At 70.9% G+C, this 166,159-nt stretch carries 129 protein-coding genes, 3 tRNA genes and 6 pseudogenes (1 of these 138 only partly in view); 63 read left to right on the forward strand and 75 right to left on the reverse strand.

Annotated features, from left to right (window positions below):
• Nucleotides 1-274, forward strand: partial view of an NAD-dependent epimerase/dehydratase family protein gene (locus ACIRU3_RS23990; RefSeq protein WP_404059616.1) — the final stretch only. 620 nt of this gene lie to the left of the window's left edge; 274 of the gene's 894 nt are visible here — the last part of the coding sequence; its start codon lies beyond the left edge, outside the window; the stop codon is at nt 272-274.
• A gap of 13 nt (nt 275-287) precedes the next feature.
• On the opposite strand, the gene ACIRU3_RS23995 is transcribed toward ACIRU3_RS23990, so the two are convergent.
• From ACIRU3_RS23995 to ACIRU3_RS24010, 4 genes are all read right to left on the reverse strand, one after another.
• On the reverse strand, nt 288-1,541 hold the full coding sequence (locus ACIRU3_RS23995; protein WP_404059619.1) for an MFS transporter: 1,254 nt from the start codon (nt 1,539-1,541) through the stop codon (nt 288-290).
• Nucleotides 1,538-2,851, reverse strand: coding sequence for a GH1 family beta-glucosidase (locus ACIRU3_RS24000; protein ID WP_404059622.1), 1,314 nt, complete (start codon nt 2,849-2,851; stop codon nt 1,538-1,540). Before ACIRU3_RS24000 ends, ACIRU3_RS23995 begins: the two co-directional genes overlap by 4 nt.
• A gap of 127 nt (nt 2,852-2,978) precedes the next feature.
• Entirely contained in the window at nt 2,979-3,245 is a 267-nt protein-coding gene (locus ACIRU3_RS24005; RefSeq protein WP_404059624.1) for a protealysin inhibitor emfourin, read from the reverse strand.
• Nucleotides 3,246-3,266: 21 nt separating this feature from the next.
• Nucleotides 3,267-4,337 (reverse strand): M4 family metallopeptidase, encoded by a 1,071-nt coding sequence (locus ACIRU3_RS24010; protein ID WP_404059626.1) that lies wholly within the window; start codon nt 4,335-4,337, stop codon nt 3,267-3,269.
• 332 nt (nt 4,338-4,669) lie between these two features.
• Here ACIRU3_RS24010 and leuA point away from each other — a divergent pair, with 332 nt between their 5' ends.
• The 16 genes and pseudogenes from leuA (at nt 4,670) to ACIRU3_RS24090 (ending at nt 24,259) form a co-directional block, all read left to right on the forward strand.
• Nucleotides 4,670-6,391, forward strand: coding sequence for a 2-isopropylmalate synthase (leuA, locus tag ACIRU3_RS24015; RefSeq protein ID WP_404059629.1), 1,722 nt, complete (start codon nt 4,670-4,672; stop codon nt 6,389-6,391).
• A 185-nt stretch (nt 6,392-6,576) separates the two neighbouring features.
• Nucleotides 6,577-7,272 (forward strand): TerB family tellurite resistance protein, encoded by a 696-nt coding sequence (locus ACIRU3_RS24020; RefSeq protein WP_404059632.1) that lies wholly within the window; start codon nt 6,577-6,579, stop codon nt 7,270-7,272.
• Between the two features lie 142 nt (nt 7,273-7,414).
• Nucleotides 7,415-9,490 (forward strand): MMPL family transporter, encoded by a 2,076-nt coding sequence (locus ACIRU3_RS24025; RefSeq protein ID WP_404059634.1) that lies wholly within the window; start codon nt 7,415-7,417, stop codon nt 9,488-9,490.
• Nucleotides 9,491-9,505: 15 nt separating this feature from the next.
• Nucleotides 9,506-10,705 carry a sensor histidine kinase gene (locus tag ACIRU3_RS24030; RefSeq protein WP_404059637.1) on the forward strand — a complete coding sequence of 400 codons (1,200 nt, stop codon included), beginning with the start codon at nt 9,506-9,508 and terminating at the stop codon, nt 10,703-10,705.
• Nucleotides 10,702-11,373: a response regulator gene (locus ACIRU3_RS24035; protein ID WP_404059640.1), complete on the forward strand. Its 672-nt coding sequence runs from the start codon at nt 10,702-10,704 to the stop codon at nt 11,371-11,373. Before ACIRU3_RS24030 ends, ACIRU3_RS24035 begins: the two co-directional genes overlap by 4 nt.
• On the forward strand, nt 11,370-12,575 hold the full coding sequence (locus tag ACIRU3_RS24040; RefSeq protein ID WP_404059643.1) for an exo-alpha-sialidase: 1,206 nt from the start codon (nt 11,370-11,372) through the stop codon (nt 12,573-12,575). The genes ACIRU3_RS24035 and ACIRU3_RS24040 overlap by 4 nt, the downstream gene beginning before the upstream one ends.
• A 360-nt stretch (nt 12,576-12,935) precedes the next feature.
• Entirely contained in the window at nt 12,936-13,454 is a 519-nt protein-coding gene (locus tag ACIRU3_RS24045) for a hypothetical protein (RefSeq protein WP_404059645.1), read from the forward strand.
• Between the two features lie 61 nt (nt 13,455-13,515).
• Nucleotides 13,516-14,103 (forward strand): hypothetical protein, encoded by a 588-nt coding sequence (locus tag ACIRU3_RS24050; RefSeq protein WP_404059647.1) that lies wholly within the window; start codon nt 13,516-13,518, stop codon nt 14,101-14,103.
• Nucleotides 14,103-18,761, forward strand: coding sequence for a putative T7SS-secreted protein (locus ACIRU3_RS24055; protein ID WP_404059649.1), 4,659 nt, complete (start codon nt 14,103-14,105; stop codon nt 18,759-18,761). The genes ACIRU3_RS24050 and ACIRU3_RS24055 overlap by 1 nt, the downstream gene beginning before the upstream one ends.
• 2 nt (nt 18,762-18,763) lie before the next feature.
• Nucleotides 18,764-19,411: a hypothetical protein gene (locus ACIRU3_RS24060; RefSeq protein WP_404059652.1), complete on the forward strand. Its 648-nt coding sequence runs from the start codon at nt 18,764-18,766 to the stop codon at nt 19,409-19,411.
• 217 nt (nt 19,412-19,628) lie between these two features.
• A pseudogene (locus ACIRU3_RS24065) lies at nt 19,629-20,471 on the forward strand (RHS repeat-associated core domain-containing protein); the annotation flags it as partial.
• A gap of 135 nt (nt 20,472-20,606) precedes the next feature.
• On the forward strand, nt 20,607-20,813 hold the full coding sequence (locus tag ACIRU3_RS24070) for an HNH/endonuclease VII fold putative polymorphic toxin (RefSeq protein ID WP_404059655.1): 207 nt from the start codon (nt 20,607-20,609) through the stop codon (nt 20,811-20,813).
• 28 nt (nt 20,814-20,841) lie between these two features.
• The gene (locus tag ACIRU3_RS24075; protein ID WP_404059658.1) at nt 20,842-21,231 is read left to right on the forward strand and encodes an Imm50 family immunity protein; all 390 of its coding nucleotides are present in this window, start codon (nt 20,842-20,844) and stop codon (nt 21,229-21,231) included.
• Between the two features lie 836 nt (nt 21,232-22,067).
• Nucleotides 22,068-22,652 carry a hypothetical protein gene (locus ACIRU3_RS24080; RefSeq protein WP_404059661.1) on the forward strand — a complete coding sequence of 195 codons (585 nt, stop codon included), beginning with the start codon at nt 22,068-22,070 and terminating at the stop codon, nt 22,650-22,652.
• A 40-nt stretch (nt 22,653-22,692) separates the two neighbouring features.
• A complete protein-coding gene (locus ACIRU3_RS24085) occupies nt 22,693-22,956 on the forward strand; it encodes an HNH/endonuclease VII fold putative polymorphic toxin (protein WP_404059664.1) in 264 nt (87 codons plus the stop codon).
• Between the two features lie 637 nt (nt 22,957-23,593).
• Nucleotides 23,594-24,259: an Imm50 family immunity protein gene (locus ACIRU3_RS24090; protein ID WP_404059667.1), complete on the forward strand. Its 666-nt coding sequence runs from the start codon at nt 23,594-23,596 to the stop codon at nt 24,257-24,259.
• Nucleotides 24,260-24,431: 172 nt separating this feature from the next.
• Here the strand turns inward: ACIRU3_RS24090 and ACIRU3_RS24095 are convergent, their stop codons facing one another.
• Both ACIRU3_RS24095 and ACIRU3_RS24100 read right to left on the reverse strand, forming a co-directional pair.
• Nucleotides 24,432-25,373, reverse strand: coding sequence for a hypothetical protein (locus ACIRU3_RS24095; protein WP_404059670.1), 942 nt, complete (start codon nt 25,371-25,373; stop codon nt 24,432-24,434).
• Between the two features lie 33 nt (nt 25,374-25,406).
• Nucleotides 25,407-25,817, reverse strand: a complete 411-nt coding sequence (locus tag ACIRU3_RS24100; RefSeq protein ID WP_404059673.1) for an ATP-binding protein — start codon at nt 25,815-25,817, stop codon at nt 25,407-25,409.
• A 200-nt stretch (nt 25,818-26,017) separates the two neighbouring features.
• On the opposite strand from ACIRU3_RS24100, the gene ACIRU3_RS24105 reads away from it, so the two are divergent.
• From ACIRU3_RS24105 to ACIRU3_RS24130, 6 genes are all read left to right on the forward strand, one after another.
• Nucleotides 26,018-26,860, forward strand: a complete 843-nt coding sequence (locus ACIRU3_RS24105) for a helix-turn-helix domain-containing protein (RefSeq protein ID WP_404059676.1) — start codon at nt 26,018-26,020, stop codon at nt 26,858-26,860.
• 8 nt (nt 26,861-26,868) lie between these two features.
• Complete coding sequence (locus ACIRU3_RS24110; protein ID WP_404059678.1) at nt 26,869-27,069, forward strand: DUF397 domain-containing protein; 201 nt, start codon at nt 26,869-26,871, stop codon at nt 27,067-27,069.
• Nucleotides 27,070-27,344: 275 nt separating this feature from the next.
• Entirely contained in the window at nt 27,345-27,893 is a 549-nt protein-coding gene (locus tag ACIRU3_RS24115; protein ID WP_404059962.1) for a hypothetical protein, read from the forward strand.
• On the forward strand, nt 27,890-28,552 hold the full coding sequence (locus ACIRU3_RS24120) for a hypothetical protein (protein WP_404059681.1): 663 nt from the start codon (nt 27,890-27,892) through the stop codon (nt 28,550-28,552). The genes ACIRU3_RS24115 and ACIRU3_RS24120 overlap by 4 nt, the downstream gene beginning before the upstream one ends.
• Entirely contained in the window at nt 28,552-33,276 is a 4,725-nt protein-coding gene (locus tag ACIRU3_RS24125) for a putative T7SS-secreted protein (RefSeq protein ID WP_404059684.1), read from the forward strand. The genes ACIRU3_RS24120 and ACIRU3_RS24125 overlap by 1 nt, the downstream gene beginning before the upstream one ends.
• Nucleotides 33,277-33,278: 2 nt before the next feature.
• Complete coding sequence (locus tag ACIRU3_RS24130) at nt 33,279-33,809, forward strand: hypothetical protein (RefSeq protein ID WP_404059686.1); 531 nt, start codon at nt 33,279-33,281, stop codon at nt 33,807-33,809.
• A 537-nt stretch (nt 33,810-34,346) separates the two neighbouring features.
• Here ACIRU3_RS24130 and ACIRU3_RS24135 read toward each other — a convergent pair.
• From ACIRU3_RS24135 to ACIRU3_RS24160, 6 genes are all read right to left on the reverse strand, one after another.
• A complete protein-coding gene (locus ACIRU3_RS24135) occupies nt 34,347-35,468 on the reverse strand; it encodes a PP2C family protein-serine/threonine phosphatase (RefSeq protein ID WP_404059688.1) in 1,122 nt (373 codons plus the stop codon).
• 178 nt (nt 35,469-35,646) lie between these two features.
• Nucleotides 35,647-36,573: a dihydrodipicolinate synthase family protein gene (locus ACIRU3_RS24140; RefSeq protein WP_404059691.1), complete on the reverse strand. Its 927-nt coding sequence runs from the start codon at nt 36,571-36,573 to the stop codon at nt 35,647-35,649.
• Nucleotides 36,570-37,589: an oligopeptide/dipeptide ABC transporter ATP-binding protein gene (locus ACIRU3_RS24145; RefSeq protein ID WP_404059694.1), complete on the reverse strand. Its 1,020-nt coding sequence runs from the start codon at nt 37,587-37,589 to the stop codon at nt 36,570-36,572. The genes ACIRU3_RS24140 and ACIRU3_RS24145 overlap by 4 nt, the downstream gene beginning before the upstream one ends.
• Nucleotides 37,590-37,612: 23 nt before the next feature.
• The gene (locus ACIRU3_RS24150; RefSeq protein ID WP_404059696.1) at nt 37,613-39,586 is read right to left on the reverse strand and encodes a dipeptide/oligopeptide/nickel ABC transporter permease/ATP-binding protein; all 1,974 of its coding nucleotides are present in this window, start codon (nt 39,584-39,586) and stop codon (nt 37,613-37,615) included.
• Nucleotides 39,586-40,542, reverse strand: coding sequence for an ABC transporter permease (locus ACIRU3_RS24155; protein ID WP_404059698.1), 957 nt, complete (start codon nt 40,540-40,542; stop codon nt 39,586-39,588). The genes ACIRU3_RS24150 and ACIRU3_RS24155 overlap by 1 nt, the downstream gene beginning before the upstream one ends.
• Nucleotides 40,543-40,546: 4 nt before the next feature.
• Nucleotides 40,547-42,181: an ABC transporter substrate-binding protein gene (locus ACIRU3_RS24160; RefSeq protein ID WP_404059701.1), complete on the reverse strand. Its 1,635-nt coding sequence runs from the start codon at nt 42,179-42,181 to the stop codon at nt 40,547-40,549.
• A 342-nt stretch (nt 42,182-42,523) separates the two neighbouring features.
• Between ACIRU3_RS24160 and ACIRU3_RS24165 the strand changes: the two genes are divergently transcribed.
• The 4 genes from ACIRU3_RS24165 to ACIRU3_RS24180 are packed head-to-tail and all read left to right on the forward strand — an operon-like array spanning nt 42,524 to nt 45,784.
• The gene (locus ACIRU3_RS24165; protein WP_404059703.1) at nt 42,524-42,739 is read left to right on the forward strand and encodes a hypothetical protein; all 216 of its coding nucleotides are present in this window, start codon (nt 42,524-42,526) and stop codon (nt 42,737-42,739) included.
• Between the two features lie 49 nt (nt 42,740-42,788).
• Nucleotides 42,789-43,535 carry a DNA repair protein RecO gene (recO, locus tag ACIRU3_RS24170; RefSeq protein ID WP_404059705.1) on the forward strand — a complete coding sequence of 249 codons (747 nt, stop codon included), beginning with the start codon at nt 42,789-42,791 and terminating at the stop codon, nt 43,533-43,535.
• A gap of 34 nt (nt 43,536-43,569) precedes the next feature.
• Entirely contained in the window at nt 43,570-44,418 is an 849-nt protein-coding gene (locus tag ACIRU3_RS24175; protein WP_404059708.1) for an isoprenyl transferase, read from the forward strand.
• Nucleotides 44,419-44,458: 40 nt separating this feature from the next.
• On the forward strand, nt 44,459-45,784 hold the full coding sequence (locus ACIRU3_RS24180) for a histidine-type phosphatase (protein ID WP_404059711.1): 1,326 nt from the start codon (nt 44,459-44,461) through the stop codon (nt 45,782-45,784).
• A 30-nt stretch (nt 45,785-45,814) separates the two neighbouring features.
• Here ACIRU3_RS24180 and ACIRU3_RS24185 read toward each other — a convergent pair whose 3' ends face one another.
• The 4 genes from ACIRU3_RS24185 to ACIRU3_RS24200 all read right to left on the reverse strand — a co-directional run bounded on the left by ACIRU3_RS24185 (nt 45,815) and on the right by ACIRU3_RS24200 (nt 48,980).
• Complete coding sequence (locus ACIRU3_RS24185) at nt 45,815-46,231, reverse strand: Fur family transcriptional regulator (RefSeq protein WP_404059714.1); 417 nt, start codon at nt 46,229-46,231, stop codon at nt 45,815-45,817.
• Nucleotides 46,232-46,330: 99 nt separating this feature from the next.
• Complete coding sequence (locus ACIRU3_RS24190; protein ID WP_404059717.1) at nt 46,331-47,233, reverse strand: metal ABC transporter permease; 903 nt, start codon at nt 47,231-47,233, stop codon at nt 46,331-46,333.
• Nucleotides 47,233-48,000: a metal ABC transporter ATP-binding protein gene (locus tag ACIRU3_RS24195; protein WP_404059965.1), complete on the reverse strand. Its 768-nt coding sequence runs from the start codon at nt 47,998-48,000 to the stop codon at nt 47,233-47,235. The genes ACIRU3_RS24190 and ACIRU3_RS24195 overlap by 1 nt, the downstream gene beginning before the upstream one ends.
• 20 nt (nt 48,001-48,020) lie before the next feature.
• Entirely contained in the window at nt 48,021-48,980 is a 960-nt protein-coding gene (locus ACIRU3_RS24200) for a metal ABC transporter substrate-binding protein (protein WP_404059720.1), read from the reverse strand.
• 163 nt (nt 48,981-49,143) lie between these two features.
• On the opposite strand from ACIRU3_RS24200, the gene ACIRU3_RS24205 reads away from it, so the two are divergent.
• The gene (locus tag ACIRU3_RS24205) at nt 49,144-50,526 is read left to right on the forward strand and encodes a glycine--tRNA ligase (protein WP_404059723.1); all 1,383 of its coding nucleotides are present in this window, start codon (nt 49,144-49,146) and stop codon (nt 50,524-50,526) included.
• Between the two features lie 188 nt (nt 50,527-50,714).
• Nucleotides 50,715-51,326: a LysE family translocator gene (locus ACIRU3_RS24210; RefSeq protein ID WP_404059726.1), complete on the forward strand. Its 612-nt coding sequence runs from the start codon at nt 50,715-50,717 to the stop codon at nt 51,324-51,326.
• Between the two features lie 16 nt (nt 51,327-51,342).
• On the opposite strand, the gene ACIRU3_RS24215 is transcribed toward ACIRU3_RS24210, so the two are convergent.
• Nucleotides 51,343-52,395 carry a chitinase gene (locus ACIRU3_RS24215; protein ID WP_404059729.1) on the reverse strand — a complete coding sequence of 351 codons (1,053 nt, stop codon included), beginning with the start codon at nt 52,393-52,395 and terminating at the stop codon, nt 51,343-51,345.
• Nucleotides 52,396-52,542: 147 nt separating this feature from the next.
• On the opposite strand from ACIRU3_RS24215, the gene ACIRU3_RS24220 reads away from it, so the two are divergent.
• Both ACIRU3_RS24220 and ACIRU3_RS24225 read left to right on the forward strand, forming a co-directional pair.
• Nucleotides 52,543-53,553, forward strand: coding sequence for an aldo/keto reductase (locus tag ACIRU3_RS24220; protein WP_404059731.1), 1,011 nt, complete (start codon nt 52,543-52,545; stop codon nt 53,551-53,553).
• 26 nt (nt 53,554-53,579) lie between these two features.
• Nucleotides 53,580-54,164 carry a TetR family transcriptional regulator gene (locus ACIRU3_RS24225; RefSeq protein ID WP_404059734.1) on the forward strand — a complete coding sequence of 195 codons (585 nt, stop codon included), beginning with the start codon at nt 53,580-53,582 and terminating at the stop codon, nt 54,162-54,164.
• A gap of 9 nt (nt 54,165-54,173) precedes the next feature.
• Here ACIRU3_RS24225 and ACIRU3_RS24230 read toward each other — a convergent pair whose 3' ends face one another.
• From ACIRU3_RS24230 to ACIRU3_RS24245, 4 genes are all read right to left on the reverse strand, one after another.
• The gene (locus ACIRU3_RS24230; protein ID WP_404059737.1) at nt 54,174-55,313 is read right to left on the reverse strand and encodes a serine hydrolase domain-containing protein; all 1,140 of its coding nucleotides are present in this window, start codon (nt 55,311-55,313) and stop codon (nt 54,174-54,176) included.
• 78 nt (nt 55,314-55,391) lie between these two features.
• Nucleotides 55,392-55,616, reverse strand: coding sequence for a hypothetical protein (locus tag ACIRU3_RS24235; RefSeq protein ID WP_404059740.1), 225 nt, complete (start codon nt 55,614-55,616; stop codon nt 55,392-55,394).
• 103 nt (nt 55,617-55,719) lie between these two features.
• Complete coding sequence (locus ACIRU3_RS24240; RefSeq protein WP_404059743.1) at nt 55,720-57,147, reverse strand: MFS transporter; 1,428 nt, start codon at nt 57,145-57,147, stop codon at nt 55,720-55,722.
• Between the two features lie 91 nt (nt 57,148-57,238).
• The gene (locus tag ACIRU3_RS24245; RefSeq protein WP_404059746.1) at nt 57,239-57,694 is read right to left on the reverse strand and encodes a hypothetical protein; all 456 of its coding nucleotides are present in this window, start codon (nt 57,692-57,694) and stop codon (nt 57,239-57,241) included.
• Between the two features lie 185 nt (nt 57,695-57,879).
• On the opposite strand from ACIRU3_RS24245, the gene ACIRU3_RS24250 reads away from it, so the two are divergent.
• Nucleotides 57,880-58,755: a helix-turn-helix transcriptional regulator gene (locus ACIRU3_RS24250; RefSeq protein ID WP_404059749.1), complete on the forward strand. Its 876-nt coding sequence runs from the start codon at nt 57,880-57,882 to the stop codon at nt 58,753-58,755.
• An 8-nt stretch (nt 58,756-58,763) separates the two neighbouring features.
• On the opposite strand, the gene ACIRU3_RS24255 is transcribed toward ACIRU3_RS24250, so the two are convergent.
• The gene (locus ACIRU3_RS24255) at nt 58,764-60,128 is read right to left on the reverse strand and encodes an alpha/beta hydrolase family protein (RefSeq protein WP_404059752.1); all 1,365 of its coding nucleotides are present in this window, start codon (nt 60,126-60,128) and stop codon (nt 58,764-58,766) included.
• 103 nt (nt 60,129-60,231) lie between these two features.
• On the reverse strand, nt 60,232-61,674 hold the full coding sequence (locus ACIRU3_RS24260; RefSeq protein ID WP_404059754.1) for an MFS transporter: 1,443 nt from the start codon (nt 61,672-61,674) through the stop codon (nt 60,232-60,234).
• Nucleotides 61,675-61,841: 167 nt separating this feature from the next.
• On the opposite strand from ACIRU3_RS24260, the gene dusB reads away from it, so the two are divergent.
• A complete protein-coding gene (gene dusB, locus ACIRU3_RS24265; protein ID WP_404059757.1) occupies nt 61,842-62,999 on the forward strand; it encodes a tRNA dihydrouridine synthase DusB in 1,158 nt (385 codons plus the stop codon).
• A gap of 158 nt (nt 63,000-63,157) precedes the next feature.
• Here the strand turns inward: dusB and ACIRU3_RS24270 are convergent, their stop codons facing one another.
• The 3 genes from ACIRU3_RS24270 to ACIRU3_RS24280 form a co-directional block, all read right to left on the reverse strand.
• Nucleotides 63,158-64,756 carry a sulfatase-like hydrolase/transferase gene (locus tag ACIRU3_RS24270; RefSeq protein ID WP_404059968.1) on the reverse strand — a complete coding sequence of 533 codons (1,599 nt, stop codon included), beginning with the start codon at nt 64,754-64,756 and terminating at the stop codon, nt 63,158-63,160.
• Between the two features lie 929 nt (nt 64,757-65,685).
• Nucleotides 65,686-67,623 carry a glycogen debranching N-terminal domain-containing protein gene (locus ACIRU3_RS24275; RefSeq protein ID WP_404059760.1) on the reverse strand — a complete coding sequence of 646 codons (1,938 nt, stop codon included), beginning with the start codon at nt 67,621-67,623 and terminating at the stop codon, nt 65,686-65,688.
• The gene (locus ACIRU3_RS24280) at nt 67,620-69,143 is read right to left on the reverse strand and encodes an MGH1-like glycoside hydrolase domain-containing protein (protein ID WP_404059763.1); all 1,524 of its coding nucleotides are present in this window, start codon (nt 69,141-69,143) and stop codon (nt 67,620-67,622) included. The genes ACIRU3_RS24275 and ACIRU3_RS24280 overlap by 4 nt, the downstream gene beginning before the upstream one ends.
• Before the next feature lie 121 nt (nt 69,144-69,264).
• On the opposite strand from ACIRU3_RS24280, the gene ACIRU3_RS24285 reads away from it, so the two are divergent.
• From ACIRU3_RS24285 to ACIRU3_RS24295, 3 genes and pseudogenes are all read left to right on the forward strand, one after another.
• Nucleotides 69,265-70,494, forward strand: coding sequence for an ROK family protein (locus tag ACIRU3_RS24285; protein WP_404059766.1), 1,230 nt, complete (start codon nt 69,265-69,267; stop codon nt 70,492-70,494).
• Between the two features lie 407 nt (nt 70,495-70,901).
• Nucleotides 70,902-73,622, forward strand: a complete 2,721-nt coding sequence (ppdK, locus tag ACIRU3_RS24290) for a pyruvate, phosphate dikinase (RefSeq protein WP_404059769.1) — start codon at nt 70,902-70,904, stop codon at nt 73,620-73,622.
• Nucleotides 73,623-74,134: 512 nt separating this feature from the next.
• A pseudogene (locus tag ACIRU3_RS24295) lies at nt 74,135-74,398 on the forward strand (cupin); the annotation flags it as partial.
• A 336-nt stretch (nt 74,399-74,734) separates the two neighbouring features.
• Here the strand turns inward: ACIRU3_RS24295 and ACIRU3_RS24300 are convergent.
• A complete protein-coding gene (locus ACIRU3_RS24300; RefSeq protein ID WP_404059772.1) occupies nt 74,735-75,289 on the reverse strand; it encodes a DUF4232 domain-containing protein in 555 nt (184 codons plus the stop codon).
• Nucleotides 75,290-75,417: 128 nt separating this feature from the next.
• Nucleotides 75,418-75,885 carry a hypothetical protein gene (locus tag ACIRU3_RS24305; protein ID WP_404059775.1) on the reverse strand — a complete coding sequence of 156 codons (468 nt, stop codon included), beginning with the start codon at nt 75,883-75,885 and terminating at the stop codon, nt 75,418-75,420.
• Between the two features lie 202 nt (nt 75,886-76,087).
• Between ACIRU3_RS24305 and ACIRU3_RS24310 the strand changes: the two genes are divergently transcribed.
• The gene (locus ACIRU3_RS24310) at nt 76,088-77,011 is read left to right on the forward strand and encodes an oxidoreductase (protein ID WP_404059778.1); all 924 of its coding nucleotides are present in this window, start codon (nt 76,088-76,090) and stop codon (nt 77,009-77,011) included.
• Between the two features lie 45 nt (nt 77,012-77,056).
• Here the strand turns inward: ACIRU3_RS24310 and ACIRU3_RS24315 are convergent, their stop codons facing one another.
• The 8 genes from ACIRU3_RS24315 to ACIRU3_RS24350 all read right to left on the reverse strand — a co-directional run bounded on the left by ACIRU3_RS24315 (nt 77,057) and on the right by ACIRU3_RS24350 (nt 85,734).
• Nucleotides 77,057-77,845 (reverse strand): SDR family NAD(P)-dependent oxidoreductase, encoded by a 789-nt coding sequence (locus ACIRU3_RS24315; RefSeq protein WP_404059781.1) that lies wholly within the window; start codon nt 77,843-77,845, stop codon nt 77,057-77,059.
• A gap of 71 nt (nt 77,846-77,916) precedes the next feature.
• The gene (locus tag ACIRU3_RS24320; RefSeq protein ID WP_404059783.1) at nt 77,917-78,501 is read right to left on the reverse strand and encodes a TetR/AcrR family transcriptional regulator; all 585 of its coding nucleotides are present in this window, start codon (nt 78,499-78,501) and stop codon (nt 77,917-77,919) included.
• Between the two features lie 45 nt (nt 78,502-78,546).
• Nucleotides 78,547-78,897, reverse strand: coding sequence for a nitrite reductase small subunit NirD (nirD, locus tag ACIRU3_RS24325; protein WP_404059786.1), 351 nt, complete (start codon nt 78,895-78,897; stop codon nt 78,547-78,549).
• A complete protein-coding gene (nirB, locus tag ACIRU3_RS24330; protein WP_404059788.1) occupies nt 78,894-81,515 on the reverse strand; it encodes a nitrite reductase large subunit NirB in 2,622 nt (873 codons plus the stop codon). Before nirB ends, nirD begins: the two co-directional genes overlap by 4 nt.
• A complete protein-coding gene (locus ACIRU3_RS24335) occupies nt 81,515-82,738 on the reverse strand; it encodes an NAD(P)/FAD-dependent oxidoreductase (RefSeq protein ID WP_404059791.1) in 1,224 nt (407 codons plus the stop codon). Before ACIRU3_RS24335 ends, nirB begins: the two co-directional genes overlap by 1 nt.
• Before the next feature lie 145 nt (nt 82,739-82,883).
• The gene (locus ACIRU3_RS24340; RefSeq protein ID WP_404059793.1) at nt 82,884-83,504 is read right to left on the reverse strand and encodes a class F sortase; all 621 of its coding nucleotides are present in this window, start codon (nt 83,502-83,504) and stop codon (nt 82,884-82,886) included.
• A gap of 207 nt (nt 83,505-83,711) precedes the next feature.
• Nucleotides 83,712-84,233 carry a hypothetical protein gene (locus tag ACIRU3_RS24345; protein ID WP_404059796.1) on the reverse strand — a complete coding sequence of 174 codons (522 nt, stop codon included), beginning with the start codon at nt 84,231-84,233 and terminating at the stop codon, nt 83,712-83,714.
• A gap of 763 nt (nt 84,234-84,996) precedes the next feature.
• Nucleotides 84,997-85,734 (reverse strand): TetR/AcrR family transcriptional regulator, encoded by a 738-nt coding sequence (locus ACIRU3_RS24350; RefSeq protein ID WP_404059799.1) that lies wholly within the window; start codon nt 85,732-85,734, stop codon nt 84,997-84,999.
• Between the two features lie 174 nt (nt 85,735-85,908).
• On the opposite strand from ACIRU3_RS24350, the gene ACIRU3_RS24355 reads away from it, so the two are divergent.
• Nucleotides 85,909-87,405 (forward strand): MFS transporter, encoded by a 1,497-nt coding sequence (locus ACIRU3_RS24355; RefSeq protein WP_404059801.1) that lies wholly within the window; start codon nt 85,909-85,911, stop codon nt 87,403-87,405.
• 64 nt (nt 87,406-87,469) lie between these two features.
• On the opposite strand, the gene ACIRU3_RS24360 is transcribed toward ACIRU3_RS24355, so the two are convergent.
• The gene (locus tag ACIRU3_RS24360) at nt 87,470-89,119 is read right to left on the reverse strand and encodes a M4 family metallopeptidase (RefSeq protein ID WP_404059804.1); all 1,650 of its coding nucleotides are present in this window, start codon (nt 89,117-89,119) and stop codon (nt 87,470-87,472) included.
• Nucleotides 89,120-89,258: 139 nt separating this feature from the next.
• Between ACIRU3_RS24360 and ACIRU3_RS24365 the strand changes: the two genes are divergently transcribed.
• Nucleotides 89,259-89,690 carry a gamma-glutamylcyclotransferase family protein gene (locus ACIRU3_RS24365; RefSeq protein WP_404059807.1) on the forward strand — a complete coding sequence of 144 codons (432 nt, stop codon included), beginning with the start codon at nt 89,259-89,261 and terminating at the stop codon, nt 89,688-89,690.
• Here ACIRU3_RS24365 and ACIRU3_RS24370 read toward each other — a convergent pair whose 3' ends face one another.
• The 3 genes from ACIRU3_RS24370 to ACIRU3_RS24380 all read right to left on the reverse strand — a co-directional run bounded on the left by ACIRU3_RS24370 (nt 89,691) and on the right by ACIRU3_RS24380 (nt 93,785).
• A complete protein-coding gene (locus tag ACIRU3_RS24370; protein WP_404059809.1) occupies nt 89,691-90,521 on the reverse strand; it encodes an arylamine N-acetyltransferase in 831 nt (276 codons plus the stop codon).
• 197 nt (nt 90,522-90,718) lie between these two features.
• Entirely contained in the window at nt 90,719-93,004 is a 2,286-nt protein-coding gene (locus tag ACIRU3_RS24375; RefSeq protein ID WP_404059812.1) for a molybdopterin oxidoreductase family protein, read from the reverse strand.
• 103 nt (nt 93,005-93,107) lie between these two features.
• Entirely contained in the window at nt 93,108-93,785 is a 678-nt protein-coding gene (locus ACIRU3_RS24380) for a vancomycin high temperature exclusion protein (protein WP_404059815.1), read from the reverse strand.
• A gap of 153 nt (nt 93,786-93,938) precedes the next feature.
• Between ACIRU3_RS24380 and ACIRU3_RS24385 the strand changes: the two genes are divergently transcribed.
• The 4 genes from ACIRU3_RS24385 (at nt 93,939) to dnaG (ending at nt 99,480) form a co-directional block, all read left to right on the forward strand.
• Nucleotides 93,939-94,808, forward strand: a complete 870-nt coding sequence (locus ACIRU3_RS24385; protein WP_404059818.1) for a sirohydrochlorin chelatase — start codon at nt 93,939-93,941, stop codon at nt 94,806-94,808.
• Nucleotides 94,809-94,892: 84 nt separating this feature from the next.
• Nucleotides 94,893-96,167: a deoxyguanosinetriphosphate triphosphohydrolase gene (locus tag ACIRU3_RS24390; RefSeq protein ID WP_404059820.1), complete on the forward strand. Its 1,275-nt coding sequence runs from the start codon at nt 94,893-94,895 to the stop codon at nt 96,165-96,167.
• A gap of 104 nt (nt 96,168-96,271) precedes the next feature.
• Nucleotides 96,272-97,537: an NAD(P)/FAD-dependent oxidoreductase gene (locus tag ACIRU3_RS24395; RefSeq protein ID WP_404059823.1), complete on the forward strand. Its 1,266-nt coding sequence runs from the start codon at nt 96,272-96,274 to the stop codon at nt 97,535-97,537.
• A gap of 38 nt (nt 97,538-97,575) precedes the next feature.
• The gene (gene dnaG / locus ACIRU3_RS24400) at nt 97,576-99,480 is read left to right on the forward strand and encodes a DNA primase (protein WP_404059826.1); all 1,905 of its coding nucleotides are present in this window, start codon (nt 97,576-97,578) and stop codon (nt 99,478-99,480) included.
• A gap of 10 nt (nt 99,481-99,490) precedes the next feature.
• Here dnaG and ACIRU3_RS24405 read toward each other — a convergent pair whose 3' ends face one another.
• Together ACIRU3_RS24405 and ACIRU3_RS24410 are read right to left on the reverse strand one after the other, a co-directional pair.
• Nucleotides 99,491-100,507 carry a nucleotidyl transferase AbiEii/AbiGii toxin family protein gene (locus ACIRU3_RS24405; protein WP_404059828.1) on the reverse strand — a complete coding sequence of 339 codons (1,017 nt, stop codon included), beginning with the start codon at nt 100,505-100,507 and terminating at the stop codon, nt 99,491-99,493.
• On the reverse strand, nt 100,504-101,130 hold the full coding sequence (locus tag ACIRU3_RS24410) for a hypothetical protein (RefSeq protein WP_404059831.1): 627 nt from the start codon (nt 101,128-101,130) through the stop codon (nt 100,504-100,506). The genes ACIRU3_RS24405 and ACIRU3_RS24410 overlap by 4 nt, the downstream gene beginning before the upstream one ends.
• 110 nt (nt 101,131-101,240) lie before the next feature.
• Between ACIRU3_RS24410 and ACIRU3_RS24415 the strand changes: the two are divergent.
• Nucleotides 101,241-102,543 (forward strand): annotated as a pseudogene (locus tag ACIRU3_RS24415) (sigma-70 family RNA polymerase sigma factor).
• 52 nt (nt 102,544-102,595) lie between these two features.
• On the opposite strand, the gene ACIRU3_RS24420 reads toward ACIRU3_RS24415, so the two are convergent.
• From ACIRU3_RS24420 to ACIRU3_RS24435, 4 genes are all read right to left on the reverse strand, one after another.
• On the reverse strand, nt 102,596-104,578 hold the full coding sequence (locus ACIRU3_RS24420) for an ABC transporter ATP-binding protein (protein ID WP_404059834.1): 1,983 nt from the start codon (nt 104,576-104,578) through the stop codon (nt 102,596-102,598).
• A complete protein-coding gene (locus tag ACIRU3_RS24425; RefSeq protein WP_404059836.1) occupies nt 104,578-106,311 on the reverse strand; it encodes an ABC transporter ATP-binding protein in 1,734 nt (577 codons plus the stop codon). The genes ACIRU3_RS24420 and ACIRU3_RS24425 overlap by 1 nt, the downstream gene beginning before the upstream one ends.
• A gap of 152 nt (nt 106,312-106,463) precedes the next feature.
• A complete protein-coding gene (locus tag ACIRU3_RS24430; RefSeq protein WP_404059838.1) occupies nt 106,464-107,918 on the reverse strand; it encodes an FGGY family carbohydrate kinase in 1,455 nt (484 codons plus the stop codon).
• Between the two features lie 246 nt (nt 107,919-108,164).
• Entirely contained in the window at nt 108,165-108,470 is a 306-nt protein-coding gene (locus ACIRU3_RS24435; RefSeq protein WP_404059841.1) for a YtxH domain-containing protein, read from the reverse strand.
• Between the two features lie 159 nt (nt 108,471-108,629).
• Between ACIRU3_RS24435 and ACIRU3_RS24440 the strand changes: the two genes are divergently transcribed.
• From ACIRU3_RS24440 to ACIRU3_RS24455, 4 genes are all read left to right on the forward strand, one after another.
• Nucleotides 108,630-108,702 (forward strand) — tRNA-Asn (locus tag ACIRU3_RS24440).
• Nucleotides 108,703-108,708: 6 nt separating this feature from the next.
• Nucleotides 108,709-108,781, forward strand: a tRNA-Asn gene (locus ACIRU3_RS24445).
• Between the two features lie 176 nt (nt 108,782-108,957).
• Nucleotides 108,958-109,031, forward strand: a tRNA-Ile gene (locus ACIRU3_RS24450).
• A gap of 361 nt (nt 109,032-109,392) precedes the next feature.
• Nucleotides 109,393-110,427 carry a protein kinase gene (locus tag ACIRU3_RS24455; RefSeq protein ID WP_404059844.1) on the forward strand — a complete coding sequence of 345 codons (1,035 nt, stop codon included), beginning with the start codon at nt 109,393-109,395 and terminating at the stop codon, nt 110,425-110,427.
• A 1,253-nt stretch (nt 110,428-111,680) separates the two neighbouring features.
• Here the strand turns inward: ACIRU3_RS24455 and ACIRU3_RS24460 are convergent.
• The 5 genes from ACIRU3_RS24460 to ACIRU3_RS24480 all read right to left on the reverse strand — a co-directional run bounded on the left by ACIRU3_RS24460 (nt 111,681) and on the right by ACIRU3_RS24480 (nt 119,827).
• Nucleotides 111,681-112,718 carry a rod shape-determining protein gene (locus tag ACIRU3_RS24460; RefSeq protein ID WP_404059847.1) on the reverse strand — a complete coding sequence of 346 codons (1,038 nt, stop codon included), beginning with the start codon at nt 112,716-112,718 and terminating at the stop codon, nt 111,681-111,683.
• 122 nt (nt 112,719-112,840) lie between these two features.
• Complete coding sequence (locus tag ACIRU3_RS24465; RefSeq protein WP_404059850.1) at nt 112,841-116,740, reverse strand: SAV_2336 N-terminal domain-related protein; 3,900 nt, start codon at nt 116,738-116,740, stop codon at nt 112,841-112,843.
• Nucleotides 116,730-117,767, reverse strand: a complete 1,038-nt coding sequence (locus ACIRU3_RS24470) for an AAA family ATPase (RefSeq protein ID WP_404059852.1) — start codon at nt 117,765-117,767, stop codon at nt 116,730-116,732. The genes ACIRU3_RS24465 and ACIRU3_RS24470 overlap by 11 nt, the downstream gene beginning before the upstream one ends.
• 24 nt (nt 117,768-117,791) lie before the next feature.
• Complete coding sequence (locus ACIRU3_RS24475) at nt 117,792-119,456, reverse strand: trypsin-like peptidase domain-containing protein (protein WP_404059855.1); 1,665 nt, start codon at nt 119,454-119,456, stop codon at nt 117,792-117,794.
• Nucleotides 119,453-119,827, reverse strand: coding sequence for a CU044_2847 family protein (locus ACIRU3_RS24480; protein ID WP_404059858.1), 375 nt, complete (start codon nt 119,825-119,827; stop codon nt 119,453-119,455). The genes ACIRU3_RS24475 and ACIRU3_RS24480 overlap by 4 nt, the downstream gene beginning before the upstream one ends.
• A 226-nt stretch (nt 119,828-120,053) precedes the next feature.
• On the opposite strand from ACIRU3_RS24480, the gene ACIRU3_RS24485 reads away from it, so the two are divergent.
• Complete coding sequence (locus ACIRU3_RS24485) at nt 120,054-123,671, forward strand: S8 family serine peptidase (RefSeq protein WP_404059860.1); 3,618 nt, start codon at nt 120,054-120,056, stop codon at nt 123,669-123,671.
• 1 nt (nt 123,672) lies between these two features.
• Here the strand turns inward: ACIRU3_RS24485 and ACIRU3_RS24490 are convergent, their stop codons facing one another.
• Genes ACIRU3_RS24490 through ACIRU3_RS24505 form a run of 4 tightly spaced genes read right to left on the reverse strand, consistent with a single transcriptional unit; the run spans nt 123,673 to nt 128,259 of the window.
• Nucleotides 123,673-125,025 (reverse strand): carboxyl transferase domain-containing protein, encoded by a 1,353-nt coding sequence (locus ACIRU3_RS24490; RefSeq protein ID WP_404059862.1) that lies wholly within the window; start codon nt 125,023-125,025, stop codon nt 123,673-123,675.
• A complete protein-coding gene (locus ACIRU3_RS24495) occupies nt 125,018-126,505 on the reverse strand; it encodes an acyl-CoA synthetase (RefSeq protein ID WP_404059865.1) in 1,488 nt (495 codons plus the stop codon). The genes ACIRU3_RS24490 and ACIRU3_RS24495 overlap by 8 nt, the downstream gene beginning before the upstream one ends.
• Before the next feature lie 53 nt (nt 126,506-126,558).
• Entirely contained in the window at nt 126,559-127,164 is a 606-nt protein-coding gene (locus ACIRU3_RS24500) for an O-methyltransferase (protein WP_404059868.1), read from the reverse strand.
• 9 nt (nt 127,165-127,173) lie between these two features.
• Nucleotides 127,174-128,259 carry a MerR family transcriptional regulator gene (locus tag ACIRU3_RS24505; protein WP_404059871.1) on the reverse strand — a complete coding sequence of 362 codons (1,086 nt, stop codon included), beginning with the start codon at nt 128,257-128,259 and terminating at the stop codon, nt 127,174-127,176.
• Nucleotides 128,260-128,412: 153 nt separating this feature from the next.
• Here ACIRU3_RS24505 and ACIRU3_RS24510 point away from each other — a divergent pair, with 153 nt between their 5' ends.
• Both ACIRU3_RS24510 and ACIRU3_RS24515 read left to right on the forward strand, forming a co-directional pair.
• Complete coding sequence (locus ACIRU3_RS24510; protein ID WP_404059874.1) at nt 128,413-129,288, forward strand: RimK family alpha-L-glutamate ligase; 876 nt, start codon at nt 128,413-128,415, stop codon at nt 129,286-129,288.
• 70 nt (nt 129,289-129,358) lie between these two features.
• Nucleotides 129,359-129,796, forward strand: a pseudogene (locus tag ACIRU3_RS24515) (SDR family NAD(P)-dependent oxidoreductase); the annotation flags it as partial.
• A gap of 6 nt (nt 129,797-129,802) precedes the next feature.
• Here the strand turns inward: ACIRU3_RS24515 and ACIRU3_RS24520 are convergent.
• Nucleotides 129,803-130,393 carry a hypothetical protein gene (locus ACIRU3_RS24520; protein WP_404059876.1) on the reverse strand — a complete coding sequence of 197 codons (591 nt, stop codon included), beginning with the start codon at nt 130,391-130,393 and terminating at the stop codon, nt 129,803-129,805.
• 98 nt (nt 130,394-130,491) lie between these two features.
• Here ACIRU3_RS24520 and ACIRU3_RS24525 point away from each other — a divergent pair, with 98 nt between their 5' ends.
• Both ACIRU3_RS24525 and ACIRU3_RS24530 read left to right on the forward strand, forming a co-directional pair.
• On the forward strand, nt 130,492-131,265 hold the full coding sequence (locus tag ACIRU3_RS24525) for an IclR family transcriptional regulator (RefSeq protein WP_404059879.1): 774 nt from the start codon (nt 130,492-130,494) through the stop codon (nt 131,263-131,265).
• The gene (locus ACIRU3_RS24530) at nt 131,262-132,107 is read left to right on the forward strand and encodes an SMP-30/gluconolactonase/LRE family protein (RefSeq protein ID WP_404059882.1); all 846 of its coding nucleotides are present in this window, start codon (nt 131,262-131,264) and stop codon (nt 132,105-132,107) included. The genes ACIRU3_RS24525 and ACIRU3_RS24530 overlap by 4 nt, the downstream gene beginning before the upstream one ends.
• A 363-nt stretch (nt 132,108-132,470) precedes the next feature.
• Here ACIRU3_RS24530 and ACIRU3_RS24535 read toward each other — a convergent pair whose 3' ends face one another.
• The gene (locus tag ACIRU3_RS24535) at nt 132,471-133,718 is read right to left on the reverse strand and encodes an MAB_1171c family putative transporter (protein WP_404059885.1); all 1,248 of its coding nucleotides are present in this window, start codon (nt 133,716-133,718) and stop codon (nt 132,471-132,473) included.
• On the reverse strand, nt 133,715-134,320 hold the full coding sequence (locus ACIRU3_RS24540) for a toxin-antitoxin system, toxin component family protein (RefSeq protein WP_404059887.1): 606 nt from the start codon (nt 134,318-134,320) through the stop codon (nt 133,715-133,717). Before ACIRU3_RS24540 ends, ACIRU3_RS24535 begins: the two co-directional genes overlap by 4 nt.
• 438 nt (nt 134,321-134,758) lie before the next feature.
• Between ACIRU3_RS24540 and ACIRU3_RS24545 the strand changes: the two are divergent.
• Nucleotides 134,759-135,070: pseudogene (locus ACIRU3_RS24545) on the forward strand (alpha-N-arabinofuranosidase); the annotation flags it as partial.
• A gap of 3 nt (nt 135,071-135,073) precedes the next feature.
• Here the strand turns inward: ACIRU3_RS24545 and ACIRU3_RS24550 are convergent.
• Nucleotides 135,074-138,043: a beta-galactosidase gene (locus tag ACIRU3_RS24550; protein WP_404059889.1), complete on the reverse strand. Its 2,970-nt coding sequence runs from the start codon at nt 138,041-138,043 to the stop codon at nt 135,074-135,076.
• 73 nt (nt 138,044-138,116) lie between these two features.
• Between ACIRU3_RS24550 and ACIRU3_RS24555 the strand changes: the two genes are divergently transcribed.
• Nucleotides 138,117-138,575 (forward strand): RrF2 family transcriptional regulator, encoded by a 459-nt coding sequence (locus ACIRU3_RS24555; protein WP_404059893.1) that lies wholly within the window; start codon nt 138,117-138,119, stop codon nt 138,573-138,575.
• A gap of 41 nt (nt 138,576-138,616) precedes the next feature.
• On the opposite strand, the gene ACIRU3_RS24560 is transcribed toward ACIRU3_RS24555, so the two are convergent.
• Nucleotides 138,617-139,951 carry an endonuclease/exonuclease/phosphatase family protein gene (locus tag ACIRU3_RS24560; RefSeq protein ID WP_404059896.1) on the reverse strand — a complete coding sequence of 445 codons (1,335 nt, stop codon included), beginning with the start codon at nt 139,949-139,951 and terminating at the stop codon, nt 138,617-138,619.
• A gap of 476 nt (nt 139,952-140,427) precedes the next feature.
• On the opposite strand from ACIRU3_RS24560, the gene ACIRU3_RS24565 reads away from it, so the two are divergent.
• Complete coding sequence (locus ACIRU3_RS24565; protein ID WP_404059899.1) at nt 140,428-141,078, forward strand: DUF4360 domain-containing protein; 651 nt, start codon at nt 140,428-140,430, stop codon at nt 141,076-141,078.
• Nucleotides 141,079-141,452: 374 nt separating this feature from the next.
• Here ACIRU3_RS24565 and ACIRU3_RS24570 read toward each other — a convergent pair whose 3' ends face one another.
• The 8 genes and pseudogenes from ACIRU3_RS24570 to ACIRU3_RS24605 form a co-directional block, all read right to left on the reverse strand.
• Complete coding sequence (locus ACIRU3_RS24570; protein ID WP_404059901.1) at nt 141,453-143,207, reverse strand: pyridoxal phosphate-dependent aminotransferase; 1,755 nt, start codon at nt 143,205-143,207, stop codon at nt 141,453-141,455.
• A gap of 129 nt (nt 143,208-143,336) precedes the next feature.
• A pseudogene (locus tag ACIRU3_RS24575) lies at nt 143,337-144,499 on the reverse strand (aldose epimerase family protein).
• A 58-nt stretch (nt 144,500-144,557) separates the two neighbouring features.
• Nucleotides 144,558-145,802 carry a multiple monosaccharide ABC transporter permease gene (gene mmsB, locus ACIRU3_RS24580; protein WP_404059904.1) on the reverse strand — a complete coding sequence of 415 codons (1,245 nt, stop codon included), beginning with the start codon at nt 145,800-145,802 and terminating at the stop codon, nt 144,558-144,560.
• On the reverse strand, nt 145,799-147,349 hold the full coding sequence (mmsA, locus tag ACIRU3_RS24585; RefSeq protein WP_404059907.1) for a multiple monosaccharide ABC transporter ATP-binding protein: 1,551 nt from the start codon (nt 147,347-147,349) through the stop codon (nt 145,799-145,801). The genes mmsB and mmsA overlap by 4 nt, the downstream gene beginning before the upstream one ends.
• A 35-nt stretch (nt 147,350-147,384) precedes the next feature.
• On the reverse strand, nt 147,385-148,494 hold the full coding sequence (gene chvE / locus ACIRU3_RS24590; RefSeq protein WP_404059909.1) for a multiple monosaccharide ABC transporter substrate-binding protein: 1,110 nt from the start codon (nt 148,492-148,494) through the stop codon (nt 147,385-147,387).
• 36 nt (nt 148,495-148,530) lie between these two features.
• Nucleotides 148,531-149,499 (reverse strand): hypothetical protein, encoded by a 969-nt coding sequence (locus ACIRU3_RS24595; RefSeq protein ID WP_404059911.1) that lies wholly within the window; start codon nt 149,497-149,499, stop codon nt 148,531-148,533.
• Nucleotides 149,500-149,613: 114 nt separating this feature from the next.
• A complete protein-coding gene (locus ACIRU3_RS24600) occupies nt 149,614-150,627 on the reverse strand; it encodes a zinc-binding dehydrogenase (protein ID WP_404059913.1) in 1,014 nt (337 codons plus the stop codon).
• On the reverse strand, nt 150,624-151,781 hold the full coding sequence (locus ACIRU3_RS24605) for a mandelate racemase/muconate lactonizing enzyme family protein (protein ID WP_404059915.1): 1,158 nt from the start codon (nt 151,779-151,781) through the stop codon (nt 150,624-150,626). Before ACIRU3_RS24605 ends, ACIRU3_RS24600 begins: the two co-directional genes overlap by 4 nt.
• Before the next feature lie 201 nt (nt 151,782-151,982).
• Between ACIRU3_RS24605 and ACIRU3_RS24610 the strand changes: the two genes are divergently transcribed.
• Nucleotides 151,983-152,951: a hypothetical protein gene (locus ACIRU3_RS24610; RefSeq protein WP_404059917.1), complete on the forward strand. Its 969-nt coding sequence runs from the start codon at nt 151,983-151,985 to the stop codon at nt 152,949-152,951.
• 229 nt (nt 152,952-153,180) lie between these two features.
• Nucleotides 153,181-154,338 carry a serine hydrolase domain-containing protein gene (locus tag ACIRU3_RS24615; protein WP_404059919.1) on the forward strand — a complete coding sequence of 386 codons (1,158 nt, stop codon included), beginning with the start codon at nt 153,181-153,183 and terminating at the stop codon, nt 154,336-154,338.
• 134 nt (nt 154,339-154,472) lie between these two features.
• On the opposite strand, the gene ACIRU3_RS24620 is transcribed toward ACIRU3_RS24615, so the two are convergent.
• A complete protein-coding gene (locus tag ACIRU3_RS24620; RefSeq protein WP_404059922.1) occupies nt 154,473-154,892 on the reverse strand; it encodes an organic hydroperoxide resistance protein in 420 nt (139 codons plus the stop codon).
• A gap of 98 nt (nt 154,893-154,990) precedes the next feature.
• The gene (locus ACIRU3_RS24625; protein ID WP_404059925.1) at nt 154,991-155,992 is read right to left on the reverse strand and encodes an NADP-dependent oxidoreductase; all 1,002 of its coding nucleotides are present in this window, start codon (nt 155,990-155,992) and stop codon (nt 154,991-154,993) included.
• A gap of 88 nt (nt 155,993-156,080) precedes the next feature.
• Here ACIRU3_RS24625 and ACIRU3_RS24630 point away from each other — a divergent pair, with 88 nt between their 5' ends.
• Entirely contained in the window at nt 156,081-156,515 is a 435-nt protein-coding gene (locus ACIRU3_RS24630) for a MarR family winged helix-turn-helix transcriptional regulator (RefSeq protein WP_404059928.1), read from the forward strand.
• A 20-nt stretch (nt 156,516-156,535) separates the two neighbouring features.
• Complete coding sequence (locus ACIRU3_RS24635) at nt 156,536-157,330, forward strand: EI24 domain-containing protein (RefSeq protein ID WP_404059931.1); 795 nt, start codon at nt 156,536-156,538, stop codon at nt 157,328-157,330.
• Here the strand turns inward: ACIRU3_RS24635 and ACIRU3_RS24640 are convergent.
• Nucleotides 157,320-158,624, reverse strand: coding sequence for a pyroglutamyl peptidase (locus ACIRU3_RS24640; protein ID WP_404059934.1), 1,305 nt, complete (start codon nt 158,622-158,624; stop codon nt 157,320-157,322). The two genes, ACIRU3_RS24635 and ACIRU3_RS24640, sit on opposite strands and share 11 nt — an antisense overlap.
• 75 nt (nt 158,625-158,699) lie before the next feature.
• Nucleotides 158,700-159,638 carry a LysR family transcriptional regulator gene (locus tag ACIRU3_RS24645; protein ID WP_404059936.1) on the reverse strand — a complete coding sequence of 313 codons (939 nt, stop codon included), beginning with the start codon at nt 159,636-159,638 and terminating at the stop codon, nt 158,700-158,702.
• A gap of 58 nt (nt 159,639-159,696) precedes the next feature.
• Here ACIRU3_RS24645 and ACIRU3_RS24650 point away from each other — a divergent pair, with 58 nt between their 5' ends.
• Nucleotides 159,697-160,083, forward strand: a complete 387-nt coding sequence (locus ACIRU3_RS24650; protein ID WP_404059938.1) for a RidA family protein — start codon at nt 159,697-159,699, stop codon at nt 160,081-160,083.
• 15 nt (nt 160,084-160,098) lie between these two features.
• On the opposite strand, the gene ACIRU3_RS24655 is transcribed toward ACIRU3_RS24650, so the two are convergent.
• Complete coding sequence (locus tag ACIRU3_RS24655) at nt 160,099-160,680, reverse strand: TetR/AcrR family transcriptional regulator (protein WP_404059941.1); 582 nt, start codon at nt 160,678-160,680, stop codon at nt 160,099-160,101.
• A 104-nt stretch (nt 160,681-160,784) separates the two neighbouring features.
• On the opposite strand from ACIRU3_RS24655, the gene ACIRU3_RS24660 reads away from it, so the two are divergent.
• Nucleotides 160,785-163,232, forward strand: coding sequence for a beta-glucosidase H (locus ACIRU3_RS24660; protein WP_404059944.1), 2,448 nt, complete (start codon nt 160,785-160,787; stop codon nt 163,230-163,232).
• Nucleotides 163,233-163,293: 61 nt separating this feature from the next.
• Here ACIRU3_RS24660 and ACIRU3_RS24665 read toward each other — a convergent pair whose 3' ends face one another.
• Together ACIRU3_RS24665 and ACIRU3_RS24670 are read right to left on the reverse strand one after the other, a co-directional pair.
• The gene (locus ACIRU3_RS24665; RefSeq protein WP_404059947.1) at nt 163,294-164,364 is read right to left on the reverse strand and encodes an aldose epimerase family protein; all 1,071 of its coding nucleotides are present in this window, start codon (nt 164,362-164,364) and stop codon (nt 163,294-163,296) included.
• A 15-nt stretch (nt 164,365-164,379) separates the two neighbouring features.
• Complete coding sequence (locus ACIRU3_RS24670) at nt 164,380-165,282, reverse strand: SGNH/GDSL hydrolase family protein (RefSeq protein WP_404059950.1); 903 nt, start codon at nt 165,280-165,282, stop codon at nt 164,380-164,382.
• Nucleotides 165,283-165,538: 256 nt separating this feature from the next.
• Here ACIRU3_RS24670 and ACIRU3_RS24675 point away from each other — a divergent pair, with 256 nt between their 5' ends.
• Complete coding sequence (locus tag ACIRU3_RS24675; protein WP_404059952.1) at nt 165,539-166,033, forward strand: DUF3145 domain-containing protein; 495 nt, start codon at nt 165,539-165,541, stop codon at nt 166,031-166,033.
• The last annotated feature ends 126 nt before the right edge of the window (nt 166,034-166,159 follow it).

A 166,159-nucleotide genomic window follows, 5' to 3' on the forward strand; every position in this document is an offset into this window, starting at 1 on the left:
GATGGTCCACCACGCGGACGTCGCCCAGGGCCTGCTGCGCCTTCTGCACGCGCCGGGGACCGGCAGCCGGATCTACAACATCAACGACGACGCCCCCGTCACAGCGGTCGAGCTGCACCAGCTCAACGGCGTCGAGGTCCCCGCCGGCCTGTACACCCGCACGGACCCCGACCCGTGGTTCGGGATCATGTCCGCCGAGCGGATCCGCCGGGAGCTCGGCTTCCGGCCGCACTTCCCGACCGTCTGGTCCGCCCGCGACGCCGGAGCCCTGTGACCGGCAGAACCGCTCAGTCCACCCCGCGGATCCGGCCCACCAGCACCGCCCCCGCCAGCCCGACCGCCGCCGCCACCAGGTACAGCACCCGGTAGCCGCCGAGGTAGGTCACGATGGGCGCGGCGAGCGCGGGGGCCGCCACCTGCGGCAGGGCGTTGGCGACGTTGATCACGCCCAGGTCCTTGCCCCGGTCCAGCGCCTTCGGCAGGACGTCCGTCATCAGGGCGAAGTCGACCGAGGTGAACACGCCGAAGCCGATCCCGAGAACCGCCGACGCGACGATCGCGCCCGGCCAGGTCTGCCAGCCGGACAGGACCGCCGTCGCCACCGCCATCAGTACGCCCGACCACACCACGAACGGCTTGCGCCGGCCCACCCGGTCCGACCACGCCCCGCCCGCCACGACGGTCGCCATCAGGGTCAGACCGTTGACCGCGGTCAGGATCAGGACACCCTGGTCGGGGTCGGAGTGGTGCAGGCGGTCCCGCAGGTAGTAGAGGAGGTACAGCAGGACCAGCGAGTTGCTGAGGTTGATCAGAAAGCGGGTCAGCCACGCCCAGCCCAGGTCCGGATGGCGGCGCGGGCTCAGCCAGAAGCCCGCGAGGAAGGTCCGCCAGGACCGGGTCGGCCGGTCGCCCGCGGTCAGGCGCAGGTCCTCGTAGCGCCACACGTACGGGACCACGCCCACCACGGTGAACACGGCGCAGGCCGCATAGCCCGCCCCGGTGCCTCCGGCCGCCGTCGCGAGGCCGGTCCCGCCGACCACCCCGAGGATCTGCGCCGCCCCCAACCAGCCGCCCACCCGGCCCCGTTGCAGTCTCGGCACCCGGTCCGGCACCGCCGCCGTGACCGCCGCGAAGGCCGCGTTCAGGGTCAGCTGGACCAGGCACCATCCCAGCGCCATCGTCCACAGGCCGTCCGCTCCCGCGAGCAGCAGCAGGGAAAGGGCGCCGCCCGTCGCACCCGCCACGATCCAGGGGGTGCGACGGCCCCATCGCGACGTCGTACGGTCCGACAGCGCGCCGAAGAACGGGTTCGCCAGCAGGGAGACCGCGGCACCGGCGCCCGTCACCCACGCCAGCATCGTCTCCTTCGACATCCCGGAGCCCGGCGCGAAGTCCCCCGCCTGGGAGGCGAGCAGGATCTGCAGCGGGCCGAACCAGCCCACCCAGATCGCCCCGTTGGCCAGCGACAGGGCCGCCGTCCAGCCCCGGCCGACCCGTTCGACGGGCTCGGCGAGGGCGGCCGAGGCGCGGGCGGTGGTCATCTCTGCGCCCGCAGCACGTCCTGGAACCAGTGGTAGGAGGCCTTCGGGGTGCGTTTCCGGGTCGCGTAGTCGACGTGGACGAGGCCGAAGCGGCGCGCATAGCCCTCCGCCCACTCGAAGTTGTCCATCAGGGACCACACGAAGTAGCCGCGCACGTCCACTCCGGACTCCGACGCCTTGTGCAGGGCCCGGACATGGCCGTCCAGGTAGGCGATCCGGTCCTGGTCGTCGACGCCCTCGTACGAGCATCCGTTCTCGGTGATGACGATCGGCGGCAGCCGGTCGCCGTACCGGTCGCGGAAACCCGTGAGCAGCTCTGTCAGCCCCTCCGGGACGACCGGCCAGCCGAAGTCCGTCACCGGGCGGCCCTCGATCTCCCGGACCGAGAAGGGAAGGTCGGCCGGCATGGTCAGGCCGCCGAACTCGATCTCCGTGCCCTGCGGTGCGCCCACCTTCGTCGGCGCGTAGTAGTTGATGCCGTACCAGTCGACCGGTTCGGAGATGATCTTCAGGTCCGCCTCGACGTCCCCGGGCATCAGGTCGCCCATGCCCGCGGGGTATTCGCCCAGGATGACCGGCTCGGCGAACAGCCGGTTCAGGAGGATGTCGTAGAAGCCCGCCGCATCCAGGTCCGCCTGCTCCTCGGAGGCCGGCCAGGTCGGGCCGTGGGAGTTGGCGATGCCGATGTCCCTCGCACCGGCCGCGCGCAGGGCCCGTACCGCGAGGCCGTGGGCGAGGAGCTGGTGGTGGGCGACCGGGAGGGCGTCGAAGAGCAACTGCTTGCCGGGGGCGTGGGCGCCCAGGGCGTGGCCCAGCAGGGTGTGTTCGGCGGGTTCGTTGAGGGTGATCCACTTGGTGACGCGGTCGCCGAGGCGTTCGGCCACCACGGACACGTACTCGGCGAACCGGGCCGCCGTGTCCCGTTCCAGCCAGTCCAGGGAGGCGGGCAGGTCCCAGTGGAAGAGGGTGGGCACGGGCCGTACGCCCGCCGCGCACAGCTCGTCCACCAGACGGTCGTAGAAGTCCAGGCCGCCGGGGGAGTTCACCCGGGGCCAGGAGACGGAGAAGCGGTACGCGTCCACGCCGAGGCCGGCGAGGAGTGCCACGTCCTCCCGGTAGCGGTGGTAGTGGTCGCAGGCCAGTGCCGCCGTCGAGCCGTCCTTCACCCGCCCCGGCTCGGCCGTGAACACGTCCCACACGGACGGCTCGCGCTCGTCGGCCGCACCCTCGATCTGGTGGGCCGAGGTCGAGACACCCCACAGGAAGCCGGCCGGGAAGCGGGGTATCGGATCGCCTGCATCAGTCGCCATGGCCGGGATCATCCTTACCCCCGGTAACGTAAGTCAACGCCCCGGCGTGAAGTGAGGCTCCCGGCTCTGCTCCGGGCCCGGTCGCCGGACTCGCGCCCGGGAGCCCGACGACCGGGCCAGGCGTGGCCTAGGCGCCTTCCTTCAAGACCCGTGAGATCAACTCCCGCTGCTCCGCGGTCAGTCGGGGATCGGCCGCGTACACCGTCCGGCCGTCCACCGTGATCTCGTAGCTGAAGCCGTCCGGGACTCCGGCCGGACGGGTGCCCCGGCCGGACGCGAGGGCGCGTTCGGCCAGGGTGTGCCACTCGTGGGCGTCGGGCCGGCCCGAGGTGTCCACCTCGGCCCGGCGCTCGATGCCCGCGAAACCGCCCGTGCGCCGCACTTGGATACGCATGGGTCCGTGTTTAGTACGGAACTACAGCGTCCGCACCCCTACCTGCTCCCAGGCCTTCTGCACGGTCTGGAGTTCGTCGCCGGCGCCGTACCGCTCGCGGGCCGCCTTGACGGTGAGCGTGGCGAAGTCCGTGAACTGGGCGTCCTCCTTCAGCTCGCCGCCGGTCAGCGTGTCGTACCAGATCTGCCCGGCCTTCTCCCAGGCCGGGCCGCCGATGGTCGTGGCCGTCAGGTAGAAGGCGTGGTTCGGGATGCCCGAGTTGATGTGCACGCCGCCGTTGTCGCGGCTGGTGTGGACGTAGTCCTCCATGGTCGCCGGCTGCGGGTCCTTGCCGAGGACGTCGTCGTCGTACGCCGTGCCCGGCGCCTTCATCGAGCGCAGGGCGGTGCCGGTGACGCGCGGCGCGAGCAGGCCCGCGCCGATCAGCCAGTCGGCCTCGGCGGCGGTCTGGCCGAGCGCGTACTGCTTGATCAGCGAGCCGAAGACGTCGGAGAGCGACTCGTTGAGCGCGCCGGACTGGCCGAAGTAGGCCAGGTTGGCGGTGTGCTGTGTGACGCCGTGGGTCAGCTCGTGGCCGATGACGTCCACCGGGATGGTGAAGTCCAGGAAGATCTCGTTGTCGCCGTCGCCGAACACCATCTGCTCGCCGTTCCAGAAGGCGTTGTCGTAGTCCCTCCCGAAGTGCACGCTCGCGTCCAGCGGCAGGCCCTCGCCGTCGATGGAGTTGCGTCCGTACGCCTTCAGATACAGCTCGAAGGTGGCGCCGAGGCCCGCGTAGGCGCGGTTGACCGTGGCGTCCGAACCGGGTTCGGAGCCCTCCTCGCGGACCTTCGTGCCGGGCAGGTCCTGCTGATGGCGGGCGTCGTAGATGGTGCGGTGCGGCTGGTCGGCCGCGGCTGTGGCGGGCGGGGCGACGGTGGGCGCGCCGATCACCGTGGTCAGACGGCGGTGGGTGCGCTGGTAGGCGTCGTGCGCCAGGGACCGGCGGGCAGGGCCGGAGAGCGCCGGGTCCTCGTTCCGGGCGAGCTTGTCGAGGACGTGCGGCGGCACGATCGTGCAGAAGACGGGCTGGAAGCCCCCGTTGGTGGTCATGCCCGGCACCCTTGCACTGAGTCATGCCGCTGTCACTACGCGCAACCATGATTGGTGAAATACGGTGACAATACGGTGACGCCGGACTCGCCCTGTGTAGTCGACGTGGTATAGCGCACTTTTTGTCCATTTTGTTCCTGCGGTCCCGCATACTGATACATGCCCTCGCGGCCGGAGCGGCTCGGCTAGCATGCGGAGCATCATGCGTTTCGGGCTGCTCCTTCTTAGCTGCCGCGGCGAGGGCCTGTAGTCGAGGCCGACTCCCTCCCCGCGGAGCTTGGCGTTGCGTCGTCGGCCGTCCTTCCGGACACCTCCCAAGGAGCCCCCGCATCATGGCCAACCGCCAGCAGCCCAGTTCCCTGCCGATCCACAAGTACGGCCGCTACGAGCAGGTCGACATCCCGGACCGCACCTGGCCTCAGCAGCGCATCACCGTCGCCCCCCGCTGGCTCTCCACCGACCTGCGCGACGGCAACCAGGCCCTGATCGACCCGATGTCGCCCGAGCGCAAGCGCCGGATGTTCGACCAGCTGGTCAAGATGGGCTACAAGGAGATCGAGGTCGGCTTCCCGGCCTCCGGCCAGACCGACTTCGACTTCGTGCGCTCGATCATCGAGGAAGAGGGCGCGATCCCCGAGGACGTCACGATCTCCGTACTGACCCAGGCCCGCGAGGACCTGATCGAACGGACCGTGGAGTCCCTGAAGGGCGCCCGCCGGGCCACCGTCCACCTGTACAACGCCACCGCCCCGGTCTTCCGCCGGGTCGTCTTCCGCGGCTCCAAGGACGACATCAAGCAGATCGCCGTGGACGGCACCCGCCTGGTGATGGAGTACGCCGAGAAGCTGCTGGGCCCGGAGACCGAGTTCGGCTACCAGTACTCGCCGGAGATCTTCACCGACACCGAGCTGGACTTCGCCCTGGAGGTCTGCGAGGCGGTCATGGACGTCTACCAGCCGGGTCCGGGCCGCGAGATCATCCTCAACCTGCCCGCCACGGTGGAGCGTTCGACCCCCTCCACGCACGCGGACCGCTTCGAGTGGATGGGCCGCAACCTGACCCGCCGCGAGCACGTCGTCCTGTCGATCCACCCGCACAACGACCGCGGCACCGCCGTCGCCGCCGCCGAGCTGGCCCTGATGGCCGGCGCCGACCGCGTCGAGGGCTGTCTGTTCGGGCAGGGCGAGCGCACCGGCAACGTCGACCTGGTCACCCTGGGCATGAACCTGTTCTCCCAGGGCGTCGACCCGCAGATCGACTTCTCCGACATCGACGAGATCCGTCGTACGTGGGAGTACTGCAACCAGATGGAGGTCCACCCGCGCCACCCGTACGTGGGCGACCTGGTCTACACGTCCTTCTCCGGCTCCCACCAGGACGCCATCAAGAAGGGCTTCGACGCGATGGAGGCCGACGCGGCCGCCAGGGGCGTCACCGTCGACGACATCGAGTGGGCGGTCCCGTACCTGCCGATCGACCCGAAGGACGTCGGCCGCTCCTACGAGGCCGTCATCCGCGTCAATTCGCAGTCCGGCAAGGGCGGTATCGCCTACGTCCTGAAGAACGACCACAAGCTGGACCTGCCGCGCCGGATGCAGATCGAGTTCTCCAAGCTCATCCAGGCCAAGACGGACGCCGAGGGCGGCGAGGTCACCGGCGGCGCCATCTGGTCGGTCTTCCAGGACGAGTACCTGCCGAACCCGGACAACCCGTGGGGCCGTATCCAGGTCAGGACGGGCCAGTCCACGACGGACACCGACGGCGTGGACACGCTGACCGTCGAGGCCACCGTCGACGGCGAGGACACGGTGCTGACCGGCTCCGGCAACGGTCCGATCTCGGCCTTCTTCGACGCCCTGCAGTCCATCGGCATCGACGTACGCCTGCTGGACTACCAGGAGCACACGATGAGCGAGGGCGCCTCCGCGCAGGCCGCTTCCTACATCGAATGCGCGATCGACGACAAGGTTCTGTGGGGTATCGGCATCGACGCGAACACGACGCGTGCATCGCTGAAGGCCGTCGTCTCCGCGGTGAACCGCGCGACCCGCTGACCCTCGCTGACCGGCACTTTCGGGGCCCTGACCGCTGTATACGGCGGCCGGGGCCCCGTCACTTATCGGCCATCGGACCCCTCAGGTCACGGAAAGGTCTCGTACGAGGTACTGACTCAGCCTCCGTGATGTGGCTAACATCACGCCAGCGCGGCGATGTTGCCGCGTCATTACGGAGGTGCGACGTGCTGCCAGTACGGGGACGAGACGACCGTGCCACCAGGGCTGTGCGCATCCTGGGCACCCGCACCGCATGGACGCCCGTGGGAGACGGCGAGTTCTTCTGCCCCGGCTGCGGAGGCGACCGCAACTACCAGCGGCTGACCGGCCGCCGGCGCTTCACACTCCTCGGGGTGCCGGTGCTGCCGCGCGGGGCGACCGGGCCGGTCGTGGAGTGCGCGTCCTGCCGCCACCACTTCGGCACCGACGTCCTCGACCATCCCACCACCCGCCGCTTCTCGGCGATGCTCCGCGACGCCGTGCACACCGTCGCCCTCGCCGTCCTCGCCGCGGGCGGCACCTGCTCCCGCACGGCCCTGGAGGCGGCCGCCGGCGCGGTCCGCGCCGCCGGCTTCGAGGACTGCACCGAGGACCAGCTGGCCGCCCTGGTCGAGGCCCTCGCCGCCGACACCGGACGGGTCCTCGGCGGGCCGTGCGGCACGAGCCTCGCCATAGAACTCCACGAGGCGCTCGACCCGCTCGCCCCGCACCTCGCCCCGGGCGGCCGCGAGTCCCTGCTCCTGCAGGCCGCGCGCATCGCCCTGGCCGACGGCCCCTACACACCCGCGGAACGCGAGGTCCTCGCCACGATCGGCGCGGCCCTCACCATCTGCGCCACCGACGTGACCAGGCTGCTGGCCGCCGCGCGCACTCCGTCCTGATACTCCCCGGGGAGTAAGGGCGCCCCCCGGACACCCGTGGCAGTACCGCCCAACTCGCCCCCACGCCCGACGAACGCGACCCGTTCCGGCGGAAGTCTGGAAGCCGTATCCAGACATCCGCTCCGGAGGGAGGCCCGTTTCCATGGGGGCCGCGACAACACGTGGGACAGACGGGCGGCGAGGACTGCCCTGGCTGGTGCTGGGGCTGTGGGTGGCCCTGCTGGCCGTGGCGGGACCGTTCGCCGCGAGGCTCGCCGACGTCCAGCACGACCGGGCGACCGACTACCTGCCCGCATCCGCCGACTCCACCCAGGTGGCCAGACTCCAGGACCGGCTGCCGGGCGGCGAGACCACCGAGCTGGTCCTCGTCTACCACCGCACGGGAGGCCTCACCGCCGCCGACCGGGCCACGGCCGGCCGGCAGACGGCGACCGTCGCCGGGCGCCACACCCTGACCACCGCACCCAAGGGCATCCCGTCCGCCGACGGCACCACCCTGATGTACCCGGTCACCAGCAACGAGCCCGGCACCGACGAGAAGAAGCGCGACACCCTCGTCGACGACATCCGCCAAATCGCCCACAGCCAGGGCGGGTTGACCGTCCAGGTGGGCGGCCCGGCGGCCCTCGCCACCGACGCCTCCGCCGTGTACGGCTCCCTCGGCGGACCCCTGCTCTACACCACGGTCGCCGTCGTAGCGGTCCTGTTGATCCTCATCTACCGCAGCCCGCTGCTGTGGCTGGTCCCGCTCGCCGTCGCCGGCATCGGCGACTTCCTGGCCCGGGCCGCTGCCTACGGCCTCAACCAGACCTTCGGCACCACCGTCTCCGGCCAGAGCGCGGGCATCATGACGATCCTCGTCTTCGGCGCCGGCACCGACTACGCCCTGCTCCTGGTCTCCCGCTACCGCGAGGAGCTACGGCGCCACGAGCGGCCGTACGACGCCATGCGGGCCGCCCTGCGCGGCTGCGGGCCCGCCGTGCTCGCCTCCTCCGGCACCGTCGCCGCCGGACTGCTCTGTCTGCTCGCCGCCGACCTCAACTCCAGCCGGGGCATGGGCCCGCTCGGCACCGTCGGCGTCCTGTGCGCGCTGGCCGCGATGCTGACGCTGCTCCCCGCCGTCCTGGTCCTGCTGGGCCGCCGCGTCTTCTGGCCGCTCGTGCCCGCTCACGGCAGCACCCCCACGGAGCGCCGGTCGCTGTTCGCCGTGATGGGCTCCTCCGCCGGGCGCCGCCCGCTGACCGTCCTCGCCTCCGGCACCGCCCTGCTCGGCGCGCTCGCGCTGGGCACGCTGAACCTGCCCGGCGCGGTGAAGCAACTCGACACCTTCGTCGACCGGCCCGACTCCGTCACGGCCATGCGGACCCTGGCCGAGGCCTACCCCGAGCGGTCCGCGCAGCCCATCGAGATCCTCACCCCGGCGGACCGCGCCGACGCCACCCTGGCGGCGGCCAGGGCCACCCGCGGAGTGGCAGGCGCCGAAAAGGGCCGTACCGGCGGAGGCTGGACCGAGATCACGGTGACCGCGTCCGCCCCGCCCCAGTCCGCCGCCGAGACCGCCATCATCAAGGCACTGCGGCACCGGGTCGACGGCTCCTACGTGGGCGGGCCCAGCGCCCAGCAGCTGGACCTGGCGGACACCGACGCCCGTGACCGGCTGGTCGTCGTACCGATCGTCCTGCTCTCCGTGCTGCTGATCCTGATGGTCCTGCTGCGCTCCCTGGTCGCGCCGCTGATCCTGATGGCCGCCGTGGTCGCCGTGTGGGGCGCGGCGCTCGGCCTCGGCGGACTGGTGTTCGAGCCACTGTTCGGCTTCCACGGCACCGATCCCGGCCTCGGCCTGCTGTCCTTCGTGTTCCTCGTCGCCCTCGGCGTCGACTACGGCATCTTCCTGATGCACCGCATGCGGGAGGAGTCGCTGAAGGGCGCGGAACCGGCCGAGGCCGCGCTGATCGCGCTGCGCACCACCGGCGGGGTCATCGCCTCCGCCGGCCTCGTCCTCGCCGCCACCTTCGCCGTGCTCACGAACATGGGCCTGGTTCCGCTGGTGGAGCTGGGCTTCGTCATCGCGGTCGGCGTCCTGTTGGACACCTTCCTCGTCCGCACCTACCTGGTGACCAGCGCGAGCGTGGCGCTGGGGCGGCGGGTGTGGTGGCCGGGACCGCTGTCCAGGACACCCGAGACGCCGAGGAAGCGCACACCGGAGCCCGTGGGCTGAGCCCCGTACCGGAAGATGAACCCCGTGCAGGCAACCAGCAACGCTTCCCGGCTCCGGCCGGCCGCGGTCCTCCGGTACGCGTCCCTCGATCCGCTGCGGCAGGACGCGTACCTCGCCGTCGGTCTCGCCGCGCCGGCCTCCGCGATCGCGGTGACCGTCGGCAGCGGCCGGCACCCGGACGCGCTCGGCTGGGCCCTGCTGCTCGGCCTGCACGTCCCGCTCGCCTGGCGTCGGCGGGCACCGCTGCCGACGCTGGCGATCATGATCCCGCTGATCGCGGTGTACCACCAGCAGGACTACAACCACTCCGCGCCGACCGCCGCCTCCATGGTCGTCCTGTACACGGTGGCGGTCCGCAACGGGCCCCTGCGGACGGCGGCCGTCGGCTGCGCCGTCATCGCGCTGATGATGGTCCTCAAGATCGACCATGGCATGGCCGGGCTCGCGGTGTCCTTCCAGATCACCGGCTGGATCGTCTCCATGCTCGTCCTCGGCGGCTACATCCGCGTCCACCGGGAGAACGCGGCCGCGGCCGTCGGGCGCGCCGAACGGGCCGAGCGCACCCGCGAGGAGGAGGCCCGCCGCAGGGTCGCCGAGGAACGCCTGCGCATCGCCCGCGACCTGCACGACCTGCTCGCCCACAGCATCACCCTGATCGGCGTGCAGACCTCGGTGGCCGCCCATGTCCTGGCCGCCGACCCCGGCCGCCTGGACCGGGCCGCCGTCGCCGGCGCCCTCGACGACATCGCCGAGACCTGCCGCACGGCCCGCGGTGAACTCCGTACGACGCTGGAGGTCCTGCGCGATCCCGGTACCCCGGACGCCCGCGGGCCGCTGCCCGGCCTGCACGGCCTGGCCGACCTCGCCCGGACGGCCGTGGGCGCCCAGGTGAGGCTCACGGTCACCGCGGACGAGGCGCCGCCCGCCGTCGGCGCCGCCGCCTACCGGATCGTGCAGGAGGCGCTCACGAACGCGGTACGGCACGGCGGCCGGGACGACCTGACCGTGCGGGTGCGGGTGTCCGAGGACGACGGTGCCCTCCACGTCCACGTCACCGACGACGGCGCGGGCGCCGGCACCGCCACACCCGGCTACGGCCTGGTCGGCATGCGGGAGCGGGCACGCAGCGTCGGCGGCACGGTGACCGCCGGGCCCCGCGAGGAAGGACAGGGTTTCGAGGTGACGGCCGTACTGCCACTGGGAGGAACGAGATGACCCCCGTCCGCGTGCTGCTCGCCGACGACCAGACCCTCGTACGGGCCGCATTCGCGATGCTCGTGGAGTCCGCGCCGGACATGGTGGTCGTCGGACAGGCCGCCACCGGCCGAGAAGCCGTCGACCTCGCCCGCGCCGAACGCGCCGACCTGGTGCTGATGGACATCCGCATGCCCGACCTCGACGGCATCGAGGCCACCCGGCTGATCGCCGCCGACGAGGACCTGGCCGGGGTGAAGGTCCTGGTGCTCACCACCTACGACACCGACGAGCACATCGTGGACGCGCTGCGCGCCGGCGCCTCCGGATTCCTGGTGAAGGACACCCGTCCGGCCGATCTGCTCGACGCGATCCGGACGGTCGCCGCGGGCGAGTCGCTGCTCTCACCGGGGCCGACGGCACGCCTGATCGAGCGGTTCTTGCGCAGCCCCTCCGCGCCGGTGACGGGCGGTCCCGAGCGCCTTTCGGACCGGGAGCGGGAGGTCCTGACACTGGTCAGCCGGGGCCTCAACAACACAGAGGTGGCCGAGGTGTTGGGGCTGAGCCCGCTCACCGCGAAGACCCACGTGAGCCGGATCATGGGCAAGCTCGGGGCGCGCGACCGGGCTCAGCTGGTCATCGTGGGCTACGAGTCGGGGCTGGTGATTCCGGGGAGCATGGGGGCGTGATCCCGCTGCACCGCGCGCTTCTCGTCGCCTCCGCGTTCCTCACCCCGCTCACCGCCGTCCAGCCCGCCCACTCCGCCCACTCCGCGCACGGCTGCGTCTCCTCCGTGCCGTACACGGCAGGGACGGGCGGCTACGACACCTACCGCATCCCCGCGCTCGTCATCACCGGCCAGGGCACGGTCCTGGCCTTCGCCGAGGGCCGGCACGACGGCGCCGGCGACACCGGCGACATCGATGTCGTCCTGCGCCGCTCCGCCGACGGCGGCTGCACCTGGGGCCCGCTGACGGTGGTGGCCGCGGGGGAGGGGAACACCCGGGGCAACCCGGCACCCGTGGTCGACCCGCGCTCCGGCGCGGTCGTGCTCGTGACGTCGTACAACGGCGGGTCCGTGACGGAGCAGCAGATCATGCGTGGCGAGGTCACGCCCGAGCAGGGCCGCCGGGTGTTCGTGCAGCGCAGCGGGGACGACGGCCGCCGCTTCACCCGTCCGCGGGACATCACGGCCGAGGTGAAGCGGCCGGGCTGGCGCTGGTACGCGACCGGCCCCGGGCACGCGGTCGCCCTGACCCGGGGCCGGCACTCCCCCGGAGGCGGGGCCCCCGGCCGACTGCTGGTCCCGGCCAACCACTCCGCCGCCCCGCCCGCCGGCTCCAGCGACACCGGCGTGGAGCCCAAGTACTACGGCGGCCACGCCCTCTACAGCGACGACGGCGGCCGCACCTGGCAGCTGGGCTTCGTCGACGGCACCTACGACGGCGCGACCAACACCAATGAGACAAGCGCCACCCAACTCCCGGACGGCCGCCTGTACTTCACCGCCCGCGACCAGAACGGCAAGGCCCCCGGCAACCGCCTCGACACCTACTCCACCGACGGCGGCGCCACCCTCGACCGCCCCTACGTCGTCCAGCCCACCCTGAACGACGTACCGGTGGTCCAGGGCAGCGTGCTCCAACTGCAGGGCCCCAAGGCCCCGCTACTGCTCACGGCCCCCTCCGTGCCCACGGCCCGCCGTGCCATGGCCCTGTGGTCCAGCAAGGACGCGGGCCGCACCTTCACGAAGCTGCTCACCCTGTCCGACCTGCGGGCCGCCTACTCGGACCTGGTCCAGCTCGGCGAGGACACGGTCGGGGTCCTGTACGAGACGGGGGCGAAGGGGACGTACGAGACGATCGAGTTCCGGCGGGTGGGGGTGTCTTAGCCCAGGAATCGTCCCCGGTTGAGGAATCAATGGACCGACTTTTGCCCATTGTTGATCCGATGGGCGTTGCTCGCACCACCCGCGCATGTGAGTGTTGAAGGTCGTTCACTGAATGAAATCAGTCGAACGGAACAAGACATTACCGGTGAGGGGGAAGGCGCTGTGGACAGCGCTGAGCCGACGGGATCGACGGGGGCGGCGGACGAGACCGAGGTGCATCCGCCCAGGTCGGTGCTTTCGGACATCGCGGAGCAGACGGTTCTGCGCGCGGGCCGTGCACCCTTGCCTCCTGCTGATGTCTCCTCTGTAGCCCCATCGCGTCCGAAATCCAGCACATTCGCCATCGCGAGGCAGGCCGCAGTGGCGACCGAAACGGCGGCCGAACCCGCACCAGCGGATGCACCGCAATCCGCAGCCGCACAGTCGGCCGACCGGCAAGACGCGCCGCTCTCTGCGGAACAGGTCATTCGTCTCAGGGTTCACCGGCGCCGGTTCCGCGCGCGCCTCGGCGACTTCCGGCGTCGCCGCGTCCTCGTCCCCTACGGGGAGGACGGCGCGGCCCTGACGGTGGAGACGCACGGGGCGCGCTGGCTGCTCGCGTTCACCGACGAGGCCGCGCTCGCGCTGTATGCGAGGGCACGCGGGGAGGGCGACCGGGCCTGGCGGTACCGGGCGGTGTGGGGCGCGGCGGTGCTGGACGCCGGCGTACCGGCGGTGACGGCCGAGGCCGGGCTGCCGTGCGGAGTGCTGGTGGACGCAGGCGACGGCGAGCGGGGGCTGGTGCTGCCGCCGGTCGTCGGGATCGTGCCGGAGGCGGTCGCCGTGGACGGGCCGGAGATCGACGGCAGCGACACGAGTGCGGAACCGGAGCACGTATGAGTGGCGGCCGGGACATGGGCCCGGCCATCGAGACCGGATGACCGACGGGGGAGAGACAGCAATGACGTCACCGAGCGGGGGCGGCCGGCCGGATCTGCAGGTGCAGGGGCTGAAGTTGATGGCCGAGGGCATCAACAAGGCGCTGAGCGAGATGGATTCGCTGGGTGGGATGAAGGGCTGGGCCGGCGCGGGCCGTGGTTTCACCGGCCTGGAGATGGACGGCATGGACGTCGGCGACGACCATCTGGGCGCGATGCTGCACACCTTCTGCGAGCGCTGGCAGTGGGGAGTGCGCGATCTGATGCAGGAGGGCAACGCGCTGGCCGAGGGGATGGGGCTCGCGGCAGGAACCTTCCACCAGACGGACGAGTACGTGAAGGGTTCGCTGAAGGTCGCCTACAACTCCGTGGTCGGGGATCCCTTCGCCTCGAACGAGCAGGTGGAGAAGGAGAGTCTGGACCAGATCAACCACGCCGCGGCGACGACGGGGTACGGCGCAAAGGACCGCGACAACCTGGTGAACTCCGTGAAGCAGACGGGGAAGGGCGCGCTCAAGGACCTGGAGACGAGCGAGGGCGTGCCGGGCAGCCCGGTCCCGGTCTCACCGTCCGTCGTGCGGGACGTGACCGGGACGGGTGACGGTAACTGATGTCGTTCACCAGCAAGTTCAACGGCGCCGTCGGGTCGCTGAAGTCCGGCTACGACCATGTCAAGCGGACGACGGGCCATGTCATCGACGAGGGCGCCCATGGCGTGGGCGATGCGCTCGACTGGGCGGGTGCGCATGGTGCGGCCGACAAGGTCGACGACTGGGGCGACTCGACCGCGTCCAAGCTCGGCGCGCACGTGGACGAGCAGCAGCTGGACGAGACCGAGGACCCGAAGGAACTCATCCACGGCGACCCGGCGAAGCTCCGCGCGACGGCGGGGCATCTGCAGAACTTCGCGAAGTCCTTCGGCGCGGTCGCGTCAGGCATGCAGAAGCTGGACTCGTCGGAATTCAAGGGCGAGGCGGCCGACACCTTCCGCAAGAAGTTCGCCACGCACCAGGTCAAGTGGCGTCAGGCCGGTGAGGCGTGCGGGGACGCGGCCTCGGCGTTGGAGAACTTCGCGCACACGGTGGAGTGGGCACAGGCTCAGGCGCGGGAGGCGGTGGCGAAGTACCGTGAGGGCAAGTCCGCCTCCAAGGCCCACCAGCAGAAGGTGGAGACGTACAACCACGCCGTCGATGCGGGCTCGAAGGACCCCGGGCCGAGGCCCTCGGAGCAGGACCCGGGCGATGAGGCCAAGCACGCGGCCGAGCAGATCCTGGCCGCCGCCCGACGCCAGCGCGCTCACCTCGCCGCAGAGGCCGCCGACCGCGTCGAACTCGCCTTCCAGCACGCACCTCATGAGCCGTCGGCCCTGAACCAGCTGAAACTCGACGGTGCCGACGCCTGGGATGCCGCCAAGACGGAGGACATGCGGTTCTTCGGCGGTTTCATGCGCGGGCTCGGTGACCTGAACAACCTGGCCCGCAACGCGAACCCGCTCGACCCGTACGCGATCACGCACCCCTACGAAGCGGCCCAGGCCAAGGTCGAACTGCTGGGCGGCGCCGTCCACATGGTCACCCACCCCACCCAAACGGCCGACGGTCTGTGGAACTCCTTCCTGGAGGACCCCGGCGGGGTCGGCGGTGAACTCCTGCCCCAGTTCCTGATCCCGGAGGCGGGGGCCGAGGGGGCCGCTGTGGACGGTGTCCGGGTCGCGGAGGACGGGGTGAAGGGGGCGGAGGAGGCGGCGGCCGGGGAACGCGGGGCGGAGGCCGGAGCCGAAGGCGCGGGCGGGAAAACCGCTCGCGACGAGGTGGACGAGAACCCGCAGAATCACTCCCGCGAAGAGGACGCCGTGGAGGACTGCGGCGACCCTGTTGACGTCGCCACCGGCAAGATGTTCCTTCCGCAGACGGACGCGACCTTCCCCGGCGTGCTGCCATTGGTCCTCAAGCGGCGGGTCGAGTCCGGCTACCACCTGGGCCGCTGGTTCGGCCCCTCTTGGTCCTCCACCCTGGACCAGCGTCTGGAGATAGATGCGCAGGGAGTCGTCTTCGTCGCGGAGGACGGACTGCTCCTGTCCTACCCCCACCCGGCGCCCGGCCTGCCCACCCTCCCCAGCCACGGGCCTCGCTGGCCCCTGGACCGCGTGGACGACGGCTACACGGTCACGGACCCGCACACGCTCCGCACCTGGCACTTCGGCGACCGGGGCGAGGGCCTCGCCGTCCTGGAGCAGATCGACGACCGCAACGGCAACTGGATCACGTTCGAGTACGACGAGGAGGGCACGCCGCTGGCCGTCGTCACGAGCGCCGGCCAGGGCGTCCGCGTCACGACGAACTCGGGCCGCGTCACGGCCTACCACCTGGCGGCAACCGGCCAGGAGCTGAAACGCTTCGGCTACACGGACGGCAACCTCACCGAGGTCGTCAACTCCTCGGGACTGCCGCTCCGTTTCACCTACGACGGCCCAGGCCGGGTCACGTCCTGGACGGATACGAACGACCGCAGCTACACCTACGAGTACGACGGCCAGGACCGCTGCGTAGCCCAGACCGGCTCCGCGGGGCACATGGCGACGCGCTTTGCCTACGGGGAGCCGGACCCGGAGACGGACCTGCGGGTGACCACGGCGACCAACGGCGAAGGCCACAGCACACGCTACTTGGTCAACGAAGCCCGGCAGGTGGTGACCGTGACCGACCCGCTGGGTGCCGAAACCCGATACCACCGCGACCGTTACAACCGCCTGCTGTCCCGGACGAACCCGCTGGGCCACACGACGACTTTCGAGTACGACGAGGCGGGTAACGCCACGCGGGTGGTCCGCCCGGACGGCCGTGAGGCGAGGACGGAGTACAACGAACTCGGCCTGCCGGTGAAGCTGGTGGATCCGGACGGCACGGTGATCCGGCAGGACTTCGACGAACGGGGCAACCGCACGTCGGTGACGGACCCGGCGGGCGGGACGACCCACTTCACGTACACAGAGGCCGGCCACCTGACGTCCGTGACGGATCCGCTGGGCAACACCACGAGGGTCGTGTGCGATCGCGGGGGGCTCCCGGTGGAGGTGACAGACCCGCTGGGCGCGGCGACGCGCTACAACCGGGACGCCCTCGGACGGGCCATCACGACAACGGACCCGACAGGTGCGGTGACCCGGCTGGAGTGGACCGTGGAGGGACATCTGTCGGCCCGTACGGCCCCGGACGGCACGACCGAGTCCTGGACGTACGACGGCGAGGGCAACTGCACCAGCCACACCGACCCGATCGGCGGCGTCTCCCGCTTCGAGTACACCCACTTCGACCTGCTGACGGCCCGTACGGGCCCGGACGGGGTCCGCTACGAGTTCGCCCACGACAGCGAACTGCGCCTGACGAAGGTCACCAACCCGCAGGGCCTGACGTGGACGTACGAGTACGACGCGGCGGGTCGCCTGGCGGCGGAGACGGACTTCGACGACCGCGTTCAGCTCTACACCCACGACGCCGCCGGACGTCTGGCCCACCGCACCAACCCCCTCGGCCAGGTCATCGCCTTCGAACGCAACGAGCTGGGCCAGGTTGTTCGCAAGGTTGCCGACGGCAAGGTGACGACGTATGCGTACGACTTCACCGACCAACTGGCCCAGGCCACCAATGGCGACGCGACCTTGACGTTGCTGCGCGACCGGCACGGCCGCCTCGTGTCGGAGACCGTCAACGGCCGGACGCTCAGGCATGGGTACGACGAGCTTGGGCGCCGCACGAACCGGACGACACCCGCTGGTACGGAGAGCGCGTGGACGTACGACATGATCGGCAATCCAACGGCCCTCACCACCCACGGTCACACGCTCACGTTCACCCACGACGCGCTCGGCCGTGAAACCTCACGCCACCTGGGCGAGGTGACCTTCACCAACGCCTACGACACCGTCGGCCGCCTCACCGCCCAGACCGTCAACGGCCCGGCCGACCAGCTCGTGCAGCATCGCGCCTACGCATACCGCCCGGACGGCTACGTCACTCGCATCGACGACCACCTTGGCGGCACCCGCCACTACGACCTCGACCCCATCGGCCGCGTCACCACCGTCCGAGCCGCCAACTGGTCGGAGTCCTACGCCTACGACGTCGCCGGCAACCAGGCCAACGCCGACTGGCCCGACGCCCACCCGGGAGCCGAAGCCCGAGGATTGCGCACGTACGAGGGCACCCGTATCACTCGCGCCGGCACCATGCGCTACGAACACGACGCCGCCGGGCGCATCACCCTCCGCCAGAAGACCCGCCTCTCCCGTAAACCCGACACCTGGCGCTACGCCTGGGACGCGGAGGATCGCCTCACCTCAGTAGTCACCCCCGACGGTACTCGCTGGCGCTACCACTACGACCCGATGGCCCGCCGCATCGACAAGCAGCGCCTTGCCGCCGACGGCGAAACCGTCGTCGAACAAGTCGACTTCACCTGGGACGGCACCACCCTCTGTGAACAGACCACCCGCAGCGCGCACACCCCCAACGTGGTCACCCTCACCTGGGGCCACGACGGCCTACACCCGCTTTCCCAGACCGAACGCATAACGGCTGCAGACGCTCCCCAACACGTAATCGATGCCCGCTTCTTCGCCATCATCACCGACTTGGTAGGCACCCCCACCCAACTCGTTGACGAAAACGGCACCCTCACTTGGCACACCCGCACCACTCTCTGGGGCACCACCACCTGGACCGCCAACAGCACCGCCTACACACCCCTCCGGTTCCCCGGTCAATACCACGACCGCGAAACCGGCCTCCACTACAATCACTTCCGACACTACGACCCGAATACAGCACTGTATGCCAGCCCTGATCCACTTGGGCTTGAGCCTGCATTCAATCCCAACGCATATGTTCAGAATCCCCATGTATGGACAGATCCACTCGGCTTGGCGCCGAGGTGTGGTGTCGGCGACGCACTGAAGGGGTGGAAAACACGATATTTCGAAGTGGGAAGCGAGAAGCTTCGACTCACCAAAGAGCGCATGCAACACATTCTGGAACGCCATCATCCATCGTATCGACGCGGTCCGGACAAGGCGATGCAGACGAATTTTCCGAAGAATATGTCCATACAGGATGTCGAGGATGCGATAGCGAGCGTAGTTCAGCAGAATCGGGGCTACATTGCAAGTCGAGGAGTTCAAGACAGCTATCAGGTGCACGGCGCCTATGACGGTAGGAGTTACACTATGGGAATAAGTCAGGGGCGTATCGGACAGTTCTTTCCGGTGGAGTAATAATGATCATTATAGAAACGTGCAAACGGCTTGAAGGTGGCCAATTTATCCCGTTCGGGGATGTTGCTGAAGTTCAGGAGGATATCGATCTGGTCGAGGGTGTGCTGGAAGTGGAGATCGATGGGATCTCGCTGATCAAAAAGAGTGAGTGGGACTACGTTTTCCCGTTGTGGTGCTATCTGTCGGACGCAGTGAAGGGGCTGCGTGGTACTGGCTTCGCCGCCTTTCAGTTTCCCGACCAACCCATCGAAGTGAGCCTGCGGAGAATTGGGCAAGATGTGGAGCTTTGCGTCCAAGTTGGTAAATCCGAATCGAAAGCGATTGTGGCTGAGTTGGAATTTCTCGCGGCTGTAAGGGCTCGCGGGGACGAATTCTTTCGGCAATCCCTTCGGTTGTCTCCAGGTAGTCGCAGTGTGATTGATGTTAGCCGACGTCACTTGCTCCAAGATCCCCCTGGATCCCCTCCGGAATGGAAGAACTGGAGAGAGCAGCTGGATCCTCGGCAGGTGAATGCGTTCTCCATGGCAGAAAGATCTATCGGTCGCAAGCTGACGCCCCCGGAAATCCAAGGCCTGATCTATAAGATTGCCGGACGGCGCATGGCATTCCATGACATTGTCGGCCTAATCCTACAATCTATTTCCGGATAGCCGCCAAGAGCCTTTTTGTGGCGAGGGAGTCGTACACCTCAGCGCCGACCAGCACAGCCAAGTCTCATCGTCGTAGCTTCCGTACCCTCATGCTCGAAATCAAGGGCAATAGGGCGGATCGCTCACCAACCCCGGACAAGTCATGGCAGGACTTCTCCGTCGGCTACATCCTTGGGCGCAGCCTTCATTTCGATGAGGAGGAGATCGGGGACCGGTAACGGAACGGTACGCATACGACGAGGCAGGCAACCAGACACAGGCATCGTGGCCGACGGATCACCCGGGCCAGGAGGCGGTGGGCGTCCGCGAGTACACCGGTACACGCATCACGCGTGCCGGAAACGTCCGCTACGAACACGACGCCCTCGGCCGTATCACCCTCCGCCAGAAGACCCGCCTGTCCCGCAAGCCCGACACCTGGCGCTACGAATGGAACGCCGAGGACCGCCTCTCCTCGGTGACGACCCCGGACGGCACCCGCTGGCGCTATACCTACGACCCGCTGGGCCGCCGCACCGCCAAACTCCGCCTCGGAGCCAACAGTGAGACAGTCGTGGAGCGGGTCGATTTCACCTGGGACGGTCCCACGCTTTGCGAACAGACGACGACGTCTGCGGACCTCCCGAACCCGGTCACCCTCACCTGGGACCACCAGGGCCTGCACCCCCTGACGCAAACGGAACGCATCACCGCGGCCGGCGCCCCCCAGAACGAGATCGACTCTCGCTTCTTCGCGATCGTCACCGACTTGGTCGGAAAACCCAGCGAACTCATTGATGAGCGAGGCGACATCGCCTGCCTCTCCAGAAGCACGCTGTGGGGGACAACGGTGTGGGCAGCGAACAGCAGCGCCTACACACCCCTGCGCTTTCCCGGCCAGTACTACGACCCGGAAACCGGACTCCATTACAACTACTTCCGCCACTACGACCCCGAGAACGCCCGGTACCTCAGTCCCGACCCCCTCGGCCTCACGCCCGCACCCAACCCGACCACCTATGTCCACAATCCGCATACGTGGAGCGATCCCCTCGGACTTTCGCCGGAAGGGTGCCCAGAGAACCCCTCGCACGAGTACTCAAGTAGTCGAAGTGAAGCCTTCTGAAAGGCGAAGCGGGACTTGGATATTCCGATGTCTCAGCAGCCAGACGAAATCCGTAGGATTCCCATGACAGATCGAACAGGGCAATAGGTCATGGACGCTTCACACAATCCGGTAATGACCCGAGAGTACGTGTATACACGAAATGACGGCAGCAGGGTCATTATCGAAGATCACGGCTATGGGCACTATTACGGTGAAGGTGGGGTGGGCGACCAATGTTCGCATTTCAACGTTCGCCCATGGGGCAACCCGCGAACTGGTAAGGTCCCGGGAACCGCACAACACTATGAGTACTAGTCCCGCCGGGGTGGAAGGTCGAGTCTTTATGTCATGGACGTCCTATCTGCATAACCCAGAGGGGGTTTCCGCCGTTTATGGGGGAGTCCCGCCGGAGCTCTGTGGGGTTCGTGTGCACGAGGTGATCCTGCACGAGGATGGGCCGACTCTGAAATTGCGGCTAGATCTCCCCCGCTACCCGGAACGGCCTCCGCGCAAATGGGCGGCACAAGGTTTCAATACTGTGCAAGTCGAGGTTGCACTGAGTGGCCTTCGTGTGATTGCGCTGGAAGGCTTCGGAACCGAAATCGAGGCCGACATTTCTCTTTCCGGAGAGAATGGCGTCACGCTCAATTTGACGTCGCCCGAGACTCGCGTCCATGCAGTCGCCGACACGGCCTACATCTCAAAGCTGACGGCATACATCAACGAGGCCTGAATTGGACAAGGAGACCACTCTGGTCAGGGATGGCTCCTACGTGAGTACAGCGACCACGGCCAGCCCACCGGGAGGATGATTCGATGGCATCCGGGCGGGGGGCATCACGGCCCGTATCCTTTTTGAAATTCTAAGATCGGTTCGACATGAGTTTCACCTTCAAATACCGCTTCCGCAGTCCGCTTGGAGGCCTCGCCGCTGACCTGCGAGCTGATTGGGGAGTCCCGGATTCCGGCGGGGAGTTCTGTCTGCAGATCGACCGGAAAACCTACCTGGCGCCGCCCGGAGGTATGCAAATTGGCGGGATGCGTCCTGGCTTTCCTTCGGGTTGGCAGTGCACGCACCGGATCTGCTTACCCGGCACTCCAAAGGTGTCATCGTTCGCGTCACTTCATTCACCTTCCCGCTGGCTCATTTCCGATCAGAAGTGGCCGCACTGGCCATGGATGGATGGGTCAGTGAAGTATTTTCCCTTCCCGATCGCGGACTACGCGTTGACTTCGACGAAAAGGCGGGCGATTACCAGTTTCGATGGGGTAGCTACGGTGACCCATTCGAGGATGACCTGTTGCGGTAGAGAGACTGTGCACGCTCGACAGCCGCGCTGCCTCACGGGCTCAACTTGCTCGTGTCCTGGAATTTTCCGAAGCAGACCACGTCGCTGTGCGTGTCGTGATCGCGAGTTCACCCGCGAATGTGGGGACTATTGGTTCGAGGAGTTCTCTTCGCTCGAACAGTTCTTCGAGAAGGGGTGATGGACCGTGGAATGGGTGACGCCATAAATATGCAGTATCGTGTGGCTGCATACTGGCTTAACCGTTGAATGAACGAGGCTCATGTCTGAACTGACTCGGTTGACTCGGGATTTGATCAAATCGACCTACGAGGAAGATGCGCCGAGGATCCCGGATCCGGTGCGAGACTTCGTCGAGAAAATCACATTCGCCAAACCTGAGGACATTCTTTCGGCTTTGCGTGATGTGTTGGCGGAGGACTGGATGGCGATGCCGGTCTGGGCTCGCAATCTGGCGTATCGGCTTGCCTGCTTGCAACGTCCGGACGACCCCGAGCTGCTACGTGAAGCGGCAGCCGATCTCCTCTCTTTTGGTCCTGATTGGGATGACTTCGCGGAAGAGCTGAAAGCGCGAGCGGCACAATTGGAAATGTGGAAAATAGCAGTAGACGCTGATGCGGAGGATCATAAAGCCACGCCTCAGAAGTCACGCGAGGAACTTATTCGGATTGTTCAGGCACTCATCGACGCGAGACTTCCAGAAGAAGAGGAGGATCGCCTTCTGGATGAACTGAGGGCAAGTGTACTGCACCCTCGGGTGTCAAATCTGATCTATTACTCTAACCCTCCACTGACAGCAGAAGAAGTAGTAGACCAGGCTCTCGCCTATCGCCCAATCGAGCTCTAGACCGCACCACCATTCAGGGAAGACTCCAGATCCAGGGCTTGTGTACTCGCCTGAGCGGACGCATTGGGGTCATTTTCGGCAGTTCGAAACAGATAATGGCTCTATGGTAATCGTCGAACATGCGCATGACCCTAAGGGGCTGCTTTTCCATGCAGGCGCCCCGAAGGGATTCACTACAGAAGAGCGAACTAGGAATGGGGTCAATTTTGGATGGGGTAATAGCAAGAAAGGATGCGGAACAATGACTCGCTACCGAGCCTTGGATAAACCCGGCGGAGATCACCACTTATTCTATAAAAGCTAGACGAATGGATTCGCCGTGAACGATGAAATCAAACTCCGTTTGGAAGCTATCGGCCTGGAGGTGATCGGCTCATTTTTTAGGATCAGGGCCGAGTGTCACCGACGCATTTCACCGAGTGGTTAACGTTGAGACGAGACCTGTCGAGGTGATCCCGCGAAACTCACCTGACAGCGACAGGCGGGTGAACGATGCTTGGAAGGCGCGCGCGGGACTATTTGGAGTGCTGGCCGCCGACGGTTCATTCCTCGCAGCCGGCAGTCTCGAGCACGGGTGGGTTTGCGTGAGGATGACCGGTGGGACCAATGTCTCCGCCATGCAGGATTCCGACGGTGACCTCCTCTTCGTCGCCCGAAACCTGAACGGGCAGCGCGTTTGCGCCACGAGTCGAGAAGGAGCCGAGTACTGGATCATTGAGGAGGACTTCTCTTAAGGGGATGCGCGAACCCAGGGGGAACAACCAGTCATGGTGTCGCAATTAAGGATCTGTGGTCGGCTTCATTGGCTCAGCAATCCAGAAGATGGTGATGTTGCAGGCTGACGGTATGTTCTGGTCAGTTTGGAAAATTGGAAGCCTGGAGAAAGGCGGTTTCAGGGGTTGTCGAAAATGGTTCGACAGCGTTTTTGAATAAGGGGAGAGATGACCGGCATCGCACTGAGGTCTGATGAATTCATGGCCATCTTTCAGATTACCCACCAGGGGTTGGAGCTTTCTAATGCTCAGCTATTGAGTATTGGCGCATCGTCGACCGAGGTAGCATTGCTGGCCGGGTCGGCAGGGGACGTGAGAAAGCTGATGTCGGACGTCTCCCGTATTCGTATCGAGGTCGCTGCAGATCTAGAATCGGCTAACGCACCCACCGTCGGCAGGGAAGACGCCACCGGAACTCCCACCATTTGGGTATCTGAAGCCACGGCAAACCTGTGGGGACGCTTGGCGGAATATGTCATCCAAGCATCGAGTCCTCGTGAACTTTCCCTTCGAACCGGCTACGAACAAATCGACCTGCGTCGGGCTGCGGCACGGATTGCAGATCTTACTCAGCTCATGTTGTGGACATCCGTCGTGATCAACCCTGAGGGCATCACCCGTATTTATCAGGGCGCCCCGCCGAACCTCTCCGGGGTTCGTTTGCGAGAAGTGGTGTTGGGCGTGGAGGGGCCGGAGATGAGGGTGCGTCTGGACCTCCCGGCCTATCCCGCTCAGCCTCCGCGGAAGTGGGCTGCGCAGGGTTTCAACACCGTCCAGATCGAGTTCGCCTTCGGTGGACTTCGCTCGATCACCCTGGCTTCGGTACGGATGTGACAACGGACATCTCCCTCATAGGAGGCGACGGCATTTCCGTCGACATCGTGGGTACCGGGACCCGTATCCGGGCCGTATGCGAGAGTGCATTCATTGCATCCCTGTCGGCGTATATCGACGGGGCGCGGCAGACTTCTGTCGCGCCCCGCTGATCCCTCCACGCCTGGCATCCCTACGGGGCGAACAGCTCCGCCACGTCCGTAGCATTCACCGCTCGCTGGGCCCAGATCTCCAGCTGGTCCAGGTCTGTGCACGTCTCCACGCGCTCGCGGACCGCGTCGGTCACCTGAATGCCGCGCCACTCCAGGATGTGGAGGACCATCTCGGCCTTGGCTTCGACTCGGCCCTGTTCCAGTCCCTGTTCCAGTCCCTGTTCCCGGCCCTGTTCCCGGCCCTGTTCCAGTCCCTGTTCCCGGCCCTCCTCGCGCACTTGCTCTGCGAGCGGGTGGCGCCAGAAGTACTGGATTGCCGTCATCAGGTCCCTCCACATCTGCTTCGCCTGGGGGTCTGCCAGGCATGAGTCGACGAACTGCACGAAGACCGCGGCGCTGTCGGGGTCGATGGTCCGCAGGGCGGATGCCAGGGATTCCAGTATGGCCGGGGCCTGCGGGCCACGCCCGTGTGTCATCGCGGAGAGCACCGCAAGGGGTACGTCCCGTTCTGCCTGCCGCTCGTCCGCGATCACCGGCACGTTGTCGGGACCCAGCACCAGCGGACGCACCGTCAGGGAGCGCCAGCCCGGGAAGCCGAGCTGGATCGGGCGCGAGGCCCACTTCGCAGTGGCGCTGCTCTGGGTGATGACGATGAGCACGGGCTCGCAGCGGTACTTCTCGTACAGGTAGGACAGGTAGTAGGGCCAGCTGCCCCGCTTGCGTTCGTCCTTCTTCCCCTGCGACTCGACGACGAGGAGGTATGTCCCCTGGTCCGTCTCCGCCCTCAGCAATGTGTCCACGCGCCGCTCGACCGGTTCGATCTCCGTGAGGTCGACGTTCAGCGCGGCGATCTCGTGGGGTTCGGGGAACGGCACGTGCAGCACCCGCTGTAACGCCCGGGTCAACAAGGCCGGGTCCTTCTGGAAGATCCGGTGTAACGCCTCATGTGACGAGCCGACCATCAGCTCTCCTTTCCGTACGACGTGATCAACGAGCTAGGCCGCCGCAAGTTCGCACCACACGTACTTGCCCCGGTTGCCGAACCGGGCGGATGGCTGCCAGCCCCAGTAGTCCGCGCACGCCACCACCAGGCCCAGCCCCCGCCCCTCCTCCGCCTCGCCCACCTGCCCCAACGGCCGAGGCGGTTCCGGCGGCCCGGGGGCCGTGTCCCACGCCCCGATCCACACCACCCCCTCCGCCGACCGGCGCACCCTCAGCGCGGCCGGCCCCTTCGTGTGCCGTACGGCGTTCGAGATCAGCTCAGCCGCTAGCAGCTCCGCTGTGTCCATCGGTCCGATCAGCCCGTGCATCGTCAGGATCAGTCGCAGGGTTCGGCGACAGATGGTGACCGCTCTCAGGTCGTTGGGGATGTAGAGGGTGTAGTCCCAGGACTCGGTTTCGGGCATGCGGCAGCTCCGGTTCGGTGGCTGGGGATTTCACGCGTGGTGGCGTTGCCGCGGCCGTCATGGCAGGACGGCGCGGTGCACTTCCCTTGCGTGTGCGTTATGTCACCGACCGTAGGGGGCATTATTTAGATCTCGCAAGCAGGTCGCGTAATCTGACCCCGAACGAGTTGCGATTGCTGGCGTGTTGGGAGGACCAGTCGGTGGCGAAGAGGATCGAGCCAACGGCACGTCAGATGCGCCTGGCGGTCGAGCTGCGCAGGCTCCGTGACGCGGCAGGCCTGACATCACGGGAGGCCGCAGCACTGCTCGGGGTGGCCGCTCCACAGATCAGCCAGATCGAATCTGGCCTTGCCGGGGTGAGCGAGAAGCGGCTGCGGCGCCTTGCCGCCAACTATTCGTGCTCCGACGATGAGTTGATCGAAGGCCTGGTGGCCATGACGAAGGACCGTACGAGGGGCTGGTGGGAGGGGTACCGGGAACTGCTGCCCACGCCGTTCCTCGACCTCGCCGAGCTGGAGCACCACGCCACGTTCCTGAAGGAGGTCCAGTTCCTCTTCATCCCCGGGCCTCTCCAGACAGAGGGCTACGCCCGTGCCATCTTTGCCGATCGGGTGCCCGGCCTCCCCGCCGAGGAGGTCGAGTTGCGCGTTCGCCACCGCATGCACCGCAAGGAAACCGTCGCAGTCACCCCGTACGAGGCAGTCATCCACGAGGCAGCACTGCGCATCATGGTCAGCGACCGCACCGCCTCACGGGCCCAACTCGCCCACGTCCTGGAGACTTCGGAAGCAGAGCACGTCACCGTCCGTGTCATCCCCTTCCAGCGAGAGGGGTTCGCCAGCGCCGCCAGCACCATGACGTACGCGGGAGGCGCCGTACCGAAGCTGGACACGGTCGTACGTGACGGCCCTCATGGAGCGGCCTTCATCGACTCCGAAGCGCAGTTGGGTGCCTTTCGAACGCTCTTTCATAAGGTGGAGGATGTGTCGCTCGACCCCGAGCGCTCGCGTGACTTCATCCACGAGCTGGCGAAAGAGCTGTGAGGCACTCCATGGGTACCCCCGACAACTGGCGGAAGTCGTCCTACTCCGGGCCCGGCGACGGGGACTCCTGTGTGGAGATCGCGACCGCCCTCACCCACATATCCATCCGCGACTCCAAGACCCCAGCCAGAGCCACCCTCACCTTTCCCACCGCAGCCTTCACCCCCTTCATCGAAGCCCTGAAGGGTACCGGGCCCACCCGGCCATAGAGCGGTCCGGCCTCCGAGGAACTTCCCGACCTGTCGGCGGCACCTGCGGCTCCGCCGGCACCGGCGTGAAGCCCAAGTACTACAGCGGCCAGGCCCTCTACAGCGTTGCCGAACGGGCCTGCCTGACGGCTCACGGCCCCCTCCGTGCCCACAGCCCGCCTCCCCCGACCTGTTTCAGGCGCTGTCGCCGTATGGGGGCTGCAGTGAGGTGAGAAATCAGCCAGACTCCGGCGCTGCCCCCTGTGCCGCGTTGCATCCGGCAATGTGCTGGTGTGATGATCCCGGGCGTGGTGGAACACGGGGCCGGGGTCGCCGACTCGGCGGGGCGGATACGCAGGTCAAGGCTGGCGGAGTACGCGGAGACGGCCGTGTCGGATGCACAGGCCGAGCCCTCACCGGCGGTGCACGCCGCCGCTCCTGCTCCCTCTGATGGGCATGAGGTCGAGCGCAGGCGCCGGGAGTTCGCGGCTGTGCTGGGCGAGTTCCGCCGTACGGCTGTACTGCTGCCGCTCGACGCGGACGAGACCCCGCTGACCGCCGATTTCGGTGGGATCCGCTGGATCCTGGCGTTCTCGGACGAGCGGGCGCTGGCGCGGTTCGCGATCACGAGGGGTGAGGGGGAGCGGGAGTGGGCGTATCAGCGGGTGCTGGGGGCGCGGTTGCTGGATGCCGGGGTTGTTGCGGTCGGGGTGCCGTGCGGGGTGGCCCTGGATGCGGCCGGTGGTGATGAGGGGGTGCTGTTCCCGCCGGTGGTGGGGATCGTGCCGGATGCGGCGGCAGTTGACCGTGTCGTCGGGGTGAGGGATGAGGAGGCACCGCGGTGAGCGGGGGCGAGGGCGAGGGCGGCAAGGACATCAGGGCCGCGGGGCTGGACGAGATCGCGAAGGGCATCACGCTGACTCTCGGCGAGCTGAAGGAGCTGGGCGTGGACAGCCTGGCCGGGGTGGGCCGGGGTTTCTCGGACCTGGAACTGTCCGGTCTCCAGCTGGGGCACGGGGATCTGACGTCGAAGTTCACGTCGTTCTGTGAGCGCTGGGAGTGGGGTGTGCGTGCGCTGGTGGCGGAGGGCAACACGTTCGCGGCGGGCGTGGGGCTGTCGGCGGGCACGCTGTACGAGACCGATCAGTACGTCGATGGTGCGCTGAAGATCGGTGTGAACTCGGTGGCGGGCAACCCGTATGCGTCCGAGGACGATGTCACGAAGATGAGCTGGGACCAGCTGAACCGGAGCAACGCGGACGCCCTGACCGATCCCGATTACAGCAAGCGGTCCTTCGAGGACGCGTGGCAGCACGGCAGGCAGAGCCTGAAGGACGCCGGCCGTGACGTGATGACCGCGCAGGTGGGGCCGGGGGGCCTGGGTGTGGAGGATCTCAACCGGGTGTCGGGGGCAGGTGACGAGTACGACGGGATGCTGGACGGGATGTTCGGTCCCTCGCCCGAGGAGCGCGCTCGTGCGGCCGAGCGGGGCGGTGAGGGCTGATGGGCGTCCTCGGTGACATCGGCGACGGCCTGAACAGCGGCCTGAAATATGGCAAGGACTTCTACGACGGCGGTAAGAAGGTCGTCGGTGAGGGCATCGACAAGGGCACCGACGCCATCGGTGCGGGCCTGGACAAGGCTGGTGCCCACGGCTGGGCGGACAAGGTCGAGAACTGGGGCGACGGGGCCGCCTCGGCTCTGGGGGCGACCCCGGGGGAGAAGCAGCTGGGCGAGAGCGACGATGCGACCGATCTGGTCCACGGCAACGCAGCGGACATCCGGGCCACCGCCAAGCACCTGAAGGACTTCCACACCGCGTTCGACAACGTCGGCCAGGGCATGCGGAAGCTGGACTCCTCGCAGTGGCAGGGCGAGTCGGCGGAGGCGTTCCGCAAGAAGTTCGCGATGCACCCGGTGAAGTGGCTGCATGCGGCGGATGCCTGTGCCAAGGCCGCCACGGCCCTGGAGACGTACGCGGAGACGGTGGTCTGGGCGCAGAAACAGGCCAAGGACGCCATCGACCTGTACAGGTCAGGAAAGGCTGCCTCCGCGAAGGCGAAGACCGCGTACGACAAACACTCCGACGCCTACAAGGCCGCCGTTGGGTCGGGCGACAAGGACCCCGGTCCGGACCCCGGCGACTTCGACGATCCCGGGGCCGCCGGCGTGAAGCGGGCCGGCGAGATCCTGAGCGAGGCGCGCACGCAGCGCAACACCGCTGCCGACACCGCCGCCAAGACCGTCGATGCGGCCCTGGCCCACGCGCCCGCCGAACCGCCCCCGCTGGCCCAGCTCAAGGCGGACGCGGCCGACGGCTTCGGCGCCGCCAACACCGAAGTCCTCCACGTCGGCGGCGGCATCATCAAGGGCACGGCGGGCCTGATGAGCATGGCCCGCGGCGCCAACCCGCTGGACCCGTACAACCTGACCCACCCCGCCGAGGCCCTGAAGCACCAGGCGATGACACTGGCCGGCCTCGTCTCCAGCGCCACACATCCAGAACGCACCCTGAAGCAGACCCTGGGCGAGTTCGCCAAAGACCCCTCCGAGTTCGGGGGACGACTCGCTCCCCAGGTGCTCCTGACCGACGGCGTGGGGCTGGGTGCGAACGGGGCGCGGGTTGCGGCCGGGGAGAAGCTGGCGGCGGGCGCCGAGCGTGAGGGAGCGGCGGGGCTCGAGAAGGCGGGCACCAGGACCGCTCGCGACGACGTGAGCGACGGCCCGCACGAAAGGACGCGCACCGACGACGCCGTGAAGAAATGCGGCGACCCGGTGGACGTGGCCTCCGGCAAGATGTTCCTGCCGCAGACCGACGTCACCCTCCCCGGGGTCCTGCCTCTCGTCCTCAAGCGACGCGTGGAGTCCGGCTACCGCCTGGGCCGCTGGTTCGGCCCCTCCTGGTCCTCCACCCTGGACCAGCGCCTGGAGATCGACGCCGAGGGGGTCATCTTCGTCACCGAGGACGGCCTGCTCCTGCCCTACCCCCACCCGGCGCCCGGCCTGCCCACCCTCCCCAGCCACGGCCCTCGCTGGCCCCTCGACCGCGTGGACGACGGCTACACGGTCACGGACCCGCAGACCCTGCGCACCTGGCACTTCGCCGACCGGGGCGAAAGCCTGGCAGTGCTGGAACAGATAGACGACCGCAACGGCAACTGGATCACGTTCGAGTACGACGAGGCGGGCACGCCGCTGGCCGTAATGACGAGTGCCGGTCAGGGCGTCCGCATCAGTATGGAGTCGGGCCGTGTCACGGCCTACCAGCTGATGGCGACCGGCCAGGAGCTGAAACGCTTCGGCTACATGGACGGCAACCTCACCGAGGTCATCAACCCCTCGGGACTGCCACTCCGCTTCACCTACGACGACTCGGGCCGGGTCATGTCTTGGACGGACACGAACGAGCGCAGCTATGTGTACGAGTACGACGACCAGGACCGCTGCATAGCCCAGACCGGCTCCGCTGGCCACATGGCAACGCGCTTTTCCTACGGGGAACCGGACCTTGAGACGGGCTTGCGCGTGACCACGGCGACCAACGGCGAAGGCCACAGCAGTCGCTACCTGGTCAACGACGCCATGCAGGTGATGGCGGTGGTCGACCCGCTGGGCGCCGAGACCGGTTACCGGCGTGACCGCTACAACCGCCTGCTGTCCCGGACGGACCCGCTGGGCCATACGACGACATTCGAGTACGACGAAGCGGGCAACGCCACGAGGGTGGTCCGCCCGGACGGCCGCGAGGTGAGGGCGGAGCACGACGAACTCGGCCTGCCGGTGAAGGTGGTGAGTCCGGACGGCACGGTGATCCGGCAGGGCTTCGACGAGCGGGGGAACTGCACGTCGGTGACGGACCCGGCGGGTCAAACGACCCGTTTCACATACGCGGAGACTGGCCACCTGACCTCCGTGACAGATTCGTTGGGCAACACGACAAGGGTCGTGTGCGATCGCGCGGGTCTCCCGGTGGAGGTGACGGACCCAGTAGGCGCGGTGACGCGCTACGAACGGGACGCCCTCGGCCGCGCGATTTCGACAACGGATCCGACGGGTGCGGTGACTCGCCTGGAGTGGACGGTAGAGGGTCACCTGTCGGGCCGTACGGCCCCGGACGGCACATCCGAGTCCTGGACGTACGACGGCGAGGGCAACTGCACGAGCCACACGGATGAGCTGGGCGGCATCTCTGGCTTCGAGTACACCCACTTCGACCTGCTGACGGCCCGCACGGGCCCGCACGGGGTCCGCTACGAGTTCGAACACGACGCGGAACTACGGCTCACGAAGGTCACCAACCCGCAGGGCCTGACTTGGACGTACGAGTACGACGCGGCGGGCCGCCTGGAGACGGAAACGGACTTCGACGACCGCACCATCACTTACACGCATGATGCGGCAGGCCGCCTCACCTCACGCAGAAACGTTCTCGGCGAGGTGGTGTTCTTCGAGCGTAACGAACTGGGCCAGGTGACCCGCAAGGACGTGGGCGGCCAGGTCACGACGTACGCCTACGACCTGACCGACCAACTGGCCCAGGCAACCGGCCCCGACGGCGTCGCGCTCACCCTCCTGCGCGACCGCCACGGACGCCTGCGCTCGGAAACGGTCAACGGCCGCACACTGAGCTACACGTACGATGTGCTGGGCCGTCGCACGAGCCGCACCACCCCGACCGGCGCCGTCACCACTTGGTCGTACGATGCCATCGGCCGCCGCACCGGTATGGTGGCCTGCGGCCGCGCCATCGACTTCATCTATGACGAGGCAGGCCGCGAACTGTCCCGCCACATCGGCGGAACGATCACCTTGGGCCACACCTTCGACGCACTGGGTCGCCTGACGACCCAGTCGGTAACTGATGTGGGCGGCCGAGCGGTTCAACACCGGGCCTACGCCTATCGAGCCGACGGCAACTTGGTAGGCATAGAAGACACCCTCAATGGCTCCCGCCGCTTCGACCTGGACGCGGCAGGCCGAGTGACAGCGGTACACGCGGCGAACTGGACGGAGCGCTACACCTACGACGAGGCCGGCAACCAGACCCAGGCGAGCTGGCCGACGAACCACCCGGGCCAGGAGGCCGTCGGTACCCGCACCTACACAGGCACCCGCATCACCCGAGCGGGCAACGTCCGTTACGAACACGATGCCCTCGGCCGCATCACCCTCCGGCAGAAGATGCGCCTTTCCCGCAAGCCGGATACCTGGCGCTACGAATGGGACGCCGAGGACCGCCTGACCTCGATAGTGACTCCGGACGGGACCCGCTGGCGGTACACATACGACCCACTCGGCCGCCGCACCGCGAAACTCTGCCTCGCGGCAGACGGTGAAACGGTTGCAGAGCGTGTCGACTTCACCTGGGACGGCAACACACTCTGCGAACAGACCACGATGTCCCGTGATCTCGCTAACCCGGTCACTCTCACCTGGGACCACCAGGGCCTGCGACCGATCACTCAGACCGAACGTATCGTCGCGTCCGACGCACCCCAGCGGGAGATCGACTCCCGCTTCTTCGCCATCGTCACCGACCTCGTCGGCGTCCCCAGTGTGCTCCTCGACGAGCAGGGCGAGGTCGCCTGGCACGCCCGTGCCACTCTGTGGGGCACCACCGCTTGGGCGAAGAACAGTACGACGTACACGCCACTGCGATTCCCCGGCCAGTACTACGACCCCGAAACAGCCCTTCACTACAACTACTTCCGGCACTACGACCCCGAAACCGCCCGCTACGCCACCCCCGACCCGCTCGGACTTGTCCCGTCGCCCAACCCGGTCGCCTACGTCACCAATCCCCACATGTGGGCCGACCCGCTCGGGCTGAAGTGCGAGCCGCCCGAGGGATACACCTCCCAGCCTGCTTTCAAGAACGATCTGTACCACCCCGACGCGGTGGCACGACGAGAGCGCGAACTGCGCGATTTGTACGGGATCAAGGAACGCCCGTCGAGCAGCATGATCGGAGCCAATGGGACACAGGTGACGAGCAAGACCATGTGGTATCACGGGCCCTACCGGATCGACGTCGAGAATCCGAATCCAGGGCAGCGAGCCGGGCAGTTGCATTTCCAGGACGTGAGCAACCCCACTGCGAAGTATCAGTACAATTTCAACGAAGGAAAGTTCGACGGATTGCCACGCTCGGTCGAACGGGAAGTAAGCAAGATTCCTGGTTTCGAGGCAGGTATCCGCAAGGGTCTCAGGGTGCTGGGAGAGGAATAGCGATGAGAATGAATGGCAGGATGTTCGGCCTTGCAGGTGCCGACCTTCCCTCGGTCCGTCCGGACGACGTTCCTGACGCGTACCGTGCGATCACGGAAGGAGGCTGGACCGTGGACGGGAATGGTGCCTACCTGCTTTCTGCGTTGGAGGTCGGGTACCATGGATCCACCTCTGAGAAATTCGAGGACATTATCCACTTCGAGGCCACCGTGAACGGACGCGCCATGATGGATTATGACCTCCCCGTTTCAGCTCCTGAAAGGCAGAATCGACTTCTGCGGCGCTCCATCGCCTACGCCTGTCTGGCCTTGCGGGCCTCTCCTGTGGAAAGCGCGTACGAGATTTTGGGTTATGTTTCCCTTTCGGGAGGTGCCATGTCGGACGATGCTCTTACTGCCAGCGTCACCTTTTGTACGCGCCGTCCCGGCATCCCTCCCTACATTGGCAATATTTGGGACTATTCCGAGGAATCGCTGCTTGAGCTTTCCAAGGATGATGCGGTGCGGATGCTGAAGGACCGGGGTCCAAGTTGACGGTCCGTCTTGACCTCCCGGACTATCCCGCTCGGCCCTCGCGGAGGTGGGCTGCGCAGGGTTTCAACACCGCGCAGATCGAGATTGCCTTCGGCGGACTTCGATCAATCACCCTGGATGGCTTCGGCGCTGATGTGGCAGCGGACGTCGCTTCACGAGAGGCCACGTGATTTCCGTCGACATGGTGGCGCTCGGCACCCGTATCCGGGCTGTCTCCGTCGCGGGCCTGTCCGCGTATGTCGACGGGGAATGGTCGACCGTGAGTGGTGCGGAACCGGACTTTGCGAGTGGCCTGGCCACAGCGGGCCTGAAGTATCTGGGGATGGTCGGCTCTTCCGCCCCGCTGATCCCTCCGCACCTCGCATCCTTTGCGAACTCGACCGCCACTGAAGGGCAACGGCACCTGCGGCTCCGCCGTCACCGGGCAGTCGATGATCCCCCGCAGGTGCAGCGCCGCCTTGAACGCGCGCCCGGCCCGGACGAGCTGCCGCCCATCCGGGCCGGGGCCCCGACGCCTACCGGAAGCGGTCAGGAGGATCAGAGGCTCGGGCGTCGCCGGGCGACGAGGGCGGCGATGTCGTCGTCGAGCCGGCCGCCGCTGTAGGCGATCAGGTCGCGGTGGAGATGGTCGAGGATCTGGTGGGGCGTCTCGCCGGTCCATGAGCGGACGCGCTCGGCGAGCGGGTAGAAGGTGCCGGAGCGGTCGCGGGTCTCGGTGACCCCGTCGGTGTACAGCAGGAGCTGGTCTCCGGGGTGGAAGGGGGTGAGGTCGACGTGGTATCCGTCGCTCACCAGGTCGCCCAGGTTGAGTGGCGGCGAGGGGGAGGCGGGCTCCAGCTCCCGTACCTTGCCGCGGTGCAGCAGCAGCGGGGGCGGGTGGCCGCAGGTGACGGTCCGGACGACCGGTTCGTCGTCCGGGATCTCGGCCAGGAGCGCGGTGGCGAAACGTTCGGTGACGACCTCCGAGCCGGGGATCTCCGGGTACGTGGAGGCGTTGCGGCTCACGCTCGTCTCCAGGCGGCACGCGAGGTGGGGCAGGTCGGGCGCGTCGTGGGCGTTCTCGCGGAAGGCGCTGAGCAGCATCGCCGCCGCCTGCATCGCGAGCAGGCCTTTGCCGCGTACGTCGCCGATGAGCAGCCGTACGCCGTGCGGGGTGCGTACGGCCTCGTACAGGTCGCCGCCGATCCGGGCCTCCGCCGCAGCGGCCACGTACAGGCTCTCGAGTGTGACGTGACCGAGGTGCCGCGGTATCGGGTGCAGCACCGCCAGCTGGGCGGTCTCGGCCACTGAGCGGACCTGAACCAGCTGATGGGCGCGTCGGTCCAGCAGGCGGTTGAAGAAGACGGCGAATGCCGCAGTCGCGACGAGGCTGGCCAGCTCGGAGTAGGCGGTCACATCCCGCAGCGCGTCGAACTCCGCCATCAGGCCGACGAAGCCGGCGCACGCGCCCATTCCGATGAGCACGGTCCCCCACAGAGGCAGCAGCGCGGCGGCGGAAATCATGGCTGTGGCGAGGAAGGCGTCCGGCCTGACGTCGCGGGGTGTGACGAGGCCGATGAGCAGGCCGATGAACAGCAGCAGAGCAGGCAGGAGGGGCAGCAGCCTGCCCCACACGCCGGCGCCGTGCGGGACCCCGCGCTTCTCAGCAGACCTCGCCATCATGCCGCTCCCCCAAGGCCGCACAGGTCGAGTGCAGCTCAGGTCCGGACGTCAGGCCACTATTTTGGGTAATTTTATCGCTTCTCGCCTGTCGTCCCTGAACACCATGTGAGCAGTGGTGACGCACAGGCATCACCAGGTACCCGCACGTAGGGCCGACTGATCCGAACGAAACCGCCTACAGCAGCCCCGCCCCCGCCAGGAACTTCCCCACCTTCGCCACCTCGTCCCCCGACAACGGCACCTGCGGCTCCGCCGTCACCGGGCAGTCGATGATCCCCCGCAGATGCAGCGCAGCCTTGAACGCGCCGAGAGCCGACGAGCTGCCGCCCATACGGGCAGGATCTCCCACCCCCACCATCCCGAACAGCGCGCACAACCGCTCCTGTTCGGCCCGTGCGCCGTCCCAGTCGCCCGCCCGGCACAGGCGGTACAGGCGGACGTAGCCATGCGGGTCGACGTTGGCCAGGCCGGGCACCGCGCCGTCGGCGCCCAGCGCGAGCGCAGAGTCCATGGTCACCTCGGAGCCGGTCAGGACGCTGAAGCCGGCCAGGGCGCGGGCCCGGGTGACGACCTCCCGGAAGGAGCCCAGGTCCCCGCTGGAGTCCTTCAGCCCCGCCAGCACACCGTCGCCGGCCAGGCCCAGCACCACCTCGGCGGGGAGCTTGGTGTGCACGGCGACCGGGATGTCGTAGGCGATCAGCGGGACCGGGCTCGCGGCCGCGATCCGGCGGTAGTGGTGGACGATCTCGGCGGGGTGGGTGCGGGTGTAGAAGGGGGCGGTGACGACGACCGCCCCGGCGCCGGCCGAGGTGACCGCGTGGACGTGGTCGAGGACGCGCGGGGTGGTCATGTCGATCGCCCCGGCGAGGACCGGCAGCTGACCGGCCACATGGCCGACGACCGCCTCGACCACCAGCCTGCGCTGCCGGTCCGTCAGAAAGGCCGCTTCGGAGGTCGAGCCGAGCAGGAAGAGTCCGTGCACCCCGGCCTCGGCCAGATGGTCGACCAGGCGGAGGAGCGAGGGGACGTCCACCTCGCGTTCCGGTGTCAGGGGCGTGCAGACGGGCGGTACGACACCGGTCAGCGGGGTGGGAAAGGTCATTCAATGCTCCTGGGCAGGCTCTGGGTTGCCAGGTCGCGGGTCGACTGGTCCTCCTCCACAGGATGGTGGCAGCGGAAGCGGTGTCCGGGCTGCGACGCGGCCGAGAAGTCCGGCATCGCACCCGCACAGACCTCGTCGGCCTTCCAGCAGCGGGTCCGGAACGGGCAGCCGCTCGGCGGGCGGGTCGCCGAGGGCACCGGGCCGGTCAGCGGGATCGGGTCGATGGGGTCCAGCAGGCCGGGGGTCGCGGAGAACAGGGCGCGGGTGTACGGGTGCCGGGCGGCGTCGGTGACCCGGGCGGCCGGGGTCTCCTCCACGATCCGGCCCAGGTACATGGTGATCACCCGGTCGCTCATCCGCCGTACCGTCTGGATGTCGTGGGAGACGAAGACGAGGGCGAGACCGAGGCGTTCCTTCAGGTCCAGGAGGAGGTTGAGGATCTGGGCGCGGACCGAGACGTCCAGGGCGCTCGTCGGCTCGTCCGCGACGACGAGACCCGGGTCAAGGGCCAGTGCGCGGGCGATGGCGACGCGCTGGCGTTGCCCGCCGGAGAGCTGGCCCGGGAGGGCGTCGGCCAGCGCCCGGGGGAGACCCACCAGGGCCATCAGCTCCCGTACCCGGTCCTCGCGTTCGGCTCGCGTGCCGCGGCCGTGGACGTCGAGCGGGTCGCGCACGACTCGGCGTACCGTCAGCCGGCGGTTCAGGGCCGTCGACGGGTCCTGGAAGATCATGCCGGTGCCCGCGCCGACCGTGGCCCGGCGTTCGGCGGGCGGCATCGACCACAGGTCACGGCCCTGGACCGACACCGTCCCGGAGGTCGGCCGCTGGATGCCCACCAGCACCTTCGCCAGCGTCGACTTCCCGCATCCCGACTCGCCGACCACGCCGACCGTCTCGCCGGGCGCCACGGTGAGATCGGCGCCGGTCAGGGCGTACACCCGGTCGCGGGCGAACACGCCGCCGCTGCGGGCCTTGTGGACGACATGGGCGTCCCGGACTTCCACGACAGAGGTCACCGCACGGCCCTCCACGACAGCGGTCACTGCACGGCCTCGCTCTCCGCCGACGTCAGCTCCACCGCCGGGTGGTGGCAGGCGGTCGTGTGTGTGGGCGTGCCCGCGAGGACCGGCGCGGTCGTGTGGCAGACCTCGGTGGCCAGCGGGCAGCGGTCGGCGAAGCGGCAGCCCGCCGGGAAGTCCGCGGGGGACGGTACGACCCCCTTGATCTGCGTCATCCGCTGTTCGGCCGACTCCAGCGAGAGCACGCTGCCGAGCAGCCCGCGCGTGTAGTGATGGGCCGGGGCCTCCACCAGGTCGGCGGTCACGCCGGTCTCCACGATCTGGCCGCCGTACATCACCACCACCCGGTCGGTGACGTCGGCGATCAGCGCCAGGTCGTGCGAGACCAGGATCAGCGCGAAGCCCAGTTCCTCGCGCAGCCGCAGCAGCAGCTCCATGACCTGGGCCTGCACGGTGACGTCCAGGGCGGTGGTCGGCTCGTCGGCCACGATCAGGGCGGGGTCGCGGGAGAGGGCCATGGCGATCAGGACCCGCTGGCGCTGGCCGCCGGAGAGTTCGTGCGGGTAGCTGCGCAGGGTGCGGTCCGGGTCGAGGCCGACCATCGACATCAGCTCGTGCGGGGTGCGGCGGCCGCCGCGGCGTACCAGCTGCTTGAGCTGGGCGCGGATGGTCATCGCCGGGTTCAGCGAGGACAGGGCGTCCTGGTAGACCATCGCCATCTCGTGGCCGAGCAGCCGCCGCCGTACCCGCATCGGCTCGGTGAGCAGGTCCCGCTGGTGGAAGCGGATCTGGCCGCGCACCCGGGCGCCCTTCGGCTGCAGGCCCATGACGGTGAGCGCGGTCAGCGACTTGCCGCAGCCCGACTCGCCCACCAGGCCCAGCACCTCGCCGGAATGCACCTCGAAGCTGACGCCGGCCACGATGTCCACGCCCCGGTGCCGGTCCGGGAAGCCGATGGCGAGGTTCTCCACGGCGAGGACCGGCTGACCGCCGGGGGCGGGGCGGGGGCGGGCTCGTGCCCGCAGACGCCGGGCGGCGTCGGTCAGGCCGGGGAGCGGGAGCACCTCGCCGGTGCCGGGTTCCGGTGCCTCCAGGTGGTCCTTCGGCGCCTCCACCTCCCGGGGTGCCGGGGCCGCCCAGGCGTCCGAGACGCCCTCGGAGAGGATGTTCAGGCACAGAACGGTGAGCAGGATCAGCAGCCCGGGGAAGACGGTCGCCCACCAGCCGCCGGTCAGCACCATGTTCTTGCCGTCGGCGATGACACTGCCCCAGGACGGGTCCGGGGGCCGCACGCCCGCGCCGATGAAGGACAGCGACGCCTCGAAGACGATGGCCTCGGCGACCTGGACCGTGCAGAAGACGAGGACGGGGGCGGCACAGTTGACGGCCACGTGGCGCAGCACGATGTGCGGGGTGCGGGCGCCGATCACGCGCTCCGCCGTCACATAGTCCTCGCCGTACTGGTCGAGCACGTTGGCCCGCACCACCCGGGCGACCGGCGGGGTGAACAGGAAGGCGATCGCGCAGATCAGGACGCCGATCCCGCCGCCGAACACGGCGACCAGCACGGCCGCCAGCGCGATGCCCGGGAACGCCATCACCACGTCCAGGCAGCGCATCAGCGTCTCGTCAACGGCCTTGCGGGAGGTGGCCGCGAGCGCCCCGAGCAGCGCGCCGACGACCAGCGCGAGCGCGGTCGCGCCGAGACCGATCGCCAGCGACCAGCGGGCGCCGTACATCAGCCGGCTGAGGATGTCCCGGCCGAGGCTGTCCTGGCCCATCCAGTGCGCGGCCGACGGATGTCCGGAGCCGTCGACCGGATCCTGCTGGTCGAGCGGGTCGTGCGGGGCGAGCACCGGGGCGAGTACGGCGACCAGGACGACCAGCGCCAGGAAGCAGACGGCGGCCTTCGACAGCAGGGGCAGCCGGCGCCAGCCGCGCAGCCGGACGCCGGGCCGGGAGAGCCGCTCGGTGAGCTCCGCGCGCGTGACCATCAGGCCGCCCTCAGACGTGGGTTGACGAGCAGATAGAGGATGTCGATGACGAGGTTGACGACGACGAACCCGGTGGCCGTGGCCAGCACGACGCCCTGGACGACGGCCGGGTCGCCGTTCTGCACGGCGTCGATCATCAGCTTCCCCATGCCGGGCAGCGAGAAGATCGTCTCGATGACGACCGCGCCGCCGAGCAGATAGCCGACTCTGAGGCCCAGCACGGTCAGCGGGTTGACGAGTGCGTTGCGCAGCACGTTGCGGCCGACGACCACCCGGGGCGGCAGCCCGCTGCCGATCGCGGTGCGCACGTAGTCCTTGTCCAGCTCCTCCACCACCGACGTCCGCACGATCCGGGTCAGCTGGGCGGCCACCGGCAGGGACAGCGCGAACGCGGGCAGGGCCATCGTCCTGAGCCAGCCGGTGAGGGAGTCGGCCGGGTTGATGTAGCCGCCGGTCGGGAACCAGCCCCGGTCCACCGCCAGGTACTGGATCATCAGCAGCGCCAGCCAGAAGCCGGGCGCGGCGACCCCGACGAGCGAGACGACCCGGATGACCTGGTCCGGCAGCCGGTCCCGGTAGACGGCCGCCGTGACGCCCCCGGCCAGCGCCAGCACCACCGCGATGCCGAGGCCCAGGAAGGTCAGCTGGAGGGTGAGCGGCAGCGCGGTGGTGACCTGGTCGACCACCGGGGCCCGGGTCAGGGCGCTGGTGCCGAGGTCGCCGTGGAGCAGATCGCCGACGAAGTGGACGTAGCGCACCGGGAGCGGGTCCAGCAGGCCGTTGCGCTCCCGGAAGTCGTGCAGCTGCTGCGGGGTGGGGTTCGCACCCTGGAAGAACGCGGACGCCGGGTCGACGTCCGAGAACCGCATCACCAGGAACACGAACAGCACGATCCCGAGCAGCAGCGGCACCAGCAGGGCGACCCGGCGCAGCAGGATCCGTACGACAGCCGTCATGCCGTCAGATCCACTGGGCTTGCAGAAGGTTGATGCCCGGGTAGGGCTGCGGCCTTATCCCGCCGAGCTCGCGCGGGTCCCAGGCGGTCATCAGCTCGTTGTGGACGACCGGGTAGAGCACAGCCTGCTCGGCGACGACGTCGACATAGTCCTGGACCATCGTCTTCTTCTTCGCCGCGTCCGGCTCCCGGGTCGCCCGGTCCATGTCCTTGAACAGCTGCCTGGCGACGGGGTTGTCGACCCACCGGGTGTACTGCATCCACAGGTTCTCGGGGCCGTAGTTGTAGTGCATGATCAGGTCGGCGTCGAGCCCGAACTGGTTGGGATTGGAGGCCGCGGCCACCACCTGGTAGTCCTGCTTCTGGTCCATCTTGGTGAACACCGCCGTGGTCTCCTGCGGTGCCAGGGTCGTCTCCACGCCGATCGCGTCCCAGGAGGCCTTGACGGTCGGCAGACAGTCCACGATCCAGCTGACGTTCACGGCGAGGATCTCGACCTTCAGACGGGTGACGCCCGCCGCCTTCAGCAGCGCCTTCGCCTTCTTCGGGTCGTAGTCGTAGACGGTCTTGGCCCGCCGGTAGCTGGGATTGCCCTCGTTGAGGAACGACGACGCCGGCTTCCCGCGCCCCTTCAGCGCGACCTGCACCATCTTCTCGGTGTCGATCGCGTAGTGCAGTGCCTGCCGCACCCGCACGTCGTCGAAGGGCTTGTGCTTGGTGTTGAACATCAGGAACAGGTTGTTCATCCCGGCGCCGCCCGCGACCTTCAGGCCGCCCTGTTCCAGCCGCGCGATGTTGGCGTAGGGGATGTTGTCGGCGATCTGTGCGCCCGCGCCGGTCCCGGAGATCTTCGCCACGCGCGGGGCCGCGTCCACGATCGTCAGCCAGTTCATCCGTTTGAAGGCGGGCCTGCGCGGGCCGTTGTACGCGGCGAACGCCTCGAAGGTGGTGTTCGACTTCGGGTGGTGCGCGGTCTGCCGGTACGGCCCCGAGCCCACCGCGAGCCCCTTGATCGCGTCGTCCCAGGCGCCGGGCCGGGAGAACACGTGCTTCGGCATGACCTTGGCCAGCGTGAGCCGGGCGAGCCCGTCCGGGAAGGGGAACTTCAGGACCAGCTCGACCGTCCGCGCGTCGACCTTGCGCGCCTCCTTCAGCCAGCTCACGAAGAAGCCCTTGGCGAGGGTCTGGGTCTTCGGGTCGAGGATCCGGTCGAAGACGAAGACGACGTCGTCGGCGGTGACCGGCTTCCCGTCGTGGAAGGTGGCGCCGGAGCGCAGGGTGAACCGCCAGGTCGTGGCGTTCGGGTCCTTCGGCACCTCCGTGGCGAGCGCCGGGTACGGCACCCGGGAGATCGGGTCGGTGTCGAGCAGTCCCTCGTAGATGTGGTTGTTGGCGGCCATGGCGAACGCGGACGCCGTCTGTGTCGGATCCCAGCTGCCGTCGTTGCCGTATCCGATCACCGCGGTCAGCGTGCGGTTCTTGCCGCTGCCCCCGTTCCCGGTGTCGTTCGTGGACTCCGGCCCGGCGGAACAGGCCGCCAGCGTCGGCGGAAGGACGGCGGCCGCGCCCAGCGCCCCCGAGTACTTCAGGAACGACCGGCGGCGCGCTGCCGGCACGTCGTGGGTCACGTCGTCGCGCACGGTTCCTCCAGCGAGGTCGGGGGGAGGGGGATATGCGAGGGAGGGGGGAGGTACGACGTCCTACGTCCGGTCGGTCAGCGCGACCATAGGAGGGCCCGTGGGGGCGGTCAAGAGATCGCACACGAATGGCCTAGCCGCCACAGGTCTGACCAATGGCGGGGTGAAATGGCCGGAGCAGGGCGCGAGTTGACGCAGATGGGCGCGGCTGCACGGCATCGCTCACCGGCGTGCCGACCGTGCGTCGGGAGGACAGACTCCGGCCGAGTGTAGGCACGCTGGGCCACCAGTGGCATGCGAAGCGTGAAATTGCCGGGGGCAGGGGAGCCACCGGAGGTGGACGTGATGAAACTCCCCGTCGGCTCCTGCGCCGTCGACACCCGTACCGGACGCCTCGGCATCGTCATGGGGTACGAAGGGCCGTATGTCCAGCTGCGGCCCTACGGCGGTGGACGGGAGTGGGACGCGAGACCGGAGGCCGTCCGCCAGGCCACCCCGGGCGAGCGACTGAGCGCGGCGACGGCCCACGCCAACGCGCGCAGCAGGGGCGAGGTGCCTTGAAGAGCCGCCCGCGGCCCCGGGATGCGGGACGGGCGGGCAGAATGGAGCCATGAGTCTGTTCCGCGACGACGGCATCGTGCTGCGCACCCAGAAGCTGGGAGAGGCGGACCGGATCATCACGCTGCTCACGCGCGGTCACGGGCGGGTGCGCGCCGTGGCTCGTGGGGTGCGGCGGACCAAGTCGAAGTTCGGGGCCAGGCTGGAACCGTTCTCCCACGTCGACGTGCAGTTCTTCGCACGGGGCAGTGAGCTGGTCGGACGCGGGCTGCCGCTGTGCACGCAGAGCGAGACGATCGCTCCGTACGGCGGCGGGATCGTGACCGACTACGCCCGGTACACGGCCGGCACCGTCATGCTGGAGACGGCCGAGCGGTTCACCGACCACGAGGGCGAGCCCGCCGTCCAGCAGTACCTGCTGCTCGTCGGCGCGCTGCGCACCCTCGCCCGCGGCGAGCACGCCCCGCACCTCGTCCTCGACGCCTTCCTGCTGCGCTCGCTCGCCGTCAACGGCTACGCCCCCAGCTTCGGCGACTGCGCGAAGTGCGGCATGCCCGGACCGAACCGGTTCTTCTCGGTCGCCTCCGGCGGCAGCGTCTGCGCCGACTGCCGGGTGCCCGGCAGCGTCGTACCCTCTCCACAGACCCTGGTGCTGCTCGGTGCTCTGCTTACGGGAGACTGGGAGACGGCGGACGCGTGCGAGGCGCGCCATGTCCGGGAGGGCAGCGGGCTGGTGTCCGCCTACCTGCACTGGCATCTGGAGCGTGGGCTGCGCTCGCTCAGATACGTCGAGAAGTAAGAGCGTCGCGAAGCAAGAGGGAGACGAGAAGCACATGGTCGTACGCGGAATCCTGGGACGCCAGCGCCGCGACTACACGTCGCCGGAGCCGCACCCGTCCGGCGCTCGCGCGCCGAAGCTCCCGGGCGAGCTGGTACCGAACCACGTGGCGATCGTCATGGACGGCAACGGCCGCTGGGCCAAGGAGCGCGGGCTGCCGCGCACCGAGGGGCACAAGGTCGGCGCCGAGCAGGTCCTGGACGTGCTCCAGGGCGCCATCGAGGTCGGCGTCCGCAGCATCTCGCTGTACGCCTTCTCCACCGAGAACTGGAAGCGCTCGCCCGACGAGGTCCGCTTCCTGATGAACTTCAACCGCGACTTCATCCGCAAGACCCGTGACCAGCTCGACGGGCTGGGCATCCGGGTGCGCTGGGTGGGCCGTATGCCCAAGCTGTGGAAGTCGGTCGCCAAGGAACTGCAGGTCGCCCAGGAGCAGACCAAGGGCAACGACAAGCTCACCCTGTACTTCTGCATGAACTACGGCGGCCGCGCGGAGATCGCGGACGCCGCGCAGGCCCTGGCCGAGGACGTGAAGGCCGGGCGCCTCGACCCGTCGAAGGTCAACGAGAAGACCCTCCAGAAGTACATGTACTACCCCGACATGCCGGACGTCGACATGTTCCTGCGCCCCAGCGGCGAGCAGCGCACCTCCAACTACCTGATCTGGCAGAGCGCGTACGCCGAGATGGTCTTCCAGGACGTGCTGTGGCCCGACTTCGACCGGCGTGACCTGTGGCGGGCCTGCGTCGAGTTCGCCTCCCGCGACCGCCGCTTCGGCGGGGCCGTCCCGAACGAGGAACTGCTGGCCATGGAAGCCGCCATGAAGGGCGAGTCCACCTCGTAGCAACCGACGGTTCACACGGGCCGCCGAGGATGCGGGACTCATGAGACGTCTCACACCTGTCCTCGCCCTCGGCGCCCTGCTGCTCACCGCGCTGCCCGCGCACGCGGCCGACGGCCTTGCGCACCGGGACTCCTACGGCACCAAGGCGCCCTATGCGCCCGAGCAGAATCCCCGCACCTACCAGCGGCCCCCCGCCGGTTTCCGGCCCGTCTTCACGGAGAACGTCTCGCGGCACGGCTCCCGTGCCGCCACCGACAGCGAGGACGGCGACCTGATCCTCGCGCTGTGGGACAAGGCCGAGGCGGAAGGCCGACTGACCCGCAGGGGCAAGGAGTTCGGGCCGAAGGTCCGCGCCCTGCAGGCCGCCATGGCGAAGGTCGGCTACGGCAACCTCAGCGGCCGCGGCGAGCAGGAGCTGAAGGACACGGCCCTGCGCATGGAGCGACGGCTGCCGTCCCTGTTCGGGAAGATCGCCGCGGACGGCGAGAAGATCGACGTGGTCAGCTCCGGTCAGGGGCGGGCCGTCGACAGCGGCACCGTGTTCACGGACGCTCTCGCCGACGCCGACCCGGCGCTGAAGCCGCTGATCGGGCCCGCCCGCACCGACAAGGACCTGCTGTACTTCCACAAGGCGGCGGGCGGCGCGGCCTACCGCGACTACATCGAGAACGACCAGCGTCTCGCGACCACGCTGAAGTCGATCACCGACCGGCCCCGGACGCACCGGGCCGCCCGCAGTGTGCTGCGCGGGATCTTCAAGGACACCTTCGTCGAGCAGCTCGCCGACCAGGTCCCCGCCGCCGAGGCCGTCTACAACCTGTACGCCATCGCCCCGGCCATGAGCGAGGAGAGCCCCGGCGGCGAGGGCTGGGGCATGGAGCGGTACGTCTCCCGCTCCGACGCGGCCTGGTTCGGATACCTGAGCGACGTCGAGGACTTCTACGAGAAGGGGCCCGGCTTCGCCGACAGCGACATCACCTACAAGATGGCCGGCGTCCTCCTGGACGACCTCTTCAAGCAGGTCGAGGCCAAGCGGGACGGCACCAGCGGCCTCGGCGCCGAACTGCGCTTCACCCACGCCGAGGAGATCATCCCGCTGGCCGCGCTGATGGGCCTGCCCGGGAGCACGGAGCCGGCGACGCCGGGGGAGCCGTACACCTACGCCGACAACCCGTGGCGGGGCGCGGACGTCGCTCCCCTCGGCTCCAACATCCAGTGGGACGTGTACGAGAAGAACGGCCGCTACCTGGTCCGCATGCTCTACAACGAGAAGGAGACGGCCTTCAAGGCGGGCTGCAGCCCGGTCGCCAAGGGCAGCAGGTTCTACGACCTCGATGAGCTGGAACGCTGCTTCGGGCGTGGCTGAAAACCCCGCAACCTGACCCGAGCCTGGGCGTCAGTTCCCGGCGGAGGCGCACTCCGCGCACGTGCCGAAGATCTCCACGGTGTGCGCCACGTTGACGTACCCGTGCTCCGCGGCGATCGCCTCCGCCCACTTCTCCACCGCCGGCCCCTCGACCTCGACCGCCTTGCCGCACGTGCGGCAGACGAGATGGTGGTGGTGTTCGCCGGTGGAGCAGCGGCGGTAGACGGACTCGCCCTCGGAGGTGCGCAGGACGTCGACCTCGCCGGCGTCGGCGAGGGACTGGAGGGTGCGATAGACCGTGGTCAGGCCGACCGAGTCGCCCTTGTGCTTGAGCATGTCGTGCAGTTCCTGCGCGCTGCGGAACTCGTCGACCTCGTCGAGGGCCGCCGCCACAGCGGCACGCTGCCGGGTGGAGCGGCCCTTCACGGGCGGTCCAGCGGTCGTCACCGGTTGCCTCCTTTGGTGGCTCGCGCGCCGCATCGGCTCTCTCGCGGGCTCACGTCTCGCCTCTGCCCGGGCCATTGTGCCAGCCCGGGCCGAGCGCGGTCAGACGCCGACCTCGTCCGCGGCCCCCCGGGCGGCCGGAATCGAGCATTCGGCGGGGTCGCCCGCGGGCTGGTCCGCCGCTGCCGCGCGGGTGCGTCGACGGGCCAGCGGAGTGGCCAGGGCGGTGAGGGCGACGAACGCTCCGATGGTCAGCAGGACGATGGTCGCACCGGGCGGGACGTCCTGGTAGAACGAGGTGATCGTGCCGCTGATCGCCACGGTGACGCCGATGGCCACGGCGATCGCGAAGGTCGCGGCGAAGCTGCGGGTGAGCTGCTGTGCGGCGGCTACCGGTACGACCATGAGCGCGGAGACCAGGATCAGGCCGACCACCCGCATCGCGACGGTGACCGTGACGGCCGCGGTGACCGCGGTGAGCAGGTTCAGGGCACGCACGGGCAGTCCGGTGACCCGTGCGAACTCCTCGTCCTGGCTGACCGCGAACAGCTGGCGGCGCAGCCCGAGGGTCACCAGGACCACGAACGCGGCGAGCACCATGATCGCGGTCACGTCGGAGGGCGAGACCGTCGACAGCGAGCCGAACAGGTACGAGGTCAGGTTGGCGTTGGAGCCGCCGGGCGCGAGGTTGACGAACATCACGCCACCGGCCATGCCGCCGTAGAAGAGCATGGCGAGGGCGATGTCGCCGCGCGTCCTGCCGTACCAGCGGATCAGTTCCATCAGGACCGAGCCGAGCGCGGAGACGGCCGTGGCCATCCACACCGGCGAGGCGTTCAGCAGGAAGCCGAGGCCGACGCCGGTCATCGCCACGTGCCCGATGCCGTCGCCCATCAGGGGCTGGCGGCGCTGGACGAGGTAGATGCCGATCGCGGGCGCGGTGATGCCGACCAGGACGGCCGCGACGAGCGCCCGCTGCATGAAGGCGTAGTTCAGGAAGTCCATCAGCTCAGCAGTCCCGTGCGGATCGGTTCGGCGCCCGCGGGTGCGTGCGGGTGCACATGGTCGTGACCGGGCAGAGCGTGCTGGCCGAGGGCCTGCGGGGGCGGGCCGTCGTGCAGCACGCAGCCGTCGCGCAGGACGACCGCCCGGTCGATCAGGGGCTCCAGCGGGCCCAGTTCGTGCAGGACGAGCAGGACCGTCGTACCGGCCGCGACCTGTTCTCGGAGCGTGCGGGCCAGCACCTCCTGGCTGGCCAGGTCGACGCCCGCCATCGGCTCGTCCATGATCAGCAGTTCGGGCTCGGCGACCAGGGCGCGGGCGATCAGCACCCGCTGGTGCTGGCCGCCGGAGAGCGCGGTCACCGAGTCCTTGGCGCGGTCCGCCATGCCGACCAGTTCGAGGGCCCGGTGCACGGCCTCGCGGTCCGCCCTGCGGAAGACGCCGAAGCGGGTGCGGGACAGCCGGCCCGAGGAGACGATCTCGGTCACCGTGGCGGGGACGCCGCCGGCGGCCGTGGTCCGCTGCGGTACGTATCCCACGCGCGCCCAGTCCCGGAAGGCGCGGCGCGGGGTGCCGAACAGCTCGATCGTGCCGCCGCTGACCGGCACCTGGCCGATGATGCTGCGCACCGCCGTCGACTTGCCCGAGCCGTTCGCGCCGAGCAGCGCGACCACCTCGCCGCTGCGCACGGTGAGATCGATGCCGCGCAGGACCGGGCGCGCGCCGAGTTCCGCGGTCACCCCCTGCATCGCTATGACGGACTCGCCCATGGTGTCGTCCTCCATGCCGGTCACTTGGCGCCCAGGGCCTGCTGGAGCGCCTTGAGGTTGGCTTCCTGGACCGAGAGGTAGTCGGTGCCCCGGGACTTCTTCGTGATGCCCTCGAGCGGGTCGAGGACGTCCGTCTTCAGACCCGCGTCGTTCGCGACGGTCTTCGCGGTCTTGTCGCTGACGAGCGTCTCGTAGAAGACGGTGGTGACACCGTCGGCCCCGGCCAGCTTCTCCAGGTCCTTCACGCGCGCGGCGCTGGGCTCGGACTCGGGGTCGAGGCCGTTGATGGCCTCCTCGGTGAGGCCGTAGCGCTCGGCGAGGTAGCCGAAGGCGGCGTGCGTGGTGATGAAGACCTTGGTCTTCGTGTTCGCGAGCCCGGCCTTGAACCGCGTGTTCAGCTGGTCCAGCTGCTTCACCAGGGCCGCGGTGTTCTTCCGGTAGTCGGCCGCGTGGTCCGGGTCGGCCTTCTCGAAGGCCTTGCCGACGCCCTCGGCGACCTGGGCGTAGCGCACCGGGTCGAGCCAGATGTGCGGGTCCTTGCCGCCGGACTCCTCGCCCTCGTGCGTGTCGTGCTCGGCCGCGTGGCCGCCGACCTCGTTGCCGTGTTCCTCCAGCGTGGTCAGGGAGGCCGCGTCGATCTTCGTCCCGACCGGGGACTGGGCCACCGCGTCGTCGACGGAGGGCTGGAGGTTCTTCAGATACAGGACCGCGTCGGACTGTTCGAGCAGGGCGATCTGCTGCGGGCTGATCTCCAGGTCGTGCGGCTCCTGGCCGGGGGTGGTCAGACTGGTGACGTGGACGTGACTGCCGCCGATCTGCTCGGCGAGGAAGGTCATCGGATAGAACGACGCGACGACGTCGAACTTGCCCGTGTTTCCCGCGGCGGCGCTGTCGGTGGAGCAGGCGGAGAGGGAACCCAGGCCGAGTGCGGTGGCTGCCGCGACCGCGGACCCCGATATGAGGCGTCGTCGTACGTTCATGACAGTCATTTTCAACAAATATGGAAACCGTTGTCAACAAGGCCTTGTGGGAGGCTGTGAACAGGGGGGCCGATTTGGCCGTGGGGGAGCCTGCGCCGGTAACCTGAATCATTCGCTGGAAGCATCTCGCTTCAACGCCCGTCGTCGTAATGAAGAGAGCACCGTGGCCGCCGACAAGATCGACACCATCGTCAGCCTGAGCAAGCGCCGTGGCTTCGTTTTCCCCTGCAGTGAGATCTACGGCGGACAGCGTGCCGCCTGGGACTACGGACCGCTGGGTGTCGAGCTCAAGGAGAACATCAAGCGTCAGTGGTGGCGCTACATGGTGACGTCGCGCGAGGACGTGGTCGGTATCGACTCGTCCGTCATCCTGGCCTCCGAGGTCTGGGTCGCCTCCGGCCACGTCGCCACCTTCACGGACCCGCTGACCGAGTGCACCGCGTGTCACAAGCGGTTCCGCGCCGACCACCTGGAAGAGGCGTACGAGGAGAAGAAGGGCCGCGCCCCGGAGAACGGCCTGGCCGACATCAACTGCCCGAACTGCGGCAACAAGGGCCAGTTCACCGAGCCCAAGCAGTTCTCGGGTCTGCTCTCCACCCACCTCGGCCCGACCCAGGACTCCGGCTCCGTCGCCTACCTGCGCCCCGAGACCGCCCAGGGCATCTTCACCAACTTCGCCCAGGTGCAGACCACCTCGCGCCGCAAGCCGCCGTTCGGCATCGCGCAGATGGGCAAGTCCTTCCGCAACGAGATCACGCCCGGCAACTTCATCTTCCGCACCCGCGAGTTCGAGCAGATGGAGATGGAGTTCTTCGTCAAGCCGGGCGAGGACGAGAAGTGGCAGGAGTACTGGATGGAGCAGCGCTGGAACTGGTACACCGGCCTCGGTCTCCGTGAGGAGAACATGCGCTGGTACGACCACCCGGCCGAGAAGCTCTCGCACTACTCCAAGCGCACCGCCGACATCGAGTACCGCTTCCAGTTCGGCGGCAGCGAGTGGGGCGAGCTGGAGGGTGTCGCCAACCGCACCGACTACGACCTCGGCGCCCACTCCAAGGCCTCCGGCCAGGACCTCTCCTACTTCGACCAGGAGGCCGGCGAGCGCTGGACGCCGTACGTCATCGAGCCCGCGGCCGGTGTCGGCCGCACCATGCTGGCCTTCCTGCTCGACGCCTATGTCGAGGACGAGGCGCCGAACGCCAAGGGCAAGATGGAGAAGCGGACGGTGCTGCGCCTGGACCACCGCCTGGCCCCGGTCAAGGTCGCGGTCCTGCCCCTCTCCCGCAACCCGGAGCTGTCCCCGAAGGCCAAGGGCCTCGCCCAGGCGCTGCGCCAGAACTGGAACATCGAGTTCGACGACGCGGGTGCCATCGGCCGCCGTTACCGCCGCCAGGACGAGATCGGTACGCCGTACTGCGTGACCGTCGACTTCGACACGCTCGAGGACAACGCGGTCACCGTCCGTGAGCGGGACTCGATGAAGCAGGAGCGGGTGTCTCTCGACCAGATCGAGGGTTACCTCGCCGGGCGTCTGCTGGGCTGCTAGGCGCGGCCTCCGCGCCCTCCCAGGGGTTCCGCCCCTGGACCGCGACCTCGCCCACCTCTCACCCGACCCGGTCGGGACGAGGGGTGGGCGTCGTCGTGCCGGGGCCTGTCGTCGGTCCGTCATCGGTCCTCGATACAGGCGCCCCATTGGCTCTGTCGCCGGGCCGGCGGCGCAGCCAGGGTGGCTGCATGAGCCTCGCCTTCCTGCTGACCACCCTCGTCGTCGTCGCCACCCCCGGCACCGGCGTCGTCTACACCCTCTCGGCCGCTCTCTCCCACGGCCGGCGCGCGAGCGTCGTCGCGGCGTTCGCCTGTGCGCTCGGGATCGTGCCGCATGTCGTCGCCACGGTCACCGGGCTCGCCGCGCTGCTGAACGCGAGCGCCGGCGCCTTCCAGGTCCTCAAGTACGCCGGTGTGGCCTATCTGCTCCACATGGCGTGGGCGACGCTGCGGGACAAGGAGGCGATCGTCGTGGAGCAGCACAGCGAGTCCCGGACGGATGTGCAGGTGATCGTCCGTGGCGTGCTGGTCAATCTGCTCAACCCCAAGCTGACGATCTTCTTCTTCGCGTTCCTGCCCCAGTTCGTGAGCCCCGACGAGCCGCACGCGCTCCCGCGCATGCTGGGCCTCAGCGGTGTCTTCATGCTGCTGACCTTCGTCGTCTTCACCCTGTACGGCGTCCTGGCCGCCACCGTGCGCGGCCAGGTCACCTCCCGGCCGAAGGTCATGGCCTGGCTGCGGCGGAGTTTCGCGGGTTCCTTCCTGGCGCTCGGCGCCAAGCTCGCCTGCACGGCCCGGTAGCGTCGGCTGGGCGGGCTCAACGGCCCTGCAGTGCCTTGACGTTGTCGCCGAAGGTCCAGTTCTTCGAGCCGTCCCAGTTGATCGACCAGGTCATCAGGCCCTTGAGCGAGCTGCCGTAGTGCCGCCAGGCCTGGGAGACCAGGGACGGGGTCATATAGCCGCCGCCCGCGCCCGACTGGGCCGGCAGCCCGGGCACCTGCTTGTCGTACGGCACCCTGATCGTCGTGCCCTGCACCACCAGGCCCTTGTCGAGGCAGTCGGTCTGGGCGGTGAAGCCGGCGACGGTGCCCGCCGAGTAGGAGTCGCCGGAGCAGCCGTACATGCTGCCGTTGTAGTACTGCATGTTCAGCCACCACAGCCGGCCGTTGTCCGCGTACTTCTTGACGATCGGCAGGTAGGCGCCCCAGATCGAGCCGTAGGTGATGCTGCCGCCGGTGACGTAGGCCGTCTCCGGGGCCATCGTGAGCCCGAAGTTCGACGGCATCTGCGCCAGAATCCCGTCGATGATGCGGATCAGGTTGGCCTGGGACGCGGAGAGTCGACCGATGCTGCCGCTGCCCACCAGGCCCGTCTCGATGTCTATGTCGATGCCGTCGAAGTTGTACTTCTTCAGGATCGGGACGATCGTCGCGACGAACCTGTCGGCCACGGCGGTCGAGCTGAGGTCGATGCCGGCCGCCGCACCGCCGATCGACAGCAGGATCGTCTGCCCGGATGCCTTCGCCGCGCACATCTCCGCGGGCGTCGCCACCTTCACGCCCGCGTCCATGCCGTCCTCCCACAGGGCGGTGCCGTCGGAGCGGATGACCGGGAAGGCCGCGTTGATCACGTTGTAGCCGTGGGCGGCGATACGGGAGTCGGTGATCGGGGTCCAGCCGAAGGGCGGATGGACGCCGTTGGCGGAGCCGTCCCAGTTCTCCCAGTAGCCCTGGAGGACCTTGCCGGCGGGGCGGGACTTCACGGCGCAGGTGTCGGCGGCGGACGCGGTGGGGGCGGCGGCGATCGCAAGCGGGGCGAGGACGGCGGTCGTGAGTCCGGCGGCGAGCAGACGCAGCGTGCGGCGGAGCATGCGGATCCTCCCGGTGGGGGTGCGGTGAGGTGTCGTAGGCATGACAGTGCTCGTGGTCCAGACCTCTCGTCAATAGGTCTGGACCAGTATGACAACTATGGAATGACAGATATTGAAATCTGTCAGCTGTCATGGCAAGGTGAAGGCATGACGATGCGAACCCGAACCCTCGGAACCACCGGCCCCCAGGTCTCCGCCCTCGGCCTCGGCTGCATGGGCATGTCGGCGCTGTACGGCGACGCCGACCGCGCGGAGGCCATCGCGACCATCCACGCCGCCCTCGACGAGGGCGTCACCCTTCTCGACACCGGCGACTTCTACGCCATGGGCCACAACGAGATGCTGATCGGCGAGGCCCTGCGCACCGCGCCCGCCGCCCGCCGCGAGCAGGCCCTGGTCAGCGTGAAGTTCGGCGCCCTGCGCGACCCGGCCGGGGGCTGGAGCGGCTACGACGGCCGCCCCACCGCCGTGAAGAACTTCGCCGCCTACTCCCTGCAGCGCCTCGGCGTCGACCACATCGACGTCTACCGGATCGCCCGCCTCGACCCGGACGTACCGATCGAGGAGACGGTCGGCGCGATCGCCGAGCTGATCCAGCAGGGATACGTCCGGCACGTCGGCCTGAGCGAGGTCGGCGCCGAGACCGTCCGCCGGGCCGCGGCAACGGCGCCCGTCGCCGACGTCCAGATCGAGTACTCGCTCATCTCCCGCGGCATCGAGCAGTCGATCCTGCCGGTCACCCGTGAACTGGGCATCTCCATCACCGCCTACGGAGTCCTCTCCCGCGGTCTGATCTCCGGCCACTTCGCCCGCGACCGGCAGCTGGCCGCGAACGACTTCCGCGCCCACTCCCCCCGCTTCCAGGGCGACAACCTCCGGCACAACCTCGACCTGGTCGACGCGCTGCGCAAGATCGCCGAACAGAAGGGCGTGACCGTCGCCCAGATCGCCATCGCCTGGGTGCTCTCCCGCGGCGAGGACATCGTGTCGCTCATCGGCGCCCGCACCCGCGAGCGGCTGAGCGAGTCGCTGGGCGCGCTGGACGTGACCCTGGACGAGACCGACCTCGCGGCGATCGAGGAGGCCGTGCCGGCGGACGCCGCGGCCGGCGAGCGCTACCCGACCGCGCAGATGGCACACCTCGACAGCGAGCGCTGACCATGGGTCCGGGTACGGTCTAGGACATGGCACCGCCCACCGAGACCCTGACCGCCGAGCGCATCCTCGAAGCGACCGAGGAGGTGCTGCGCCGTCACGGCCCGGCGAAGGCCACCGTGGTCGACGTGGCCCGCGCGCTCGGCGTCAGCCACGGCAGTGTCTACCGGCACTTCCGCACCAAGGCCGCGCTGCGCGAGGCGGTGACCAAGCGGTGGCTGGACCGGACGTCGGAGAGACTCGCCGGCATAGTCGCCGGGGACGGCACCCCCGAGGACCGGCTGCGGGCCTGGCTGGCCGCCCTGTTCGAGGCCAAGCGGCACAAGGCGGGTGACGACCCCGAGCTGTTCGCCACCTACACGGTGCTCACCGACGAGAACGGCACGGCGGTCGGCGAGCACATCGCCGACCTCACCGCACAGCTGACCCGGATCATCGAGGCGGGCGCCGCCGCGGGTGCCTTCACCGCCCCCGACCCTGCCGCCTCGGCCCGCGCCGTCTTCCAGGCCACCGGCCGCTTCCACGACCCCGGCTACGCCCGCGAGTGGCAGCAGCCCGGCGTCCAGGCGGAGTTCGAGGCGGTCGTGGATCTGCTGGTGCGGGGGCTCGGCTGACGCCCGCCCTCACGCCGTGACCCGCCAGAACTCGCGCATCAGCGGGGTCGGAGTCGGATTCGCCATCGCCACCTGGGTCAGCAGGACGGTGACAGTGCCGGCCGGCGGGACGATGTGGGCCGCCGTACCGGTGCCGCCGACCCAGCCGTAGCGGCCGGGTACGTTCCAGGGCTCGGCCGGGGTGACATCGACCTGGCCGCCGTAGCCCCAGCCCTGGCCCTCCAGGAAGAGCGAGCCGATCTCCCGCTGTGCGGCGGTCAGATGGTTCGTCGTCATGCGGCTCACCGAGGTCGGCGACAGGAGGCGGTGGCCGTTCGCCTCGCCGCCGTTCACCAGCATGCGGGCGAAGGCGAGCAGGTCGTCTGCCGTGGCGGCCAGGCCCCCGCCGCCCGCCGGGAACGCCGGGACCCTGCTCCACTGGCCGCCCGGGGTGTCCGCCACCTCCAGGGTGCCCCGCGGGCCGGGGCGGTAGGCGGTCGTGAAGCGGTCGCGTTTCGCCTCCGGGACCTCGAAGGCCGTGTCGTTCATACCCAGCGGTCCGAAGACGCGCTCCGCCAGGAACTCCGGGAGCGTTCGGCCCGACGCCCGGGCCACCAGGACGCCCTGGAGATCAGAGCACGTCTGGTACAGCCAGGCCGCGCCCGGCTGATACAGCAGCGGCACCCGGGACAGGGCCCGCACCCAGGCGTCCGGGCCGGGAAAGGCCTGAGGGGCGCGGCCGTCCTTCTGCACCTCGAACAGTGCCTGCACCGCGGGCAGCGAGAAGTCGGACGGGAACCCCCAGCCCGCGCGCGAACTGAGCAGGTCCTCGACGGTGATCGGCCGGTGGGCCGGTACCAGGTCGTCCAGCGGGCCGGCCGGCGTACGCACGACCATCGGCCCGGCCAGCTCGGGCAGCCACTCCTCCACCGGATCGTCGAGGCCGATGCGGCCGTCCTCGATCAGCATCAGCACCGCCGCCGCGGTGACCGGCTTGGTGACCGAGGCGATCCGGAAGAGCGAGTCCCGGGCCATCGGGGCGGAGCCGTCGGCGTCCGCGTGGCCGACCACCACCACCTCGACGTCGTCCCCGCGGGCGACCAGGGCCACCGCGCCGGGCACGGTCCCTTCGTCCACGTACCGGCGCAGGGTGTCGTGCAGTGCGGTCATGGTCCTCGGCCTTCCGTGGGCGCTCGTACGTCTTCCTGCTCTCGTACGACTCCTGCGGCCGCCGGAGGTCATCGCCCGTCAGCGCGACGGCTGCCCGGAGCCCGCCGGGTCCACCGTCGCCTGGTGGGCCTCGGCCAGATGCTCCTCCGCCTTCAGCCACGGCAGGAACTGGGCGCTCTTGCGCCAGCCGCAGGTGTCGCATCTGATCGTGCGCTGCACACCCGTGCGCTGCACCCGGACCACATGCTCCCGGCCGTGCCGGTCCCAGCGGCTGACCTTGCTCGTGCTGTTGTCCTGCGGCATGACGCCTCCCCGCGTCCGGCACACCCGACCGCAAGGAGTGTGCAGCAGGACCAACATCGACAGGGGGTCATTCACGCCGAGTTGGCCAAGCCGTGTCCCGGGCTCAGCCGACCGTGCGGGGCAGCCGCAGGCTGAGCAGACCGGTCAGGACGATCCCGGCCAGTTGCACCAGCAGGGTGATGACCAGCGCGTCCCGCATGCCCTGGTGCGGGACGAGGGTGAGGAAGAGGGTGCCCAGGGTGGCCACGCCGAGGGCGAGCGCGGACTGCTGGGTGGTGACCATCACACCGCTGCCGACGCCGGCCCGGGCCGGCGGCACCTCGGACATCACGATCCGCAGCACATTGGGGAGTTGGAGCGCCTGCCCGGCCCCGGCGACGGCCGCGCCCGGCAGCAGCGAGCCCAGGCCCAGGTGCGGCCAGTGCCGCCAGGCGGCGAAGGCGATCAGCAGCACGCCCACGCCCTGCAGCACGGCGCCGGCGGTGACCGCCCGGGTGCCGTACCGGGCGATGAGGCGGGGTCCGGCGAGGGAGACGAACAGGAACGTCACGGCCATCGGCGCGAGCGCGAGCCCCGCCGGCACCGGTCCGAGCCCGGCGCCCTGCTGGAGCGCCAGCGCGATGACGAACATGAACCCGCTGAAGCCGATCGAGAACGGCACCATCAGCACCAGCCCCCGCCGCAGGGACGTCAGCGCGAGCAGGCTCGGCGGCACCAGCGGCGTCCGGCCCTGCCTGTCCGCCCGCCGCTCCACCGCGTAGAAGGCAGCCGCGGCGACCGGGAACGCGGCCAGCGACAGCCAGGTCCACAGCGGCCAGCCCGCCGCCCGGCCCTCGGTGAGCGGGGCGAGCAGCGTCAGCAGGGACACGGCGAGCAGCACGGTGCCGGGCCCGTCGACGGGCTCCGGGTGCTGCGAGCGGGTCTCCGGCACGAAGCGCACGGCCAGCACCAGCCCCAGCAGGACGACCGGCACGTTGACGAGGAAGATCGCCCGCCATCCGCTGCCGGCGATGTCGGCGGCGACCAGCACACCGCCCAGGATCTGCCCCGCCACCATGGACAGCCCGGCCGTGGCGCCGTAGAGGCTCATGGCTCTGGCCCGGCGGCCGCCGCTCGTGGCGGACTGGATGGTGGCGAGCACCTGCGGCAGCATGGCCGCGGCCGACGCCCCCTGCGCGACACGCGCCGCGACCAGACTCCAGGCATCCGGGGCAAGACCGCAGGCCAGCGAGGTCAGGCCGAAGGCTGCCATACCGCCGAGGAACAGCCGCCGCCGCCCGAACAGATCACCGAGGCGCCCGCCGAGCACGAGGAGCACGGCGTAGGCGACCCCGTACCCGGCCACGACCAGTTCGAGTACGGCCTCGCTCGCGGCGAGGTCGGAACCGATGGTGGGCAGGGCCACATTGACGATGAAGAAGTCGACCAGCGGCAGCGCCGCGGCCAGCAGAACGGTGAACAGCCCTGGCCCGCTCAGCACGGGAGACGCCGTCCGGGCGCGGACGGCAGGAGTCGTGACGATCTCTGTCATGCCTCCGAGCCTGGGGCCGCCCTCAGACGGGTACCAGAGTGTCCTTGTCCTGGTAGAAGAAGTACCCGGAAACAGGCTGCGACGGGGTGGATCAGGAGTCGGGGGCCCGCGTCGAGGCGGCACTCTTCCCGCCCGGCACGGGCTGGTCGTCGAAGACCGAGACATGCCAGGCCCCGCCGGCGCGCAGCACGGTGAAGGTCTCCCGCAGCGACTCGCCACCGGCGTCCCGCGCGACCAGGTGGGCACTGCCCACGTCCGGACCCAGGTCGTACTCGATCCGCAGATCCCTGATCCACCAGTCCCGGCCGCCCTTGCCGGCGATGATCCGGGCGGCCTCGCGCCGGGACCAGGGCGCCTCCGGCACACCGCCGGCCCTGATCAGGCCTGCGGTGCTGCGGGCGTTCAGGGCGTCGACGTAGGCGCCGACGGCCTGGCGCGCCCCGCCGGTAGCCGCCGGCCCGGACGGCCGGGGCGGCTCACCGCCCGACGAGCACCCGGACGCGCAGAGCAGGGCGAGCGCCACGACGGCGATGCGATGCCGGGCCACGGGATCTCCTTCCTCCGGCCTTTCTGGCAGGTGGAAGGAGACCCCGTATCCCGCGCCCAGTTCCGGGATGGCGGGTTCTCGTGCGGGAGTGTCCGGTTCCGGGGGCTCAAGCTGGTGGCCGGGCGCGCTCATCCTGGTACAAGGGCCACCTGGAAACAGGCTCGTCGCGACGGCATCCTGGACCCATGACCACGATGGCCCAGGAGACCGCCGTCCCGGCGACGCGGGGTTCGGAGATCCGGCGGCACGAGCTGGCCGCCTTTCTGCGCAGTCGGCGGGAGCGGATCGCGCCCGAGCAGGTGGGGCTGCCGCGCGGGTCCCGACGCCGTACGCCGGGGCTGCGCCGGGAGGAGGTCGCCCAGCTCTCCGCGGTCGGTGTCACCTGGTACACCTGGCTCGAACAGGCCCGCAACATCCAGGTCTCCGTGCAGGTCCTGGACGCCCTGGCCCGCACGCTGATGCTGGACGCCAGCGAGCGCGCCCACCTCTTCCAGCTGGGCGGCGCCACCGACCCGACCCCGGCCGCGAGCTGCCCCAGCGTCACCCCGGCCCTGCGCGACATGCTCCGCGCACTGGAGCCGATCCCGGCCTGCATCCAGAACAGCCGGTACGACATCCTCGCCTACAACCGCACCTACGCCCGCCTCCTGGGCGACCTGGAAGCGGTCCCGCCGGAGGACCGCAACTGCATGCTGCTCGTGTACACCAACAGCGACTGGCGTGCGTCGATCGTGCACCTGGAGGAGACCATGCGGCTGATGGCCGCCCGGCTGCGCGCCTCCATGGCCGGCCACCTGGGCGAGCCCGCCTGGAAGATGCTGCTCAAGCGGCTGGAGAGCGAGTCCGAGGAGTTCCGCGAGAACTGGGAACGGTACGAGGTCGTCAACAGCCGCACCAAGACCAAGGAGTTCCTCAACCCGTACGTGGGTCACCTGACCCTGGAGCACACCGACCTGTGGCTGGGCCCGGAGGCGGGGGCACGGATGGTGACGTACATCCCGAAGAACGAGGACACGCGAGAGCGCCTGGAGAAGCTGTATGCGATGGCGGTGGGCGGCTGAGCGCCCCGCTACCGCAGGACCGAACCCAGCCAGTCGAACACCTTCTCGCAGTGCTGCTGCGGAGCCATCGGGGAGCAGTGCAGCTGCGCGCCGGTGGCCGCGGTGAACCGGAAGTACTCGCGCCGGCTGCCGAGCAGGTCGTACATCCGCCGGGGCTGGCCCGGATAGAACTGCTCGCCTTCGTAGTCCAGGACCAGGGTCGGTGCCTCGATCTTCGGGATCTCCCCGGTGATGTCCAGCTCGATGGCGACCTGGGCGGCGCCCCACAGATCGGTGAGGACCTTACCCGCGCGCGCCTGGAGCAGTGCCTCGCGCGTGAAGATCTCGAAGCGCTTCTTGACGGTGTAGGCCTGCTGGGGATCGAGGTCGGGCACGACGGCCTGCCAGGTCCGGTTGGTCTGCGTCTTGTCGGCGGTGACGATGCCGCGCACCGCCTGGGGGAAGCCGAGCCAGGGCTGGACACAGCCGGGCTGGCACACGACGGCCGCGAGCCGGTGCTCGAAGGCGGCCGCCCGGGCGACCAGGTTGCCGCCCATGCTGAGTCCGGTGAGGGCGATCCGGTCGGTGTCGACGTCCTTGCGGCGCTCCAGCCAGTCGACGAGCGGGGTGACCACGCGCTCCCAGCGGGTCGTCACCGGGATCTCGTCCACGAAGAGCAACTGCCCCTGGCCGGGTCCGTCGTAGACGAGGGCGTTCCAGCCGCGCTCCAGGGCGGCGCACACCCCGTAGGTCCACATGTCGACGTTCTGTCCGTCACTGCCGTTGGTGAGGATGACGGTGGGACGCGGTTTCTCCTGGTCGTCGGGCCGGAAGAACCAGACGGGCAGCCGCGTGTCCGCGTAGGGGACCTGCGCGGTCACGGCGGCCGGTGCGCACAGCCGGGCGAAGCCGTCCCAGGCGTGCCGGCCGGCCAGGTAGAGGTCCTTCTCGTCGCCCGGCGACTTGGTGCCGAGGACATAGAACAGGGCCTGCCCGTAGTACTGGGCGGCGTGCAGGGAGCGGATCCGGCGGGTCTGGTCGTCGGCCTGGCCGGCCGGGGCCGCCAGCCGGTCGCCGAGCGCGCGGAAGGTGTCGGTGAAGGTCTGCTCGGACAGTCCGGCCTTGTTGATCGCGTTCACGGCGGTGAGGACCTCTCCGACCTCCGCGGCCCGCATCGCGGCCGCGCCGAGTGCGAGCAGGCCGGCGAAATTGAAGCCGTCGTCCGCGAACAGCCGCATGGCGCCCGGGGTGAGGGGCGAGAGGGGTGCGGCGCTCCCCGAGGGGGAGGGGGAGGGACCGGACGCCGAGGCCCCGAGAGCGCAGCCCGCGAGGGTGAGAGATCCCGTGCCGACGGCGAGACCCGCCAGGGCGGCTCGGCGGGAGAGGTGCGTCATGGTGCCGCACCGTAAGCGGTCCGTCCTCCGCCGGGCCGGTGCCGCGCGCCTCGCTCCTCCGAACGGCCGCCCAGGGCCGAGCCGCACGGGCGGGACTCACCTGCTACGAGGCCCCCACGACCTCCCGCACTTCGGCCGACTGCAGCCTCTCGGCCGTGCGCTCGGCCGTCCGACGGGCCCAGCGCCCGCTGCTCACCAGCCCGAGGACGAGCACGGCCGCCCCGCACACCGTGAGGATCCACCAGCCGGGGCGAGCCGCCGCGACGAACGCGTCCTTGTACGACGACGCCCCCACCCCGGAAGCCAGCACGGCGCCTATCACGGCTACCCCCAGAGTCTGCCCCAACTGCCTGCTGGTGGAGGCGACGGCGGCCGCCACCCCGGCCTGGGCCCGGGGCATCCCCGACACGGCCGTGTTGGTGATCGGCGCGTTGACGAAGCCGAAGCCGATGCCGAACAGCACGTACCCGGCCAGCCGCGTGCCGTCCGACGTCTGCGCCTCGAAGGCCGCGAACAGCACACCGCTCGCGGTCATGGCGATGCCGGCCACCAGCAGCGGCAGCCGCGGCCCCCGGCTGCCCACCAGCCGTCCGGACAACGGTGCGCACAGGAACGTCGGCGCGGCCATCGGCAGCATCCACAGGCCCGCGTGCAGTGCGTCCAGGCCGCGCACGTTCTGCAGGTACAGCGTGGAAAGGAACAGGAAGCCGCCCAGCGCCGCGAACGCGCTGATCGCGATCACGGTCGCCCCGCTGAACGGAGCGGAGCGGAAGAAGCGCAGGTCGATGAGGGGTTCCTCGCGCCGGGGCTCGTACCGGAGCAGGCCGAGCAGGGCCACGAGGGCGATCCCGGCGAACGGGACCACCGTGCCGGGGCCCGCGTTCGGCGCCTCGATGATCGCGTACGTCAGCGAGCCGAACAGGGCGATCACCAGCACCTGGCCGACCGGGTCGGGACGGCGGGCCTTGGGTGCGCGGGACTCGGGGACGCAGCGCAGGGTGAGCAGCAGGGCGGCGAGGCCGACCGGGAGGTTGACCCAGAAGATCGAGCGCCAGCCGACCGACTCCACCAGCAGACCGCCGACCAGTGGCCCGGCCGCCATGGAGATGCCGACCACCGCACCCCACACACCGATCGCCCGGGCGCGCTCGCGCACGTCGGTGAAGGTGTTGGTGATGATCGACATGGCGACCGGGTTGAGCATCGAGCCGCCGACCGCCTGGACCATGCGGAAGACGACCAGCAGTTCCAGGTTCGGGGCGAGCGAGCACAGCAGCGAGCCGATCGAGAAGACGACCAGGCCCGCCATGAACACCTTCCTGCGGCCGATCCGGTCGGCCGTGGAGCCCGCGAGCATCAGCAGGGAGGCCAGCACCAGGGTGTAGGCGTCGATCGTCCACTGCAGGCCTGAGGTGGTGGCGTGCAGCTCGTGCTGCATCGAGGGGAGCGCCACGTTCAGGACGGTGTTGTCGAGGCTCACGATCAGCAGGCTCATGCAGCAGATCGCGAGCACGAGCAGACGTCGGCGCTGGCTGAGCTCGGGCATGGGCTCCATCGTACGCCGATTTCGATAGTGCGTCTAACTAATGAGCGTTACACCGTGATCGCGAGCCGAGCGCCCCGAGCCGGCGGAGGAGCGGCCGGCGGAGCTGTCCGAGGGGTGAGGGACAATGGTTCCTTGCCTCCTGTCGTACACCGTCCCGGAGTCGTCTGATGACCCACCCGCTCTCCATCGGCCCGCACGCCGTGGTGCCGCCCGTCGTGCTCGCACCCATGGCGGGGATCACCAACGCGCCCTTCCGCACACTGTGCCGGGAGTTCAGCGGGGGCAAGGGGCTGTTCGTCAGCGAGATGATCACGACCCGGGCGCTGGTCGAGCGCAACGAGAAGACCATGCAGCTGATCCACTTCGACGCGACCGAGAAGCCGCGCTCGATCCAGCTGTACGGCGTCGACCCGGCGACCGTCGGCAAGGCCGTCCGCATGATCGCGGAGGAAGGCCTCGCCGACCACATCGACCTGAACTTCGGCTGCCCGGTCCCCAAGGTGACGAGGAAGGGCGGCGGGTCCGCGCTGCCGTACAAGCGGAACCTGCTGCGGGCCATCCTGCGCGAGGCGGTCTCCGGCGCCGGCGACCTCCCGGTGACGATGAAGATGCGCAAGGGCATCGACGACGACCACATGACCTACCTCGACGCCGGCCGTATCGCCGTCGAGGAGGGCGTCACGGCGATCGCGCTGCACGGCCGTACGGCCGCCCAGCACTACGGCGGCACGGCCGACTGGGAGGCCATCGCCCGCCTCAAGGAGCATGTGCCGGAGATCCCGGTGCTCGGCAACGGCGACATCTGGTCGGCCGAGGACGCGCTGCGCATGGTGCGGGAGACCGGCTGCGACGGGGTGGTCGTGGGCCGCGGCTGCCTCGGGCGGCCCTGGCTGTTCGCGGACCTGGTGGCCGCGTTCGAGGGGCGTACCGAGGCCCCTGCCGGAGGCACCGGCGGAAGCAGTGCGCGGCCGACGCTCCGTGAGGTGGCCGACGTCATGGTCCGCCACGCCACCCTCCTCGGCGAATGGATCGGCGACGAGTCCCGCGGTGTCATCGACTTCCGCAAGCATGTGGCCTGGTACCTGAAGGGCTTCGCGGTCGGCTCCGAGATGCGCAAGCGGCTCGCGATCACCTCGTCGCTCAAGGAGCTGCGCGCCGGTCTCGACGAGCTGGACCTCGACCAGGCCTGGCCGCTCGGCGCCGACGGCCCGCGCGGCCGTACGTCCGGCAACAACCGAGTGGTGCTGCCGGACGGCTGGCTGAAGGACCCGTACGACTGCGCGGGCGTGAGTGAGGACGCGGAGCTGGATACCTCCGGCGGTTGAGCAGCCTTTTTGCCCACCCGCCCACCCGCCCACCCGAGTCGGTCGGCCGGAAGGCGACCGCCGCGGGGCTCGGCTCCGCCCCGGACCCCGACGGGGCGGCCTCCGGGCCCCGGCCGGATCGGCTCCGGGCCCGGGCCCGGGCAAGGGCTCAGCCCGTGTCAGCCCTTCTTCGGGTGTGGGGTCGAGCCGTACGCCGTCAGGAAGCGGTCGCGGAACGAACTCATCTTCCACACCGGCGCGTTGTGCGCGGGACGCAGGCCGTCCGTCCACCCCCAGCCGCCGATCTTGTCGAGGACCTTCGGGTCCTTGGCGACGATCGAGATCGGCACGTCACGGCTGGCGTGGTTTCCGCTGACCCGGGCGATCGGCTGGTGGTCGCCGAGGAAGACCAGGACCGTGTCGTCGTTGCCGTAGCGCTCCAGCCACTCGGTCAGCGCGGTCACCGAGTACTGGATCGACTTGCCGTACTCCTGACGGGACTTGGTCGTGTCGGCGATGACGTCCGCCGGCTTGTTGCCCGCCGCCTGGATGCCCTTGAAGATCGAGCCGTCGCCCAGCTGGTCCCAGCCGACCGCCTTCGGGATCGGCGCCCAGGGCTGGTGGCTGGACGTCAGGATGATCTCCGACATCATCGGCTTGTCGTGCTTCTTGCCGTGCACGCGCTGCTGGAACTGCTCCAGCGCGTACTGGTCCGGCATGGTCGACCAGCTGAACTTCGGCCCCTTGTAGCCGAGTTCGAAGGCGTTGTAGACCTTGTCCAGGCCGTAGAAGCTCTGCTCGGGCCAGCCCTTCTGCACGCCCGGCATGACGCCGACCGTGTCCCAGGCACCGGTCTTCTTGAAGGCCTTGGTGAGACTGAGGTGGTCGCTCGCCATGACGGTGCGGTAGCGCTGCTGGTTGTTGATCCACAGCCCCGACATGGTGGTGGAGTGGCCGAGCCAGCTGCTGCCGCCGTAGGTCGCCGAGGTCAGCCAGCCGCTCTTGGCGTGGTAGCCGGCCTCGGCGAGGGCCTTGGTGCGCGTGTCCAGGGTGCTGTCGACGCCGGGCGCCATGATCGGGTCCTCGATCGCGCTGCGTCCGTAGCTCTCGATGAACGTGAAGATCATGTCCTTGCCGCGCAGGTCGGGCATGAGCTGGGAGCCGGGCGTGTTCCCGAAGGCGTCCACCTTGGCCACCTTCCGGAACTCCGCCTCGTCCCGCAGGGTGTCCGACACCCGGCGGGCCTGGATCTTCAAGGCGGTCGCGGTGCGGTCCGAGGCGATCGGCACGCCCGAGATCTGCAGGCCGAGGGATGAACAGGTGATCCAGACGACGCCCGCGATCAGCGTGCCGCGGGTCGCGGTGCCGGTGTGCCGGGCGAGGAGGTTGCTCAGCCGGACCATGGACAGGGCCAGCAGCACGAACAGCAGCAGCACGGCAGTGATCACACCGGCGGTGGCGGCGAGGGTTTCCGTACGGCCGAGCGAGTCCTCCAGGTACGACTGCGCATCGCCGAGCAGGCTCCAGTCGAGGACGAGGTTGAAGCCGCGGCCGAGGTACTGGTTGAACCCCATGTCGAGCAGGTTCACCACGGTCATCGCGGCCAGTGCCACTCCGGACACCACGGCCAGCACCACCCGCGGCCGGCGCGGCAGCGCCAGCATCACCGCGGCCCCGATGACCGCCTCCGCGGGTATCCGCGCGAACTTCGCGGGCCCGAGGCCGACGACGGTGTTCGGCAGCACCAGCGCGGCTACGACGAGGAGGGCGGCGAGCACGGTGAGGGTGACGGAGAGGGCTTGGGCGGCGGCCGGGTGCGCCTGCCGCAGGCGACGACTCCGGGAGGACCAGGCGGTCCAGGTGCGGCGGGCGGGGCGGGTGGCGGCGGCCGCGGCGGCAGGCTCGGGGGCCGTTCGCCCGGGAGAGGTTCCTCCGATGGCGGCTCCGGGGGCCGTTCCCTCGGGGGTGGTTTCTTCGGTGGTGGCTTCGGGGGCCGTTCCCTCGGGGGTGGTTTCTTCGGTGGTGGCTTCGGGGGCCGTTCCCTCGGGGGTGGCTTCTTCGGTGGCGGCTCCGGCTGCGGCGGCGTTCGCTGTGGCGGTCGCGGCGGGTGCGTCCGTGTCGACTGCGTCCGTGTCGGCCGCGGTGGGCTCTTCGGCGCGGGGCTCCTTGGATTCCGCGGCAGTGGCCTCTTCGGCGCGGGCTGTCCCGGCGGAGGGTTCCCGGTCGGCCACGTCCGGAGAGGGAGGCGTTTCGGATATGCCCTCCGGAGTGTCCTCGACGCGCCCCTCCTCCGGGGCGTGATCAGCGGGGGCTTCCGGGGCGGTGGCATCAGGGCGGGAGGCCTCTTCGGGGCCGGCTTCTCCGGCCTCCACCTCGTCCGGACCGGCCTCCGCCCTGTCGGCCCCAGCCTCGGCGGAGGCGGGGGCGGAGGCTTCCGGGGTCCGTGTCCTCTCCTCCTCCCGTTCGTCGAGGACAGCCTCGGCTCCCCCGGCCGTACCCGATGACTGGCGCGTGCTCGTGTGCTGAGGCAACCCGGAGGTCCTTCCGTGCGAGACCCGTGACGGAGACGGCGGGCCATGCTGGGGAGGCTGGGCAGGGCCGAGGAAACCCCGGCCCGCCCGGCCCGCCGCCATCCCGTACGGCTCGCCCGAGTCCGCTGTTCACGGGCCTCGGCAAACACCGGGCAAACGCCCGGTCAAGGCTGGTGTTACGCGCCTCCGACCGCGGTGAGCAGGGCGAGCGGGGCCGCTGCGGAGCGGGATTCGCGGATGCAGGCGTGCGGGTAGGGAACCGGCTCGGGGTGGGTGTCGCGGCCGTAGCCCGCGAGGACCTCGGGAAGCCGGTGGCCGCCGGCCGTCGCCGCGTCGACCAGGGCGTGCGCCACCGTACGGGCCTCGTCGTGCAGGCCGTAGCGGGCCAGGCCCAGGGTGATCAGCGCGTTGTCGTGCGGCCAGACCGGGCCCCGGTGGTGGGAGAGGGGGTGGTACGCCGGCTGGCCGGCGGCGAGGGTGCGGACGCCCCAGCCCGAGAAGAAGTCCGGTTCCAGCAGCCGCCGGCCGACGACCTCGCCGTACTCCTTGTCCAGCAGCCCCGACCACAGCAGATGCCCGGCGTCGGACGCGAGCGCGTCGACCTGGCGGCCCTCCCCGTCCAGCGCGAGCGCGGGGAAGGAGTGCTCCCGCATCCAGAAGTCCCGCTGGAAGCGGTCCCGGAGGTCGGCCGCCGCCTGTTCCAGCAGCGCGGCGTACGTCTCGTCGGCCCACGCCGTGCGCGCCACCCACGCCGTGCGGCGCAGCGCGTCGTACGCGTAACCCTGGGCGCCCGCCGCCATCACCGCCCCGGTGGGCCGGGTGCCGTCGGACCAGCAGATCGCGCCGGGGGAGTCCTTCCAGTTCTGGTTGGCGAGGCCGCCCCGGTCGGCGCGGTAGACGAGGTAGCCGCGCGCCGTCAGCCCGCCGTGGTCCAGCATCCAGCCGATCGCCGCGCGCGCGTGCGCTTCGAGGCGGCGGGCCAGGACGGTGTCCCCGGTCCCCTCGACGTACGCCCCGAGCAGGATCAGGAACAGCGGGGTCGCGTCGACCGAGCCGTAGTACCGCCCGAACGGCACCTGCCCGAAGTGCGCCAGCTCGCCGTGCCGCACCTCGTGCACGATCTTGCCGGGCTGGGCGACCGAGGACACCCTGTTCCCGGTCGCCTGGGTCGCGGCCAGCGCCGGGAGCGTGGCAGCCGCCAGCTGCGGCCGGTACGGCAGCGCGAACAGGGCGGTGAGCAGGGCGTCCCGGCCGAGCAGGGTGAGGAACCAGGGTGCGCCCGCCGCCGGGACACGCAGCTCCTCGCCGTCCGGTCCGGTCGCCGGTACCTGCAGCGCGGCCAGGTCGGAGAGCCCGCGGGCACAGGCCGCCGCCAGTTCCGGCCAGCCGGTCGGGAAGGCCACGCCCTCCACGAACCCGCCCTCCAGCGCGAGTACCTGCTCGTTCACCGCGGCCGGCGAGCGCGGCACACGCAGGGCGCGCCTGTCGCCGTGCGGGCGGGCCATCACGCGCAGCACCAGCTCGGTCGTGCCGTGGGATTCCAGGTCCATGACCCAGACCAGGCGGCGGGCGCCCGTGCCGGTCTCCTCGACGGCGTCCGGCGCCGGGTCGGCCGTGATGGTCGTACAGGACCGCCATTCGGCCCGCCGGTAGGTGAACTCGATGCCGTCGTCCAGGACCTGGCGGGAGCGTACGGCGCCGGCCTTGACGTAGGTGCGGTGGTCGGAGCGCAGCTCGAACTGGTCGGCGAAGTCGGCGTCCGCGGTGATGGCGAGGCGGACGGTGGTGGGCGCCGGGCGGTTGCTGGTCACCCGCAGGGCCTCGACGAACGAGCTGTCGCCGACGGCCTGTTCACGGAAGAGCGTGTGTGCGGGCGGCTCCTGCCGGCCGCCGCGCGGCACCAGCACACAGCGGGCCGCGTCGCCGTCCGCGACCGGGGTGAGCACCTCGGGCACCGCGCCGTCGACGGTGAGCTGCCAGCGGCTGAGATGCCGGGCGTCCCGCACGAACAACCCGTCCGGGGAGCCGGCGCCCCGCACCCCGCTGATGTCCCCCCGGTCGCCCACGGCGGCGAAGGTCGCCCCGTGCACGAGCAGATGATGCCGATCCGTCATGCCCCGTCCCCTCCCTTGTCATTCCTGTCGAACGTGCCGGCGCCCGTGGGGGACACGCTCTTTCCCCCGGGCTGGTGGAGCAGGTCGAGCGCGAGCGCGGCGGTCCAGCCGAAACCGGTCGTGCCGCACGCCTCGCCGGTGTACGGGTCGACGTACTCGGCGAAACCGCTGGCCTCGGCGAGCCTCAGCGCCGCCAGCCGCAGCGCGTCGGCGCGCTCCCGGTCGCCGTGCGCGCGCAGCCCCCGCTCCAGCAGCCAGCTGGTGTTGAACCACGCCGGACCCCGCCAGTACCGGTGCGGGTCGAAGGCCTCGCCGAGGAGGTCGTAGCTGGGGACCAGCTCCGTGCCGGTGCCCAGCCCGAAGTGGGGGCCGCACAGCGTGCTCACGAGCGCGGCGGCGACCTCCCGGGGCAGCCCCGGCAGCAGCAACGGAATCAGGCCGGAGACGCTGCGCTCGGGGACCAGTTCCCCGCCCCGCAGATCCCCGCCCCGCAGATCCCCGGTCCGCGGATCCCCGGCCCGCAGGTCCCGGCACCGGAACATCCCGCTCGCCGGGTCCCACAGCCGGTCGACCAGGGCCGCCGTCAGCCGCTCGGAGCGCGCACGGCGGGCGGTGCCCGGCGCGCCCAGCTCCTCGGCTATCCGTGCCAGCGCCTGCTCGGAGGCGATCAGCAGGGCGTTGAACGCCGGGTCCTCGACGGCGAACTCGCCGCCGCCGGCCCCGTGTCCCCCGCCCGGTCCGTCGCTGTACCCCCCGCCCGGCCCGTCCCTGTACCCCGCCTCCCGGTAGTCGGCGGCCAGCCGCACGTACCGCCCGTAGTCCAGATCCGTCGGCCGGTCCTCGGCGGCGCCGTGGTCGAGGTCGGCGCGGCGGAAGGAGCGGGCCGGGGCCGGGGTGATGCGGGAGAGCGGGGCGTCCCAGCAGGGACTGTTGTCCATGCCCTGCTCCCAGGGGTGCACGACGGACACCAGCCCGCCCCCGCCCAGGTCCCGCCGGTGCAGCAGATACCGGTGCCAGGCGGCCAGCCGCGGATACACGCCGGCGAGGAAGCCGCGCGCCCGCGACAGACCCGGGTCGGCGCAGTGCACCAGCCAGGCCGCCAGCGCGTGCACCGGTGGCTGCACGATGCCCGACGTCTGTACGGTGCGCGGGGCGCCCGCAGCGCGCCCCGCGGTCGAGGAGCGCCAGAAGTCGGGGCTCGGGAAGTACGCGTCGAGCGGTACGGAGGCGTTGAAGACGATGTGCGGGACGCGCCCGTCGCCCCACTGGGCCGCCAGCAGCGTCTCCAGCTCGGTCTGCGCCCGCAGCGGCGAGAGGTGCCGCAGTCCTATCGCGATGAACGCCGAGTCCCATGACCACTGGTGCGGATACAGGCTCCGGGAGGGCACGGTCGACGCGCCCGTCCAATTGGCCTCCAGCACCTCGGCCGCCCTGATGTGCAGGGATGTCACCGCGGCCGGCGGATCGTATGCGATCTCTCGCTGCGGGACAGGGACAGTGCGCTGGGCAGTGCGATCCACTCGGGGCTCCCCGAAGACGTCCGGCCGACCTTGGTTCGGTTGTGGCTACCGTAGGGTTACGCCTATTTAACACGCAAAACTCAATATGTAATGCAAGCTTGAGAAACACAAGGGGGTGTGCATGACCGGACAGCCCGGCAGGACCGGCAAGGCCACCAAGGGCGGCAGTCAGGCCAGCGCCGGCGATCTGCTCGAACTGGTGCGCAGCGGACGAGCCGTGACCCGGGGTGCGCTCCAGCAGGCCACCGGGCTCTCCCGCGCCACCGTCGGTCAGCGCCTCGACCGGCTGTTCCGGGCCGGCTGGCTGCGCGAGGGCGCCGGCGGCCCGGTCGGCTCGCCGCTCGGCGGCCGGCCCTCCATCACCCTGGAGTTCGACGACTCCCATGCGGTCGTCCTCGCCGCCGACCTCGACACCCGGCACGCGCGTGCGGCGGTCCTCACCCTGACCGGCGAGATGCTCGCCGAACACTCCGGCACCCTGGTCGTCGAGGACGGGCCCGAGGCCGTACTGGGCGAACTCGGCCGCTGGTTCGCCGAGCTGCTGGCCAAGGCCGGGCACCTGGCGCAGGAGGTGTGCGGCATCGGACTCGCGGTGCCCGGCCCCGTGGACCGCGACACCGGCCGGGTGGTGCAGCCGCCGATCATGCCCGGCTGGGACGGCTACGACATCAGAGGCCGCCTCTCCCGCGCCTTCACCGAGCACACCGGCGCCCCCGCGGTGCCGGTCCTGGTGGACAACGACGCCAACCTCATGGCCTACGGCGAACAACGCGCAGGACACCCCGACTGCTCGGCGTTCGTGCTGGTCAAGGTGTCCACGGGTATCGGCGCCGGTGTCGTGGTCGACGGTTCGATCTACCGGGGCGTCGACGGCGGCGCGGGCGACATCGGGCACATCCGGGTGGGTGCCGAGGCACTGTGCCGGTGCGGGGCGTACGGCTGTCTCGCCGCCGTCGCCAGCGGCGGTGCCGTGGCCCGGCGGCTGGCGGAGCTGGGCGTGCCGGCCGCGTCCGGCTCGGACGTACGGGACCTGCTGGTCGCCGGGCACCCGGAGGCGGCCGCGCTGGCCCGGGAGGCCGGGCGCCGGGTCGGGGACGTGCTGGCGACGGTCGTGACCCTGCTCAACCCCGGCGTGCTGATGATCGCCGGGGATCTGGCCGGAACACCCTTCCTGACCGGCGTGCGGGAGCTGCTCTATCAACGGGCGCTGCCCCGCTCCACGGCGCACCTGGACGTGGTGACGTCCCGGCTGGGGGAACGGGCCGGGCTGATGGGTGCCGGAGCCCTGGTGGTGGAGCACCTGTACGCACCGCAGCGAGTCGAGGAGCGGCTGCTCGCGCTGGGCGTGTGACGTAGGTGTTTGTGGTCCGGATCCGGGTCCGCATGGTGAAATTCCGCCCTCTGTGGAAGCGTGATTCTCGCCACCCTTGATAAGGGCTGCGCTCAGATGAGCGGTTGGTGCGCGACTGCACTTCTCCAAGGAGTGGCACTCGGTGCCACCCCTTGATCGTTCATCGATCGAAATCAGATGTGGATGGGAGGTGCTCATCTGAGCGTAAAACCGCACCGGTGGGCATGTGTGCGTTCAAGAAGTGAAAACATACGGCGCTTGCCGCTTGCCAAGCCTTGACTTTCGATCCGCTGGCGGACGACTGGTTACGGGCGCATGACACGCAAGTAGACGTACCCAGGAACCTTCGATCTGGGTATGTTCCTCGCCGTCAGGGCAGCCACCGCGGCCTCAAGGAGTCGAGACCCGTGTCGGAAAACAAAGAACCCCACGTAGCGAAGTTCGTTTACGACTTCACCGAGGGCAACAAGGACCTCAAGGATCTCCTCGGAGGCAAGGGCGCCAACCTCGCCGAGATGACCAACCTGGGCCTGCCGGTCCCTCCGGGCTTCACCATCACCACCGAGGCCTGCAAGGTCTACCTGGGGAGCGGCGAGGAGCCCGCGGCACTGCGTGACGAGGTGAGTGCGCACCTCGACGCCCTCGAGCAGACGATGGGCAAGAAGCTCGGCCAGGCCGACAACCCGCTGCTCGTCTCGGTCCGCTCCGGCGCCAAGTTCTCCATGCCCGGCATGATGGACACGGTCCTGAACATCGGCCTCTCCGACAAGTCGGTGCAGGGCCTGGCCAAGCAGGCCGGCGACGACCGCTTCGCCTGGGACTCCTACCGCCGTCTCATCCAGATGTTCGGCAAGACCGTCCTCGGTGTCGACGGCGAGCTGTTCGAGGAGGCCCTCGACGCGGCCAAGGCGGCCAAGAAGGTCACCGTCGACACGGACCTCGAGGCCGCGGACCTGAAGAAGCTGGTCACGAAGTTCAAGAAGATCGTCAAGACCGAGGCCGGCCGGGACTTCCCGCAGGACCCGCGCGAGCAGATGGACCTCGCCATCAAGGCGGTCTTCGACTCCTGGAACGGCGACCGCGCCAAGCTCTACCGCCGCCAGGAGCGCATCCCCGGTGACCTGGGCACCGCGGTGAACATCTGCTCCATGGTCTTCGGCAACCTCGGCCCCGACTCCGGCACCGGCGTCGCCTTCACCCGCGACCCCGCCTCCGGCCACCAGGGCGTCTACGGCGACTACCTGCAGAACGCGCAGGGCGAGGACGTCGTCGCGGGCATCCGCAACACGGTCCCGCTCGCGGATCTGGAGTCGATCGACAAGAAGTCGTACGACCAGCTCATGCAGATCATGGAGACCCTGGAGAACCACTACAAGGATCTCTGCGACATCGAGTTCACCATCGAGCGCGGCCAGCTCTGGATGCTCCAGACCCGGGTCGGCAAGCGCACCGCAGGTGCCGCCTTCCGGATCGCGACCCAGCTCGTGGACCAGGGCCTGATCGACGAGACCGAGGCGCTCCAGCGCGTCACCGGCGCGCAGCTCGCCCAGCTGATGTTCCCGCGCTTCGACGATGACGCCAAGACCGAGCAGGTCGGCCGGGGCATCGCGGCCTCGCCGGGCGCCGCGGTCGGCAAGGCGGTCTTCGACTCGTACACCGCCGTGAAGTGGTCCCGCTCGGGCGAGAAGGTCATCCTGGTCCGCCGGGAGACCAACCCCGACGACCTGGACGGCATGATCGCGGCCGAGGGCATCCTGACCTCGCGCGGCGGCAAGACCTCGCACGCGGCCGTGGTCGCCCGCGGCATGGGCAAGACCTGTGTCTGCGGCGCCGAGGAGCTGGAGGTCGACACCAAGCGCCGCCGGATGACGGTGCCGGGCGGTCACGTCGTCGAGGAGGGCGACGTCATCTCCATCGACGGTTCGAGCGGCAAGGTGTACCTGGGCGAGGTCCCGGTGGTCCCCTCCCCGGTGGTGGAGTACTTCGAGGGCCGTATGCACCCGGGCGCCGACGACGCGGACGAGCTGGTCGAGGCCGTGCACCGCATGATGGCCTTCGCCGACCGCAAGCGCCGCCTGCGAGTGCGCGCCAACGCGGACAACGCCGAGGACGCGCTGCGCGCCCGCCGCTTCGGCGCCCAGGGCATCGGCCTGTGCCGCACCGAGCACATGTTCCTCGGTGACCGCCGTGAGATGGTCGAGCGCCTGATCCTGGCGGACACGGACACCGAGCGCGAGGAGGCCCTCAAGCAGCTCCTCCCGCTGCAGAAGAAGGACTTCGTCGAGCTGTTCGAGGCGATGGACGGCCTGCCGGTCACGATCCGTCTCCTGGACCCGCCGCTGCACGAGTTCCTGCCCGACATCACCGAGCTGTCGGTCCGGGTCGCACTCGCGGAGTCCCGCAAGGACGCGAACGAGAACGACCTGCGCCTGCTCCAGGCCGTCCACCGGCTGCACGAGCAGAACCCGATGCTGGGCCTGCGGGGCGTACGCCTCGGCCTGGTGATCCCCGGCCTCTTCACGATGCAGGTCCGGGCCATCGCCGAGGCCGCGGCCGAGCGCAAGAACGCCAAGGGCGATCCGCGTGCCGAGATCATGATCCCGCTCGTCGGCACCGTCCAGGAGCTGGAGATCGTCCGCGATGAGGCCGACCAGGTCATCGCGGAGGTCCAGGCGGCCACCGGTACCGCGCTGAAGCTGGCGATCGGCACGATGATCGAGCTGCCGCGCGCCGCGCTGACGGCGGACCAGATCGCGGAGGCGGCCGAGTTCTTCAGCTTCGGCACGAACGACCTGACCCAGACCGTGTGGGGCTTCTCCCGCGACGACGTCGAGGCCTCCTTCTTCACGGCCTACCTGGAGAAGGGCATCTTCGGAGTCTCCCCGTTCGAGACGATCGACCGGGACGGCGTCGGCTCCCTGGTGAAGGCGGCGGCCAAGGCGGGCCGTGCGACCCGCCCCGACCTGAAGCTCGGCGTCTGCGGCGAGCACGGCGGCGACCCCGAGTCGGTCCACTTCTTCCACGAGGTGGGTCTGGACTACGTCTCCTGCTCCCCGTTCCGCATCCCGGTCGCCCGCCTCGAGGCCGGCCGCGCGGCGACCCAGTCCGCGGGCAGCGACCACCGCTGATCCGCAGACCCGGAGGACGGCGTCCGGCGCCGTCCCCCTGACCCCGGAGCCGTCGTCGGTCCCCGACCCTCAGACCGATCGGCGGCGGCTCCGGCGCACGAAAGAGAAGGGGCGGCACCCTGTGCGGGGGTGCCGCCCCTCTGTGCATCATCTGCGGAGATTGTCGAGCTACGCCGCTGACCAGGCAAAATGGTGTTTGCTGGTGTTGGCTGCCGTTGGACCCGCGTGAAGTCGTCGTGCCCTCGTTGTGCCCTCCGGGAGCGGCCGGTCACGGACTGGTGCAGTGCGGACCTTGGCCGTTGGTCGTCGCTACTGACCCGCGCGTTCGGTGTTGATTAACGCCCGTCCGTTGGTTTGACAATAAAGTGCCCCGAAATCCCCCTCAGACGCGAGGAGGTGCTGAGTAAGCCGGCCCCCATGCCCGCCTACATACGCATCTGCACGGAATCAGCCCTACCGGCGTTTTTCGGACGTTGTCCACGCACCTCAGTGGCCCTCCGTCGAGCTGGGCGCTCTTCTCCGGCGACGACATCGTCACCGCGGAACGCGGCGACCTCGTCATCGTCCCGCCGGGCATGCCGCACGCCTTCGCCGCCACCACCGGCGCAGGCGCCGACATCCTCATCGTGATCACCCCGGGCGTCGAGCGCTTCGAGTACTTCCGCCACATCCAGCGCATTCGCCTGGGCGAGGTCGGCCCGGAAAGCCTGCTGGAGGTGCAGGACCTCTACGACAACCACTTCCTGAACAGCGAGGCGTGGGCCGCGCGCCGCTGACGAGGGCCTCCAGGGTCCGGGGGAAAACGTTTCACGTGCACACGGCCCGGCCCTGTTCGTCGCGGTCGTCTTCAGCCGCGCTCGGATGCCGACTGCGGGGCCAGCTCACCGATTCGATCATCCCTCGGTGAGGACGGACAGCCCATGTCGGATCCCCACCCGCCTCACCGCACAGGACACCGTCCAAGTGCCCTGAAAGTGCCCTCAGGTGCGCGGGAAGGGCTGACTTCCCGGCTCGGGAAGTCAGCCATGAACCCGTGCGAGGGTGCCGCCCCTCCGGCGTTCCCGGCTTGCCCGGAGGGCCGGCTTGCCCGGAGGGCCGGCTTGCCCGGAGGGTCAGATGGCTCCCTCCGTGTTGATCGGGCCGACCTGGAAGGTGTGGGAACACGTCTGCCAGCGTGCGGGGACGAGGGTGGCGCTGTGCGAGGCCGGCGGGTAGATCCTCAGATAGCTGCCGGTGGTCAGGCAGGGGCCGCCGACCGGGCCGTTGGTGGTGCGGATGACCGCGGACGCGGAGTGCCCGGGGGCGAGCGTGACGGTGGAGTAGGACCGGCCGGTGCGGGTGGCGGCCGGTCCGATCTGGCGGTGCGCGGTGTCCAGGGCGCTGACGCCCGGGTAGCCGCGCAGGGCGCACTTGGTGGTGCTGGTATTGGTGAACTGGATGGACCAGTAGAGCGATCCGGCCGCTCCTTCCTTGCGGCCCATGGAGAGGTAGAGATCGTTCGAGGCGCAGGTACGAGGACCGGCCGAAGCCCGAGTCGTCGTTGCCGTCGTCGCTGATGTGGCCGTCGTCGCGCCCCATGCGACGCCCGCGGTCGCGAGCGCCGCCGCGGCGGCGGTCAGGCCGGCGGCCAGGCCGCGGCGGGAGAGGAGTCGAGTGTTCAGAAACATGGCGCATCCGCCTCCATCGGGCGAATGGGATGATGCAGGTCGCTATGTTGGATGCGCCCTCACCGGCAAAAGTTGTGCGTCGCGCCGGGATATTTCCCGCCCGGCCGAAAGCGCCTCCCGGCCGGGGCTCACCACCCCTCCACGCCCTTCGCGAGACGCCGGTGCCACGAAGGTGCCGTCCGCGCGGCCAGCGGGTCAGGCAGCGTGAGGCGCAGGTAGCGGCGGTCCAGCGGTGTCACCGCGCGTCGTAGTTCGGCACGTGCCCGGGGCGGGAGCAGGGGCAGGATGTCGGCCAGGACGTCCCGGGCCTGTCGTACGTCGTCGAGGGCGCAGCCGGGGCAGGCGGCGCAGTAGGACTCGCGGGGGTAGCGGGGACGGCGCCCCGGCGGGTGGAGGAACGCCCGGTAGCGCCTCAGGGCGCTGTCGGTCGCGCCGCGCTGGTACCAGAAACCGGGGGAGAGGCGTTCCGCGCGGTGGACGGCGAGGCTGGTACGGGCGGACAGGCCACGTAGCCGAACGGGAGGGGGCTCTTCCCAGAAGCGGGGCCCCGGGGTCCGGAGAGCGCCGCGCAGGGCGGCCGGCCGATTACGCGGCATGGGCCTTTCGGGGTGCGGTCATGGACTCCATGATGCCTTCCGGGAGGCTGGTCCGAACGGAATTTTCCCGGTGCCGGACCATGAAGTCGTCCGCGGCCCGGGCACGTTGCGACAGCAGCCGCGGTCCGCGCGCCTACGCTGGGGCAGTCAGCCCGGGGTCCGGCCCTCGGTCCGTCCGTCGAGCGCCGCGAGGAGTGGCCCCATGGGCTGGACCGCGCAGGACATTCCCGACCAGAGCGGCCGCACCGCCGTCGTCACCGGTGCCAACAGCGGTCTCGGCTACGTCACCGCGCGCGAACTCGCCCGCAAGGGGGCCCGGGTGGTGCTCGCCTGCCGGAGCGAGGCGCGGGGGCGTGATGCCGGGGAGCGGCTCGTGGCGGAGGTGCCGGGGGCCGTGGCCGGGGTGGAGCGGCTGGATCTCGGGGACCTGGGGTCCGTGCGGGAGTTCGCGGACCGGTTGCCGTACGAGCGGCTCGACCTGCTCGTCAACAACGCGGGCGTGATGGCGCCGCCGTACGGGAGGACGGCGGACGGGTTCGAGACGCAGTTCGGGGTCAACCATCTCGGGCACTTCGCGCTGACCGGGCTGCTGCTGCCCGCCCTGCTGGCCACCCCGGGCGCCCGGGTCGTGACCGTCTCCAGTGTGCTGCACACGCTCGCCAACATCGACATCCACGACCTCAACAGTGAGCACGGGTACCGGCGTTGGATCGCCTATGGCCGGTCCAAGACCGCCAACCTCCTGTTCACCCACGAACTGGCGCGTCGACTGGCCGGCCTCGGCACCGGACTCGTCGCGGCCGCCGCGCACCCGGGCTACGCCGCCACCAACCTCCAGACCGCCGGGCCGCGCGCCGAGGGCCGCCGGGTTGCCGAGCGGTTGATGGAGGCCGGCAACCGGGTCTTCGCCCAGTCGGCGGAGGAGGGCGCGCTGCCCACGCTGTACGCGGCGACCGCGGCCGACGTGCGACCGGACTCCTTCTTCGGGCCCTCGTTCGCGATGTGGCGGGGTGGGCCGGCGCGGTCCCGGCGGGCGCCGTGGACCCTCGACGACGAGGCGGCGGTCAGGCTCTGGGACGCCTCGGTGCGGCTGACGGGGGTGGACTTCCGCGCGCTCAAGGCCTGAGGCGAGGGCGTGACACCCCTTCGCGCGGGCTCGGCCGGAGGCCACTCACAGGGAGCCGCCGCTGTCCACCACCAGGTCGGTGCCGACGACCGAGGCTGCGTCGTCCGAGGCCAGGTAGAGGATCGCGGCGGCGATCTCCTCGGTGGCGGAGATCCGGCCGAGCGGGAGCGTGGCCTTCGCCCGCTCGGTCCGGTCCTGCTCCGTCTCACCCGGGCGCAGCGACATGGAGGTGGCGGTGGCACCTGGGCTGACCACGTTGATGCGGACGCCGTCGCCGATGTGGTCCAGGGCGGCGCCCCGGCTGAGTGCGGTCACGGCGGCCTTGGTCGCGGAGTAGGCGGCGGCTCCCGGGGAGGTGGCGTGCAGGCCGAACGTGGAGGACACGTTGACGATCGCCCCGCCCGACGGCTGGGTGCGCATCCGGCGGATCTGGGCCTGGAGGGCCAGATGGACACCGGTGACGTTGACGGCGAGCTGGCTGTGCCAGTCGTCCTCCGGCAGATCGGCGAGCGCCCGCCCGCCGCGGAAGACGCCGGCGTTGTTGACGGCCACGTCGAGCGAGCCCCCGGGGAGCTCGACGGCGGCCCGGACCAGCGCCTCCGCGTCCGCGGCGCGGGAGATGTCGGCGGTCACCGCGAGGGCCGCGCCGCCCTGCTTCTCGATCAGCCGGACGGTCTCGTCCAGCGGCTCCGCCCGGCGCCCCGCCACGACCACCCGGGCACCCTCCGCGGCGAGCGCGAGCGCCACGGCGCGTCCGATGCCGGAGCCGGCGCCGGTGACGAGTGCGGTCCGGCCGGTGAAGCGGTTGCGTGCGGTGGTGGCGATGGCGGTCATGATCTCCCCTTTTATTGACCGATCGGTTCAGTATGAGGCCGGACAAAAGCGCCCTCCGGTGGAGGGCGGATTCAGTCCAGCAGGGCCAGGGTCCGCTCCGCCGCGTCCCGGACGCGGGCCGGGTCCGACGACGCCTTGCCGACGACCCGCAGGCCCTGCATCAGCACCAGCAGCGTGCGGGCCAGGGCGAGCGGATCGCGGTCGGACGGCAGCTCGCCCTGGGCCCGGGCGCGGACCAGCGTGGCGTGCAGCGTGCTCTCCAGGTGGTCCCAGTTGCGCTCGACGCGCCGGGCGGAGGCCGGATCGTGCGGGGCCAGCTCGGCCGCCGTGTTCGTGACCAGGCAACCGCTGCGGCGCAGCTGTTCGTCGCTCGCCTCGTCCGCGTAGCGGCGTACGACGGCTCGTATGGCCGGCAGTGCGGGGCCCGGCTCGGACAGCTCGCGCACGATCCGGGTGAGCCCCGCCCGTTCGTACCGGTCGAAAGCCTTCAGGTACAGCTCGTGCTTGTTCCCGAAGGTCGCGTACAGGCTCGCCCTGCCGATGCCCAGGTGCTCGACCAGGTCGGCCATTGACGTCGCCTCGTAGCCGCGCCGCCAGAACAGCTCCAGGGCTGACTGCAGCGCGGCGTCCGGGTCGAATTCCTTGGTCCTGGCCACATGGCGCAGCCTAGGCCTTTCTGGAACGATCGGTCAAGATCGATGCTAGGTGGTCCGCACCTCGTACGGGGTGACGCGCACCCTCTCGTCGTCCAGGCACTGCCCGGTCTCCAGGTCGAAGCGCTGCTTCAGCAGGGGTGAGGCGACGAACGGCCGGCCCCGGTGGGTGCCGGTCAGGCCGCGGGAGAGGACCGCCGCGCCGGTGAACGGGTCACGGTTGTCGATGCCGTACAGCCGGCCCTCCCGGTCCCGGAACAGTGCCGCCTGGCTGCCGTCCGGCAGCAGGGCCGCCACGCCCCGGCCGGGGAGCAGCTGACTGAGGTCGCAGACCGTGAACCAGTTCTCCGCCAGCCTCAGCTGGACCTTGAGGTCGGTCGTCTCGGGTGCCAGGGTCATCGCTGGGCGCTTCCTTCCAGAACGTCTTCCATGGGGCGCATGCCGATGGAGAGCAGCGGCAGGTCGGGCTTGATCTGGTCGCGCTCGGGGACGAAGCCGACGACCGGGTCCGGGGTGTCCGGGGCGTTGACGAAGGACACGAACCGGGCGAGCTTCTCGGGGTCGTTGATGGTCGACGCCCACTCGTCGGCGTAGTGGGCGACGTGCGCCGTCATCAGGGACTCCAGCTCCTCGCAGATACCGAGGGAGTCCTCCACGACCACGTCACGTACGTGGTCCAGGCCGCCGGGGATCCGCTCCAGCCAGGTCGACGTGCGCTCCAGCCGGTCGGCCGTGCGGATGTAGAACATCAGGAACCGGTCGATCAGGCGGACCAGTTCGGCGTCGGTCAGGTCCTGGGCCAGCAGGTCCGCGTGGCGTGGGGTGGCGCCGCCGTTGCCGCCGACGTACAGGTTCCAGCCGTTGGAGGTGGCGATGACGCCGAAGTCCTTGGACTGGGCCTCGGCGCACTCGCGGGCGCAGCCGGAGACGGCGGACTTGAGCTTGTGCGGGGACCTGAGCCCCCGGTAGCGCAGCTCCAGGTCGATCGCCATACGCACGGAGTCCTGGACGCCGTAGCGGCACCAGGTCCGGCCGACGCAGGACTTCACCGTGCGCAGGGACTTGCCGTAGGCGTGGCCCGACTCGAAGCCGGCGTCCACCAACCGTGTCCAGATCAACGGGAGCTGCTCGACGCGCGCACCGAACATGTCGATCCGCTGGCCGCCCGTGATCTTCGTGTAGAGGCCGAAGTCCCGGGCGATCTCACCGATCACGATCAGGCCCTCCGGGGTGATCTCACCGCCGGGGATGCGCGGGACGACCGAGTACGAGCCGTTCTTCTGGAGGTTGGCCAGGAAGTGGTCGTTGGTGTCCTGGAGCGCGGCCTGCTCGTCGGCGAGGACATAGCCGCTCGCGCCGATCGTCGGGGCGAGCGAGGCGATGATCGAGCCGACCGCCGGCTTGCAGACCTCGCAGCCGTCGCCGCGCCGGGCGTCCTCGCGGCCGTAGCGGTCGAGCAGGTCCTGGTAGGTGCCGATGCGCAGGGCGAGGACGATCTCGTACAGCTCCTCGCGGGTCTGGGCGAAGCAGCCGCACAGGCCCTTGTCCACCTCGACGCCGGAGGCCTCCAGCTCGGCGGCGACCAGCTGGCCGAGCACCTTCACACAACTGCCGCAGCCGGTACCGGCCTTGGTGCACTTCTTCACCTCGGGCACGGTCGTGCACCGGTGGTCGGTGACCGCGCCCCGGATCGTGCCCTTGCTGACGTTGTGGCACGAGCAGATGACCGCCTCGTCCGGCAGCGCCGACGGGCCGAGCTGGGCGCCCGCCCCGGCCCCTGCGGGCAGCACCAGTGACTCCGGCGCGACGGGCGGCACCGAGCCGGTGAGCGCGCGCAGGGTGCCGTACGCCTCCGCGTCGCCGACCAGGATGCCGCCGAGCAGCGTGCCGTCCCGGCCGATGACCAGCTTCTTGTACAGGCCCGCGCGGGAGTCGGAGTAGACGACGTCCAGACAGTCCTCGGCGGTGCCGTGCGCGTCACCGAACGAGGCCACGTCCACACCGAGCAGCTTCAGCTTGGTGGACAGGTCGGCGCCCGTGAAGGACGCCTCGTCGGCGGCGATCGTGGCCGCCACGGTCTCCGCCTGCTCGTAGCCGGGCGCCACCAGGCCGTACACCCGGCCGTCCGCCGCCAGCGCGCACTCGCCGATCGCGAACACATGCGGGTCGGTGACCGTACGGCACTGCTCGTCGACGGTGATGCCGCCGCGCTCGCCCACCGCGAGACCGCAGTCGCGGGCCAGCTGGTCGCGGGGGCGGACACCGGCGCTGAACACCACCAGGTCGGTGGCGAGTCCGGAGCCGTCGGACAGCTTCATACCGGTGACGGCGCCCGAGGAGTCCGTCACGATCTCCTGGGTGCCCACGCCGGTGTGGACGGTCAGGCCCATGTCCTCGATGGTGCGCAGAAGCGCGGCGCCGCCGCCCTCGTCGACCTGGACGGGCATCAGGCGCGGCGCGAACTCCACGATGTGGCTGGTGAGGCCGAGGCCCTTCAACGCACCCGCGGCCTCCAGACCGAGCAGGCCGCCGCCGACCACCGCACCGGTCGTCGCCCCGGACCGCGCGTACTCCTCGATCGCGAGCAGGTCCTCGATCGTGCGGTAGACGAAGCAGCCCTCGGCGTCCTTGTTGGGGACGGGGGGCACGAAGGGGTAGGAGCCGGTGGCCAGGACGAGGACGTCGTAGTCGACGACGAGACCGGAGCGCGCGGTCACCCTGCGGGCCTCGCGGTCCAGGGTCTGCGCCGGGTCGCCGACGTGCAGTTCGATGCCGTGGTCGTCGATGAACCCCGGGTCCGTCAGGGAGAGTTCCTCGGGCGTCCGGCCCGAGAAGTACGAGGTGAGCTGCACCCGGTCGTACGCCGGACGCGGCTCCTCGCACAGCACGACCACGCGGTGCGTGGCGGTCAGGCCGCGCTCGGCGAGCGCTTCGAGGAAGCGCTGGCCGACCATGCCATGGCCGACGAGCACGATCGTGGGGCGGGGCCGGTCCCCAACAATTGCGGTCGTGGACATCAGGAGCCTCCATCGTTGGTGAGCAGGTGAAGCAGGGGGCCGTCGTCGGGGAGCGGCTCCGCTCCCTCCCAGGCACGGGCGAGCGCGCCGACGGTGCCGAGTTCGCCGACGAGGACCCCGCCGACCAGGCGTTCGTCGCGGACGACGACCTTGCGGTAGGTGCCCCGGGTGGCGTCGGTGAGCTGCACGACGTCGTCGCCGGGGCGGGGCTCGGTGTCACCGAACGCGGCGAGGTCGAACGGGGAGTCGGGGCCGGTCAGGGTCAGCCGGGTCAGGGAACGGGTGCCGGTGTAGCGGGCGGCCGCGTCGCCCGAGCCTCCCGCGAGCAGCTCGGCGAGGACGTCGGCCTGGTCGAGAGCCGGGGCGGCGAGGCCGTAGACCGTGCCGTCGTGCTGGGCGCAGTCGCCGATGGCGTGGATGTGCGGGTCGGAGGTGCGCAGCTCGTCGTCGACGAGGACGCCCTTGTGGACGGCGAGGCCCGCCTGCTCCGCAAGACCCGTGCGCGGCCGCACCCCGCAGGCGAGGACCACCAGGTCGGCGTCGAGGGCGTAGCCGTCGGCCATCTCCACCGAGTGGACCGTGCCGCCGGCACAGCGCACGTCCCGCACCCGGCACTCCGTGTGCACCTCCACACCGAGGTCCCTCAGGTGCCGCAGGACCAGCCGAGAGGCCCCCGGGTCGAGCTGGCGCTCCATGAGCCGCTCGGCCTGCTGGGCGAGCACCACCTGCGCGCCGCGCACGGCCAGCGCCCGGGCCGCTGAGACCCCGAGCAGCCCGCCGCCGATGACGACCGCCCGCACGCCCGGCCGTACCGCCTCGGACAGGCCGAGGCAGTCGTCCATCGTGCGGAACGCGTGGACGCCCTCGGGCAGCTGGTGGTCGGGGGTGAACAGGCCGCGCAGCGGCGGCAGCACGGGGTTCGAGCCGGTGGCCAGCACCAGGGTGTCGTATGCGATCGGCGAGCCGTCGGCGCAGCGCAGCTGCCGCGCGGCCCGGTCGATGCCGGTGATCCTGGTGCGCAGCAGCCCGCCGGGCGCGGGGAGGGAGATGACCTCCGGGGCGTACCGGCCGGCCAGCACCTCGGCGAGCAGAACCCGGTTGTACGGCCGGTGCTCCTCCTCGCCGACGAGCAGCGCGGGCGTGCCCAGCTCGCCGAGCCGCCGGGCGAGCCGTACGCCCGCGAGGCCGGCGCCGATCACCACCACACGCGTTTTCGAGGTCATGTATCGCAGCGTGCGGCCCCGAGGTTACCCGGCCGCATCACTCCTGTTTCCCACGAGGAACGCTGCCCTCAGCGGGGGCGGGCCGCGGATGTGAGGGTCCCGGGTGCGCGCCGGAGAGCGCTGTGAGGTGGGGTTCCGCCGTGTCTCAGCGGCTGCCCGTCAGGTGGGCGAACGCCACCACGTTGCCCTGGTAGCCGGTGGTTCTCGAATAGCCGCCGCCGCAGGTGATGACGCGCAGTTCGGGCCGTTTCGCCGCGCCGTACACCTTCTCGTCGGGGAAGTTCCGGGCCGCGTACACCTCCACCGCGTCCACGGTGAACACGGCCACACTGCCGTCCTGGCGGTCCACCTCGATGACGGCGCCCCGCTTCAGCGCGCCGAGGTCGTAGAAGACGGCGGGGCCCTCGGTGTTGTCGACATGGCCCGCGACGATCGCGGTGCCCGTCTCGCCGGGCGTGGTGCCGGCCTCGTACCAGCCGGCGAGGTTCTTCCTCTCGGCGGGCGGCACGTCCAGGCTGCCGGCGGACGTGAGCGCGAGACCCATCAGCGGGGCGTTCACGCGGATCGCGGGGATGCGGATGCGGGTGGGCGGGGACGGCTCCAGCGCGGCGGCCGCGAGCCGCTCCTCGCCCGGGTCGGGCCGCCCCTCGGCGGCCGCCGGCTGCGGCGGCGCGTGGGTCGCGGCCCCGGCGCCGAGCAGCCACACCGCCGAGCCGAGGGCTACGACGGTGACCGCGGCTATGGCGGTGTCCCCGATCCTGCGCATATGCACCCTTCTCCCGGAGGCGGACCTCCTGCGAGGCGGGACCCGGACGGGTCCCTGAGGCGGACCCCGGTGGGCCCTGGGGCGGACCCCGGTGGGCCCTGGGGCGGACCCCGGGGTGACCCTCAGCCCCCTCCGGGCCGCGAGGGGCGTCGGGCCCGGAGGGGGCGGGGTGTGCGGTACCGGCGGACGGACAGCGGAGGGTGTCCGTCAGATCCCGTCGCCTCTCGCCCGGCGATGCAGGAGCCAGGTACCGCCCGCGGCGGCGACGGCCAGAGCCGTCACGCCTGCCGCGGTCTGTACGGGGTCGGTGCCCAGTGCGCCGCCGACCCCCGTCTTCACGCTTCCCCGCGGCTGCACCTGCTCGTGCACCGCGTTCAACGCCACGACCAGGTCGCCCGTGACCTGTTTGGTGCCCTCGGCGCACTTCGCGACGATCTCGTACGTCCCCGGCTGCGCGCTCGGCGGCACCCGGAACCGGCCGATCGCCTCGCCCTCGTGCGTGCTGGGCGCCAGCGTGAAGACCCCGGCGCCGACCGCGCCCGCGTCACCCAGCGCCGCGCCCTTCTCGCCGCACGCCGCGGTGTTCACCGTGACCTGGCTGCCCGGCATCGTGGTGGACGGGTACACCAGCAGGCTGCCGGTCTCGCCGCCGTGGGCCGGTGCGGTGGCGAGGCCCGTCGCGGCCACGGTGAGGGCGGTACCGGTCAGCAGACGGGCGGTGCGTCGCATGGTGCTCCCCTGAGCTTGTCCGACTCGGTCATCCGACTCGTTCAGGGGGTGCGCCCCTGCCCTTCCGAGGTAAGTGGCACTCGGGCCGGTCCGCTCTCTGACAACCCGTCAGGAATGGGGTGAACGGGTGGCGCCCGTGACCCCCACACGGCCTAGCGGAGCCGAGTTCCGGCAGGTCATGGGCGTACGCGACGGCGTCGGCGAAAAGAACACGAATGGCCTGCGGGCCACCGGTGAACGGGTGACCGGCACACCCGCCGCCCGACGGTCCGTCAGCCGCCCGGCAACCACCGCCGCAGCAGGGGCGCCTGACTCCGCGGCACTCGCCGCCCGCAGGGTCCCTGCCGCCAGGGCCCCGCCGTCCCCGCCGCCGTGCCGTCCGTGCCGTCCGTGCCGCCGTCCCGCTTTCCCCGCCGCGGCCCGCGCTCCCGCCCCGCTGTCCCCGCCGCCGTGCCGTCCGTGCCGTCCGTGCCGCCGTCCCGCTTTCCCCGCCGCGGCCCGCGCTCCCGCCCCGCTGTCCCCGCCGCCGTGCCGTCCGTGCCGTCCGTGCGCGCGCGACGGTGAAGGGGCCGCCTCCTGAGAAGTGGCGGACCCTGTGCCGCGCTTCTTCTCGTCGGCGACCGTGCGCGGCGGCTCCGAATGATTCCGGTCGAAAGGCCCGGGGGCAGGGCCTGTCTCCCGTGCAGCTGCACGCGCCGGACCCCCCTCACCCGCGCTGGCGAGGCACCGTTGCCCGGAGCCGGCCTGATCCGCCGGACGGGCCCTAATGCGGCAGGCGCAGGGCAAGTCCGTCGAGGACGATCTCCAGGGCGTACCTGAACTTGGCTTCGCGGAACTCGGCGGGGTCCTCGGTCGCTGCGCCGGCCTCCTGGTAGGAGTCGGCGAGGTGGTCGTGGGACGCCGCCGCCTGCTGGGCGGCGGGCAGCAGCCGGGCGATGAAGCCGGCCTCGGTCTCGCCGGAGCGGGCGACCGTGGTGAGCCAGGCGGCCTCGGTGGTGCTCATGCCGATCGTGTACGACAGCACCGCGTCGATCGCGCCGCCGGGCTCGGGGAAGCCGGTCGCGGTGAACAGCGCGGCGAGCCGCTCGGAGAAGGCCATGAGGTTCGGGCCCAGGTAGGCGAGACCGGCCTGGCCGAGCACCGAGGACACCCAGGGGTGCCGCAGGGCCGTCGCACGGAAGGAGACCGCCGCCTCGGTCACCGCGGCCCGCCAGTCGGGGCTGTGGGACGCCGGCACATGGATCTCGGCGGCGACCTCGTCCACGGCCAGCTCCATCAGCTCGTCCTTGGTGGCGACGTGCCGGTAGAGGGAGGTCGCGCCGGCGTTGAGCCGGGCCGCGAGCTTGCGCATGCTCAGCGCCTCGATGCCCTCCGCGTCCAGCATGGCGATCGCCTCGCGGACGATCACGGTCCGGCTGAGCGCCGGCTGGTCCGGCTCGTGCTGCTGCCTCGCCCAGACGGAGGGGATCGGGTTCGGCTTCGGCTTCGCCTTGGCGGCCATGGCGCTCCTCGGGATGCTCGGGGGCGATCGTGCGTACGTCGTGCGCATCCAGCGTACAGCGATCGGGGTTGCGCACACTGTTCCGGCATGCGTACAGTGTGCGCATCGCTAGGAACGGTGTTCGCACCGAAGGAACAGTGTGCGCAATCCGGTGAAGCCCGAAAGGAAAACCCGATGGAAACCCGCAACCCACGCCGCTGGTGGATCCTCGTCGTCCTGTGCCTGAGCACGCTGGTCCTGGTGATCGACAACATGGCGCTCACCGTGGCGGTGCCCGCGATGACCGAGGACCTCGGCGCGAGCGCCCAGGACGTCCAGTGGATCCTCGACTCCTACGTCCTGGTCTTCGCCGGCCTGCTGCTGACCTCCGGCAGCCTCGGTGACCGGTTCGGCCGCCGGAAGGTGATGCTGATCGGCCTGCTGCTGTTCGGTGCGTCCTCACTGGCCGGCACGTTCGCCGCCGACCCGGGCCAGCTCATCGCCGTACGCGTGGCGATGGGCGTCGGCGGGGCGCTGATCATGCCGTCCACGCTCTCCATCCTCATCACCGTCTTCGACGAGGAGGAGCGCGGCAAGGCGATGGCGGCGTGGGGCTCGGTGTCCATGCTCGGCCTGGTCGGCAGCCCGGTGCTGGGCGGTGTGCTGGTCGACCACTTCTCCTGGCACTCGATCTTCTTCCTCAATGTCCCCGTGGTCGCGCTGGCCGTCCTCGCGGGTGTGACCCTGATGCCCGAGTCGAAGGCGCCGTGGCAGAAGGCCGACCCGCTGGGCGCGGTGCTGTCCGCGGCCGGGATGACCGCGCTGGTCTGGTGGATCATCGAGATCCCGCAGCACGGTGCCTTCGGCGGGCGCTCCCTGATCAGCCTGACCGTCGCACTCGTCGCACTCGCCGCCTTCGTGGTCTGGGAGAACGTCACCAACTCCCCGATGGTCCCGCTGGTCCTCTTCAAGCACCGCAACTTCAGCGGTGGTTCGCTCTCGCTGGCCCTGGTCCAGATCGGCAACGGCGGCCTGCTGCTGGTCCTGACCCAGTACCTGCAGTTCGTCCTCGGCTACTCGCCGATCAAGGCGGGCCTGGCCTTCCTGCCGCTGGCCGTGACCGCGATCGTCGGCAACGCGGGGGGCGTGAAGCTGGCCGCGAAGATCGGCAACCGGTTCGTGATCCTGTCCGGGATGCTGGTGATGGTCGCCTGCTTCGCCCTGCTCACCACGGTCGACGCAGGCTCCGGCTTCACCGTCCCGGGGATCGCCCTCGGGCTCCTCGGCCTCGGTGCCGGTGCGGCCATGCCGGCGGCGGTCGGCGCGCTGATGGGCACCATCCCGGCGGACAAGGCGGGCGTCGGCTCGGCCCTGAACGACACGGTCCAGCAGTCCGGTACGGCCCTCGGCATCGCGATCCTGGGCTCGCTGCTCTCCAGCGGTTACACGGACCGGATGCCGGCGGACGCGCCCGCCGCGGCCCGTCAGTCGATCGCGGGAGCGGTCGCCGCGGCCCGGCCGGGCCTCCTCCGCACGGCCCGCGAGGCCTTCGCCTCCTCGATGTCCACCACCTTCGCGCTCAGCGCCCTCGGTGTCCTGGCGGCGGCGGTCCTGGCCACGGTGGTCATGCGGGACGCCGAGCAGGAGCAGCCCGCCGAGTCCCCGGCCCAGGAGCCGGAACCGGTCGGCTGACCGGAGCGCACACCCGAAGGCCGGTGCCTGGACAGGCACCGGCCTCCGGGCGTTCCAGGGTCTCTCAGTTCACGTTGACGGCGCTCCAGGCCGCCGCCACCGCGTTGTATTCCGTGCTCCCCGCGCCGTAGAGGTCCTTGGCCGCGCTGAGGGTGGCCGTCCGGGCGGCCTTGTAGTTCGTGGAGGACGTCATGTAGACCGTCAGCGCCCGGTACCAGATCTTGCCGAGCTTGTCCCGGCCGATGCCGGTGACCGTCGAGCCGTTGGAGGTCGGCGAGTCGTAGCTGACCCCGTTGATGGTCTTCGCCCCGCTGCCCTCCGCGAGCAGGTACGCGAAGTGGTTGGCGACGCCCGAGGAGTAGTGGACGTCGAGGTTGCCGACCGAACTGCTCCAGTAGTCGGCCGAGTTGCCGTCCTTGGACGGCTTGTCCATGAAGCGCAGGGCGGGCTTGCCGAAGCCGGAGCGGACGATCTCCTCGCCGATGAGGTAGTCACCGGGGTCGGAGGCGTTGCTCGCGTACCACTCGACCATCGTGCCGAGGATGTCCGAGGTGGCCTCGTTGAGCCCGCCGGACTCGCCCGAGTAGGTCAGCGCGGCCGTCTTCGACGTCACCCCGTGGCTCATCTCGTGCCCGGCCACGTCCAGCGCGACCAGCGGCCCGAAGGTGGTGCCGTCACCGTCGCCGTACGTCATGCAGAAGCAACTGTCGTCCCAGAAGGCGTTGTTGTAGTTGCTGCCGTAGTGGACGCGGTTGTACGAGCCCTTGCCGTCACCGGCGATGCCGCTGCGGCCGTGGACGTTCTTGTAGTAGTCCCAGGTCTCGTTGGTGCCGTACTGGGCGTCGACGGCGGCCGAGGAGCGGTCGGCGGTGCTGCCCGTGCCCCAGTGGTTGTCGGCGTCCGTGAACAGGGTCGCGGGGGCCCGGACGAAGCAGATGCCGAAGATGCACAGGTCGGTCTTGTTCTCCGCGTCACCGGTGTAGGTGTTGCCGCGGGTCGGGTCCTTCAGCTGGTACGACGACCCGGACTGGGTCGTCTCCAGCGGCACGGTCCCGCTGTACAGCGACTTGCCGTCGCCGGTGGCCGTCTCGATGCTGTCCCAGGCGTCGATCTGGGCGCCGGTGCGGGCGTCGGTCAGCACGGTCCGGGCGACCGGGTTGCCGAGCGAGTCCTGGCCGACGGCGTTGGTGCGCCAGGCGAGCTTCGGAGCGCCGTGCAGGGCGTCGACGATCAGCTCGGGCTTGGCCTTGACCCTCTTCAGCGCCTCGCCGAGGTTGGCGGCGCGGAGGGCGTTCACGGCGAGGTCGGCGGCTCTGGGGCCCGACACCTTGGGGATGATCGAGGACAGGGATATGGGGTTCCTCGTCGCCCGGTCGGCGCTGCGGTAGGCGCCGTCCTTGGCCAGGTGGACCACGAAGTCACCGCCGAGGACGGGGAGTTGATGGTAGGTGCGGTCGTAGCGGACGTGCTGGGTGCCGTCCTTGTCCACGATCACGTCCCGGACGCTGGTGTCCTCGGCGGCGGTCAGACCCAGCTTCGCGGCCTGCGCCAGGAGGGCGGAGGCCGCGTTCTCGACGGCGGTGGCCCGGGTCGGCCGGCCGTCGGCGTGGGCGGCGGGGGAAAGAGCGGCGGCCAGCATGGTCGCGGTGGTGGCGGCGATGCCGGCGGTGACGAGGCGACGGGATCCTCGGACGTGCTGACGTATCCGGCTCATCTGTCTCCTTGGGGGAGGCGCCTTCGAGGCGTGGGGGTGGCGCTGATGCCGACTGAGATTTAAGAGGGCATGACATGTCATGTCCATAGCGCCGCCATGGAGATGTGTGGGGAGCCGGAGGGGGTACAGAATCGTTTCCGTGATCGTTCCGGACTCCCGAGACCCGCTGCCCTTCTTCGTCTACGGCACGCTCCGCCCCGGCGAGCCCAACCACGACCTGTTCCTGCGCGGCCGCACGGACATGGAGGAGCCGGCCCGCCTCCCGGACGCGGCGCTCTACGACGGCCCCGGCTACCCCTACGCCGTCGAGGCACCCGGGGAAGCTGTCAGCGGCGAGCTGGTCACCGCGCTGCCGGAGGTGTACGGCCGCCTGCTCGCGGACCTGGACCGGCTGGAGGAATACCTGCCGGGCGACCCCCGCAATCTGTACGAGCGGGTCGCCCGGGACGTCGTACGGGCCGACGGCACGGCCGTCCGGGCCTGGGTGTACCTGGCCGCGCCGCGCGTCGCCGACCGGCTGCGGGGGCGGGGGCGGGTGATCGCGGGCGGCGACTGGCTGGCCCGGCGCTGATCAGCCCAGCAGCGTGAGCCCCTCGGGCACGGCGATCCCGAACTCCTCCGCCACCACGCGCCGTGCCTCCGCCTCCTCGGCGAGCTTGCGCTCGGTCACGGTGCCGTCGGCGCGGGTCTCGACCAGCCGGGCGCCGTCCAGAGCGAGGTGCCGTTCGGAGGTGGTCCGCACCAGGTACGCGCGGTGGGTGAAGGGGGAGCGGGGGTTGGTGCCGATGTGCCAGTTGAACACCTCGTAGTCGGGCGCGGCGAACGGCTCCAGCGTGAACGCGTACTGGCTCACGAAGTCCCGGGTGTCCCGGTCGTACGCCTGCAGCGCCCACAGCTCCAACGGCCCGCCGTGCGGCAGGTGCACCAACCGGTGCCGGCGGCCGCCTCCCTCGAACTCCTCGCCGACGGCCAGCGGCACCGGCTGCAGCAGTGCACCGGCCGCCCCGAACCCGACGTCCGCCAGATACGACTGTGGATCACCCGGCACCTCCACCCGCAGCATCATGTGCGTACGCGGACGGCTCTCCACGGTCTCCGCACCGAGCACGACGCGGCCGGCCAGCCCGCTCACTCCGAGCCCGAGCCCCTCCAGTGCCAGCCTGAGCAGGGTGTTGTGCTCGTAGCAGTAGCCGCCGCGCCGGCCACGGACCAGCTTGGCCATCAGATCGCCCGGCGCGAGGGACGGAGCCGTACCGGACAGGGGCTCCAGGTTCTCGAAGGGGATGCTCAGGGCATGCGCGAGGTGCACGCCCCGCAGCGTCGGCAGGTCGGCCTGCCTGCCGCCCTTCCATCCGATGCGCTGCAGATAGGCGTCGAGGTCGAACTGCTCGGTGTCGGACATGCTTCGAACCTACGCGGATCCCCCCACCTCAGCCGCGTGCCAGAGACGGAAACGGCCTCCTCCTGTGGTCCTGGGACGCGGATTCTCCCAGGCACACCTGCAGTGCCGTTCGATGTGCTCCGCGGCGTCCGTGAGCACCTTGACGACCCGAGGGACCAGCGCTGTGCGGGCCGGCACGGGGCCCGGACGCCCTCGCTCTACGGCTTCACCGCCTCCACCCGCACCGCGCACGTCTTGAACTCCGGCATCCGCGAAATCGGGTCCAGGGCCGGGTTGGTGAGGGTGTTGGCGCGGCCCTCGCCCGGCCAGTGGAAGGGCATGAAGACGGTGTCGGGGCGGATGGCGGTGGTGATCCGCGCGGGGGCCACGGCCCGGCCGCGCCGGGAGACCACGGCCAGCGGGTCGCCCTCGGCCGCGCCCAGCCGGGCCGCGAGGCGCGGGTGGAGTTCCACGAACGGGCCGGGCGCGGCCGCGTTCAGCTCCGCCACCCGGCGGGTCTGCGCCCCCGACTGGTACTGGGACACCACCCGGCCGGTCGTCAGCAGCAGCGGGTACTCGGCGTCCGGCTCCTCGGCACTCGCCCGATGCGCCACGGCGACGAACCGCGCCCGGCCGTCCTCGGTGGCGAACCGGTCGAGGAAGAGACGGGGAGTTCCGGGGTGTACGCCGGGGGCTGAGGGGGCAGCGGGTACGGCGGGTCCGGCGTCGTGGGCCGAGACGCCGGCGAGCGTGCCGGATCCGGTCTCCCCGGCGTCCCCGGTCTCCCCGGCCGGGTCGTCCGGCAGCGCGTCCGGCAGCGCGTCCTCGCCGTCGTCGGGGACCGACGCGGGACGGCCCGCGGTGTCCGTCGGGGCTTCGCTGCTGCCGTGCCCCGCAGGGCCCGCCGGGCAGGGCCAGAAGACCCCGTTCTCCTTCGCCAGCCGCCGGTAGCTGAGCCCCGAGTAGTCCGCCGGGCCGCCCGCGCTGGCCCTGCGCAGTTCCTCGAAGACCTCCTCGGGGTCGGTCGGGAAACCCTTCTCCACTCCCAGCCGCGCGGCCAGCTCGTGGAGGACGTACAGGTCGCTGTGGACGCCCGGCGGCGGGGCGATCGCCTGCCGGCGCAGCAGGACCCTGCCCTCCAGGCTGGTCGTCGTCCCCGTCTCCTCGGCCCACTGGGTGACCGGCAGGACGACATCCGCCAGCTCCGCCGTCTCCGAGAGGACGACATCGCACACGGCCAGGAAGTCCAGCGAGCGCAGCCGCTCCTCGATGTGGGCCGCGCGCGGCGCCGACACCACCGGGTTGGACCCCATCAGCAGCAGCGAGCGGACGTCCGTGCCGAGCGCGTCGAGCAGCTCGTACGCACTGCGTCCCGGCCCGGGCAGCGAGTCGGGATCCACGCCCCACACCTCGGCCACGTGCCGCCGCGCCGCCGGGTCGTCCAGTTTGCGGTAGCCGGGCAGCTGGTCGGCCTTCTGGCCGTGCTCCCGGCCGCCCTGCCCGTTGCCCTGTCCGGTCAGACAGCCGTACCCGGAATGCGGCCGGCCCGCGCGGCCGGTCGCCAGGCACAGGTTGATCCACGCCCCCACCGTGTCCGTCCCCTTGGACTGCTGTTCCGGCCCGCGCGCGGTGAGCACCATCGCGGACTCCGGCTCGCAGAACATCCGTACCGCTTCCCGCAGTTGTGGCACGGACACCCCCGTGATCCGCTCCACGTACTCCGGCCAGTGCGCCATTGCCGCCGCCCGGGCCTCCTCCCAGCCGGCCGTGCGCTCCCGGATGTAGTCCTCGTCGGTACGGCCCTCGGCCACCACCAGGTGCAGCAGGCCCAGGGCGAGCGCGAGATCGGTGCCCGGCCGGGGCGCGAGGTGCAGGTCGGCCTGCTCGGCGGTCCGGGTACGGCGCGGGTCGACGACGATCAGTGTGCCGCCGTTCTCCCGCAGCTCGCTGAAGAAGCGCAGCGACGGCGGCATGGTCTCGGCGAGGTTGGAGCCGACGAGGATCACGCATCCGGTCCGCGGGATGTCCTCCAGCGGGAACGGCAGCCCCCGGTCGAGACCGAACGCCTTCGTGCCGGCGGCCGCAGCCGACGACATGCAGAAGCGCCCGTTGTAGTCGATCTGCGAGGTGCCCAGCACCACCCGCGCGAACTTGCCGAGCGTGTACGCCTTCTCGTTCGTCAGCCCGCCACCACCGAAGACCCCCACCGCGTCGGGCCCGTACCGCTCCCGCGTCCTCCCCAGCCGTTCGGCGACCCGGCCCAGCGCCTCCGCCCAGGAGGCGGGCACCAGCCGGCCGCCGGACCGCACCAGCGGCGAGGTCAGCCGCACCGCCGGCGACAGCACCTCCGCAGCGGTACGGCCCTTGCCGCACAGCGCACCCCGGTTCACCGGGAAGTCCGGCCGTTCGGTCACCTCGACGCCCCCCCGCGGCAGGGGCGTGATGTTCATCCCGCACTGCAGGGCGCAGTACGGGCAGTGGGTGGGCGTCGAGGCGGTCTCCATGCCCACCAGGGTGCTTCGGGCGTGTTACGGCCCGCGCCCGCTCCCTGTTACACGGCCGGGGCGACGACCTCCCCGCGCCCGCACGAGCGCCGTGAGGGTGCGGTCAGCGCCCCGCGGCGAGCGCCCGCGTCACGCCCGGCTCCTTCGGTCCGAGGAACCGCGGATCCGGATGGAAGACCGCGTCCAGCGCCGCCTTGCCTGCCGCGAACATCTCGCGCGTGCCACCGTAATACCAGGTCACGTCGTGTTTCGCGGCCACCCCGACCCCGTACGACGCCACACCCGCGGCCTGGCACAGCGCCACCGCCCGCCGGATGTGGAACCCCTGGCTGATCAGCACGGCCCGGTCCACCCCGAAGATCTTCCTGGCCCGGACACAGGAGTCCCAGGTGTCGAAACCGGCGTAGTCGCTGACGATCCGCGCATCCGGCACCCCGTGCTTCCTGAGGTACGCGCGCATGGCGTCCGGCTCGTCGTACTCCTTGCGGCTGTTGTCACCGGTGACCAGCACGACCTTGATCCGGCCCGCCCGGTACAGCTTCGCCGCCGCGTCCAGCCGGTGCGCGAGGTACGGCGAGGGCTCCCCGTCCCACAGCCCGGCCCCGAACACGATGGCGACGTCGGTGCGCGGTGCGTCCGCCGTCGTCCGCAGCCGGTCCGCCGTCGACACGTACAGCCAGGTGGCCGGCAGCAGCGCCAGCACACATCCGGCCATCACGGCCTGCACCAGCCGCCGCTGCCCGGTACGGGTGCGCGGCAGCCGCGGTCGACGGATCTTCATACGGTCCCCCATTGATCGGTTCCGACCAAGGAGGACGCGACGGACACCGATCCGGTTCGCCTCACATCCCGCGTCCGCCCGCGGTGATCCTACGGAAAATACCCGTGACGGCACGGCAACGGCGGCGCAACCTCGAACCGCCAGGATCCTTCCATGACGGCGTCGAACCCTCCTCGCGACGAGTCCCACATCCACCTCGACAGCACGGCGAACCTCATGAACAGCATCAGCAGCCGGCTCGCCGGCCAGCTCAGGCTCGTCTCGCTGAGCGGACGCCGCCGCCCGGCCCCGCCCGCCCTGGTCCTGGTCGCCCACGGCAGCCGCGACCCGCGCGCGCTGAACACCGTACGGGCCCTGATGGACCGGGTCGGCGAACTGCGCCCCGGCCTTCCCCTCCACCTGGGTCACATCGAGCTGAACGAACCCCTGCTCCCCGGCACCCTGGCCGCCCTCGGCGACAGCCCCGCCGTCCTCGTCCCCCTGCTCCTCAGCCGCGGCTACCACGTCAAGCAGGACATCCCCGAGATGGCCGCCGCCGCACCGGCACGCGTGCGCCTGGCCGCCCCGCTCGGCCCGCACCCGCTGGTGGCGGAGACCCTGTACGACCGTCTCGTCGAGGCCGGCTGGCGCACCCGCATGGACGACGCCACACGCCGGACGTGCGCCGTCGTCCTCGCGGCGGCCGGCTCCCGCGACCCCGACTCGGCCACCGACACCCGCCGCACGGCCCGTCTCCTGGCCGCGCGCCTGGGCGTCCCGGTGGTCCCCGCGTACGCCTCGGCGGCGGCCCCGACGGTCCCGACGGCGTTGCGCGCGCTGGCGGCGCGCGGCCGCCACAGAGTCGCAGTCGCTTCCTGCTTCACGGCTCCCGGCCGCTTCGCGACGCAGTGCGCGGACCAGGCACCCTGGATCGCCTCGGCCCCGCTGGGTGCCCACCCGGCGATGGCCCGCCTGATCCTCCACCGCTACGACCGGACTCTCGCGACGCCGGCAACGACAGAGCCGGAACTGGCGTCGGCCTGAAACAGCGGGCGGACGACCCGCCCCGGCAGACGACCGACCGCCCGGCGCCACCCATTTGTCAGTGCCGACGCTTAATGTCGAACCATGGAAGGCACCGCACCCCTCGACGCCTACGACCCGACGTCAGTCGACCGCTGGGCACCCGAACCCGACAAACGCCCAGGCCGCACCGCCTTCCAGCGCGATCGCGCCCGCATCCTGCATTCCGCGGCCCTGCGACGCCTCGCGGGCAAGACCCAGGTGGTCACCCCGGGGACCCGCAGCCAGGCCTGGGACGCCAGTCCCAGAACCCGGCTGACCCACTCCCTGGAGTGCGCCCAGGTCGGCCGGGAGCTGGGCGCGGCCCTCGGCTGCGACCCCGACCTGGTGGAAGCGGCCTGTCTCTCCCACGACCTCGGCCATCCCCCCTTCGGTCACAACGGCGAACAGGCCCTGAACGAGTTCGCCGACGACTGCGGCGGCTTCGAGGGCAACGCCCAGTCCCTGCGACTGCTCACCCGCATCGAGCCCAAGCGCTTCACCGACGAAGGCTCCGTCGGCCTCAACCTCACCCGCGCCGCCCTGGACGCCGCCACCAAGTACCCCTGGCCGCGCGGCGCCCACCCCACCGACCCGGCGTCCCAGAAATTCGGTGTGTACGAGGACGACCGGCCGGTCTTCGACTGGGTCCGCAAGACCGCCCCCGGCACCCGCACCTGCTTCGAGGCCCAGGTCATGGACTGGTCGGACGACGTGGCCTATTCGGTGCACGACGTCGAGGACGGCCTGCACGCGGCCCACGTCGACCCCAACTGCCTGCACGCCGAGCCCGAGCGGCAGGAGGTGTTCGCGGTGGCCGTCGGACGGTACGTCCCCGCGGACACCGACCCGGCCGAACTCGCCGCCGCCCTCGACCGACTCCAGGACCAGGAGTGGTGGCCGCACGGGTACGACGGCACGGCGGTCGCCCAGGCCCGCCTCAAGGACGCCACCAGCCAGCTCATCGGCCGGTTCTGCCTGGCCGCCGAGGTGGCCACCCGCGCCGCGTACGGCAACGGCCGGCTCACCCGCTACGAGGCCGAACTCGTCGTACCCCGCGAGACCCGCATGGAGTGCGCGGTGCTCAAGGCGGTCGCCGACCGGTACGTCATGCAGCGCGCCGAGCAGGAGCGGCTGCGCGCCGACCAGCGGGTGGTCGTCGCCGAGCTGGCCGAGGCGCTCACCGCCCGGGCGCCGGACGGTCTGGAGCCGCAGTTCCGGGCGCTGTTCGAGGGGGCACCCGACGACAACGCGCGCAAGCGGGTGATCGTCGACCAGATCGCTTCCCTCACCGACGCCTCCGCCCGCTCGCTGCACGCGAGACTGACGGGGCATATGTGAAAGGAAAGTGACCCTGGGTGGCCTGATCGGGTCACTCCCTCTTCCCGCATCACGCCGCGTGCGGGACGCTCGCTTGTGGCGGCACCCTTACGAGGAGGCATCAAGTGGTCGACGCGGATCAGACATTCGTCATCGTCGGAGGCGGTCTCGCCGGTGCGAAGGCGGCCGAGACGCTCCGTGCGGAGGGCTTTACCGGCCGGGTGATACTGATCTGCGACGAACGCGACCACCCGTACGAACGCCCGCCGTTGTCCAAGGGCTATCTGCTCGGCAAGGAGGAGCGCGACAGCGTCTTCGTGCACGAGCCTGCCTGGTACGCGCAGAACGACATCGAGCTGCACCTCGGCCAGACCGTCGACCGGATCGACCGCGCCGCGAAGACCGTGCGCTTCGGCGACGACGGCACCCTCGTGCACTACGACAAGCTCCTGCTCGCCACCGGCGCCGAGCCCCGCCGCCTCGACATCCCCGGCACCGGCCTGGCGGGCGTCCACCATCTGCGCCGCCTCGCCCACGCCGAGCGCCTCAAGGGCGTCCTCACCTCCCTCGGCCGGGACAACGGCCACCTGGTGATCGCGGGCGCCGGCTGGATCGGCCTGGAGGTCGCGGCCGCGGCCCGCGAGTACGGTGCCGAGGTCACCGTCATCGAGCCGCTGCCGACCCCGCTGCACAGCGTCCTCGGCCCGGAGCTGGGCAACGTCTTCGGCGAGCTGCACCGCGAGCACGGCGTGCGTTTCCACTTCGGTGGCCGGCTCACCGAGATCGTCGGCCAGGACGGCATGGTCCTCGCGGTGCGCACGGACGACGGCGACGAGCACCCGGCGCACGCCGTCCTCGCGGCCATCGGCGCGGCCCCCCGCATCGGGCTCGCGGAGGCGGCGGGACTGGAGATCGCCGACCGGGTGCACGGCGGCGGTGTCGTGGTGGACGAGCGGCTGCGCACCTCCGACCCCGACATCTACGCGGCCGGCGACGTCGCCTCCTTCCCGTTCACCCTCGCGGACACGCGCATCCGGGTGGAGCACTGGGCGAACGCCCTGAACGGCGGCCCGGCTGCGGCCCGCGCGATGCTCGGCGGGGCCGTCACCTACGACCGCGTGCCCTACTTCTTCACCGACCAGTACGACCTGGGGATGGAGTACAGCGGATGGTCGCCTCCGGGGACGTACGACCAGGTGGTGATCCGGGGCGACGCGGGCAAGCGGGAGTTCATCGCGTTCTGGGTGAAGGAGGGGAGGGTGCTGGCCGGGATGAACGTGAATGTGTGGGACGTCACAGAGCCGATCCAGAACCTCATCCGTTCCCGGGCCCAGGTGAACACGGAGGCCCTGGCCGACCCGCATGTGCCGCTGGAGAGCCTCACCTCCTGAGCACCAGGACTGTCGGTCCTGCCCCGTAGAATCACCTCGTGGCAGGACGGATCAACGACGAGGACGTGAAGGCGGTACGGGACGCGGTCCCGATCGACGCCGTGGTCTCCGAGTACCTCCAGCTGCGCAACGCCGGTGGCGGCAACCTCAAGGGACTGTGCCCCTTCCACGACGAGAAGTCGCCGTCCTTCCAGGTCAGCCCGAGCAAGGGACTCTTCCACTGCTTCGGCTGCCAGGAGGGCGGCGACACCATCACCTTCGTCATGAAGGTGGACCACCTCTCCTTCTCGGAGGCGGTCGAGCGCCTCGCCGCCCAGGCCGGCATCACGCTGCGCTACGAGGAGGGCGGATACAACCCCGCTCACCAGCGCGGCGAGCGCATCCGTCTGGTCGAGGCGCACAAGATCGCCGCCCAGTGGTACGCCGAGCAGCTCGCCACCAGCCCCGAGGCCGAGACCGGCCGGGTCTTCCTCGCCGATCGCGGGTTCGACCAGGCCGCCGCCGTGCACTTCGGCGTCGGCTACAGCCCCCAGGGCTGGGACCACCTCACCCGCTTTCTGCGCGGCAAGGGCTTCACCGACAAGGAACTGGTCCTCTCCGGGCTTTCGCAGGAGGGCCGCCGCGGCCCCATCGACCGGTTCCGGGGCCGGCTGATGTGGCCCATCCGGGACATCGGCGGCGAGGTCGTCGGCTTCGGCGCCCGCAAGCTGTACGAGGCGGACAACGGCCCGAAGTACCTGAACACGCCCGACACGGCGATCTACAAGAAGTCCCAGGTGCTGTACGGCATCGACCTCGCCAAGCAGCACATCGCCAAGATCAGCCGAGCCGTGGTCGTCGAGGGCTACACGGACGTCATGGCCTGCCACCTCGCCGGAGTCACTACCGCCATCGCGACCTGCGGCACGGCCTTCGGCGGCGACCACATCAAGATCCTCCGCCGACTCCTCATGGACAACGGCTCGGCCCGCGTGATCTTCACCTTCGACGGCGACGCGGCCGGCCAGAAGGCGGCCCTGCGCGCCTTCGAGGACGACCAGAAGTTCGCCGCCGAGACCTACATCGCGATCGCGCCCGACGGCATGGACCCCTGTGAGCTGCGGCTGGCCAAGGGCGACGAGGCGGTCGCCGACCTGGCCGAACCCCGCACCCCGCTCTTCGAGTTCGCACTGCGCCAGATCGTGAGCCGCTACGACCTCGACACCCCCGCCGGCCGCGCGGCCGCCCTGGACGAGGCCGCACCGATCGTCGCCCGCATCAAGAACAGCGGCGCCCAGCACGAGGTCGCCGTGGAACTCGCCGGCATGCTCGGCATCCTGGACACCCAGTTCGTGGTCAAACGGGTGGCCCAGCTGGCCCGCTGGGCGCGCGAGCGCGGCGGCAAGGGCGGCCCGCAGCACCAGGCCCGCACCCCCCAGCAGCAGTGGGAGACCGGCCCCCGCCCCGCCTCCGGCCCGGCCCTCACCCTGCGCAACCCCGTCTACGCGGCCGAGCGCGAACTCCTCAAACTCGCCCTCCAGCGGCCCGAACTGGTCTCCCCGGCCTTCGACGCGTACGGCATCGACGAGTTCACCGCCCCGCCCTACGCCGCCGTGCGCCAGGCGGTCGCGGAGGCGGGCGGCGCCGAGTTCGGCGTCCAGGACTCGCAGGAGTACCTGGTCCGGGTCCGCGAGGCCGCGCCCGACGACACGGTCCGCGCGATGGTCACCGAGCTGGCCGTCGAGCCGATCCTGCGCCGCACCGTGGACGAGACCTACGCCGGCACGGTGCTGGTGCAGATCCGCCGCCGCGCCGTGGAGCGCCGCATCCGCGACATCCAGTCCCAGCTGACCCGCCTGTCCAGCGGCGGCGACCCCGCCCAGCTGGCCGCCGTGCAGAACGAGATGTGGGTCCTCCAGCAGTACGACCGGACGCTGCGCGAGCGGGGCGCGGAAGCGCTCTAGTGCCGCGGCACTAGCCCTCCGGGAAGGCCGGTGTCACCGCCCGCAGCAGGCGGTCCGCGAACTCCCGCTCCCGCTCGGCGAACTGCGGGTACTCGCCGGCGAAGTGGTGCCACTCGACGTACCCGACCGCCTCCACGACGTCCTCCAGCAGGACGCTCTCCCGGTACGGGTACGGCCATTCGCCGGACAGCCGGAACACCTCGTGCAGCAGCTCGTGGGAGAACGGGTGGCGCTCGGCGAGGAGAACCGCGTCATAGAGGTCCTTGCCCTGGGCGTACATGTCGTTGATCACCCACATGAGCTTCCAGGCGAGCGACAGCCCGGGCGTCGCGCCGAGCAGGACCGCGCCCCCGGGCAGCTCCACGGGCCGGGGCTCCTCGGGCAGCTTCTCGTTGAAGACGAAGTCGAGCTGGACATGACCGCCCGGCAGTCCGGGCGCCGACCAGGGCACGACCATGCGCCGGCCGGGCACCCGCTCGTACGTCCAGATGTCCTCCACGACCGCGTCCCGCGCGGAGAAGACGATGCCCTGCTCCCGCGCCTCGGCCGTCGCCTGCGCCGCCCCCGCGATCCCGTGCAGCATCCGGGACGTCCGCTCCTCGTCGATCCCCCAGGTGGCCGGTACGACGACGAAGTCCAGGTCACCGGGCTCACGGGCGGCCTCGCCGAACCAGACCGACATCAGCACGCTGCCGCGCAGCACCAGCGAGTCGGCCCACTCGGAGCCGGCGATCGCGGCCGCCACGAGATGCACCGCCCGCCGGCGGGCGGTGCGCCACGCCTCGCCGCGCGCCGGGTCGGCGAACGCGGGGTCGCCGGCCCGGTAGGCGTTCTGGTACTGCTTCAGGGCCGGTTCGAAGACGGGCCGCTGTACGACGTCGTCACCGGGCACCCAGGCCAGCGTCCTCGGCAGATCCCTCTCCCGGCGGGTCGCTTCGTCCAGCGGCTCCCGGGGAATCTCCGAGTGCTGCCATCCGAAGTGCTTCCATTCGAACTGCTTCGACGTCCCGTTCGTGTCCGCGTTCATGTCCCCGCCTCTCGCGTCGGCCCGTCCTCGAGCCACCCCTCGTCCACCGACTCGTCGCTGTCGTACAGCACGAACTCCCGTTCCACGCACAGCACGTCGAGACCGTCCAGATCGGCCAGCAGCCGTTCAAGCGCCCGCCCCGCGTCCTCGTCGGCCACCCCGCGGCACCGCTGCGTCACGAACCGCTCGTGCCGTCCGCCCCCGTGCACCCGGCGTGCGTTCCACGACAGGTGAGCGCCGTGCGCGACCACCCGCGCGGCCAGCACGCCGAGGTCGGTGTCCGCGTCCAGCAGCAGCTTCACGTGATGCTCGAAGTACTGCCCGGCCCCGCAGGGCCCGCCCGGCACCTCCGGCGCCCACGGCACCGACTCGATCTTCACGCGGACCGGTGCGAATCCGTCCGCCCGCAGCGCCGCCACGGTCCGGGCCGCTCGCGCCGACTCCTCGGGGTACGACGCCGAACCGGCCAGGGTGAGCATCGGCTGGTTCCGCATCCGGCCGCGGGCCAGCACGATGTGCGTCAGCTTCAGAGCGGCGGCATCCGCCCAGCCGCGCAGCCGCTCCGCCTCGGCGGGGTCCGCGCAGGCGACGGTCACATGGGTTTCGTACAGGAGTCCGGACACCGGGGGATCGTCGCAGACCGGCCCGGGCGCGGCACGCGAGTTTCCCGCCCTGGTCACCAGCCGGTCACGGACCGGACGCAAAAAGTCACCGCAAGCCCCTCGTGGCGGGGATGTGTCTTACCCCACACTGGGGGCGGTGCCCGAGTCCACGGAGCGCAGGCCGTCGACTCTCCGCTCCCGAAGTACCGCTGCCGCACACCTTGAGCAGCGATCATCCTGGAGGTCGCCCCCGTGCAGACCCAGACCCTCGCCCAGACCGACAGCAGCGCCGGCGCCACCGCCGACGAGCCGGACGCGGAGCCCGACGTCCTCGTGGCCGTGCCCCCGCAGAGCCGCGCCCCCGGCCACCCGGAGACCAGCCCGGAGCCGGTCCCCGAGGCGGCGGTCGGGCCGGCGCAACCGCCCGCCGAGGCACTGACGGAAGAACCGGACGAGCCCGACGCGCCGGAGGAGGCCGCCGAGCCCGTGGAGGCCCCGGTCGCCGCCCGCGCCGACACCGCAGGGCCCTCCTCGGACCTGTTCCGCCAGTACCTGCGCGAGATCGGCCGTATCCCGCTGCTCACCGCGGCCGAGGAGGTCGAACTCGCCCGCCGGGTCGAGGCCGGGCTGTTCGCCGAGGAGAAGCTGATCACCACCCCCGACCTGGACAGTCAGCTCGCGCTCGACCTGGACCGGCTCGTCGTCATGGGCCGGATGGCCAAGCGCCGCCTCATCGAGGCCAACCTGCGGCTCGTGGTCTCCGTCGCCAAACGGTACGTCGGCCGCGGCCTGACCATGCTCGACCTGGTCCAGGAAGGCAACCTCGGGCTCATCCGGGCCGTGGAGAAGTTCGACTACGCCCGCGGCTACAAGTTCTCCACCTACGCCACCTGGTGGATCCGGCAGGCCATGTCCCGCGCCCTGGCGGACCAGGCCCGCACCATACGCGTCCCCGTACACGTCGTGGAACTGATCAACCGGGTCGTCCGCGTCCAGCGCCGCATGCTGCAGGAGCGCGGCTACGAGCCGACGCCGGAAGAGGTCGCCGCACATCTGGAGCTGGCCCCCGAACGGGTCGGCGAGGTGCTGCGCCTGGCTCAGGAGCCGGTGTCCCTGCACGCCCCGGTCGGCGAGGAGGACGACGTGGCCCTCGGCGACCTCATCGAGGACGGCGACGCCACGAGCCCCGTCGAGTCGGCCGCGTTCCTGCTGCTCCGGGAGCATCTGGAGGCCGTGCTCTCCACCCTCGGCGAACGGGAACGCAAGGTCGTCCAGCTCCGCTACGGCCTGGCCGACGGGCGCCCCCGCACCCTGGAGGAGATAGGCCGCCTCTTCGGCGTGACCCGGGAACGGATACGTCAGATCGAGTCCAAGACCCTGAACAAGCTCAGGGACCACGCCTTCGCCGACCAACTGCGGGGATACCTGGACTGACGAGGGGCCGCCCACCCGAGGTGAGCGACCCCTCCCGACCGTCACCCGGGGATCAGTCGACCTCGGCCACAGCCTGCGCGAACTGGGCCTTGTACAGCCGCGCGTACGCCCCGTCGGCCGCCAGCAGCTCGGCGTGCGCACCCTGTTCGACGATCGAGCCGTTCTCCATCACCAGGATCGTGTCGGCATCCCGGATGGTGGAGAGCCGGTGCGCGATGACGAACGACGTCCGCCCGTCGGCGAGTTTGGCCATCGCCTTCTGGATCAGCACCTCGGTACGGGTGTCCACGGAGCTGGTCGCCTCGTCCAACACCAGGATCGTCGGGTCGGACAGGAACGCCCGCGCGATGGTGATGAGCTGCTTCTCACCGGCGCTGACCCCCGTGCCCTCGTCGTCGATCACGGTGTCGTAACCGTCGGGAAGGGTACGGATGAAGCGGTCCGCGTGGGCCGCGCGCGCGGCCTCCTCGATCTCCGCACGGGTGACCTCGCCCTCCCGTCGCCCGCCACCGCCCTGACCGAGTGCGCTTCGCGCACCCCCTACTACTCCAGCGCCGTACGCGATGTTGTCCGCGATGCTGCCGCCGAACAGCCAGGTGTCCTGCAGCACCATGCCGATCCCGGACCGCAGGTCGTCCCGGGACATCCTGCGGATGTCCACGCCGTCGAGGGTGATCCGCCCGCCGGAGACGTCGTAGAACCGCATCAGCAGGTTGACCAGCGTGGTCTTGCCCGCACCGGTCGGGCCGACGATCGCCACCGTCTGCCCGGGCTCCACCGTCAGCGACAGATCCTCGATCAGCGGCTTCTCCGGGTCGTAGCGGAACGACACATGCTCCAGGCGCACCCGCCCGCGCAGTTCCGCCGGCCGCTCGCCCGGCACCGGATCCGCCTCCTGCTCCTCCGCGTCCAGGAGTTCGAAGATCCGCTCGGCCGAGGCGACACCCGACTGCACCAGATTCGCCATCGACGCGACCTGCGTCAGCGGCATCGAGAACTGCCGCGAGTACTGGATGAACGCCTGCACATCACCGATGGACAGGGCGCCCGACGCGACCCGCAGGCCACCGACGACCGCGACCAGCACATAGTTCAGGTTCGACACGAACATCATCAGCGGCTGCATCACACCGCTGTTGAACTGCGCCTTGAACCCGGCCTCGTACAGCGCGTCGTTCTGCTCGGCGAACTGCTGCGCCGACTCCGCCTGCCGGCCGAACACCTTCACCAGGGTGTGCCCGGTGTACATCTCCTCCACGTGCGCGTTCAGCTTGCCGGTCGTGCGCCACTGCTGCACGAAGTGCGGCTGCGACCGCTTGCCGACCCGGGTGGCGACCACGAACGACAGCGGCACCGTCACCAGCGCGACCAGCGCCAGGATCCAGGAGACCCAGAACATCATCACGAGCACGCCGATGATGGTCAGCACCGAGTTGATCAGCTGGCCCATCGACTGCTGGAGCGTCTGCCCGATGTTGTCGATGTCGTTCGTGGCCCGGGACAGCACCTCGCCGCGCTGACGCTTGTCGAAGTACGACAGCGGCAGCCGCGACAGCTTCGCCTGCACGTCCTCGCGCATCCGGTACATCGTGCGGTTCACGGCCCGGTTGACCAGCCGGGTGGCGACCGCCATCAGCAGACCGGCGACCAGGAAGGTGCCGAGCGCGAGCAGCAGTACGTTCCCGACGGCATCGAAGTCGATGCCCTTGCCGGGCGTGAAGTCGGTGCTCTTCAGCATGTCCGCGACGGTGCCCTGGCCCCGCTCGCGCATCGACTGGAGCACCTGCTCCTTGGAGGCCCCGGCCGGCATCTGCCGGCCGATGATGCCGGCGAACACCAGGTCGGTGGCCCGGCCGAGGATCTTCGGGCCGATCACGCTCAGGCCCACACTGACGACCACGCAGAACAGCAGGCCGTAGATGGTGACCCGTTCGGGCTTGAAATGGGAGACGAGCCGTTTGCCCGACCCCTTGAAGTCCATCGAGCGCTGGTCGGGGCCGCCCCCGGCCATCATGCGTCCCATGGGCCCGGCCATCAGGCTGCCTCCGCTTCCGTGAGCTGGGAGAGCACGATCTCCCGGTAGGTCTCGTTGCCCGCCATCAGCTCGTGGTGCCGGCCCGTGCCGACCACCCGGCCCTCGTCCAGGACGACGATCCGGTCCGCGTCCCGGATGGTCGCCACCCGCTGGGCGACGATGACGACGGTCGCCTCGGCGGTCTCGCGGGACAGCGCCGCGCGCAGCGCGGCGTCCGTCGCGTAGTCGAGCGCGGAGAAGGAGTCGTCGAAGAGGTAGATCTCCGGGCGCTGCACCAGCGTGCGGGCGATGGCCAGCCGCTGCCGCTGACCGCCGGACACATTCGTGCCGCCCTGCGCGATCGGCGCGTTCAGCCCGCCCTCCAGCTTCTGCACGAAGTCCTTGGCCTGCGCCACCTCCAGCGCGTGCCACAGCTCCTCGTCGGTGGCGTCCGGGTTGCCGTAGCGCAGGTTGGTCGCGACCGTCCCCGCGAACAGGTAGGGCTTCTGGGGCACGAGTCCGACGGTCCTCGCGAGCAGCTCTGGGTCGACCTCCTGCACGTCCACGCCGTCGACCAGCACCTCGCCCTCGGTGGCGTCGAACAGCCGCGGGACCAGCCCGAGCAGCGTCGACTTGCCGCTGCCGGTCGAGCCGATCACGGCGGTCGTCTCACCCGGCAGCGCCACCACGTCGACGGCCTTCAGCACCGGCTCCTCGGCACCCGGATAGCGGAAGCCCGCCCCGCGGATCTCCAGATGCCCGTGCCGGCGCAGCTCGGTGACCGGCGTAAGGGGCGGCACCACGCTGGAATCCGTCTCCAGGACCTCCTGGATGCGCTCGGCGCACACCTCCGCGCGCGGCACCATCATGAACATGAAGGTGGCCATCATCACGGACATCACGATCTGCATCAGATAGGCGAGGAACGCGGTCAGATCGCCGATCGCCATCCCGCCGCTGTCGATGCGGTGCGCGCCGAACCACACCACCGCGATCGACGACAGGTTCACCACCGTCATGACGATCGGGAACATCAGCGCGAGCATCCGTCCGGTCGCCAGCTGCATCTCGGTGAGTTCGCCGTTCGCCTTCCCGAACCGGCCCTGCTCGTACTCGTCCCGGACGAAGGCGCGGATCACCCGGTTGCCGGTGATCTGCTCACGCAGCACCCGGTTCACCGTGTCCAGCCGGACCTGCATGGACCGGAACAGCGGCCGCAGCCGGACCACGATCAAAGTCACGGAGATGCCGAGCACGGGAACGACGGCGATGAGCACCGCGGACAGCGGCACGTCCAGGCCGAGAGCCAGCACGATCCCGCCGACGCACATGATGGGCGCCGACACCATCAGGGTGAAGGTCAGCAGGGCCAGCATCTGGACCTGCTGTACGTCATTGGTCGTACGGGTGATGAGAGAGGGCGCCCCGAAGTGACCCATCTCACGGGCGGAGAAGGACTGCACCCGGTCGAAAACGGCGCCTCGCACGTCCCGGCCGAGCGCGGAGGCGGTCCGGGCGCCGTAGTACACGGCTCCGATGTTGCAGACGACCTGTGCCAGCGAGATGCCGATCATCAGGGCGCCGAAGGACAGGATGTAACCCGTATCGCCCTTCACGACACCGTTGTCGATGATGTCCGCGTTCAGTGTGGGCAGGTAGAGGGTGGCGCAGGTCTGCAGGAACTGCAGCAGCACCAGGAGGGCTATGGGTTTCTTGTAGGGCCTGAGATAGGTCCGCAGAAGTCGTATGAGCACGCTACGTCTCTCGGAGTCGGCGATGAGGGCTGGTCGGTGTGCCCTTGGCCCCTATCGTCGGACACTCCACCCGCGTTACCCCAACCGATTAACCCGACAGCGGCGCTCGCGTGATCCCACGGGGCTCCGGAGTAATCCGGCCCATTCCGGCATCAGGGGCGAAACGCCCCCGGGTGGGTCTGCTCCCGTACGGACACGAACTGCTGCCGCACGGCCTGACCCACGGCCAGGTCGTCACCCGGGTCCAGGACCTGCGCGGCCGCGCCCTGCCAGGCCGGCGGATTGCGCGGGTCGAGCGCGCCCTGCGACACGCCGAGCGCCCAGGCGGCCTGCCGGGCCGCGCCGATCGCGGCGTAGTCCGCGGGCTGCGGTACGACGACCTGTGCGCCGAACAGCGAGGGCGCCGCGGCCTGCACGGCGGACAGCTCGGCGGCCTGGCCCAGCAGGAAGATCCGCCGCACGTCCACACCCCGCCCGCGCAGCACGTCGAGCGCGTCGGCGAGCCCGCACAGCATGCCCTCGAACGCGGCCCGCGCCAGATGTTCGGGCCTCATCGACTCGCGCCGCAGGCCCGCGAGGGTCCCGGCGGTGTGCGGGAGACTCGGCGTCCGCTCACCCTCCAGGTAGGGCAGGAGGACCAGCCCGTGCGACCCCGGCGTCGACTTCATCGCCAGGTCGGACAGGCTCTCCAGGTCGGACAGACCGAGGAGTTCGGCGGTGCCGCGCAGGGTGCGTACGGCGTTCAGGGTGGTGACGACCGGCAGATGCATGCCGGTGGCGTCGGCGAGGGAGGTGATCATCCCGGCCTGGTCGGCGAGCGCCTCCGGGTGGACGGCCATCACGGACCCGGAGGCCCCGAGCGAGACGACCGCGTCCCCGAGCCCGATCCCGAGCCCGAACGCGGCGGCCATGGTCTCCCCGGTCCCGGCGGAGATCAGCAGCCCCTCCGGGGTCGTACCGGCCGCGTCCGAGGGACCGATCACCTCGGGCAGCATCGTCTGGTGACCGAGCGCCAGTTCGACCAGGTCGGGCCGGTAGCTGCCGGTGGCGGCGGACCAGTACCCGGTGCCGGAGGCTCCGCCGCGGTCGGTGGTCCTGCGCACGGGCCGCCCGAGCAGCTGCCACACCAGCCAGTCATGGGCCTGCAGCAGGACGGCCGTACGCCGTGCGTTCTCGGGCTCGTTCTTCGCGAGCCAGCGCAGCTTGGTGACCGGCTGCGCGGCCTGGGGCACACACCCCACCGCCTGCGCCCACGCCTCCCGGCCGCCGAGCGCGTCGACCAGATCGGCCGCCGCGACCTGCGCCCGCTTGTCACCGCCGACCAGCGCCGGCCGCACGGTGTTGCCCTGCGCGTCCAGCGGGATCAGCGCGTTCTGCTGCGCGGAGACACCGATGGCCTGCACGCCCTCCAGCAGCCCGCCTCCCGCGGCCTCGCCCAGGGACAGCAGCCAGGCCTGCGGATCGACGTCGCTGGGCCGTGCGGCCCCGTCCGCCGCCTCCACCGGATGCGGCGCATACCCCTGCCTCAGCACGGCTCCCGTGTCCGCGTCACAGACCACGATGCGCGTGAAATCGGGCGAGCTGTCCAACCCGGCGACTATCCCCATGGCGAAAATTCTGCCGCATCGCGGCGCTTGCTTCTGGCCGAGGGCGCCGTTGGGGTCACTCTGCTTCGCCGGGTACGGGTCCGGCCAGGGTCTTTCGTTTGGATCAGGCCGGATCGGGGAGCGGGGTCTGGTGCCGTGCATCGCAAGGCGGAGGAGGGCGTCATGGCGGAGCCATGGCAACCGACGACAACGCGGCGAGGCGCGGCACCAGACCCCGCGAGCCCGGCCTGATCCAAACGAAAGACCCTAGGTGTTGCTGGTGCCCCAGTCGTCCTCGTCGGCGCCGTTGATGGTGCGTTCCCGCAGCGAGCGGACCCGTTGGGCCACGGACTCCGGGACACGGTCGCCGACCTTGTGGCTGACCGTGTGGAAGGCCTTGCCGGCGTACTGGCGGCCCTGCTGGGCGGCGGTCTCGGCGGTGTTGCGTACGGCGGGGTTCTGCGCGATCTGGCGAGCGGACTTCTTCAGCTGCTCGTAGCGCTCGCGTCCGGCCCTTGTGCCGAGTACGTAACCGAGGGCCATTCCGGCGACGAACGTGAGCCGATAGCGCATGGCTGCCACCCTTCCCTTGCCTAGGTCCCTGGTGCGGCGTCGGTGCCGGGGGGATACCGATTGGCGAAGCACCCCCCTGCTTGCGCTAATGTATGTGTCGCAGCGAACGCCCGCCCCCTGGCGAATACCCAGGTAGGTACGTTCGATGCAACGAGGCGATCCTCCGTAGCTCAATTGGCAGAGCAGCCGGCTGTTAACCGGCAGGTTACTGGTTCGAGTCCAGTCGGGGGAGCTTCGATCCTCCGTAGCTCAATTGGCAGAGCAGCCGGCTGTTAACCGGCAGGTTACTGGTTCGAGTCCAGTCGGGGGAGCGCACTGAACAAGGACCCTTCGGGGTCCTTTTTCGTGTCCGTGGGAACCATGGTCCGCGCGCCGAAGTCCTCAAGGTCAGGAAGCAGCGCGGAAGCCGACCATCCGAAGCAGGAGATCGTATGAGCGGCTATGCTGCGGCAGACGGCGCGTACACATGTACGCGACACGCCGCTATGGGGCGGTAGCTCAGCCGGTTAGAGCAGCGGACTCATAATCCGTCGGCCGTGGGTTCGAGTCCCACCCGCCCCACTCTCGCCCGTCGGTGCAGGAACGTTTTCACCTGCGCCACAGTAGGGCCCCCGCCGTCGGAGGGTGGCGACCGGGACGAGGGGCTCGTCCGAGGGCGGCCGGCGCCGCTGAGCGGCTGGACCGTACCGGGAGCGCTCTGTACCCGGCGGCATACTGTGCGCATGGAACGCATAGGGGGGTACCTCGTCGAGCGAAAGCTCGGTGAGGGAGGGATGGGGACCGTCTTTCTCGCGCGGACGCGTGGCGGCCGTGCGGTCGCGCTGAAGATCGCCAGGGCGGAGCTGGCGGCGGACCCGGTCTTCCGTGAGCGGTTCCGCAGGTCGAGGCGGCCCGAGCGGTCGGCGGATTCCACACGGCACCGGTGGTGGACGCGGACATCGACGGTGATCCCCTGTGGCTGGCGACCGCCTACATTCCCGGACCGACCCTCGCGGCGCGGCTGGCCGCCCGGGGCGCGATGGACGAGTCGCAGCTGCGGGCGCTGGCCGCCGCGCTCGCCGAGGCGCTGGAGTCCATCCACTCCTGCGGTCTGGTGCACCGCGATCTCAAGCCCGGCAACATCATCATGGCCGAGGACGGGCCCCGCGTCCTCGACTTCGGCATCGCCCGGGCCGTCGAGTCCACCCGCCTCACCGCGACCGGCACCGCCTTCGGCACGCCCGGCTTCCTCGCCCCCGAGCAAGCCCTAGGCCACGATGTGACCGGCGCCGCCGACGTGTTCGCCCTCGGCGCCGTCCTGGTCGCCGCGGCCGGCGGCAGCGCCTGGGGCGAGGGCACACCGATGGGGCTGATGTACCGCTCCGTCCACGAGCCGCCGAACATGTCCGCCGTCCCCGCCGGGCTGGTGGACCTGGTGGCGGCATGTCTGGCGAAGGACCCCGCGGCCCGGCCGACGCCCACCCGGCTGCTGGATCTGCTGACCGGGGCGCCGCAGGAGCCGGCCGGATCCGCCGGACCGTCGTACGCCCCGACACTCGCCGCACCCGCGCCGCCCACGACGCCCTCACATTCGCCGGCAACGTCGTCCCCGGCTCCCTCGACACCTGCGCACATGCCTCCGCCGCCCGCGGCTCCGCCGCACATCCCGTACGGGTTCGGGCCGCCGATCCCGTACGGTGCGCTGGAGGCCCGTCTCGCCGACCGGGAGGCCCGCGTCGTCGTCAACGCGACCGGGGTGATCCTCGAAGTCGCCGGTGTCGCAGCGGACTTCGAGTGGGCGGAGGTCGCCGGTGTCGTCCGTACGCCCTCCACACGTGGTAGCCGGCTCACGGTGACCGTGCGGTTGTGGGACGGCGGCGAGTACTCCTGTGAGCTCAACGCCCGCCGGTCGGCCCGGCTCGCCGAGTGGATCGCTCAACTCGACCACGTCCTCGGGCAGTACCTGGCCGGCCGCTAGGTCCTGTCGTCAAATTCCCGCCTGCCTCGCGGCGTCATGCACGCTCCCCCACTGCCTTGAGGGCGTGGGCGGTGCCCCCACTCGGCGCACCGGGCGCAGACCCAAGTACATCCAGTACGAGGCTCCGCGCCCGGCACGCCGAGAGCACGCACCTGACGCCGCGAGGCCCGCCCTTCGGGCGGACGACGGGAATGTGACGACAGTACCCAGCCGACCGGTCGACGGGAGTCCGTCAAGCCGTTTCGCCAACAGCGGCACATGACAGATGACTTGGCCCCAACCTGGCTTGGACATGCCCTGTCCTGGGCACGGACCTCCTACCGGGAGCCGCCGTGGGGCGGCGCCGGCAGGAGGAGGGCGTCATGGACCGTCGGATCCGGGTGCGTATCAATCGTCGGCCCGCCGCCCCGCGCGGGCAGGAAATCGACCGCAGGACGCCTTCGGGGCGCATCCTGCCGTACTGATCAGCGGTCGGCTCCGGCCGGTTCGACGAGGCATTTCAGGGGCGCGGGCCGACGATTGCGCACGGCCCAGGCATCGACATGCACGGCCCGCGCAGACGCACACCGGCACAGGCCGTGCCGCGCGGGTCACCTCGGGCAGTGGGTCCCTGCGGCGGGCCACGCCGAGCAGGGCGTGCAGGGGGCGCTCGCTCGCTCGCCCGGTCCCGGGCGCGGACGCCACCGGGCGACGATGCCGACCGGGCGGAGAGGTTCCGTCGGCCGCAGTTCGACCGGCTCGCCCTCCCGCAGCTCCCGGGTGACCGCCGGCCCCGGCAGCAGCCAGACTCCGTGCCCACGCCCGGTGAGCCGCAGCAGCACCGCCACGAGCCCTGGATCACGGCCGGCCGCACCCCGCCGGCAGCTCCGTGCCGAAGCGGTCCGCCGGCATCTCCGAGGTGCACCCGGGCTCGGCCACGAAGTCGTACCGCAGCATCTCCCGGCCACCGTCGGCTCGGCGTCCGCCCTCTGTCCGTGCCGCCCGCGCCGTACTCCAGAGCCGCGCTCACCACGACCGGCTGCGTCCTCGTCGGCATCGGCCTGCCGGCCGTGCGGTCGGCGGCTGCTGGTGGCCAAGGCGACAACCGGGCCCAGTGTCTGACGCGCCCTCATCGATGGTCCAGGGCCGACCGGCCGGACAGTCCCCCTTCCCGGGGGTGTCACGCGTCGGCGCGCCGGTGTCCTTCCGGCTCAGCCCGTGCGGCCACCCGTATCTCTTCCCGCACCGTCACACCGGTGCACGAACCGGCGCTCTCAGGCCGCCAGGGGATTCAGGATCAGTGGATCGATCCGGCCCTCCAGCATGGCACCGAGACCCTCTACGGCGCACATGTCGGGCCGCTCCGCGATGTGTACCGGGACGCCGGTCGCCTTGCGCAGCATCTGGTCGAGGCCGGGCAGCAGGGCGGATCCGCCGACCATCATGATCCCGCGGTCGGCGAGATCGGCCACCAGGTCGGGCGGGCACTCGCGCAGTACCTTCCCGATCCCGTCCAGGACGGCCATCAGCGGGGTCTGGATGGCGTAGCGCACGGCGGCGGTGTCGACCCGCACGCTGCGGGGGAGCCCGGTGGCCACGTCCCGCCCGTGGATCTCCGTCGAGGCCGGCCCGTCCGAGAAGAGCCCGTTGCCGGACAAGGCGAGCTGCAGCGGCCGTACGGCCTGGCTGGGCAGCAGCAGCGCGTGCTTGTGCCGCAGGTGCTGCACGATCGCATGGTCCACGGCCTCCCCGCCGACCGGCATCCGCGCGGCGGTGACGATGGAGCCGAGGGAGAGCACCGCGACCTGTGTGGCCGCCGCCCCGCACACCAGGATCATGGTGGCCTCGGGCCGCTCCACGGGCAGCCCGCACCCCACGGCGGCCGCGATGAGCGTGTCCACCAGCTCCACCCGCCGCGCGCCCAGCCCGACCAGCGTCTCGATCGTCGCCCGCTGGGCCAGCGGATCCGCGTCGTGCGGGGTGCTGGCCGCCGCGCGCAGCCGGGGCTTGCGGCGCAGCGTCCGGCGGATCTTGTCGCCGAGCAGGTGCCGCAGCATGCGCTGGCCCATCTCGATGTCGACCACCGTGCCACCGGCGATGGGCCGTACGACCCTGATGTAGTCCGGCGTCTTCCCCGTCATCTGCGCCGCGAACTCGCCCACCGCGATGAGCGAGCCGGTCCGCGTGTTCACGGCCGCGACGGAGGGCTGGTCGACGACCAGACCGGCACCCTTCACATAGACCCGGGTGCGGGCCGCGCCCAGGTCGACAGCGAAGTGGCAGCGGCGCAACTGGTCAAGGCTGACGGTCACGGCAGATCCTTCCGAGTGCGCGGTCCTTGCGGCCGGATGGCGGCTTCTTTCGCATCCTCCGGGGGATTCCGATGGCGCGCCTGCGGGAGGGGGCCGGGCGGGGCGCGGCTGAATGGGGGGTTTCAGAGGGAGCGCGCGGCATCCAGGAGAGGTTCGAGGGAGGATACGGTGACCGTGCTGCCTTCCTCGCGCAGGCGTCGGCGCCCGGTTGCGGTGGGGGCGTAGCCGACGAAGGGGAGGCCGAGCTGCTGGGCGGCGGTGAGTTCGGCGATCGAGGAGCTGATCAGGACGGCTGCGGCGGGCGGCGTGTCCAGGGCGCGCAGCAGGCAGTCGGGGTGGGGCATCAGCAGGCCGAGGTCGTCGCGGCGGCCGTGGGTGCCCATGAGGGGCAGGCGATAGGGCTCCAGGTAGCGGCGTGTGGCCTGGGCGGACACGTCCGTCACCACGCTGACGCGACGGCCGGAACCATGCAGGGCGCGGACGAACGCGACGGAACGGTGCGTCGTGGGCGCGTCGGGCACGGCACCCAGTTCGAGGTCGTCCAGGCGTGCCCGCAGCAGGGGGCCGAGCGGGTCGTGGGCGAAGGCGCGCAGCAGGTCCAGCGGATGCACGAACGCCTCCCGTCCGGCGGCGCCCGTGGGGGCCGGTGGCCGACCCCCGAGCGCGTCCTGCGGATCGCGGTGCTCGGCGACGACGGAGAGCAGGTCGAGAGCGGCCTCGCGTGCCGTCTGCGCCGAGAACAGCCGAGCGAGGGGACCGTCGAAGCCGATCAGCACGGTTTCGGCGCCGGCGAGCACGGCCGACAGCCGACCGTGCGACGGAGCCGACTGCGCCGGCAGCGGCGCGGGCGCCCCTTCCGGGGCCAGGCGCACGGCATACGACACGGACAGCCCCGGCACCGGCCAGGTACGCACACCTTCGTTCACCGCCCGCTGGGCAGCACCCGCGCGGCGCAGCGGATGACGGCGGGTGATGCGGACCGCCGCGTCGCGCAGATGCTCCAGCAGCAGCCCGGAGACGCCGGTGGTCCCGCCACGGACGAAGGCGACCGGATCGTCGACGTGCCAGGACAGCTCCACCGCCGCGGTGAACGCGCCCTTGCCGGAGCTGGGCAGGGACACCGTGTGGAGGGCTTGGTGCGGGGTGAGGTCGACCGAGTAGTACGTCTGCGGACGAGGCGGGCGCGTCCCGTACGGCTGGACCGGGTTGAGCAGCGCGAGCGGGCCGTCGGGCCCCGTGTGGACGACGGCCGTGCGGCCCGGGGTGGGGATGCCCAGCTCATGCAGGTCGCGCGTGATGAAGGGGCCCTGCACCAGCTCGCGTTCCGCGCGCGCCTGCTCCGACGGCGCCAGCGCGCAGGACCAGGCGATGGGCGCGAGGTCCGGGTCGCTGCCCCGGTACAGCGGCTCGAAAATCTGGGGCCTCTGGGCGGCGGAGCTTTCCGTGAACTCCCCGTAGAGGGTCGGGGAGACGACGACCGTGACGTCGGCGGCCGGGCGCCCGGGCGGCTCCGGCAGGTCCGCCGGTACAGAGGGGTGCTCCCAGAGCAGCACCTGGAGGCGCGGCCGGTTCGCCAGCCCTGCGAGGGTCTCGCGGAGCCCGCGGAGGATCGCTACCAGCACCGGCAGCAGATAGGCGTCGGGTTCGGTGTGGACGTGGTAGCCGTTGGGGAGGACCTTCGTCTCGTACTGGTGGGGGGCGAGTGAGCCTCGGGAGAGGAGCTCGTGGACCGCGTACTCCAGGGTGATGCGTGCTTCCGGGTGGCCGGTCAGGCCCGGGGTCAGGAAGGCGATCGTGGGGCGGAGCCGCTGCTGCGGCGAGGCTCGGTCGAGCCCGGAGCGGAGCGAACGGAGCGTGGCACGAAGGGTGTCGAGGTCGTCCCGGGCCCCCCGGGCGGCCGGCCCCGGAATGCCGGCGAGCGCCTCGCCACGCCACAGCTCAAGGGCTTCCTGGGCCAGTTCGCCGCTGCGTGCCAGGTCTCCGGCGGTCCGGGACCGCTCGGCCTCGGCGGCCAGGCGGCGGACGCGGAAGACATCGACGTCGTCGGAGTCGGACAGGCGGTCGAGACGCAGGGCGTATCCGCCCTCGACGGTCACGGTGTCCGGCCCGAGAAGGTGGCGCAGGCGGTCGAGATACGTGTCCAGGAGATCACGTGAGCCGTGACGACCGAGGGAACCCCAGAGCCCGGTGGCCAGCTCCTCGTGCGTGGCGGGCTCGCCCTGGCGGAGCAACAGCGTGCACAGCAGGGCTTGCTCGGCGGGCTGGTCGATGACGAGGGGCACACCGTCCCGGGTGACGCGGAGGGGGCCCAGGAGGGAGAAGCCGAGGGTGCGCTCCCGAAGCGGAGGCAGCCGGCCGGCCTGCCCGGCGGAATCGGACAGCCGCCGCAGGCTGTCCTGGCTGACCGTCGCGAAGGCCTCGCCGTCCACGTGGGTGCCGGTGCCGGACGGCGCCGCTGTCGAGGCCCGGAACTCGCCGGGCGCCCGCCCGGCTCGTCTGTCGATCAGTTCGCCGATGCGGTCCAGGAGTTCGGTGGTGCGATGGCGGGCGGTGCGCGGCAGGCTGAGCAGGAGAAGGTCCCGTACGCCGTCCCGGAAGGCGTAGGAGCCGGGCGGGCCGCCCGGTACGGTGGCGAGCATGCCGCTGAGGATGACCTCGGCCAGGTGCTGGGGGCGCGGATCCGGTTCGAGGGCGGCCTGCAGCAGGCGCATGACGGGCAGGTCGGGGCGGCCCACCGCGAGATGACCGGCCAGCCGGAACGCTTCGGGGGAGGCGCTGGCGCGAAACCGCAGGACCAGCTCCTCGGCGGACAGCAGGCCGACATCCATACGATGGTCGGCCCGGGCCGGCAGGGGGCGGCCCAACCCGGCGACCGCGGCGGGGAATTCGGTCCCGCCGGGTGCCGCGAGCAGCGCGGCCCAATGCGCCAGCCACTGCGGCTCGCACTCCAGCACGGGGAGAGGGACGGTCCCGTCGGTGCCGGGGCGACACGTCGGTTCGTACGGCGCTGTGGCGTCGTAGGACCCGGGGTGATGCTGCTCCTGCTGTCCGTACGGGGTGAAGGTGAGCGTCGCCGTGGCGGCCACAGGGTGCGGGGCCGACAGACGGCCGGGCGTCGTCGGCAGGGCCGTGTCCCGCCACAGGTGTTCCGGGAGGGGCTGTACGACGGCCAGGGGCATCCGGCGCGCCCAGCGGAGCAGGGTGTCGTACCAGAGGGTGCCGGCGTGGCCCTCGCGCCACTGCGGGCCCATGCAGTCGCTGATCAGGAGGGTGATGGTGCGGCCGTCGGCGGGGGCCTGCGCGTCGGGACCGCGCACGGTGCCGTCGGGGGCGGCGCGGTACAGGTCGACCGTGCGGAAGACGCCCGCCTGGGCGAGCGCCGTGTGCAGTGCGCGGATCAAGGGGCGCCAGACGGGCATCGTCGGCCCGGTGTCGTACACCAGGTTCAGCCGCAGCCAGCGCTCCCGGGCCGGACGCAGGACCGGCAGCCAGAACTCGGGGTCCGCGCCGAGGCGGGCGATGCGGTCGGCCGTCGCACGCTCGTCCAGGTGGTGACCGGAGGGGGCGTCGGTACGGCGTTTGAGGGGGCGGAGGGCGCGCTGCAGCCCCAGCGGGTGGCGGAGCATCGGGGGTGCGGGTGCCAGGAGGGAGGCGTGCGCGCCGGGGGCGGAGGGGGCGGGGGACGGCAGGTGCAGCGGGGTGCGGGGTGCCTTTCGGGGTGGTGCCGGGGTGGGATCAGGTGTCGGCGGGGCGGCCGGGGGTTCCCCCTGCCGGGGCCCGAGCTGCTCCGGCGGCGCCTGAGGTGCGGGCGCCGCGGACCGCGCGGCCGGGGTGCGTCGCTGCTCGTCGCCGGGGTCCATCTGCCGTGCCAGCCACAGTACTTCGGCCAGCTCCAGCGGGGTGGGGCGCACGCCGCCGGACGCCTCGGCCAGTACGTCGGCCAGGCGGGCGAGCGGGTCCGGGGAGCCGGTGGGGGTCCCCTCGCGCGAGCGGAGCCGAGCGTGGGGGAGGTCAGAAGGCATCGGGGCGCTGGGTGTCGCCGAGGTACGGCATGAGCTGTTCCGCCAGGTCGTTCAGGGAGTCCGCCGACAGGTCGGAGGAGCGGGCCAGGTAGATCGCGTTGAGCAACTGGTCGGTGGCCAGGTCGCCGCCGCCCACTCGGGACAGGAACCGGTCGATCAGCTCCTGCGCGTAGCCGTCGGGTTCGCCGCCGAAATGGGCGCGGACGATGTCGGCGAGGTGGGAGTCGTCGGGCTGGCGCAGCCGCAGGGTGACGCAGCGGCGCAGGAAGGCGGGCGGGAACTCGCGCTCGCCGTTGCTGGTGAGGACGACGAAGGGGAAGGCCCGGCAGCGGACCCGGCCGTGTTCGACGGGGACGCGTTCGTGGGTGCCGTCCACCATGACCTCGGCCTGTGGGCCCTGGTCGCCGGACCCGGACGACCGGACCAGCTCGGGGATCTCGTACTGGCCCTCCTCCAGGACGTTCAGCAGGTCGTTGGGCAGGTCCAGGTCGCTCTTGTCGATCTCGTCGATGAGCAGGGCGCGGGGACGGGCGTAGGGGAGGAGCGCGGTGCCGAGAGGGCCGAGGCGCAGATGGTCCTCGATGCCGGATTCGGGCGCGGTGGTGCCGGGGGTCCCGGCAGCCGCCGCCTGGCGGGCCGCGTACAGGCGGGCGAGGGGGTCGTACCGGTAGAGGCCGTCGTGCAGGGTGCTGCGGCTGGTGATGTTCCAGCGCAGCACCGGGCCGAGCCTCAGCTCGCGGGCCACCGCGTAGGCCAGGGAGGACTTGCCGGTGCCGGGCGGGCCGGTGACGAGGAGGGGGCGGCGCAGGTAGAGGGCCGCGTTGACCAGGTGGACCGTCTGCGGGGTGGCCCGGTACGTCTCGGCGCGGTGGGCGCGGTCGGGGGAGGTGGCCGCGGTGTCGGCGTCATCGGCGGGCGTGTCCAGCACGGGGCCGCCGTCGAAGGCCCGCCAGGGCGGGGGAGCGGGCAGCGCGGTGATGCCGTCGTGCGGCTCCTTCGTGCCGGTGTAGACGGGCCACAGGGGCATGGGTTCCCTCTTTGTCGGTGCTGTTCAGGCGACGGGGGTGTGCAGGCTGGCCGGGGGATCGGGGAAGCAGCGCGGGTCGTCCCACAGGAGCTGGACGTCCCGGGCCCAGTGCCGGTCCGGGTCGTCGCAGGCCTCCACCTCCTCCCGCAACGCCTGGACGAGACGGGGCAGTTCGGCGGGCGAGGCGCCACGGATGTACGGGAGGAGTCCGTCGAGGAAGGCGGTACCTGCGCAGGGCGTGCCATGGTCGGTGCCGGGGCAGCCCGTGCGCGGCCAGAGGAGGACCGGGACCGGGGTGTTCAGGCCCGCCTCGAAGTGGTCCGGCGCGGCGTCGGGCGGGGTGGCGTAGACCGCCAGCTCGGCCTCCTTGTCCCGGAGCCGCTTGCGCAGATGGGCCGGGCGCTCCCGGCTGCCGCAGTCCACGCTGTGCAGGGCCGGGGGCGTGAGTCCGCTCCCCGACTTCTGCCATTTCTTGCTCAGCTGGTGACGCAGCCGGGCACTGCGGTGGCGGGACCGGTCCGCGACGACCAGGGGGTGGGCGCAGCCCAGGGGGGTGGAATCGTCGGGGCCGCACTCCCACCCGGCCACCGGCTCGTTCAGCCACTCACGCGGCAGGACGAAGGTGATCAACTCGTCGGCTCCGGGGGCGAGATGGGTGAACGCCTCGTCCACGCGCTCCTGGACGTAGGCCCGCACGCGGGCGCGGGGCAGCCGGAGCGCGCCCACGGGCCGGCGCAGTCCGTCGCGGTACGCGGACACCTCGACCGTGACCTGGTCGGCGCCGGCGCCGCTACGGTCGAGCTCGACCAGGATGGGGGACCAGGAGACGGCAGCGGAGACAGGCGGCGCGGACAGCAGCTCCTCCAGCCGGTCGGCTAACCGTGTCAGCGCGTCCGGGTCCGCGACCTCCCAGTGCACGTACGCGGCCGCCGCCCGCAGTGAGTCGAAGCCCTCCGGGGGCAGCGGCGGGCCGAAGGGGCCCACGGCGTCCCGGTACAGCCGGTTCGGGTCGCAGTCGAGACCGGCTCCCGCGGCCCGCCGCACCAGCCCGTACAGCCGTCGCGCCGCGTCGGGGGCGTCGCCGTGGGCCGGCACCAGCTCACCGAGTCCGGGCCAGTGGCGGGCCAGCACCTCGGTGGGCAGCATCCGGGCGACCCGTACGCCGTGCTCGCCGGCCACCTGCGCGACCATGCCGACCACCCGGCCGTCCGGGAGGGTGGCCGCGGCCCCGCTGAAGCCGTGCGTCAGCGGCTGCCCGTGCGCCGTGACGGCCTCCAGCTGCACCCATTCGTCGGCGATCCGGGTGGCGGACACGGCCCGGTACTCGGCCAGCTGCCCCTCGTCGTACCCTTCCGGGAATCCGTAGGCGACCAACACCTCGGAGGCGAGGCCGAGTTCACCGCCAGGCGGCGCGAACCGGGCCGCGCTCAGCGGCACTTCCCCGGCCAGTTCGAGTACGGCGAGGTCACCCGGGTCGGTGACGCCGCCCGCCCAGCCGCCGCGCACCGACACGACCGCCGGCAGCACGCCGAGGTCCGGGCGGTTGGGGAACGACACGGTCAGCAACCCCGGCTCGCTGTCCCGCACCACATGAGCACAGGTCAGCACGGTACGAGGAGCCACCAGAAAACCCGCCCCCGCGACCGCACCCCCGGACTCGATCCGGGCGTGCCAGGCGTCGCCGCTCATGACGGGGAGGTCGGCTCCGGAGCCGCGTCGTCCCCGGCAGCCGGTCTCGTGTCCTTCGACGACCAGCTCAGCTTGACGACCAACTGCCCCTCCGCCGCCCCCTTGGCGATGACCGCCCCGGCCTCCGCGCTCAGCTTCACCCCGAACTCCAGCTCCACGGAGTCGGGCCGCAGGCTGCCGTCCCGGAAGACATGCAGCGCGGAGTGGGCCGCCGCGCGCACTCCGTCCAGGGCGCCCTCGAAGGTGCGGGCGGCCTGCGCCGCCGGGCCGCCCTCGCCCCGGGAGACGAGCCGGGTCCCGGCCGTGCCGTCCACGGCCTCCACCATGACGACGGCGCCGTCCTGCGTGGTGAACTCCATCAGCTTGTTCACGGCGCCTTCCCCCCGGGTTCTTGATCCACGACCAACTCCATTGTTACGGACGGGGAGCGGGGCTGTCCCCGGTTCGACCTCTGCCGCGTGCCACCGCTGGCGGGAAACCGCCAGGACGCCTTCCCGCCACCACCGGCCAACACCCTTGCAACACCCGGCACATGACACTCGTCCCAGCACGCGACGTGCTCGGCGCACCGTCGTACCCGGACGAGAAGAGGCGTGGATGACCAGAGGACCAGTCAGCCGCGGGGCGGCCCTGTTGTCGGCGGGGCTGGTGATCGCCCTGTTGCCGGGCGGCCCGGCGACCGCGCGGCAGGCCGTCACAGCGGACCGGCGCACCCCGGGCGCCGCCACCACCGTCACCCTCGTCACCGGCGACGAGGTGACCGTCACCGACCTCGCGCGGGGGCGGAAGACGGTCACCGTGCAGCGGCCACGGGGCGCCGCCGGCGCGGTGCGGACACAGGTGAGCCACGGCGACATCACCGTCGTACCGGACGAGGCGCTGCCCTATCTGCGGGCCGGCACCCTGGACCGGCGGCTGTTCGACGTGAGCGGGCTGATCCGGCAGGGGCTCACTGACGCCAAGGCGGACGCGCTGCCCCTGATCGTGACCTACGGGAAGGGCAGCCGTGCGGTCACCCCGGCCGGTGCCGAGCGGACCCGGGCGCTGCCGAGCCTCGGCGGGGCCGCCGTCGAGGCGGAACGGGGGCGTACCTTCTGGCGGTCCTTCACACAGCACCGGAGTGTCGGCAAGGTCTGGCTCGACGGGCGGGTCAAGGCCGACATGGCCGAAAGCAACGCGCAGATCGGCACGCAGGCCGCCTGGGACGCGGGGCTCACCGGCAAGGGCGTCACGGTCGCCGTCCTCGACACCGGCGTCGATCTGAGCCACCCCGACCTGACGGACCGGGTCACGGCCACCAAGAGCTTCATCGAGGGGCAGGAGGTCGCCGACCGCAACGGCCACGGCACGCACGTCACCTCCACCGTCGGCGGCAGCGGCACCGCCTCCGACGGCAAGGAGAAGGGCGTCGCGCCCGACGCCGCCCTCGCGGTCGGCAAGGTGCTCAGCGACCAGGGCTCGGGCAGCGAGTCCCAGATCATCGCGGGCATGGAGTGGGCGGCACGGGACGTGCACGCCCGGGTGATCTCCATGAGCCTCGGCTCCACCGAGGCAAGCGACGGCACCGATCCCATGGCCCGGGCCGTCGACACCCTCTCCGAGGAGACCGGCGCCCTCTTCGTCGTCGCCGCCGGCAACACCGGCTCCCGCTCCTCCATCGGCTCGCCCGGCGCCGCCGACGCGGCCCTCACCGTCGGCGCGGTCGACTCCGCCGACCAGGCCGCATACTTCACCAGCGCCGGGCCCCGGTACGGCGACAACGCCCTGAAGCCGGACATCTCGGCGCCCGGCGTCGACATCCTCGCGGCCCGCTCCCAGCTCGTCTCCGGCAGCGGCTACTACACCTCCATGAGCGGTACGTCCATGGCGACCCCACACGTCGCCGGAGCGGCCGCCCTGCTCGCCCAGGCCCACCCCGACTGGACCGGCGCGCAGTTGAAGGACGCGCTGATGTCCACATCGAGGCAACTCGACGCCTCCGCGTACCTGCTGGGCGCGGGACGGGTGAGCGTCCCCGACGCCGTGCAGGCCGACATCACCGCCACCGGCAGCGCCGACCTCGGCTTCTACAGCTGGCCGTACGAGGACGACCAGCCGGTCACCCGCACCCTCACCTATCGCAACGCGTCCGACGAGGACATGCAGCTGAAGCTCTCCGTGCAGGGCGGCCCGGAAGGTGTCGCCACCCTCGCCGACTCCGCCCTCACCGTCCCCGCGCACGGCACCGCGTCCACCACCGTCACCGGTGACGGGGCGAAGGCGCCGGTCGGGGAGAGCAGCGGGCAGATCGTGGCCTCCGGGCCGGCCGGCACGCCGGTCGCGCACACCGCGTTCGGGCTGGTCAAGGAGGAGGAGCGGTACACGCTCACCGTCCGCGTCAAGGACCGCGACGGCGCGCCCACCGCCGCCGACCTCGTCGTGCAGCGGCTCGCCGCGGGCGAGGACGCCCAGCCCGCGCACGTCGGCGACTCCGGCACCCTGAAGCTCCGCCTGACGCCGGGCACGTACAGCCTGTCCTCCTTCCTCGACGTGCGCGGCAGCCACGGCACCGACTCGCTCGGCCTCGGCTTCCTCGCCGCCCCCCAGATCACCCTCGACCGGGATCGTGAAGTCACCCTCGACGGACGGTCGTTGCGCCAGATCAAGGCGGACGTCGACCGGCGCACCGAGACCCGTCAGCTGCTCATGGAGTACGACCGGAAGGCGAACGGCGCCGACCTGTTCGGCGCGGTCCAGGTGCCGCTGACCTACGACAGCATCTTCGCCGCGCCCACCGAGAAGGTCACCCGGGGCGGCTTCGAGTACCGGACCGTGTGGCGGCTCGCCAAGCCGCTGCTGGAGGTCAAGGGGGTCGGCGAGGCGACCGTACAGGCGGGCGGCACGCCGATCGAGGGGCGGACGAAGCTGCCGCTGGTCGACGTGGGCGACGGGCCGTTCACCGGGGTCGCGGGCAAGGCGGTGCTCGCGCACCTCGCCGACGACGCCGACCCGGGCGCGCTGGCCCAGGCCGCCCAGGACGCGGGCGCCAAGGCCCTGTTCGTCACGGACGACGCGCCCGGCCGGCTGATGGCCTGGTGGGGCACGGACGACAACGCCGACCGGCCGCTGCAGATCGCCACGGTGAGCAAGGCGGACGCGGCCCGGCTGCGGTCGGCCAAGAAGGCCGACATGACCGGCACCCGCAACTCGCCCTACGTGTACGACCTGTCGGAGGGGCACCGGGGCGCGATCCCGGACCGGGACCTCACCTACGCTCCCTCCGGACGTCAGCTCGCCGCCGTGCACGTCAGGTTCCACGCGGCCGAACCGGTGAGCGGCGGCGAGTTCCGGTACTCGATCACCGACACCTTCCCGATCGGTCTCGGCTTCCAGCAGCGCGTGGACCTGCCCCTGGAGCGCACCGACTACGTGTCCACCGGCCCCGGCCAGCTGTGGCACGAGTCCGTCACCGTCCGCGACGGCGCCCTGGAGGAACGCAGCGGACTGGTGCGCTACGACGGCGGAACCCGGCCGGAACTGAACTGGTTCCGTCCCGTGTGGCACCCGTGGCTGGGCACCGGGCTGGGCTGGGGCCAGCAACGCGCGGGGAACCAGATCCAGTTGAACACCCCCGGCTGGGGCGACTCCGGGCCCGACCACACCGGCTTCGGCGATGTGTGGAGCGACGGCAGCGGGACGAGCCAGACCACCGCCGTCTACCTGGACGGCACGCTGGTCGACCGGCGCACCAGCTCCGGCGTCTACGTCTGGGACGCACCCGCCGACGAGCACACCTACAAGGTGGTCACCGACACCGCGCTGGACGCCGGTCACTGGCAGCCCGCCACCGAGGGCCACACCGAGTGGACCTTCCGGTCGGCGGCCACCCCGGAGGACCGCTGGACCTATCTGCCGCTGATCAACCTCGCCTTCGACGTCGACACCGACCTCGCCGGCCGGATCCGCGGCGGACAGCGGATACCGGTCGGGCTCGGCGCCGAGTACGTCGCGGACGCGGCCGGCACCGGAACCCTCGGCGGCGCGAAGCTGGAGGTCTCGTACGACGACGGCACGACCTGGCGGACGGTCCACCTGACCGCCGGCCGGGGCGCCTCCTGGCACGGCACGCTGACCGTGCCCCGCGCTGCCGCCCATGTCTCCCTGCGGGCATCGGCCCACGACGACAAGGGCGGCTCGGTGACCCAGGAGATCATCCGGGCGGTGGCCGTGAAGTGACTCAGGGCCGGGGCTGGTCCGGGGCGCCGACGATGCCCCGGACCACCCCCAGCTCCACCAGGTCCTGCGGCCGGATGCGCAGCTGCCCCGCGGTCGCCTCCACCTCCTCGGGCGGGCGCTTGAGGATCGCCGCCGCGAGTTCCGGGGCGATCACCGAGAAGTAACTGTCCGGCGTGGCCCAGGTGTTGCCGGGCGCGGCCAGCGCCAGCGCCCCGCCGGAGCCGCCCTCGCCGATCACCAGCGTGGTGATCGGCACCCGGGCGGCGGCCACGGCCCCGAACACCTCGGCGATCGCGGCCCCGGCTCCCTGCCGCTCGGCCTCGGCGTCATTGGCCGCACCCGGCGTGTCCACCAGCGTCAGCACCGGAAGGTCGAGCCGGTCGGCGAGCCGGATCAGCCGGGCCGCGGTGCGATAGCCCGCGGGCCTGGTCGCCGCCCCGGTCTGTGCCGCGTACGCCACGGCACGGCCGTCCCGCTCGCCGAACCCGCACAGCATGCCGTCGGGGTCCCGGCCGCCGCAGCGGTCCCCGCTGAGGGAGAGCCTGCGGGTGAAATAGGCGTCCAAGTAGGCCTGTGCACGCGGTCGTTCGGGGGAGCGGGCGCGGCGGACGGCCTCCCAGCCGGTGGCGGGGAGGACGAGCGTGCCCAGGGCGTGCGGTGCGGGGGCCTCCTGCGCCGGTGTGGTGAGCAGCCGCAGCCACCACCCGAGCGTCTCCCGCAGTTCCTCCGGCCGGACCACCGCGTCCGCCGACCCCGCCGCCACCTGCGCCTGAGCCGTGTAGGCGGAGGGATCCGCGTCCGGGGGCCGGACCCGGGAACCTGCGAAGCCCACCTGCGCGCCCGGGAGCGCCAGGATCACATCCGCCCCGGCGCCGAGGGTGGCCCAGCCGCCGCCGGTCGTGGGGTCCCGCAGGACCGCGATCTGCGGCAGGCCCGACTCCCGGGTGAGCGCCGACTCGCGGGCCACGCGCTGGAGTTGGGTGAGTGCCAGCATGCCCTCCTGCATCCGGCTGCCGCCGGTGGCGACCAGCGGCACGACCGGGAGCCGGTGCGCCCGGGCGTGCCGGTACGCGGCCTCCAGACGGTCGCCGGTGCGCTCGCCCAGGGAGCCGCCGAGGAAGCCGAACTCGAACGCGATCAGCACGGCCCGGGTGCCCCCGACGCTCGCGGTGCCGCAGACGACGGACTCCTCCTCACCGGTGCGCCCGGTGGCACGCGCGCGCGAGGCGTCGTATCCCTGCCAGCCGAGGGGGCCGTCGGCCTTCGGGGTCCTTATCCTGCCGGGGAGTTCGCCGAAGGTCCCCTCGTCCGCGACCAGCGTCAGGATCTCCCGTGCCGACAGCCGCTCAGGCATCGGCCACCAGCGCCCGCTTCATGATCTTCCCCATGTCGTTGCGGGGCAGCGCGTCCAGGTGGCGGACCACGCGCGGCCGCTTGTGCGGGGCCAGCCGCGCGGCAACGTGATCGGCCAACTCCTCGGCGGCCGGCGGCGACTGCGGGTCCACGGGGACGATCCACGCCACGATCCGCTCGCCCAGGTCCGCGTCCGGTTCCCCGGTGACCGCCGCCTCCCGCACCCCCGGATGCTCCAGCAGCGCGTTCTCGATCTCGCCCGCCCCGATCTTGTAACCGCCGCTCTTGATCAGGTCGGTGGCCTTGCGGCCGACGATGCGGACATAGCCGTCGCTCTCGCGCACCGCCATGTCGCCGGTGCGGAACCAGCCGTCGGCGGTGAAGGCGGCGGCGGTCGCGTCGGGCCGGTTGAGGTACTCGGTGAACAGGTTCGGGCCGCGGACCTGGATCTCGCCGACGGTCTCCCCGTCGTACCCGGCAAGCTCCGTGCCGTCCTCCTCCACCAGCCGCAGCTCGACCCCCGGCAGCGGCAGGCCGACGGTCCCCGCGCGTGCCTCGCCGTCCGCCCGCACGCTGGTGTTCATCAGGGTCTCGGTCATGCCGTAGCGCTCGATCACCCGTCGGCCGGTGGCCGCCGCGATCCGCTCGTGGTCGTGCACGGGCAGCGCGGCCGAGCCGGAGACCAGCAGCCGGGCTCCGGCCAGGGCCTTGGCCAGCTCCCGGTCGCGCGGCAGGGCCTCGGCGATGCGGTGGTACATCGTCGGCACCCCGAAGAGCATGGTCGCGCCGTCGTTCAGCTCCCGGGTCACGCCCTGGGTGTCGAACCTCCCCAGGTGCCGCACGGAGCCGCCGCGCCGCAGCGGGCCGAGGATGCCCAGCACGAGCCCGTGCACATGGAACAGGGGCAGCCCGTGCACCAGCACGTCGTCCCCGGTCCACTGCCAGGCGTCGGCGAGCGCGTCCAGGGTCGTGGCCAGGGCCCGGCGCGGGATGACCGCGCCCTTGGGCGGGCCGGTGGTGCCGGAGGTGTAGACGATCAGCGCCGGGTCGGTGTCGCAGGCCCGCTCCTCGGGGACCGTGCCGGTGCCGGACGTGTCCACGTCGAGCCGCTCCAGGCCGTCGAGGACGGGCGGCAGTGCGGCGCCCGGTGCGGCGAGCACGAGGGACGGCACACTGTCGGACAGGATGTGCGCCAGCTCCTTCTCGCCCGACTTCGGGTTCAGCGGCACCGCCGCCACCTCGGCGAGCAGCGCACCCGTCACCGCCACGGCGGTCTCCAGCTCCGGGGTCGCCCACACGGCCACCCGGCCGGCCCCGCGGATCCGCTCGGCGAGCGCACCCGCGGCGCCGGCGAGTCCGCCGTACGTCAACGACCGTTCGCCGAACCGCAGCGCGACCCTCCCCCAGACTTCGTCCGGGGGGACCCCCATCTCGCTGCGCTCGCCGGGACCGTCCGCCAGGGCGGGAAAGAGAGAGGACACGCGGCGTACTCCTTGGCTGTCGGAAAAGCTGTCGGGGAACGACAGCACAATTCCTACACCAGGAGCCTCGTCCCCACGACCGTGCTCAGAGCGGGCGAAAGGCGCAGTTCGGTCGCGCGCAGGGCGGGATGCTCCAGCCAGTGCAGCCGGGCGAGGTCGGGGGCGCCCTCGTGCAGCGGCGGCCAGGCGGTCGCCGGGGTGAAGTCGTCGACGACGACCGTCCCCCCGGGCGCCAGCAGCCGTTCGACGTCGGCGGGCGGGTCCCCGGGCGCCTTGCCCTGCCCGCCGCCGTCGAGCACGAGCAGGTCGAACGGGCCGTACTCCTCGATCCGCCGCCAGTCGCCGCTGAGCACGGTGACCTCGGGGCGGCCGGCGAAGACCCCGGCCGCAGACCGGGCCCGCTCCGGGTCCCGCTCCACACTGTGGAGCCGCACCCCGGGGCCCGCCCCCGATGCCAGCCACGCCAGCCCCACCCCGAGCCCGGTGCCGGTCTCGCCGATCCGTGCCCGGGCGCCGCCCGCCAACACGTGCAGCAGGCGGCCCTGTTCGGGGCGGCAGGAGTAGGGGAAGCCGTGCGCGCGGGCGGCCGTCAGAGCGGCCCGCACGAGGGGCGGGAGCCCGTCCAGACCGGTGTACGCGTCGGTGCCGTAAGTCGCCATACGTCATCTCTATGCGATGGGGACGGGCGGTCGGGGGTGGATGACGACATCGGCCACCACACAGCTCACGTTGTCGGGGCCGCCCGCCGCGTTGGCCTCGTCGACCAGCGACCGCACGGCGCTTTCAGGGCCCGGTTCCCCGGCGAGCAGTTCCTTGATCCGCCCGTCGGGTACCACCCCGGTCAACCCGTCCGAGCACAACAGATACCGGTCACCGGACCGGGCCTCGTGCAGCCGCAGATCCGGTGCCGGTGCCATGCCCCCGCCCAGGGCCTTCAACAGCAGAGCCCGCTGCGGATGGCTCAGGGCCTCCTCCGGTGTCAGCCGCCCCTCGTCGAGCAGGGACTGGACGACGCTGTGGTCGTGGGTGATCCGGAACAGCTCGCCGTCCCGCAGCAGGTAGGCCCGTGAGTCCCCGATGTGCACGAGCGCCAGCTTCGACCCCGTCCACAGCAGCGCGGTCAGCGTGGTGCCGTTCTCCTCGCCGCCCTCCGCGAGGTCCCGTACGGCCTCGCTCGCCCCCCGCACCGCATCCTCCAGCAGGTTCAGCACGCTGCCGGCGCCCAGTTCCTCTCCCTCGTCCAGGAACTTCAGCGCCTCCACGGCCGCGCTGCTCGCGGGTGCCCCCGCCGGGCCGAATCCGTCGGCCACGGCGAGCAGCCTGCGGCCCGCGTACACGGTGTCCTGGTTGGCCGGGCGGACGTGCCCGCGGTCGGAGTGGGCGGAATACCGCAGTTCCAGCATGGTGGTGTGGTCCCTTCCGGACTCGTCGGTCAGCTGGTCCACGAGGAACGCGGCGAGATCCCGTCGTACGGCCGTCTCCGCCTCGACCCGCGCCCAGTAGGCCCGGATCTCCCGCGCGGCACCCGCCGGGTCCAGGCCGCACACCGTGCGGATCTCGGCCAGCGGCATGCCCAGCCGCCGCAGCCAGGCCACGAGCCGGGCCCGCTGAAGCTGCTCCACGGCGTAGTACCGGTAGCCGGTGTCCGGGTCGACGCGTGCGGGCAGCAGCAGCTTCAGCTCGTCGTACAGCCGCAGCGCCTTGGGCGACAGCCGGCTCGCCTTGGCGAAGGCGCCGATCGTCAGCAGCTCCATGAAGACCTCGCGGTCATGAGAACCTCGCCTTCCTCGCTTCCGCCTCCGATGCTGGGGCTTCACCGAAGGTGAAGGTCAAATGGGCTGTCCCGGTTCCGTGGCCGGTTGTTAGCCTCGCCGGTGTTCGAGCCGTCGTACGACAGGGAGCCCGCCGTGTCCCGTATCGCCCTCGCCACCTACGACCCCGGAGCCGAGCCGAGCAAGGACAGCGACCTGCCCGTGCTGGTGCGGGCCCTGCGGGAGGCGGGGGCCGAGGCCGTCAGCCGGCACTGGGACGACCCGGACACCGACTGGGGCGGCTACGACCTGGTCGTCATCCGGTCGACCTGGGACTACAGCTGGCGCGCCGAGGAGTTCGGGGCGTGGGTGGAGCGCGTCGGCGCGGTGACCCGCCTCGCCAATCCGGCCGCCGTGGTGCGCTGGAACACGGACAAGCGCTACCTCGGGGAGCTGGCCGCGGCCGGCGTGCCCACGGTCCCCACGCGCTACATCGCCCCGGGCGAGCCCGCCGGCCTGCCCGCCGACCACGAGTACGTGATCAAGCCGACCTCCGGCGCGGGCGCCCGGTTCGCCGCCCGCTACACACCCGCCGAGCACGAGACGGCCGTACGGCAGCTGGCGCGGATGCACGCGCAGGGCTTCACCGCGATGGTGCAGCCCTATGTGCGGGGCATAGACGTCAGCGGGGAGCGGGCGCTGCAGTTCTTCGGCGGCGGCCTGCTGCATGCCAGCCGCAAGGGCGCCGTCCTCTCGCCCGGCACCCCCTACGACGCCGACAAGATCGCCCACCCCGGCCTGGAGCCCTGGCAGCCCACGGACGCCGAACTCGCCGTGGCCGAGAAGGCGTTGGCGGTCGCACCCGGCACGCCCGGGCTGCTGTACGCGCGCGTGGACCTCGTCGACGGCGAGGACGGACAGCCGCGCGTGATGGAGCTGGAGCTGGTGGAGCCGAACCTGTTCCTGTTCCTGCACCCGGGGTCACTGCCGCGCGTCACGGAGGCGATCCTGGCGGCGGCCGCGCAGGACTAGGGGGTGTCGTTCGGATCACCCCGGGTCCGCGACGCCCGGCACGGCACCTCGCCGCGTCGTCGCATCACGCGAGTACAGCAGCATGGGCGGGCAGATGTCCTTCGCGGGCCTCGGGGCGTACAGCGGGACGAAGTTCGCGCTGGAGGGCATGTCCGAGGCGCTCGCGGACGAGGTGCGGGAGTTCGGCATCAAGGTGCTGATCGTGGAGCCGGGCGGGTTCCGGACCTCGCTGATGGAACCCGGCCGGGCCGGGGCCAGCGCGGACAGCGGGGTGTACGCCAAGGTGGGCGAGACCCGCGGGGTCGTCGCCGGCGGCGACGGCACGCAGCCCGGTGACCCGGCCAAGGCGGCGGTGCTCATCCTCGCCGCGCTGGAGGCGGAGCGGACTCCGCTCAGGCTGTCGCTCGCCGACGACGGGGTGAGCGCAGTCCTGGCCCATCTCGACCAGGTCCGCGTGGACGTCGCCGGCTGGGAGAAGCAGGCCAGGGACACCGCCTTCGACGCCTGAGCCGGCTCAGTCCCGGACCGCGGTCCGCTGCAGCAGCCCCCAGGTGAACTCGGCCACGACCTCGTGCCGTACCCCGTCCCGGTCGGGGGCGGTGAGGGCCAGCCCCCAGCGGGTGGGGGCCGTGCCTTCCAGCGGGCGGGCGGGGGCGAAGGCGCGGGCGGCCTCGTCCACCGTGCACGACCACGGTACGAGGTCGTCCAGGGTGCGCAGGGCCGGGGCCGGGGCGCCCTCGGCGCGCACCAGCCACTCGTTCCAGACCGCGCCGTCGGGGGAGACGAGCACCTCGAAGCGCAGATCGGGCCAGAGGGGCAGTGCCCACCGCCGGGCCTCGCAGTCGACGTCACCGAGGCGGCGCCGGACGACGGACTCCGGTTCGCCGAGGACCGAGCGGTAGCGGGCGGCGGCGGACCGCGACCTCGGGGAGCGGACCATCGCCTGCCAGCGCTTGTTCGCCTCCCGCATGTCCGCGATCGAGACGCCCAGCGTGTGCCGGGCGTTCTCCACCAGGTCCGGGTTGTGGTCGGCCATGCGGCGCAGCAGCACCAGCTGGAAGTCGAGACGCATGGCATCCATGGTGCCCGGCTCGTTCCCGCCCATTGCCCGCGCAACTGTCTCTGACTAGCCTGTGTTCGTCATGCCGATCGTCTGTTGAAATCTCGAACACAGGCGCCTAGACCCAAGGGAGGGGGCCGGACGTGGGACGCCTCGTGCCTGCCGTGACCCGGGCTCTCGACATTCTTGAGCTGTTCCTCGACGGGGACGGGACGCTCTCCGCCCCCGACATCGTGCGCAAGCTGCAGCTGCCGCGCACCACCGTGCACGAACTGGTCACCACGCTCGCCGCGCGCTCGTACATCGTGCCCGTGCCGGGACAGCCCGGACGGTACCGGCTCGGCGTACGCCCGTACCAGCTCGGCAGCCGCTACGCCGAGCAGCTCGACCTCGCGGCCGAGGGGCACCAGGTGGCCCGCTCGGTGGCGGAGACCTGCGACGAGACGGTCCACGTGGCCATCCTCGAGGACACCGATGTCATCTACATCGCAAAGGTCGACTCCACGCACGCGGTGCGCATGGTCTCGGCCGCGGGCCGCCGCCTGCCCGCGCACTGCACCTCCGTCGGCAAGATGCTGCTGGCCTCGCTGCCGGAGCAGGAGCTTGCGGCGCGGATCCCGGACGGCGCCGAGCTGACCGCGATGACGCCCAACAGCATCACCGATCCCGCCGCCCTGCGCGAGTCCCTGGCTCAGATCCGGCAGCGGGGCATCGCGGTGGAGAGCCGCGAGTCCAACCCGGACGTGTCCTGTGTGGCCGCGCCGGTGCGCGACCGTGCCGGGCACGTGGTCGCCGCGCTGTCCATCTCGGTCCCCATGATCCGCTGGAGCGAGGAGCGGCGGGCCGAGCTGGAGCAGCTGGCCGCGAAGGGCGCGGCGGAGCTGTCGGAGCGGCTCGGACACCGGAGCGTGGCGTGACGGCGTACGAGGTCGCCGTGCACGCGCAGGCGACGCTCGGCGAGGGCCCGACCTGGGACCCGGCGACGGGCCGCCTCATCTGGCTGGACATCCTGGGCAGGCGTGTCCACACGTACGACCCCTCCTCCGGCCGCCGGACGGTCCGTACGACGGAGCAGCACGTCGGGGCGGCGAAGCCCCGCGCGGGCGGCGGCCTGGTGCTGAACCTCAGGGACGGCGTCGGCCTGCTCGACCCCGACGGCTCCTTCGGCTGGCTGCACCACGAGCCGGTGCCGGGCCGCCGTGCGAACGACGCGGCCGTCGCGCCCGACGGGTCGCTCTGGGCGGGCACGATGCGCTACGACGAGGCGACGGGCGGCGGCACGCTGTCCCGGCTGACCGGCGACGGGGCGGCGGAGACGATCCTGCCGGACGTGACCGTCAGCAACGGCACCGGCTGGAGCCCCGACGGCCGCCTGCTGTACTACGCCGACACCCCGACCCGGTGCGTGGACGTCTTCGACCACGACGGCGACGGCATCCGCAACCGCCGCACGCTGGCCGAGATCGAGGAGGGCGCGGGGTTCCCCGACGGCCTGACGGTCGACGCGGAGGGGTGCGTGTGGGTGGCGCTGTGGGACGGGGGAGCGGTACGCCGCTACACCCCGTCCGGCGACCTGGACCGCGTGCTCACGCTGCCGGCCCCGCGCACGACGGCCTGCGCGTTCGGCGGCCCGGACCTGACCGACCTGTATGTCACCACGGCGCGTGCGGGGCTTTCGGCACCGCACCCCCTGTCGGGCTCGGTACTGGTGGTGCCGGACGCGGGGAAGGGACTGCCGCAACCGGCGTTCGCGGGCTGACCGCCGCTGGAGCCGGGCGGTGTGGGCGGCAGGGGCCGGCGCCCGCCGGATCGGGCGGCCGGAGGCGCTCGGCGCCCCTCAGGCGTGGGCCGGTCCACAGGGGTGCGGCGCGTCGTGCGGTGCGCCCGGCTCCTTCGCCGCCCGCTGCGGCCGGTACGGGTCGCGGAGCAGTTCTCGGCCGGGCACCACCGCGTCGGCCTGTCCCGCACCACCATGTCCGTGGTCGACGGCACTCGGCATGACTCGGCGGCCCGCAGCCGCCCGGTCACCTCCGGCAGCAGTTCCTCCGCCCCGGCCCGGGCCCCCGCAGGAGCGTGTCCCGGACGAGGGAGCCGCCGAGGGAGGCCGACGGCCGGCTTCCGTTCAGTCATGCACGCCGACGCCCGCTGCCGGGACGGCCGCACGCGCGCGGACCGTCTCGATCTCCTCGGGACGGCGCAGGGCTCGGGAGACGGCCCCGATCTCCTGCAGCAGGTTCGTGGTGTCGGCTCCGGCAGCCGGACCGGCCGCCTCGGCCGCCTCGGGTGGCTCCGGGGTACGGCCCTTCGCCTCGATCGCGCCGAGGATGCTCACCGCGGCCGCCAGCGCCCGCGCCCGCTCCGGGGGGTGGCCGAGGCCGAGTGCGGCGTCGTACGACCGCCGGCCCAGGTCGGTGTCGATGTGCCGGGCCAGCGGCAGCAGCAGGTCGCGGATGAACGTCTCGCGCCGGGTCAGCCGCAGTTCGGGCCTGGCATGCAGCACGAACGGCACCGCGTCGCCGCTCGCCGACCTCATCAGCCGGTACAGAGGGCGCAGTTCACGATGGGCGCACCGGACCCGCCAGCGGTCGTGCAGGTACTGGCCGGCGTGCGGCAGGATGAAGCCGGCCGCGACCAGGATGGCGGACAGGGCGGCCACCGGCGGCGCGAGATCGGTGCTCAGCCAGTCCAGGTCGTGCCCCGACCAACGGGCACCGACGGCGACCAGCTTGCCCGCGTCGAAGATCAGGTTCAGGACGTACCCGGCACCGAGCAGCTTCAGCCCCCAGCGCAGCCAGGCGTCCAGGCCCTCGGCGCGCACCCAGTTCCAGATCAGGCGGGACGTGACCAGGCAGGCCACGGCGTGCGCGACGAGGTAGAGCAGGATCTCCTCGCGCATGAACGGCGTGGTGGCGTAGTACGTGTCGAGGTCCCGAAGCCGCTCCACAGAAGCGTCGGCGAGCAGGAACAGCGCCCACAGGGTGACGATCACCCCGCAGTACACCGACACCACCCAGCGGATCGCCCGCCGGGTGACGGGTGAGCGGTCGGCCGGGCCGTTGCGCCAGGTGATGATCAGCAGCAGACAGGAGCCGCACATCGCGGTGATGAGTGAATAGCACCATGGGGCAGCGATGTTGGGGACGCCGGTCAGCCGGTTGACCCGGGCGATGGTGGACGGCGCGCAGAACACGAAGACGCCGCTGGCGAGCAGCAGCATCCCGCCCACCGCGCGCAGCAGCGGGTCCCGCCACAGCCGGATGATGCCGGGCAGCTTGATCAGCAGAGCGAGGGTGAGGACCGCGGTGGGGATCCAGAAGGAGATGTAGAACTCGCCGAGGAGCCGGGAGGGGGCGAGCGCCAGCAGGGTCACCGCGCGCCTCCTCCCCGTCCGCGGTAGCCGAGGAGGCGTTGCACGGGGTCGAGCGGGGTGCCGGTGCCCCGGCCGGTGAGGCAGGGCCGGAGCAGGGTGGCGAGGCGGTGGCCGAAGTCGTCGGCCTCGGCCTCGTCGGTCGCGCGGGATCCGTTGCGGGCCGCGACGGTGAGTGCCCGCTCCCGCCAGCCGGGCTCGTCGGCGAGCGCGCGGGCCGCCGCCGCTCCGGCCAGGGGGTGGTGCCGGTGCCCGGCGTGCAGATGCCACAACTCATGGCCGAGGATGACCAGTTGCTGCACCGCCTCGGCCCGCTCCTCCACGATGACCAGGTCGAAGTCCTGGAACTCCACCCACAGGCCGGTGACCTCGATCTCGTCCGGGAAGCGCTCGAAGCGCAGTTCCACCGGCCGCCCGGCCCGCCGTGCGCTCATCTCCTCGCACAGGGCCCGGCACACCTCCCGTACGCCCTGCGGCGTCTGCGGTCGCGCACGGACGGCGGCGGCGAGGTCGGCGGCCAGGGAGCGCAACGCCGAGCGTGGGCGGGAGCGAAACAGCCGTGCGGCCGGCTGTGCCACCCGCCGTCGGGCTCCCCCGATGGTCATCGTTCCCCCTTCTCACCGCCCGCGTGCGGCTCGTCCGAGCGTACGCGCCTGGATGTGCTCGCGTCAGGCCATCCGGCGACCGTTGTTCAACGAGGAACGATCGCCTCCGCACCACCACGGGCGGCCGAAAGCAGCGTTCGGCCCATTGGCGTGCCGGCGCTTCGATTCTGCGGTCACGTTCGGGGTTACGTTCATCATTCGGTATATCGAACGACATGGCAAGGCATGGACCACCCCGGCGTGACACGAGAGGAACCCATGAGCAGGACCACCGCCCGCTTCACCCTCGACCCCGCCTTCACCGTCGGCGAGGTCGGCCCCCCGCCTTTTCGGTCCTTCGTGGAACACCTCGGCCGCTGCGTCCGCACGGGCGTCTTCGAGCCGGACCACCCCTCGGCGGACGGGACAGGTCTGCGCACCGACGTCCTCGGCCTCGTCCGGAAGTACGGCGAGACGGACCTGCTGGACGCCACCGCCGTCCGCGCGGCCGACCGCACGGTCACCGTCCTCGCCGTGAACCGCAGCCGCACCGAGCCGCTCACGCCGGAAGTCGCCCTCGGCGGACTCGGCCTGAGGACCGTCACCGAGCACAGCGCCCTCGCGGACGCCGGCCCCGACGCCCGCAACACCCTGGACGACCCCGAGCGGGTCACCCCGCACCCCGTCGAGGGCACCGCCCTGGCGGACGGCACCCTCACGGCCGTACGGGAGCCGCTGCCCTGGAACGTGATCCGGCCGGCACAGCGGTGAGGCTCAGCGGCCGGGGGAGGGAACCTGGGTCACCGGTACTCCTCCGGTCGCCCGGCCCAGCAGGGTCAGGCCCGCCTTCCCGGGGCCGGACAGCGTGGTGAACTCCGAAAGGACCGCCAGCGCCAGGGTGTTGGTGCCCCGCGTGCGCAGGATGCCGTTCGGCAGGACGAAGGTGTGCTGCGGTCCGACGTTGTTGACGTACTGGCCCATGTTCCAGCCGTTGAGGAAGATCTGCGCCCGGTAGGCCCGGTACGGGTCGTCCTGAAGGGTCAGGCCGACCGAGGCGTCGATGTCGGCCGGGACGGACAGCCGGAACGTCGTCCGGTACCAGGTCACGCCCTGCCGCCGCTCGGTCCGCGGGAAGGTCACCGCCTCCCAGTCCCGGTCGGGGAAGCCGGGCAGGTGCCAGCCCTCCCGCTCCCCGTACAGGCCGCCGTTGTTCTGCGGCCCGCGCACCGGATCCGGCGCCGCCTCGCCCTGGATGCGCCACGTCACCTTCGGCGTGGCCCCCTTGAAGAGGGCGGCGGTGAGTCCGCGGGCCACCTTGTGGGTGTCCAGCGCCTTGCCGTCCTGGTCGTGCTGCATGCGCCGGACCAGGACCGACAGCACGTGCCGGCCGGGCGAGCGCAGCCGCTCGCCCACCGGGAAGACGGCGGTGGCGTCCCAGCTGCCCTTCCTGACCGTGGTGTCCTTGTCCGGCACGGGCATCCGGTGGGTGCCCAGCGGCTCGCCGTCCAGCCACGCCATGAGCAGGCCCTGCGTGCCGGTGGTGTAGGCGAGCGAGACCTCCTCGATGCCCAAGGAGCCGGTGAACGTGCCCCGGTACCAGACGTCTCCGTAGTGGAAGCCGTAGTCGTCGGCGAACAGCACCGGCTGGTCCCGCGGTACCGGAGTGACGCTGTGCGAGGACGTCCGGTCGGCGACCTTCCAGGACGAGTCGTCGAAGTTGGGTCCCGCCTCCGGGTTCTCCGTCCGCATCCGCCAGCCGCCCAGCCGGGGCAGCGCCACCTCGGGCACGGAGGGCAGCAGCCCGGTGGTCATCAGACTTCCGGACATGGTGACCCGGGTCGGCACCTTCCGCCCGTTCCACACCAGGCTCGCGATGCCGCGCGGCCCCCACACCTCCACGCTGGTCTCCCCGATGACATCACCCGTCAGATGCACCTCGGAACCGCGCAGCTCGGCGTGGCGCAGCAGCGCCGGGCCGTACACCAGCAGGGTGCCGGACGGGGTGTCGTAAGGGAACATGCGCACGGCGGTGGCGTCGTCGGCGAAGAGCAGCAGCAGCGGGGTGTCGCTCTCGCCCTTGTCGACCAGCACCCGGGTCAGACCGCCCTGCCCGAGGGGCGCGTTGACGTGCAGTTCGTTGCTGTCGTACGCCCAGGCGGCCTCCGGGTCGAGCCGGGTGACGTACGGCTCGACCGGGCACTTCAGGACCAGGTCCGCCATCTCGTCGCGGCGCCCCGTGAACACCGCGATCTCCTGCCGTCCCGCCGTCAGGCACACCATGGGCTGCGCCGTGGAGTACTTCAGCGTCCGCTTGCCGAGCGGGAGTCCGGTGGTCAGCATGCGGGCGTCGCGCGCGGGCACGGTGAGCCGCAGCTTCCCGGCGTCCGTCGGCAGCTCGGTGGTGACCGGCTCCGCGCCGTCGTTGCGGGCCACGTACACATGGGTGCCCGTGTCCTGGTTGGCCAGGTGGTAGACCTTCAGCCCCGCCGCCCGCACGTCCGCCGCCCGGTCCAGCCGGGCGAAGTCGGGCACGCGCTGCAGGAGATGCCCGAGCTGGTGCATCGGGGCGATCTTGTCGGTGACGTTGCGCCCCTCGTCGATCGCCGCCCCGTAGTCGTACGACGTGTAGACGACCGGCGCCGGCAGCCAGCCCCAGGAGGTGCCGCCGAAGGTCATGTAGACGTTGTGCAGGGTGAGGCCGTTGGCGAGGTTGGTGAGGTAGAAGCGGCGTTCGTAGGCCGCGTCCCGGGTGCGCCGCGACTCGGCGTACCCCTTGCCGTCGAACCAGGACCCGCCCCACGGGTCGAACCAGCCACCCCCGAACTCGGGCACGAAGCCGGGCGTCCGCGGCGAGGCGGTGGACCCGCCGGTCGGTCCGCCGCGCCCGAAGGTGCCCCAGTCCGGCGGCACCTCGGACGGCGACGGATACCCGTCGAACCCGTACAGCCAGCCGCCCGACTCCCCGCCGGTGTCGAACGATCCCGGGACCCAGTGGCCGTTGCGGCCCTTGTCGTTGTGGAAGAGCGGGACGTCGATGCCGTCCGACCGCACCTTCTTGTACAGGTGGGACATGTAGTCCCGGCCGGCCGGTTCCTTGACGTGGGCGTCGTACTCGTTCTCGATCTGGTAGAGCAGGACCGTTCCCGTGCCCCGGGTGAACAGATGCCGGCGGACGATCCGGTTCACCTGCGTCAGCCACTCGTCGACGTACGAGAGATAGGTCGGGTCGGCGGTGCGGGCCGTCCCCTTCGTCGCCGTCAGCCAGCCCGGGAAGCCACCGCCGTCGATCTCGGCGTTGATGTACGGGCCGGGCCGCAGGATGACGTACAGACCGGTCTCGGCGGCCATGCGCAGGAAGAGGTCTAGGTCCCGGATGCCGGAGAAGTCGTAGTGCCCGGGCGCGGGGGAGTGGTAGTTCCACGACACGTAGATGCTCACGGCGTTGTAGCCGTGCGCGCGCATCTTCTGCAGGACGTCCCGCCACAGGGAGGGGCTGGGCAGCCGGAAGGGATGCATCTCGCCGGACCACACGACCAGCCGCCTGCCGTCGACCAGCAGGGAGTAGCGGTCGTACCCGATCGTGTGAGGCTCCCCGTCCGGGCGCGGCGGTGCGGGCGACGGGCCGGTCGGCACACTGCGCGCAGCGTACGCCGAGGAGGCCCCCGGGCCGCCGCTGCCGCCCAGGGCGAAGCCGAGCGCGGACGAGCCGGCGAGGGCACTGAAGGTACGTCTGCTGAGCGCCAAGGGTTCCTCCCGGGCGGTCTTACGGGGCGCGGGTGCGGCCATTGTCCATGGAGATACGCCCCACAATGGACCCATGAGGATCTCGGCGCGGGCGGATTACGCGGTACGGGCGGTACTGGAGCTGGCCGTACGGCAGGGTAACGGCCCGGTGAAGGCAGAGGAAATCGCTGCTGTACAGGATATTCCCCACAAGTTCCTGGAAGGCATCCTGGGCGACCTCCGGCGCGCCGGGATCGTCGAGAGCCGGCGTGGCGGGGGCGGCGGCTACCGGCTGGCCCGTACCGCGGCCGCGATCACTGTGGCGGACGTCATCCGGGCGGTGGACGGCCCGATCGTCTCCGTGCGCGGCGAACGCCCGACCGGCCTGTCCTACACGGGCACTGCCCAGCCCCTGCTGCCCCTGTGGATCGCCCTGCGCGCCAACGTCCGCCGGATCCTGGAGGGCGTCACGATCGCCGACCTCGCGGCGGACGCGCTGCCCGAACCGGTACGGGCGCTGGCGGCGGAGCCGGCGGCGTGGGAGAACCCCTAGAAGTCCGCTGCCCCCTCCGGGACGAGAGGGGGCAGCAGTGGTCAGCCGGCCGGCACGGAAATCGTCCCGTACAGCGTCCAGTGGTCCGAGGAGCCGTGGGTGGTGGAAACCTTGCACGTGCTGAACGGAGCGTTCCGCGGGGCGAAGATGTGGTCGATCTTCTGCGTCGGGTTGCCCGCCGCGTCGGCGACGGCTGTTGACGTGCCGGTGCGGGGACGGTTCAGGTCATCGAGCTGGGCGCACTCACGGTACGACGCGTACGTGCCCTCCAGGATTGTGCGATTGCCGCCGTCGTCGCCGGTCGAGTCCGGGCCCACCGAGTTCAGGTCGCCGCCGAACACGGGCCGGTAACCCGCGGGCGCCTGCTTGGCGATGCCCATGAGCTCAGCGGCCTGCTTCTTCCGGAACGTCCCGTCCCCGTCCTCGTAGCCCAAGCCGGCGCTGAAGTGGGACGTGCACACGTGCAGTGCGCGCTCGGGCAGGTCCGCGCAGAGCGCCGGGCGCTGCTCGGCCTTCTTCGTCTTGTTGCCATCGTTCTTGTCCACGAACGAAGCGGGAGACTCAAGGGTGTATCCCTTGTAGTACGTGTTCGAAGCCGGTACGGCCAACGCGACGCCGAATGCCCCTCGGTCGAGCCCGTCCGCCATCGCGCATTCCTTCTGGGCCTTCACACCGTACTGACCGAGGACCGACTGGCCGAGCTCTCCCAGGTTGTAGGTGGTGGGTGCGAAACGCACGTCCCACTGGCGGTGGGTGCGCGTCTCCAATGCCTCTTCCACCGGCTTCGCGTGCTTCTCGCAGAATTCCTGGAAGAAGATCACGTCGGGCAGGACCTCAGGGTCGCTCCCCGGCTGCGCCAGCCGGTCGATGATCTCCGCCTTCACCTGCGCCTGGCCGGCCAGGTTCTCGTCCCAGCAGTGCTTGTTGTTGTTGGCGCAGACATTCCAGGTCATGACGCTCAGGTCGGACTTGGGAACGGTGGCGGGAGCCGGGCTGCCTGCGATCGTGCCCTGCTGGCCCAGCGGTACCAGAGTGAACCGTTCCCACTTGCCGACGGACGCCGACCGGGCCCTGAGCATGTCCTTGTCGTCGCCCTCGGAGGCGTGTTCGACGCTGATGTACAGGCCGCTGTCCACCGACTGCAGCGCGATCTGCATCGGCCCCTCGGACTCGTGGGATTCGACGACGAACTGCTGCCAACTCCCGATGACGCCGCCTCGGGCCTGCATCATGCCCTCGTAGTTGCCGGTCGCGTTCCGCTCGGTCGTCGCGAAGAAACCGGTCACCGCGGAACGTAGTCCGATGTTCTTCCCGGCGTGATTGGTGTGCAGTGTGAATTGCTCCCACAGGCCGACACTCGAAGCCGTCGCCGTCATTCGTCCGTTGTTGTCCGGATCGACTGAGACATAAAGGTTGTTGGCCTCGGATCTCAACGCGTAGCGCTCACCGGCGGATTTGGCGACGTTTTCCGCGTCCGCGGATATCGTCGCCGCCTGAGCGGGCGCCGCATGCAGGAGTGACAACCCCATGGCCAGTGCCACGACGGAAAAAAGAATCGACAGTGCCCGTCGCACTTAAGCCTCCCCCTATTGTGGATTTCCTGTGTATTCGCCGGGAGTCTACGGTGCGTTCATCCGCAGGGGAGCGCGGGGTGGCGGAGCGTGCCGGGTGCCGCCCCTGGGTGCGCCTGTGAACGGCCCGCTGTGAATGGCCGGAGTTCACCCTCCCGGGCGGGAGCAGGGCTTCCTACGATTCCCTCGCCTCCCCCGTCTTCACAGGTTCCACACAGTTTCTTCAATGTTGAACGGACGGGCCGGAGGGCCAACCCCCCACTCGACAACCTGGAGAAACCATGGCTGGTGGACTCCTCCTGAGCGGCGCCTTGGCCGCTCTCCTCACCACCGCGCTACCCGCTTCGACGTCCTCCCCCGTCTTCGACGACCCGCCCCCGGACAAGATCGTCATCGACGTCGCCACGGTGAACGGCTCGGGCTGTCCGCAGGGCACGGCCGCCGTGGCCGTCTCCCCGGACAACACCGCCTTCACGGTGACCTACAGCAACTACCTGGCCCAGGTCGGCGGCAACTCCGACCCCACGGCCTTCCGCAAGAACTGTCAGCTCAACCTGGTCGTACACGTCCCGCAGGGCTTCACCTACGCGATCGCCAGCGCGGACTACCGGGGCTTCCTCTCGCTCCAGCCGGGCGCGACCAGCACGCAGAAGGCGTCGTACTACTTCCAGGGCTCCCCGAACACCGCGCAGAAGACCCACCCCTTCAACGGCCCCTACAACGACGACTGGCAGGCCACCGACAGCACCGACTGGGCCCAACTGGTCTGGGCCCCCTGCGGAGTCCTGCGCAACTTCAACATCAACACCGAGCTGCGGGTGGCCGCGGGCAGCTCGGCACCCGGCAAGGTGAGCTTCATGACGATGGACTCGACCGACGGGGACATCAGCACCGTGTACCACCTGGCATGGCAGCAGTGCCCGCCGAAGTAGCCGGGTCCGGCGTGTGACCGCGTCGCCCGGCCGGTGCTCACGCCCGCGTCCCGGAACTGTCCGGGGCGTCGGGGCGGTGGCGCCGGTAGTGCCGGGCGGCGCGGGCACGGTTGCATCGCCTTCCACCTGCTCGACGAGCATCGTCCGACGCCGCATTACCGCGTCGTGCCCTGACACCCCGGTCTACGCGAACTGCACCACTTCCAGCGACTTCAACGCCATGGACCCAACCTCCGATGAGCGGGCGAGCCAGGAGGGAAAACAAGTTCAGCACAGCAGGTGACGGCGGGTGCAGGGGAGGATCGCCGCCCGAAACCGACCGAAGGCATGGACCGGGGGCACACGCGCCGTGCGCGCGGCGCACACCCGCCGGCTCAGCCCGCCTGCCCCATCCCCGCCGCGTTCGGCCAGCTCTGTGCGTTGGGCCAGCCGGTCGCCGGGGCCGGGGTGAGGCCCGTCACCGGGGCGCCGGGGGCGGTCATGCCGCGTACCTGCGCGGCCGTGAGGCCCCCGCGGGCCGGGACGCCCGGCGGGGTGGGGCCGAGCGCGGCGGCGGGAGCCGGGAGGGGGACGGGTGCTGGGAGGACGGGTGCAGGGGCAGGAGCGACCGGGACCGGGGCGGGTGCCACGGGGACCGGGGCGGGTACCGGTACCGGTACGGGTTCCGGGAAGGGCGCCGGTGCTGGGAAGGGCGCCGGTGCGGGCGCCGGTGCCGGCACGGGGGCCGGAGCGATCGGCTGCTGCATCGGTACCAGCGCCACCGGCTGCTGTATCGGTATCGCCTGGGCTGCCGCCGGCATCGGCATCCCGCCGCCGGTCGGCGGTACGGCGGCGGGGAGCGGCATGCCGGTGCCGACGGCCGGGGCGGTGGCGAGCCCCGGGGTGGGGGCGGCCGCGGCGGCCTGTGCGGTCAGCCGCATGCCGGACCCGTTGGTCTCGCTCATCAGCCGGTCCACGGCCGCCGTACCCGAGCTGTAGCTGGTCCCTGTGCCCAGCTCGGGTACGGCGGCTCCCCTCCTGGACCCGTAGAGCACCTGCTCCAGGCCGGACACCAGGCGACGCACGTCGACCTGGGGGCGCACCACGAGTCTCAGGAAGCGGCTGGAGGAGCCGATCTTGTTGCCGCACTCGCGGACCAGGATCCGGTGCTCGGTGAGCATCCGGTCCCGGACCACCGTGCCCTCGGCCCCCACGGGAAGGCGCACGAAGAGGAAGTTGCCCTGGGAGGGGTAGACGGTCAGGCCGGGCAGGGCCGAGAGCTGGCTGGCCATCTCCAGGCGGTCACGGCGTACCTGCATCAGGCTCTGCGCGTACTCGGCGCCGTGTTCCTTCAGCATGAACACCACGTGCTCGGCGAAGGAGTTGAGGTTCCATTTCGGGAGCATCGAGCGGACGCGGCCCGCCAGGGCCGGGTTCGCCACCAGATAGCCGAAGCGTATGCCGTGCAGGCCGAAATTCTTGCCGAGGCTGCGGAGCACGACCACGTTGGGGCGGAGCATCGCCTCCTGGACGACGCTCGGAGCGGCCTCCGCGTCGGCGAACTCCAGGAACGACTCGTCCACGACCACCAGGTCCAGATCGGTCATCGCGTCCATGAACTGCACCACCGTCTGCTTGCGCAGATAACCGCCGTCGGGGTTGTTCGGGTTGCAGATGACGGCCACCCGGGTGCCCCGGGCCCGGATGAAGTCCGCGTACTGGGCCAGGTCCAGCGCGAAGCCGTTCGCCTCCTGGAGCGGGAACATGTCGACCCGCTTGCCGGTCTCCATCGGCTGGTCGGTCCAGCGGCCGAAGGTGGGGACGGGGATCGCCAGGGACTCGCGGACCAGGAGATGGTCGATCCAGGTGATCAGTTCTGTCGAGCCGTTGCCCATGGCCACGCACTGCGGCGGCAGCTGCAGCAGGCTGCACAGCTCGGCCGTGATGGTGTCGGCGCTGCTCGGGTAGTACGTGATGATCTCGCGCAGCCGCGCCCCCATCTCCTCGAACATGGCGGGGGTGGGGAAGTAGGGGTTGCACGGGATGCAGAAGTCCACCGGGCCCGACCCGTCGCTCTCCCGCGTCAGCGCCGCCATCGAAGGGCTGTGCGCGGCGGTGTTGCGGAACAACGAGGTGACGTTGTCAGGCAAGGGGACCTCCGTCGAAGGGTGGCCCGTGCGGGGGAGCACGGGCCACCCATGAATACGGAGGCGACGGAGGTGGTGTTCAACTCGCGGGACACGTGAGCCAGTTCACTCCCCGGGTGAACGAGGGTGATCTCAGGCGTCGAAGGAGTGGATCGTCGTCGTCCGGTAGGTCTGCCCCGGCCGGAGCACGGTGACGGGAAGTCGGCGTGGTTCGGCGAGTCCGGGAAGTGCTGGGTCTCCAGGCACAGCGCGTCGACCTGGCGGTAGGTGCGGCCGCCGGTGCCGGTCAGGGTGCCGTCGAGGAAGTTGCCGGAGTAGAACTGCAGGCCCGGCTGGTCGGTGGCGATCTTCAGGGTGCGGCCGGAACGCGGGTCGCGGAGCGTGGCGATGTGCTCGGGCCCCGCGGTGAGGCCCTTGTCCAGGGCCCAGTTGTGGTCGTAGCCCTTGGCCTGCACCTGCTGCTCGTGGCCGGCCCGGATGTCCCGGCCGATCGGCTTGGCCTTGCGGAAGTCGAAGGGGGTGCCGGCGACCCGGGCCAGTTCGCCGGTGGGGATCAGACCCGGGTCGGTGGGGGTGTAGCGGGAGGCGGCGATGCGGAGTTCGTGGTCCTCGATCGTGCCGCTGCCCTCGCCGGCCAGGTTCCAGTAGACGTGGCTGGTGAGATTGACGACGGTGGCTCGGTCGGTGGTGGCCTCGTAGTCGATGCGCCATGCGCCGTGCCGGTCGAGGGTGTACGTCACCTTCGTCCTGAGCGTGCCCGGGTAGCCCATCTCGCCGTCGACGCTGGTGTAGTGCAGGTGCAGCCCGACGTCGGTGCCCTCGGTGAACGGCTCCACGTCCCACATGTGCTTGTCGAAGCCCTTGGTGCCGCCGTGCAGGCTGTTCACGCCGTCGTTGACGGACAGCTGGTGGGTCTTGCCGTCCAGGGTGAACCGGCCCTTGCCGATGCGGTTGCCGTAGCGGCCGATCAGGGCGCCGAAGTACGGCGTCTTCGCCACGTAGTCGTCGATGTCGTCGAAGCCCAGCGAGACGTTGGCGCAGTGGCCGTGGCGGTCGGGGATCTCCAGGCTCTGGACGACGCCGCCCCAGTTGAGGACCTTCAGCCGGGTGCCGCCGTTCTCCAGCGACCAGCGGTAGATCTTCGTGCCGTCGGCGAGCTTGCCGAAGGGTTCTTTCACCGGCTTCCTTCCCGGGGCCGAACCGGTAGCGGCCTGGGCGTTGCCCGTGCCGAGGGTGGTGGCGGCGACACCTGCGGCCGCGGCTCCTGCGATGACCGTACGTCTGTTCAGTTCCATGTGCGGCTCCTGCACAAAGGAGGGGCCCCACCGGCTTTCCTGTGGGGCCCGATCTGACTTACGAACCGGACTTGCGCTTGTTCCACACGTCGAATCCGACGGCCAACAGCAGGGCGAAGCCCTTGATGACCTGCTGCCAGTCGGTGCCGACGCTGAGGAGGTTCATGCCGTTGTTCAGCACACCGAGGACGAGGCCGCCGATGATCGCGCCGAGGACGGTGCCGACACCGCCGCTCATGGACGCGCCACCGATGAATGACGAGGCGATCGCCTCGAGTTCGTAGTTCAGGCCGGCCTTCGGCGAGGCCGCGTTGAGGCGGGAGGCGATCGCCAGGCCCGCCAGGGCCGCGAGCGCGCCCATGTTCAGGAAGACGTAGAAGGTGACCTTCTTGTCCTTGACGCCGGACAGCTTGGCCGCCGGCAGGTTGCCGCCGATCGCGTAGACGTGGCGGCCGAACACCGCGTTGCGCATCATGTAGCCGTAGCCGACCACCAGTGCGCCGAGGATGATCAGCACGATCGGGGCGCCCTTGTAGCTGGCGAGCAGCAGCGTGAGGGTGAGGACCGCGGCGACCAGGGCGACCAGCTTGAGCAGGAAGAGCCGGGTGGGCAGGACGTCCAGGGCGAACTCCTGCTGCCGGCGGCGGTCCCGCACCTCCTGCCACACCACGGCGGCGATCAGGACGAGGCCGAGGAGCAGCGTGAGGTTGTGGTAGTTGGTGTTCGGGCCGACCTCGGGCAGGAAGCCGGTGAACATCTTCTGCAGGCCGCCTGGGAAGGGGCCGAGGGTCTGGCCCTTGAGCAGGATCTCCGTGAATCCGCGGAAGATCAGCATCCCGGCGAGGGTGACGATGAACGACGGTATGCCGAGATACGCGATGAAGAACCCCTGTGCCGCGCCCGCCGCCGCGCCCACCAGCAGGCACAGCACCACGGCGATCGGCCAGGGCACACTGTGCTGCACCGTCAGCACGGCCGCGAACGCGCCCACGAACGCGGTCAGCGAGCCGACCGAGAGGTCGATGTGCCCGGCGATGATCACCAGCATCATGCCGATCGCGAGGATCAGGACGTAGGCGTTCTGCAGCACCAGGTTGGAGACGTTGTGCGGCAGCAGCAGGTCCCCGTCGGTCCAGATCGCGAAGAGGACCACGATCAGGCCGAGCGCGATCAGCATGCCGTACTGGCGCATGTTGCGGCGCAGGCCGTCCAGCATCAGCTGGAGCACTCCCCCCTCGGCGGCCGATCCGCTCTTGCCCGGCGGCGCGGGGGCCGGGCTCTTGGCGGTCACATCCGTGCTCATCGCGTTACCTCTTTGTCCTTTGTCATATGGCGCATCAGCACTTCCTGCGTGGCCTCGGCCCGCGGCACCTCACCGGTCAGCCGGCCCGCGGCCATCGTGTAGATGCGGTCGCACATGCCGAGCAGTTCGGGCAGCTCGGAGGAGATGAAGACGACCGCCTTGCCCTGGGCGGCGAGTTGGTCGATGACCGTGTAGATCTCGTACTTGGCGCCCACGTCGATGCCGCGCGTGGGCTCGTCCAGGATCAGCACGTCGGGGCCGGCGAAGATCCACTTGCTGAGGACGACCTTCTGCTGGTTGCCGCCCGACAGCTTGCCCACCGGCTCGAAGACGGTCGGCGCCTTGATGTTCATGGACGTGCGGAAGCCCTCGGCGACCTGCCGTTCCTCGTGCTCGTCCACGACACCCCGCCTGGCCACTTTGTCCAGCGCGGTCAGCGAGATGTTGCGGCTGATGGTGTCGATGAGGTTGAGGCCGTAGTGCTTGCGGTCCTCGGTGACATAGGCGATGCCGTGCCGGACCGCCTCGGCGACGGACTTCGTCCGGATCTCCGTGCCGTCCTTCAGGACCGTGCCGCCCGCGTAGCGGCCGTAGGAGCGGCCGAAGACGCTCATCGCGAGTTCGGTGCGGCCGGCGCCCATCAGGCCCGCGATGCCGACGATCTCCCCGCGACGCACCTCGATCGAGACGTCGTCCACGACCTTGCGCTGCTGGTCGATCGGGTGGTGCACGGTCCAGTTGCGGATCTCCAGCGCGGGGGCCGCGCCCTCCTCGGGCCGGTGCGGGGTGCGCTCGGGGAAGCGGTGGTCGAGGTCGCGGCCGACCATGCCGGCGATGATCCGCTCCTCGGTCGTCTCCGGCGCCTTGACGTCGAGGGTCTCGATGGACCGGCCGTCCCGGATGATCGTCACCGAGTCGGCGACCCGGCGGATCTCGTTCAGCTTGTGGGAGATGATGATCGAGGTGATGCCCTGGTCCTTCAACTCCAGAATCAGATCGAGGAGTTTGCCGCTGTCCTCGTCGTTGAGGGCCGCCGTCGGCTCGTCCAGGATCAGCAGCTTCACCTGCTTCGACAGCGCCTTGGCGATCTCCACGAGCTGCTGCTTGCCCACGCCGATGTCGGCGACGCGGGTCTCCGGGTGCTCGTCGAGACCGACCCGGCGCAGCAGTTCGGTGGCGTGTCCGAGGGTCTCGTTCCAGTCGATGAGCCCGCGCCGGGCGTGCTCGTTGCCGAGGAACAGGTTCTCCGCGACGGAGAGGTACGGCACCAGCGCCAGCTCCTGATGGATGATGACGATGCCGTGCTGCTCGCTCGCCCGGATGTCCCTGAACCGGCAGGGCTCCGACTCGAAGAGGATGTCCCCCTCGTAACTGCCGTACGGGTGGACGCCGGAGAGCACCTTCATCAGGGTGGACTTGCCGGCGCCGTTCTCCCCGCAGATGGCGTGGACCTCGCCCCGCCGGACGGTCAGGGTGACGTCCGAGAGCGCCTTGACTCCGGGAAAGGTCTTGACGATCGAGCGCATTTCCAGGACGGGTCCCGCCATGGTCGTGCCTTCCAATCCGTAGGAATCAGGGCGGGTTACTTCAGCTCGGACTCGGTGTAGTAGCCGCCGTCGATCAGGACCTGCCGGTAGTTGGTCTTGTCGACACTCACCGGCTGCAGCAGGTAGGAGGGGACGACCTTGGTGCCGTTGTCGTACGACTTGGTGTCGTTGACCTCGGGCTTCTTGTTGTTGAGGACGTCGTCGACCATGGTCGAGGCGACCTCGGCGAGCTTGCGGAGGTCCTTGTAGACCGTCTGCGTCTGCTGACCGGCGATGATCGACTTCACCGAGGCCAGCTCGGCGTCCTGGCCGGTGACGACCGGCAGCGGCTTGCTCCCCGAGCCGTAGCCGTCCGACTTCAGCGAGGACAGGATGCCGATGGAGATGCCGTCGTACGGCGACAGGACCGCGTCGACCTTCTGCGACTGGTAGGACGAGGTCAGGATGTCGTCCATGCGCTTCTGCGCGGTGGCGCCGTCCCAGCGCAGGGTGGTGACCTTGTTGAGGTCGGTCTGGCCGGAGCGGACGACCAGCTGCTTCTTGTCGATGTACGGCTTCAGCACGCTCATCGCGCCGTTGAAGAAGTACCGGGTGTTGTTGTCGTCGTTGGAGCCGGCGAACAGCTCGATGTTGAACGGGCCCTTCGCGCCGCTGTCCAGGCCCAGCTTCTGCACGATGTACGTGCCCTGCAGCCGGCCGACCTTCTCGTTGTCGAAGGACGCGTAGTAGTCGACGTTCTTGGTGCCGAGGATGAGGCGGTCGTAGGAGATGACGGGGATGCCGGCGTCCGCCGCCTCCTGGAGCACGTTGTTCAGCGACTTGTTGTCGATCGCGGCGACGATCAGGCCCTTGACGCCCTGGGTGATCAGGTTCTCGATCTGGGAGACCTGGGTGTCCGGGTCGTCCTCGCCGTAGACCAGCTTGGTCTTGTAGCCCTTGGCCTCCAGGTCCTTGACCACGTTCTTGCCGTCGGAGATCCAGCGCTCGGAGGACTTGGTCGGCATCGCGATGCCGATGGTGCCGCCCTTGGCACTGCCCTTGTCCTCCTTGCTGCCGCCGCTGCCGCTCTGGCCGCATGCGGACAGGGTGAGGGCGAGCGAGGCGGCGCCGGCTATGGCGGTGAGAGCGGCTCTGCGGTTGCGCATGTGATCAGTCCTTGTTCGTCTCGTCGTTGAGCGGGGTCACGCGTTGCCGGGGAAGCGGTGGAGCGGGCCGGGCAGCCGGGAGCCGAGCGGCGCCATGCCGTCGTCCGCGCCGTGCCGGGCGAGCAGGTCCAGGGCGAGTCGGCCGCGCCGCACCCGCTCCCGGGCGGTGTCCAGGGTCACGTCCCGCAGATGGGTGCCCCACGGGTAGATGCCGGGAGCCTTGGACAGGCCGAACTTCAGGTAGAGGGGTGCGCCGCGCCTGATCAGCTCGGCGACCTCGTACATCCGGACATAGCCGCCGAGGTCGTCGGGGGCCTCGATGTACATGTCCATGGGGGCGCCGGACACCCGGCGGATCTCCGTGAGGTGATCCAGCGTCAGATCGCTGGGCACGTTGATCGAGTCGGCGCCGAGCCGCTCGTAGACGGCGTACGACGTCGGGTTGACGGGGCCGATGAGCGCCGAGACCTTCAGCGTGGTGCCGGCCGGGATGATCCCGGCCGCGCGCGCCCGGTGCAGGGTCCACAGCACGCCCTCGTCGGCGACCAGCAGGCACTGGACGCCCAGTTCGGTGGCCCGTACGGCGTCTTCGACACAGCCGGCGACGGCGTCGTGGCCGCGGGCGCGCAGTCCCGCCCCGCGCGAGTCCGAGCGCACCGAGCCGCCGGTGTCCCACGTGCCGCGCGGGCCGGTGAACAGGCACAGCTCGATGTCACGCCCGCCGGTCGCGTCGACCATCTCGGTGATCTCGGCGTCGGTGAGCATCCACACGCCGCTGCCCTGGCTGATCCGGTGGATCGGCACATCGAGGCGTGAGGCCTCCTTGAGCACGACCGCCAGCGCCTCGGGCCCCTCGCACGAGGGGATCTCGGTGCGCCAGCGGCCGCCGCCCGGGAAGCTGTGGGCGGAGGCGTCGGCGGGGTCGAGGGCGGGTGCGCCGAGGCCGAGTGCGGCGAGCACCTGCTCGCCGGGCCTGCGGGCTGCCGGGGCGGAAGCGTCGGTCACAAGCTGTCCTTAGTGTTCGGTATTTCGGACAAGGTTCGCGTCCCTGGGTATGGATAAGTCCTTGGTGGTACGCCGGTCGGGGCGCCGTCAGGTCACGCCCCGGCCGGCGCACGGTCAGGGGCGGAGCAGCACCTTGCCCACCTTCGGATCCCCGGCCCCCACCAGCTCGATGGCGTGCGGGAACTCGGTCAGCGGCAGCTCGTGGGTGACCAGTGGCAGCGGGTCCAGCAGCCCGGCGCCGAACATCCGCACGGTGTGCGCCCAGGCCTTGGGGGGTGCCCCGAAGACCGTGTGCACCTCCAGCTGCCGTACGACGAGATCGGTCGGGTCGAGCCCGTCCGCGCCCGGCGCCGGGATGCCGGTCAGCACCAGCCGTCCGCCGCGCCTGAGCAGCGAGGCGGCGGTGCGCGCGGCGGACGCGGACCCGGCGGTCTCGATCACGACGTCGAAGTCGTCGGGCAGCGCCGGACCTTCGGCGTCCCTGAGGCGGAAGTCGCTCGCCCCGAACCGCCGGGAGAGCGCCTCCCGGTCGTTCCGGGTGCCCACGACGAGCAGCTCCGCCGGTGAGACCGCCTTCAGGAACTGCACGGCGAACATCCCGAGCGTCCCCGTCCCGACCACCGCGACCCGCTCGCCCGGCAGGGCGTGCGCCTTCAGTGCGGCGGCCGCGATGCACGCGGCCGGCTCCAGCAGGGCGGCGGCGGTGAGGTCGGCGTCGTCCGGCAGCGGGTGCAGCAGCCGGGCGGGCAGGGTGAGCGTGGCGGCCATGGCACCCGGCCGGGTGAACCCGGTCTCCTCGTACCCGGCCGTGCACAGCGTGGTCTCGCCCGCGTGACAGCGGTCGCACACCTGGCAGTTGCGGAAGCCCTCGCCGACGACCTTGCGGCCGACGAGACTCTCCGGTGCGCCCGTGCCCACCGAGCGCACGGTCCCCGACCACTCGTGGCCGGGCGTGAGCGGGTAACGCACGTACCCTTCGGGCCGGTTGCCCTGGAACACCTCGCGGTCGCTGCCGCAGATGCCGACCGCGTGCACGGCGACCAGCGCCTCGCCGGGACCGGGATCCCTGGGCGTGTGCTCCTCGACCCGGTGGGTGCCCGGTGCCTCGATCAGGACCTGGGAACTCACTTCGCGCCCTTCGGCCTGCGCTGCTCCCAGCCCTCGGCCCACAGGTCGAACCGGGCCTGCTGCTGCGGGAACTCGGCGGCCGCGTCGGTGTCCAGCTCGACACCGAGACCGGGCTTGCCGGAGAGGTGGAAGTAGCCGTCCACGACCTCCGGCGCCCCCTTGACCACCTTCTTGATCTCCGCGTCCGCGAAGTCGTTGAAGTGCTCGAGGATCTTGAAGTTCGGGGAGGTGAAGCCGACCTGCAGCGACGCGGCTGTCAGCACGGACCCGCCCACGTTGTGCGGGGCGACCAGCATGTAGTGAGCCTCGGCGGTGGCGGCGAGCTTCCGTGTCTCCCAGATACCGCCGATATGGCCGACGTCGGGCTGGAGGATGTCCGCCGACTGGCTCTCGAACAGCTCGCGGAACTCGATCCGGTCGTGGATGCGCTCGCCGGTGGCGACCGGGATGTCCACCTTGGCGGCGACCTTCTCCAGCGCCTTCAGGTTCTCCGGCGGGCAGGGCTCCTCCAGCCAGGCCGGCTCGAAGGGGGCCAGCTCGCGGGCGAGCCGGACGGCGGTGGCGGGGGAGAAGCGGCCGTGCATCTCCAGCATCAGCTCGGTGTCCGGACCGATGGCGTCGCGCACGGCCTCGATGAGGGAGACGGCGTACAGGGTCTGCTCGTGGTCCAGTTCGAAGTGTCCGGTGCCGAAGGGATCGATCTTCAGGGCCCGGTAGCCGCGCTCGATCACCCCCTGGGCGGCCTTGTGATAAGCCTCCGGCGTTCGCTCGGTCGTGTACCACCCGTTGGCGTACGCCTTGACCCGGTCCGTCACCTTGCCGCCCAGCAGCTGCCACACCGGAACACCGAGGGCCTTGCCCTTGATGTCCCAGCACGCCATCTCGACGACCGCGATCCCGGACATCACGATCTCGCCGGCGCGCCCGTAGTCGCCGTACTTCATACGGCGTACGAGGTCCTCGACGGCGAAGGGGTCGGATCCGAGAACGTGGTTGGCCTCGGCCTCCCGCAGGTAGCCGAGCAGCGCGTCGGTGCGTCCGAGCATCCGGGTCTCGCCGACTCCCGTGATCCCCTCGTCGGTGTGCACCTGGACGTAGGTCAGGTTGCGCCACGGCGTCCCGACCACGTGTGTGCTGATTCCGGTGATGCGCACGGCAGTTGCCCCTCAGCTGTTCGATATTTCGTCACACGTTCGAAATGCTGGCGTGACAGTAAGGATGGGTCGGCGGGGGTGTCAATGGGTCGAACGGGTAACGGTTTCGACAAGGATTTCGAGAACATTTTCGGTCCCGCACGAAACCTTCACAGCGGCGCCTAGGAACGTGACCGGCGGGGAATCTAGTCTTCCGGCGTCATGGACTTCTGCCACCCGTGCCAACGGCACCTCAACGGCGCCCTGGCCTGCCCTGGGTGCGGCGCTCCGGCGCGAGTCGCGTCCCCGGAGACACCGGCCGCGCACGCGTACGCGGGTGCGGGTGGGGCGCCGGCTTACGGCGGCTACGTCCACTCCGAGGGGTACGCCCCCTCCGCGACGTACGGCGGCTACGGCGACGCGACGGGCGCCGGCGAACGGTACGGCACCCCTGCGGGTCCCGGTGAACGCTACGGCGACCCTGCTGGTCCCGGTGAACAGGGCGAGCCGAGGGGTTCGGAGGAGTACGACCCGCAGGACGAGCACCTGGGGCCGGACGAGCACCTGAGGCAGGACGAGTCCGAGTCCGAGCGCGGAGGCCGCGCCGCCCGGCGTCAGTCGCGCGGCCGGGGCCGTGGTGGAGCCACGGGTGGCGGGGAGTCCGGCAGCGGCCCCGGTGCCGGCGACGCCAGCCGCCGGGACCGCAAGGCCGCCGCGCACCGGCGGCGCCGGCGCCGTACCGTGCTGATCGCCGCGGGCTTCGTGCTGGCGGCCGGCGGCCTCAGCATCGCCGAGCTCGGCATGGACGCCCCCTTCTCCAGCGACAAGCCGGCCGCGTCCGGGGACGCCTCCACGGACGGCGGCAGCTCCTCCGCGTCCCCGGGCGTGACGGCGTCCCCCCTGGACGACGCCTCGGGCGCCCCGGGTACCGGGGACGGCTCCTCCCCGGACCCCTCGGCCTCGGCCTCCGCCTCCAGGTCCCCGAAGGACAAGGACTCCAAGTCCCCGTCCGCCACGGACAAGGCGGAACATTCGGCCACCGCGGGCGCGGGCAATCCGGCCTCGGCCCCGGCCGCCCCGGCCACGTCCCAGCCGGCGTCCACGCCGACGGCCGCCCCGCCGACATCGGACCCGACACCGCAGCCGTCACCGACGAAGACGTGCAACCGGTTCCTGTGGTGGTGCACGTAGGCACACGGGCAGGCCGCTTCGCGCCGCGCCGTACCGCTGACTGTGCCCTCGTTCCCTGTACCACCCCGTGCCCTCGGCCGTCCGGGGCACGGGTGGCACCGACCCGGCCTCGTGGCGGTTGAGTCGGACAGGTGTCTCTCGCCGTACACGACCCTGGGAACGCCCGGCGACGGAACGGGCGTTGTGCACAGAGGGAGCGGCGAGCAGCGGCTCGGTTCGAGGAGAGCGGATGACGCAGGGGACCACCGTGCACGGCACGGTCGCCGAGGGCTTCGAAGCGGTGCGCGAGGAGTTCGCATCCTTCGTCGCCGAGGAACGGGACGACTACGAGGGGCAGTTGTGCGCCTACGTCCACGGCCGGCGGGTCGTCGACCTGTGGGTGGGCGAGGGCGCCGACGCGGACTCGCTGTACGGCGTGTTCTCGTCCACCAAGGGAGCCGCCCATCTCATCGTGGCCCTGCTGGTACAGGACGGCACACTGGAGCTGGACCGCAAGGTCACCTACTACTGGCCGGAGTTCGGCGTCGAGGGCAAGGGTGCGCTGACCCTGCGCGACCTGCTCGCGCACCGCGCCGGCCTGGTCGGCACCGACACCGGGTTCAGCACGGCGGAGCTGGCCGACGACCGGGCGCTGGCCGAACGCCTCGCCGACCAGCGGCCGTTCTGGCGGCCTGGCTCGGCCTTCGGCTACCACGCCCTGGTGATCGGCGCGCTGACCGGCGAGGTCGTCCGGCGTGCGACGGGCCGTACGATCCAGGAGCTGTACGAGGAGCGGGTCCGCGCCCCCTACGTCCTGGACTTCCACCTCGGCCTGCCCGCCTCGCGCGAGCCACGCTTCCGCACGGTCCAGCCGATGCTGCCGACCCCCGGCCAGCAGGCGGCGCTGGACGCGCTGCCGGACGGCCCGCACACCCTCGCCTCGATCGCCTTCAACCGGCACACGCCCGAGCCGACCGACCTGGCCTCCCTGCCGAACGAGCGCGGTGTGCGTGCCAAGGGTCCGGCCTCGGTGGGCGGTGTGGCCTCTGCCCGCGGTCTGGCCGGCATGTACGCGGCGGCGATCGGTGAGATCGACGGCAAGGCGCCGCTGCTGAAGGAGGACACGGTCGCGGAGTTCGGCCGGCCGCACTCCGTCGGGTACGACTTGGTGACCCGAGGGCACCGGGTGTTCGGCCTCGGCTTCCAGGCCACGTCCGACGCCTGGCACCTGTTCCTGGGCGCGGGCACGATCGGCCACAGCGGCGCGGCCGGTTCCCAGGCCTTCGCGGACCCGCGCAGCGGCCTGGCCTACGGCTACACGCGGCGCCGGTTCGCCTTTCCGGGCGGAGCGGCACCGGAGAACGAAGGGCTGGTGGCGGCGGTGCACCGGGCGGCGCTGACATCCTGAGAGGCGCGGGGAACTGCGCGACCGGCCACGCACCGGCCGCACCCGAAGTCTCACCGCACCCGGCGGACGCTCACCTGCCGGCAGCCGCACCCCACGTCCAAGGGTGCGGCTGCCGTGGTGCGCAACGACGGTTCTCAGGCCAGCGTCACGGTGATGTTGCCGCGGGTCGCCTTCGAGTAGGGGCACACCTGGTGAGCCTTCTCGATCAGCTCCCGCGCAGCGGTCTCGTCGACGTTCGGGATGTTCGCGGAGATCTCCACGATGATCCCGAAGCCCTCGTCGTTCTTGCCGATCCCGACCTTCGCGGTGACGGTCGAGCCGGAGATGTCGGCGCCCTCCTGCCGGGCGACGACGCCGAGCGCGCCCTGGAAGCAGGCGCTGTACCCGGCGGCGAACAGCTGCTCGGGGTTGGTGCCGGCGCCGTTGCCGCCCATCTCCTTGGGCGGGTTCACGACGACGTCGAGCCTGCCGTCGTCGGTGGCGACGCGGCCGTCGCGGCCGTTCTCCGCGGTGGCGACGGCGGTGTACAGGACGTCTGACTGCTGGATGGGCATGCGGTTGTCTTCCTCCTCGGTCCGCCGCGACTCGCGCCCACGATCGACGGCGGATTCCGGAAAGAAGTTACCGCATGCCGGAAAGGTCAGGCCAGGGGTCAGAGCTTGACGATCATCTTGCCGGTGTTGTCACCGCGCAGGACCCCGAGGAACGCCTCCAGGTTGTTCTCGATGCCCTCGACGACCGTCTCGCGGTACTTGAGCGCGCCCGAGGCGACCCAGGGGCCGACCTCCTGGACGAACTGCGGCTGCAGGTCGTAGTGGTCGCCGACCAGGAAGCCCTCCATGCGGCCCCGGGTCTGGATGAGACGGGCGAGGTTGCGCGGGCCGGGGGCGGGCTCGGTGTTGTTGTAGACCGAGATCATGCCGCAGATCGCGATCCGGCCGCCCTGGTTCAGCGAGCCGATGGCCGCCTCCAGGTGGTCGCCGCCGACGTTGTCGAAGTAGACGTCGATGCCGTCGGGGGCGGCCTCGCGCAGCTGCTCGCCCACCGGGCCGTTCTTGTAGTTGAAGGCGGCGTCGAAGCCGTACTCCTCCACCAGCAGCTTGACCTTCTCGTCCGAGCCGGCCGAGCCGATGACCCGCGAGGCGCCCTTGAGCTTGGCGATCTGTCCGACCTGGCTGCCCACGGCACCCGCGGCGCCGGACACGAACACGACGTCGCCCTCCTTGAAGGAGGCGGTGCGCAGCAGGCCGGCGTACGCGGTCAGGCCGGTCATGCCGAGGACGCCGAGGTACGTCGACAGGGGTGCGGCCTCGGGGTCGACCTTGACCCCGCCGTGCTGGGCGCCCAGCACCGCGTACTCGCGCCAGCCGAAGAAGTGCAGGAGGTGGTCGCCGACCTCGATGCCCTCGGCGTTGGAGGCCACCACCTCGCCGACCGCACCGCCCTGCATGACCTTGCCCAGCTCGAACGGGGCGGCGTACGACTTGGCGGCACTCATTCGGCCGCGCATGTACGGGTCCACGGAGAGGTACTTGTTGCGTACCAGCACCTGGCCCTCGCCCGGCGTCGGTACGGGCGTCTCGACGAGGGCGAAGTCCTCGGGCTCGGGCCAGCCGACCGGACGGCTGAGCAGGTGCCACTCGCGGTTGATCATCACAGGACCTTTCGATTTACTTCAGTACCTGAAACAACAGTGCAACTGAATATTTCATGATGTCAAGTAAACGCGGTATCCTGAGGGCATGGCCGCACCACAGAAGACCCGTCCGGACGAACTGACCGTGGAGGTCGTCGAGCTGATCGGCGAGGTGGTGGGCCGCTACCACGCGGATTACGAGGAGGCCGCCGCCGGACACGCGCTGACCGGCGCACAGGCGAAGCTGCTCAGCCTGCTGTCGCTCGACCCGCTGCCGATGCGGAAGCTGGCGCAGAAGCTGAAGTGCGAGCCGTCCAACGTCACCGGGATCGTGGATCGCCTGGAGTCCCGCGGTCTGGTCGAGCGCCGCCCCGACCCCGCCGACCGGCGGGTGAAGCTGGCCGTGGCCACCGACGAGGGCCTGCGGGTGGCCCGTGACCTGCGCGACGGCCTTCAGTTCGCCCGTGAACCGCTGGCCGGGCTCAGCGCCGACGAACGGCGGTCGCTGCGTGACCTGCTGCGCCGGATGCTCGACACCTGAGGCCGGGTAAAGTCTTCGCCATGCGCGATCTTGGGGTGGGATTCGGCTACCTGGTCAAGGGCCAGCGATGGGTCGGCCGGCACGGCAAGCAGTACGGCTTCGGCCTGCTGCCCGGCCTGATCACGCTGGTCCTGTACGCGGCGACACTGGTCGCGCTCGGGGTGTGGGGCGAGGACGGGGTCGCCTGGGCGACACCGTTCGCGGACGACTGGTCGGGCCCCTGGCAGGGACTGTTCCGCGGCTTCCTCACGGCCGTCCTCTTCGCCCTCGGCCTGCTGCTGGCCGTCCTCACCTTCACGGCCGTCACCCTGCTGGTCGGACAGCCCTTCTACGAGAACCTCTCCGAGAAGGTCGACGAGGACGTCTCGCCCGACGGCACCGCACCCGAGTCGGGCCTGCCGCTCTGGCGCGAGCTGTGGTTCTCGGCCCGCGACAGTCTGCGGATCCTGGCCCGGGCCCTGCTGTGGGGCGTGCTGCTCTTCGCCCTCGGCTTCCTGCCCGTGGTGGGCCAGACGGTCGTCCCGGTCATCGGCTTCTTCGTCACCGGCTTCTTCCTCACCGAGGAGCTGACCGGCGTGGCCCTCCAGCGCCGCGGTGTCGAACTCCGCGCCCGCCTCGCCCTGCTCCGCTCCCGCAAGACCCTGGTCTGGGGTTTCGGTACGCCGCTCGGCCTGGCGTTCCTGGTTCCGTTCGTCGCCGTGTTCCTGATGCCGGGAGCGGTCGCGGGAGCCACCCTCCTCGCCCGTGAGCTGCTGGGCGAGGAGAGCGCCGACGAGGAGGAGACCGCGGACGACGACGAGCAGGTCACCTCCTGAAGGTGGCCTCCGCCGCCACGGTCACGATCGACCGCACCTGCGCGATGATGTCCAGCCGGTTGCGTACGAACTCGGTGTCGGTGACCGTACCCGTCGCGGGGTCGGTGTTCCCGGTGCCGAACTGCAGGACCGGGGTGTGCACATGGCCGCCCGGCAGGGTGTCGTGCAGGCCCAGGCGGTCCCGGAGCAGGGTCGCGCGGTAGGCGATCTCGTTGGAGAGGTAGTCGCCGCCGCCTCCCGCACGCGCCGTCGAGCCGGAGGTCGGACCGTCCGGCCGTACGACGGCCTCGGTGCCTCCCGCCGGGATCTCGGTCACCTCCGTGTGGTCGTACACCGGGAACCGGCCCGTGCCGGCGGCCGTGATGGCGGCGTACGGCAGTGTCGTCGTCGTCCATTGCGGCTGCGTTGCCGGGTCGGCGACCGGGACGGTCTCGGTGCGGGAGACGTTGTCGTTGTCGGGGAAGCCGCCCCGCCAGGCCCCGTTGGTGCGCTCGATGTCGAAGCGCCCGACGCGGCCCTGGCTCACGGTCGTGAACAGGTCGACCTTCGGCAGGCAGGGCCGCAGGGTCCGCTCCACAGTGCCCCCGGCGAAGTCGGCCCAGCGCACGGGGAACACGGCCGTCTCCACCCGGGCCGGACCCTCGGCCGTCTCGATCACCGTACCGTCCAGCGCCAGCGCGCTCGCCCCGGACGGGTTGGAGATGCGGATGTCCCGGTCGAGGGTGAAGGGGTCGAAGCCGGTGAGCAGGACGCGCCTGAGGTGCGGCTGCCCGGTGCAGCGGATGTCGGTCTGGCCGCGCGAGGTGCGCTCCAACCGGTCGAGCAGTGCGGAGCGCTGGGTCTCGGTGAGGATGAACTCCGGCTGCCAGGTGCGGACTTCCCGGGTCATGCCCAGCCGTGCCCAGTACAGCGGCCGGTCGTCGTCCCGGCTCAGGCCCGCCCGTCGCCCACCACCGCCCTTCCAAGGAAGCGCTTCGCGCCGTTCTGATTCCGTCGGACCGCGCCCCTGCGCCCGGTCCACGGCCCGCCGCCACAGCGCCGAGCCCTCGCGTACGACGATGCGGCGGGCCTGCGCGTAGGAATGGGCGCTGGTCAGCTCCCGGGTGAACTCCGGTGCCACCCCGTCGAATCCGGAGCGCGCGAGGATCTCCTGCGGTACGGCCCTGGTGAGCCGCTGCTCCTCGGCGGTGGGGGAGGGGACGGTACCGGCGGCGCCGGCCGTCGTCGTGGGGGCGGACAGGCCGGCCAGCAGGGCCATGCCGAGGACGACGGTCCGTATGCGTAGCGAGGTCACGGGGGTTCGGGTCCTTCCGTCGCTGCGGGGCGCGTGGTGCGGGGGACGGCGGAAGTATCCCGTGACGGGAGTGGTCTACGCCATGGTGCGGGGGAGCCGCGCGGCCTCCTCCCGCAGCACCGCGACAAACGCCCCGACGGCCGGTGAAGGCGTCCGCCCCCGCACGGTCGCCGCGTACACCGCCCGTACCGGAGCGTCCTCCTCGCGCACCGGAAGCAGGACGACGTCAGGGCGCACCCCCTCGGCGGCCAGCCCCGGCACCAGGGCCACGCCAAGACCGGCGGCCACATAGCCCTGCTTGGCCGTCCACTCCGCGACCACATGCGCCACGCGCGGCCGGAACCCCTCCCGCAGGGCCGCGTCCAGCAGCGTTCCCTCGGGCCGGGAACTGCCGGAGATCCAGTCGGCGCCGGCGAGTTGGGTGAGCCGGACCCCGTCCGCACCGGCCAGCGGATGGGCGGCGGGGACGGCGACGTACAGGGGCTCGTCCAGCAGATGGTGCAGGTCGTACGCGTCCAGCGGGGCGCGGCCCGTCGAGGAGACGACCGCCAGGTCCAGACGGCCGGCGGCCAGCCGGTCCAGCAGGCCGGGGGTGAGTCCCTCCTCGCGCTCGACCCGGACGGCCGGGTGCCGGGCCCGGAAGGCGGCCAGGGCATGCGGGACGAGTGCCGCGTCCGCCGAGGCGAACGCCCCGAACCGCAGCCGCCCGCCCGCCACTTCACGCAGCGCCGCGAGCTCGCGCACGGCACCGTGCAGCGACTCGGCGACCGTCTCCGCGTACGGCACCAGCGCCCGCCCCGCCTCCGTGAGCCGTACCCCGCGCGGCAGCCGGTCGAACAGAGGTCCGCCGCCCAGCGCCGACTCCAGCGAGGCCACCTGCCGGGACACCGCCGACTGCGTCCAGCCCAGCGCCCGCGCGGCCACCGTGAACGAGCCGGCGCGGGCGACCTCCAGGAACGCCCGCAGCCAGACGGTGGACAGATCCGGCACGTCGGATTCATGCGAGATGTGCATGGCATCCATGCTAGACATTCGCTTGTCGCATCGCCGAGGCGCGCCTAGCGTCGAGAGCATGCAGATAACGGTCGGCAGCCCCGCCTCCGCACCCCAGCCCCTGAACCCCTACTACTCCCAGGTCGCCCGCGTCGAACACGCCGACGGCGCCCTGTTGTATCTCTCCGGGCAGATCGCCGAGGGCGCCACCCTCGCCGAGCAGACCCGGGGCGTCTTCGAGACCGTCGGCGCCCTTCTCGAGGCCCACGGCGCGACCCTCGCGGACGTCATCAACATCCGCACCTGTCTCACCGACATCAGCGAGCTCGAGGAATACGCCGCCGTACGGCGGCAGTTCCTCACCGGGACCCCGCCGACCAGCATGACCTTCGAAGTGCCCCGCCTCTTCCGGGCCGATGCGAAGGTGGAGATCGAAATCGTGGCGGCGGTGCCGGCCGGCAGGTGACGATGCCGGTGAACCTCAGTCCACCGGCTCGCCCAGCAGCCGCAGGAAGTCCCGGAACGCGCCCGGCATGTCGACCGACTCCGGGTCCAGCAGCCACTGGTACTGCAGACCGTCCATCACCGCGATGAGCAGCGGGGCGGCGCGCTCCGGGGTGAGACCGCCCGGCAGACGGTCGCCGTACTCGGCGCGCAGGACCGCCGTCATGTTCGCGCGGACCTCCGCATAGCGCTCGGTGAAGTAGGGGCGCGCCGGGTGCCCCTCCGTCACGCTCTCGCCGAGCAGCGCCGAGAAGGTCTGGATGATGGCCGGGCGCATCGCGTTGTACTCGACCAGCGAGGCGAGCAGGTCGACCCGCCAGTGCGTGTCAGGGACCGCGTCCCACCGGTCCCGCTCCCGGAGCACGGCCACCAGCAGGGCGTCCTTCGTCGGGAAGTAGTGCAGCAGCCCCTGCTGGGTCAGCCCGACCCGCTCGGCCACGGCGGCCATGCTCGCGCCCCGGTAACCGCGCTCCGCGATCACCTCGAGGGCCGCCCCCACGATCTCCGCGCGCCGCTCCTCGCCCCTGACCCTCGCGTTCATGACGTCACCGTACGGCATCCCTCCGCGCCAAATATAACAGCAAGATAACAAAACCTACCGCTCTACAGGTATCGGATGCAGGATGAAGGGGATCCAAGGGACTTCAGCGAGGAGGAACCGCCGTGGCGGAGACAGACAAGGCGCGCGCAGACGAGGCCCGCGAGACGGTCGTGGAGGCCGCGCTCGGACGGCTCGATCTCGACGCCAAGGCGCGGCTGCTGGCCGGCCAGGACATGTGGACCCTGCCCGCCCTGCCGGAGATCGGCCTGCAGTCCCTCGTCATGTCCGACGGCCCGATCGGCGTGCGGGGTGTGCGCTGGACGGCCGACGACCCCTCCGTGGCCCTGCCCTCGCCGACCGCGCTCGCCGCCACCTGGGACCCCGCACTCGCCCGCCGCGCGGGCGCGCTGCTCGCCCAGGAGGCCCGCCGCAAGGGCGTCCACGTCCTGCTCGCCCCCACCGTCAACCTGCACCGCTCCCCGCTCGGCGGCCGCCACTTCGAGGCCTACAGCGAGGACCCCCAGCTGACGGGCGCGATCGGCAGCGGCTATGTCACCGGCGTCCAGTCCGGCGGCGTCGGCACCACCGTCAAGCACTTCGTCGCCAACGACGCCGAGACCGACCGTTTCACAGTGAACAACCTGGTCTCCGAACGCGCCCTGCGCGAGCTGTACCTGGCCCCCTTCGAGGCGATCGTCGCGAACGCCCACCCCTGGGGCATCATGACCGCCTACAACCAGGTCAACGGCACGACGATGACCGAGCACCACCACCTGGTCAACGAAGTCCTGCGGGGCGAGTGGGGCTTCGACGGCTTCAACGTCTCCGACTGGATGGCCGCCCGCGACACCGTCGGCGACATCGAGGGCGGCCTCGACGTCGCCATGCCCGGCCCCGAGACCGTGTACGGCACGGCGCTCGCCCAGGCCGTCCGGGACGGCAAGGTCGCCGAGGCCACCGTCGACGCCGCCGTACGCCGGGTGCTGCGCCTCGCGGCCCGCGTCGGCATCCTGGCGGGCGCCGAACCGGTCGTCGCCGAACCGCCCGCGCCGGTCGACGGCGAGGCCCTGGCCCGCGAGATCGCCCGCCGCTCCTTCGTCCTCGTGCGCAACGAACGAGACGCCCTGCCGCTCCGGCCGAACGGCACCGTGGCCCTGATCGGCGCCGCCGCCCGCGAGGCCCGCATCCTCGGCGGCGGCTCCGCCACCGTCTTCCCCGCCCGGATCGTCTCCCCGCTCGACGGCCTCACCGCCGCCCTCCCCGACGGCGCCCTCGTCTACGCGGTCGGCGCCGACCCGGCCACCGAACTAGCCGCCGCGGGCCAGGGCTTCACGCTCCGCGCGGTCTGCCGGGACGCCGACGGCGCCGTCATCGGCACCGGCACCGCCCCCGGCGGCCAGATCCAGTGGATGGGCACCGACCTCCCCGACGGCGTCACCCACGACACGCTCCACACCGTCGAGCTGACCGGCACCTTCACCCCGCGTGAGTCCGGCGCGCACACCTTCGGCATCAAGGGCATGGGCGCCTTCACGCTCACCGTCGACGGGACGACCTACTACGACGACGTCCAGCGCCCCGTGAGCGAGGACCCCTTCGAGACCCTCTTCGCCGCCCCCACCCCCCGCGCGCAGGCCGAACTCACCGCGGGCGAAGCGGTCGACGTCTCCCTGACCTACGTCGTCCGGTTCCCCGAGAACATCCCCATGAAGGTCGTCACCTTCGCCCTCGCCCACTCCGCCCCCCGGCGCGACCCCGACGAGCTGATCGCCGAGGCCGTCGAGGCCGCCCGCGCCGCCGACACGGCCGTCGTCATGGTGGCCACCACCGACCGTGTCGAGTCCGAGGGCTTCGACCGCACCGACCTCCGCCTGCCCGGCCGTCAGGACGACCTGGTCCGCGCCGTCGCCGCCGCCAACCCGAACACCGTCGTGGTCGTCAACTCCGGCTCCCCGGTCGAACTGCCCTGGCGCGACGACGTCGCCGCCGTGCTGCTGACCTGGTTCCCCGGCCAGGAGGGCGGCGCCGCTCTCGCCGACGTGCTGACCGGCACCCACGAGCCCGGCGGCCGGCTCCCCACCACCTGGGGCTCCCTCGCCGACGCCCCCGTCACCCGGGTCGTCCCCGCCGACGGCGCACTCGCCTACACCGAGGACATGTTCATCGGCTACCGCGCCTGGGAGCGGGCCGGCCGCACTCCGTCCTACCCCTTCGGACACGGCCTCGGCTACACCGACTGGACCTACGAGTCCCTCGACGTCGACGTCGACGGCACCACGGCCCGCGTCCGTCTGCGCAACACCGGCGAGCGGGCCGGCCGGGAGGTCGTCCAGGTCTATCTCTCCCCGGCCGAGCCCGACGCCGAGCGGCCGGCGCGCCGGCTGGCCGGATTCGCGAGCGCCGAGGCCGGACCCGGCGAGAGCGTCGAGGTGACCGTCGAACTGCCCCGCCGCGCCTTCGAGGCCTGGGACGACACGGCGAAGTCGTGGGTGTGTGTGAAGGGTTCGTACGAGATCGCCGCTGGGGGCTCGATCGCGGACCGCAGGCTGACCGCGCCGATTAACGTCTGATCCGGGACAAGTCCCCCATGAGCAGCCCCGGTCCGGGACCTGACCTCCGGACCGGGGCTCATCACATCCGGTTCCGGTGTCTGCTCTGCTGCGGATGCCGGGTCGGCCGGCCGCCCGGGGGCGCCTGGCGGACCGAGAAGCCGTACACCGTCTCGGACCTGAACACCTCGCCCGGCCGCAGCTCGGTGCTCGGGAAGTCCGGGTGGTTGGGGGAGTCCGGGAAGTGCTGGGTCTCCAGGGCGATCCCGTCGCCGGGGGCGAAGGGAGCCGTCAGATGGTCGGCGGTGTAGAGCTGGAGGCCGGGCTCGGTCGTGGCGACCGTGAGCACCCGCCCGGATACCGGGTCGTGCAGCTCGGCCACCTCCTGCGCCGTCTCCGTCACACCCTTGTCCAGCACGAAGTTCTGGTCGTAGCCGGAGCCCACCCTGCGGGCCGTACGGAAGTCGAAGCGGGAGCCCGAGACGTCCTCCAGGGCGCCGGTGGGGATCAGGTCGGCGTCGGCCGGGGTGTACCGGGAGGCGGCGATCCGCAGTTCGTGGCCGCCTGCCTGGCCGGAGCCGCTCAGGTTCCAGTACGTGTGGTTGGTGAGGTTGACGACGGTCGGCGCGTCCGTGACGGCCTCGTAGGCGATCCGCAGCGCACCGGACGCGTCCAGCGTGTAGGTGGCCGCCACCTCGAGACGGCCCGGGAAGCCCTCCTCGTCGTGCGGGCTCACCCGCGTCAGCCGCAGCCCGTGCTCGACCGGCTCCACCTCCCACACATGCTTGTCGAAACCGCGCACGCCGCCGTGCAGACAGTGGGGCTCGCTGTTGCGGGCCGGTGTGTACGTACGGCCGTCCAGCGAGAAGCGGGCGCCCGCGATGCGGTTGGCGTACCGCCCGACCAGAGCCCCGAGATACGGCTCCGGGTGCGCCCGGTAGCCGTCCAGCCCGGGGAATCCCAGCACCACGTCCGTCGTCCGCCCTCCCCCGCTCTCGGCGTCGCTCGAGCGGGGGGACCCCCATCGGTCCGGGACCTCGACCGACTGCACGATCCCGCCGTACGACAGCACACGCACCCGCACCCCGGCCCGCTCCAGCGTCCAGCGGTGCACCGCGGCGCCGTCGGAAAGTGTGCCGAAAAGTTCGCTCATGTGGAAAACCCTAGGTCACGGCTTCTGCGCGATGACCGTTCGGTACGCGATCTCGGCGAGCCGTGCCTGGCCGTTCCGGCCCGGGTGGAACCAGTCCCAGTGGCTCAGCTGTTCGGTGTCGAAGCGGTAGTCGAAGACCGCGTTCCCGTCGAAGCGGCAGCGGCGGTTCTTGGCGCACACGTCCTTCAGCACCGCGTTGTAGGCCTCCACCCGCTTCTGCACCTTGTCCCGGCGCAGCGTGGCCAATCCGCTCAGATCATCGGCGTTGCCCAGCATCGAGGGACAGATGCCCAGCTTCCACACCTCCTTGCCCAGCGGGTTCGTCCGGCCCTCGGACCACAGCCGCTTCAGGTTCGGCACGCTCGCCACGTACACCTGCGTCTTCGGCAGCGCCGTGCGCAAGGTGGCCAGCGCCTCCTCGAAGTCCGCGCGGAAGGCGGCCACCGAGGTCATCGCCCGCGCCGAGGACCGGCAGGCGTCGTTCGCGCCGATCATCACCGTCACCAACTCCGGGCCGCGGGTGGCGGCCTGGGCCATCTGCTCCGGCAGATCGGACATCCGGGCGCCGGTCTCCGCGAAGTTCCAGCTGCGCTCCGCCGCGCCGGTCACCCCCAGCAGACGCACCGCCAGGCTGTCCACCTTGGCGTCGCTGCCCGTCGCCCACGACACCTCGGGGCAGTCGGAGAGCACCGCGCACGCGTCGAACCCGCGGGTGATGGAGTCGCCGACCGCGGCGATCGAGTCCGGACTGCGGTCCCACACCGGCGTGGGTCTGGCCGAGGGGCGGGACGCGCTCGCGCCGGAGTCCTTCGTGCCGCCGCCACCGCCGCCACCGAAGGCGTCGCACCCCGCCAGGGACAGCACGGCCGCTGTCGCCACGGCAAGGGCCGCCCGCGCACGGTGGCTTCGCTTCCGCATCCCTGTTGATCCCCTCGCTCGGCGTGCAGTGCTCCCCCCCATTAACAACGCGCGAGGGTTCCCGGCCCGGGACCTTGGAACGGCTCACCCCCGTACAAGCGTCCCCCTGGGTGAATGGCGGGAGTTTCCTGGCACTGGGACCGACGGTACGTCACACTCCTTGCGCCGCCGCAGGGTAGCCTCGCCAACAAGGCGGCCGTCGTGCCACTGCCGCCCAGCCAGTCCGCAAGATGTCCCGCTCTGCCCGGAGGTTCCGGTGACGACACGTGGAGTTCTGTACGTGCACTCCGCGCCGCGCGCGCTGTGCCCGCACGTCGAGTGGGCCGTCGCGGGGGTGCTCGGCACGCGCGTCAGCCTCGACTGGATCCGGCAGCCCGCGGCCCCCGGCACCTGGCGCTCGGAGTTCTCCTGGAAGGGCGAGGTCGGCACGGCCTCCAAGCTCGCTTCGGCGCTGCGCGGGTGGCACCTGCTGCGCTTCGAGGTCACCGCCGAGCCCTGCCCCACCGCCGAGGGCGAGCGCTACAGCTGCACCCCCGACCTGGGCATCTTCCACGCCGTCACCGGCATCCACGGCGACATCCTCATCCCGGAGGACCGTCTGCGCGCGGCGCTGGTCCGCAGCCAGCGCGGCGAGAGCGACCTGGAGGCCGAGATCTCCAGACTCCTGGGCAAGCCGTGGGACGACGAACTGGAGCCGTTCCGCTATGCGGGAGAGGGCGCCCCGGTGCGCTGGCTGCACCAGGTGGTCTGAGCGGAGCCCGAACGAAGAAGGGCCCCCACCGGCCTTCCGTTCTAGTGGTCGTCGCAACACCCCAGCTCAGGGGATGCGATGGACTTCGAGATTCGGGAGGGGCGCAAGCCTCAGGGGCCCCGCAAG

Source organism: Streptomyces sp. NPDC101151 (assembly GCF_044768335.1).
GTDB lineage: Bacteria > Actinomycetota > Actinomycetes > Streptomycetales > Streptomycetaceae > Streptomyces.

Bases quoted from the DNA above. Each gene is read 5' to 3' on its own strand.
- ACIRU3_RS23995 (WP_404059619.1), bottom strand. From the start codon at position 1,541: ATGACCACCGCCCGCGCCTCGGCCGCCCTCGCCGAGCCCGTCGAACGG.
- ACIRU3_RS24000 (WP_404059622.1), bottom strand. From the start codon at position 2,851: ATGGCGACTGATGCAGGCGATCCGATACCCCGCTTCCCGGCCGGCTTC.
- ACIRU3_RS24005 (WP_404059624.1), bottom strand. From the start codon at position 3,245: ATGCGTATCCAAGTGCGGCGCACGGGCGGTTTCGCGGGCATCGAGCGC.
- ACIRU3_RS24010 (WP_404059626.1), bottom strand. From the start codon at position 4,337: ATGACCACCAACGGGGGCTTCCAGCCCGTCTTCTGCACGATCGTGCCG.
- leuA (WP_404059629.1), top strand. From the start codon at position 4,670: ATGGCCAACCGCCAGCAGCCCAGTTCCCTGCCGATCCACAAGTACGGC.
- ACIRU3_RS24025 (WP_404059634.1), top strand. From the start codon at position 7,415: ATGGGGGCCGCGACAACACGTGGGACAGACGGGCGGCGAGGACTGCCC.
- ACIRU3_RS24030 (WP_404059637.1), top strand. From the start codon at position 9,506: ATGAACCCCGTGCAGGCAACCAGCAACGCTTCCCGGCTCCGGCCGGCC.
- ACIRU3_RS24035 (WP_404059640.1), top strand. From the start codon at position 10,702: ATGACCCCCGTCCGCGTGCTGCTCGCCGACGACCAGACCCTCGTACGG.
- ACIRU3_RS24050 (WP_404059647.1), top strand. From the start codon at position 13,516: ATGACGTCACCGAGCGGGGGCGGCCGGCCGGATCTGCAGGTGCAGGGG.
- ACIRU3_RS24055 (WP_404059649.1), top strand. From the start codon at position 14,103: ATGTCGTTCACCAGCAAGTTCAACGGCGCCGTCGGGTCGCTGAAGTCC.
- ACIRU3_RS24060 (WP_404059652.1), top strand. From the start codon at position 18,764: ATGATCATTATAGAAACGTGCAAACGGCTTGAAGGTGGCCAATTTATC.
- ACIRU3_RS24070 (WP_404059655.1), top strand. From the start codon at position 20,607: ATGGACGCTTCACACAATCCGGTAATGACCCGAGAGTACGTGTATACA.
- ACIRU3_RS24075 (WP_404059658.1), top strand. From the start codon at position 20,842: ATGTCATGGACGTCCTATCTGCATAACCCAGAGGGGGTTTCCGCCGTT.
- ACIRU3_RS24080 (WP_404059661.1), top strand. From the start codon at position 22,068: ATGTCTGAACTGACTCGGTTGACTCGGGATTTGATCAAATCGACCTAC.
- ACIRU3_RS24090 (WP_404059667.1), top strand. From the start codon at position 23,594: ATGACCGGCATCGCACTGAGGTCTGATGAATTCATGGCCATCTTTCAG.
- ACIRU3_RS24095 (WP_404059670.1), bottom strand. From the start codon at position 25,373: ATGGTCGGCTCGTCACATGAGGCGTTACACCGGATCTTCCAGAAGGAC.
- ACIRU3_RS24100 (WP_404059673.1), bottom strand. From the start codon at position 25,817: ATGCCCGAAACCGAGTCCTGGGACTACACCCTCTACATCCCCAACGAC.
- ACIRU3_RS24110 (WP_404059678.1), top strand. From the start codon at position 26,869: ATGGGTACCCCCGACAACTGGCGGAAGTCGTCCTACTCCGGGCCCGGC.
- ACIRU3_RS24115 (WP_404059962.1), top strand. From the start codon at position 27,345: ATGATCCCGGGCGTGGTGGAACACGGGGCCGGGGTCGCCGACTCGGCG.
- ACIRU3_RS24125 (WP_404059684.1), top strand. From the start codon at position 28,552: ATGGGCGTCCTCGGTGACATCGGCGACGGCCTGAACAGCGGCCTGAAA.
- ACIRU3_RS24130 (WP_404059686.1), top strand. From the start codon at position 33,279: ATGAGAATGAATGGCAGGATGTTCGGCCTTGCAGGTGCCGACCTTCCC.
- ACIRU3_RS24135 (WP_404059688.1), bottom strand. From the start codon at position 35,468: ATGGCGAGGTCTGCTGAGAAGCGCGGGGTCCCGCACGGCGCCGGCGTG.
- ACIRU3_RS24140 (WP_404059691.1), bottom strand. From the start codon at position 36,573: ATGACCTTTCCCACCCCGCTGACCGGTGTCGTACCGCCCGTCTGCACG.
- ACIRU3_RS24150 (WP_404059696.1), bottom strand. From the start codon at position 39,586: ATGGTCACGCGCGCGGAGCTCACCGAGCGGCTCTCCCGGCCCGGCGTC.
- ACIRU3_RS24155 (WP_404059698.1), bottom strand. From the start codon at position 40,542: ATGACGGCTGTCGTACGGATCCTGCTGCGCCGGGTCGCCCTGCTGGTG.
- ACIRU3_RS24165 (WP_404059703.1), top strand. From the start codon at position 42,524: ATGAAACTCCCCGTCGGCTCCTGCGCCGTCGACACCCGTACCGGACGC.
- recO (WP_404059705.1), top strand. From the start codon at position 42,789: ATGAGTCTGTTCCGCGACGACGGCATCGTGCTGCGCACCCAGAAGCTG.
- ACIRU3_RS24175 (WP_404059708.1), top strand. From the start codon at position 43,570: ATGGTCGTACGCGGAATCCTGGGACGCCAGCGCCGCGACTACACGTCG.
- ACIRU3_RS24180 (WP_404059711.1), top strand. From the start codon at position 44,459: ATGAGACGTCTCACACCTGTCCTCGCCCTCGGCGCCCTGCTGCTCACC.
- ACIRU3_RS24190 (WP_404059717.1), bottom strand. From the start codon at position 47,233: ATGGACTTCCTGAACTACGCCTTCATGCAGCGGGCGCTCGTCGCGGCC.
- ACIRU3_RS24195 (WP_404059965.1), bottom strand. From the start codon at position 48,000: ATGGGCGAGTCCGTCATAGCGATGCAGGGGGTGACCGCGGAACTCGGC.
- ACIRU3_RS24200 (WP_404059720.1), bottom strand. From the start codon at position 48,980: ATGAACGTACGACGACGCCTCATATCGGGGTCCGCGGTCGCGGCAGCC.
- ACIRU3_RS24210 (WP_404059726.1), top strand. From the start codon at position 50,715: ATGAGCCTCGCCTTCCTGCTGACCACCCTCGTCGTCGTCGCCACCCCC.
- ACIRU3_RS24215 (WP_404059729.1), bottom strand. From the start codon at position 52,395: ATGCTCCGCCGCACGCTGCGTCTGCTCGCCGCCGGACTCACGACCGCC.
- ACIRU3_RS24220 (WP_404059731.1), top strand. From the start codon at position 52,543: ATGACGATGCGAACCCGAACCCTCGGAACCACCGGCCCCCAGGTCTCC.
- ACIRU3_RS24225 (WP_404059734.1), top strand. From the start codon at position 53,580: ATGGCACCGCCCACCGAGACCCTGACCGCCGAGCGCATCCTCGAAGCG.
- ACIRU3_RS24230 (WP_404059737.1), bottom strand. From the start codon at position 55,313: ATGACCGCACTGCACGACACCCTGCGCCGGTACGTGGACGAAGGGACC.
- ACIRU3_RS24235 (WP_404059740.1), bottom strand. From the start codon at position 55,616: ATGCCGCAGGACAACAGCACGAGCAAGGTCAGCCGCTGGGACCGGCAC.
- ACIRU3_RS24240 (WP_404059743.1), bottom strand. From the start codon at position 57,147: ATGACAGAGATCGTCACGACTCCTGCCGTCCGCGCCCGGACGGCGTCT.
- ACIRU3_RS24250 (WP_404059749.1), top strand. From the start codon at position 57,880: ATGACCACGATGGCCCAGGAGACCGCCGTCCCGGCGACGCGGGGTTCG.
- ACIRU3_RS24255 (WP_404059752.1), bottom strand. From the start codon at position 60,128: ATGACGCACCTCTCCCGCCGAGCCGCCCTGGCGGGTCTCGCCGTCGGC.
- ACIRU3_RS24260 (WP_404059754.1), bottom strand. From the start codon at position 61,674: ATGCCCGAGCTCAGCCAGCGCCGACGTCTGCTCGTGCTCGCGATCTGC.
- dusB (WP_404059757.1), top strand. From the start codon at position 61,842: ATGACCCACCCGCTCTCCATCGGCCCGCACGCCGTGGTGCCGCCCGTC.
- ACIRU3_RS24275 (WP_404059760.1), bottom strand. From the start codon at position 67,623: ATGACGGATCGGCATCATCTGCTCGTGCACGGGGCGACCTTCGCCGCC.
- ACIRU3_RS24285 (WP_404059766.1), top strand. From the start codon at position 69,265: ATGACCGGACAGCCCGGCAGGACCGGCAAGGCCACCAAGGGCGGCAGT.
- ACIRU3_RS24300 (WP_404059772.1), bottom strand. From the start codon at position 75,289: ATGTTTCTGAACACTCGACTCCTCTCCCGCCGCGGCCTGGCCGCCGGC.
- ACIRU3_RS24305 (WP_404059775.1), bottom strand. From the start codon at position 75,885: ATGCCGCGTAATCGGCCGGCCGCCCTGCGCGGCGCTCTCCGGACCCCG.
- ACIRU3_RS24310 (WP_404059778.1), top strand. From the start codon at position 76,088: ATGGGCTGGACCGCGCAGGACATTCCCGACCAGAGCGGCCGCACCGCC.
- ACIRU3_RS24315 (WP_404059781.1), bottom strand. From the start codon at position 77,845: ATGACCGCCATCGCCACCACCGCACGCAACCGCTTCACCGGCCGGACC.
- nirD (WP_404059786.1), bottom strand. From the start codon at position 78,897: ATGACCCTGGCACCCGAGACGACCGACCTCAAGGTCCAGCTGAGGCTG.
- nirB (WP_404059788.1), bottom strand. From the start codon at position 81,515: ATGTCCACGACCGCAATTGTTGGGGACCGGCCCCGCCCCACGATCGTG.
- ACIRU3_RS24335 (WP_404059791.1), bottom strand. From the start codon at position 82,738: ATGACCTCGAAAACGCGTGTGGTGGTGATCGGCGCCGGCCTCGCGGGC.
- ACIRU3_RS24340 (WP_404059793.1), bottom strand. From the start codon at position 83,504: ATGCGCAGGATCGGGGACACCGCCATAGCCGCGGTCACCGTCGTAGCC.
- ACIRU3_RS24345 (WP_404059796.1), bottom strand. From the start codon at position 84,233: ATGCGACGCACCGCCCGTCTGCTGACCGGTACCGCCCTCACCGTGGCC.
- ACIRU3_RS24350 (WP_404059799.1), bottom strand. From the start codon at position 85,734: ATGGCCGCCAAGGCGAAGCCGAAGCCGAACCCGATCCCCTCCGTCTGG.
- ACIRU3_RS24355 (WP_404059801.1), top strand. From the start codon at position 85,909: ATGGAAACCCGCAACCCACGCCGCTGGTGGATCCTCGTCGTCCTGTGC.
- ACIRU3_RS24360 (WP_404059804.1), bottom strand. From the start codon at position 89,119: ATGAGCCGGATACGTCAGCACGTCCGAGGATCCCGTCGCCTCGTCACC.
- ACIRU3_RS24370 (WP_404059809.1), bottom strand. From the start codon at position 90,521: ATGTCCGACACCGAGCAGTTCGACCTCGACGCCTATCTGCAGCGCATC.
- ACIRU3_RS24375 (WP_404059812.1), bottom strand. From the start codon at position 93,004: ATGGAGACCGCCTCGACGCCCACCCACTGCCCGTACTGCGCCCTGCAG.
- ACIRU3_RS24380 (WP_404059815.1), bottom strand. From the start codon at position 93,785: ATGAAGATCCGTCGACCGCGGCTGCCGCGCACCCGTACCGGGCAGCGG.
- ACIRU3_RS24385 (WP_404059818.1), top strand. From the start codon at position 93,939: ATGACGGCGTCGAACCCTCCTCGCGACGAGTCCCACATCCACCTCGAC.
- ACIRU3_RS24390 (WP_404059820.1), top strand. From the start codon at position 94,893: ATGGAAGGCACCGCACCCCTCGACGCCTACGACCCGACGTCAGTCGAC.
- ACIRU3_RS24405 (WP_404059828.1), bottom strand. From the start codon at position 100,507: ATGAACGCGGACACGAACGGGACGTCGAAGCAGTTCGAATGGAAGCAC.
- ACIRU3_RS24420 (WP_404059834.1), bottom strand. From the start codon at position 104,578: ATGGCCGGGCCCATGGGACGCATGATGGCCGGGGGCGGCCCCGACCAG.
- ACIRU3_RS24430 (WP_404059838.1), bottom strand. From the start codon at position 107,918: ATGGGGATAGTCGCCGGGTTGGACAGCTCGCCCGATTTCACGCGCATC.
- ACIRU3_RS24435 (WP_404059841.1), bottom strand. From the start codon at position 108,470: ATGCGCTATCGGCTCACGTTCGTCGCCGGAATGGCCCTCGGTTACGTA.
- ACIRU3_RS24465 (WP_404059850.1), bottom strand. From the start codon at position 116,740: ATGCCTTCTGACCTCCCCCACGCTCGGCTCCGCTCGCGCGAGGGGACC.
- ACIRU3_RS24470 (WP_404059852.1), bottom strand. From the start codon at position 117,767: ATGCCCCTGTGGCCCGTCTACACCGGCACGAAGGAGCCGCACGACGGC.
- ACIRU3_RS24475 (WP_404059855.1), bottom strand. From the start codon at position 119,456: ATGAGCGGCGACGCCTGGCACGCCCGGATCGAGTCCGGGGGTGCGGTC.
- ACIRU3_RS24485 (WP_404059860.1), top strand. From the start codon at position 120,054: ATGACCAGAGGACCAGTCAGCCGCGGGGCGGCCCTGTTGTCGGCGGGG.
- ACIRU3_RS24490 (WP_404059862.1), bottom strand. From the start codon at position 125,025: ATGCCTGAGCGGCTGTCGGCACGGGAGATCCTGACGCTGGTCGCGGAC.
- ACIRU3_RS24500 (WP_404059868.1), bottom strand. From the start codon at position 127,164: ATGGCGACTTACGGCACCGACGCGTACACCGGTCTGGACGGGCTCCCG.
- ACIRU3_RS24505 (WP_404059871.1), bottom strand. From the start codon at position 128,259: ATGGAGCTGCTGACGATCGGCGCCTTCGCCAAGGCGAGCCGGCTGTCG.
- ACIRU3_RS24520 (WP_404059876.1), bottom strand. From the start codon at position 130,393: ATGGGCGGGAACGAGCCGGGCACCATGGATGCCATGCGTCTCGACTTC.
- ACIRU3_RS24540 (WP_404059887.1), bottom strand. From the start codon at position 134,320: ATGACCATCGGGGGAGCCCGACGGCGGGTGGCACAGCCGGCCGCACGG.
- ACIRU3_RS24555 (WP_404059893.1), top strand. From the start codon at position 138,117: ATGAGGATCTCGGCGCGGGCGGATTACGCGGTACGGGCGGTACTGGAG.
- ACIRU3_RS24560 (WP_404059896.1), bottom strand. From the start codon at position 139,951: ATGACGGCGACGGCTTCGAGTGTCGGCCTGTGGGAGCAATTCACACTG.
- ACIRU3_RS24565 (WP_404059899.1), top strand. From the start codon at position 140,428: ATGGCTGGTGGACTCCTCCTGAGCGGCGCCTTGGCCGCTCTCCTCACC.
- mmsB (WP_404059904.1), bottom strand. From the start codon at position 145,802: ATGAGCACGGATGTGACCGCCAAGAGCCCGGCCCCCGCGCCGCCGGGC.
- mmsA (WP_404059907.1), bottom strand. From the start codon at position 147,349: ATGGCGGGACCCGTCCTGGAAATGCGCTCGATCGTCAAGACCTTTCCC.
- chvE (WP_404059909.1), bottom strand. From the start codon at position 148,494: ATGCGCAACCGCAGAGCCGCTCTCACCGCCATAGCCGGCGCCGCCTCG.
- ACIRU3_RS24610 (WP_404059917.1), top strand. From the start codon at position 151,983: ATGGACTTCTGCCACCCGTGCCAACGGCACCTCAACGGCGCCCTGGCC.
- ACIRU3_RS24615 (WP_404059919.1), top strand. From the start codon at position 153,181: ATGACGCAGGGGACCACCGTGCACGGCACGGTCGCCGAGGGCTTCGAA.
- ACIRU3_RS24620 (WP_404059922.1), bottom strand. From the start codon at position 154,892: ATGCCCATCCAGCAGTCAGACGTCCTGTACACCGCCGTCGCCACCGCG.
- ACIRU3_RS24625 (WP_404059925.1), bottom strand. From the start codon at position 155,992: ATGATCAACCGCGAGTGGCACCTGCTCAGCCGTCCGGTCGGCTGGCCC.
- ACIRU3_RS24630 (WP_404059928.1), top strand. From the start codon at position 156,081: ATGGCCGCACCACAGAAGACCCGTCCGGACGAACTGACCGTGGAGGTC.
- ACIRU3_RS24635 (WP_404059931.1), top strand. From the start codon at position 156,536: ATGCGCGATCTTGGGGTGGGATTCGGCTACCTGGTCAAGGGCCAGCGA.
- ACIRU3_RS24645 (WP_404059936.1), bottom strand. From the start codon at position 159,638: ATGCACATCTCGCATGAATCCGACGTGCCGGATCTGTCCACCGTCTGG.
- ACIRU3_RS24650 (WP_404059938.1), top strand. From the start codon at position 159,697: ATGCAGATAACGGTCGGCAGCCCCGCCTCCGCACCCCAGCCCCTGAAC.
- ACIRU3_RS24655 (WP_404059941.1), bottom strand. From the start codon at position 160,680: ATGCCGTACGGTGACGTCATGAACGCGAGGGTCAGGGGCGAGGAGCGG.
- ACIRU3_RS24665 (WP_404059947.1), bottom strand. From the start codon at position 164,364: ATGAGCGAACTTTTCGGCACACTTTCCGACGGCGCCGCGGTGCACCGC.
- ACIRU3_RS24670 (WP_404059950.1), bottom strand. From the start codon at position 165,282: ATGCGGAAGCGAAGCCACCGTGCGCGGGCGGCCCTTGCCGTGGCGACA.